Source organism: Streptomyces sp. SLBN-8D4 (genome assembly GCF_049739545.1).
GTDB lineage: Bacteria > Actinomycetota > Actinomycetes > Streptomycetales > Streptomycetaceae > Streptomyces > Streptomyces canus_C.
In genome coordinates this window covers 7,464,818-7,692,803 of record NZ_JBMGQC010000001.1, presented here as the reverse complement: position 1 = coordinate 7,692,803, position 227,986 = coordinate 7,464,818, and the positions used below count along the sequence as shown (strand labels likewise).

The window sequence follows — 227,986 nt, the reverse complement described above, 5'->3', positions numbered from 1 at the left end:
TGCTGCTGACCACGCAGTACCTGGAGGAGGCCGACCGGCTCGCCCACGACATAGCCCTGGTGGACAAGGGGCGGGTCGCGCACACGGGTTCGCCGGCCCAGCTCAAGGCGCTGATCGGGGCGCACGTCGAGATCGTCGTCGCGGACCCGGACCTCCTGGTGAAGGCCGCCGGGGTCCTCGATCAACTCACCGGCGGGCAGCCGTCGTTCGACCACGACCGGAACTCGGTCGGCGCCGTCACCCGGGACTCCACGCTCACCCTGCCCCGGCTGGTGCGCGAACTGGACGCGGCGGGCGTGCCGTTGCTCGACGCGAGCATCCGGCCGCCGACCCTCGACGACGTCTTCCTGCGACTCACCAAGGAGCTTGCGACATGAGCATATTGGCCTACGACGGCACCGCGATGCTGGGCCGTCAGCTGCGGCGGGTCCGGAACAACCCGGGGCTGCTGATCCTGACCCAGACCATGCCGATCACCATGCTGCTGTTCTTCGGCTACGTCTTCGGCAGCGCGCTGGCGATGCCGGGCGAGGAGTACCGGTCGTTCCTGGTGCCGGGCCTGCTGGTGGCGACGGCGGCGAACGGGATCATGACCGGGATGTTCCAGGCGGCCCAGGACGTCCACCGGGGCGTGACCGACCGGCTGCGCACCCTGCCGATCAGCCGGGCGGCCGTGCCGCTGGGCCAGTCGGTCGCGGACGTGGTGGTCACCGCGGCGGGTCTGGTGCCGTTCCTGCTGGTGGGACTCGCGGTGGGCTGGCGCGTCGAGGGGTCCGCGCTCCGAGCGGCGGGCGCGCTCGCGCTGCTGCTGTTGTTCCGGTTCGCGACCACCTGGATCGGCATCTTCCTCGGCCTGCTCACCGGTAGCGAGGAGGCCGCGGGCCAGCTGGGCGGGGCGACCTTCGTCCTGCCGCTGCTGTCCAACGCGTACATCCCGGCCGAGGGGCTGCCCGGGTGGCTGCGCGCTCTCGCCGAGTGGAACCCGATCAGCGCGGTGACCACGGCCCTGCGGGACCTGTTCGGCAACGCCCCGGTGCCGGAGGGGGCCGCCTGGCCGGTCGCACATCCGATCGCCGGGTCACTGATCTGGTGTGCGCTGCTGATCGCGGTCTTCGCACCGCTTGCCGTACGGCGGTATGCACGCGGGGAGGACTGAACACCGGTTGCCGGGAGGGGAGTTCGGGCCCACCGGGGCCCGGGCCGACCTCGCAGGCGTGCATGCCGAAGGTGTGGTGCGTACGGGGAGGCCGAGCCGCGGGACGTGTCCCACGCTCGGCCGACTCACCTGGATCGTGCTGCATGCCGTGGGGATGACGGACAGGATCGCAGCACGAAACCGGGCGGCCAGGGCTCAGCGCCCGCCGAACAGCGAACGGCGCAGTCGGCGCAGCGGCGCGAACAGCGAGACGCGGCGTACCCGCGCACCCCTGTCACTGCGCTCCTGCTTGCTGGTGTCACGCGCGGTCAGCTCAAGCATCAGCGACGTCGCCTCGGCCGTCTCCCGCTGCGGGACGGCAGGTCCCGACAGCACCGAGAGATGGCGGTCGAGGCGCGAACTGGTCGCGCTGCTCCCGCAGGTGATCGCAGGGACCCTCGCCCTGCGCACTGCTATCTGTTCCATGTCACTCCCCACCCGTACGAGTCCACCCGGCCCGGGCAGGTTAACCCTATCGCCCCTTGGGGGCACTCGTGTATCGGCGTCACAGGATTCACCTTCCCCGCAAGGGCGTTGACGACCCCTCCATGATTACTCTCCGAATCCGACCGATTTCAGGGCGAGTTGGACAACCGGCTGGGTAGTGGGCTGCGGTGACCCCCCGTCGGGTTCGACCGTCACAGCGAGTGATGTGGCGGACGTGTCGAGTCCGCTCGCGACCAAGGGCGTGTCGGCGGCGAAGAGCCCGAGGGAGCGCGGTTGCTCGTTGGGGCGCATGAGCCAGAGTTGGCGCACCCGGCCGCTCGGAGGCGCGCTGTACCCGCTCAGGGTGACGACCGCGCGCCCCTCGGATGCGGAAGCGATCACTCCGATCGTCCGGCCCTGTGCGTCCTGACCCCGGGTCGCCCGCGCGTCCGCGGCCTGGAGAACGTGGGCGATCTCACTGGCCTGGGCCTTCTGCGCGTCCAGTTCGTCCTGGGTCCGGTTGGCCTGGACGGCGAACAGCGAGGCGACGACGAGAGCCGCGGCCGCGGTGGCCGTCGCGAAGGGCACGAACAGGGGACGCCGCTGACGCTGTCTGGGCGGCGGCTGGACCCCCCAGACATGCGCCGGCAACTGCGACTTGCGGGCCCGCACCGGCTCCGGCCGCGCTCGGGCCGGCTCCGGCCGTACCGCGGGCTCCTGCGGGATGGTGCGGACGGCGGCCAGCACCCGGTCGCGCATCGCGAACGGCGGTGGAGCAGCGGCCGACCACGCGAGCCGTACCGCGTCCTCGGACAGGGCACGCACTTCCGCCGCACAACTGTCGCAGTCCTTGAGGTGCCGCTCGAAGCGGGCCCGTTCTGCGGGCTCCAGCGCGTCGAGGGCGTACGGGGCCGCGAGGGAGTGGAGGTCTTCCCGGCGGAAGAGGCTCATGCCGCACCTCCCAGGCACTCCCGCAAGCGGGTCAGTCCGTCACGCATCCGCGTCTTCACCGTGCCCAGCGGCAGCGAGAGCCGCTCGGCCACTTCACGGTACGTGTAGCCGTCGTAGTAGGCGAGGGTGACGGACTGCCGCTGAAGCTCGGTCAGGCGCTCCAGGCACCGGCGCACCCACTCGCGTTCGAGGCCCGCCTCGACCTCCTCGGTCACCTGGTCGAAGGCGGGGTGGTGGGCCCGGCATGCCTCGCGCTGCTCGCGTTCACCGGCCGCGCGGGCGCTGCGCACCCGGTCGACGGCACGGCGGTGCGCGAGGGTGAGGATCCAGGACAGCGCGCTGCCCCGGCGGGGGTCGAACCGCGCGGCGGACCGCCAGGTCTCCAGCAGCACCTCCTGCGACACCTCCTCCGACTGCGCCGGATCACGCACCACACGCCGTACCAGCCCGAACACCGGCCCGGCCACGAGCCCGTAGAGCTCCTCGAATGCCATCTGGTCCCCGCCCGCCACGAGCAACAGAAGCTCGTCCGCTTCCAACTCGCCGCCCCCTCCCGCAAAGCCGCACCTGGGCCGTCCCGTCCCACGAGGTATTCGCAACGAACACACCTCCGGATGGGGTTACGGATCAGAAGGCCGAAAACGCGGGTCGAGCAGCAGAAAAGAAGTTTTGAGATTCGACCAATCCGGCCCGCCCACCACTCCGAATCACCGGCGTCAGGCAAGTTGGACTGAGGACGGACGGCATGACACCTATCTCCAGGAGTGGCTCGGGACGCAGGAGTCTCGCGACCCTCGTATGTGGTGCGCTGGCCGCCGGAGGGCTCGCAGCCGCCGGTGTGGCCACGCTGGAACCTGGGGCGGCCTCCGCCTCCAGTCACCGGGAGGCCCCGCTGATCTCGGGCGACCCCCAGCACGACAACACGGACCTCTACGCGTTCGTCAGCCCCGACAAGCCCGACTCGACGACGATCGTCGCCAACTGGATCCCGTTCGAGGAGCCCGGGGGCGGGCCGAACTTCTACCAGTTCGCCGAGGACGCGCAGTACGACCTCCACATCGACAACAACGGTGACGGACAGGGCGACCTGCTCTACCGCTTCACGTTCAAGACGCACGTCAAGAACAAGAAGTCGTTCCTGTACAACACCGGCGTGGTCGAGAGCCTCGACGACCCCGATCTCAACGTCACTCAGACGTACGACATCGAGCTCTTCCGGCTGAAGTACGGGAAGGTCCAGTACAAGACGAAGGTCGCCGACGACATCCCGGTGGCGCCGTCGAACGTCGGCAAGGCGTCCATGCCGAACTACGAGAAGCTGCGCGACCAGGCGGTCTACAAGCTTCCCGGCGACGCGACGGCCTTCGCCGGCCAGGCCGACGACCCGTTCTTCGCGGACCTGCGCGTCTTCGACCTGCTGTACGGCGGGAACCTCACCGAGGTCGGCAACGACACGCTCAAGGGCTACAACGTCAACTCGATCGCCCTCCAGGTCCCGACGGAGATGATCGCCGAGTCCTCGCACCAGCCGGTCGTGGGCATCTGGTCGACGACCCAGCGCCGGAACGCGCAGGGCTACTACTCCCAGGTCTCGCGCCTCGGCAACCCGCTCGTCAACGAGGTCGTCAACCCGCTGAAGGACAAGGACAAGTTCAACGCGTCCTCGCCGGAGTACGACGGTCAGTTCCTGAAGAACGTGACCAACCCCGAACTGCCGAAGCTCATCGAGGCGATCTACAAGATCCCCGCCCCGAAGGAGCCCCGCAACGACCTCGTGGACGTGTTCCTCAAGGGTGTGAAGGGGCTGAACCAGCCGCCCCACGTCCGCCCCGCGGAGGAGCTGCGCCTCAACACGTCCATCAAGCCCACCGATTCTCCGAAGCGGCTCGGTGTGCTTGATGGCGACAACGCCGGATTCCCGAACGGCCGTCGGCTCACCGACGACGTGATCGACGCCTCGCTCCAGGTCGTCGAGGGCGAGCTGGTCGGGTCCAAGAACGACCTCGGTGACGCCGTCGACAAGAACGACAAGGACTTCGAGAAGTCCTTCCCGTACGTGGCGCTGCCGACGGAGGGTTCGCGCGGTCCGCTCGCCAAGGGCACGTCCGGTGGGAACGACGTCCGCAACCAGCTCGGGGACGCGCTCTCCCCGGCGGGGAACTCCGGCTCGGACAACATGTCCCTGATCGCGGGGTCCGCGGGTGCGGGGGCTGCGGGTATCGCGCTCATCGGTTTGGCGCTGATGTGGTGGCGGCGGATGCGGCGGCGCGCCTACTAGGCCCGCCGAGGCCCCCACCCCCCTTACTGGCGCGGCCCGCACGACTCCATCCCCCACGGTGCGGGCCGCGCCGCGGTACACGATCGATCACGAACGAATCAGGAGAGGGCATGTCCGGGTCTACGACCGACAGCGCACCCGAGGACGAGCAGAGCGGTTCGTCGGAGACCCTGGAGCCCTCTGCTCAGGCCGACGACGAGACGGTCGCCGACGAGAGGATCGCCGCCGTGCGGCGGATCTCGGCGGCCGGCCGACGCTGGCGGACCGCTCAACTCGCCGGGTGCGCGGCCCTGTTGGCGGTCGCGCTGACGGGCGGGTCGATCGCCTTCGGGGCGCTGCGGGACGGCGGCACGGCCACCGTCGCGAGTTCTTCGTCGGCCGTCTCGCCCGGGCTCATGGCGAGCGGTGACCTCGACGCCGGCATCAAGGCGATCCAGGCCCATCTGCGCGGCCAGCCCAGGGACTTCGGCAGCTGGGCCACCCTCGGGCTCGCCTACGTCGAGCAGGCACGGACCAAGGGTGACCCGTCCCGGTACCCGCAGGCCGAACAAGCCCTCAAGAAGTCACTGGAGTTGGAGCCCGACAACGACCAGGGGCTCGCCGGTCTCGCCGCCCTCGCCGCTGCCCGGCACGACTTCAAGGGCGCCCTCACGTACGCCGACAGGACCCTGAAGCAGAACCCGTACGACGAGCGCGCCCTCTGCTCCCGGATCGACGCCCTCGTCGAACTCGGCCGCTACGCCGAGGCGTCGAAGGCCGCCGACCTCGCGGACGAACGGCGTCCCGGCATCCCGGTGTTCACCCGCTACGCCTACGTCCACGAACTGCGCGGCGACGTCCGCACCGCCCGCGCCGTCCTGGAGCGGGCCCTGTCCACCGCGACCACTCCGGGCGACATCGCCTACGTGGCCGCCGCGCTGGGCCAACTCGCCTGGAACCAGGGCGACTACGACACGGCCCTGACCGACTACGCCCGCGCCCTCGCCGCCGACGACGCCTACCTCCCCGCCCTGGAGGGCAGGGCCCGCGCCCAGGCCGCGAGCGGTGACCGGGCCGCCGCGGTCAAGGGCATGGAGGCCGTCGTGGCCCGGTATCCGCTGCCCGGGCCGCTCGTCGCACTCGGGGAGCTGTACGAGGACCGGGGTGCCGACGGGGACAAGGCCAGGGCCGGCGACCAGTACGCGCTCGTCGACGCCTGGATCGCGCTCGCCCGCGCCAACGGCGTCAACGCCGACCTCGACACCGCGATGGCCGCCGCCGACCACGGCGACAAGGCCGCCGCCCTGCGCGCCGCCCGCGCCGAGTGGGCCCGCCGGCACACCGTGCACACCGCGGACGCCCTCGCGTGGGCCCTGCACGTCAACGGCCGCGACAAGGAGGCCCTGCCGTACACCCGGCAGGCCACCGCCACCGGCTACCGCAACGCCTCCTTCCTCTACCACCGCGGGATCATCGAGCTCGCGACGGGCGACCGGAAGGCCGGCCGGAGTCATCTGGCCTCCGCCCTGAAGCTCAACCCCGGTTTCTCCCCCCTCGGCGCCCGTGAGGCCCGCAAGGCCCTCAAGGAGGCGTCGAAGTGAAGCCCCGCCGTCTGTTCGCGTCCCTCACGTCCGTCCTGACGGCGGCCTGTGCGCTCGCGCTGCTCCCTTCCAGCAGCGCGAGCGCACACCCGCTCGGCAACTTCACCGTCAACCGCTACGACGGTCTGGTCGCCGCACCCGGCCTGCTCCGCGTCGACCACGTCGAGGACCTCGCCGAGATCCCGGCCACCCAGGCCAAGCCGGACCTCGACAGGCTCGGCATGACCGAGTGGGCCGCGCAGCGCTGCCGGAAGGCGGCGGAGGGCGGCAAGGTCACCGTCGACGGCCGTGCGGTCGCCCTGACCGTGAAGACCAGTCACGCGCGCCTGCGTCCCGGTCAGGCGGGCCTCCACACCCTGCGCGTGGAGTGCCGGCTGACCGCCCCGCTGCCCGAGCACGCCACCGTCACGCTCGGGTTCCACAGCGCGGGCACCGACTCAGGGCCCGGCTGGCGTGAGATCACCGCGCGCGGCGACCGGACGACGCTGACGAAATCGGACGTGCCCGCCAAGTCGGCCTCGGACGAACTGACCACGTATCCGAAGGAATTGCTCTCCTCCCCCGCCGACACCGTGACGGCCGCCCTGCGCGTGCGGCCCGGTGGACCGGCCCTCGCCGAGGAGCGGTCGAACGCCCCCGCCGCCTCCGTGCTGCCCCGCGGCGCCGACCGCTGGACCCGCGCCCTGGACTCCCTGGTCGCACGGCACGACCTCACCCTCGGCTTCGCCGCGCTCGCCCTGCTCATCGCGGTCGTCCTGGGCGCGATGCACGCGCTGGCCCCGGGGCACGGCAAGACCCTGATGGCCGCGGTGGCCGCGGCCCGCGGCGGCAGGGCCCGGATGAAGGACGTCCTGCCGCTGGCCGCCTCCGTGACCATCACCCACACCCTGGGCGTGGTCGCCCTTGGCCTCCTCGTCACGGCCGGCTCGGCGGCGGCGCCCTCGGTGATCGCATGGCTGGGCATCGCGAGCGGGCTGATGGTGACCGCGGCGGGCGTCACCCTGCTGCGCCGGGCCCTGCGCACCCGCGCTCACCAGCACGGACACGGGCACACCCATGACCACCCGCACGACACCGGGAAGCACGAGGAGCGCTCCCTGGTCCTGGTCGCCGCCCACACACAGACGGCCCCGGCAGCGGCGGCTGCGCACACACACGCCCACGCACCGAGCCACACACACGACCACGACCACGGGCACGACCACCCCCACGACCACCCGCGCCCCCACGACCACTCCCACGCCCTGGAGCACACCCACGGCGGCTCCACCCACACCCACGCCGTCGCCCCCACCGTCCGCGGCACGATCCTGCTCGGCTTCGCCGGCGGTCTCGTGCCCAGTCCCTCCGCCGTGGTCGTGCTCGTCGGGGCCGCCGCGCTGGGACAGGCCTGGTTCGGGCTGCTGCTCGTCGTGGCGTACGGCGTCGGGCTCGCCCTGACGCTCACCGCGGCCGGATTCGCCGTCGTCAGGCTGGGCAGTGGAGTCACACGGCTGCTGGACAGGCGCCCCCGCCTGGCCGCGAGCCCGATGACCGCCCTGGTGCGCAGGACCGCGCCCCTGATGTCGGCGTTCGTCGTGGTGGCTCTCGGGGCAGGATTGGTGCTCAAGGGGGCGGCATCCGCACTCGGCTGAGCTACTTTTGTACAGAATTCTCGTGCGACATCACGCGGAGTGGAGATTTCGCCCGGATGCGAATGGGGGACGCCCGTGTCCGAAGAACCGGGCAGTGAACGAGTGATCGCGGGCCGCTACCGCCTCCTGTCCCCGCTCGGCGAGGGCGGCATGGGAACCGTGTGGCGCGCCCGTGACGAGGTGCTGCACCGCGAGGTCGCCGTCAAGGAGGTGCGCGCGCCGCACGGCCTGGCGACGCACGAGGTCGAGCGGCTGTACGCCCGCCTCGAACGCGAGGCGTGGGCGGCGGCGCGGGTCGCCAACCGCAATGTGGTGACGGTGTACGACGTGGCCACCGAGGACGGCCGCCCGTGGATCGTCATGGAACTGGTGCGGGGCATCTCGCTCGCCGAGCTCCTGGACGCGGAGGGCCCGCTCGACCCGCAGCGGACCGCGCACATCGGTGCCGAGGTGCTCTCCGCGCTGCGGGCCGCGCACGAGGCCGGGGTGCTGCACCGGGACGTGAAGCCCGCCAACGTGCTGCTGTCGAACGACGGCCGCGTGGTGCTCACCGACTTCGGCATCGCCCAGGTCGAGGGCAGTTCCGCGCTCACGATGACCGGCGAGGTGATCGGTTCGCCCGAGTTCCTGGCCCCGGAGCGGGCGCTCGGCCGCACCCCGGGCCCGGAGTCCGACCTGTGGTCGCTGGGCGTGCTGCTGTACGCCGCCGTCGAGGGCAACTCCCCCTTCCGGCAGAACACCCCGCTGAGCACCCTGCGCGCGATCGTGGACGAGGAGCTGCCGCCGCCGTACCGGGCCGGTCCGCTCACGCCGGTGATCGAGGGGCTGCTGCGCAAGGATCCCGCACAGCGGCTGCCGGCCGACCGGGCCGAGCAGGAGCTGCGGATCATCGGGGCGGGAGGCACGCCCCGGGCCGATGCCGTGCAGGCGGGCCCTTACGCCCCGACCATGGCGGCACCCTTCCCGCAGGAGCCGCCGACGGCCCCGTACCGGCCGGCGCCCACTCCCACCTCCACCCCCGTCGCGGCCTCCGGCCCTCCGGAGCGCAACCGTCGCACGGCCGTCGTCCTGGTCGCGGGCGTGCTGGCCCTCGCGCTGGCGATCGCGGGGCTGACCTACGCGCTGCTGAACCACGACAACGGCGACAAGGGCGGACAGACCGCCAAGGACAGTGGTCCGGCGGTGAGTTCACCGGCGAAGACCAAGACGGACAAGCCCAGCGACACCCCCTCCCCGAGTCCGAGCAGGAGCAGCACCACGAGCGCGCCCCCGCCGCAGTCGGTGGCCGTCTCGCTGTCGGGCTCGAACACCGACTACAAGGGCAGCTGCCCGCCGGACAGATCGGCGGCCCCCACTTTCACGGTCACGTTGGAGGTCGGGCGGCTCCCGGCGACGGTGACCTACCGCTGGGTGTCGAAGAACGGCTCGGTGAACGGCAGTTGGAAGACGCTCACGTTCCCGGCCGGGGGCGGAAAGACTCAGCAGGACCGGCGGTTCGTCACCACGCAGGACAACAGCGGGACGTTCGAGGACACCATCAGCGTGGAGGTCCGCGACCCTGTCGAGAAGACGTCCAACTCGGTCCCCTTCTCGTTGACGTGCGTGGCGGAGACCCCGACCGGCACCGGCGAGGCCTCCCCCACTGCGTCCCCGTGAGGGGTGATCAGGCCGCGCTGTTCAAAACCGGGAGATAGCCGCCGGACTGGCCGGCCGCGGTCGGGTGGTAGGACTCGCCGATGTTGAGCAGGTTGAGGCTGTGCAGCCAGGCGCTGCCGGAGCAGAGTTCGTGGCCGGTGAAGGCGGAGCGGACGTCGCCCCAGGCGAAGCCGTGGTTCGCGGCCCGCTTGGCGATCGCGGTGTCGAGGTAGTCGGCGGCGTCGTTGATCGCCTTCCGCTTGGTCTCGGAGAGGCCGAGGCAGGTGGTGCCGAGCTTGTAGAAGCGGGGGTAGCCGAGGACGACCACGTGGGCGTTGGGGGCCCTGCCGCTGATCTGCGAGTAGACGGTGTCCAGTTGGCCCGGGAGCGTCGAGTCGACGTACGCCTTCGCGGTGTTGATCCGGGAGAGGCAGGAGCTGTCGGACTGGAGCACACAGGTCGTCATGACGTCGGAGAAACCGGCGTCGTTGCCTCCGATGCTGATGGAGACGAGCGCGGTGGCGGAGCTGAGCGGGGTCAGCTGGTTCGCCAGAACATCACCCGTTCGGGCGCCCGAGCATGCGGCGAACGTGAACGACGAGGGTGAGTGGGCGGCCGCCCAGAGGTAGGGGTAGGCCTTCGTGCTGCGCTTGCAGTCGCCGCTGGAACTGATGTAGCTGCCCGAGCCGACACCCGAGGAATAGGAGTCCCCCAGGGCCACATAGGGGCCCTGGGCGGCGTGGGCGGCGCCTGTCCCGGTGAGGACTGCGGCGAGGGCGAGGAGGAGTGAGCCGACGTACGCGGCAAATCGGGAACGTCTCATGGAACCTCCCTTTAGCAGGATCTCTGCCGTATCCGTCGTAGCAACGACACGCACCAACGGGAAGTGTTCATGCCAAAATCGGTGCCGACGCCATGGACCGCGCCGCCGTGCGCTCTTGACGCTCCCCCAGGCGCTGCGCGACATTGAAGTCCGGCATCCGGCGCTTTCTGGGGGGAAACGTCGCCCATGCAGACAACACGTATCCGGAGACCTTCGCGTACGTCCGGAAGAGACCTCACGCCACTGCTCGCGGGCGCCGCGACCACCGTGGGGGGATGGGGCGCCCTGCTCGCGCTCACCGGCTCCGACTCACCGCTGCGCGCCCCGCTCACGCTCTTCTTCCTGCTCGCGGCACCCGCCGCCGGTATCGCCGCCGCCCTGCGCGGCTTCGACCCCTTCGCCCGGGCGCTGGCCTCGCTGGCCGGCTCGGTCGTCCTCAACATGCTCGTGGCCCAGGGCATGCTGGCCACGCACCGCTGGTCGGCGCGCGGCGGTGTCACGGCGATCGCCGTGATCAGCGTCCTCATCCTGCTGCTGGTGCTGATGCGGCGGCACCGCGCGGTGAAGGGGCAGGACCTCTGACGTGGACATCAGCGTGTACCGCCCCGGCGAGCTGAGCGCGGCCGACCGGGTGGCGTGGACCGCCCTGCAGTCCAAGGCCCACCTGCACGGGGCGCCGGGCCTCGCGAACCCGTTCCTGTCCCCCGAGTTCGCGCTCGCGGTGGGCCGGTGCAGGCGGGGCGTGCGGATCGCCGTCGTACGGGAACAGGGCGAGCCCGCCGCGTTCCTCCCCTTCCAGAGAACCGCCGCCGGTGTCGGCCGGGCCGTCGGCCTCGGCATCTCGGACGCCCAGGGACTGGTGCACCGGCCCGGATTCACCTGGGACGCCCGGGAGTTGCTGCACGCCTGCGGGCTGGCGGTCTGGGAGTTCGATCATCTGGTGGAGGGCCAGGGGCCGTTCGAGGCCGAGGCCTCCGGCAGGTTCCCCTCTCCGGTCATGGACGTCGAGCAGGGGTACGCGGCCTATCTGGCCGGACTGCGGGAGCGCTCGCCGAAGTTCACCCGCACCACCCTCTCCAAGGAGCGCCGACTGGCCCGTACGGCGAGCGAGGTGCGCTACGTCCACGACGAGCGCGACCCGGCCGCCCTGCGCACCCTGATGGGCTGGAAGTCCGCCCAGTACCGCAGGACCGGCCGCAGCGACCGCTTCGCACACGAGTGGATCGCCCGGCTCGTGGAGCGGCTGTTCCACACCCGCTCCGAGCCGTTCGCCGGGATCCTCTCGGTGCTGTACGCCGACGGGAAGCCGGTCGCCGCCCACTTCGGGCTGCGCACCGAGCGCGTCCTCGCGTGCTGGTTCCCGGCGTACGACCCGGAGTACGCGAAGTACTCCCCGGGCCTGGTCCTGCATCTGCGGATGGCCGAGGCGGCCGCCGCGGACGGTGTCGCGTACCTCGACCTGGGCCGGGGGCAGAAGGAGTACAAGGACTCCCTGAAGACACGGGAACTGACCGTGTCGGAGGGGTGGGTGACCCGCCGGCACCCGGTCGCGGTCGGACACCGCGTCCGACGGGTTCCGGTGCGGACACTGCGCAACGCCGTGGTGGCACGGCCGGAGCTGTTCGAACCCGCCGACAGACTGCTGAAGAAGGTGGGCAAGATCCGCTCAGGACGGACTGTAACGGTCAAACCATCAAAAACGTGAGGCCTCGTTCCAGGTCTTGCCATACGGGTTCAATCGTCAATACCGTCATACATCACACCCGCACCGTCCCGTCATCAAGCGGCTCTAGGGGAGGGCTCAAGAACCGCGACGGGGGCGCGGGGCGCGGTAGGGGGGTGCCGTGCTCGGTGACCGCACAGGTGACCGAGTCGTGCCGCGCGACCGGCTGTCGTTTTCCTGAACAAGCACAGCACGACGGCGGTCGGCCAGCTTTGCCAGCTCACCCGGCACGTACGGAGATTCCTTCCGGCATGCCGTGTGTGAGAACCCCCCTTTCGAACCGGAGCAACAAGCCGGACCGCCCAGGGGAGGGCGGTCCACCGGACGAGAGGGAACCAGACTCATGAGTTCAGTTCTGCGCCCGCCGGCTGCGGGCCAGGATGCGCCGACAGCCAGCCAGTACCGGCCCATCTCCACTCATCTGGCCATCACGCCACCGGTGAGTGTCGTCATACCCGCCATGAACGAGGCGGAGAACCTTCCGTACGTCTTCAAGACCCTGCCCGACTGGATCCACGAAGTGGTTCTGGTGGACGGCAACTCCACGGACGACACCGTCGCGGTGGCCCGCGAGCTGTGGCCCGAGGTCAAGGTCGTGAAGCAGCACGGCAAGGGCAAGGGGGACGCTCTGATCACCGGGTTCGAGGCGTGCACCGGTGACATCGTCGTCATGATCGACGCGGACGGCTCGGCCGACGGCAACGAGATCGTCTCCTATGTGTCCGCCCTCGTCTCGGGTGCGGACTTCGCCAAGGGGTCCCGCTTCGCCAACGGCGGCGGCACCGACGACATGACCTTCATCCGCAAGCTCGGCAACTGGGCGCTGTGCACCATCGTCAACCGCAAGTTCGGCGCCCGCTACACGGATCTCTGCTACGGGTACAACGCCTTCTGGCGGCACTGCCTCGACAAGATCGACCTCGACTGCACGGGCTTCGAGGTGGAGACCCTGATGAACATCCGGGTCGTCAAGGCGGGGCTGAAGGTGCAGGAGATACCGAGCTACGAGTACCTGCGCATCCACGGCGCGAGCAATCTGCGGGCCGTGCGGGACGGGTTCCGGGTGCTCAAGGTGATCCTCGGGGAGCGGTCCAACCGGCGTGCGCTGCGTCGCCGCACCCACCACTCGCCGCTGCTCGACTCGCGCCGGGGAGAGGTGTCTTGAGCGATCCCGACATCTCCGTCGTGATCTGCGTGTACACCGAGGACCGCTGGGAGGACATCCTCGCGGCGGTCGCCTCGGTGCGGACGCAGTCGTATCCGGCCCTGGAGACGCTGCTGGTCGTCGACCACAACACGGCGCTCCTGGACCGCCTGACCAAGGAGTACAAGGAAGCCCGGGAGGTCCGCGTGTTCGCCAACGCGGGCCCCCGCGGCCTGTCCGCGGGCCGCAACACGGGGATCGCCGCCGCGCACGGCGAGGTGCTCGCCTTCCTGGACGACGACGCCGCCGCCGAGCGCGACTGGCTGCGGCACTTCGCCGCCGCCTACGCCGACCCGCGGGTCATGGCGGTCGGCGGCCGTACGGTGCCGATCTGGGCGTCGGGACGCCGGCCCGCCTGGTTCCCCGAGGAGTTCGACTGGGTGGTCGGCTGCACCTACAAGGGCATCCCGGCCGGCCTGGTCCGGGTGCGCAACGTCCTCGGCGGCAACGCCTCCTTCCGTCGCAGCGCGTTCGACGCGGCGGGCGGCTTCGCCACCGGTATCGGGCGGGACGGCGACAAGCGCCCGCTGGGCTGCGAGGAGACGGAGCTGTGCATCCGGCTGAGCCGGGCCCGACCGGACGCGGTCCTGCTGATCGACGACCGGGCGGTGATCCACCACCGGGTGCCAGAGGCGCGCGAGCACTTCGGGTACTTCCGCACGCGCGCGTACGCGGAGGGCCTGTCGAAGGCACTGGTGGCCCGAAGCGTGGGCGCGGACAAGGGACTTGAGTCGGAGCGCCGGTACGCCACCCGGGTACTGCCGGCCGGGGTGGTGCGCGGGCTGCGGGAGGCCGCGCTGGCCCGGCCGGGCGGCGCGGGCCGGGCGGGCGCGATCGTCGCCGGGGTGCTCACCGCGGCCGGCGGGTACGTGGTCGGCACCGTCCGGGCGCGGCGGGGAGGAGCCACCTTCTCGGTCGTGAGAATAGAGGGGGACAGACATGGCTGAGCCGCCCGTACCGATCCTCATGTACCACGCGGTCGCCACCGACCCGAACGACGCCACCCGAGTACTGTCGGTGTCCCCGGAGGCCTTCGCCCAACAGATGGAACTGATCGGCGAGTCGGGACTCACCCCGGTCAGGACGGCGGATCTCGCGGCCCGTTGGCGCGACGGCCGGCCGCTGCCCGCACGCCCCGTCCTGATCACCTTCGACGACGGCTACGAGGGCGTCCACCGGCACGCCCTGCCCGTGCTCGCCAAGCACGGCTACCCGGCGACGGTGTTCGTCTCCACCGGCTGGCTCCGGGGCGCGCACGACACGGGCGGCGGCCTGGACACCATGCTCGACTGGGACCAGGTCCGCGAACTCGCCGCGGCGGACGTCGAGATCGGCGGCCACACCCACACGCACCCACAGCTCGACCAGCTCGACGACAGCGCGCTGCACCACGAGCTGATCCACTCCAGGGAGATCGTCACCGACGAGGTCGGCACCGCACCGGTCTCGCTCGCCTACCCGTACGGCTACTCCAGCCGCCGGGTGCGCGAGGCCGTCCGCGAGACCGGGTACGGCCAGGCTCTGGCCGTGAACAACGCCCTCGCGCGGCGCCGCCAGGGGCCGTACGCGCTGACGCGGCTGACCGTGCGCCGCGCCACCACGGCCGAGGAGTTCGAGCGGCTCGTCCAGGGCCGTGCGATCGCCCGGGACTTCGCCAGGGACCGTGCCCTCACCAAGGGGTACGCGTTGGTCCGAAGAGCACGACAGGTCCGCCGGAAGGTCTCACGTTCCCGTGTCTGACACGACGACCACGACCGAGCCCGAGTCGACCGCGGCCAAGGCGCCCGAGCAGTCGGGGCGCCGCCTTCGGCTGCCCGGACTGGGTGGGGGCGGGGGCGGCAACCAGCTGTTCCGCAACGCCTACGCCCTGATGCTCAACACCGGTATCTCCGCGGTGCTCGGCCTCGGCTTCTGGCTGGCGGCCGCCCGCTACTACTCCGAGTCGGCGGTCGGCCAGGGCTCCGCCGCGATCGCCGCGATGAAACTCCTCGCGGGACTGACCGCGGTGACCCTGACCGGAGCGCTGGCCCGCTTCATACCGGTCGCGGGCCGGGCCACGGGGCGCCTCATCGCCCGTACGTACGCGGGCAGTTCGGTGCTCGTGGCGATCGCCGCCGTCGTCTTCCTGCTCACCCTGGACGCGTGGGGGCCGTCGTACCGGTTCCTGCACGGGCCGGTGAACGGGCTCGGCTTCATCGCCGCCGTCGTCGCCTGGAACGTGCTCACCCTCCAGGACGGTGTGCTGACCGGGCTGCGCAGCGCGCTGTGGGTGCCGGTCGGCAACACCGTGTTCTCCGCGGTGAAGCTGGGACTCCTGGTTGCGTTCGCGGTGGCGATCCCGACGGCCGGTGTCTTCGTGTCGTGGGTCGCGGCGATCGCCGTCTCGGTGCTGCCGCTGGGCTGGATGGTGTTCCGGCGTCTGGCGCCGCGCCATGTGAAGGCGACCGAGGGCCACGCGAAGCCGCCGTCGCTCAGGGAGATCGGGCGCTTCCTCGCGGGCGACTACACCGGCTCGCTGTTCTCGCTCGCCGTGGTCTACCTGGTCCCGGTGATCGTGGCCTCCCAGGTCAGCTCCCAGGACAACGCGTACTTCTACATCACCACGACGATCGGCGGCACCTGCAACCTGCTCGCCATCAACATGGGTGCCTCCCTGACCGTCGAGGGCTCGCACGACCCGGGCCGGCTGGCCGCCAACACCCGGGCCGCGCTGAAGCGGATGGCACGGATCATGCTGCCGGTGGCCGGGGTCCTGTTCTTCGGGGCGCCCTGGATCCTCGGCGTGTTCGGGGCGGGGTACGCGGACGCGGCCACCCCGCTGCTGCGCTGGTTCGCCGTCGGCGCGGTGCTCCGGGTCGTCATGGAGACGTACTTCGCGGTGCTGCGCGCACAGAGCCGTACCTCCGGACTCGCCTGGCTGCAGGGCCTGCTGTGCGTGATGGTGCTCGGTCTGACGCTGCTGCTCCTGCCCCGCATGGGGCTGACCGGAGCGGGTGTCGCCGAGATCTCCTCGCTCGCGGTGATCGTCGCGATCGCCGCGCCCAGGCTGTACCGGACGGTCCGGCACGCCCCCGCCGCCGAGGTCCCCGCGACCGCGGCTCCCGACGGCGACCTCGCCGACCTCGGGGCGCGCGAGGTACCGGCCGCGGGCCGTGCCCGCCGCCCCGGCTGGGCGCTCGACCAGGACACCCTCGCGCTGGGCATCCACGTCGACTTCGACCACCAGGAACGCCGTCCCGACGTACGCCCGGGACCCGGCACCCCGCCCACCGGCACACCCGTGACCGGCGTGACGCGCGACCGGCCGACGTGGGCGCTGCGGAAGCCGCCCGAGCTCGGGCTGCCGGTCGAGGCACGGGAACCGGGCTCCGAGTCCTCCGTGGGACCGGCCGAGACGGAGGTGGACGCGCCGTTCGAGGTGGCCTTCGACGCGGGCAAGGAGGCCGACGTAACGGAAGAGTCCGCCGTACCGGAGGAGGAACCGCGCTCCGCGGAACCGCCGCGGCCCCTGTCGTGGCGGGAACGGCTCCAGCCCACCTGGCTCGGGGTGTTCCTCGGCTGCCTGCTGGCCGTCGCACTGCTCCTGTACTGGGTGCCGGCCCTCGGCCTGGGCGAGGCAGACCTGGACCGGATGGGCGGGCTCGGGCTGATCTCGGTCCTGCCGCTGCCCACGCTGGCCGGCGCGGCGCTCCTGGTCGTGGTCTTCGCCTCGCTGCTCTGGCTGGGCCGCGAGCACAAGGCGCTGCTGCTGCTCACCCTGGTGGCGACGGTGTTCTCGCTGCACGCGCTGCCCGCGGTGATCGAGGCCGAACCGCGGTTCGCGACGGCCTGGCAGCACCTCGGGTTCATCGACTACATCGACAGGACGGGCTCCGCGGTGCCCGATCTGGACGCCCGCTGGAGCTGGCCGGGCTTCTTCGCGGTGGCCGCGTTCGTCGGGCAGGCCTGCGGGGTCACGGACTTCACCGAGATCATCCGCTGGTGGCCCACCGCGATCCAACTCGCCTACCTGGTTCCGATGTTCCTGCTGGTACGGCACATGCGGGCGAGCTGGCGGGCCAAGTGGACCGGCATCTGGATCTTCGTGCTCAGCGGCTGGGTCGGCCAGGACTACTTCTCCCCGCAGGGCTTCACCTATCTGCTGTACCTGGTGTTCGTGGCGGTCCTGCTGGTCTGGTTCCGCGCCCCGCGCGTGATCTGGACGAAGCGGCGGCCCGGCGAGGCGGAGGTCGAACCGACGAACCGCCGCCAACGGGCCGTGCTGCTCGCGGTGGTGATCGGTCTGTTCGCGGCGAGCGTGCCCGCCCACCAGCTCACCCCGTTCGTGATGCTCGGTGTGCTGGCGCTGCTCGTGCTGACCGGCCGCAGCGAACTGCGCGGTCTGCCCGTCCTGTTCGCCGTCATGGTGGCCGCCTGGATCGGCTGGATGGCCGAGCCGTACTGGTCGGGCCACTTCGACGACCTCTTCGGCGGGGTCGGCGGGGTCGGCGGCAACGTCTCCTCGTCGGTCTCCGGCCGTATCGAGGGCGGCAGTTCGACGCACAAGCTGGTCCTGTACGTGCGCGTACTGCTGGCCGGCGGGGTCATGGCCCTCGCCTGCTACGGCTGGTGGCGCCGCCGCGAGCACAGGTACCGGGAAGCCGCACTGCTCGTCCTCACCTTCGTGCCGTTCCTCGGTTTCGGCATGCAGTCGTACGGTGGCGAGATGGCCCTGCGGGTCTTCATGTTCGCCCTGCCGGGTGCCGGCCTGCTCGCCGCCCTGGCGCTCTTCCCGCGCACCGGCGTCACCGCGAAGGAACGCGAGAAGGACCGGGTCTCTCTCGCCCCGGTGGCCGCGCTGATGGCGGGTCTGCTGCTCGTCGGCGGCTTCCTGGTCGCCCGTTGGGGCAACGAGCCGTTCGAGCGGATCCAGCCCGGCGAGGTCGCCGCCATGGACTACGTCTACGCCCACGACGACCCGACGGTCCGGGTGCTGTGGCTGTCCAACGACACGCTCGACAACGTGACGCCGGCGATGCCGTGGGGCGCGAAGGACATGGAGAAGGTGTCCTACGTGCCGACGCTGGCGCCGACCGACCCGGTGCTGGTGTCGAGCCTGGTCAAGGCGCTGAAGGACGCGGGCCCGAACTCGTACCTGATGGTCAACGTCAGCCAGGTCACCTATCTGCGTCTGGACGTGGGGTATTCGCGGACGTGGGAGCCGCGGCTGCTCGACAACCTCGACAAACGCAAGGAGCTCAAGCGGGTCCTCACCAACGACGACGTGACCATGTACGCGCTGCGGGACCGGCCCGCCGGGAAGGTTCCCAAGGCCGATCCGGGGCCGATCGGACCGCAGGTGACCTGGACGCCCTGGTCGGTGGTGGGGGCGCTGGCCGCGCTGGCGCTGATCCTGCTGCTCTCGGCCCGGGAGGTGGTGCGGGTCGCGGTGCGGCCGAGTGTGCGCCAGCTGCGGTGGCTGCAGAGCAGCTTCTGGTTCGCGCTGCCACTGCTCGCGGTGTTCCTGGCGGCGCTGGTGCAGCGGTTCCTGACGATGAAGTGACGCCTTCGGAGGTTCTTTCGGAGGTCAAGTGGCTCAGCGGGTGAGCCACTTGACCTCGTAGGCCTGCATGTCGAAACGCTTGCCGTCGACCTGCGCGCTGATCTGCCGGTTCAGGGTGTTCACCACCAGGACCGTCCGGTCGGTGGCGAGGACCCGGACGTTGGGCACGTCGTCGGCGGCGACGGAGACGTTCTCGTAGGTGCTCCCCGGCGCGAAGGCCTTGCTGAACCGGCTGAGCAGGTCGAACATGGGCAGCTTCCGCCCCCCGCTCCCGTTGTCCGTCGGCGTCCAGAGACAGCCCGCGCAGTCCGTGCCCTTCTCGTTCTCCGGGTTCCAGTAGAAGGCGGACGTGGTGCCGCCCTTGGCCAGCGCGATCATTCCCGCGGCCTGCACCGCGACCCGGCGGTTCTCCGACCAGCCCTCGCGCTCGTCCTGGCTGTCGGCGGGCTCGACGTAGTACTCCGCCCACCACAGGGGCAGGTTCCCGGTCCGCTGCCGCACCCAGGTGCTCACCGCGGTGAACTTGTCGGTGGCCGCGAACTCGTTCGGCAGCAGCTCGTCGTCGTTGGTGTAGCTGGAGCCGTCCACGACCACGAAGTCGGCACCCGCCTTGTTCCTGTTCCAGTAGTCGAAGGCGTCGAGGATCCGCCGGTCCATCGCACCCCAGGCGCCCTTGAAGGTCGCGGAGGCATCCCCGGAGCGCGGGTCGACGCTGTCCATCACGAGATACGGCCCGCCCACCATGATCTTGGGGTCGACCTTCTTCAACGCCTTGTAGACCAGGTTGTAGAGCTGGGTGTAACCCTCGTAGTCCCAGCGGGCCTTCGCGTCGTTCCAGAAACCCTTGAACTCGTTCCAGACGATGAAGTGGCGTACGTCCGGGTACCGCTTGGCGACGGTCGCGGCGAGCGCGGCGTAGTCCTCGAAGTGGGCGGGGTCCGGCGCGGTCTCCAGCGCCGCCTTGCTCCAGTCGGTCTTGCCGACGCCCGCCTCGCCGCCCTTCATCCAGTCCGGCGCGCAGCACAGGGTGAGGGTCGGAGTGGACCCGGAGGCGCGGATGAAGTCGACGCGCCGGTCCAGGTCCTCGAAGTCGTAACGCCCCTTGACCGGCTCGGGGTTGTCGGCGCCCCAGCCCATGATGTGCTGGTTCTGCGGGAGACCGCCCGCGTCCTCGATCCGTTGTCCGACCCGCTCGCCGGCCGCGGAGCTGCCCTCGTCGGCGCTGAACTGGGTGTGCGTGAAGCCCCAGCCGACGTCCGGGGTGTCCGCGTCCGGTGTGGTCGTCGGGGTGCCGTGGACCCGGTCGCCGTTGCGTGAGGTGCCGTCGGTGCCCGCGCCGCCGCCCGGAAGCGTGTTGAGGAGGGTCACGACCAGCGCCAGGGCCACCGCGCCCACCCCGAGCAGTGCGGTGAGCCGCCACCGCCGTGCCCCCGAATACCACTCATGACGTCCCATCGGGGGCAACGGTATCCGCGAACACACCTGCGCGGGCAGATGTCGGAGATGCACAGCCTTGTAACAGGAGGTAGCGGACAGACCGGAAACACCGGACGTCGGCGACACGATCCGCGCACTCCGGAAACCGGGTGCGTATGGGGGTCCCGTGCCGGATCATGGGCCGCATGTCTGCGAACCCACACGACGCGCTGCCGATCCGGCTCAACGTCGACGACAGCGACTCGCCGTCCGACGTCGTCGACGCGCTGTTCCTCGGCCGCTTCGCGACGGGCGAGCAGCCGTACTCGCACGCGGCCAACATCGACCGGGTCCGCACCGGGGCCACCCTCCTGCCGCCGGGCGCCCGGGTGCTGCGCGTCGCCCGCGACGACGACCGCAGCGCGACGCTCGCCGAGGGCGACGGCTGGACCCTGCTGGTCTCCCGCTGGAACCGCGGCGCCGACGTCACCGTGACGGCGACCGAGCCCGAGCTGGCCAAGAAGGTCCTCGACCAGGCCACCGACGGCGCGGCGGACGAGCCCGAACCCCAGCCGGAGAACGTGACGATGGGCTTCTGGTACGTCTCCCCCAGGCGCGGCCCGCACCGCACGACCCGCCAGATCTCCGCGGGCACCTGGGACGAGGTCCGCCAGAACTACACGGCGCCGGTCGCGGACGCGATGGGCCGCCTGATGAAGACGACCCCGGAGGACATCGCGGGCCGTCTGCTGCTGCTGCACGGCCCGCCGGGCACCGGCAAGACCTCCGCCCTGCGCACGCTGGCCCGCTCCTGGCGGGACTGGTGCCAGGTGGACTGCGTCCTGGACCCGGAGCGACTGTTCAGCGACGTCGGCTATCTGATGGACATCGCGATCGGCGAGGACGACTCGACGGGCAAGGGCCGCTGGCGGTTGCTGCTCCTGGAGGACTGCGACGAGCTGATCCGCGGCGAGGCGAAGCACACGGCGGGCCAGGCCCTGTCCCGGCTGCTGAACCTGACCGACGGTCTGCTGGGCCAGGGCCGCAACGTCCTGGTCGGCGTCACCACCAACGAGGACCTGGAGCGCCTGCACCCCGCCGTGGTCCGCCCCGGCCGCTGTCTGGCCCGGATCGAGGTGGGCCCGCTGACCCGCGGGGAGGCCGTGGGCTGGCTCGGCGCCGAGGAGGGCGTGGGCCGCGAGGGGGCGACCCTGGCGGAGCTGTACGCGCTGCGCCGGGGCACCTCGCCGACGGCGGTGCCGGAGCCGCGGCCCGGGGCGGACGCGGGGCTGTACCTGTAGTGCTTTGATGGGTATATGGGCCTGTTCGTCGGCACGTCGGGGTGGCAGTACAAGGACTGGCGGGGCGTCCTCTACCCCGACGGCGTCCCCGTGCGGCTCTGGCTGGAGGAGTACACGGAGCACTTCCCGACGGTCGAGATCAACAACGCCTTCTACCGGCTGCCGAACAGGGAGACCTTCGAGGCGTGGCGCGAGCGGGTGCCGGGGGACTTCGTGGTGGCGGTGAAGGCGAGCCGGTACCTGACCCACATCAAACGGCTGAAGGATCCCGAGGAGCCGGTGCACCGCCTGATGAGCCACGCGGAGGGGCTGGGCGACCGACTGGGCCCGGTGCTCCTCCAGTTGCCCCCGACCCTGCGCGCCGACACGGACCTGCTGGACGCCTGCCTGGCCTGTTTTCCCGCGTCGACGCGGGTCGCGGTCGAACCCCGACACGCCTCCTGGTGGACGCCCGCGACGCGCAAGGTCCTGGAGGCCCGCGGCGCGGCCCTGTGCTGGGCCGACGTCCGGGCCCGCCCGGTGAGCCCCCTGTGGCGCACCGCCGACTGGGGGTACGTCCGCTTCCACGAGGGCCGGGCGCAGGCGTGGCCGCACTACGGCAGACGGTCCCTGGAGACCTGGGCCGGGCGGATCGGGGACACCTGGGCCGGGGACGAGGACGTCTACGTGTACTTCAACAACGATCCGAACGGTGCCGCCGTGCGGAACGCGAAGCTGTTCGCGTCTCTGGGTCAGCCCCGACCGTAGGCCGCCCGCAGCGCGTCCCGTACGGCCGCCAGGGCATCGCCCTCCGTCAGCCCCAGTCGCCGGGCCCGCTCCACATAGGCCTGGGCGGCCGACGCGAGTTCCCGTTCCGCCGCCGAACCGGCCGCGGCGACGAACGTGCCGTTGCGGCCGCGCGTCTCGATCACCCCGTCGCTCTCCAGCGCCCGGTACGCCTTGGCGACGGTGTTCGCGGCGAGCCCGAGCGATTCCGCGAGCCCCCGCACGGTCGGCAGCCGGTGCCCCACCGGCAGCACCCCCGCCCGCGCCTGCTCGGAGATCTGCACCCGCACCTGCTCGTACGGCGGCGCACTGTCGTCGATGTGGATCTTCAAGGTCACTAGCCGATTGTCCCGCACCCACCGGAAAATGTGAGGCACCGGTGCGGGCTCCCCCCGTAACGTGCGCCTTCATGACCGTGATCGTGCGCGATCTGCGCCCCCAGGACCCGGCCGATGTCGAGAAGTTCGCCCATGTCCGCCATCTGGCCATCCCCTTCATGCTGTGGACCCCGGCCGGTGTGCTGCACCGCCTCGTCCACACCCACCCGGACGCGCACTACCGCTGCCTCGTGGCCGAGGAGGACGGCGAGGTGATCGGCACGGCCCAGCTCGGCCTCGCCCATGACAGCCCGGAGCCGGGCCAGGGATATCTCAACATCTATGTGCACCCGGACCGCACCCGGCGCGGTGCCGGCGCCCTCCTCGTACGCACCGCCGAGGAGCACCTGGCGGCGCACGGGGCGACCACGTTGTTCGCCTGGGTCCTGGACGAGCCGCAGAACCGGGTGTTCGCCGAGCGGCACGGCTACCGGCCCAGCCGTTCCGCGCACTTCCTGCGCCTGGACCTGGCGAACGGCGCGCTGCCCACGCTCCAGCCCCTTCCCCCGGGCGTCGAACTGCGCACCGCCGCCGACTTCGCCGACGACCCGCGGCCCTTCTTCCTGCTGGACGCGGAGACCGCGGGGGACGAACCGAGCGACGTGGGCACCGAGTTCACGGACTACGAGGTGTGGGTCGAAGAGTACTGGAAACACCCTCTCCTCGATCGCGCCCTGACCACGATCGCCCTCGTCGACGGCCGTCCGGCCGCCTTCAGCGCCGCCCACACCGACGGCGCCGGCCGCTACGCCACCGCCATGACCGGCACCGCCCGCGCCTTCCGCGGCCGCGGCCTCGCCAAGCTCGCCAAGAACGCCTCCCTGCACCGCGCCCGCGCCGCCGGCTGTACGGAGGCCTTCACCGGCAACGACGCCGCCAACGAACCCATGCTCGCGATCAACAAGTGGTTCGGATACGAGATCTGCGCCACGGAGGTACGTCATGTCCGCGAACTCACCTGAGCCCCTGCGGCGGGTGGACGTCGTCCTGCTCAAGGCGGGCCGCACGAAGATCCGCTACGCGGCCGAGCTCCTCACCGACGACGGCAACCGCGTCACGGTCCGCGCTCCCTGGGCGGGCGAGGGCGTCCGTGACTTCGGCTTCGTCCGCTTCGAGCCGGGCGACGTCTTCACCGAGCACTACTGGCGGGACCGCTGGTACGCCGTCAAGGAGGTCCGCTCCTCGGACGGCACCCTGAAGGGCTGGTACTGCGACATCACCCGCCCGGCGACACTGGACGGCGCCGAGCTGGTCGTGGAGGACCTGGACCTGGACCTGTGGGTCTCGGCGGACGGCACGGAGGTGCTGCGTCTGGACGAGGACGAGTTCGAGGCAAGCGGTTTGACGCAGACGGATCCCGAGGCGGCTTCGGCGGCATGGGCGGCTCTGAACGAACTCGAGACACAACGCCGCTTCCCACCCCTCTAGTCGCCCCGCACCACCACCGCATACCGCTCGTCGTCCACGTCCTTCCCCCACAACACGGATTCCTCCGAGAGCCGCTCCACGAGCACCCGCCCCCCGAGCGGCTCCGCGAGCGCCGTCACCGTCTCGGCAGCTGTCCCGAAGGCCCCCCACACCCCCTCCACCAGCACCAGCCGCCCGCCCGGCCGCAGCAATCCCCACCACTGCCGCAGCGCCCGCCCGGGATCCGGCAGCGCCCACAGCACATGCCGTACCAGGACGACGTCGAACCGCTGCTCCCCCACCGGGGGCAGCGCCGCGTCACCGATGAGGAACACCGCGTCACGCCCGGCGAGCTTCGCGCGGGCCAGGTCCACCATGGCCGGGGAGAGATCCACCCCGGTCACCCGGTGCCCCTGCTCGGCCGCGAGGAGTGACAGACTCCCGGTCCCGCACCCGAGGTCGAGGACGTCGGACGCTCTTTCCGGGAGCCACCCCCGCAGCCGCTCGGCCCAGGCCCCGCGCACCTCGGGGTCCCGCAACCCGTGATCCGGCTCCTCGTCGAAGGATCCCGCCTCGGCGTCCCAGTCCACGCCGTCCACGCCCCCACCGTCACTGTTCTGCGTCATGCACCCAAGAGTGACACCCGCCACTGACAGTCGAATCGTGACAGCCGCCACTGACAGACCGGCGACCGATGAGGAACTCTCCCCGAAAGCGTCTACCTCCGTGCGAACGCGGAACTCGGTAGGCACTGAAGGAGGCAGCCATGCGCCGCACCACCGTGCAGAAGCCCCTGAAGAGGACGGACGCCCGGCGACTCCCCGAGGAGGCCGACGAGCGCCCCGCGGGACGACCCGAGGTCCGCAAGGACATCGCGCGGACCTGGTGGCCCGACGGCTGACGGCGGCAGGCATGCTCCGTGTCGGACCAGTCGCCTGCGGTAGTGGACGCGGTCACAGGACCCGTCCACTCGCCGTTCCAGGACCTCATAACCGCCGCGTGGTCCCGCGCGTCGGACGTCCTCGTTCGTCGTGCGCGCACGCCACCTACCTGATCTCCGTCTCAGCACTCCCTTAAGAGGGCCATAAAGATCGCCACCGACCGTCACAGGCTGGGGATTTCAGGGTTTCTTTGATCCGGCACCCATTGGTACCGGTTCCGAGGAGATCCCCCATGCCCGCACGCCGCAAGGTCGCAGCCGTCGCCGCCGTCGGCCTGGCCCCCTTCGCCCTGGCCGCGTTGGCCGCCGCGCCCGCGTCCGCGCACGGTTCGATGGGCGACCCGGTCAGCCGGGTCTCGCAGTGCTACGCGGAGGGTCCCGAGAGCCCGAGGTCCGACGCGTGCAGGGCGGCGGTCGCGGCTGGGGGTACCCCCTCTGGGGGAGGCACCCAGGCGCTCTACGACTGGAACGGCATCCGCATCGGCGACGCGAACGGCCGGCACCAGGAGCTGATCCCGGACGGCAGGCTGTGCAGCGCGAACAACGACGAGTTCAAGGGGCTCGACCTGGCCCGCGCCGACTGGCCGGCGACGAGCGTGAACAGCGGGTCGTACACCTTCAAGTACCGGGTGACCGCCCCGCACAAGGGCACCTTCAAGGTGTACCTCACCAAGCAGGGCTACGACCCGACGCAACCTCTGGCCTGGGACGACCTGGACCTGGCGAACCCGGTCGCGACGGCCACCGACCCGGTCGCCTCGGGCGGTTTCTACACCTTCTCCGGCACCCTGCCCCAGCGCTCCGGGAAGCAGCTCCTGTACGCCGTCTGGCAGCGCTCGGACAGCCCGGAGGCGTTCTACTCCTGCTCGGACGTGGCGTTCGGCGGCGACTTGGGTGGCACGGCGGGCGGTTCGACGCCGGCTCCGAGCGCCTCCGCACCCTCCGAGGAGCAGATCGAGGACGGCACCGGCAAGTCGACGGTCGAGCACCACGGGCACGGTGACGACGACGCCGGTACGTCGGCGGAGCCGGTGGCCACCGGGACGGAGAGCCACCCCGCCCCCGACGTGCGGGCGGCGGGCACTTCGCCGAAGCTCGCCGAGACGGGCGGCGACAGCGGCACGGCGTATCTCGCGATGGGCGGCGCCGCCACGCTCGCGGTCGGCGCGGCGGTCCTGTTCGGCTCGGTGCGCCGGCGCGCGGTGAACGACGGCGGACGGAAGGGCCGCTGACCGAATGAACTCCGGGGCCTGACCGGCGGCTCAGGCCGGACAGGCCCCGGCGGCGCTCAGCTCAGCGCCGACGCGCAGGTGGTGGCGGTGGCGTGGGCCGGGTCGAGGGCGTTGGCCACCTCGTGGAAGGCGATCCGGTCGAACAGCCCGATGGCCACGTGCTCGGAGAGGTCGAGCGGGCACAGGTCCTGGAGCAGGACGTTGTGGACGCCGGACCCGCTGAGGAACTGGCTCCGGTACGGCGTCACGACCTCGTCGTACTTGGTGGCGAGGACCGTGTACTTGACGCCGGGGACGGTGTCACCGCCTTCGTTGAGCTTGGTCAGGAAGGCGGAGCCGACGACCTGGTCGGCGAGGGCGGGGGTGTTGGTGGTGAGGAAGTCCCCGACACCCGGGAAGTACGGCAGCAGGTTGGTCAAGCCCGACAGGGTGGTGCCGTGGTTGTCGGGAGCGATGCCGACGAGGGCGTTCACCTTGGCGGCTCCGCCCAGGAACCTGAGGTAGTAGCGGGGCATCAGGCCGCCCTGCGAGTGACCGACGAGGTCGGTCTCGGCGGCGCCGGTGGCGGTGAGCACCTTGTCGACGAAGGTCTTCAGCTGCTCCGCCGACTTGTCGATGGGGCCGAGGCCGCAGAAGAGGGGCACGCCGGAGAGCTGGCCGTAGTCGAAGGAGAAGACGCAGTAGTCGCGGCTCTCCAGATACGGAGCGAGGGCCAGCCAGTTGTCGACGGAGTTCGCGAAGGTGCCGTGTACGAGGACGACCGGGTGGGGGTGGGCGGCGGAGGGCTTGCAGGAGTAGTCGTTCCAGCCCCTGCTCGGGGCGTCGGCCGCCTGGGCGGCGGTGGCGGCGGGGACGACGGCGACCGTGGCGGTCAACAGCAGGGCGGCGAGGGGTCTGAGCAGTCGTTTCCAGGGCAGCATCGGGTGATCTCCTTGCGGCTCAAGGGAGTTGCGATGGCCGTACGCCCTGTGACCCGGATCACGAGGATGCTGTTCAATTCGAAAGTTACGGACGAGTAGTGCACTTGTGAAGTTACGCGTCAGTAAAAACTTCCAGTGCTAACCATTTCGCATGCATCTGCTGATGAACCATCACCAGGCGGGCCTGATGGGACCATAGGGAGCGATACGCCCCAATCGCTCGCGCAACGCGCGCACTTCACCCTCACCGAGTACGTCGGCCCACGCCCGCACGGCCTCCGCCGCGGCCTCCTCGGCCGCACGGGTGCAGGCCCAGCCCCGCTCGGTCAGCACGACGAGCCGGGCCCGCGCGTCCCCGGGATGCGGCCGCCGCTCGGCGTAGCCCTTGCGCACGATCTCGTCGACCAGCTGGCTCGCGGCCTGCTTGGTCACTCCGAGATGGCCGGCCAGCTCGGTGACCGTGGCCCCGTCCGGCGCAAGCCGCGCGAACGCGAAACCCCAGGCGGGCCGCGCCTCGAACCCCCGGGCGACGACCCCGTCGTTGATGCGCTGGGTCAGATCACCGGCGGCGGCGAGCAGGGTGGCGGCGAGGGCGAGGGCTTCGGAGTTCTGCACCCAGGCATTGAAACACCCTTGACGAATTGGTCAAGCAGCTTGACTATGGAGCCATATAGTCAAGCTGCTTGACCATTTACGACTCGGAGGTCCCGCATGCCCGTAGTCCGCTCGTCCGATGCCGTCACCCACGAGATCCACGGCGCCCGTTTCGTCTCGTACGCCACCCCGCTCAGCGGCGCCAAGGAGCTCTGCGCCTGGCGCGGCGAGATCCCCGCGGGGACGAAGGCGCCGGCGCACACCGTCAACCGCGAGGAGATCTTCCATCTGCTCATCGGCGAACTCCGGATCACCCTCGACGACGCCACGCACCGGATCACCGCCGGTGACACCGTGATCGTCAACCCCGGGGTGACCTTCGCCGTCGAGAACCCCACCGATCACACCGCCCTCACCTGGGTCACCACCTCCGTCGGCCTGGAGGCGACGCTGGCGGACGGCACCCGTATCACCCCGCCGTGGGCCAACTGACCTACGCGGCCAGCGTCCCCGGCAGCACCGCCAGCGGTCCGAACCTCGCCCGGGCGCGGTCCGCGGCCTCCTCGATACGGCGGAGCTTCTCGTCGGTGGGGTCAAAGGTGAGCTGGTGGGAGGCCTGTTCGGCGGGGTCGAGGCCCTCGGCGCGCAGGGAGACGGAGCGGACCCGGGCGCGCTGGAGACCGAGGGCCTCGTACATGCCGTAGGCCGCCCTGGTGAGGGCCGCCGAATGGGCGGTGGGTTCGCCGAGGGTGCGGCTGCGGGTGGTCGCGGTGCGGTCGGCGTAGCGGACGGTGAGGGTCAGGGTGCGGCAGACCTTGTCGAGGGCACGCAGCCGGGAGCCCAGTTCCTCGGCGGCGGAGAGCAGGGCGCGGCGGTGCTGGTCGGGGTCCAACTCGTCGCGGGTGAAGGGGCGTTCGCTGGCGAGGGAGCGGGAGACGCCGTTCGGGACCACCCGGCCGCGGTCCACGCCGTTCGCCTTCTCGTGCAGTTCACGGGCGGCCTTGGCGCCGACCAGGCGCTGGAGTGTGGACAGGGGTGCGGCGGCGACCCGGCCCAGGGTGTCGAGGCCGTACTCGCACAGGACGCGGGCGGTCGCGGCGCCGACGCCGGGGAGCGCGGCGACGGGCCGGCCGGCGAGGAAGTCCGCCGCCGCGCCCTCGGGAACCGCACAGGTCACCCCGGGCCGGGCGTCCTTCAGTGCCATGCGGGCCAGCATCGGCCCGGGCCCGGCGCCGATCGCGCAGTCGACGCCGTGCAGGGCGAGGGCGCGGACCCGGATCACCGAGGCCAGTTCGACCGCGTCCCGCTTGAAGTACCGTTCGGCGCCCCGCAGATCGGCCAGTGCCCGGTCCGGCGGCAGCGCTTCGACGACCGGCGTGAACTCCTCGAGGAGGCCGAGCAGTTCGGGCAGGGCCGCCTCCCGCGTCGGCGGCAGCTGGAAACGTACGCAGAGGATGGTCATCCCGCACTCCCCGGACTCTGGTGCCACAACTTCCGTACCTGTGATGCCTCTTGACCCGCCGGTCGCAGATCGGCCCACGGATGCAGTTCGTATCCCGTCGCCATGTGGATTCGCCTGCCGCCGGTCGGATCGTCGGCCTCGCCACCGGGCCGCCTTGCCGGCACCGGCTCGGCCAGCCGTGCCGCCACCGCGTCGAGGCCTTCCCCGTCCCGCAGTTCGACCAGTTCGGCGAGGTTCCAGGCCGCCGCGCCCACCACACTGAGGCTGCGCGGGCCGCGCCGCTGCACCACCCCGCGCACCAGCAGCAGCCAGGAGTGGAAGACGGTGTGCGCGCAGGCGTCGTGGGAGTCGTCGAAGAAGGCGAGGTCGACCAGTCCGGTGCCGTCGTCCAGGGTGCTGAAGATGACCCGTTTGCCGGACCGGATCGGCGGTGTCTGGGTGGCCGCCTTGGCCCCCGCGACCAGCACGGTCTCGCCGTGCCGTGCCTCGCGCAGCCGTCGCGCGCTGACCACGCCCAGCTCCTGGAGGAACTCCTGGTGGTCGTCCATCAGATTGCGCGAGACGTCCATCGACAGCACGCCCAGCTCGGCGCTGAGCTTCTCCACCGATGACAGGTCCGGCAGTCCCGCCGGAGCCGTCTTCCGCCCGCCGGCCAAGGGGAGTTGGCCCCCGCGGCCGGCGCGTGCGCCCCGGTGCAGTTCGGTCAGGTGCAGTTGCAGGTCCCGCCGGTTGGCACCGAAGGCGTCCAACGCGCCGACCTGGGCCAGCCTTTGGGCCACCGGACGGCTCGGCCGCCCCCGCTCCCAGAAGTCCAGCAGTGAGGCGTACGGCTGCCCCTCGGCGATCCGCGCCGCCTCGGCCTCGCTGATGCCGTGGACGTCGGAGAGGGCCAGGCGCAGCCCCCACACCGAAGGGGATTCAGACACCAGTTCGATCCGATGGGCGACCCCCGACTCGTTCACGTCCAACGGCAGGATCGGCACCCCGCGCCGCCGCGCGTCCGCCAGCAGCAGCCGCTTCGGGTACATGCCGGGGTCGTGGGTGAGCAGCCCGGCGTAGAAGGCCGCCGGGTGGTGCGCCTTCAGCCAGGCCGACTGGTACGTCGGCACGGCGAAGGCGACCGCGTGCGCCTTGCAGAAGCCGTACGACCCGAAGGCCTCGACGATCTCCCAGGTCCGCTGAATCGTTTCCGCGTCATAACCGTTCGCCGCCGCGTGCTGCGCGAACCAGAACCGGATCCGCCCCTGCGACTCCGGGTCGGACAGCCCGCGCCGCACCTGGTCCGCCGCGCCGCGCCCGCACCCGGTCATGATGTCGACGATGTCGATGATCTGCTCGTGGAAGACGACGACCCCGTACGTCTCCTGCAGCGGCCGCTCCAGGTCCGGGTGCGGATACCGGACGGGCGCCCGCCCGTGCCGTGCCTCGATGAACGGCCGCACCATGTCGGCGGCGACCGGTCCCGGCCGGAAGAGCGAGATGTCGACGACCAGGTCGTGGAAAGTGGCCGGCTGGAGCCGCCCCACCAGGTCCCGCTGCCCCGGCGACTCGATCTGGAAGCACCCCAACGTCTCGGTGGACCTGATGAGTCGGTACGTCGCCGGGTCGCCCGGCGGTACCGCGTCCAGGTCGACCCGCTCCCCCGTCGCCCGCTCCACCTCCGCGACCGCGTGCGCCATCGCCGACTGCATCCGCACGCCCAGCACATCGAGCTTGAGCAGCCCGAGGTCCTCGACGTCCTCCTTGTCGAACTGCGACATGGGCAGCCCCTCACCGCTGGTCGGCACGACCGGAGTACGGCGGAGCAGGGACGCGTCGGAGAGCAGCACCCCGCACGGATGCATGGCGATCCCCCGGGGAAGGGCGTCGAGAGCCTCGACCAGCTCCCACAACCTGCCGTGACGCTGCTTCTCCTCTGCCAGCGCCTTGAGTTCGGGCAGCTCCTCCAGTGCCGCGCGGGCGTCCCGGGCCCGGATGTGCGGGAAGGACTTGGCGATGCGGTCGATGTCGGCGGGGTCCATGGACAGGGCCGCCCCCACGTCCCGGATCGCGTGCCGCACCCGGTACGTCTCCGGCATCGAGACGGTGGCGACCCGCTCGGTCCCGAACCGCCCGATGATCGCCCGGTAGACCTCCAGGCGGCGCGCGGACTCCACGTCGATGTCGATGTCGGGCAGGACGAGCCGCCGGGTGGACAGGAACCGCTCCATCAGCAGCCCGTGCTCGACGGGATCGGCGTGGGCGATCCCCAGGAGGTGATTGACCAGGGAACCGGCGCCGGAGCCGCGTGCGGCGACCCGGATCCCCATGTCCCGTACGTCGTTGACGACCTGAGCGACCGTCAGGAAGTAGGAGGCGAAGCCGTGGTGGGCGATGATGTCCAGTTCCTCGTGCATCCGCTCCCAGTACGCGCGCCTGCCCGCGTACCCCTTCAGCACCATCCCGGCCGCCGCCCGTGAGGCCAGGGCCCGCTGGGCGCCGCGCCGGCCCGCGCCCACGAGGTGCGGCTCGGGGAAGTGGACGGTACCGATCCCGAGGTCGTCCTCCGGGTCGACCAGGCACTCGGCGGCCGTCGCCTGCGTCTGCTCCAGCAGCCGGTACGCGGTGTCGCGCCGGAAGCCCGCGGCCTCGACGATCCGCTCCGCGGCCGCCAGCATGGCGCCCTCGTCCTTGAGCCAGGCCTCGCCGGAGTCCAGTTCCTTGACGGCGCCGACGGGGACGAGACGGCGGGCGGAGTCCAGGACGTCGGCGACCGGACCCAGTCCGGGGTCGGCGTAGCGTACGGCGTTGCTGAGCACGGGCCGGATCCGCTGCTCGGCGGCGAATCCGACGGTACGGGCGGCCAGCCGCAGCGAGCCGGGTCCGGTGCCCTCGCGTCCGTGCCAGACGGCTTCGAGGCGCAGGGCGTCGCCGTAGATCTCCCGCCAGGGGACGAGCAGCCGGGCGGCCCGGTCGGGGCGGCCGGCGGCAAGGGCCCGGCCGACCTCGGAGGCGGGCCCGAGCAGCACGGTCAGGCCGTCCCCCCGGTTCTCCGTCCGGGGTACCAGCGGTGTGCCCCGCTCCTCCTTGTCGGCGTGAGCCACCGTGACGAGCCGGCACAGGTCGGCCCAGCCGCGGGCACCGTCCCGGGCGAGGAAGGTGACCCGGGGAGCCGACTCGTCGACGAAGGCACCTCCGCGCACGGGAGCACGGCGCCGCTCCTGTCGTACGGGCTCGGCCTCCTCCACGGCCAGGCCCGCCCCGAACAACGGCCGCACCCCCGCCTTCGCACAGGCCTTGGCGAACCGGACCGTGCCCGCGAGGGTGTCGCGGTCGGTAAGGGCGAGGGCGTCCATTCCCCGCTCGGAGGCGCGTTCGGCGAGGCGCTCCGGATGCGAGGCGCCGTAGCGCAGGGAGAACCCGGAGACGGTGTGCAGATGAGTGAAGCCAGGCATCCGCACCTCCCGCTCTCGAACATCAGTTCCCTATCGCCTCGCCTCCACCATAGACCAAAAACCGAACATGCGTACGACAGCGTTCGAGTCGCCTCTCACCTGCGGAAACGGCCTATTCGGACCCGGATGTGTCGGTCTCGGCGGATTCCTCGGCGAGAGGCTCGGCCGCGGCGGTCGGCCGGGCCCCGGCGGTCCTCGCGCGCTGCGCGGTCTCCAGGGCGTGCAGGCGCCGTTTGATGTCGCGGAGCTCGGTGAGAAGAGTGTCGGGGCGGTTGATCCTGGTCACGGAGTACTCCTCGGGTTCATGGGGCGCCGGTGGCGGGAGTGACGGTCAGCTGGACCTGCTCCTCACCCGCGTCGTTGCCCGGGGTGACCTCGATCCCGGTGATCCGTACGCCGAACCGGGTGCCCTCCGGAAAGAACACGTCCTTGATCACCACGAGGGCGTCGTCGCCGACCGGGTAGGAGCCGAGCACGGGTTCCCGGTCCGCGCGCACGGTCAGCTCGGGCAGGACAACGGGGGCCGAGACGGCGGCAAGGGCCGAGCGGGCCTGGGAGCTCCCCGAGGGCGAAGACCCGGGTCGCGGTGGAGGCGCCGTCGGCCGGCCAGGTGTAGCCGATGAGGTTGGCGCCGCACTCCCACACGCTTCTGCACAGCGTTTCCCTCGAAACGTTTGACTGTGAAGGCACCTGACTACAAATCAACTTCCGTCGTTCAAAGGCAAGTTGAGCCCCAGGAACCGCAAACGCAACGTGCGGTCTCGAACGGATAACGATGGCAGGAGACGTGAAAGCCCCGCCCCCCACACAGGGGGACGGGACTTCACACGCCACCGGACCGTCGAAGCGTCAGCCGATCGACGCCCCGGTCGCCGACAGCGCCTCCGTGACCGGCTGGAAGAACGTCTCCCCACCGGAGGTGCAGTCACCGCTGCCACCGGACGTCAGCCCGATCGCGCTGCTCCCCGAGAACAGCGACCCGCCACTGTCCCCCGGCTCCGCGCAGACATCGGTCTGGATCAGCCCGTTCACGATGTCGCCGTTGCCGTAGTTCACCGTCGCGTCCAGGCCGGTGACCTTCCCGGAGTGCACCTGGGTCGTGGACCCGCTGCGGGTCACCGACTGGCCGACTGTCGCCGACGCCGCCCCGGTGATCGCCTGCGCGGACCCGTTGTAGAGGTCCACCTCGCTGGGATGGGCGACCTGGGCCGTGTACTTGACCAGGCCGAAGTCGTTGTCCGGGAAGCTCGACACCTCGTTGGTGCCGATCTGCTTGCCGCTGGAGTCCGACCACGTCGAGATCGCCTCGGTGCAGTGCCCGGCGGTGAGGAAGTACGGCTGTCCGCCCTTGACCACGTTGAACCCGAGCGAGCACCGGCCACCGGATCCGCTGATCGCGTCACCGCCGGCGATGAAGGGCTTGAACTCCCCCTTGGTGCGCTGGAGTTCGGCCATCGATCCCAGCCCGTCCACCACCTTGGCGAGCTTGGCCCACTCGGCGGCGGAGACCGTGCGGTCGGCGGTGACGACGACCTTGTTGGTGGTGGGGTCGGTCACCCAGGACGTCCCCGGGACGGTCGCGTCGTCGGCGAGCGTCGTACGCGCGCTCTTCAGTTCGGCGAGGGAGTGGGAGACGACTCTGGCCGTGGCCCCGGCCGCCGAGACGGTCCGCGCCGCGTCCTCGTCGAGGACGTTCACCACGAGGCTCTTGGTCTTCGCGTCGTAGAACGTTCCCGCCGCGTCCGCGCCGAGTTCCGTCCCGAGCGTCGAGGCGAGCTTTCCGGCCGCACCGGCCGAGAGGGTCTTGATCTGGGGCGAGGCCGGCGTCTCGCTGGCGTTCGCAGTCTGCAAGGTGACTCCCGCTGCGACCAGCGCGGTGATACCCGCACCTGCCACGACGATCCGCCGCCTGGGTATGCGTCGGTGCTTCAACTCGCGTCCTCCTGTGGGGGGGCGGCCCGGAGATTGTGGGGATCTCGCGGGCCGGAAGGCTGGTTGACGAGCCCTTACTCTTCCGAACCCCACAGGGGGCGCACAAGGGTGACTTCCGGACGCGCGTAGAACGCGGTTGTGCGCCCCTGCCATTTTTGACAGTTCACGGTCAGCCCAGGCCGTTCACGCTGCAAACACTACGAGCGAGTAACACCTCATCAGCCCGTGAGGTCTAGTCCTGTCCTGAATTCGACCCCTCGGCATCCGGATCCGGCCGGGACTCGAGAGGCGGAGGTTGCTCCTGCACCGGTTGCTGTGGTGTCGGCGCCGCCCGTTCCAGGAACCGCAGCAGCTCGACGGGGAACGGCAGCACCAGCGTCGAGTTCTTCTCGGCCGCCACCGCCACCACCGTCTGCAGCAGCCGCAGCTGCAGCGCGGCAGGCTGCTCCGACATCTCCTTGGCCGCCTCGGCCAGCTTCTTCGACGCCTGGAGCTCCGCGTCCGCGTTGATGACCCGCGCCCGCCGCTCCCGGTCCGCCTCGGCCTGCCGGGCCATGGACCGCTTCATGGTCTCGGGCAGCGAGACGTCCTTGATCTCGACCCGGTCGATGGTGACGCCCCACTCCACCGCGGGGCTGTCGATCATCAACTCCAGTCCCTGGTTGAGCTTTTCGCGGTTGGACAGCAGATCGTCCAGCTCGCTCTTGCCGATGATCGACCGCAGCGAGGTCTGCGCCATCTGCGCCACCGCGAACCGGTAGTCCTCCACCCGGACGACCGCCTCGGCGGGCGCGGTCACCCTGAAGTAGACGACGGCGTCCACCCGCACCGTGACGTTGTCCCGGGTGATGCCCTCCTGCCCGGGCACCGGCATGGTCACGATCTGCATGTTGACCTTCCGGAGCTTGTCGACGCCCGGAACGATCATCGTGAACCCCGGCCCGCGCACGTCCGGCCGGAGCTTGCCAAGGCGGAAGACCACGCCCCGTTCGTACTGCTTGACAACCCGCGCGGCCGCCATCGCGTACACCGCTCCGGCGCACGCGAGCGTCACGCCCGCCGCCACCAGCTCCTCGACCATCACGACCCCCAGGGTCCGAACCAGGCGCTCAAGGTGTGTACTTCGACGGTAACTCCGCTCTGTACACAAAGGGGAGACGGAGGACACGGGTGGTCCACGACATCAGGACACAGGACGGCCGCCGGCTGGGAGTCGAGGAGTACGGCGACCCGGACGGCAGCCCGGTCATCCTGCTGCACGACACCCCGGGCTGCCGCTTCGGCCTCGTTCCCCGGGACGTCGTCGCCGCCCACCCGCACCTCCGGCTCATCGCCTACGACCGCCCGGGTTACGGCGACTCGGACCGTCTGCCGGGCCGCCGCGTGGCCGACGCCGCCCGGGACGTGGCGGAGCCGACCGGTGCCCTCGGGCTCGGCCGTCTCCCGGTGCTCGACCAGCCGGCCACGCCGGCGGCATCCCGCACGCCCTGGCCAGCGCCGCGCTGCCGCGCCCCCGGACGCGAGGGACCTGCGCTGGTTCGACTGCATGGCCGCCTCCCAGGTCGAGGAGTTCACCCGGGCGCTCACCGACCCTCTCGCCGTCGCCGAGTGCCTCGCCGCCCGCGCCGCCGACATCCGCCGCGACCCCGCGCAGCTGCTGGTCTTCCTCGGCGACGGGCTCACGGACTCCGACCGGCGGACCGTCTCCGCCCCGGCGGTCGGCGAGATGCTGCTGCGCTCCTACCGGGAGGCGCTGCGCGGGTCGTCGTACGGCCGGCTCGACGACGGCCTCGCCCTGCTCGGCGGCTGAGGCTTCGACCCGGCGGCCGTCACCCGGCCCGTGCTGCTGTGGCACGGGGCCCAAGACACGTTCTCCCCGGTCGGCCACTTCACCTGGCTGGCGGACCGCATCCCCGGGTCCGGCCCGTCCTCCAGCAGGACGTCGGCCACTTCGGCGCTCTTGAGGCCCTGCCGGCCGTACTGGACTGGCTCTGCGCGCCACCGGAGCGGACCGTCTCATGACCGCGACGAGCCCCCGTACGGCGGATGCGTACGGGGGCTCACCAGGTACCGGCCGCGGTTCAGGCCGCTGCCGGGCCTAGAAGACGCTGACGCCGTAGGCGCTCAGGGCCTCGGTGACCGGCTGGAAGAAGGTCGTGCCGCCGGAGGAGCAGTTGCCGCTGCCGCCGGAGGTCAGACCGTAGGCGATACCGCTGTTGGAGTAGAGCGGGCCGCCGGAGTCGCCGGGCTCGGCGCAGACCGTGGTCTGGATCATGCCGTAGACGACGTCACCGCCGCCGTAGTTGACGGTCGCGTTCAGCGCGGTGACCCGGCCGCTGTGGATGCCGGTGGTGGAACCGCGACGGTAGACCGTGGTGTTCACGGACGGGGTGGCGGCGCTGGTGATGTCGACGCTGCCGACGGTGCCGGAGATCGACGAGGTCGGGTAGCTCGACGAGTACTTGACGAGGCCGTAGTCGTTCGTCGGGAAGCTGGAGCCGGCCGTCGAACCGAGGGTGGTGGTGTGCCCGGAGTTGGACCACCAGGTGCCCGCACCGTCGGTGCAGTGACCGGCGGTCAGGAAGTAGTAGGTGCTCCCGCTGCGGACGTTGAAGCCGAGGGAGCAGCGCCAGCTACTCGCATAGATGGCGTCGCCGCCGGAGATCAGCTTGTTGAACTTGCCCGGGGTGTGCTTGATCGTGAGCGCGTCGGCGTTGCTGCCCGCCTGCTCCTTGATCTTGGCGATCTCGGCCTGCGAGACCGTGCTGTCCACGGTGACGACCACACGGTTGGTCTTGCTGTCGACGGCCCAGGCGGTGCCCGGGATGTCGGCCTTGAGGACCGAACTGCTGGCGCTCTTGAGTTCGGCGGTGCTGAACGGGGTCGCAGCGGTCGCGTTCGCGCTGGGGACCGCGATCGCGGCCGCGGCCACGAGGCCGGTGGTTCCGGCGATCAGCCGGGTCCGTCTCGTAATGCCACTGCGGGGGTTGGTGCGCTTGATCCTCACGTTTCGTTCCCTCCAAGGGAAGTCGGGGGCCCGCGTGGGGTCGGGGCCCGTGAGGCGCAGTCAGCGACACACGGGCGTCCGGTTTTCGAACACGCCGTGCTCCTGACAAGCGCTGAGGGGGAGTATTCGGCCGAACGGACGGTCGGCGCAAGGGCGCCTTTCGGCCGTCAATCTTTGAAAGACCTTTGTGCTTCACAGGGAACGGCCACGCCTCGAAACCCGTCCCGCTCCCCCGCCGCGAGGGCGCCGTCGAGGGCCTTCCCCAGCGGTAGAAAGCGGCAGATGCGGTGGTCGGCGAAGTGACAGGGCGCCAGTGGCGCTTCCTCGACACAGACCGTCGTACGGCCGCCGGTGTCCGGCACGGACGGGTACGGAACCCGGAACCGGCGGCTGCCGTTCCCCCTCACCGCATCGCCGAAAACAGCCCCCGCCGAACTACCCGCTCCGGTGGGCGGGGACGGCGAGATCCAGGTGCTCCCGGAGCGTGCTGCCCGGGTAGAAGGTGCGGAACAGTCCGCGGTGCTGGAGCAGCGCCACCGTGCCGTTGACGAGCCGTTCCAGGTCCCGCAGCGGTTCGGCGGGGGTGAGGTGGAAGCCGTCGACGACGCCCTCGCCGTGCCAGGTGGCGATCAGTGCCGCGAGGTCGACGGGGCCGCCCCGGTACAACGGCCCCTGCGCGGTCTGGCGGGGCCCGCCCCCGCCGTGCCCCGGCGCGGCCGCGTGCTCGCCGTCGCCGAGGTCGACGAGGAGACCGGCGAGGACCCGCAGTTCGTCGGGGCGGCGCCCGAACTCGACTGCCATGGCGTGGAGTTGATCGCGTTCGGCGGCGGCCTGCGCGGCGCTCGCGGCGCGGACGAGGGCCACGTCGGCGTACCGGGCGGCGGTTCTGCGGGCGGTTTCGTCGGTGGCGTCGACCACGCGGACCGGGTGACCGCGCGGGGGCCGCGGACCGTCGGTCGCCATGTCCCGTGTCTCGGTGTCGTCCTCCCGTCCGTCCCACAGTTTCGCGGCCACGTCGGCGACTTCACCCCTCTCCCGGCGCAGTGGATCGGCCGGTGCCGCGCCTCGGCGGCCGGAGAGGCGGGCCTCGGCCCCGGTGGCCGAGCTGTCGATACGCCAGCCGGCCCGGCCCCGGCTGACCCGGTCGAGGGTCGCGACGGCGGCCTGGACGTGGAAGAAGTCGGAGGGGGTGGTCGTGACGGTGGGCACCAGGCCGATCCGGCCGGTGGCGGACGCGACCCGGGACAGCACCGCGAGCGCGTCGAGGCCGGGCCGGGCGAGGGTGTCGTCCAGGGTCACGAAGTCGAGCCCGCCGCGCTCGGCGAGCCGCGCCGCCTCGACGTAGGGAAGCGCGTCGTACGCCGACGGCTGGTCGAGGGCGGCGGCGAGGTGCACGAGCCCCCGGCCGTGCGAGGAAGCCATGTGGGGGAATCCTTTCGGGGGAGAATCCGGCCCGCCGCGGCGGGGAACAACCACGACCGCGCGGACCGGCGGCCGTCTCGCACCGGCGGCTCAGGCGACCGCACGACCGGCGAGCTCGCCCAGGAACCGCAGTGCGGCCCGCGCGGTCGCGTCGTTCTGCCGGAACGCGGGCCCGCCGGTGCGCGGCCGGGTGAAGGCGCCGGGTGTGCGGCCGTCGGTGTGCGGCCCGAGGGCGAAGCGCCGGGGGTGCGGGTGCCCGGACCGGTCCAGGAGCCGGCCGTCGGCACGGTCCACCCGCAGCAGCCCGTCCGGACTCTCGGCGGCCCCCTCGTCGTGCAGCGCGCGCAGCAGCGGATCGAGGGCCCGCCGGACGGTCGGCTCGGGCAGCCGGGCCTCGACCAGGGCCCGCGCCTCGACCGTGTGGCCCGGGACGGTGGGGCTCGACGCCCGGAACACCCCGTCCTCGCCGCGGACCTCCATGTCCGCCCCGACGAACCTGAGCACCCCGGCCCGGGACAGCGCGAGCAGCTGCCGCAGCCGGGGGCCGGGCGGCCCGGAGGCCAGATAACTGAAGAACCCGTGCCACCAGCCACCGATGTCCCCGAGCCGCACCAGCTGCCCGTAGACGGAAAGGAGTCCGAGGAACACGGCCAGGTCGGGGCTGTACCGGGGATCGTGCCGCCGGCTCAGATCGGCCTCGACATACTCCCGCAGCCCCTCCTGGAACTCCTCGTGCGTCGCGTACCGCTTCCCCTCCAGCGGCCGGTCGAGCGCGGCGAGGTCGAGCCGGTCACGGGGATCGGGCACGGCGGAGGCGACCAGGGTCTCCCGTTCGAGGGCCACGTCGACGGCCGCGTACTTCTCCTCGAAGTCGGTCCAGGACATCGCGGTCCGCTCCGGGTGCACGGTGAACAGCCGGTGGTAGTGGGCGAATCCGAGCTCCTTCTCCACCAGCGGCCACACGTCCCGCCGGAAGTCGACGCCCCCCGGCCGGGCGAGCAGCCCGTCGATCCGGGCCGGCCCCAGGAAGCGGGGCAGCGGCGGCCGCTCGCCGGTCCAGTCGTAGCCGATCTTCGAGTGGTACGGCACCCCGCGCCGCGATCCGACGTGGAGGACCGGCTCGCGCCCGGACGGGACATAGGCGTCCCCGTCGTACCGTCCGCCCCGGCCCTCGGTCAGCAGCGCCATCAGGTCGACGAAGGCGAGCCCGAACCCGCGGACCAGGACCGGTTCGCCGGGCGCGAGCGCGGACAGGTCGCTGTCGGCGGTGAAGTCGGGGGGCAGGTGGACGAGGTCGTGGGTGCGGGCGTACGCCGCCAGGTCCCGCTGCTCCTCGTCGAGTTCGGCGTCGAGGTGGCCGAGGGCGAGGACGACCAGGTCGGCGAGGAGCGGGCGCGGTCGGCCCTCCAGCCAGACCTGCTGGCGTCCCTCGCGCGGTCCGCTCACCCGCAGGGCACGTCGCGGGTGGTGGTGGACGGACACGGACGGCGGCAGCGCGGCCACCGCCTGCTCGTGCACCCAGCGCAGGTACGCGCCCTGGAGCTGCCGGTCGGCGAAGGTGCGGCCGTCGATGCCGGCCCACTCGTGCAGGGTGGGGCCGGGGCGCACGGGTCCGGCCATGTCCACCGTCTCGTCGGTGAACATGGTGACGTCCTCGGCGTGCGAGTTCATCCACAGCAGCGGTGACTGCGCCGCGCGCCAGATGCGTCCGGCGCCGGGCTCGTGTGGATCCACCAGGTGCAGGTCGAGGCCCGAACCGTCGTGGAGCTCGGGGGCGTTGGCGGCGATCCGCTCGATCAGACCGGTCCCCCGCGGCCCGGCTCCGACGATCACCAGCGAACGCCTCATCGGGTGCGCCCCGAACCGTGGGCGTCATGTCTGTCCGTCGGCGGACCGGTCGGCCGGAGTGCGGCGGGGGCTTGGGCAAGGGTGTCGGAGGACATGCGAAGGCTCCGTGACATCGAGTCGGTCGAACTCGGACGGGTGCCTTCACACGGACACAAGAGATACGGCCGAGCCCCTCAGCAGGGCCGTATCCGCCGAGAGTACGGGGCCGTTTCCCCGCACTGTCAAGGTTGTCCACACTGTGAGCCGTACGTCTCAGGCTGGTTGACGCCCCACCGAATGCCTGTTCCACTTGCCTCATGCACCCACAGCAGTGGCTGGTCAAGCGCTCCCACATCGACTTCGGTCGCGTGTGGTCCTCTTCCTGTTGAGCCGACCCACTGCTCGCCCTGCTTCCGGCGGGGCGCCTTTCGCGTTCTCCTCCTCCGCCTTCACACGGGCCCTCCCCTCACCCGGTGTTCCTCGCATCCAGCAGACCGCTTCACCCTGATCACCGCGGAGTCCCCTTCTCGACGGACTTGGCGATAACGACCCGCCTCTGCGGCCGAAAAAGAATCTCCAGCGGCCTGAAGCGCCGTCAGAACCGATACCCGCAAGCCGACGGCGGCGGGCCCGGCGAATCCGCGCACGGTGAATCCCCGTGGCCGGAACGGCGTTGAGCAGCGGATTCGTCCCGACGGTGCCGTTCACCCGTACGCGCCAGCCCTCACCCGTACGCCGTGAAATCATATTTCACTCACAGTCAGCAGCCGTATGGGACACAACCCTTGGGGTACCTGGGCTCTCGACGTATTCGCTGTGCACCAGTACCGTCACAAACCCCCCGCGCGGCGGCTATTCACTTGGCGCGCGATCCGCATCATGGATGACCATAGGGATACAAGAGCAAGACAGACCGCTGTGAGAGGAGGCGTCCATGGGATCGGTGCGCAAGGCGAGTGCCTGGCTGGGCCTCGTTGACGACAACGATGACGAGCGTTACTACGACGACGACGGATACTCCGAAGGGACCGAGCCCGGGGATGCCTGGGTCACCGACCCGCGGGTCAAGGTGGCCTCGGACGTCGCCGAGGAGAAGGGCCGCCGGATCGGCACGGTGACCCCCGACAGCTTCAGAGACGCCCGCGCCATCGGCGAACTGTTCCGGGAGGGCGTCCCCGTCATCATGAACCTGACCGCGATGGAGGCCGGTGACGCCAAGCGCGTCGTCGACTTCGCGGCCGGACTGATCTTCGGGCTGCGCGGTTCCATCGAGCGCGTGTCCACCCGGGTGTTCCTGCTGACCCCCGCCAACACCGAGATCGTGAACGGCGATCCCGCGCAGCACCGCACGGACGGCTTCTTCAACCAGAGCTGAGGCAGGGCCGCTCGCCGGCCCTGCCCCAGGCAGGGTTCACCGGAAGGCGTCCAACCCGGTGAGTGCCTTGCCCAGCACCAACTGATGCATCTCGACGGTGCCCTCGTACGTCAGCACCGACTCGAGGTTCGTCGCGTGCCGCATGACGGGGTATTCGAGGGAGATCCCGTTGGCACCGAGGATCGTCCGTGACGTGCGGCAGATCTCGATGGCCTCGCGGACGTTGTTGAGCTTGCCGAAGCTGACCTGCTCGGGACGCAGGCGGCCGGCGTCCATGCGCCGCCCCAGATGGTGGGCGAGCAGAATCCCCTTGTGCAGTTCGACCGCCATGTCGGCGAGTTTGGCCTGGGTGAGCTGGAAGCCCCCGATGGGCCGCCCGAACTGCTCGCGCGTCTTCGCGTAGTCGACAGCGGTCTCGAAACACGACCGCGCCGCCCCCATCGCACCCCACACGATCCCGTACCGGGCGTGCGAGAGACAGCTGAGCGGCCCCTTGAGCCCGACGACCTCCGGCAGCACCGCGTCGGCGGGCAGCCGTACGTCGTCCAGGACGAGCTCACTGGTCACGCTGGCCCGCAGCGACCACTTGTGCTTGATCTCCGGCGCCGAGAAACCCGGGGTGCCGGTCGGCACCACGAACCCGCGGATCCCGTCGTCGGTCTGCGCCCACACGACGGCGACCCCGGCGACCGAGCCGTTGGTGATCCACATCTTGCGCCCGTTGAGGACCCAGTCCGTGCCGTCCTTCTTGGCGTACGTCCGCATCGCTCCGGGGTCGGAGCCGTGATCGGGTTCGGTGAGCCCGAAGCAGCCGATCACCTCACCTGCGGCCATGCGCGGCAGCCAGGTCTGCTTCTGCTCCTCGCTGCCGAAGCGGTGGATCGCGTACATGGCGAGCGAGCCCTGCACGGAGACGAGGGACCGGATCCCGGAGTCGGCGGCCTCCAGCTCCAGACAGGCGAGCCCGTACTGCACGGCGGAGGCCCCGGCGCACCCGTATCCGCTGAGCGACATCCCGAGGGCGCCGATCTCCCCGAGCTCCCGGGCGAGTTCCCTGATCCCCGGCAGCTCGCCCTTCTCGTACCAGTCGGCGACATGGGGCAGGACGCGGTCGGCGGCCCAGGTCCGCACGGTCGCGCGGATCGCCAGGTCCTCCGGCTCCAGCAGGTCGTCGATGCCGAGGGGGTCGGCGGGGTCGAACGGGGGCATGGCACATCCTCCGGCAGAAGGGCTCCAGCGGGCGGGCGGGCGGCTGGAAACAGCGGGCGACTGGAAACTAGCACCGCTAATTTAGGCTTCCGTCGCCGACGTTACAGCGCGCTCCGCCGCACATCCAGACGCCGGTCAGGCGGAGACGCGTGACTCCGCGACTTCCCTGGGCGCCGGAAGCCCGACCGCCGCCGGGGCCTCGCCGCACTGCATCGTGCGCGGCAGCCGCAGCGCCATGACCGCGCCCAGCAGCAACAACCCCGCACTCACCAGCAAGGTCACGTGCAGCCCGTGCACGAAGGAGTCCTGTGCGGCCCGGCGCAGGGCCACGCCCGCGGGTCCGCCGAGCCGTCCGGCCACCTCGTAGGCCTCGCCCAGGGAGTGTCCCGCCGACCTGGACGCCGTTTCGGGGACGCCGGGCACACCGGAGAGGCCGGGCGTGTACGCCGCGTTCATCACGCTGCCGAGCAGCGCGATCCCGATGCCCGCCCCGAGCTGGTACGAGGTCTCGCCGATCGCCGCGGCCCCGCCCGCCTGCTCCGGCGGTGCCTCGCTGAGCATCGACTCGTACGCCCCGAAGAGGGTCGTCTCCAGGCCGAACCCGAGCAGCACGAACCCGGACACCAGCAGGCCCGTGTTGTCCGCGTCGCCCATGGCGGTGAGCAGCAGCACGGCGAGGGCCGTCAGGCAGAACCCGGCGCTCACCATCAGGCGCGGCCCGAAGCGCCGCAGCAGGCGTGCCCCGGCCAGTCCCGCCGCCATCGCGGCGATGGTCAGCGGCAGCAGCCGCAGACCGGTCTCCAGCGGGGACAGGCCGAGAACCAGCTGGAGATACTGCGCCGCGATCAGTTCGAGCCCCACCAGCGCGAGCATGGCCAGGACGATGCAGCCGACCGAGGTGCTGAACGCGGGACGCGCGAACATCCGCAGGTCCACCAGGGGATGAGTGCGCCGCCGCTGCCGCCGTACGAAGAGGACGAGCAGCGCCGCGCCCAGGACCAGCGGGATCGCGGTGAAAGCGTCGAGCTCGCCGCCGCCGAGCCGCTTCACGCCGAGCACCAGGGCGAACAGCCCGGCGGCGGCCGTCAGGGCGCCGACGACGTCCCATGGGCCCTCGCCGCTGCCCTTCGACTCGGGCAGCAGCAGGCGGCCCACCGGCAGGCTGACCAGCATCAACGGGATGTTGATGAGGAAGACCGAGCCCCACCAGAAGTGCTCGATGAGGAAGCCTCCGAGCAGTGGTCCGACCGCGGCGCCGACCGCGGCGACGGCGCTCCAGATGCCGATCGCGAGCGCCCGCTCACGCCGGTCGGGGAAGACCTGGCGCAGAATCGAGAGCGTCGCGGGCATGATCATCGCGCCGCCGACGCCGAGCAGCGCCCGCGCGAGGATCAGCACCTGGGCGGTGTCCGCGACGGCGGCGACCCCGGAGGCGACGCCGAAGAGGCCGTACCCGAGGAGAAGGACCCTCCTGCGGCCCACGCGGTCGCCGAGCGTGCCGAAGAGGATCAGCAACGAGGCGCAGACGAGCGGATAGACGTCGACGATCCAGAGCAGTTCTATCGCGCCGGGCTTGAGGTCCTCGGTGACGGCGGGCACCGCCACGTGCAGCACCGTCGCGTCGAGGGCGACCAGGAGCAGGCTCACGCACAGGACGACGAGGACGACCCAGCGGTTTGCACCGGCCCCGGCCGTCCGACGGCGCAGCATGGCGGCGGCCGTGGTCGTCCCGGACATGTACGTACCTCCCAGATGTTCCCTGGCGTTCGGCGGGCACACGGGGTGGGGACTCCCCATGATCTCGGCCGGAGAGGAGCGGTGGTCTCCGGCCCGCGCAGCGAACGGCGGGTGACACGTCAGCGTACGCGAGTTCGCGCGTACCCCCAGTGGCGGAGATCTCAGACTTCGGACGGACGCGTGTGGCGTACACCACTTTGACTGCCTGTCGCCGCCGGTCGCCGTGACCCGTCGGACGGACCGGTACGGCGAGCGGTCGATAATCGGACCCGTGACCGATCTTGGAACGCGCACCGAACCGGCCCTGCGCCGAGCCGCCCCGGCGCTGCTCGGCTATGCGGCCGTCCGCGCCCTGGGCCTGCTCACGCTGGCCCTGTGGAGCGCCGCGCGCGACAAGAGCGCGTACACCCTGCTGACCGCCCGATGGGACGCGCTCTGGTACACGAGGGTCGCCGAACTCGGTTACGGCTACGAGGTGCGGCTGCCGAACGGCGACGTGCACTCGAACCTGGCGTTCTTCCCGCTCCTGCCCTGGCTGGAGCGGCTGCTGCACGCGACGGCCCCGCTGTCCTACGCGGACGCGGGCTTCGTGGTGGCCCTGCTCGCCTCCCTGGCCGCGGCCTGGGGCGTCTTCGCGGTGACGGACCAGGTGTACGGCCGCCGGGCGGGTGTCTGCGCGGTGCTTCTGTGGGCCGTCCTGCCCGTCGGAATCGTCCAGTCGATGGCGTACAGCGAGTCGCTGTTCACGGCGCTGGCGGCCTGGTCGCTGTACGCGGTGCTGACCGGCCGCTGGGTGACGGCGGGCCTGCTGGCCTCCCTGGCAGGCCTGACCCGCCCGGTGGGCCTGGCGGTGGTCGCGGCGGTGTGGGTGGCGGGCATCGCCGCGTTCCTGCGGGACCGACGGGACCGCGCCCCGTCCGGGTCCGCCACGGACGGGGAGGAGGGAACCGCCTCGGCCGTGCGCGCCCCGAGCGCCCCTCACGCCGGCTCTTTCGTGCGGAACCGAGGCACGGCCGGGGAGCGCGGCGCGCAGGCCACCGGACACGCCCCCGCGCCCGACCTGAGGCGTGGCCCCGGGACCGACGCCGGTCCCCCGCACACCTCCGGCACCCGACCCGTCCGCCTCGCTCTCGGCATGGTCCTCGCCCCCCTCGGCGCCGCCGCCTACGTCCTGTGGGTCGGTCACCGCACCGGCAAGGGCCCGTTCGGTTACCTCGACGTGCAGGCGGGCTGGCGCAACGGCTTCGACGGCGGGTACGCCTTCGCCCGATTCGTCGCCGACAAGTTCACGTCGTTCCCGTCGGCCCTGGCCGGGGCCGGGCTGATCGTCGGCGTCGGGCTGGTGGTGTGGCTGTACGTCGTCTGCGCACGGCAGGGCCAGCCGCTCCCCCTCCTGGTGTACGCCGGCGTCGTCACCGCGCTCGCCCTGTGCGCGTCGAGCTACTTCGGCTCGAAACCGCGCCTGCTGATGCCCGCTTTCCCCCTGTTGCTCCCCCTCGCCCTGGCCCTCGCCCGCACAGGGACCCGCAGGTCAGCCGTGATCGTGGCGCTGATCGCCACCGCCTCCGCCCTGTACGGCGCCTTCTGGCTGAACGGTTCCGGTCCACCATGATCGACCCGGGCCGCCGATGAGCGCCCGGAGAATTCCACCCCATGATTCGGTGAACGAATTCATAAGGGCCATAAAACCGGAACCCGGAATGATCAAAGGAATTGAAGGACGCAGCCGCCCCCTTTGCGGAATCACTGGAAATAAACCCCCCGCCTGAGAGGAATCCCACATCACATCGTCATCACAAAGCCGCTGATTCGACGGGGATCAGAGCTCACTCGCTGTAACGTCGATTGGGTGCGTACCGAACGAAACCCCACCCGTCTGGACCGGGTGTTCGCCAGGCTGGACCGTGAGCCGGAGCGGCCGGCCCACCTCAGCGTGCCGCGGGCGAGCCGCCACCGGACCGTCCTCGTGGTCGCCGCCCTGGCTTTCTACCTGGCGATCGTGTGGCTGGTGGTGACCACCTCGTGGCTGGTCCGCCTCGACTGGCAGGTCATGTTCTTCCGGCCGTACCAGCAGTGGGCGTCCATCCACTGGTTCGTCGACTACTACGTGGTGCTGGGCCAGCGCGGCCCGACCGCGGTGATGGTCGCGGCCTGGCTGGGCTGGCGCTCCTGGCGGCAGCACACCGTGCGCCCGCTGCTGACGCTGGGCACCTCGCTGCTGCTGCTGAACATCACGGTCGGCGCCGCCAAGTACGGCATGGGCCGACTCGGACCGCACTACGCGACCGTCATCGGCTCCAACGAGATGGGCCTGGGCGGCGATATATTTCCCAGCGGCCACACCGCCAACGCCGTGGTGACCTGGGGAATCCTGGCGTATCTCGCCTCCACCCCGCGAGCGCGCCGCTGGCTGTCCGCGATCTCCGCGGTGACCTCGCTGGGCGTCGGCATGGCCACCGTCTACCTCGGTACGCACTGGCTGAGCGATGTCGTGCTGGGCTGGATCGCGGGTCTGCTGATCCTGCTCGCGCTGCCCTGGTTCGAGCCGCTGATCGCCCGTACCGAGGCCTACGCCTTCGAGCTGCGGGACCGCCGGCGGTCCCGCGGCGGCGCGAAGGCCCCGGCCCCGGTCACCCCCGTCACGGCGCCCGCGCCCGCGCGCCTCAAGCCGCTCACGGCCCCGCAGAACGAGACGGCGGCCCGCGAGGCCGCCGTCCCGGCGCGTGGCCCCAGGTCGCCCGCCCACATGGCGCCGGGCCCGCACACCACCCGCTCGGAGCGCACCCCGGTCACCCCGGCCGGCAGCCGCCGCCCGCCGCACCCCGACCGGATCGTGCGCGGTACGCCCTCCCCGAGCACCCGGCCGGTGTCCGGCGGCTGATCCGCACCTCGAAGGCAGCGGGGCCGGTACGCACCACCGCCCCGGACATGATTCGGGCCCCGGTTCCTCGACAGGAACCGGGGCCCGCGTCATGCGGTTCAGCCCTTCCAGGCCCGCGCCACGCGGCCGTCCTTCACCTCGAAGTTCAGCCGGCCCGTGCGGTACTCCATCGTGATGATCGCCCCAGGCGGCAGCGAGCGGACCGTCGACCAGCCCCGCTCACGCGCGAGCCGCTCGGCGGCGGCGGAGTCGAGGCCGAGGTAGGTGTCCGGGCTGTCCTGGGGTTCGGCGGGCGGTGTCGGAATGGGTGCCATACGGCCACGCTAGGCCCTGCCCGGCGGCCGCGGAAGTCCGGATCCCGCACGCCCCCTGTCACGCTTCTGTCACAGGATCGCCTCACCCGTTTCCCTCGCGCTGCGTCACACGGATGGGCGTTTCCCTAGCCCTTCCGCAGGTATTCGAACGCAATTCCCGCGTGTCGTACGACTTCTCCGAATGCCCCGTGAGAAGGCTTGTCAGAGAACTGGCCCGGGCCCCTTTGTCCACCGATTCCGGACAGGGTCACGCCGGCTGACACCGCATAGGAAATACACGGTTCCGACACAGAACCCCCTTACGCCCCCTGTCGCCGCGCACGCCCGCGCGAGCATCATGGCGTGAGCCGAGCGAAGGGGCGAGCGATGGGGACGCAGACCGTGCAGGCGACGGCACGACCCGTGCGGACCAAGCTGCACGGGCGGCTGGTCGTGGACTGGCTGACCACCACCGACCACAAGAAGATCGGTCACCTCTATCTGATCACGTCGTTCCTGTTCTTCCTGGTCGGCGGGGTCATGGCGCTGCTGATGCGCGCGGAACTCGCCCGGCCTGGGCTCCAGATCCTGGACAACCAGCAGTACAACCAGCTGTTCACGATGCACGGCACGATCATGCTGCTGCTCTTCGCGACCCCGAGCTTCGCGGGCTTCGCCAACGAGCTGATGCCGCTCCAGATCGGCGCCCCGGACGTGGCGTTCCCCCGGCTGAACATGCTGTCGTACTGGTTCTTCCTGTTCGGCGGCCTGATCGTGATGGGATCGCTGCTCGTGCCGACCGGCCCGGCCGCCTTCGGCTGGTTCGCCTACGCGCCGCTGAACAACGCCGAGCACTCCCCCGGCGTCGGCCCCGACCTGTGGATCATGGGCCTCGCGCTGGCCGGCTTCGGCACGATCCTCGGCGCGGTCAACTTCATCACCACGATCATCGGGATGCGCGCCCCCGGCATGACCATGTTCCGGATGCCGATCTTCACCTGGAACACGCTGTTCACGTCGATCCTGATCCTGATGGCGTTCCCGGTGCTGGCGGCCGCGCTGCTGGTCCTGGAGGCCGACCGGCGCTTCGGCTCCCAGGTCTTCGAGGCGGGCAACGGCGGGGCGCTGCTGTGGCAGCACCTGTTCTGGTTCTTCGGGCATCCCGAGGTCTACATCATCGCGCTGCCGTTCTTCGGCATCATCACGGAGATCCTCCCGGTCTTCAGCCGCAAGCCGCTCTTCGGCTATCTGACACTGGTCGCGGCGACCATGGCGATCACCGGTCTGTCGATCGTGGTGTGGGCGCACCACATGTTCGTCACCGGCGCGGTGCTGCTGCCGTTCTTCTCCTTCATGACGTTCCTGATCGCCGTCCCCACCGGCGTGAAGTTCTTCAACTGGATCGGCACGATGATCAAGGGCTCCCTGTCCTTCGAGACGCCGATGCTGTGGGCGGCGGGCTTCCTGGTGACCTTCCTGTTCGGCGGTCTGACCGGGGTGATCCTGGCGTCGCCGCCGCTGGACTTCCACGTGTCGGACAGCTACTTCGTCGTGGCGCACTTCCACTACGTCGTGTTCGGGACGGTCGTCTTCGCGATCTTCGGCGGCCTGTACTTCTGGTGGCCGAAGTTCACCGGGAAGATGCTCGACGAGCGGCTCGGCAAGATCCAGTTCTGGACGCTGTTCGTCGGCTTCCACACCACGTTCCTGGTGCAGCACTGGCTGGGGGCCGAGGGCATGCCCCGCCGGTACGCCGACTACCTCGCGGCCGACGGCTTCACGGCCCTGAACACCATCTCGACGATCGGCGCGTTCCTGCTCGGCGCCTCGACGCTGCCGTTCCTCTACAACGTCTGGAAGACCGCCAAGTACGGCGTACCGGTGGAGACCGACGACCCCTGGGGCTACGGCCGCTCCCTGGAGTGGGCCACCTCCTGCCCGCCACCCCGCCACAACTTCACGACCCTGCCGCGGATCCGCTCCGAGTCCCCGGCGTTCGACCTGCACCATCCGGAGTACGCGGCGCTGGCTCCGCAGCCCGAGCCGAAGAGCGAGCAAGCGAGCGAGCGAGGCGGTCGTGAGCCGTCCTGATCGCCTCGGTCAGCTCGGCCGGCTCCAGCACCTCGAAGTCGAAGCCCGTCATCATCACGTGGATCACCATCACGTCGAGGCTCGACGCCCCGGTGCGCAGGATGCAGCTGTCGGGTCCCTCCGCCTCCAGGACCCCGGCAGTCGGTGAGATCCGCTCGGCGGCCCGTTCCTTGGGCACCAGCAGCCGTACGACCGCGTGCGAGGCGTACGCGCGCGTGGAGACCCCCCGCGAGACGTAGGCGGCGAGGTCCTCGGCGGGCGGGGTGCGCGGCGCGAACCGGGGGCCGTGCGGCGGCTTCGGGGTGATCCGGTCGACACGGAAGGTCCGCCAGTCGTCCCGGTCCAGGTCCCAGGCGACCAGGTACCAGCGCCGCTCGCTGCACACCAGGCGGTGCGGTTCGACGGTACGGCGGCTGGCGGCGCCGCCGTGGTCGCTGTACTCGAAGCGCAGCCGCTCGGCGTCCCGGCAGAGGTCGGCGAGCTCGGTGAGGACCCCGGGGTCGACGGCATCCGGTTGCGGGCCGCGCAGCATCGGCACGGTGAAGGCGTTGAGGGCGCCCACGCGGCGGCGCAGCCGGCTCGGCAGGACCTGCTCCAGCTTGGACAGGGCCCGTACCGAGGTCTCGCCGATGCCCTCGATGCCCTGTCCCGCGGCCGTGCGCAGGCCGACGGCGACCGCGACGGCCTCGTCGTCGTCCAGGAGCAGCGGGGGCAGCTCGGCGCCCGCGCCCAGCTGGTAGCCGCCGCCGGTGCCGGGGCTGGCGTTGACGGGGTAGCCCAGCTCGCGCAGCCGGTCCACGTCCCGGCGCACGGTGCGCGCGGTGACGCCGAGGCGGTCGGCGAGGTCGGCGCCGGACCATTCGCGGTGGGCCTGGAGAAGCGAGAGCAGGCGCAGAAGTCGTGCCGAGGTCTCCAACATGATGCCGAGTCTGCCAGTCATTGCGGACAGAAGCTGTCCGCAAGCCTTCCTACCTTGGACTCATGGCAGACAACAGCGCGACCGCGAAGAACCGTGAGATCCGCCCCTTCCGGATCGACATCCCGCAGGCGCAGCTCGACGACCTGCACACCCGCCTGGACCTCACCCGCTGGCCGGACGAGCTCCCGGAGGCCGGCTGGGAGTACGGCGCCGCCCTGCCGTATCTGCGCGATCTCGCCGCGTACTGGCGGAGCGCCTACGACTGGCGCAAGCACGAGGCAGCCCTCAACGAGCTCCCGCAGTTCGTCACCGAGATCGACGGCGCCCAGGTGCACTTCCTGCACGTCCGCTCCGCCCGGCCGGACGCGCTCCCGCTGATCCTGACGCACGGCTGGCCGGGGTCGGTGATCGAGTTCCTCGGCGTGATCGGCTCGCTGAGCGAGGACTTCCATCTGGTGATCCCGTCCATCCCGGGCTTCGGCTTCTCCGGGCCGACGCGCGGCAAGGGCTGGAACGTCAACCGGGTGGCCCGTGCGTGGGTGGAGCTGATGAACAGGCTCGGCTACGACCGGTACGGCGCCCAGGGCGGCGACATGGGCGCGCTGATCTCCCCCGCGCTCGCCCGGATCGCGCCGGAGTCCGTCGTCGGCGTCCATGTGAACGCCGCCTCGGTCGGCTTCATCCCGCTCGGCCCGGTCGACGAGGAGGCACGGGAGGGGCTGACCGACCGGGAGCGGAAGAGTCTTGCGAGCATCGCCGAGTTCACCACGGACGGCTTCGGATACAACGCCCTCCAGTCGACCCGCCCGCAGACCCTGTCCTACGGGCTCACCGACTCGCCGGTCGGCCAGCTGGCCTGGATCATGGAGAAGTTCCAGGCGTGGACGCACTCCTCGGCCGCGCTGCCCGAGGACGCGATCGACCGGGACACGCTCCTGGCGAACGTGATGCTGTACTGGCTGACCGGCACCGCCGGGTCCGCGGCCCGCATGTACTACGAGAACAGCCATGTGCCGGACTGGTTCCCGACGCAGTCCTCGGGAGTGCCGACCGCGGTGGCCAACTTCGGCGAGGACGTGGCGATCCGCCGCTGGGCCGAGCAGGCCAACACCCTCGTCCGCTGGACGGAGTTCGACCGCGGCGGCCACTTCGCCGCTCTGGAGGTGCCCGAGCTGCTGGCCGGTGACGTCAGGGAGTTCTTCGGCTCACTGCGGTGAGGGGCACGCGGTGACGGACACCGACAGGTCGTTGTCCCGCGTGTAGTACGGCCCGGCCTCCACCGGGCCGTACGCCGTGTCCACCCGCGCGCGTGGATAGGTGAGGACGGGCTTCTTGTCGGCGACGTCGTCGAGCAGCCGCGCGATCCGCACCCGCGGCCCGCTCTCGCCGCCTCGGCGTGGGGCGTCGGGGACGAACCCGGTGCCGCACGGGAGGCACGCACGGTCGGGAGCCGCTCGGGACACGGGCGGCGAGCGCGCGCAGGCCGGTGGCACCGGGCGCGAGGCGCGGCGGCTCGTCGTCGGCCAGGCGGTCGTACGCGTCCCAGCGGTCCTCGGGCAGGGCGACCCAGAGGTCCTCCCGTGGTTCGTGTGCCCGGACCGGAACGTCGTCGGGCACCCCCATCGGTCGCGTGCGTCCGGTAGCTCACTGCCGATACGGCAGTTGCGGAACGTCGAAGCACGTGTGATCCATGTCGCCCTGGGAGACCCAGCCCCGGCCGTCCTGCCAGCGGGCCACCGAGAGACAGGTTCTGCGGGACTTCGGCGGCTCGGCCGGCCGCTCGAACCGGACGGGGACGAGCAGGCCGTCCGCGGTGTAGTCCTGGCTGTGGTTCATGCGGGCGTCGACGCACGCGCGCGTGACGCCTTGTGGGGCACACGACTTCGCGGCGTCCGTGAACCACTTCGCGGCCGCCCAGCCCTCCACCTGCCACTGGGAATGCGTCTTGAGGCCCTTGGTGGCGTCCCTGAACTCGCGCACGGCCGCGTTGCCGACGTCCTCGTAGTTCCGGCTGGACCCGGTGGCCCACAGGGCGTTGCGGCAGCGCGGGGCGTCCTTGTAGTCGTCCTGGACGGTGGAGGTCCAGTTCTGCACGTTGGTGACCTTGGCGGTGACCTCGACGCCGGCCTTGTCCATCGCCTCGCACAGCTGGGCGTTGCCATGGCTGTCGACGGCGTCGAAGACCAGGTCGGCACCCTGTTCCTTCAGGTCGGCCGCCACGGCACGGAAGTTGGGCAGCGCGAAGTCGACCTGCTCGGTGACGACCTTGTAGCCCTCGGCCTTCAGCCCCTGCTCGACGAGCCGGGCGTAGGCGGCGGAGGCGGCCTGGTTGTACGACACGACAGCCGCCGTACGGGCTCCGTGCTCGCGCTTGAAGTAGCGGTAGACCTCGGTGCCGCCGTACTGCTGCCCGTCCCAGCCGGTCGAGCCGTCCCGGGGCGCGAGGCTGCCGTAGATGCCGTAGAGGTGCGGCCAGGTGTCGTAGGCGGCGCCGATGGGCTGGCCGCCGATGTCGGGCACGCGCGCGTGGGAGACGCGGGCGGCGCCCGCGTAGTCGAGAACGGTGGTGGCGACCAGGGCGACCACCTTGTCCTCGTCGACCAGCCGGTGCACACAGGTGTTGTTGCCGACCCCGCTGCCCCCGTCGTCGCACTCGCGCACCTCGATCCGGCGGCCGTCGAGCCCCCCGCGCGCGTTGAGGCGCTCGAAGTACGCCTTGGCGCCGTCGCGCGGGCCGGTGAAGGCGCTGCCGCCGACCGGGCTGGTGGCGCTGGTGACGATGCCGACGCGGATCGGGGTGCTGTCCTGGGCGGGGCTCGCCCGCTCCCGGTGCTCGAAGTCGCTCTCCGGCAGCCGGCTGCCGCACGCCGTGCCCGACGCGAGCAGCAGGACCGCGAGGGCGGCCTCAGCAGCCCGGAAGAGCCGAGGCCGTGGCATTGCCGCTCAACTGCACGAGCGCGCACAGGGTGTTGACCGACACCTTCCACGTGCCGTCCTGTTCGACGGCCGTACCCGAGGCGTCCGGCAGGGCGGTGGCACCGTTCAGCATCAGGGTGTACGTCACGTCGGCCGCGGTCGGCTCGGTGAACCCGACCTTGGTGACCTTCGCCTGCACCTGTCCGCCGCGCTGGTCACCGCTGAAGGCCCGGAGCACCGGCCCCATCTCGTCGCCGTTCTCCAGGACGGCCTGCTTGTCCTTGGTGGAGGTCTTCGGGTCGAAGAACTTCTCCCAGTTCGTCCTGATCTCCCGCCGGGCGGCGGCCGCGTCGGCGGGTCCGCTCGGTGACGGTGACGCCGAAGGCGTGGTCCGCTCCACGGAAGGCGTCGGCGGCGGGCTCTCGCTGCCGCCCCCGCTGTCGTCGCTGCACGCCGTGAGGGCCACGACGAGGGCGAACCCCACCGCCATCAGCCCCCGGCTGCCGTTCCCCCACGTGCGGTCGCTCCCGAGAACCATCTGGCTCACCACCGGGTGTCGGTCCGGGCCACGTGCGCCCGGTGCTTTCAGGGTCAGCTTCAAGAAGGCATAGTGCAAGCGATTGGCTTACATGGACAGGCATGCGACATGTGGGAGCCACAGATGCGGACAGCCCGACTGCGGACCGTGCACCCCGTCCTGTGGGCCGGCTGGGCCGCGCTCGCCGCGGGCGCGGTGCTGTGCGTCCTCGGCTGGTACGGCGTGTCGGGCGAGCTCTACGCCGAGCGGCAGCTGCCCTACCTCGCCTCCTGCACGGTGCCCGGCGCCGCGCTGATCGTCGCCGGGGCGGTGCTCCTCACCCACGGCCGGGGCGCGCTCGCCGCCGCGCGCGTGGAGGAGCTGTACGGCCTCCTGGTCGCCGCGGAGCCCACCGGGGCCGAGGAGTCCGGCACGGCGGCCGGCGACGCGCCCCTGGCGGTCAGCGGGGACCTGCTGATGGTGCCCGGCGGCACCCTCTGGCACCGCGCGGACTGCCCGCTCGTCGCCGGGAAGGTGGAGTCGATCCCGGTGGACGCCAAGCTCCTGGCGAGCGGTGAGCTGGGCCCCTGCCCGATCTGCGAGCCCGTCGAGGAAACCGACTGATGTCGTCGCTGACCTACGACCTGACCCTCGCCGGGTTGTCGGTCGGCAGTGCGGCCGCGCTCACCGGAATCGGCCTGATCGTGACGTACCGCGCGACCGGGGTGCTGAACTTCGCGCACGGGGCGATCGCCATGGTGTGCGCGTACGTGCTGCGGCAGTGCGTGGTCGAGTGGGGCTGGCCGCTGTGGGCCGGGGCCGCGGTGACCCTGCTGGTCCTGGCACCGGCCCTGGGCGTGCTGCTGGAGCGTTTCGTCTTCCGGCCCCTGTCCGTCCTGGGCGGCGACCCGGCCCAGACCCTGGTGGCCTCCATCGGCGTCTTCGTGCTGCTGGTGGGCGGGGCCGCGCTGCTGTGGGGCCAGGGCGCCCGCGACGACGCCCCGGAGCTGGTGTCGGCGGACCCGTGGGGACAGCTGGCGGTCGCCCTGGTCCTGGCCGCGGGGGTGGGCGCGGTGATCCGCTGGACGCGCTTCGGACGGGAGCTGCGGGCCGTCGTGGACGACCGCGGGCTGGCCGTGCTCGGCGGGATCGACGCCGACCGGGTGGCGGCGGCCGGCTGGGCGTTCGGATCGTTCACGGCGGGCCTGACGGGCGTCCTGCTGGCCCCTTACGTCCGCCTGGACCCGTACGGACTGCCCCTGCTCGTCATGGAGGTGGTGGCGGTCGCGGTGGCCGCGCGGATGCGCAGCCTGCCGGTGGCGGTGCTGGTGGCGCTGGCCATCGGGGTCGGACAGAGCCAGCTGACGAGACTGCACCCCTCGGGCTGGGGCGAACCGCTGCTCCAGGCGGTGGGGGCGAACCTGTTCGTCGTAGCCCTGCTGATCGCGTCCTTGGCACTCCCCCGCGTCGGCGCCCGGGACGCGCTCCCGCGCACGGCCACCGCGCGCGTGCCGACCCCTCAGGGGGCGTGGATCGTCGCGGTGGTGCTGTTCCTGCTCCCGCTGGGCTTCGCGGGCTCGGACCTGCACACGTCGGTCCAGGTCCCGGCACTGGGCGTCGTACTGCTCTCCCTGGTGGTCGTGACGGGAAGGGGCGGCCAGATCTCCCTCGGCCAAGCGGCCTACGCGGGCCTGGGCGCCCTGTTCACGGCCCTGCTGGCGGCGGGCCGCTTCCCGGGCCTGCCCCGCCTGCCGGAGCTGGCCGCGCTGGCGCTGGCGGTGGTCCTGGTGGCTCCCCTGGGCCTCCTGACCGGCTGGCCGGCGATCACCCGCCGGGGCCTGGCGCTGGCCCTCGCGACCTTCGCGGTCGGCGTCGGCGTGAGCCGCTTCGTCTTCGCCCAGCCGTACGCCACGTCCGGCCTGTCCCTGGGCCGCCCCGAGGGCTTCGACGGCGACCGCGCGTACTACGTCCTGGAGCTGGCCCTGCTGGCCCTCGCCCTGCTGGCGACCCACGCGCTGCGCAGAGGCCACACGGGCCGGGCCCTGGCCGCCCTGCGCGACCACGAGTCCGGAGCCTCGGCGGCGGGCGTCCGGGTCCCCGCCCTGAAGCTCCTCGCCTTCGTCGCGGGCGCCGCGTTGGCCGCCCTGGGCGGCGGAATGCTCGGCATGGGCCTGCGCGCCTTCGACCCCACCGCCTACGACCCCGTCCGCGGCCTGCTCTGGTTCGCCGCGGTGGTCGTCCTGGGCGCCGACAGCACGCTGGGTGCTCTCGGAGCGGCGGCTCTGCTGGTCGGCCTGGACGCGGGGGCCCGGGGCGGGGGTGGCGGCGGCGCTGATCGGGGTGCTGGCGGTGCTGGTGGGCCGCTTTCCCGGGGGGCCGTACGAGGCGGTGCGGGCGGTGGCGGGGCGACTGAGGCCGAGCGGACCGGCCGTCCTGACCCCGCTGGGAGCCGAGCTGAGACAACGCCTGCACACGTCCCTCCGTGCACCCACGTCCACGTACACGCCCACGCCCGCACCCGCACCCGCACCCGCACCCGCACCCGGCCACGAACCCCGCACCGGTGGTGCGGGTGGGAACACGACCCCGGCCGAAGGGCCGGCAGTCCTCACCACCCATGACCTCCACGCCCGCTACGACGGCTTCACCGCCCTCGCCGGAGTCGACCTCACCGTCCCACCCGGCAGAATCACCGCGATCATCGGCCCCAACGGAGCAGGGAAGTCCACCCTCTTCCACTGCCTCGCGGGAACCATCCGCCCCTCCCAGGGCCAAGTCCGCTACGGCAACCGAGACATCACCCGCCTGTCCCCCCACTCGCCCGCACCCGCCTCGGCATCGCCCGCACCTTCCAGCGACTCGCCGTCTTCCCGACGCTGACGGTGACCGAGAACGTCCAGGTGGGCGCGGAACAGGGCCACATCCCGGACCCGACAGCGACAGACCGCGCACTGAGACTGTTCGATCTGAACGGCCCCCTCCGACACGCCCCCGCCGCCGACCTCCCCACCGGCACCCTCCGCCGGGTGGAACTCGCCAGAGCACTCGCCGGCTCTCCCAGTGTCCTGCTCCTCGACGAACCCGCCGCCGGTCTGGACACCGCCGAGGTGGCCGCCCTGGCCCGCGTTCTCAGGGCCCTCGCGGCGGACGGCACCGCCCTCCTCGTGGTCGAGCACGACCTCGACCTGGTCGCCGACCTCGCGGACGTCGTGCACGTCATGACGGGGGGCCGCATCATCACCTCCGGCCCCCCGGCCCACGTGCTGGACACGCTCGACGCCCGGGAGACCGACGTATGACACCGAAGACCGCCGTCTCCCTGTGCCACGCGTGCGTGCGCTACGGCCCGTTGGAGGCCCTGCACGGCATCACCCTCACCGCCCCGGGCCCCGGCCTGACCGTCCTGCTGGGCCGCAACGGCTCCGGCCGTACGACGGCGTTGCGTGCCCTGGCCGGAACAGTGCCGCTCACCGACGGCTGCGTGGTGTGGGACGGCACCGACGTGACCCGCGTACCGGCGTACGAGCGGGCCCGGCGCGGTCTGTGTCTGGTCCCCGAGCGCCGGGCGGTGTTCGGGTCCCTCACCGTCCGCGAGAACCTCGAACTCGCCGCCCCCGCCCCCGATCCGGCGCTGGACGCCTACCCGCAGCTGGCCCCCCTGCTGCCCCGCCGCGCCGGCACCCTGTCCGGCGGCGAGCAGCGCATGCTCGCCCTCTCCCGCGCGCTTCTGGCACGCGCGCGTGTGGTTCTCGTCGACGAACCCGCGCAGGGCATGTCCCCCACCGTCGCGGCCCGCACGTACGAACTCCTCGCCGGGCTGGACGCGTGCGTGGTCGTGGCCGAGCAACGGCTCCCGCCCGCGCTGCACGACCGGACGACGATCGTGTACGAACTGCGGCGCGGCGCGGTCGTGTTCAGCGGGGAGGCGGCGGAGCTGCGTACGGGGCGAGCCTGACCGCCCCGTACGCCTCCGTCCACGGGGAGTTCTCAGATGTCGAGGCGCTGCCCGGGCACGATCATGTCGGGATCGGCGCCGATGACGGCCTTGTTGACGGCGTAGAGCTTCTGCCAGGTGGTCCCGTGCCGGGCGGCGACCTTGCTCAGCGTGTCGCCGGGGCGGACGGTGTAGTCGCCGCGGGAGGCGCTGCGGTCGGCGTGGTTCTCCGAACGGGTCGGGGTCCTGGCCGGCTCGGCAGGAGCGGCCTTGGTGGTCCTGGACGAGGTGCCCGCCGAGCCGGAGGGTGCCGCGGGCGCGCTGCCGTACGCTCCGGCGCGTGCCGAGCAGGTCGGCCAGGCGCCCCAGCCCTGGGCACCCTGGACCTTGGTGGCGACCGCGATCTGCTGGGACTTGGTGGCCTGGTCGGCGGTGGCCGCGTAGGCCGTGCCGCCGTACGCGCGCCAGGTGCCGGCGGAGAACTGGAGTCCTCCGTAGTAGCCGTTCCCGGTGTTGATGTGCCAGTTCCCGCCGCTCTCGCACTGGGCGATGCGGTCCCACACCCCGCCGTCCGCCGCCACCGAGTTGCCGGCCGCGGCCAGCAGTCCGAGGGGCGCGAGCAGGGCGGCCCCGGCGAGGGCCACGGTGGTTCGGGTCTTACGAGCGTTGTCGCGCGTGGTATCGGCACATTCGGACATGTAGTTCCCTCTCGAAGGACTCGGGGTCCCCCAAGGCGGCGCGCGCTCCCGGCGCAGGGGCCGGGTGGTCGCGCTCCGCCCCGTCCGCCGGAAGGTGGTGCGTGGTGCTGGCTTCGTGCGTCGGCGGACGTTCCCGAGCGGTGCTCGCTGCACACGGCGGAGGAATGTAGAGAGCCTGTGGAGGCGTCAGCAACCAACTCCTCGTCGCTCCAGGCCAGTTAGCCGTTACCGCAGGTATCGTCGATTTCCGGTCACCCACTTCATTCGTTGATTTCCTGATTTGTCGACCAGCCCCCCCGGTGACCTGTGACCCACTTCACGCGACCAACTTCCTTTGATATCCATGCACTTGACACTGAGTGCCCGATTCCGTACCCCCGGTGACCCTGCGCGGTGGTCGGTTCGATTCCGTTCGCCCTGGGGCGTGACTCCCGCCACAGATCACCCGTTGTCTTCTTCATGAGCCCGGGACCCACCCGGGCACCACATCCGAGGGAGCCACCCGTGCCGCGCATGCTCGACGTCAGCGACGAGGTACGCGCTGAGATCGGCGACGAAGAAGCCGACCGGCTGCTCGCCGGAGAGAACGCCCCCGGCGGCTACGACTGCACGTCCTGCCGCACCCAGGGCGACTCCGAACAGGAGCGCACCAGCACCGTCCTGTTCATCGGCGAGGAGACCGCCGTGCTGGCCTTCGCCCACGCCACCTGCCTGCCCTCCCAGGTCGTCCAGGTCACCGAGGAGCAGCTCCGGGGAGCGGTGAAGTCCATCACCGGCGACACCGTCGACCTGGACCCGGACAAGGTCGTACCCGAGCAGGCGGTGCTCGGGGTGACCAGCGGACTCGTCCTGATCGCCGGGGAACTGCACCCGGCGCTGGTCGTGGAGCCGACCGGGCCGATCGCGCGGCCGGGCGCGACGGGACGCGGCGACGACTTCCTGCCGCTGCTGATCGAGCAGGGCTTCATGCCGCTGACGGCGATCGAGTCGGTGCCGCCCGTGCTGCACGGATGGTCGGTGCTGCTGGCGGTGGGGCAGCTGCACGCGGTGCTCCAGCCGTCGGCGAACGGCGGGCAGCCGGTGGCCTGGTGGCAGGCGCACCAGCCGCTCCAGGTCACGGAAAGCTGGCGGGCGGCCGCAAACAAGCACCAGCAGGTGCTGATGTTCGCCGCGCCGGTGGGATCCATCGGACGGCAGCCCCGCGAGGACCTGCTGCGGGACGCGCTGGACAAGGCGGCGGCGAACGGGAAGTTGGTCGCGGCCGCGATGCCTCTCGCGGGGACGTGAAGCGCGCGGACGTGAAGGCCGACTGAAGGATCACGCCGGACCGCATCCCCGCGGTCCCCGGTGTCGTTTGGACATACGTGCACCCATACGACGCTCCGCGCCGGTTTCCCGGCGGACCATCGGCCACGCCGATCTACGACGCGCTCTACTCCGAGTACGTCAAGTCCTTCCGTTCGCTGCCGGGCGACCGCAGCGGCGAGGAGGAGCTGGGCTTCACCGCGTTCGGGAACATCCCCCACGCCTTGGGCTCGTTCAGCAGCTCGTACAGCGCCTACAGCGCGGGAGCGTTCAGTGCCCGCCAGCAGTCGCAGTGGCAGCGGGTGGGACACATCGGGCAGCAGCACACCGGGATGCAGCACGTCCCGGCGGGGCTGCCACCCGGTCCGCGCAGAGGGAACTGAGACATGAGGAAGGGCGGCCCCCGGCGGGGGCCGCCCTTCCTCATGCGTACGTCACTTCTTCTTCGCGCCGCGCTTCTCGCGCACCCGCACCGAGATGTGGATCGGGGTGCCGTCGAACCCGAACTCCTCGCGCAGCCGGCGCTCGATGAAGCGCCGGTAGCCCGCCTCGATGAACCCGGAGGCGAAGAGCACGAACCGCGGCGGCTTGGTGCCGGCCTGGGTGCCGAAGAGGATGCGCGGCTGCTTGCCGCCCCGGATCGGGTGCGGGTGGGCGGCGACCAGCTCGCCGAGGAAGGCGTTGAGGCGCCCGGTCGGGACCCGCGTCTCCCAGCCCGCCAGAGCCGTCTCGATCGCGGGGACCAGCTTCTCCATGTGACGGCCGGTCTTCGCCGAGACGTTCACCCGCGGCGCCCAGGCGACCTGGCCGAGCTCGGTCTCGATCTCCCGCTCCAGGTAGTAGCGGCGCTCCTCGTCGAGGGTGTCCCACTTGTTGTAGGCGACGACGATCGCGCGGCCCGCCTCGACGGCCATGGTCACGATCCGCTGGTCCTGGACCGAGATGGACTCGGAGCCGTCGATCAGGATGACCGCCACCTCGGCCTTCTCGACGGCGGCGGCGGTACGCAGCGAGGCGTAGTAGTCGGCGCCCTGCTGGAGGTGGACCCGCTTGCGGATACCGGCCGTGTCGACGAACTTCCAGGTGACTCCGCCGAGTTCGATCAGCTCGTCGACCGGGTCACGGGTGGTGCCGGCCATCTCGTTGACGACGACCCGCTCCTCGCCGGCCACCTTGTTCAGCAGCGAGGACTTGCCGACGTTCGGACGGCCGATGAGGGCGATCCGGCGCGGGCCGCCGATCGCGGTGCCGAAGGTCTGCTGCGGCGCCTCCGGCAGCGCCTCCAGGACGGCGTCCAGCATGTCGCCGGTCCCCCGGCCGTGCAGCGCGGAGACCGGGTGCGGCTCGCCGAGCCCCAGGGACCACAGGTACGCCGCGTCGGACTCGCCGCTCAGGCCGTCCACCTTGTTGGCGGCCAGCACCACGGGCTTGCCGGCCTTGCGCAGCAGTCGTACGACCGCCTCGTCGGTGTCGGTGGCACCCACCTTGGCGTCCACGACGAACACGACGGCGTCGGCGGCCTCGATCGCGTACTCGGCCTGCGCGGCCACGGAGGCGTCGATGCCGAGGACGTCCTGCTCCCAGCCGCCGGTGTCGACGACCTTGAAGCGGCGCCCCGCCCACTCGGCCTCGTAGGTGACGCGGTCGCGGGTGACGCCGGGCTTGTCCTCGACGACGGCCTCGCGGCGCCCGATGATGCGGTTCACCAGAGTCGACTTGCCGACGTTCGGGCGGCCGACGACGGCGAGCACGGGCAGCGGACCGTGGCCAGCCGCCTCGATGGCACCCTCGACGTCCTCGGGGTCGAAGCCCTCTTCCGCGGCGAGCTCCATGAACTCCGCGTACTCGGCATCGCCAAGCGCCCCGTGGTCGTGCTCCTCGCCCGAGCCCTCGGAGTGGATGTGGTCGTTCATGAAGTCCGTACCTCGTTCATCGTGGTGATCGGTGGATCCCCGGTTTCCGCCGGTGTGATCCACTACTCAGTGTCGCCTAGCGCCCGGTCAGGCGCCTGGCGTTTTCCAGGTGGGTGCTGAGCTGCTTCTGGATGCGCTCGGTCGCCTCGTCGAGCGCCTTGCGGGTCCGCCGTCCGCTGCCGTCGCCCGCCTCGAAGGGGTCGCCGAAGACGACGTCGACCCGGCTGCGCAGCGGCGGCAGCCCCTTTATCAACCGTCCCGGCCTCTCGGAGCTTCCCAGCACCGCCACCGGCACGACCGGCGCACCGCTGCGCACCGCGAAGTACGCGAGCCCGGCCCGCAGGGAGGCGAAGTCGCCCTCGCCCCGGGTGCCCTCCGGAAAGATACCGAGAACCCCGCCGGCCTTGAGGACGTCGAGTGCCCGGGTGATCGCCCCGCGGTCGGCGCCGGAGCGGTCCACCTTGACCTGCCCGATGGCGGTCAGGAAGGGGTCCAGCGGCCCGACGAACGCCTCCTTCTTGATCAGGAAGTGCGTCGGCCGGGGTGACACGCCCATGACCATCGGGCCGTCGATGTTGTGGGAGTGGTTGACGGCGAGGATCGCGGGCCCGGTCGCGGGCATCCGCCAGGCGCCGAGCACGCGCGGCTTCCACAGCCCGTACATCAGCCCGACGCCGATCCGGCGCCCGACATCGGCGCCCCGCTCCGAAGGAGCCGTACCGGCAGCGGCCCTGCCGGAGGAGTCCGTGCTCACTTCCCGGCCCGCTTCTCCTCGACGAGGGTGACGACGCACTCGATGACCTGCGCGAGGGTGAGCTCGGTGGTGTCCACCTCGACCGCGTCGTCCGCCTTGGCGAGCGGCGAGGTCTTGCGGCTGGAGTCGGCCGCGTCCCGCTTGATCAGTGCCTCGCGGGTGGCCTGTATGTCGGTGCTCTTGAGCTCCCCGCTGCGGCGGGCGGCGCGGGCCTCCGGCGAGGCGGTGAGGAAGACCTTGAGGTCGGCGTCCGGCAGTACGGTCGTACCGATGTCCCGGCCCTCGACGACGATCCCCTTCTCGGCCGAGGTGGCCAGGGACCGCTGCAGCTCGGTGATCCGGGCCCGCACCTCGGGTACGGCGCTCACGGCGCTGACCTTGGAGGTGACCTCCTGGCTCCGGATCGGTCCGGCCACGTCCGTGCCGTCCACCGTGATCGTCGGGTTCTCCGGGTCGGTGCCGGAGACGATCTCCGCCTTGCCCGCCACGGCGGCGATCGCGGTCGGGTCGTCGATGTCGATCCCGTTGGTCACCATCCACCAGGTGATCGCCCGGTACTGGGCCCCGGTGTCCAGGTAGCTCAGCCCCAGCTGCGCGGCGACAGCCTTCGAGGTGCTCGACTTGCCCGTGCCGGAGGGGCCGTCGATGGCGACAATCACGGGCTGGGCGGCGCCGTTTTCCACGGGGGGACACCTTTCGGGTGCGGTCTGGCGAGTGGTGTGGGGGCGCGACTGTGCCCCGCACCAGGTTACTGGGTGCGCGTCACTCGTCCGGACGCATGCCCGGTCGGCGCCGGTCCGGGCCGCGCAGGGGCGGCGGGGCGGGACCCCTACTGCCGAATGGCCCAGCCTCGCTCCCGCAACGAGGCCGCCAGCACGGGTGCGGCCGACGGCTCCACCATCAGCTGCACCAGACCGGCCTGCTGCCCCGTCGCGTGCTCGATCCGCACGTCCTCGATGTTGATCCCGGCCCGCCCCGCGTCCGCGAAGATCCGGGCGAGCTGCCCGGGCTGGTCGTCGATGAGGACGGCCACGACCTCGTACACCCGAGGAGCGGACCCGTGCTTCCCGGGCACCCGCACCTGCCCGGCGTTCCCCCGCCGCAGCATGTCCTCGATTCCGGACGCACCCTCGCCCCGCTTCGCCTCGTCCGCGGACTGGAGCGCCCGCAGCGCCCGCACGGTCTCCTCCAGGTCCCCGGCGACATCGGTGAGCAGATCGGCCACCGGACCCGGGTTCGCGGAGAGGATGTCGATCCACATTCCGGGATCGGACCCGGCGATCCGGGTCACGTCCCGGATCCCCTGACCGCACAGCCGTACGGCGGCCTCCTCGGCGTGCTCGAGCCGCGCGGCGACCATGCTGGAGACCAGATGGGGCATGTGCGAGACGAGCGCCACGGCACGGTCGTGGGCGTCGGCGTCCATGACCACCGGCACCGCGCGGCAGTGCGAGACCAGCTCCAGCGCGAGGTTCAGCACCTCGGTGTCGGTGTCCCGGGTGGGCGTCAGCACCCAGGGCCGCCCCTCGAAGAGGTCCCCGGAGGCGGCCAGCGGCCCGGACTTCTCCCGCCCGGACATCGGATGCGTACCGATGTACGAGGAGAGGTCGATTCCCAGCCCCTCCAGCTCCCGCCGCGGCCCGCCCTTCACGCTGGCCACGTCGACGTACCCGCGGGCCGCCCCCCGCCGCATCGCGTCGGCCAGCACTCCGGCCACGTGCGCGGGCGGCGCGGCGACGATCGCGAGGTCCACCGGCCCCTCGGGCGCCTCGTCCGTGCCCGCGCCGAGCGCTGCGGCCGTGCGGGCCTGCTCGGGGTCGTGGTCGGCGAGGTGGACGGTGACGCCCCGCCCCGCGAGCGCCAGCGCGGCGGAGGTCCCGATCAGCCCGGTCCCGATGACGAGTGCGGTCCTCACTGGGCGATGTCCTTGCGCAGGGCGGCCGCGGCGCCGAGGTAGACATGGGCGATGTCGGCGCGGGGCCGGTCGGACTCGATGTGCGCGAGCACCCGGACGACCCGGGGCATGGCGCCCTCGATGTCCAGTTCCTGCGCGCAGATCAGCGGTACGTCGACGATGCCGAGCTTGCGGGCCGCGGCCGCCGGGAAGTCGCTGTGCAGGTCGGGCGTGGCCGTGAACCAGATGCTGATCAGGTCGTCCGCCGTCAGCTCGTTCCGCTCCATGATGGCGGTGAGCAGCGCCCCGACCTGCTCGTCCATGTGGCCGGCCTCGTCCTGTTCGAGTTGGACCGCACCCCGGACCGCTCGTACCGCCACGGCATTGCTCCTCGCTGATGTACCACCCGGCTCTTTGGACAACCAGCCTAGTCAGCCGGTACGGGGCGGGTGCGGGGCGCCCGCCTCCTGAGACGGCCTCCCGGACCGTACCGATGTCACCCGAATGTCCCAGTTTTGCTACCAGGAGCGAAAACACGCCCGTGCGCCTCTGGACGCGGGACCCCGGGTCCGCTCTGATGGCAGGAAACCCGCCTCGGGGGAGGCCCCATTTCATGAAGCGTTCCGGACCGTTGCTGACCCTGCTCGCGGGATTGCTGGTCGGCCTGTTCATGCTCTCGCTCAACGCCACCACGGGAGAGAAGTCCACGTCGTCGTACGTGAAGCCGCCGTCATCCGGGAAACCGTCGCCCAGCACCAAGGCGTCACCGGGCACCCCGCCGGCACGGACGTCCGCGCCGTCCAGTCCCTCCCCGGCCCGGACTCCGGTGCCCGGGGGCGTCTACACGGGCCGTACGGACGACGACTCCTCCGCGGTCGCGATCACGGTGCGCGACGACAAGGCGATCGCGTACGTCTGCGACGGCCACAACATCGAGTCGTGGCTCCAGGGCGACGTGAAGGACGACGGCAGCCTGCGGCTCACCGGAAAGGGCGGCGCGATCCTGGACGGCAAGGTGAAGGGGACCAAGGAGATCCGCGGCACGGCCCACGTCGGCAGCGGGAGTTACGCCTTCACCATCGGCAGGACGAAGAAGTCGTCCGGGCTCTACCGGGCGAACAGCACGGTGGCCGGCGCAAGGATCGAAGGCGGCTGGATCGTCCTGCCGGACGGCGAGCAGGTCGGCATCCTCAAGCGCGACGGCAAGCCCTCCCCCGCACCGGAGATCGACCCCGAGACCGGTGCGGTGACGGTCGACGGACAGCAGCTCACGGCCCGCCCGGTAACCCCCTGACCTCCTCCCGAGGGAGCCGATCATGACCGTCGACCCGAACGCGGCCACCCAGAGCTGGCCCCCGCCCGAACCCGAGCGCCGCCCCGGCGCGGCCCGCTATCTGATCCCGGCCCTGGTCGCCGCCGCGGTGGCGGTCGGCCTGGGGGCCTACGGCAAGGTCCACGACCCGGCGGGGACGGCCTTCAACCTCGCCGGCTTCAGCAGCACCGGCGCGGTCAAGTCATGGCTCGCGACGGTCGCGTTCTTCTTCGCGCTCGTGCAGCTCGTCTCGGCACTGATGATGTACGGCAAGCTGCCGGGCCCGCGTTGGTCCGCCACCGCGCACCGCTGGTCCGGCCGGGTGGCGTTCCTCGTCGCGGTGCCGGTCGCCGTGCACTGTCTGTACGCGCTGGGCTTCCAGTCCTACGAATCACGCGTTCTGTGGCACTCCCTCCTGGGTTGCTTCTTCTTCGGAGTGTTCAGTGCCAAGATGCTGCTGCTCCGCTCGGAGCGACTTCCCGGGTGGTTGCTGCCGATCGTCGGCGGGCTCGTCTTCAGCGTGCTCACGATCCTCTGGCTGACCTCCGCCCTCTGGTTCTTCCGCACCTTCGGAGTCACGACATGACGCAGAGCCCGACGCGGCGCACGGTCCTTCTCGCGACGGGCGCGGCCACGCTGACCGTCGGCTGCAGCGAGTACGGCAACGAGAACAGCGACTCCGGGTCCAGTTCGGTCGAGGCCGGCACCGAACTGGCGAAGACGAGCGAGATCCCGGTCGGCGGCGGGAAGATCTTCAAGGACGAGAAGGTCGTCGTCACCCAGCCGAAGAAGGGCGAGTTCAAGGCCTTCTCGGACATCTGCACCCACCAGGGCTGCCAGGTGACCAGCGTCTCCGGCGGCACCATCAACTGCCCTTGCCACGGCAGCAAGTTCCACATCGCGGACGGCTCGGTGGCCAACCCGCCGGCCAACAGGCCGCTGCCCGAGAAGCAGATCAAGGTCAGCGGGGACTCGATCGAGCTCGCCTAGGGCACCGGCCTCGGCGCACCGTCCGGTTAGAGTCGGGCGGTGCCCGAGCTGAAACTGCTGCGTGCCGGCCATGCCCCGGCGGTCCTGGCCTTCGAGCTGGCGAACCGCGCGTACTTCGCCGCCTCGGTCTCCGACCGCGGTGACGACTACTTCGACCGGTTCGCCGCCCGGTTCAGCGCCCTGCTGGCCGAGCAGGAGGCCGGCATCTGCGTTTTCCATGTGCTGGTCGCCGAGGACGGCTCGGTTCTGGGCCGGTTCAATCTGTACGACCTCGAGGACGGTTGTGCCGTACTCGGCTACCGGGTCGCGCAGCAGGTGGCCGGCCGCGGCACGGCGACCGCGACCGTCCTGGAGCTGTGCGACCTGGCGGCGGCGCGGTACGGGCTGCGCACCCTGCGGGCGGCCACCGCCCACGAGAACGCCGCGTCCCGGAAGGTGCTGCTCAAGGCCGGGTTCCTCCCGGTCGGTCCGGCCGATCCGGCAGAGCTCGGCGGCAAGCCGGGCACCTGGTACCAGCGCGATCTGGCACGGCGGCGGTAGCCCGCACCGGCTTGACCGGTCCACCGGCTGAGACCTCAGGAGTCCCAGAGCGCCCCGAGCGTCACCAGTTCACTGCCGTACTCGATGCGGTCGGCCCACTCGACCGGCCACGCCTCCGCTCCCAGGTGGGCGCCCGCGAAGGCGCCCGTCAGGCAGGCGATCGAGTCGGAGTCGCCGGAACTGCACGCGGCCCGCCGCAGGGCCGTCAGCGGCTCCTCCGGGAACTGCAGGAAGCACAACAGCCCGGTCGCCAGGGCCTCTTCGGCGATCCAGCCCGCCCCGGTGGCCAGGCACGGGTCCTCCTCCGGCGAGGCGTTGCGCACGGCGTCGTCGAGCCGGTCGAGGACAGCGAGGCACTCGTCCCAGCCGCGCGCGATGAACTGCCCGGGTGTCGGGTCCTGGCTACGCGTCCACAGGTCGCCGAGCCAACGCTCGTGGTACTGGCCCCGGTTCACCAGCGCGTACGACCGCAGCTGCCCGACCAGATCGCCCGGCGCGGTGCCCTGGGCGAGCAGCCGTACGGCACGTGCGGTGAGGTCGGAGGCGGCGAGCCCGGTCGGGTGGCCGTGGGTGAGCGCGGCCTGCAACTGGGCGGCGCCCGCGCGCTGTTCGTCGCTCAGTCCGGGGACGAGTCCGACGGGGGCGACGCGCATGTTGGCGCCGCAGCCCTTGGAGTTGATCTGGCTGGCGTGCTGCCAGGGCAGATCCGGGCGCTCCAGCAGGTCGCAGGCCCTCAGGCAGGTGTTGCCGGGGGCGCGGTTGTTCTCGGGGGAGCGGTTCCACGCGATGAACTCCCGCCGGACCGGCTCCGCCATCTCGGGCCCGAGCACTCCCCGGTCCATTGCCGCCCGCAGCCCTCTGCCCACCGCCAGCGTCATCTGGGTGTCGTCGCTGACGACGGCCGGCGTGCGCAGCTCCATCTCCCGCCACGGCCCGCACTTGGCGAGGATCGACGGCACGTCGTTGAACTCGGTCGGGAAGCCGAGGGCGTCCCCGAGGGCGAGGCCGACGAGGGTGCCGGTGGCGGCGCGTTTGGTCAGGATCATGGTCATGCGGGGCGTCCTTCCGGGGACGGTCGGAGGAGAGGAGGGTGCAGGGTGGCGGCCGGTCCCGCGCGGTAGAGCGCCGCCGGTTTGCCGCGGCCGCCGGTCAGCCGGGCAGCGCCGGGGACGGCCTCGACGAAGCCGGGTGTGGCGAGCACCTTGCGGCGGAAGTTGGGCCGGTCCAGGACGGTGCCCCACACGGTCTCGTACACCTGCTGGAGCTCCCCGAGGGTGAACTCGGGCGGGCAGAAGGCGGTGGCGAGGCAGGTGTACTCGAGCTTGGCGCCGACGCGTTCATGGGCGTCGGCCAGGATGCGGTCGTGGTCGAAGGCGAGCGGTCCCGCCTTGTCGTACGGCACCCAGCGGGCCTCGGCCGCGTCGCTGCCGCTGTGCGGCTTGAGCGGAGCGAGGTGGGGGTACCCCCGGACGGAGTCTGGGGGAGGGTCGGGCAGCAGGGCGGCGAACGCGACGGAGACGACCCGCATCCGGGGGTCCCGGTCGGGCTCGCTGTAGGTCCGCAGCTGCTCCAGATGCAGCCCGGAGAGGTCCGACAGGCCCGTCTCCTCGGCGAGTTCACGCCGGGCCGCCGTCTCCGCGGACTCGTCCGGGTGCACGAACCCCCCGGGCAGCGCCCAGTGTCCGGCGTACGGCTCCTGCCCCCGCTCCACGAGCAGCGCGTGCAGGGCGCCTTCGGCGATGGTGAGGACGGCGAGGTCGACGGTGACGGCGAAGGGTTCGTGGGCGTACTTGTCGTAGTCCACTCGCGCTCGCCCCCTTTATGGTCAGCATGACTAATAGTCATTACGACTATAAAGGGGGCGGGGGTGTTCGACAAGCCCCTGGCAGCGCCGCCCCAGGAAGGCGAGGAGCCGTGTCCCGGCGGGTGCGCCGGACGGTACGGCGACCGGTGCGCCGAACCGCACGCCCCGGTCCTCCTCCCCCACCACGCACTGGGCGACGGACAGGAGTTCGGCCGCGAGGCCCTGCGGAATGGGCCGCGGCCGACCGCAGGACCGGGACACGTCCCACCCGTGCACGGTGATCTCGACGGCGCCGACGGCGGCCATCACCCGCACGTCCAGCGGGCGTTCACCCACCAGCACCCCCTCGGGCGGCCCGGCGGCCCAGGCACCGAGCACGGCACACGCGCGGGTGCGGAAGCCGCAGACCCGGTCGACGTGCGGGAGCAGCCCGATCCGCCCGCCGCTGAGCCCCTCGTACAGCGCGTCCAGCGAGTCGTCGAGATGCTCCAGCAGCTCGCCCAGATCCCACTCGGGGCACGGCGTGCCCGTGCCGAGACCCACGCGCTGCGCCCCCGCCACGCTGCCCAGCGCGTAGGAGAGCGAGCGTTCCAACAACTCCCCCGCGCTCATGACAGCACCTCCGCCCGGCCTGCCGTCGCCGGGCCTGCCCCCACCGGGCCGCTGCAGCAGCCCCTCAGCGGCCTCGCGGTCGCCTCCTGGATCCCCGGGAGCCCGACGGGCCGCGAAGGCCGCACACGGCCCTCCGTCGCTGCCGGACACGTCCCGCCGCGGTTTCCGTTCCTCGCATCCATCCCCATGCCCTCCGTTCCCTCCGTCACGGATACAGACCAGGGGCAGGGCGAAAACGCATCGGCCGGCCCCGGAGGATTCCGGAACCGGCCGCACACACACGCGTGGCGGGACTACAGGTCGACTTCCTTCATCAGCATGCCGACCTCGGTGTTGGACAGCCGCCGCAGCCAGCCCGACTTCTGGTCGCCCAGGGTGATCGGCCCGAAGGCGACCCGCACCAGCTTGTCGACCGGGAAGCCCGCCTCGGCGAGCATCCGGCGGACGATGTGCTTGCGCCCCTCGTGGAGGGTGACCTCGACGAGGTAGTTCTTGCCGGTCTGCTCGACGACCCGGAAGTGGTCCGCCTTCGCGTACCCGTCCTCCAGCTGGATGCCGTCCTTGAGCTGCTTGCCCAGGTCCCGCGGGATCGGGCCCACGATGTGCGCGAGGTAGACCTTCTTCACGCCGTACTTGGGGTGGGTCAGCCGGTGGGCCAGCTCGCCGTGGTTGGTGAGCAGGATCACACCCTCGGTCTCGGTGTCGAGCCGCCCCACGTGGAAGAGCCGCGTCTCACGGTTGGTGACGTAGTCGCCGAGGCACTGCCGGCCCTCGTTGTCCTCCATCGTCGAGACCACACCGGCGGGCTTGTTCAGCGAGAAGAACTGGTACGACTGCGTCGCCACCGTCAGGCCGTCGACCTTGACCTCGTCCTTCTCCGGGTCGACCCGCTTGCCCTGCTCCAGCACGATCTCGCCGTTGACCTCGACCCGGGCCTGCTCGATGAGCTCCTCGCAGGCCCGCCGCGAGCCGTAGCCCGCGCGCGCGAGGATCTTCTGGAGCCGCTCGCCCTCCTGCTCGGCGCCCGGGAAGGTCTTCGGAAGCTTCACGTCCTTCTTGCCGGCGTACCGCTCCCGGTTGCGCTCCTCGGCCCGCGCCTCGTACTCACGGGAGGTCGCCGGCACGGAACGGCCGCGCCCGGTGCCCTGTCCCTGCTTGGGGCCGCCCTTGGCGCCGCCGCGCGCGGAGGCACCGCGCCCGGACTTCGGTCCTTCGTGGGTGCCGCCGGGGCCCACGTCGTAGCGGCGCTCCTCGGGGCGGGGCTTCTTCGGCCGGCCGCCCTGCTTGTCGTCGCGGTCGTTGCCGGCGCCGCGGTAGTTACCGCGACCACCGGTGCTCCCGCCGCGACCACCGCTGCTGCCGCCGCGGCCGCCGCTGTTGCCACCACGGCTCCCGCCGTTGTTTCCGCTGCTGTTCCTGCCGCTGCTGCTTCGCATCAAGTTTCCGTCTAGTTGTCGTCTGGGTCCTCGGAATCCGGAGCGTCCGGATCGAACGACGGTACGGCTTCCTGGGTCTCGGCCTCGATCGCCTCCGCCTCCGGGAGGAAGGGCGCGAGCTCCGGGAGCTCGTCCAGACCGCGCAGGCCCATCCGCTCCAGGAAGTAGTTCGTCGTCACGTACAGGATCGCACCTGTTTCGGGTTCCGTGCCCGCCTCCGCGACCAGGCCCCGCTGGAGCAGGGTGCGCATCACACCGTCACAGTTCACTCCGCGCACCGCGGAGACCCGGCTGCGGCTGACCGGCTGCCGGTAGGCGACCACCGCCAGCGTCTCCAGCGCCGCCTGGGTGAGCCGGGCCTGCTGGCCGTCCAGGACGAACCGCTCCACGGCCGGGGCGTACGCGGCCCGGGTGTAGAACCGCCAGCCGTTCGCGACGTGCCGCAGCTCGAAACCTCGTCCCTGAGCGGCGTACTCGCCCGCCAGTTCCCGCAGCGCCCTGGTGATCTGCCGCTTCGGCCGCTCCAGGATCTTCGACAGGTGCTCCTCGGTCGCGGGCTCGTCCACGACCATCAGGACGGCCTCCAGGGCCGGCTTCAGATCGAGGTCGGCGACGCTCGGCGGTCCCTCCGGAGCCTCGGTGGTCTCCTCGCTCACGCCTTGTCCTCCTTGGGCGGCTCGGGCTTGGGCGGCTCGGGCGGTCGGTCGAACTCGTCGGTCACCATCGGCTCGGCCTCCCCCGCACCGCCGGTCCACCGCACGACCAGCTCCCCGAGGGCGGTCTCCTGGTCCAGCGCCACGGCCTTCTCCCGGTACAGCTCAAGGAGCGCGAGAAACCTGGCCACGACGGTCAGGGTGCCGTCGGCGTCCTCCACCAGCAGGCGGAAGCTGGCCTCACCGAGTTCCCTGAGCCGGGCGACCACGATGCCGGCCTGCTCCTGGACGCTCACCAGGGGCGCGTGGATGTGGTCGACGTACACCTGCGGCTTGGGCTTGGGCTGCATCGCCTTCACGGCGAGCTTCGCGAACCCCTCGGGCCCGATGCTGATGACGACCTCGGGCAGCAGGTCGGCGTGGTGCGGTTCGAGTCCGACGGTACGGGGGTAGCGCCGGGCCTCCTCGTCGAGGCGCCGGTTGAAGATGTCGGCGATCTGCTTGTAGGCGCGGTACTGCAGCAGGCGCGCGAAGAGCAGGTCCCGGGCCTCCAGGAGCGCCAGGTCGGCCTCGTCCTCCACCTGGGCGGCGGGCAGCAGCCGGGCCGCCTTGAGGTCGAGGAGGGTGGCGGCGACGACGAGGAACTCGGTCGTCTCGTCGAGGTCCCAGTCCGGCCCCATGGCCCGGATGTACGCCATGAACTCGTCGGTGACCTTGGAGAGCGCGACCTCGGTGACGTCCAGCTTGTGCTTGGAGATCAGCTGGAGGAGGAGGTCGAAGGGTCCCTCGAAGTTGGCAAGCCGAACCTTGAAGACCCCGTCGGCCGCACGCTCGCCCTGAGCCCCGACCGCAGGGCCGCCCTCGGTCCCAGGAACAGCCTCAGGCTCGGCCTCGGACTCCGGCTCCGGCTCCGACTCAGTGCTCGCCTCCGACTCCGGGACGGCGTCACCCCCAAGGACAGCCTCAGCTCCAGGGACGACCTCACGCTCAAACTCGGGCTCGTACTCCGGTTCGGCGTCCGCCTCCGGAACGGCCTCAGTGGTGGGGGCGCCCTCAGACACAGGGCCGGCCTCGGCCCCAGGGACAACCTCAGGCTCCTGCGCGGCCCCAGGCTCCAACTCGGCCTCAGAGTCCGGCTCGGCGTCCGTCTCGAACTCCGGGACGGCCTCAGCCCCAGGGACACCCCCAGACCCAGGGGCAGCCTCGGCCCCAGGGACAACCTCAGGCTCCGTGTCGACCCCGGGGTCCAGCTCGGCCTCGGACTCCGGCTCGGCATCGGCTGCCGGCACCGGCACAGCCCCAGGCTCCGGAAGCTCGATCTCCGTTCCATCCGGGACCGGCGCCGCACCCGGCTCGACCCGCGGAGCGCCCGGCCCCCGCCCCAGCACACGCCGACGACCGGCAGCTGCGCCGGCGCCGGGGGGAACGTCGTTCGAGGTCATAGCCCCCGCAGGCTACCGCTACCGCCCACGCAGCCGACGGACGAGAATGCTCGCGTCCCCGCGGGACTCCAGATCCGCCAGCACCACGGCGACCGCCTCGCGCACGATCCGCCCGCGGTCCACCGCCAGCCCGTGCTCGCCCCGGAGCACCAGACGGGCGTGCTCCAGATCCATGAGCTCCTCGGCCGACACGTACACGGTGATCTTCTCGTCGTGCCGCTCGCGCCCACTGGGCCGCCGAGCGGGCGACCGGCCGCGCTTGCCGCGCTGCTGCGCACCGCCGGAGGCCTGGGCAGAACCTTCCTGCGCCTCCTGACGTCGCGCGGAGCGCTCCGCGGCGGCCGCCCGGAGACGGGACTCGCCCGCCTCCGCGGACTCGGCGTCGGCCGCCACATGCTCGGCCCCGTCGCCGTCCCCGCCCTGTGCGGGCACGGAGTGCGGCGCGTCCTCGGCCCCGTCCGGCTCCCCCGCGGGAGCCGGCACCCGGGCCTCGCCGTTGGCCCCCCGCCGGGGAGTGGACGCCTGGAGCGCCATCCCCCCTGTCGTACGGAACAGTTCGTCGGCCCCCGGCAGACTCACTCGGCGTGACACCGGGCGAGCACCTCCCTGGCGAGCTGGCGATAGGCGGCGGCACCGACGGAGTTGGAGGCGTACGTGGTGATCGGCTCACCGGCGACCGTGGTCTCCGGGAAGCGCACCGTACGCCCGATGACCGTGTGGTAGACGTGGTCGTCGAACGCCTCGACCACGCGGGCCAGGACCTCACGGCTGTGGACCGTGCGCGAGTCGTACATCGTGGCGAGGATCCCGTCGAGCTCCAGCTCCGGGTTGAGCCGCTCCTGGACCTTCTCGATGGTCTCCGTCAGCAGTGCGACACCACGCAGGGCGAAGAACTCGCACTCCAGAGGCACTATCACCTTGTGCGCGGCCGTCAGGGCGTTGACCGTGAGCAGGCCGAGCGAGGGCTGACAGTCGATCACGATGTAGTCGTAGTCGGCCATGAGCGGCTTCAGGGCGCGCTGCAATGTCGACTCGCGGGCGACCTCGGAGACCAGTTGGACCTCCGCCGCCGACAAGTCGATATTGCTCGGCAGCAGGTCCATGTTGGGGACCGCGGTCTTCAGCAGGACCTCGTCGGCCGCCATGCCCCGCTCCATGAGCAGGTTGTAGACGGTGAGGTCGAGCTCCATCGGGTTGACACCGAGACCCACCGACAGCGCGCCCTGCGGGTCGAAGTCCACGAGCAGCACGCGACGGCCGTACTCCGCGAGCGCGGCACCCAGGTTGATGGTCGACGTCGTCTTGCCCACGCCGCCCTTCTGGTTGCACATCGCGATGATCTTCGCGGGGCCGTGGTCGGTCAGCGGGCCCGGGATCGGGAAGTACGGCAGCGGGCGTCCGGTCGGACCGACGCGCTCACGGCGCTGACGGGCCGCGTCAGGCGCGAGCGTGGCCGCGTACTCCGGATCCGGCTCGTACTCGGCGTCGGGGTCGTAGAAGTGCCCCTCGGGCAGTTCGTCGTAGTCGGCGAAGTGGTTGTGGGGCGCGCCACTTCCGTCGCCGGCCATGGCGTTCACGTGATGGCCATCCATGCTCTGGTGTGCTGTCCGCACGGTCTGCGGACGACTCTGGTGGGCTGCGAAGGTGCGCACCGCGACGGAGCCGACAGCCTCGAACCCTGCGGGGCTCTGGGCCCCGGCAGGCATTCCTGGTTGACCACCCCCGGGAGAAAATGTCGACTCATTCACAAGTCGTCTTACCTCCTTGGTGACCAGGAAACTTCTAGACAAGGTCAGCGTGGCACCATGCCGACGGTTGGCGACTCTATGGCGTGTCGGGTGTTCACAGCAACACAATCCGCCGGACCCGGCAGGATGTGTCGGCAATGAAACATCCCGCTGTCAAGGGCGTACGGCAGTCGCACGGCAGGTTTCGCCGGTGTACGAATCGGTTCAAGGGTTACGTTCGACGCGAGTTGACCGAGAGTCGCAAAGTGACCATACACACATCCGGCCGGACCTTGTGGGGCAAGGTCCGGCCGCATGTGCCTCGTTGACGCGCCTTGTTGACGTATCGCCTTTACGAAAAGGTGACTTAGCTCTCTGCCGAGGTCAGAGGCTCAGCCGAGCAGGGTGTCGAGCTCCACGTGCTCCAGTCCGTGGGCCTCCGCGACCTCCCGGTAAACGACCTTGCCGTCATGGGTGTTGAGACCCTTCGCCAGCGCGGGATCGCGGCGCAGCGCCTCCACCCAGCCCCGGTCGGCGAGTTCGACGATGTAGGGCAGCGTGGCGTTGGTGAGCGCGTAGGTCGAGGTGTTGGGCACCGCGCCGGGCATGTTGGCGACGCAGTAGAAGACCGAATCGTGCACCTGGAAGGTCGGCTCGGCGTGCGTGGTCGGGTGGGAGTCCTCGAAGCAGCCGCCCTGATCGATCGCGATGTCGACAAGGACACTTCCGGGCTTCATCCGCGCCACGAGCTCGTTGGTGACCAGCTTCGGGGCCTTGGCCCCCGGGATGAGGACGGCACCGATGACAAGGTCGGCGTCCAGGACCGCCTTCTCCAGCTCGAGGGAGTTGGACATGATCGCGCGGACCTTGGTGCCGAAGACCTTGTCGGCCTCGCGGAGCTTGTTGATGTCGCGGTCGAGCAGCGTGACGTGGAAGCCCATGCCGACGGCGATCTGGGTGGCGTTCCAGCCGGAGACCCCGCCGCCGATGACGACGGCCCGCGCGGGCTGGGTGCCGGGGACACCGCCGGGCAGGACACCGCGGCCGCCGACCGAGCGCATCAGGTGGTAGGCGCCGACCTGCGGGGCGAGCCGGCCCGCGACCTCGGACATCGGGGCGAGCAGCGGGAGCGCGCGGGAGGTCAGCTCGACGGTCTCGTAGGCGATCGCGGTGGTGCCGGACTCGATGAGCGCGTCGGTGCACTCCTTGGAGGCGGCCAGGTGCAGGTACGTGAAGAGCGTCTGGTCCTTGCGGAGACGGTGGTACTCCTCGGCGACCGGCTCCTTGACCTTCAGCAGCAGGTCGGCGGTGGCCCACACCTCGTCGGCGGTGTCCAGGATCCGTGCGCCCTCGGCGACGTACTCCTCGTCCGGGATGGAGGAGCCGACGCCGGCGCCGCGCTCGATGACGACCTGGTGGCCGTGGCGCACCAGCTCGTGCACACCGGCGGGGGTGATGGCCACCCGGAACTCGTTGTTCTTGACCTCGCGGGGGATGCCGACCTTCACGTGGATCACGGTCCTTGGCTCAGAGTGTGTGGGGCAATACAACACATACCCGGGCATGCGTGAGCACACCAGGAGACACCGCAGGAGAAGGTGCGGCAGAGCCAGTCTAATGAAGGTGTTCCCGCTGTCTAGCCTTTCATTGCATCAATGTTCAGCGGATGTACTACGGATTTCGCAGGCATCAGCATCATGTTTCGGATCCTCGGCCTGCTGAGAGGCGGGTTCCTCCTGGGAAAGCTCCTCCCCCAGCAGCCGCTCGGCGGCGCCGCGGTGCAGCTGAGCGGCCGCCGGATCGCCGAGGCGGTCGAGCGTGTCCGCGAGCCGCAGCTGGAGCGCGGCCAGCAGCCGGACGTCCTCGGCGCGGCGCGCGCACTCCACGGCCTCCTGGCAGGTGCGCAGCGACTCCTCGGGGTGTCCGGCGTACTCCTGGACCCGGGCGAGTTCGCTCAACGCCCGTGCGTGGGCCGCGACATCGCCCTCCTTGCGGTGTCCGGCGAGCGCGGCCCGCCAGTTCCTGACCGCCTCGCCGTAGTGGCCCGCACAGGTGTGCGCGGCGGCGATACGGCCGTACAGCCGGGCGGCCTCCGCGCGCTCGTCCCGGGCCAGACGCTGGGCGAGGGCCCGGCCGAACCAGTCGGCGGCCCGGTCGTAGTCCCCGAGCTCCAGATGCGCGCCGCCTACGGATTCCATCGCGCGGCAGGTCGCGTACGGGTCGTTCGCCTCCCGTCCGGCGTCCAGGGCCGCCCGATAGCGCGTGAGCGCTTCCCGGGTGCGGCCGGTCTGGGCGTCCAGGTCGGCGAGGTTCAGCAGGGCGGCGGCCTTCTCGCGGGGCAGGTCGCGCCGCTCGGCCACGTCCAGGACGAGGCCGTGGATGCCGTAGAGGTCGGGGGCGGCGGCCTTCATGCCGAAGTGGGCCACCATCGTGCGCACGAGCTGCGACATCAGGCGCCGGGCCAGGGTGTCCAGCTCCCCGTCGGCGACCGCGAGGCGGGCCGCGGCGAGCAGGGCCGGCCTGCGGATGCGCAGCCAGTCCTCGGCAGCCCGGGGGGTCGGGAAGCGCACCGAGTCCGGCATGGCCTGAAGCTTCTCGCGGGCGTCGGGACGGTCGGTCTCGGTGATCGCGCGGGAGGACTGCAGCAGCCGTACGGTCCGCTCCAGCATGCGGGCGCGGGCCAGCTGGAGCTCGGCAGGGCGGTCCTGGCTGTCGGCGAGGGCCTTGAGCAGGGGGTACAGGCAGCCGGGGACCTCGTACTGCGGCAGGGGCGAGTCCACGGCGTGCAGCAGACCGAGCCCGACGAAGTCGTCGAGGGTGGAGCGGGCACCGCTCACCGAGCAGCCGGCGAGCGCGGAGGCGGTGTGCGGGTCGAGGAGGCCGGCGGGGGCGAGGGAGAGCAGGCGCAGGGTCCGGGCGGCCGCGGCGGGCAGGGAGGTGTAGACGAGCTTGAAGACCCGGCTGAGCGGGCTGCCTTCGTCACTCTCCGTATGCAGCTGCTTGGCCAGATCGGAGACGGCGGCCTTGGGCCGGGCGGCGAGCCAGCCCCCGGCCAGCATCAGCGCGGCGGGGTGGCCCTGGCACTCCTGGACGAGCCCCTCGGCGGCACGGGGGTCGACGGTGATCCGGACCGACCCGGTGTGCCGGGACAGCAGCTCCAGCGCGGACTTGGTGTCGAGCCCGCCGAGGGTGCACGGACGGACGTCCGCGATCCCGGTCAGCGGACCTCCCGACACGGCCACGACCAGGCACTCCGGGGTATCCGGAAGCAGGGCGTCCACCTGTTCCGGGGACACCGCGTCGTCGAGCAGGAGCAGCGCGCGACGCTCGGCGAGGGCCTCGCGCAGCACCGCCGTGAGGTCGTCCTCCGCGGCTCCGGCGGGTGCCCGTACGTCGAGCGCGGTGAGCAGCTCCCGGGCGGCGTTCCCGACCGGTACGGGGGTGCCGTCGGGCTCGCTCAGCCGGACGCGGAGCACCCCGTCGTCGTAACGGTCAGCGACCACCCGGACGAGTTCTTCGGCGAGTGCGGTACGGCCGGACCCGGGGCGCCCCGCGATGAGCAGCACGCGCGCGCGGGGGGCCTTTCTGCCGGAGAGCGTGTCGAGTCCCGCCCGCTCGATGTCGGCGCGCAACTCCTTCAACTCCCGTGTCCGACCCAGGAATCGGTCCTCGCCGGACAACCGTGTGCCGCCTGCGTCCACCGCCTGATCCGTCACGGGCCACACTCCCGTCCCACCGCACGCGCAAAGCCCGCCGGTGACCCCGGTTCGGGCTTTTCAGAGCCTAGTTCACGCTGTGCAACGTTCCTGGCGGAGCGCGGCGGTGGGGCCGCGAGAGTCCCTCAATCGGATCAACGGATCATAGGATCTCCGGATTCGGCAGCACCGGTGGCGGGGGCGCGGGGCTGTGTCGATTTGCGGCTCCGCCGCGGGGCGCGACCAGCCACGACGGACCGGCACCCCGCAACGAACCGCACCCCGAACGGCGAACCCCGCAGAACTCAAGCCTCAAAAGGCCGCGCCGGCCACTCCGCCTCAGCGGAACGCAACCCGTCCAACCCGCCGGAGGCCCGCGCGGCGGCCAACGACAGGACCCCCACCACCAGGCAGTTGTTGTGCAGCTCTCCCGCCAGCACTCCCCGCACCAGCTCGGCGACCGGCACGCGCGCGTACTCCAGGTCGATCTCCTCGTGCTCGACCTCGAAGCGCTCGCCGTCGGCCTCGGACAGCCCCCGGGCCAGGAAGATCCGGATCGCCTCGTCGCAGCCCCCCGGCGAGGTGTAGACATCGGTCAGCACCCGCCAGTCCTCCGCCTTGACGTGCGCCTCCTCGTACAGCTCGCGCTGGGCCGCGTGCAGCGGGTTCTCACCGGGCACGTCCAGCAGCCCCGCCGGGATCTCCCACAGCTTCTGCCGTACGGGGTGCCGGTACTGCCGGATGAGCAGGACCCGGTCCTCGTCGTCGAGGGCGAGGACGCCCACCGAGCCCGGGTGGACCTGGTAGTCGCGGCCGACCACCGAGCCGTCGGGCATGACCACCTCGTCCGTGCGGACGGAGGTCTTGTTGCCCACGAAGGGGGTCTTCGTCGCCCGGATCTCCCACTCCTCCGGGGTGTCCTCGATCGTCATGCCCTGTCCTTCCCCACGTGCGCAAAAGAAGCCGGGACGCTCGCTCTTTGAATGCGCGCGCCCCGGCCACCGTACAACTGTCGTGCTAGTTGGAACTCTGCCGCTCCACCGCCGCCTTCACCAGGCCGGCGAACAGCGGGTGCGGCCTGGTCGGGCGCGAGCGCAGCTCGGGGTGGGCCTGCGTGGCGACCAGGTACGGGTGGACGTCGCGCGGGTACTCGACGTACTCGACGAGCTTGCCGTCCGGCGAGGTGCCGGAAAACAGGATGCCCGCCTTCTTTTCGAGCTCGGCGCGGTACGCGTTGTTGACCTCGTAGCGGTGCCGGTGCCGCTCCTCGACGTACTCCTTGCCGTCGTACACCTCACGGACGATGGAGCCCTCGGCGAGCTTGGCCGGGTACATGCCGAGTCGCATGGTGCCGCCCATGTCGCCCTCGCCGGCGACGATGTCGAGCTGTTCGGCCATGGTGGAGATGACCGGGTGGCCGGTGGCCGAGTCGAACTCGGTGGAGTTGGCGTCCGGGATGTCGGCGAGGTTGCGCGCGGCCTCGATCACGATGCACTGCAGGCCGAGGCAGAGGCCGAGCAGCGGGATCCTGTTCTCGCGGGCGTACTTGATCGCGCCGACCTTGCCGAGCACACCGCGGTCGCCGAAGCCGCCCGGAATGCAGATGCCGTCGACGTCCTCGAGCTGCGCCTTGGCGCCGGCCGGGGTCTTGCAGTCGTCGGAGGTGACCCACTTGATCTTGACGCGGGCCTTGTTGGCGAAGCCGCCCGCGCGCAGCGCCTCGGTGACCGAGAGGTAGGCGTCGGGCAGGTCGATGTACTTGCCGACCAGGGCGAGGGTGATCTCGTGGTCGGGGTTGTGGACGCGGTCGAGCAGGTCGTCCCAGGTCGTCCAGTCCACGTCCCGGAACGGCAGGTCCAGCTTGCGGACGACATAGGCGTCCAGGCCCTCACCGTGCACGGTCTTCGGGATGTCGTAGATCGATCGGGCGTCGGGGCAGGCCACCACGGCGGCCTCGTCGACGTCGCACATCAGCGAGATCTTGCGCTTGATGGCGGTCGGGACCTCGCGGTCGCAGCGCAGCACGATGGCGTCCGGCTGGATACCGATGTTGCGCAGGGCCGCAACCGAGTGCTGGGTCGGCTTCGTCTTCAGCTCTCCCGACGGGCCGATGTACGGCAGGAGGGAAATGTGGACGACGAAGACGTTGTCACGGCCGACCTCGTGACGGACCTGGCGGACCGTCTCCAGGAACGGCAGCGACTCGATGTCGCCGACCGTGCCGCCGACCTCGGTGATGACGACATCGACCTCGTCGGTCGCCATGCGCCGGATGCGGTGCTTGATCTCGTTGGTGATGTGCGGGATGACCTGCACGGTGTCGCCCAGGTACTCGCCGCGCCGCTCCTTGGCGATCACCGTGTTGTACACCTGGCCGGTGGTGACGTTGGCGGAGCCGTCGAGGTCCCGGTCGAGGAAGCGCTCGTAGTGGCCGATGTCCAGGTCGGTCTCGGCGCCGTCGTTGGTGACGAACACCTCACCGTGCTGGAAGGGGTTCATCGTGCCCGGGTCGACGTTGAGGTACGGGTCGAGCTTCTGCATCACGACGCGCAGGCCCCGCGCCTTGAGCAGCATGCCGAGGCTGGAGGCCGTCAGTCCCTTGCCGAGCGAGGAAGCGACACCCCCAGTGACGAAGATGTGCTTGGTCGTCGTGGCTGTGCTGTTTCGAAAAGCAGCGGTCATGGCCAAGAGGGGGCTCCCGTGGTCGCGATCTGGAGGTGCGGTTCGGGGGTCAGACGCCCACCGGTCCACGGGCTACCAGGGTATCAGCGCCTCGGGGAGATGGCTTCCGGCCACGCTCCGCACACACACGGACACGGACCCGCACGAACGCACCCGCTTCTCACCCGTTGCTCACCCGTTCGGCCCAGCCGCGTTGCCCGGAGCGGCACACAGATCATCTACGTGCGTCGTATCCTGCTCGGACACTCACTGCCGAGCCCGGCCGGAAACTCGGGACCACCCCCACCCGTAAGTGCCGGAACAACGAGAGCTCGTCAGTTCGTTGAGCAACAGTTGTCGTTTTGCCTCACAGCGGCAGGACTGTTTTGCTTCACCGCTCAACGACGCATTACAACGACCCCCTTGACCGCACCAAGCGACAGCCCCCTCTTTCCTTGAGGGGGTGACGTGGCCGTTCGACTGGAGTTGCACGTGGCCGGGCGCATCGAAGACTACGCACTCATCGGAGACATGCAGACCGCAGCCCTGGTCTGCCGGGACGGCACGGTGGACTGGCTGTGCCTGCCCCGCTTCGACTCGCATGCCATCTTCGCCGGCCTGCTGGGCACCGAGGAACACGGCTTCTGGCGGCTCGGCCCCGCGCACGCGGCCGACGCCGAGCCGCCCACCGCGGCCCGGCGCACCTACCGCGGCGACTCCCTGATCCTGGAATCCGAGTGGGACACCTCACGCGGCACGGTCCGGGTGACCGATTTCATGCCCCCGCGTGACGGCGCTCCCCAGCTCATCCGGATCGTGGAGGGCGTCTCGGGCCGCGTGCCCATGCGCTCGGCCCTGCGGATGCGTTTCTCGTACGGCCGTGTCGTGCCGTGGGTCCACAAGCACGAGGGGCGCACGGTCGCGGTGGCGGGCCCGGACTCGGTGTGGTTCGACACCGACTGCGAGACGTACGGCAAGGCCCTGACGACGTACTCGGACTTCACGGTCGCCCCGGGCGACCGGATCGCCTTCACCATCTCCTGGGAGCCCTCGCACAAGCAGCCGCCCCCGCTCCCGGAGCCCGAGCAGTCGCTGGAGGCGACCGAGGACTTCTGGCGCGAGTGGGTCGAGCACTGCACGTACCACGGCCCGTACCGCGAGGCGGTGATCCGCTCGCTGATCACCCTCAAGGCGCTGACGTACGCCCCCACCGGCGGCATCGTGGCGGCCCCCACGACCTCCCTGCCCGAGGACATCGGCGGCGTCCGCAACTGGGACTACCGCTACACCTGGCTGCGCGACGCGGCCATCACCCTGTCCTCGCTGCTGCGCACCGGCTACCGCGAGGAGGCCCGCGCCTGGCGCGAGTGGCTCCTGCGGGCCGTCGCAGGCGACCCCGAGAACCTGCAGATCATGTACGGCATCGCGGGCGAGCGGGAACTGGGCGAGGCCGAGCTGGACTGGCTGCCGGGTTACGAGAACTCCGCGCCGGTCCGGGTCGGCAACGGCGCCGCGCACCAGCTCCAGCTCGACGTGTACGGCGAGGTCACCGAGGCCCTGCACCTGGCCCACATGACGGGCCTGTCGCGCAACGACTACGCCTCCCTGCTCCAGCTCAAGCTGATCCGCTACCTGGAGCAGCACTGGGACGAGCCGGACGAGGGCATCTGGGAGGTGCGCGGCCCGCGCCGCCACTTCGTGCACTCCAAGGTGATGGCCTGGGTCGCCGTCGACCGCACCATCAAGCTGATCGAGTCCGGAGACGCGGACGGCCCGCTGGAGAAGTGGCGCGAACTGCGCGACGACATCCACCGGGACGTGTGCGAGAAGGGCTACGACAAGGAACGCAACACCTTCACGCAGTCCTACGGCTCCAAGGAGCTGGACGCCTCCCTGCTGCTGATCCCGCAGATGGGCTTCCTGCCGCCGGACGACAAGCGGGTCATCGGCACCATCGAGGCGATCCAGCGCGAGCTGTCCACGTCGGACGGCTTCATCCTGCGCTACCCGACCACCAGCGGCGACGAGAACGTCGACGGCCTCCCCGGCGACGAAGGGGCCTTCCTGGCCTGCTCGTTCTGGATGGCGGACGATCTCGCGATGATCGGCCGCGTGGACGAGGCCCGCAAGCTCTTCGAGAAGCTGCTGGCCCTGCGCAACGACCTCGGTCTGCTCGCCGAGGAGTGGGACCCGCGCCTCAAGCGCCAGGTCGGCAACTTCCCGCAGGCCTTCAGCCACGTCCCGCTCATCGACACGGCCCTGCGTCTGACGGCGTCGGGGGCGTACGGCGGCTGAGCCCGCACGAGTTCTTACGAGGCCGTGACGGCCTGCGGCCGAACAGGACCGCGGGCCGCTGCCCGCCTAGGCTGGGACCCATCAGCCCCTGCACGAAAGGGGGCGCCTCATGGCATCCCCGTCGAAGGCGGGCGCGGCACTCTCCGCGCTGCGCGAGGATCTGGCCGGCGACGTGTTCGCCCCGGACGATCCGGGCTACGACGAGGCCCGGACCGTCTTCAACGTGATGATCGACCGCAGGCCCGCGGTGATCGCGCAGTGCGTGGACGAGGACGACGTCGTACGGGCCGTGCGCTTCGGCCGTGACCTGGACCTGCCGATCGCGGTACGCGGCGGCGGGCACAGCGTGGCGGGCATGGCGGTCAACGACGGCGGTCTGGTCGTCGATCTGCGCCACATGCGTGCGGTCGTCGTCAATCCCGCGGCCGAGGCGGCCCGGGTCGCGGGCGGCGCCACGATGAGCGATCTGGACCGGGCCTGCGAGCCCCACCACCTCGCCACCACCGGCGGCCGGGCCTCCACCACCGGCGTCGGCGGCTTCGTCCTGGGCGGTGGCTCCGGCTGGCTGGACCGCTGGTGCGGGCTGGCCGTCGACAACCTGCTCGGCGTCGACCTGGTCACCGCGGACGGCGAGCGCGTCCACGCGAGCGCCGACGAGCACCCGGACCTGTTCTGGGCCCTGCACGGCGGCGGCGGCAACTTCGGTATCGCGACCGCGCTGACGCTGAAGCTGCACGAACTGCCCGAGTTCTCCATCGCCCTGCTGCTGCACCTCCCGGAGTTCGGCCCCGAGGTCACGCGCACCTTCCGCGACGTCATCGCGGCAGGTCCGGACCAGGCATCGGGCGGCGTGCTCTATTTCACCGGCCCGCCCGAGGAGTTCGTACCGCCGCACCTGGTCGGCACCCTCCTGTGCGGCGCCCTGCTGACGTACGCCGGCGGGGAGGCGGAGCTGCGCAAGACGGCCGAGCCGCTGCTGGCACTGCCGCATGTGACGGAGATCGTCGGGGCGATGCCGTACGCCGATGTCCAGTGCATGCTCGACGATCCGCCCGGGATGCGGAACTACTGGTCGGCGGAGTATCTCACCGGCGCGCCGGACGACTTCGTGGACGCGTTCTGCGCCCGCGCGGACGCCCTGCCGGTGCCGACCGGCACCCAGCACGTCCTCTTCCCGCTCGGTGGGGCGATCGCCGACGGGCCACGCGAGTTCCCGGTGCCGTACCGGGACGCGCAGTGGGTCGTGCATCCCTTCGGGATCTGGGAGGACCCGGCGGACGACGAGCGCTGCGTCCGGTGGGTCCGGGACGTACGCACCGAGGTCCAGCCGTGGAGCACCGGCGCGGTCTACCTCAACTTCATCGGCGACGAGGGCGCGGACCGGGTGGTAGCCGGTGTCGGCACCGAGAACACCCGGCGGTTGTCCGAGGTGAAGCGCCGGTACGACCCGGACAACGTGTTCCGCTTCAACCACAACATCACGCCGGCCTGAGCGCCGCCAGCGTGCGTTCGCCGCCCGGGTCCCCCGCCGTCGCGGGCACGAGGGCAATCTCGTCGAGGCCGGCCGCCGCGTAGGCGTCGATCCGCGCCCGTACGGCGTCCGGGCCGCCCACCAGTCCGACCGCGCCCGCGGCCGCCGCGGGCAGGGCCCGCACCAGGGTCTCCCGGTCCGCCCCGCTCGCGGCGAGCGCCACCGCGTCCCCGAACCCGGCCTCGGCGAAGACCTCGCGGTAGCCCGGCACGGTCAGGTATCCGGCGATGCTGCCCAGCACCTGCGCGAGCGACCGCGGGTCGGGGTCGACGGCTGCCGGCAGCCAGGCGGCGAGCACGGGCGACGTACGGCCCGCCTTCCGGGCCGCCGCCGCGTCCAGCTCCGCGCGGAGCGCCCGCACCTGCTCCGGGGAGACCACGTCCAGCAGCATGCGGTCGGCGTGCGCGGCGGCCGTGGCGATCGCCCGCGGCCCGAACGCGGCGACGGTGAGCGGCCCGCCGGGCGGTGGCAGACGGCGGCGGAAGGGGCTGCCGGGCACGACCGGTTCACCCGGAGAAGCGTGCAGAAACCGTCGTACGGCCGCCGCCTGCTCCTCCAGTACGGCGGCGGGCCGCGCCCGGGGCCGGTCGTGCACGCCCTCGACCACCCGCTTGCTGGACGTGCCCAGGGCCACCCCGACCGGGCGGCCGACGAGGGCCGCGACCGAAGCGGCACCGCGGGCCGTGGTGTACGGGTCGCGCACGTTCACCGGGACCGGCCCAGCGGTCAGCGCGACCCGCTCGGTGGCCCGTCCGATCGCGGTGGCGAGGACGAAGGAGTCCCACGTCGGGCCCTCCCCCGCCCACACCTCCCGGTACCCGAGCCGGTCGGCGGCCACCGCCACCCTGAGCGGCTCCTCGACCGGACTGTCGTCCTCCCGTGCCACGGCCACCACACTGAAGTCCATGCGCGGCCGCTACCCCGCCGCCCCACGGCGCACGCCTCGGGTAGCGTCCGGCTCATGGACAGCGGCACGAACAGCGGTTTCGACACCCAGGGCGCCGGGATCACCGTGCAGCGCGCGCTGGAGCTGCCCGGTCTGCGCAGCGGCCTCCCGGAGATCCTCGCGGGCGCGGACCGGCTGCACCGGACCGTGCGCTGGGTGCACGCGGGCGAGGTGCCGAACATCGCTTCCCTGCTGAAGGGCGGCGAGCTGCTGCTGACCACCGGCTACGGGCTCGGCACCCGTCCGGCCGAACAGCGCGCGTTCGTGCGCACCCTGGCCGAGCGCGGCATCGCGGCCCTGGTCGTCGAGCTCGGTCCGCGTTTCACGCGGCTGCCCGCGGCCCTCGTCGACACGGCCCGCACGAACGGCCTGCCGCTCGTCCAACTGCACCGCGAGGTGCCGTTCGTGGCCGTCACCGAGGAGATCCACACCGAGATCGTCAACGGCCACTACGCGCTGCTCCAGCGGGCCGAGGAGGTGCACCGCCGCTGTACCGACGCCCTGCTGGGCGGTGGCGGCATCCCGCAGGTCCTGGGCATCCTGGCCGACTTCAGCGGCAACCCGGTCTTCCTGGAGACGACGGACGGGCAGCTCCTGTACGCGGCCGGGGAGGGCCCCGAGGGCGCCGACCCACTGCAGGTCTGGGAGGGGCTGCGGGGCCAGCACAAGGACACCCCGCCGTCCGGCTCGGCTCTCGTGGACGTGCCCGGGGGCGGGCCCGGTGCGGGTTCGGTGCGGGCGCGGCTGGTCCTGCTTCCGGTACGGGCCCCGCTGGCCCCCGTGCACCGCATGGCGGCCGAGCGCGCCGCGGGCATCCTGGCCGTCGTCCTGATGCAGGCCCGCCAGGAGGAGGAGCTGGCGGCCCGCGGCCGCGGCGACTTCCTGACCGACCTCGCCGAGGGCCGCATCACCCCTGAGGACGCACCGGCACAGGCGCGTGTGCTGGGCTTCAAGCCGGGCGCCGGCCCGCTGCTGCCGGTGGTGATGCGGCTCGGCGACGCTCTCTCGCCCGGCGGGGGCTGGGCGGTGCTGGCCCGGGCGGTCTCCGAGGAGCTGGCCTCGGTCGGCGTGCCGGTCCTGCTGGGCGTGCGACCCGTCGAGGGCCGGGTGCTGGTCCTGCTCGGTCTGCGCTCGGAGTCGGAGCGGTCGGCGGTCGCGGACCGGGTCGCGGCGGCGCTGCGGGCGGGCGTGGAGCGGGCCGGGATGCAACGCCCGGGCGCCCAGCCACCGGTCGTGGTCGTCGGAGTCGCCGGCGGCTGGGCGGCGGCCTCGGCGAGCCTGCGGCACGCGGCCGAGACGGCGACGGCGGCGCAGGGCCTGTCGGACCGCCCCTGGTACGACGCCCGGCGCCTCGACATCGACCTGCTGCTGTGGCGGCTGCGCGACCACCCGGACCTCGCGGCCTTCGTGGACCGCGCCATCGGCCCGCTGCGCGCCCACGACGACCGCTCCAAGCCTCCTTTGCTGCCGACCCTGCAGACCTATCTGGCGCACGCGGGCCGCAAGGCGGAGACGGCCCGTGAGCTCCACCTCAACCGGCAGACCCTCTACAACCGCCTCGCCCGCATCGGCGAGTTGCTGGGCACGGACCTCGACGACCCGCAGACGGTACTGGCGTTGAGCCTGGCGCTGCGGGCACGCCGGCTCGTGCCCTAGCTCGTCCCGGGCGCCCTTTCAGATGAGCGGCAGGGGCTGGGTCAACTCGTCGTAGACACTGAGAACTTGCGCCACGGTCTCGTCCTCGGTCGGCCAGGTCGCCGCCTGTCGCACCCCTCGCTCCTTCAGCAGCTCCCGGCGCTCGGGATCACCGAGCAGCCGTACGACGGCGGCTGCGAGCGCCTCCGGGTCGCCGTACGGGACGAGTTCGGCCGCGTCGCCGACGAGTTCGGGGATGCCGCCGACCTCGGTCGCGACGAGCGGCACGCGCGCGTGGAGGGCCTCCTGGGCGAGCACCGAGCGCGCCTCCCAACGGCTGGGCAGGAGCGCGAGATCGGCGGCGGTGAGCAGTTCGGAGATGTCGTCGCGCCGTCCGAGGAGCCGAACCGGCAGCCCCTCGTCCTCGATACGGCCCTGCAGGACCGCCCGCAGCTGTCCCTCCCCCGCGACGACGACCAGGGGCACGGGGTCGAGAAGGCGCCACGCGCGGGTGGCGTCCAGCAGCGTCTCGTAGCCCTTGTGCCGCTCCAGGGCGCCCACCGCCACCAGCAAGGGCCGCCCGATGGCACCGAGTTCGGCCCGCACCTTGGGCCGCAGCCGGTCGGGATCCTCCTGCTCGACGACCGCGCGCGACCCGGGCAGGGCGACGGCGGCGAGCCGCGCGTCCCGGGCGCCGGTCCTGCGGGCCCGGTCCACGAGCGCGGAGGTGGACCCGAGCACCACGGAAGCCGCCTTCACGACCCGCCGTTCCAGAAGGCGCACGAAATGGGCCCGCGCCCCCTCGGCGTACGCCCGGTCGTGCCAGGTGACGACGAGCGGGGTCCGGCGCCCGCTGAGCGCGAGCACGGCGCGGAACGAGGCGTGCAGCCCGTGCGCATGTACCAGATGGGCGTCCGCGCACGCCGCCCGCAGCACGGCCACGGAGGTCGGGTCGCTGCTGCGCGGCACGTGCACGTGTTCGGCACCGGCCCCGGAGAAGTCGTAGGAGCGATCCGCCTCAGCCGGGGCGCACACCGTGACCCGCACGCCCCGCGCCACGAGCCCCGAGGTCAGGGAGCGCACATGCGCGCTGCTGACGGCATTGCCTCCGCCCAGCACCTGCACGGTGCGCAGCGGCGACTGGCCGTGCGGTGAGTGGCTGCTCACGGGGGTCACGTGGCCGGGCTCCTGGTTCGGGTCGGGCGGTCACGAGGAAACGTACAGAAGGTGCCGAGCGGAGGGGTGTACCGCGCGCTTCCTACGCGTGATGGGTTCTCTGCCAAGGATGCCAGGACGTACGGGTGTTCCGTGCATGCGGCGAATGGGGGAAGGGTGTGTGCGGCGAGTCGGGGTCACTCACAAGAGTGACGGAACCCCTCTTCCGACCTGAAGACGGCCCACAGCCGACACACGACTCACCTGATCCCCGCAGACAGCCGCGGCGACCACTGCGGCAGCGTGCAGAAGGAGCCCCGCCCTCCCGTTTCCGGCGACGACAGCCGCTCCCAACGCCGCCCCCAGAGCGTGCGCCCCCGCATCCCCGATCATCACGCGCTCGGAGAGGTCGTCCGGCAGCACGGCGACCGCCGCGCCCACGGCCACGGCGGCCAGCTCCGACCGCACCATCCCGGGCACCCCGAGCACGACCACCGCACCGGCCGCCCGACCGGGCCGTACATCCACGAGGTTGACGAGGTGCGCGGCCCCGGCGATCACCACACCCGCGAGCGCCCTGTCGACGACCCGCTCCTTCATCAGCGCGCCCGCGACCAGCCCGGCCGCCGAGATCCCGAACAACTTGACGGCCCCACTGGTGACTTCGCCGTCCCGCAGCGCGCCCAGATGTGCCCGGAACCCCCGCCGGTGGTCCCCGGCGAGGTCGTCGTACGCCCCGCAGAGCCCGGCGACCGCGACGGCCATCCCCGCGGCGGGCCATACCCGTCCCGCGCCCAGGGCCACCGCCAGGGCGGCCGCGGGCCCGGCGTACAACTCGACCGACCGCCCGGCGTAGTTCTTCCGCTCCCACCGCTCCCGCCCGCCCGGCGCCCTGGCGCGCAGGGCGGCCATGCCGGCCCGCGTCAGGGCGGCGGTGAGTCCCAGGGACGTACCCCTCACGCGTCCGCCCTGGCGGTGGCCAGCAACTCCTCCGCGTGCGCCCGGGCCGTCTCCGAGTCCTCCTGCCCGGCGAGCATCCGGGACAGCTCGCGCACCCGCTCCTCGCCCTCCAGCACCTTCACACCGGAGCGGGTGACGGACCCGTCGTTGGTCTTCTCGACCAGCAACTGCCGGTCGGCGAAGGCCGCGACCTGGGGCAGGTGGGTCACCACCACGACCTGCGCGGTCTTCGCGAGCCGCGCGAGGCGCCGCCCGATCTCGACCGCCGCCTTGCCGCCGACGCCGGCGTCGACCTCGTCGAAGAGATAGGTCGGCACCGGGTCCGTCCCGGCGAACACGACCTCGACGGCCAGCATCACGCGCGAGAGCTCACCGCCGGACGCGCCCTTGGCGATGGGCCGCGGCGGCGCACCCGGATGCGGGGCGAGCAGCAGCTCGACCTCGTCCACGCCGGCCGGTCCGTAGGCGACCGCGCGCCCGCCGACCTCCACGCCGTCCGGGTCCTCGGTCTGCCGGATGGCGAAGGACACGCGCGCGTGGGGCATCGCCAGCGACGCCAGCTCTGCCGTCACCGCCGCCGCAAACCTCTCCGCGGCCTCCGTTCGCGCATCCGTCAGCGCCTGCGCCAGCCCGCCCAGTTCGGCCCTGAGCGCGTCCCGCTCGGCGGTCAGCTCGTCGATCCGTTCGTCGTCGCCGTCCAGTTCGGTGAGTCGCGCGGCACTCTGCTCGGCCCACGTGATCACGGCGGCCACGTCCTCGCCGTACTTCCGCGTCAGCGCGGTGAGCGCGGCCCGCCGCTCCTCGACCGCCGACAGCCGCAGCGGATCGGCGTCCAGGTCGTCGGCGTATCCCGCGAGCTCCCCGGCCACATCACCCAGCAGGATCCCGATCTCCCCGATCCGGTCGGCGAGCGCGGCCAGGGCGGGATCGTACGACCGCACGGCCTCCAGAGCCCGCTGAGCGCCCGCCACGAGCGTCGCCGCGTCGATCCCCTCGGGATCCTCGGGGTTCCCGGCGAGGGCGGAGTGCGCGGCCGTGGCCGCGGACGACAGCGCCTCGGCATGTCCCAGCCGCTCCGCCTCCTCCGCCAGCTCGACGTCCTCACCGGCCCGTGGCTCCACTCCGGCGATCTCGTCGAGCCCGTACCGCAGCATGTCGGCTTCCTGGGCCCGCTCACGCGCGCGCGTGACGATCTCGTCCAGCTCGACGGAGACGGCCCGCAGCCGCCGGTAGGCCTCCGTGTACTTGGCCAGCGGCACGGCGACGGCGTCCCCCGCGTACCGGTCGAGCGCCTGGCGCTGCCGGTTCAGCTTGAGCAGCCCCTGCTGGTCGGTCTGCCCGTGGACGGCGACCAGCTCGTCGGCGAGCTCCGCGAGCACTCCCACGGGCACCGACCGTCCGCCCAGATGCGCCCGGGACCGCCCTTCGGCGGAAACGGTACGGCTGATCAACAGCGCCCCGTCGTCGAGCTCCGCCCCGGCCTCCTCGGCCCGTACGACGACGGAGTCGCCCGGGGACACGGTGATGCGCCCCTCCACGACCGCCTTCTCGGCCCCGATCCGCACGAGCGCCGCGTCAGCCCGCCCACCGAGCAACAGCCCCAGGCTGGTGACCACCATGGTCTTGCCCGCACCCGTCTCACCCGTGACAGCGGTGAACCCGGGCGACAGCTCGACGACGGCGTCATCGATGACTCCGAGCGACCGTATCCGCATCTCTTCCAGCACGGTGAAGACCTTACGAGGTCGGGCGGACGAGATGCGAGGCCCCCTGTCACTCGGGCGAGTGGAGGTTTTTCAGGGGCGCGGGGCTGTATCGATGTGCGGCTCCGCCGCGTGGGCGCGAGAAGCCCCACCGGCTCGCAGCCGCCCACGCTCCGCAACCACCCCCCACGGTTGGCTAGTGAGGCGCCCCCCGCCACCCGGAAACCGGCAACGCGAACTTCGCCACAAGCCGATCCGTGAACGAAGCGTGATGCAGCCGAGCCAGCCGCACCGGCACAGCCCCCCGCCGCACCTCCACCCGAGCCCCGGGCGGCAACTCGAACGTCCGCCGCCCGTCACACCACAACACCCCCGGCGGAATGTGCGGCAACAACTCCACGGCCAGCACAGAGTTCGGCGAAGTAACCAACGGCTTCGCGAACAGCGCGTGCGCGGAGATCGGCACCATCAGCAGCGCCTCCACCTCGGGCCAGACCACAGGTCCGCCCGCCGAGAACGCGTACGCCGTGGACCCGGTGGGCGTGGACAGCACGATCCCGTCACACCCGAAGCCCGTCACCGGCCGCCCGTCGATCTCCAGCACGACCTCGAGGAGCTTCTCGGCACCCGCCTTCTGCACGGCGGCCTCGTTCAGAGCCCAGTCCGTGTGGACGATGTCCCCGTTCCGGTGAACGACGACATCGACGGTCATCCGCTCCTCGACCTCGTACGCCTTGGTCACCACCCGGTCGACAACCTTGTCGAGATCGTCCCGCTCGGCCTCCGCGAGGAATCCGACACTGCCGAGGTTGACGCCGAGCATCGGCACCCCGGACGCGCGGGCGAACTCGGCGCCGCGCAGCAGCGTCCCGTCACCGCCGAGCACGATGAGCAGCTCGCACCCTTCGAGACACTGCGGAGTAGCCTCCTTGACCAGTTCCACCTCGGGCGGCAGCGGCAGGTCGGCGGCCTCGTACTCCAGGACGCGCACGCCGATCCCGGAGCGCATCAGCCCCTTCACCACCAGCTCGGCACTGCGAATGGCCGCGGGCCGCCCGGTGTGGGCGAGCAGGAAAACAGTACGAGCTCGGTTCTGGCTCAACGCGGCCCCTCCGCCACTGCACGGTCGACATCGGCCGGGTCCAGGGCGGGGGCCCCGGCACGCAGCCACAGAAAGTATTCGACATTGCCCGAGGGTCCGGGCAACGGACTGGCCGTGACACCCTTCACTCCGAGCCCGAGTTCCCCCGCCTTCTCGGCCACTCCGCGCACGGCCTCCGCCCGCAGCTGCGTGCTCCGTACGACTCCCCCGCTGCCCAGCCGTTCCTTCCCCACCTCGAACTGCGGCTTCACCATCATCACCAGATCGGCGTCCGGCTTCACGCACCGCACCAGGGCGGGCAGTACCAGTCCGAGCGGGATGAAGGACAGGTCCCCCACGACAAGATCCACTGGTTCCCCATCGATCGCTTCGAGCGTCAACTCGCGTACGTTCGTACGGTCCTTGACGGTGACGCGTTCATCGCTCTGAAGAGACCACGCGAGTTGTCCGTAACCGACGTCGACGGCGACCACGTGCGCGACCCCCGCCCGCAGCAGCACATCGGTGAAGCCGCCGGTGGAGGCGCCGGCGTCCAGCGCCCGCCGCCCCTCGACGGCCAGTCCCTGCGGCACGAACGCCTGAAGGGCACCCGCGAGCTTGTGCCCGCCCCGGGACACGTAGTCGGGATCGCCGTCGTCGCTCTGCACCACGATCGCGGCGGCCGTCTCCACCTGGGTGGCGGGCTTGGTCGCGACGGTCTTGCCGACGGTGACCCGGCCTGCCGCGATCAGCTGGCTGGCGTGCTCACGCGAGCGCGCGAGCTTCCGCCGGACCAGCTCCGCGTCCAGCCGACGGCGTGCGACTCCTGCCACGTTCGGTTCAGCTCCTAGTGCCATACGAGAGTGAGGGCGCCCTCTGGTCGTACGAGGGTGAGGGCGCCGGAGGTCCCGGGCGGGCGTCGAGCGCGGTGAGCGCGTCGCGCAGCCCCCGGTGTACATCCTCGTACACCTCCATGTGCCCGTCCGTGGCGAGGTGGTCGGCGTCGCCGAGCCGCTCAAGGCGGGCGTCGACCTCGGCGTCGCCGGTGGGGGTGCGGGGCACCTTCAGCGGCGCGGGGGCAGCGGGGTCGTGCTCGGGGTCGACCGCGACCTCTTGTGAAGGCTCTGGAACAGCGTCGCTCATGCCCAGACGCTACCTCGAACCGCTGGGGTACCGTCGATCGCGATGGCCACGATCGAGGAGTGCCGTGCCGCACTCGAGAAGCTCTCCGACAACATGCGCAACGCCGAGGGGGACGTCGCCACGGCGGCGGCCATGGACCGCTCGGTGAGCTGCCGTATCACCGATCTCGACGTCACCTTCGTCGGCCGCATGACGGGCGGCCGGATCGTGGTGCGGGACACCATCCAGGGCCCTCCCAAGGAGAAGGCCCAGATCAGACTGACCATGGCGGGCGACGACCTGGTGGCGCTGGTGAACGGCGAGCTGAACTTCGCCAAGGCCTGGGGTTCGGGCCGGGTGAAGCTGGAGGCGGGCCTGCGCGACCTGTTCCAGCTCAGGAAGCTTCTGTAGCGACCACGCGCGCGCGTGCCTTGCGCGCGGCCGGCACCACCAGCGGGGTTCCCGTCTCCGGGTCGTCGATCACCTGACAGCGCAGCCCGAAGACCTCCTCGACCAGCTCGGCCGTGACGATGTCGTTCGGGGCGCCCTCGGCGATGATCTGCCCGCTCTTCAGCGCGATGAGATGCGTGGCGTACCGGGCCGCGTGGTTGAGGTCGTGCAGGACGGCGACCAGGGTGCGGCCCTGCTCCTCGTGCAGTTCGGCACACAGGTCCAGGACGTCGATCTGGTGCTGGATGTCGAGGTAGGTCGTCGGCTCGTCCAGGAGCAGCAGCGGCGTCTGCTGGGCGAGCGCCATCGCGATCCACACCCGCTGCCGCTGACCGCCGGACAGCTCGTCGACGTACCGCTCGGCGAGTTCCGCGACCCCGGTCTGCCGCATGGACTCCTGGACGACCCGCTCGTCCTCGGTGGACCACTGGCGCAGGATGCCCTGGTGGGGGTAGCGGCCCCGGCCGACCAGGTCGGCGACGGTGATCCCGTCGGGCGCGATCGACGACTGCGGCAGCAGGCCGAGGGTGCGGGCGACCTTCTTCGCCGGCATCGACTGGATGACCTGCCCGTCAAGCAGCACCTTGCCCTGGCTGGGCTTGAGCATCCGCGAGAGGGCCCGCAGAAGCGTGGACTTGCCGCACGCGTTGGGGCCGACGATCACCGTGAAGGACTGGTCGGGTATCTCCACCGACAACTGCTCGGCGATGACCCGCTGGTCGTAGGCCAGGGTGACGGTGTCGGCGGACAGGCGGTTCACGGTGCTCCTCGGGTTGTTCAGTCCGCTGGTGAGGGTGGTCTCGGCGCTCATATCCGGCCCGCCCTGCGCTCGGTGACCAGGAGCCACAGCAGGTAGCCGCCGCCGAGGACTCCGGTGACCACGCCGACGGGCAGCTGGTCCGCGCCGAAGACCTTCTGCGAAACCCAGTCGGCGGTGACCAGGAGGGTGGCGCCCATGCACAGGGACGGCAGCAGGTTGGGGCCGGGCGAGCGGGTGAGGCGGCGGGCCAGCTGCGGCGCGGTGAGCGCGACGAAGCTGACCGGTCCTGCGGCCGCGGTGGCGGCGGCGGTGAGCAGGACGGCGGCGACCAGGAGCAGCAGCCGTACGCGCTCGACGCGGACCCCGAGCGCACCCGAGACGTCGTCGCCCATCTCCATCATCCGGAGGCCGCGGCCGCCCGCGAGGACGAGCGGGACGAGGACGGCGCACAGCCACAGCAGCGGCCAGACCTGCGTCCAGTCCCGGCCGCTGAGCGAGCCGGTCATCCAGACGACGGCCTGGGCCGCCTCGGTGAGCGTGGACCTGGTCAGCAGATAGCCGTTGACCGCCGTGACGATCGCGGAGACACCGATGCCGACCAGGACCAGCCGGTATCCGTGCACGCCCTGCTTCCAGGCGAGCAGATAGATGGCGAGCCCGGTAACGAGCCCGCCCACCAGCGCGCCCAGGGTGATCTGGGTCGCGCTCCCGGAGAACAGCACGATCATCGTGAGCGCCCCGGCCGTGGCCCCCTGACTGAGGCCGAGCACGTCCGGACTGCCCAGAGGGTTGCGGGAGACGGCCTGGAACAGCGCACCCCCGAGCCCGAGCGAGGCACCCACCAGGAGCCCTACGAGGACCCGCGGCAGCCGCAGCTCGTTGACGACGAACTCCTGCCCGGCGTTGCCATGCCCGAAGAGCGTCTTCAGCACGTCCCCCGCGGGGATCGGGAAGTCGCCGGTACCGATCAGCACCACGCTCGCGGTGAGCGCGGCGAGCAGGATCAGGGCGACGACGACGGTGGCCCGCACGTCCAGCCGGACGGAGAGCCCCCCGGGCGTCCTGATGGCACGGTTGGTCCTCACAGCTGCGCCGTCCTCCGCCGTCGTACGAGAAAGATGAAGACCGGCCCGCCCATGAGTGCGGTGACGATGCCGACCTGAACCTCCGCGGGCCGGGCCACGATCCGTCCGATGACGTCGGAGCCCAGCAGCAGCACGGGCGACAGGATGGCCGCGTACGGCAGGATCCAGCGCAGATCGGGGCCGGTGAAGGAGCGCACGACGTGCGGCACCATCAGGCCGACGAACACGATCGGTCCGCACGCGGCGGTCGCGGCCCCGCACAGCACGGTCGCGGAGAGCATGGCCAGCGCCCGGGTGCGGTTGAGGTGGGCGCCGAGGGCCTTGGCGGTGTCGTCGCCCATCTCCATCGCGTTGAGCGGCCGGGCGAGCGCGAGGGCGAGGAGCGAGCCGGTCGCGAGGAACGGCAGCACCTGGAGGATGGTCGAGTTGTTCGCCGAGGACAGCGAACCGACCGTCCAGAAGCGCATCTTGTTGAGCGCCTGGTCGTCGCTGATCATCACGGCCTGGAGATAGCCGTACAGCGCCGCGCTGATCGCCGTACCGGCCAGCGCGAGCCGCACCGGGGTCGCACCCCGGCTGCCGCCCAGGAACCAGACCAGGGCGCCGACCGCGGCCGCGCCGAGAAAGGCGAACCACACATAGCCGCTGAGCGAGGTGACGCCGAAGAAGGTGATCGCGGTGACGACCGCGGCGGACGCGCCCGCGTTGATGCCGAGCAGCCCGGGGTCGGCCAGCGGATTGCGGGTGAGCGCCTGGAGCACCGCCCCGGACAGGCCGAGCGCGGCACCCGCGAGCAGCCCGAGGAGGGTCCGCGAGAGCCGGTCGGCCACCACGACGTCGCCGTAGGTCCCCGTGTCCTGGAACAGTCCGTGCCAGACCTGCTCGACGGACAGCCCTTTCGCCCCGACCGCGATGCTCGCCACCGCGACGAGCACCAGGATCACGACGGACACCAGGAGCCCAAGGACTCGTATCGCCCGGCGGGTTGGAGGCGCGGGGGCGGTCTCCGCGCGCTGTTCGGGAGGACTGTCGACCAACACGCAGTTAGGTTAGCCTACCCTGCCAACGGGTCACGATCCCGAGGGCCGAAGCCACCGGGGCGCCCACCCGACCGGTGGCTCGCAGTGGACCGGTGGCTCACAGCCCCAGCCTGGCCAGCGCCTTCCCCGCGTCCAGCTCGCACACACCCTCCCCGGCCGCCGTCCAGGCCGCCGCGCACAGCGCCCGCAGCCCGTCCAGGGCCTCGCCGTCACCGTCGAGTTCCAGCCGCTCCCGGCCGGCCTTCGCCGTCCAGCCCCCGCACCGGAAGCCCTCTCCCGCCTCGGTGACCTCGGGCTGCCCGGTGAGCATGCCCCGCAGATCGGCGTCCACATAGGTCGGCCGGTGCTGCGGCGGCGCGGCCAGCAGCTGGGGGCCGTCGGTGACGCCGGTGAGGACGAGCAGCGAGTCCACCTCGCCGTTGAACGCGCCCTCGATGTCTGTGTCCAGCCGGTCCCCGACCACCAACGGCCGCTCGGCGCCGGTCCGCAGGATCGTCTCCCGGTGCATGGGAGGCAACGGCTTGCCCGCGACCTGCGGCTCGGCACCGGTCGCGATCCGCACGACCTCCACCGCCGCGCCGTTGCCCGGCGCGATCCCCCGCCCGCTCGGAATCGTCAGGTCGGTGTTGGAGGCGAACCAGGGCACCCCGCGCGCCACGGCATAACTCGCCTCGGCGAACCGCCCCCAGGGCAGGTCCGGCCCACCGAAGCCCTGCACGACGGCCGCCGGATCGTCGTCCGCCGACTCCACTGGCTCCAGCCCCCGCTCACGCAGGGCCACCCGCAGCCCCTCGCCACCGATGACGAGCACCCGGGCCCCGGCCGGCACCTGCTCGCTGATCAGCCGCGCCACCGCCTGAGCGGAGGTGATGACGTCCTCGGCCCCCGTCGGTATGCCCAGCTCGGTGAGGTGTCCGGCCACGGCATCGGGCGTACGCAGCGCGTTGTTGGTGACGTAGGCGAGGTGCATACCCCCCTCACGCGCGGTGGCGAGCGACTCGACGGCGTGCGCGATCGCGTTCCCGCCCGCGTACACCACCCCGTCGAGGTCGAGCAGCGCGGTGTCGTACGCCTCGCTCAGAGCCTGCCCACTGCCCTCGGGCCTCGTCCTTGCGCGCTGGCTCATTCCGCATCGCTCCTCGTTCGACGGCTTTCCCCCGATCATCCCCCATGGCACCGACACCCGTACGATGCCGGGATGAACACAGCAGGTCACCCGGAAGCAACAGCGCGCCGAGGCCTGGAACTCACCCCGTTCCGAGGCCTGCGCTACGACCCCGACCGGGTCGGCAGCCTGGCCGCCGTGACATCACCGCCGTACGACGTCGTGGTCCGCCCCGACGGCCTGCACCAGCTCCAGTCCAACGACCCTTACAACATCGTCCGGCTGATCCTCCCGCAGGCGACGACACCCGCCGAACGCAACGAACAGGCGGCCCGCACCCTGCGCGGCTGGCTCTCCGAGGGCATCCTGGCCGCCGACGCGGAACCCGGCCTGTACGTCTACGAACAACGGGACGGCACCGGCCTGCTCCAGCGCGGAATCATCGGCATCCTGCGCCTGTCGGATCCGGCGGAGGGCGTGGTCCTGCCCCACGAGGACGTCATGCCGCACGTCGTCGCCGACCGCGCGGCCCTCATGCGCGCCACCTCCGCGAACCTGGAGCCCCTGCTCCTCACCTACCGCGGCAACGGCACGGAGTCCGTCACGACGACCGCGATCGAACGCACGGCCGAGCAGCCACCGCTCCTCGCCACCACCACCGAGGACGGCTACCGCCACCGCCTGTGGTCGATCACCGACCCTGCCGAAGTGGCCCGCATACAGTCGGACCTGACCCGGCACCAGGCCCTCATCGCCGACGGCCACCACCGCTGGGCGACCTACCGCCGGCTCCGCGCGGAGCACCCCTCTCCCAGCCCCTGGGACCACGGCCTGGTCCTCCTGGTCGACACGGCCCGCTACCCCCTCCGCGTCCGAGCCATCCACCGCCTCCTGCACGAGATCCCGGTGTCCCGGTCCCTGGCGCTCCTCGACGGCCTCTTCCGTGTACGACGCCTCGACGTGCCCCTGGCCGAGGCCCTGGACACCCTCGCCGACGCGGCCTGCGCGGGCAACGCCTTCCTCCTCGCCGGCGACGGCTCCTTCCACCTGGTGGACCGCCCGGACCCGGACCTGCTGTCCCGCACGATCCCCGCGGACCGCCCCGCCGCCTGGCGCACCCTGGACGCCACGGTCCTGCACGCCACGCTCCTCGCCCACGTCTGGCACATCCCCGAGGACGACCCCGCCCGTATCGCCTACATCCACGACACGGCCGCCACGGTCGAGAAGGCGGAACGCGACGGCGGGACGGCGGTCCTGATGCACCCGGTCCGCGAGGAGGTCGTCCGCGACCTCGCCCGCCAGGGCGTCACGATGCCACGGAAGTCGACGTCGTTCGGCCCGAAACCGGCGTCGGGCCTGGTCCTGCGCGCACTGGACGTATGACGCACAAAGGGGCGGGATCCCGGGATCCCGCCCCTTGCTCATGGCTCATCGACCGCGTAGGTCAGTCCTTGAGGTCGCCCTCGTCACCCTCGTCGACTTCCTCGTCCTCTACGACCTTTTCAGCGGCCTCAGCAACACCCGCGTCCTCGGTCTCAGCCTCGTCCTCAAGCTCGCTCTCATCCTCAAGCTCGTCCTCGGCGAAGGCGTCCACGAACTCGACCCCGTCCAGCTCGGCAAGCCGGTCGGAGGCGTCCGTGCTGCCGTCCTTGTCGGACTCGATGGCCTTGGCGAACCACTCGCGCGCCTCGTCCTCCCGACCGGCCGCGAGCAGCGCGTCGGCATAGGCGTACCGCAGTCGCGCGGTCCACGGCTGCACCGAGTTGGAGGCCAGCTCGGGGCTCTGCAGCGTCACGATGGCCGCGTCCAGCTGCCCCATGTCACGCCGGGCACCGGCGGCGACGAGCCGCATCTCCACCTGGCCGGCCTTGTCGAGCTTGTGCACCTCGGGCGCCCCGGCCATGTCCAGCGCCTTCTCCGGCCGCCCGAGCCCCCGCTCGCAGTCGGCCATGACGGGCCACAGCTCCACGTGCCCGGTCATCCGCCGCGCGGCCCGGAACTCGGCGAGCGCCTCGCTGTACTTCTGGTTGGCGTACGCCGCGAACCCGGCCGCCTCGCGTACGGCGGCGACACGCGACGCCAGCCGCAGGGCCACCTTGGAGTAGCCGTAAGCGCCCTCGGGGTCCTCGTCGATGAGCCGGGCGACCATCACCAGGTTCTTGGCGACATCCTCCGCGAGCCCCTTCGGCAGGCTCTGCAGCTCCTGCCGAACGTCCTTGTCGATCTCCTCGCCCGTGACGTCCTCGGGGATCGGCAGCCGCTTGATCGGCTCACGATCGCGGTCCCGCTCGTCGCGGAAACGGCTGCCACCGCCACGCCTGTCGTCGCCACCGTGCCGGTCGTCCCGCCCACGGAAGCCACCGGGCCGTCCACCACGGTCGTCCCTACGGGGCCCACCGCTTCCACCACGGTCGTCGCGGCGGAAGCCACCACGATCCCCACCACGGTTGTCACCACGGTCGTCGCGGCGGAAGCCACCACGATCCCCACCACGGTTGTCACCACGGTCGTCGCGGCGGAAGCCACCGCGATCGCCACCACCACTGCGGTTGTCGTCACGCCGGAAGCCACCACGGTCGTCGCTGCGGCGGTCGTTGTCCCGGCGGAAGCCGCCGCGGTCGCCGCGGTCGTCGCCACGGCGGTCATCGCGACGGTCGTCACGGCGCGGGGCGTAGCCGCTGCCGCGGTTGTCGTCCCGGCGCGGGGCGTAGCTGCCGCCGCGGTTGTCGTCCCGGCGGAAACCACCGCGGTCGTCACGGCGCTCTACGCGCTCGCCGCCGCGGTCCCCTCGCTCTCCGCGGTCGTCACGACGGAAGGCAGGCCGGTCATCGTCACGCCGGAACCCACGGTCACGGTCGTCCCGGCGAGGCCCAGCCGGCCGGTCATCGCGACGGAACGGAGGACGAGCCCCACGATCCCCACCACGGTTGTCACCGCCACGATCGTCACGCCGGAAGCCACCGCGATCCCCACCACCACCGCGGTTGTCATCCCGGCGGAAGCCACCACGGTCGCCGCGGTCATCGCGACGGTCGTCACGACGCGGGGCGTAGCTGCTACCGCGGTTGTCGTCCCGGCGGAAACCACCGCGGTCGCCGCGGTCGTCGCCACGGCGATCATCGCGACGGTCGTCACGGCGCGGGGCGTAGCTGCCGCCGCGGTTGTCGTCCCGGCGGAAACCACCGCGGTCGTCACGGCGCTCTACGCGCTCGCCGCCGCGGTCCCCTCGCTCTCCGCGGTCGTCACGACGGAAGGCAGGCCGGTCATCGTCACGCCGGAACCCACGGTCACGGTCGTCCCGGCGAGGCCCAGCCGGCCGGTCATCGCGACGGAACGGAGGACGAGCCCCACGATCCCCACCACGGTTGTCACCGCCACGATCGTCACGCCGGAAGCCACCGCGATCCCCACCACCGCGGTTGTCATCCCGGCGGTCGTCACGGCGTGCGTAACCACCACCTCGGTTGCCGCCGCGATCGCTCCCACCCCGGTCGTTGTCGCGGCGGAAGCCGCCGCGGTCCCCCCGGGAGCCTCGATCGCCGCGGTCACCACTGTCCCGTCGCTGGTCGCGCTCCGGTCGGTCGTCGGGAGAGTTGGTGGACATGGTGACTCCTGTCTTCGGTACTGCAAGCATTCTAAAAACAAAAGGACCCCTGGTCCCAGCTGAACGCTGGGACCAGGGGTCCTCCAAATATTGTTCGGCGGTGTCCTACTCTCCCACAGGGTCCCCCCTGCAGTACCATCGGCGCTGTAAGGCTTAGCTTCCGGGTTCGGAATGTAACCGGGCGTTTCCCTCACGCTATGACCACCGAAACCCTAATGGTTTCGAGCGAACAAGCACACTTTTCTGTTGTGTGGTTCAAGCTCTAGCCGACAACTGTTCGTTGTCTCAGAACTAACACAGTGGACGCGAGCAACTGAGGACAAGCCCTCGGCCTATTAGTACCGGTCACCTCCACCCATTACTGGGCTTCCAGATCCGGCCTATCAACCCAGTCGTCTACTGGGAGCCTTAACCCCTCAAGGGGGTGGGAGTCCTCATCTCGAAGCAGGCTTCCCGCTTAGATGCTTTCAGCGGTTATCCCTCCCGAACGTAGCCAACCAGCCATGCCCTTGGCAGGACAACTGGCACACCAGAGGTTCGTCCGTCCCGGTCCTCTCGTACTAGGGACAGCCCTTCTCAAGACTCCTACGCGCACAGCGGATAGGGACCGAACTGTCTCACGACGTTCTAAACCCAGCTCGCGTACCGCTTTAATGGGCGAACAGCCCAACCCTTGGGACCGACTCCAGCCCCAGGATGCGACGAGCCGACATCGAGGTGCCAAACCATCCCGTCGATATGGACTCTTGGGGAAGATCAGCCTGTTATCCCCGGGGTACCTTTTATCCGTTGAGCGACGGCGCTTCCACAAGCCACCGCCGGATCACTAGTCCCGACTTTCGTCCCTGCTCGACCCGTCGGTCTCACAGTCAAGCTCCCTTGTGCACTTACACTCAACACCTGATTACCAACCAGGCTGAGGGAACCTTTGGGCGCCTCCGTTACTCTTTAGGAGGCAACCGCCCCAGTTAAACTACCCATCAGACACTGTCCCTGATCCGGATCACGGACCCAGGTTAGACATCCAGCACGACCAGACTGGTATTTCAACGACGACTCCCCCTGAACTGGCGTCCAGAGTTCACAGTCTCCCAGCTATCCTACACAAGCCGAACCGAACACCAATATCAAACTGTAGTAAAGGTCCCGGGGTCTTTCCGTCCTGCTGCGCGAAACGAGCATCTTTACTCGTAGTGCAATTTCACCGGGCCTATGGTTGAGACAGTCGAGAAGTCGTTACGCCATTCGTGCAGGTCGGAACTTACCCGACAAGGAATTTCGCTACCTTAGGATGGTTATAGTTACCACCGCCGTTTACTGGCGCTTAAGTTCTCAGCTTCGCCACACCGAAATGTGACTAACCGGTCCCCTTAACGTTCCAGCACCGGGCAGGCGTCAGTCCGTATACATCGCCTTACGGCTTCGCACGGACCTGTGTTTTTAGTAAACAGTCGCTTCTCGCTGGTCTCTGCGGCCACCCCCAGCTCACCGTGTAAAACGGATCACCGGTGATGGCCCCCCTTCTCCCGAAGTTACGGGGGCATTTTGCCGAGTTCCTTAACCATAGTTCACCCGAACGCCTCGGTATTCTCTACCTGACCACCTGAGTCGGTTTAGGGTACGGGCCGCCATGAAACTCGCTAGAGGCTTTTCTCGACAGCATAGGATCATCCACTTCACCACAATCGGCTCGGCATCAGGTCTCAGCCTCATGTGCGACGGATTTACCTATCACACGGCCTACACCCTTACCCCGGGACAACCACCGCCCGGGCTGGACTACCTTCCTGCGTCACCCCATCACTCACCTACTACCACCTTGGATCAGCGGCTCCACCACTTTCCTTTCCCCGAAGGGTCCGGAACGGCTTCACGGCCTTAGCATCAATGGGTTCGATGTTTGACGCTTCACAGCGGGTACCGGAATATCAACCGGTTATCCATCGACTACGCCTGTCGGCCTCGCCTTAGGTCCCGACTTACCCTGGGCAGATCAGCTTGACCCAGGAACCCTTAGTCAATCGGCGCACACGTTTCCCACGTGTGTATCGCTACTCATGCCTGCATTCTCACTCGTGAACCGTCCACCACTAGCTTCCGCTGCAGCTTCACCCGGCACACGACGCTCCCCTACCCATCACAGCCGCCGTTGGGCGTATTGCTGCAATGACACGACTTCGGCGGTACGCTTGAGCCCCGCTACATTGTCGGCGCGGAATCACTAGACCAGTGAGCTATTACGCACTCTTTCAAGGGTGGCTGCTTCTAAGCCAACCTCCTGGTTGTCTCTGCGACTCCACATCCTTTCCCACTTAGCGTACGCTTAGGGGCCTTAGTCGATGCTCTGGGCTGTTTCCCTCTCGACCATGGAGCTTATCCCCCACAGTCTCACTGCCGCGCTCTCACTTACCGGCATTCGGAGTTTGGCTAAGGTCAGTAACCCGGTAGGGCCCATCGCCTATCCAGTGCTCTACCTCCGGCAAGAAACACACGACGCTGCACCTAAATGCATTTCGGGGAGAACCAGCTATCACGGAGTTTGATTGGCCTTTCACCCCTAACCACAGGTCATCCCCCAGGTTTTCAACCCTGGTGGGTTCGGTCCTCCACGAAGTCTTACCTCCGCTTCAACCTGCCCATGGCTAGATCACTCCGCTTCGGGTCTTGAGCGTGCTACTGAAACGCCCTATTAGGACTCGCTTTCGCTACGGCTACCCCACCCGGGTTAACCTCGCAACACACCGCAAACTCGCAGGCTCATTCTTCAAAAGGCACGCAGTCACGAGAATGAAAGCAAGCTTTCATTCCGACGCTCCCACGGCTTGTAGGCACACGGTTTCAGGTACTATTTCACTCCGCTCCCGCGGTACTTTTCACCATTCCCTCACGGTACTATCCGCTATCGGTCACCAGGGAATATTTAGGCTTAGCGGGTGGTCCCGCCAGATTCACACGGGATTTCTCGGGCCCCGTGCTACTTGGGTGTCTCTCAAACGAGCCGCTGATGTTTCGACTACGGGGGTCTTACCCTCTACGCCGGACCTTTCGCATGTCCTTCGCCTACATCAACGGTTTCTGACTCGTCTCACAGCCGGCAGACCGTGAAAGAGAGATCCCACAACCCCGAATGCGCAACCCCTGCCGGGTCTCACACGCATACGGTTTGGCCTCATCCGGTTTCGCTCGCCACTACTCCCGGAATCACGGTTGTTTTCTCTTCCTGCGGGTACTGAGATGTTTCACTTCCCCGCGTTCCCTCCACATACCCTATGTGTTCAGGTATGGGTGACAGCCCATGACGACTGCCGGGTTTCCCCATTCGGAAACCCCCGGATCAAAGCCTGGTTGACGACTCCCCGGGGACTATCGTGGCCTCCCACGTCCTTCATCGGTTCCTGGTGCCAAGGCATCCACCGTGCGCCCTTAAAAACTTGGCCACAGATGCTCGCGTCCACTGTGCAGTTCTCAAACAACGACCAGCCACCCATCACCCCGCCCTCACAGGCGAGTTCACTGGGGCCGGCATCGAGGGGGTTCATTCCCTCAGACACCCAACAGCGTGCCCGGCACCTTCGCCACTCGTGATCAGCTTTCCACGCTCCGAAGAGCAGTACTGGCAGCCCGAGATGACTGAAAATGCCGAATAATCAACGTTCCACCCATGAGCAACCAGCATCGGACGTACGCCGATGTACTGGCCTCTGACCGAGCGAACCCGGTAAGAAGTGCTCCTTAGAAAGGAGGTGATCCAGCCGCACCTTCCGGTACGGCTACCTTGTTACGACTTCGTCCCAATCGCCAGTCCCACCTTCGACAGCTCCCTCCCCACAAGGGGGTTGGGCCACCGGCTTCGGGTGTTACCGACTTTCGTGACGTGACGGGCGGTGTGTACAAGGCCCGGGAACGTATTCACCGCAGCAATGCTGATCTGCGATTACTAGCAACTCCGACTTCATGGGGTCGAGTTGCAGACCCCAATCCGAACTGAGACAGGCTTTTTGAGATTCGCTCCACCTCACGGTATCGCAGCTCATTGTACCTGCCATTGTAGCACGTGTGCAGCCCAAGACATAAGGGGCATGATGACTTGACGTCGTCCCCACCTTCCTCCGAGTTGACCCCGGCGGTCTCCTGTGAGTCCCCATCACCCCGAAGGGCATGCTGGCAACACAGGACAAGGGTTGCGCTCGTTGCGGGACTTAACCCAACATCTCACGACACGAGCTGACGACAGCCATGCACCACCTGTACACCGACCACAAGGGGGGCACCATCTCTGATGCTTTCCGGCGTATGTCAAGCCTTGGTAAGGTTCTTCGCGTTGCGTCGAATTAAGCCACATGCTCCGCTGCTTGTGCGGGCCCCCGTCAATTCCTTTGAGTTTTAGCCTTGCGGCCGTACTCCCCAGGCGGGGAACTTAATGCGTTAGCTGCGGCACCGACGACGTGGAATGTCGCCAACACCTAGTTCCCACCGTTTACGGCGTGGACTACCAGGGTATCTAATCCTGTTCGCTCCCCACGCTTTCGCTCCTCAGCGTCAGTAATGGCCCAGAGATCCGCCTTCGCCACCGGTGTTCCTCCTGATATCTGCGCATTTCACCGCTACACCAGGAATTCCGATCTCCCCTACCACACTCTAGCTAGCCCGTATCGAATGCAGACCCGGGGTTAAGCCCCGGGCTTTCACACCCGACGTGACAAGCCGCCTACGAGCTCTTTACGCCCAATAATTCCGGACAACGCTTGCGCCCTACGTATTACCGCGGCTGCTGGCACGTAGTTAGCCGGCGCTTCTTCTGCAGGTACCGTCACTTTCGCTTCTTCCCTGCTGAAAGAGGTTTACAACCCGAAGGCCGTCATCCCTCACGCGGCGTCGCTGCATCAGGCTTTCGCCCATTGTGCAATATTCCCCACTGCTGCCTCCCGTAGGAGTCTGGGCCGTGTCTCAGTCCCAGTGTGGCCGGTCGCCCTCTCAGGCCGGCTACCCGTCGTCGCCTTGGTGAGCCATTACCTCACCAACAAGCTGATAGGCCGCGGGCTCATCCTTCACCGCCGGAGCTTTCAACCACCACCCATGCGAGTGGCAGTGATATCCGGTATTAGACCCCGTTTCCAGGGCTTGTCCCAGAGTGAAGGGCAGATTGCCCACGTGTTACTCACCCGTTCGCCACTAATCCCCACCGAAGTGGTTCATCGTTCGACTTGCATGTGTTAAGCACGCCGCCAGCGTTCGTCCTGAGCCAGGATCAAACTCTCCGTGAATGTTTACCCGTAATCGGGTGCACACACACGAGAGCGGAACAACCACCGGAATAAGGCGGTCGTTCACAGCGTCCTCGCTGTGTTTATTTCAAAGGAACCTCGTCCCAGCAGATGCTGGAGACGGGGTATCAACATATCTGGCGTTGATTTTTGGCACGCTGTTGAGTTCTCAAGGAACGGACGCTTCCTTTGTACTCACCCTCTCGGGCTTTCCTCCGGGCTTTTCCCTTCGGTCTTGCGTTTCCGACTCTATCAGATCCTTTCGGGCCTGATTCCCTGTCGGCGGGGCCTTTCGACATTCACTACGTTAGCCGATTCCCTCGGCAACTCATAATCGAGTTCCGCGAGTTCGAATTCGGTCGTGCGGGCACGCCGAAATCGTCCCCGCTGAGGGGATGTCGTAGGTAGTGGTTTGGCCGCTCTCGGCTGCTGGCGATCGCCGTAACCGGGTCAAGCGGCTCGGGCTACGTTACGCACCTTCCAAGAGCGAGTCAACTTGAGCGCCGCCTCGGGGCATGAGCGCGATAGGGGCTCACTGTCGGGTCGTTGGCGACCCAGAAGCGCCAGGGGTGCGCGCCTCCCTCGCCGGCCACCCCGGTCCGCGGACCGTTGAGTACCTGGTCGGAGGGGACCGGAGTGCCGGTGAGCATCCTCAGCGGGGTCTCGCCCGGGTCGCATGCGTCCGTGCCGTCCAGGGCCCGGTCCACACCAAGGGCGGTGGCCAGGCGGGCCGGCCCTTTGGCCAGTTCCTTGTCATTTCGGGCCGAGAGTCGACGTTTGCGGGCCGGCTCGGCGCCTTCGAGGACCTCGCCCGCGCGGAGCAGAACGGCGCTCGCCCGGCCTTCCGGACCGCACACCAGGTTCATGCAGAACCACATGCCGTAGGTGAAGTAGACGTACACATGCCCGGGCGGACCGAACATCACGTCGTTGCGGGCCGTGCGGCCGCGATAGGCGTGGGAGCCGGGGTCGTTCGGACCGTCGTACGCCTCTACCTCCGTGAGGCGCACCGCGATCGGGCCGTCCGGGGTCGTACGGACGAGGGTGCGGCCGAGGAGGTCGGGGGCGACTTCCAGTACGGGGCGGTCGAAGAACTCTCGTGGCAGTGGCGTACGGTCCGGGGGCGTGATCATGGAGTACGAGCGTAGTCCAGACGGGTGTGTGCCAAGGGGTGGTCAAGGGTTCGTCCGCTTGCCAGGGTGATGGCGCGGAACCGACCACGGCCGGATCGCGTTTGTAGGGATCAGGAATCCGCGCGTTCTAAGAGGAGAGACATGGCGTTCAAGAAGCTGCTCGCGAGCCTGGGGGCCGGTGGGGCTTCGGTGGAGACGGTGTTGACCGAGGTCAACGTCGTTCCGGGTGGTGTCGTCCAGGGCGAGGTGCGGATCCAGGGTGGGTCCGTCGACCAGGAGATCGAGGGGCTGTCGGTCGGGCTCCAGGCCAAGGTCGAGGTCGAGAGCGGCGACCAGGAGTACAAGCAGGACATCGAGTTCACGAAGGTCTCGCTCGGCGGTGCCTTCACGCTGCAGGCGAACGCGGTGCACGCGGTGCCGTTCGGTCTGGAGATCCCCTGGGAGACGCCGGTCACGATGATCGACGGCCAGGCGCTGCGCGGCATGAACGTCGGTGTCACGACCGAGCTGGCGATCGCGCGTGCCGTGGACTCCGGTGACCTCGATCCCGTCAACGTGCACCCGCTGCCGGCGCAGAAGGCGATTCTGGACGCCTTCATGCAGCTGGGCTTCCGCTTCAAGAACGCGGACCTGGAGCGCGGCCACATCCGGGGGACGCGGCAGCGGCTGCCGTTCTACCAGGAGATCGAGTTCTTCCCGCCGCAGCAGTACCGCGGGCTCAACCAGGTCGAGTTGAGCTTCGTCGCGGACGGCAACGCGATGGACGTCATCCTGGAGATGGACAAGAAGCCGGGGCTGTTCAGCGAGGGCAGTGACACCTTCCGGTCCTTCCAGGTGGGGCTGCACGACTACCAGAGCACCGACTGGGCCGCCTACCTCAACCAGTGGCTGTCCGAGGTAGGTAGCAAGCGCAACTGGTTCTAGGCTCGGGAACTGCTGATTCCGGTAATCGATCAGGAGGTACCGAGGTGACCGAGCTCAAGCGGCGGCCGCTCCCCCATGACTTCCATCCGCCTGTCCCGTCCTTCACGGTGACGAGCGAGGACGTGCAGGAGGGCGGCACGCTCAAGGACGCTCAGGTCTACGCGGCCGGCAACACCTCTCCGCAGCTGCGCTGGGAGGGGTTCCCGCCGGAGACCAAGAGCTTCGCCGTGACCTGCTACGACCCCGACGCGCCTACGGGCAGCGGGTTCTGGCACTGGGTCGTGTTCGACATCCCGGCCTCGGTGACCGAGCTGCCGGTCGGTGCGGGCAGCGGCACGTTCGAGGGGCTGCCGGAGGGTGCCGCACAGGCGCGGAACGACTACGGGTCGAAGGACTTCGGTGGGGCCGCTCCGCCGGCCGGGGACGGGCCGCACCGGTACGTCTTCACCGTGTACGCCGTGGACCAGGAGAAGCTCGGGCCGGATGCCGAGGCGTCGCCTGCCGTCGTGGGCTTCAACCTGCGGTTCCACACCATCGCGCGTGCCCAGTTGATCGGTGAGTACGAGGTGCCCGCCGAAGACTGACGTTCATCGGGCGTTTGCCCGCCTCTGGTCTTGGAATTGATCAGAGGCGGGCACTTTTTTATTGCGTTGTCCATCTCGGCGTGCCCGGCCAGAGTTGATCCAAGCCCAAGCCCGCCAAGGGGTGGGCCGGTGCACATGGGAGGTGGGCTGACATGCGGGACACGCTGGTACTGAACGCGAGCTTCGAGCCGCTGTCGACGGTGACGTTGAACCGAGCCGTCGTTCTGGTGCTTCAGGACAAGGCCGTCGTCGAGCAGTCCCACCCCGAACTGCGCATGCGCGGAGCCGCGGTCGACATACCGGCGCCCCGGGTGATCAGGTTGTGCAGGTATGTGCGGGTGCCCTTCCGAAGACAAGCCCCCTGGTCCCGGCGGGGTGTTCTGGTGCGTGACCGGCACAGGTGCGCGTACTGCGGGCGGCGGGCGACGACCGTGGACCATGTGGTGCCGCGGTCGCAGGGTGGTCAGGACACCTGGCTGAACACGGTGGCCTCCTGCGCGGAGGACAACCACCGCAAGGCGAACCGGACTCCGGCGGAGGCGGGGATGCCGTTGCTGCGGGAGCCGTTCGAGCCGACTCCGGCCGATGCCATGTTGCTGTCGCTGGGGCACGAGGACTTCTCGGCGCTGCCGGAGTGGTTGGCGCGAGAGGCCGCCTAGCCGTCTGCCGGGATCTCTTGGTCGCGGCTGCGGGTGCTCCGTGGCTTGTCGCGCAGTTCCCCGCGCCCCTGGGTGGGTGCGGGGAACCTTTCGTTTGCTGTCCCGTCAGTCGATTCAGTCGATCTTCGGGGTCTCCCGGCGTTCCGCGCCGCCGTTGCCTCCGCCCGAACCGCCGCCGAAGTTGCCGAAGTTGCCCATCGCGCCGGAGAGGCCCTTGAGGGCGTCGCCGATTTCGCTGGGGACGATCCAGAGCTTGTTGGCGTCGCCCTCGGCGATCTTCGGGAGCATCTGGAGGTACTGGTACGAGAGGAGCTTCTGGTCCGGGTCGCCGGCGTGGATCGCCTCGAAGACCGTGCGGACCGCCTGGGCTTCGCCTTCCGCGCGCAGGGCGGCCGCCTTGGCCTCACCCTCGGCGCGCAGGATCTGGGACTGCTTCTCACCCTCGGCCGTGAGGATCGCGGCCTGGCGCGTACCTTCGGCGGTGAGGATCGCGGCGCGCTTGTCACGGTCGGCGCGCATCTGCTTCTCCATCGAGTCCTGGATGGAGGTCGGGGGCTCGATGGCCTTCAGTTCCACGCGGTTGACGCGAATGCCCCACTTGCCGGTGGCCTCGTCGAGGACGCCGCGCAGGGCCGCGTTGATCTCCTCGCGGGAGGTCAGGGTCCGCTCCAGGTCCATGCCGCCGATGATGTTGCGCAGGGTGGTGACGGTGAGCTGCTCGATCGCCTGGATGTAGCTGGCGACCTCGTAGGTCGCGGCCCGGGCGTCGGTGACCTGGTAATAGATGACCGTGTCGATGTTGACGACGAGGTTGTCCTGGGTGATCACCGGCTGCGGCGGGAACGGAACGACCTGTTCGCGCAGGTCGATGCGGTTGCGGATGGTGTCTATGAACGGGACGACGATGTTCAGGCCCGCGTTGAGCGTTCGCGTGTAGCGGCCGAAGCGCTCCACGATGGCGGCGCTCGCCTGTGGGATGACCTGGATCGTCTTGATGAGGGCGATGAAGACCAACACCACCAGGATGATCAAGACGATGATGACCGGTTCCATCGTGCTCCCCGTGCCCTTCTCTGCCTCGGCGTTCTCGGAAGATCTTATGGTTGTTGAAGATCTTGCTGGTCGAGTCTGACAGACCGTCGCGTAACTCGTGGTGCGTTCGGTTCAGTTGCATCCTGCGAGGTCACATGACGATCGCCGTGGCTCCCTCGATGTCCACGACGTCCACTTCCTGGCCTACTTCGAAGGCACGGCCGGTGTCGAGAGAACGGGCGGACCAGACTTCGCCGGCGAGCTTGATCCGGCCACCGCCGCTGTCGACGCGCTCCAGGACGACGGCCTGTCTGCCCTTCAACGCATCGATGCCCGTGACGAGTTGGGGTCGCTGGGAACGGTGCCGGGTCGCGATGGGCCGTACGACGGCGATGAGGGCCACCGAGACGACGGCGAAGACGAGTACCTGGACGACGACGTCACCGCCGAGTCCGGCCGCGAGCGCGGCGGCGAGGGCGCCCGCCGCTAGCATGCCGAACTCCGGCATCGCGGTCACCACGAGCGGGATTCCGAGCGCTGCCGCGCCGACGAGCCACCACACCCATGCGTCGATGTCGTTCACATGGTCATGGTAGGTCCGGAGGTACCGCCGCGGACAGGGCGCGATGGAGCGGGACGGGCTTCTTACCCTTGTTTTTGCGGGGACTTCACGTGCTCACGACAGCGGAAGGCCCTGTGCGGTCCAGCGCTCGCCGACCTGCTCGACGACGAGGGGGAGGCCGAAGCACATGGAGAGGTTGCGGGAGGTGAGTTCGAGCTCCAGCGGACCCGCGGCGAGCACCCTGCCCTGACGGATCATGAGGACGTGGGTGAAGCCGGGGGCGATCTCCTCGACGTGGTGGGTGACCATGAGCATCGAGGGGGCGATCGGGTCGCGGGCGAGCCGGCCGAGACGGCGGACCAGGTCCTCGCGGCCGCCGAGGTCGAGGCCGGCGGCGGGCTCGTCGAGAAGGAGGAGCTCGGGGTCGGTCATCAGGGCGCGGGCGATGAGGGTGCGCTTGCGCTCGCCCTCGGAGAGGGTGCCGAACTTGCGGTCCAGGTAGTCGCTCATGCCGAGGCGGTCGAGGAAGGCGCGGGCACGCTGCTCGTCGATCTCCTCGTACTCCTCCTGCCAGCCGGCGGTCATGCCGTACGCCGCCGTCAGCACGGTCTCCAGGACGGTCTGGCGCTTGGGGAGCTTGTCGGCCATGGCGATGCCTGCCATGCCGATGCGCGGGCGCAGTTCGAAGACGTCGGTGCCGGGCTTGCCGAGGGTCTCGCCGAGGATGGTGGCGGTGCCCTTGCTGGGGTAGAGGTAGCTGGAAGCGAGGTTCAGGAGCGTGGTCTTGCCGGCGCCGTTGGGGCCGAGGATGACCCAGCGCTCGCCCTCCTTGACCGACCAGGAGACCTGGTCCACCAGAGCCCGGTCCTCGCGGACCACGGATACGTCCTGAAGCTCCAGAACATCGCTCATGAGCGCGTTGTCTCCCCTTGCAGTGTGACCGGTGTCGGCGTCTCGGCTGGCGCGTGCGCGCTTTTGGGCGCAGCCCTCGGTGAAATCTACGCCACCGGTCGGCGGCTCCCGTCCAGTGGTCCGGTCCTTAGGCTGGGGGCATGTTCTCGGAACCGCGCTCTGGACGCCTTGCCGCTTGGGGAAACGGTCTTTTGGCCGGACTTGTCTCGCCGGACGACGCCGTGTCGGCGATCGTCGGTGACGATGCCGTGCACCGGGTCGAGGGGGTGCCGGGTGAGCCGGCGGCCGTCGGTCTGACGCTGGCGCTGGGGCGGCTTCGGTCGCTCGGCGTGACGGGACTGCGGGTGGCGCTGCCCGCGCCCGGGCATCCGCTGGGACTGAGCGGACCGCCGGAGTTCAACGCCCGGGCGTTGGAGGCCGAGGAGGCGGTGGTCTGCCACGGCGCCGCGCTGGGCCTGGTGCCGGAGGTGTCCGAGGCCGGGCCCGCGGGTGATGTGCATGTCGAGGTGGTGTGGCAGGTGCTGCCGGTGCGGGAGGCCCCGCCGGCGGACGTTCCCTCGCTGGGCGAGGCCGAGCGGGAGCTCGCGGAGGCCCTGCGGGAGGCGACGGAGGTGTTGTCGCGGCTGGACGTGGCCGCGTCGGGGCCGGTGGCGGAGGCGGCGATCGGGGCGTACCGGGCTCGGGCCGAGCGGGGGCGGGAGGTGCTGGCGCCGGGGTATCCGCCCAGGGCGGTGCGGGTGCTGGAGCTCGCTCAGCGGGTGGGGTTGTTGGTGTCGCTGGCCCACGAGAGGGGGCACGGGGGTGCGGTGAGCTCCGCCGAGATGCGGGCTCGGGGGGAGGCCTTGCGGCCGGTGGAGCGCACGGGGCGGCGGGCGCAGGTGGCCGCCTACAACGCGTACGTGGAGGAGTTGGAGCGAGGGGTGCGGTGACCGGAGTGGGGCTGGGCTGCGGCGGTGAGTGCGCGGCCCAGCGCCCGGGGTGCGCAAACGGACCGGCCTCCCGGGTGCGCGAGGCACCCGGGAGGCCGAAGTCACTGCCCGCTCGGCGGGGGACGTCAGTGGTTGAGACCGAGGTTGCCGAAGGCGGGGTTCAGCACGCCGATGACGTTCACGCTGTTGCCGACCGCGTTCACCGGGACGTGCACCGGGGCCTGGACGAGGTTGCCCGAGACGACGCCGGGCGAGCCCACGGCCTTGCCGTCGGCGTGCGACCCGTCGGTGGCGGAGGCCATACCGGCACCGGCGGCGATCAGCCCGCCGGCCACCATCGTCACGGCCGCTGCCTTCTTCAGGTTCTTCACTTCTAAGCCCTCCTAGCGATTGCCGCGGCAGTCGCCGCAGCACGCACTGGAGAACGGCGGACCTCCACGAAGGATGCGCCATTCGGGGGACATTCCCACGACGGTATGAATCTCACTCCGGAGCGGAACCCTCCGTATTGCCGTGCGTCCGAGGGATCAACCGGCCACTCCGTGACGAACCGCCCACAGTGCTGCCTGAGTCCGGTCTGCCAGGTCGAGTTTCATCAGGATGTTCGAGACGTGCGTCTTGACGGTCTTCTCGGAGAGGACCAGCGCACGGGCGATCTCCCGGTTGGAGCGGCCGTCCGCGATCAGTCCGAGCACCTCGCGCTCCCGCTCGGTGAGCGAACCGCCTCTGCCCTGGCCGGAGTTTGTCTCCTCCTGGGACAACAGGGCGCCCGCGACCTCGGGTTGGAGCAGGATGTGCCCGGCGTGCACGGAGCGGATGGCGCCGGCGAGGGCGTCGGGGTCGACGTCCTTGTAGACGTATCCGGCGGCGCCCGCGCGCAGGGCCGGGACCACCGTGCGCTGTTCGGTGAAGCTGGTGACGATCAGCACGCGCGCGGGGTTGTTCAGTTCGCGCAGTTTGCGCAGGGCTTCGATGCCGTCCATGCCCGGCATCTTGACGTCCATGAGGACGATGTCGGGCTTCAGTTCCTCGGCGCGCGCGACGCCCTCGGCGCCGTCGGCGGCCTCGCCCACGACCTCTATGTCGTCCTGCACTTCGAGGAAGGTGCGCAGTCCCCGGCGGACGACCTGGTGGTCGTCGACGAGCAGGACCCTGATCGCGTCAGCCACCGGGGACCTCCATCTCGATCGTGGTGCCCTTGCCGGGCGCCGATTCCACGGTCAGCGTGCCGCCGACCCCGCTGGTGCGGTCCCGCATGGAGACCAGGCCGAGGTGACGTCCCGCGCGGCGGATCGCCTTCGGTTCGAAGCCGCTGCCGTCGTCCGTGACGCGCAGGACGGCTCCGCTGCCGCGCCGGTCCAAGGTCACGTCGACATGCTCGGCCCCCGAGTGCCGCAGCGCGTTGTGCAGGGCCTCCTGGGCGACGCGGAGCATGGCCTCCTCCTGGGAGGCCGGCAGTGCGCGGAAGTTGTGGGCGGCGAAGGTCACGCGCGCGCTGTGGGCGCGGTCCAGGACCTGGATCTGGGTGCGCAGGGTGGCGGTGAGGCCGTCCTCGTCCAGGGCGGCGGGGCGCAACTCGACGACGGCGGCGCGCAGTTCGTCGGCGGCTTCGGCGGCGAGCACGGCCACCTGGCGCAGTTCGCCCTTGGCGCGGGAGGGGTCGCGGTCGACGAGGGCGGCGGCGGCCTGGGCGGTCAGGCGCAGCGAGAAGAGCTTCTGGCTGACCGCGTCGTGCAGTTCATGGGCGAGGCGGGAGCGCTCCTCGGCGATTGTGAGCTCGCGGCTGCGTTCGTAGAGGCGGGCGTTGGTGAGGGCGATCGCGGCGTGCTGGGCGAGGATGGCGAGGAGTTCCTCGTCCTCCTCGGTGAAGCCGCAACTGCCTTCCGGCTTCGGGCAGTTCTTGTTTGCGAGGAAGAGGGCGCCGATGACCTCGTCGCCGTCGCGGATCGGCAGGCCCAGGAAGTCGACCAGGTCGGGGTGGGCGGACGGCCAGCCCTCGAAGCGGGGGTCCTTGCGGACGTCGGCCAGGCGCTCGGGTGTGGCCTCGTGGAGCATCGCGGCGAGGATGCCGTGCTGGCGCGGGAGGGGGCCGATGGCCTTCCACTGCGCGTCGCTGACACCGTCGACCACGAACTGGGCGAAGCCGCCGTGGTCGTCCGGGACGCCGAGGGCGGCGTACTGCGCGTCGAGCAGTTCGCGGGCCGAGGCGACGATCGTCTTGAGGACGTCACGCACCTCCAGGTGCCTGCTCATGGCCAGCAGCGCGGAGCTCACCGCGGCGAGGCCGGACCGGGGGCCTTGACTCATGCCCTCAGAGTACGGGCGGGGTGTGACAGCGCGGATCGGACCTGTGACCGCTCCTGGCTAGGGCGGACGACCTAGGGCGAAGGTCCTCGTCGCTTTGCGGCCCGCGTCCGAGGCGGCCGGGACGACCGCGTTCCTAGGTTGGGGGCACGCCGATCAGGAGGCGTGGAGGACGAGGGGGCGTGTGTCATGCCGGTAGCGATCATCACGGGGGCCTCGAAGGGGCTGGGACGGGCGCTCGCCGAGGCGCTGGCCGCGCGGGGCTGGGACCTGGTGCTCGACGCCAGGACGGCGGAGGTCCTGAAGGAGACGGCGGCCGCGCTCGCCGGGCACGGGACCCGGGTGACGGCGCTGCCCGGGGACGTCACGGATCCGGCGCACCGCTCCGAGCTGGTGGCGGCGGCCTTGAGGCTCGGTGGCGTCGATCTGCTGGTGAACAACGCGAGCGCGCTGGGCGCCGAGCCGCTGGCCCGCCTTGAGGGGCTGCCCCTGGACGGGCTGCGCCGGGCGCTGGAGGTGAACGTCATGGCCGCCCTGGGTCTGGTGCAGGAGGCGCTGCCGCTGTTGCGGGCCTCGGAGGCCGGCACGGTGATCGCGGTCAGTTCGGACGCCGCCGCCGAGGCCTATGAGACGTGGGGCGGCTACGGGGCGTCGAAGGCGGCCCTGGACCACCTCGCGGCGGTGCTGGGCGTGGAGGAGCCGGGGCTGCGGGTGTGGGCCGTCGATCCCGGGGACATGGCGACGGACCTGTACGCGGCGGCCGTGCCGGACGACCAGGATCCGCGGCCGGAGCCGGCGGGTGTGGTGCCGGCGTTCCTGCGGTTGCTGGACGAGCGGCCGGTGAGCGGGCGGTACGGGGCCCCGTCGCTGCTGGAGGGGCGATGACACTCGCCGTGCGCGTACCGGAAGAGCTGTCGGCGCGGGTGCCGGCCGAGCAGCGTGGGCCCGGGCTCGACCGCGACGCCGTACGGCTGCTGGTGTCGCGGGGCACCGAGGTGTCGCACCACTCCTTCGGGGAGCTTCCTCTGCTGCTGCGGGCCGGGGACCTGCTCGTCGTGAACACCTCCCCCACGCTGGCCGCGGCCGTCGACGGTCGGATCGGGCACGCCCGTGTGGTGGTGCACTTCTCCACGCGCGGGGACGACGGTCGGTGGGCGGTGGAGCTGCGGGATCCCGACGGGAGGGGCACCACGCGTGCGCGTGCGGGCGGGCCCGCGGGGACGGAGGTGCGGCTGCCCGGGGGCGGGCGGCTGGTCCTGGAGGAGGCGGTGAGCGGGCGGCTGTGGTGGGCCCGGGTGGACGGTGGGGACGTCCTGGGGCTGCTGCGGGAGCACGGGCGGCCCATTCGGTACTCCTACACGGAGCGGGACCAGCCGTTGTCCGTCTACCAGACGGTGTTCGCGCTGCCGTCGCCCGACGGGGCGGGCAGCGCGGAGATGCCCAGTGCGGCGCGGCCTTTCACCGCGCGGCTGGTGGCGGAGCTGGTGAGCCGGGGCGTGCAGTTCGCGCCGGTCACGCTGCACACGGGGGTGGCCTCGGCGGAGGCGCACGAGCCGCCGTATCCCGAGCGGTTCTCGGTGCCGGAGGCCTCCGCGCGGCTGATCAACGCGGCGAGGGCCGGGGACGGCCGGGTCGTCGCCGTCGGGACGACGGCCGTGCGGGCCGTGGAGTCGGCGGTCGGGGCCGACGGAGTCGTACGCGCGCGTGCGGGATGGACGGATCTCGTCGTGACCCCGGAGCGCGGGGTGCGGGTGGTGGACGGGCTGCTGACCGGGCTGCACGAGCCGGAGGCCTCGCATCTGCTGATGCTGGAGGCGGTCGCGGGGCGGGCGGCGATCGACCGCGGGTACGAGGAGGCGCTGCGCCGGACCTACCTGTGGCACGAGTTCGGCGACGTGCATCTCCTCCTGCCGCAGGAGGGTCCTCACACAGAGCATTGCGGCCGCAACTGCTGGTGAGGCTGCTGTGCACCGGATGTGAGGCCGCACATAGGGCGCAGATCACGTACTAAGCGAAATAGGAGACAAGCCCCTCCTGCATGAGCGGGGCAGACGTTCCGGTCTGTCCTGATTTGCCCTCCCCCGGTCCACTACCCGGGGTCGTACGTCACACCTTTGCCGGGTGGTTTTGCGCCAGCTAAGAATGGCCAACGTCGCTCAGCGCCGCGGGTTCCCCCCGCGGCGTTTGTGCCGGAAGCACCCGTGTCCGACACCGGACAGCGAGCGACCTCCGCGCTATTCGAAGAGGTCCATCCCGCATGCCCAAGATTCCTTTCACCCGTGGTCATAGTCGTGCGCTGACGAAGCGTCACAAGATCGCCGTCGCCGGAGTCGCCACGCTCGGTGCCGCCGCCATCGCCTTCAGCGCGGTTCCTGGCAACGCGGAGACCACGACGTCCGAGGCGGCCTCCTACTCGGCCCCCGTGAAGTACTCCTCCGAGCAGCTCAAGGGCCTCCAGTCGGACGTCAGCGAGCAGCTCGCCGCCAAGGCCCTGCAGGGCAAGGCCGCCGAGGCGAAGGCGAAGGCAGAGGCCGCTGCGAAGGCGAAGGCCAAGGCCAAGGCCAAGGCGAAGGCCGCGCACGCCGCGAAGAAGAAGGCCGCCGCGGCCGCCGCCAAGAAGGCCGCGCACGCCCGCAAGGCCAAGGAGGCCGCGAGCCGGGCCGCGCACCGCGCCAAGCTCAAGGCCGCGGTGCACCGGAGCTACGGCAACAACCTGGACGGCTGGATCAAGCAGTCCCTGGACATCATGAAGTCCAAGGGCATCCCGGGCAGCTACAACGGTCTGTACCGCAACATCATGCGGGAGTCCTCGGGCAACCCGAACGCGATCAACAACTGGGACATCAACGCCATCAACGGCATCCCGTCGAAGGGCCTGCTCCAGGTCATCCCGCCGACGTTCCAGGCGTACCACGTCGCGGGCACGTCCTGGAACATCTACGACCCGGTCGCCAACATCACCGCCGCCGCGAACTACGCGGCCGACAAGTACGGCTCGATGGACAACGTGAACAGCGCGTACTGAGGTCGCGCGGACCTCTCGTACGCACAAGGGCGGCACCCGGTGGGGGTGCCGCCCTTCGGCGTCGTACGGCAGGGATCACTTGCGCATGACCTCGGGCTCGTGGCGGCGCAGGAAGCGGGAGACGAGGAACCCGCAGACGACGCCGATGGCGATGAGGGCGATCATGTTGAGGCCCCAGGTGCTGACCGCGTGGTTCCACAGCGGGTCGGTCGTGTCGCCCGGTTTGACCGGCGGGTTGACCTTGTTGAAGTCCAGCGTGGCGCCCGCGGCGGCGACCGCCCAGCGTGACGGCATCAGATACGAGAGTTCGTTGACGCCGAGGGTGCCGTGCAGGGTGAACAGACACCCGGTGAAGACGACCTGGACGATCGCGAACATGACCAGCAGCGGCATGGTCTTCTCGGACGTCTTCACGAGCGCGGAGATGATCAGCCCGAACATCATCGAGGTGAACCCGAGCCCCATGATCGGCAGGCACAGTTCCGCGAGGGTGGCGCTGCCGAGGACCAGCCCTTCCTTCGGCAGTCCGCGGCTGGCGAAGCCGATGACGCCCACCATCAGCCCTTGCAGGATGGTGATCACGCCCAGTACGACCACCTTGGACATCAGGTACGCCGAGCGGGACAGGCCGGTGGCGCGCTCCCGCTCGTAGATCACCCGTTCCTTGATCAGCTCGCGGACGGAGTTGGCCGCGCCGGCGAAGCAGGCGCCGACCGCGAGGATGAGCAGGACGGTGGTGGCCGTGCTGTTCGGCTCGGGAAGCTTGGTCCTGGGGTCGATCGGCTTGGGCAGCAGGTTGTCGCCGAAGTCGATGAGCAGGCTCACCGAGCCGAGGACGAGCGGCAGGATCACCGTCAGGGCCAGAAAGCCCTTGTCGGACGCGATGACCGAGACATAGCGGCGCACGAGTGTGCCGAACTGGCCCGTCCAGCGCTGCGGCTTCGGCGGCTTCATGCCCTGCATCGGAGGCATCTGTACGGACTGCGGGGCAACGGCGTCTATGTCCGCGGCGTACATCTGGTAGTGCTGCGAGCCCTTCCAGCGTCCGGCCCAGTCGTAGTCGCGGTAGTTCTCGAAGGCGGAGAAGACGTCGGCCCAGGTGTCGTAGCCGAAGAAGTTCAGCGCCTCCTCGGGCGGCCCGAAGTAGGCGACCGCGCCGCCGGGGGCCATCACGAGCAGCTTGTCGCACAGGGCCAGCTCGGCCACGGAATGGGTGACGACGAGGACCGTACGGCCGTCGTCGGCGAGGCCGCGCAGCAGTTGCATGACATCGCGGTCCATGCCCGGGTCGAGGCCGGAGGTCGGCTCGTCGAGGAAGATCAGGGACGGCTTGGTGAGCAGCTCCAGGGCCACGGAGACGCGCTTGCGCTGGCCGCCGGAGAGGGCGGTGACCTTCTTCTCCCGGTGGATGTCGAGCTTCAGCTCGCGCAGCACCTCGTTTATGCGGTGTTCGCGCTCCTCGCTCGTGGTGTCGGCGGGGAAGCGGAGTTTGGCCGCGTACTTGAGGGCCTTCTTGACGGTCAGCTCCTTGTGCAGGATGTCGTCCTGCGGGACCAGACCGATGCGCTGGCGCAGCTCGGCGAACTGCTTGTAGAGGTTGCGGTTGTCGTAGAGGACGTCGCCCTGGTTGGCCGGCCGGTAGCCGGTGAGCGCCTTGAGCAGCGTCGACTTGCCGGAACCGGACGGTCCGATGACCGCGATCAGGGACTTCTCCGGGACGCCGAAGGAGACGTCCTTGAGGATCTGCTTGCCGCCGTCGACCGTGACGGTGAGGTGGCGGGCGGAGAAGGAGACCTCGCCCGTGTCGACGAACTCCTCCAGACTGTCGCCGACGATCCGGAACGTGGAGTGGCCGACGCCGACGATGTCGCTCGCGCCGAGCATCGTCGAGCCGCCCTTGGGGATCGGCTGGCCGTTGACGTACGTGCCGTTGTGGGAGCCCAGGTCGCGGATCATCATGCGGCCGTCGGGCATCGAGTGGAACTCGGCGTGGTTGCGGGAGACCTGCAGGTCGGAGACGACCAGGTCGTTCTCCAGGGCACGGCCGATGCGCATGATGCGGCCGATGGTGAACTGGTGGAACGTGGTCGGACTGCGGTCGCCGTAGACCGGCGGCGCGCCCGCGCCGACAACGCCGTCGGCGCCGGGGCCCTGCTGCTGCGGAATCTTCTGCGGCGGCTGGTGCGCGTACGACTGCGGCTGCGGCTTCGACTGCTGCCGGGGCTGCGGTTGCGGCCAGCCGGATGGCGCGGCCTGTGGTGATGCCTGGTACGGGGCCTGATGGGGTGTCTGGTGCGGAGCCTGGTGTGGTGTCTGGTGCGGAGCCTGTTGCGGGGCCTGCTGCGGGGTCTGCTGGGCCCAGCCCGGGTTCGCGCTCTGCGCGGCGTACGGCTGCTGCCCGGGCTGCGGCTGTACGTCCGAGGCCGCGGCGCCGGAGAGGCTCAGCAGCGGGCCGTCGCTCGCGTTGCCCAGGTGGACGGCCGCGCCGGGGCCGATCTCCGTCTCGTGGATCCGCTGGCCGCGCACGAACGTGCCGTTGGTGCTGCCGTGGTCCTCGATGACCCAACTGCGCCCGCTCCAGCTGATCGTGGCATGACGCCAGGACACCCTGGCGTCGTCGAACACGATGTCCCCCTGCGGATCGCGTCCAAGGCTGTACGGCCTGGACGGATCGAGCGTCCAGGTACGTCCGTTCGCTTCCAGTACGAGTTCCGGCACCCCAAGCCCCACTGAGTAGTCCCCCGCATTGCCCCCGTCACAGGGAGTGTAGGGATGTCGAACATCGTCGGGAACTATTTCAGGATCCCCTCCTGACCGAAAGCCGAGCCCCGAGAACACCACGTTCGCGCGCTTCGGCCGGTTCCGTTGACGGGGTTGAAAGGGACCCGGAGAGTGGGTAATCCACGCGAGGGGGACTAGCGCGGTCTCGGCCGCGCCGCGCATCGGGGGGCCTGCCATGAGTGCGTCCAGGGGCGTCGAGACCACGAAGCACGGCGTGCGGCTGCCGTGGGGAGACATCCTGCTGTCCGCCATAGCCGCCGTGAGCTGGGCGTTGATCGGGATGGCGGGTGCGGCCGCGCTCGGACTGCATCTGCTGGAGGCCGATTCCGCGGCCTCGCTGGGCCCGATGACCGCGGCTGTCGTGGCCCTTGCGGCGGGTGGTTCGGTGACGCCCTCCGGCGATGTGTCCGCGTTCGGGCTGACGGGGGCGCAGGCGGCGACCGCCATCGAGATCACGCCACTGGGCGTCGGCCTGGTCGGTGCGGTGCTTATGTCCTGGTTCTTCCTGCGGTCCCTGCGAGGGGCCGGGGTGGTGATCGCGCCGTCCGAACTCCTCGCGCGGGCGGGCTCGGTGGTCGTCCTGTTCACGGTGATGATGGGCGGGCTGGCCTGGGCGGGGCACGACGTCATCACGATCGACGGGGGTGCGCTGGGGCTCGACAAGCTGCCCGGCGCGGGTGGTGGCGGGGGCGGCGGTCTCGACATCCCCGGGCTGGGGGACGTCGGGGACATCGGTGGCCTGCTGCCGGACCGGATCGGCAATCTCATCGACGCTAAGGCCGCGGTCGGCTTCACGGTGGACACCGCACCGACGCTGCTCGGCGGGCTCGGCTGGTCGGCCGGGATCCTGCTGATCGCGCTGCTGGCGTCCCGTCGTACGCCGCTGCCGCCCGGCTGGGAGGCCGTGCACCGCGTCGTACGGCCGGCCGTCTCCGCCCTCGTGACGGTGCTGCTGGTCGCGGTGGCCGCGGGGCTCTCGGCGGCGGCGTACGCGGCGATCGGCGACGACCACCCCAAGCGGATCGCGGGCGCGGCGCTGCTCGGGGCGCCGAACGGGGTGTGGCTGGGCATCCCCGTCGGCCTGTTCGTCCCGTTCGACGGCCGGGCGACGGGCGTCCTGACGAACTTCCTTCCCGCCCCCCTGGACCGACTCCTCGACTCGGACTCCGACCAGTCGATGACACTGGGGCGCCTGGCGGAGGTGGACGGGCGGGTGTGGCTGCTGGGGGTGGGGGCGGCGCTGATGATGCTGCTGGCGGGGGTGCTCACCGCTGTGCGGACGCCGGTGGGGGTGAGTCACGAGACCGCACGGGATCCGGGAGCGCTTGGTTTCGCGGGCCGGTGTGCGGTGCGGCTGGGTGTCGCGACCGCGTTGGCGTTGCCGCTGCTCGCCTGGCTGACGGAGGTGTCGGTGGACGCCTCGCTGTCGGTGCTGGGGTTCGACGCGTTCGGCGCGGGTGTCCGGCTTCGGGGTCAGCTCGGCATGGCGGTGCTGCTCGGAGCGCTGTGGGGAGCGGGGGCGGGCGCTGCGGGGGCGCTGCTGGCGCGGGTGACGGGGGCGGCGGGGTCTCGGGCGGCGGGGTTGGCACTGGGTGACTCGGCGGGGGGTCTTCGTGCCGGGGCGGGGGTCGGTGCGGGTTCTGGTGTCGGGGCGGTTGCTGTGGGGGCGTGGGGGGCTGGGGCGGGTGCTCCTTATGGGGGCGGGGCTGGTGCGGACGCCGGTGGGGCCGGGACGCCTTGGGGGGAGGCCGCCGGGGTCTACGGGGGTGGGGCGGGGACTTCTGGAGGCGGGCCAGGGAGGCACGAGGGGACGGGCGGCTCGTACGACGACGTGTCGAGGTCCTATGAAGGCGGGGCGCGGTCCTATGAGGGGGGAGAGGCCGGACCCTACGGCGGTGAGGTGGGGCCACACCGCGGTGGACCGGGGGGCGATCGCAGCGGGGCACGCCCCTACGACGAAGGTACGGCCGGACCGTACGGCGGCGAGGCCGCGCCATACCGCGGCGGCCCAGGAACCGATCGCGGCGAGGCACGCCCCTACGACGAGGGCGCCTCCAGGCAGTACAGCGGTGAGACAGGGCCGTACCGCGGCGGGCCAAGGGCCGATCGCGGCAAGGCACGCCCCTACGACGAAGGTGCGGCCGGACCGTACGACGGCGAGGCCGCGCCATACCGCGGCGGGCCAAGGGCCGATCGCGGCAAGGCACGCCCCTACGACGAAGGTGCGGCCGGGGCGTTCCGCGGTGAGGCGAGGCCCGATGGCGGCGGGGAGGACGCCTATCGAGGTGAAGCGGGCGCGCAGGGCGGTCCGGGCCCAGCCCGCCCCGGTCAGGCGAGGGGGCCCGGCGGGGAGGCGCAGTCACGAAGCGGCGAGGCCGGGGCGCAAGGCCGTGGGGCCGCGCCGCGTGGTGGTGAGGCGGAGTCGCCGGGCGCCGAGGCCGGAACCTCTCAAGGTGGGACCGGGCCGTACGTGCCCGGTACGCCTTATCGGCCGCCCAATGCGGCTACCAACCCGTACCTGCGGGTCCCGGACGAGTTGCGGGGGCCCGAGGACGCAGTGGCCGCCGGCCACGGTGGGCGGGCGCCGGGGGCTGAGGACGATCGGCCGGGCCGTCGTCGGGGGGAGCAGGGACCGGAGGGTTCGGGAGACGGCAGCGGTCGGCCTCAAGACGCGGTGCAGCCTCCTGAGGAGAGCGCTCGGCCTACGGCGGGGCCGCGTCGGCCCGACGGTTCGCCGCCGCCCGACGACGGCACCGTCTACGGCGCCCCCACGATGGCCCGACCGATCGACCAGCCCCCTCGTTCACCGCGCCGACGCGCTGGGGGCGAAGGCCCGCAGTCGCCACCGCCGCCGCCTCCCCCGCCCCCGCCCCCGCCGCCCCCCGGGAAGCCGAAGGGACGGCGCTGACCGGCACGCACACCCGTACGGCGCCGCCGCGCACGCGGGACCCGCCGACGCCCCCAGCGCCCAGCCCCGTCCCGCAGCCCGCCCGTGTCCCGCCCGTAAAGATCTCGCCACCCGCTCGACACCGAGTGTTCGGTGTCCGTCAGACGGACCGCGGGAGCGGAAGGCACTGGGTGCCGGATACGGTGGAGGCACCATGAGCGCTGAGCAGACCTCGTTCTCCGACGTCCCCACCCTTCTCGTCAAGATCTTCGGGAAGGACAGGCCGGGCATCACGGCAGGCCTCTTCGACACCCTCGCCGCCTACTCCGTCGACGTGGTCGACATCGAGCAGGTCGTCACGCGTGGCCGAATGGTGCTGTGCGCGCTCGTGACCGCGCCGCCCCGCACGCTCGAGGGCGATCTGCGGGCGACCGTCCACAGCTGGGCCGAGTCGATCAAGATGCAGGCGGAGATCATCTCCGGTCTCGGCGACAACCGGCCGCGAGGGCTGGGACGTTCCCTGGTCACCGTGCTCGGGCACCCGCTCACCGCGGAGGCCACCGCCGCGATCGCCGCCAAGATCGCCAAGGCGGGCGGCAACATCGACCGTATCTTCCGGCTGGCCAAGTACCCGGTGACCGCCGTCGAGTTCGCGGTGTCCGGCGTGGAGACCGAGCCGCTGCGCACCGCCCTGGTGACGGACGCCGGCAAGCTCGGCGTGGACGTGGCCGTCGTGGCCGCCGGTCTGCACCGCAGGGCCCAGCGGCTCGTCGTCATGGACGTGGACTCCACGCTCATCCAGGACGAGGTGATCGAGCTCTTCGCCGCGCACGCCGGCTGCGAGGACGAGGTCGCCGAGGTGACCGCGGCCGCGATGCGCGGCGAGCTGGACTTCGAGCAGTCGCTGCACGCGCGCGTGGCGCTGCTGGAGGGGCTGGACGCCTCGGTCGTCGACAAGGTGCGTTCCGAGGTGCGGCTGACGCCGGGCGCGCGGACCCTGATCCGTACGCTGAAGCGGCTCGGCTTCCAAGTGGGTGTCGTCTCGGGCGGCTTCACTCAGGTCACCGACGACCTCCAGGACCGGCTGGGGCTGGACTTCGCCCAGGCGAACACCCTGGAGATCGTCGACGGGAAGCTGACGGGCCGGGTCACCGGGGAGATCGTGGACCGCGCGGGCAAGGCGCGACTGCTGCGCCGGTTCGCCGCCGAGGCCGGGGTGCCGCTGTCCCAGACGGTGGCGATCGGCGACGGCGCAAATGACCTGGACATGCTCAACGCGGCCGGGCTCGGGGTCGCCTTCAACGCCAAGCCGGTGGTGCGGGAGGCCGCGCACACCGCGGTGAACGTGCCCTTCCTCGACACCGTGCTGTATCTGCTGGGCGTCACCCGCGAAGAGGTCGAGGCGGCGGACGCGCACGAGGAGGACTGACCTCCGACGACAGATCGGCAGGGGCCCGGCACCGTGGTGGTGCCGGGCCCCTGCCGAGTCTCGCGCGCGGGAGGGGCGCCGCCGTCAGTCGGACGGCGCCCAGTAGTCGACAAGGGTGGCCGTGCCGGGCTCCAGGGCCTTCCAGGGGCCGCTGAACGACAGGACGGCGAAGGCGGCGGCCGGGAAGCCGCGGCCGCTCATCCGCTGGCGGGCGTCCCCCTCGGCGGCGCCCGCGAGGACGTCGGCGAGGCCCTGCACCCCCGGGTTGTGGCCGATCAGGACGGCGTTCCGCACGTCGTCCGGGGTCTCGTTCAGCACGGCGATCAGCTCACCGGGAGAGGCCTCGTAGATCCGCTCCTCGTAGACCGTTTTCGGCCGGTGCGGGAACTCCTGCACGGCGAGTTTCCAGGTCTCACGGGTCCGGGTCGCGGTGGAGCAGAGGGCCAGGTCCAGGGGGATGCCGGAGTCGACCAGCCGTAGCCCGGCTTCCGCTGCATCTTTTCGGCCCCGGTCGGCGAGCGGCCGCTCGTGGTCGGTCACCTCCGGCCAGTCGGCTTTCGCATGCCGGAAAAGGACAATCCTGCGGGGATCTGCGACGCTCATGGGATCCAGCTTCGCATGAAACAGGCCACGCGGCGCAGGGAGTTGACGGGCGGCTTTGCGGGTGCTCAGCGGGCTATGAGCTGCTGCACGCGCTCCAGGAACTGGGTGACGAGGGGGTCGCCGGAGGCCGCGTGCGCGTCGGCGGGATTCAGGATGAGGGTCAGGAGCACCACGAAGGCGAGCGTCGGCAGCGCGAGGGCCCACCAGGGCAGCCGGATGTCGACGCCGCCCCGGGACGCCGGGTGGGGCGGGGTCTGCGTAGGGGCCGACATGAGTGCCTCCGCGGGTCTTCGAGTCCCGTGATCCGCTTCTCGCGGTCACACCTCGAAGTTACGGAACCGGCGGCCCTCAACCCATCCGGTGATCCACCCAGTTGACCCTGACACTCACCCCCTAGGGGACGTGGGGCTAACCCCACCATCGGCTCGGGAAACGGGTGAGCGGGATCAGGGCGAGGCGATCGTCGCGATGATCGCGATGATGACGAAGATGGCGAAGAACGAGCCGAAGACCAGCAGCATCTTCTTCTGGCCGTTCTGGGGATTCGGGTCGAGCACTGGCATACGGCAAGTCTCGCATCCCGGTCTCTTACCAAGGTTGCCAGGGTGGCCTCAGCGGGCCGCCTCCTCCTCCACCGTGCGGTCCCGGCCCGCGAGGACCCCGACCGCCATCTGCGGGATCATCAGGCCGATCATGAGCGCGATCGGCAGGCCCCAGCCGCCGCTGTGCTGGTAGAGCACGCCCACCAGGAGCGGTCCCGGGATGGAGATCAGATAGCCGGTGCTCTGCGCGAACGCGGACAGCTGGGCGACGCCCGCGCCTGTCCTGGCACGCATCCCGACCATGGTGAGGGCCAACGGGAAGGCGCAGTTGGAGACACCGAGCAGGACGGCCCAGGCCCAGGCTCCGGCGGCGGGGGCGAGGTAGAGGCCCGCGTATCCGGCGAGACCGCAGACGCCGAGCGCGATCACGATGGGGCCCTGGTGCGGCAGCCGGGTGGCCACGCGCGGGATGACGAAGGCCAGCGGGACACCCATCACCATCGTGACGGCCAGCAGCAGCCCGGCGGTGCCCGCGGGCACACCCGCGTCCCGGAAGATCTGCGCCATCCAGCCCATGGTGATGTAGGCGGCGGTGGCCTGGAGCCCGAAGAAGACGGCGAGCGCCCAGGCGGTCCGGCTCCGGGTGATCCGCAGCACGGGCGCCTCCACGCGCGCGTGCACGTGCCGGACGGGCCCGGCGCCCTTCACACGCGTGTGCACGCTCCGGACCGCCTTGGGCTCCGTCGACGACACCGGCCCCCGGTCCCGTACGAGCGGAATCCACGGCAGTACGGCCGCCGCGGCCAGGCCCGCCCACACCGCGAGCCCGGACTGCCAGCTGCCCCCCAGCGCCTCGGTCACCGGTACGGTCACGGCGGCCGCCGCCGAGGTGCCGAGGGCCAGGGCCATCGAGTACAGGCCGGTCATGGAGCCCACCCGGTCCGGGAACCAGCGCTTGACGATGACCGGCATCAGGACGTTGCTGACGGCGATGCCCATGAGGGTGAGGGCGCTGGCGGCCAGGAAGCCCGCCGTGGAGCCCGTGTACGGCCGTATGAGCAGGCCCGTCGTGATGGCGACCATGCCGGCGCACACCACCGCGCCCGTGCCGAAGCGGCGGGCCAGACGGGGGGCCATGACGCCGAAGACGGCGAAGCACAGCGGGGGCACCGAGGTGAGCAGGCCGGCCATGCTGCCGCTCATGCCGAGTCCGTCGCGCACCTCTTCGAGGAGGGCGCCGAGGCTGGTGATGGCGGGGCGGAGGTTGAGGGCGGACAGCACGATGCCGACGACGACCAGTCGCACCGCCCACGCGCGCGGGGCGGCCACTGGGGTTCCCTCTTCGGTCGGGGTCGCGGAACCGCGTGCGGTCGCGGGCTTCACTGTCCGGGTTTCCTCGCTCGCCATGACGTCCATCATAGAATCATAGGATGATTGGTTGTCCATCCCCGGGACGCCCGTTGCCGTCCCGCTCGTGCGAAGGTGTGCCATGCCCCTGAGCCATCCCCGCCGCTCGGCGCTGTCCGAGCAGGTCATCGCCGCGCTGCGCAACCAGATCACCTCGGGCGAGTGGCCGGTCGGCTCCCGGATCCCGACGGAGCCCGAGCTGGTCGAGCAGCTCGGGGTCGCCCGCAACACCGTCCGCGAGGCCGTCCGCGCGCTCGCGCACAACGGTCTGCTGGACATCCGCCAGGGCTCGGGGACGTACGTCGCGGCGACCAGTGAGCTGGCGGGCGTGATGCACCGCAGGTTCGCCGACGCGGACCCGCGGCACGTCGCCGAGCTGCGCTCCACCCTGGAGTCGTCCGCGGCCCGGCTGGCCGCCGAGCGGCGCACCGAGAAGGACCTCAAGCAACTCGACGTGCTCCTGGTGCGCCGCGAGGAGGCCTGGGCGTCGGGCGACGCGGAGGCCTTCGTGACGGCGGACGCCACCTTCCACCTGGCCGTGGTGGCCGCCTCGCACAACGACGTGATGACCGAGATGTACGCGGACCTCGGCGAGGTGCTGCGGGACTGGCTGCGCGAGGACGTCGGCGAGGAGCTGACGCCGGAGACGTACATGGACCACACCCGGCTCGTCGACGCGATCCGCGCGGGCGACGCGGCGGCGGCCGCCGAGGAGGCCGCCGGCTACCCCTTCGTGTGCCGTCCGGGACGGTTCAGCGCGCCAGCTTCCGGTGGCTGACCCACACCGAGCGGACCTCTTTCCAGCACCGGCCGGTCAGCCGTACCGTCTGCGCGGGTCCGGCCTCGACCTCGGCGCTGTCGGTGTCGAGGTCCCACCAGCGGTCGCACTCGATGTGCAGTCGGACGCCGTCCGTGCGGGGATAGGGGTTGTGGCAGTACGTGGTCACCCGGGAACCGGTGACCTTGCTGCGGCAGGAGGCACCGAACAGCTCCGAAGCGGCGGCTCCGGGCTCCTGCACGCGGGTGTCAGACATCGCTTCGTACGACAGGGACATCACGAGACAGACGGCTGCGGTCGCTGAGGCCAGACTGCGGGACAGGCGCACAAGGGGACCTCCTCGGCCGTACTGGGGAGGGAATCGCTGGTGAACGCGTAATCCAGGGTGCCCAGTTGCCGGCCGTGCGCGCCCGGCCTGGTAGGCCGAACGGGGGACGCCCCGCTCCCTGGGGGAACGGGGCGTCGACGAGGTGCGGGAGCTCAGGCTCCGATGGCGTGCAGTCCGCCGTCCACGTGGATGATCTCGCCCGTGGTCTTCGGGAACCAGTCGCTCAGCAGGGCGACGATGCCCTTGCCGGCCGGCTCCGGGTCCTTGAGGTCCCACTCCAGCGGGGAGCGGTTGTCCCACACGGCGGCCAGGTCGCTGAAGCCCGGGATGGACTTGGCGGCCATGGAGGCGAGCGGGCCCGCGGAGATGAGGTTGCAGCGGATGTTCTGCTTGCCCAGGTCGCGGGCGACGTAGCGGCTGGTGGCCTCCAGGGCGGCCTTGGCCGGGCCCATCCAGTCGTACTGCGGCCAGGCGTACTGCGCGTCGAAGGTGAGGCCGACGACCGAGCCGCCGTTCTGCATCAGCGGCAGGCAGGCCATGGTGAGCGACTTCAGGGAGTACGCCGAGACGTGCATGGCCGTGGCCACGGACTCGAACGGCGTGTTCAGGAAGTTGCCGCCGAGGGCGTCCTGCGGCGCGAAGCCGATGGAGTGGACGACGCCGTCGAGGCCGCCGAGCTCCTCGCCGACGATGTCGGCCAGGCGGCCCATGTGCTCGTCGTTGGTGACGTCGAGCTCGATGACCTTGGTGGGCTTGGGGAGCTTCTTGGCGATGCGCTCGGTCAGCGTGGGCCGCGGGAACGCGGTCAGGATGATCTCCGCGCCCTGCTCCTGGGCCAGCTTCGCGGCGTGGAAGGCGATGGAGGACTCCATCAGCACACCGGTGATCAGGACGCGCTTGCCCTCGAGAATTCCGCTCATGGTGTTCAGTGACCCATTCCCAGTCCGCCGTCAACGGGGATGACGGCTCCAGTGATGTACGAGGCGTCGTCCGAGGCGAGGAACCGCACCGTCGCGGCGACCTCCTCGGGCTGCGCGTAACGACCGAGCGGCACCTGCTTCACGATGACCTCACGCTGCTCGTCGGTGAGCGCCTTGGTCATGTCGGTGTCGACGAAGCCGGGCGCGACGACGTTGAAGGTGATGTTGCGCGAACCCAGCTCACGGGCGAGCGAGCGGGCGAAGCCGACCAGGGCGGCCTTGGAGGCGGCGTAGTTGGCCTGGCCGGGGCCGCCGTAGAGACCGACGACCGAGGAGATCAGGACGACCCGGCCCTTCTTGGCGCGCAGCATGGCGCGGTTGGCGCGCTTGACCACGCGGAAGGTGCCGGTGAGGTTGGTGTCGACGACCGAGGTGAAGTCCTCCTCGGACATCCGCATCAGGAGCTGGTCCTTGGTGATGCCGGCGTTGGCGATCAGCACCTCGACCGGGCCGTGCTCGGCCTCGATCTCCTTGTAGGCCTGCTCCACCTGCTCGGTGTCGGTGATGTCGCACTTCACTGCCAGGAAGCCGGCCGGCGGCTCACCCGAGCGGTACGTGATGGCGACCTTGTCGCCGGCATCGGCGAATGCGCGGGCGATGGCGAGGCCGATGCCCCGGTTGCCTCCGGTGACGAGAACCGAGCGGCTCAACGGATCACCCTTTCCATAGGGGTCTGACACACCCGCCCGAACACCCTGGATGACAGGCGGCTTCACCGAAAACCTATCGGGCCGGTGCCGCCGGAGGACATTCGGGCACCGACAGTGGCTTACGGGACTCGCTGTCGGGTCCCTACAGAAAGTTGCCGGCAGCGGTCACAAACGTGTGGTCCGCACACCGGTCGCCGCGACATGATCGGAGCAGTCGTCGGCCGCGCTCAAGCCGGACGCTCATCCAACAGGACAGGAAGAGACCCAGGTGCCTCATACCATCGACGAAGCCTTCACAGCGCTTCCCCTACGTGCCCTCGCCGACGCCGCGCTGGCACGCGCGCGTGCGCTCGGCGCCGAGCACGCGGACTTCCGGTTCGAGCGGGTGCGCAGCGCGTCCTGGCGGGTCCGGGACGCCAAGCCGTCCGGGTCCTCGGACACCACCGACCTCGGGTACGCGGTGCGGGTGGTGCACGGCGGGACCTGGGGCTTCGCGTCGGGTGTGGATCTGACGCTGGACGCCGCCGCCAAGGTCGCCTCGCAGGCCGTGGCCATGGCGAAGCTCTCCGCCCAGGTGATCCGCGCGGCCGGTTCGGACGAGCGCGTGGAGCTCGCCGACGAGCCCGTGCACGCCGACCGGACATGGGTCTCGTCGTACGAGATCGATCCGTTCACCGTGCCGGACGAGGAGAAGGCGGCGCTGCTCGCGGACTGGAGCGCGCGGCTGCTGGCGGCGAACGGGGTCAACCACGTCGACGCCTCGCTGCTCACCGTGCACGAGAACAAGTTCTACGCCGACACCGCGGGCACGGTGACCACGCAGCAGCGGGTCCGGCTGCACCCGCAGCTGACGGCGGTGTCGGTCGACGAGTCCAGCGGCGAGTTCGACTCCATGCGGACCGTCGCGCCGCCGGTCGGACGCGGCTGGGAGTACCTCACGGGCACGGGCTGGGACTGGGAGAGCGAGCTGGAGCAGATCCCGGAGCTGCTCGCCGAGAAGATGCGGGCACCCAGCGTCGAGGCGGGCCTGTACGACCTCGTCGTCGACCCGTCCAACCTCTGGCTGACCATCCACGAGTCCATCGGCCACGCCACCGAGCTGGACCGCGCGCTCGGCTACGAGGCGGCCTACGCCGGCACCTCCTTCGCCACCTTCGACCAGCTCGGGAAGCTCAGGTACGGCTCCGAGCTGATGAACGTCACCGGGGACCGCACCGCAGAGCACGGCCTCGCCACCATCGGCTACGACGACGAGGGCGTCGCGGGCCAGTCCTGGGACCTGGTGAAGGACGGCACCCTCGTCGGCTACCAGCTGGACCGGCGGATCGCGAAGCTGACCGGGTTCGAGCGGTCCAACGGGTGCGCCTACGCCGACTCCCCCGGGCACGTCCCGGTGCAGCGCATGGCCAACGTGTCGCTCCAGCCGGACCCGGCGGGCCTGTCGACGGAGGATCTCATCGGCAGCGTGGACCGCGGGATCTACGTCGTCGGGGACCGGTCGTGGTCGATCGACATGCAGCGCTACAACTTCCAGTTCACCGGCCAGCGGTTCTTCAGGATCGAGAACGGGCGGATCACCGGGCAGCTGCGGGACGTCGCCTACCAGGCGACCACCACCGACTTCTGGGGCTCGATGGCCGCGGTGGGCGGCCCGCAGACCTATGTCCTCGGCGGCGCCTTCAACTGCGGCAAGGCCCAGCCGGGGCAGGTCGCGGCGGTGTCGCACGGCTGCCCGTCGGCCCTCTTCAAGGGCGTCAACATTCTGAACACCACGCAGGAGGCCGGTCGATGAGCGCCCGCACCAACAAGCCGCACGAGATCGTCGAGCGGGCCCTCGCGCTGTCGCGGGCGGACGGCTGTGTCGTGATCGCCGACGAGCAGTCGACCGCCAACCTGCGCTGGGCGGGCAACGCGCTCACCACGAACGGGGTCACGCGCGGGCGCACGCTCACCGTCGTCGCGACCGTCGACGGCAAGGAGGGCACCGCGTCCGGAGTGGTTTCGCGGTCCGCGGTGACCGTGGACGAACTGGAGCCGCTGGTGCGGGCCGCCGAGGCCGCCGCACGCGGTGCCGCGCCCGCGGAGGACGCCCAGCCGCTGGTCACCGGCGTACCGGAGTCCCCGGACTTCACGGACGCGCCCGCCGAGACCTCCTCGGCGGTCTTCGCCGACTTCGCGCCGGCGCTCGGCGAGTCCTTCGCACGCGCGCGTGCGGGCGGCCGCGAGCTGTACGGCTTCGCCAACCACGAGCTCGTGTCGACGTACCTGGGCACGTCCACGGGGCTGCGGCTGCGCCACGACCAGCCCAACGGCACGCTGGAGCTCAACGCCAAGTCGCCGGACCGTACCCGTTCGGCCTGGGCCGGTCGCTCCACGCGGGACTTCAAGGACGTCGACCCGGCGGCGCTGGACGCCGAGCTCGCCGTGCGCCTGGGGTGGGCCGAGCGGCGCGTTCCGCTGCCCGCGGGGCGGTACGAGACGCTGCTGCCCCCGACCGCGGTCGCGGACCTGCTGATCTACCAGCTGTGGTCGGCGTCGGGCCGGGACGCGGTCGAGGGGCGGACGGTCTTCTCCAAGCCCGGAGGCGGCACCCGGGTCGGCGAGGCGCTCACCGATCTGCCGCTGACCCTGCGCAGCGACCCGAACGAGCCGGGCCTGGAGACCGCGCCGTTCGTGGTCGCGCACTCCTCCGGGGGCGACCAGTCGGTGTTCGACAACGGCCTTCCGGTCGGGGCGACCGAGTGGGTACGGCAGGGCACCCTGGCGCATCTGACCACCACCCGGCACAGCGCGGCCCTGACCGGGCTTGCCGTCGCCCCGGCGATCGGCAACCTGATCCTGGACGGCGGCCAGGACCTCTCCCTGGAGGAGATGGTCGCGAACACCACGCGCGGGCTGCTGCTGACCTGCCTCTGGTACATCCGCGAGGTCGACCCGGCCACGCTGCTGCTGACCGGGCTGACCCGCGACGGCGTGTACCTCGTCGAGAACGGCGAGGTGACGGGCGAGGTCAACAACTTCCGGTTCAACGAGTCGCCGGTCGGTCTGCTGGGGCGGGCGACGGAGGCGGGCCGGACGGAGAAGACGCTGCCGAGGGAGTGGAGCGACTGGTTCACCAGGGCTGCGATGCCCGCGCTGCGGGTGCCCGATTTCAATATGAGCTCTGTCAGTCAGGGCGTATAACCTCGTAGCCGGTAGCCGTTCGGCTGCCCGAGGATTTTCCAAGGAGACGCGAGAACCGTGACGGACATCGTCGACGAGCTGAAGTGGCGGGGGCTGTGGGCCCTGTCCACTGACGAGGACGCTTTGCGCAAGGCGCTCGCGGACGGTCCCGTCACGTTCTATTGCGGTTTCGACCCGACGGCGGCCAGTCTGCACGTCGGCCACCTGGTGCAGGTCCTCACCATGCGCCGGCTCCAGCAGGCGGGCCTGCGCCCGCTGGCGCTGGTGGGCGGGGCGACCGGCCAGATCGGCGACCCGCGCCCCACGGCCGAGCGCACGCTGAACGACCCGGAGACGGTCGCGAACTGGGTGACCCGGCTGCGCGCGCAGATCGAGCCGTTCCTGTCCTTCGAGGGCGAGAACGCCGCGGTCATGGTGAACAACCTGGACTGGACGGCCGGGATGTCGGCCATCGAGTTCCTGCGGGACATCGGCAAGCACTTCCGCGTCAACAAGATGCTCACCAAGGACTCGGTCGCGCGCCGGCTGGAGTCCCAGGAGGGCATCAGCTACACGGAGTTCAGCTACCAGCTGCTCCAGGGCATGGACTTCCTGGAGCTGTACCGGCGGTACGGCTGCACGCTCCAGCAGGGCGGCAGCGACCAGTGGGGCAACCTCACGGCGGGGCTCGACCTGATCCACCGGCTGGAGCCCGACGCCTCGGTGCACTGTCTGGCGACGCCGCTGATGGTCAAGGCGGACGGCACCAAGTTCGGCAAGACCGAGGGCGGCGCCGTCTGGCTCGACCCGGAGATGACGACGCCGTACGCGTTCTACCAGTTCTGGCTGAACGTGGACGACCGGGACATCTCGACGTACATGCGCATCCTGTCCTTCCGGTCCCGCGAGGAGCTGGAGGAGCTGGAGGAGCAGACCGAGGAGCGGCCGCAGGCCCGGGCCGCGCAGCGGGCGCTGGCGGAGGAGCTGACGACGCTGGTGCACGGCGCCGACCAGACGGAGGCCGTGATCGCCGCGAGCCGTGCCCTCTTCGGGCAGGGTGAGCTGGCGGGGCTCGACGAGCGGACGCTGACCGCGGCGCTCTCGGAGGTGCCGCACATCCAGGTCGCCGAGCTCGGTGCCGTGGTGGATCTGTTCGCCGAGGTCGGGCTCGTGGCCAGCAAGTCGGCCGCGCGGCGGACGGTGAAGGAGGGCGGGGCCTACGTGAACAACGTCAAGGTCGCGGCCGAGGACGCCGTTCCCGCCAAGGAGGACCTGCTGCACGGTCGCTGGCTGGTGCTGCGCCGGGGCAAGAAGAACCTGGCCGCGGTCGAGGTCACGTCCGCGTAGGACCGGGCACCGGGCACAGCGGAAGGGGCGCCTCTCCGGTGGAGGGCGCCCCTTCGTCGTACGGCTGTCAGGTCCGCTGTTTCCTCTTGCCCAGCGTCGCCATGTAGAGCATGTCGCCGACCGCGACGATGATGATCGCGGCGATGAGCTGGAAGATGTGGCGGGTCCAGTCGATGCCGGCGGTCTCCTCCACGCCGAACCCGCGCGCCATGGCGTTGCCGGCGATGGCGCCGAGCATGCCGAAGATGGTGGTCAGCCAGAGGGGACTGTGCTGCTTGCCGGGGATGATCGCCTTCGCGATCAGGCCCAGCACGAATCCCACGATGATCGCCCACAACCAGCCCATGGCTGCCTCCTCGTACGGCTCTACGCGCGGCTCTACGTGAGCATTACGGTCAGTGTCGGTCCGCTCGCTGTACGCCGCATGTCGGGTACGGCCGTACGTGCCGTGGGCGAGCCCGTTGGTCCGGGCGGGAGGTGCCCCGGTCTCGTAGGCTGCGCAGGCGCGGCGTACCGTGGAAGCTGTCCGGGTCCGATACCTCCACCGGGTACGGAGCGGACGCGGAGTCGGGAGCGGTCCGAAGCGGGCGGATGGTGGAATGTGATGCGGAAGCAGCATGGCGGCGGCAGCGCCCAGGTGTTCCGGATCACCGGAGCCCGGACGAGCCTTCAGGAGGACGTGCGCGGACGTCAGCGCCGGTACGTCATCTCGATGACGGTCCGTACGATTTCCGTGGTGCTCGCGGCCACGCTCTGGAACGTCGAACGGCACGTCGCGATCGTGGCGCTGGTGCTGGGGGCGGTTCTGCCCTATATCGCCGTCGTCATCGCCAACGCGGGGCGGGAGAACGCGCCCTCGCTGCCGTCGACCTTCGTGACGGCTCCGACCCGGCCGATGATCACGCCGCCGCGGGTCGACGACGACTTCGCGGAACCCGTGCCGGAAGGCGGGGCGGGCGGCGCGGCGACGGGTGCCCGGGGCGAACCGCGCGAGCGGACGTGACGGGTCTTCCGGTCACCAAGCTCAAGAAAAGCTCAGATCAATCATGTTGTTCCGGTGCCGGGCCAAGGGTTACCCGTGACATACTTCGTACGCGCTCCGCATCCCCCGTCGGAGCGACAGACCGACGCCGGGCAGCTCCCCCCGTGGCTGCTCGGCGTCGCCTTTTCCCCCCGCTTGTGAGACGAAATCCGTGAGTGACGAGACCCCGATCTGCTCCGCGAAGGGCTGCCGTGCCGGCGCCGTGTGGGTGCTCGCGTGGAACAACCCGAAGATTCACACTCCGGAGCGGCGGAAGACCTGGCTGGCCTGTGAGGAGCACCGGGAGCATCTGTCGCAGTTCCTCGGGGTGCGGGGCTTCCTGAAGGACGTCGTGAAGTTCGAGGACTGGCAGGCTCCCGAAGGGGCCTAGCCGCCGATCGCGGACATCGGCCGGTCCGGCTGGACGAACGTCGGGTCGTCCAGGCCCGCGCCGGCCTTCTTGCCCCACATCGCCTCGCGCCAGATGCGGGCGATCTCCTCGTCGCCGGCGTCGGAGCGCAGGGCCGCGCGGAGGTCCGTCTCCTCGCGGGCGAACAGGCAGGTGCGTATCTGGCCGTCGGCGGTGAGGCGGGTGCGGTCGCAGGCCGCGCAGAACGGGCGGGTGACCGAGGCGATGACGCCGACCACATGCGGGCCGCCGTCGACGATCCAGCGCTCCGCGGGGGCCGATCCGCGCTTCTCCGCACCCTCCTCGGTGAGCTCGAAGCGGGTGCGCAAGGAGGTCAGGATGTCCCCGGCGGTGATCATGCCGTCGCGCTTCCAGCCGTGCTGGGCGTCCAGGGGCATCTGCTCGATGAAGCGCAGTTCGTAGTCGTGCTCCACCGCCCAGGCGAGGAGGTCGGGGGCCTCGTCGTCGTTGAGCCCCGGCATCAGGACGGAGTTCACCTTGACCGGCGTCAGACCGGCCTCGCGGGCGGCGTCCAGGCCCTCCAGGACGTCTTGGTGGCGGTCCCTGCGGGTGAGGGTCTTGAAGACGTCCGGGCGCAGGGTGTCCAGCGAGACGTTGACCCGGTCCAGGCCCGCCGCCTTCAGGGCCTTCGCGGTGCGCTTGAGCCCGATGCCGTTGGTGGTGAGGGACATCTGGGGGCGCGGCTCCAGGGCCGCGACGCGCTCGACGATGCCGACCAGACCGGGGCGCAGCAGGGGCTCGCCTCCGGTGAAGCGGACCTCCTCGATCCCCAACGAGGTGACGGCGATGTCGATCAGGCGGACGATCTCGTCGTCGGTGAGCAGATCCGGCTTGGCCAGCCACTGCAGGCCCTCTTCCGGCATGCAGTACGTGCAGCGCAGATTGCAGCGGTCGGTCAGCGAGACCCTCAGGTCGGTGGCCTGCCGGCCATAGGTGTCGATGAGCACGTGGGCCCCCTCCCTCGTCGCGGATCAGTGCCGAGTCCATCGGTTTCCGTCACTTGCGAGCCTACGTGACGTCACTGACAACGACAGTGCCCGATCCCACGACGTACGAAGCGGCCGCCTCGTAGGGATCTACGAGGCGGCCGCTTCAGGGGACGTGTCAGTGGGCGCCGGTGCCGGTCAGCGACCGGACCTCCAGCTCCGCGTACTTCGCCTTGTCCGGCTCCTCCTTGGAGAGGTAGGTGCCGATGATGCCGAGCAGGAAGCCGACCGGGATCGAGATGAGGCCCGGGTTCTCCAGCGGGAACCAGTGGAAGTCGACGTCCGGGAACATCGAGCTGGGCTTGCCGGAGACGACGGGTGAGAACAGCACCAGGCCGACCGCCGTGACGAGGCCGCCGTAGATCGACCACAGGGCGCCTGACGTGGTGAACCGCTTCCAGAAGAGGCTGTAGATGATCGTCGGGAGGTTTGCGGAGGCGGCGACCGCGAAGGCGAGCGCGACGAGACCGGCGACGTTGAGGTCGCGGGCGAGGGCGCCCAGCAGGATGGAGACGGCGCCGATGCCGACAGTCGCCCACCGGGCCGCGCTCATCTCCTGCTTCTCGCTGGCCTGACCCCGCTTGATGACGTTGGCGTAGATGTCGTGCGCGAAGGACGATGACGAGGCCAGGGTGAGGCCGGCGACGACGGCGAGGATGGTGGCGAAGGCGACCGCCGAGATGGTGGCCAGCAGGATCGCGCCCCAGTTGGAGTCGACGCCGCCCAGATGCAGGGCCAGCAGGGGCGCCGCCGTGTTGCCCGCCTTGTTGGAGGCGATGATCTCGTCCGGCTTGATGAGGGCCGCGGCGCCGAAGCCGAGGGCGAGGGTCATCAGGTAGAAGGCGCCGATGAGGCCGATGGCCCAGATGACCGACTTACGGGCGGCCTTGGCGGTGGGCACCGTGTAGAAGCGGATCAGGATGTGCGGCAGTCCGGCGGTGCCGAGGACCAGGGCGAGACCGAGCGAGATGAAGTCCAGCTTGGTGGTGCCCGTGGCGCCGTACTTCAGGCCCGGCTCCAGGAAGGCCGCGCCCTTGCCGCTGTTGTCGGCGGCGGAGCCGAGCAGGTCGGAGACGTTGAAGTCGAACTTCAGCAGCACCAGGAAGGTCAGCAGCAGGGCGCCCGCGATCAGCAGGACCGCCTTGACCATCTGGACCCAGGTGGTGCCCTTCATGCCGCCGATGGTGACGTACACGATCATCAGGACGCCGACGAGGGCGACCACGCCGATCTTGCCGGCGTCGCTGGTGATGCCGAGGAGCAGGGAGACCAGGACGCCCGCGCCCGCCATCTGTGCCAGCAGGTAGAAGATCGAGACGACGATGGTGGAGGTGCCGGCCGCCGTACGGACAGGGCGCTGGCGCATCCGGTACGCGAGGACGTCACCCATCGTGTAGCGGCCGGAGTTGCGCAGCGGTTCGGCGACCAGGAGCAGGGCGACGAGCCAGGCGACCAGGAAGCCGACGGAGTACAGGAAGCCGTCGTAGCCGAAGAGGGCGATGGCGCCCGCGATGCCGAGGAAGGACGCGGCGGACATGTAGTCGCCGGAGACGGCGAGGCCGTTCTGGAAGCCGGTGAACTGGCGTCCGCCCGCGTAGAAGTCGGCCGCGTCCTTGGTCTGGCGGCCTGCCCAGACGGTGATGACGAGGGTCGCGAGGACGAACACGGCGAACAGGCTGATGATCAGCGGCCGGTGCTCGCTGGCCTCGCCGGCCGCCAGGGTGATCGCGGGGCTCATGCGCCGCCCTCCATCCGGGACTTGATGGCCTCGGCCTTGGGGTCGAAGCGGGCGGCAGCGGTCCGCGCGTACCACCAGGCGATGAGGAACGTGGTGAGGAACTGGGCGAGGCCCAGGACGAGGGCCACGTTGATGTTGCCGACGACCTTGGTGCCCATGAAGTCGCCCGCGTAGTTGGACAGCAGGACGTACAGCAGGTACCAGGCGATGAAGCCGACGGTCAGCGGAAAGGCGAAGGAGCGGTAGGAGCGGCGCAGTTCACCGAACTCCGCGCTCTCCTGCACCTCGGTGAACTCCTCGGTGGTGGGGAGTTTGTGCGTCTCTTTCGAGGGTGGCGGTGCGTCGGTGGCCACGGACTCTCCTCGCGGTGCGGGTGCGGTTGTGACGGGGATCGGGGGCGAGTGTCCTCGCGTTCCCTGTTCAAGGTCACGGCGCCGCGCTGGCCCCGGTTCAACTGGCTTTGCTTCTTTCCGAACTCACCTTGGGGAAGTCATTGCTGGCCAGCGACTTCGGGAGATAGCTTCGGCCTGCACCACCCGTCATGTACCTGCCCGAGCGACACCTGTGTCTCGGGCCGGTTTCGTTTCCGGATGATGTGGAGACCCCATGTCCCAGCCGCGTTCCAGACGTTCGGTACGTTCAAGAAATCGTCTGGCGCTCGCCGTGCCCGTCGTGCTGTCCCTCACGGCCTCGCTCGGCTTCCTCCCGTCGGCCGCCTCGGCCGCGCCCTCCGCGCAGACCACGGCTCAGGCCGCGGACACGAACCTGTCGTACGTCGTCAACACCAAGGTGGACCACCGCACGATCGCGTCGGTCAAGAAGGCGATACCGGCGGCCGGTGGCACCGTCGTGATCGCGTACGAGAAGATCGGCGTGATCGTCGTCCGCTCCTCCGCCCCGGACTTCGCCCAGAAGATCCGCACGGTGCGCGGGGTGCAGTCGGCCGGCGCCACCCGCACCGCGCCGCTGACCCCGGCGGGCACGACGGACGAGGGCGCGGTCCAGGTCCTGTCGGACGCGCAGGCCGCGAAGCTCGCGAAGGCCTCGGCCGCCGCGCCGGACAGCGAGCCCCTCGAAGCCGACCAGTGGGACCTGCGCGCGATAGGCGCCGACAAGGCCGCCAAGATCAACCCGGGCAGCCGCAAGGTGACCGTCGCCGTGATCGACACCGGCGTCGACGACACCCACCCGGACATCGCGCCGAACTTCTCCGCCGCCCAGTCGGCCAACTGCGACGGCGGTGTTCCAAACACCAGCGCGGGCGCCTGGCGGCCGTACACCGCGGACGACTACCACGGCACGCACGTGGCCGGCGAGATCGCCGCGGCCCGCAACGGCATCGGCGTGGCCGGGGTCGCACCCGGCGTGAAGGTGTCGGCCATCAATGTGACCGACCGGAGCAACGGCCTCTTCTATCCCGAGAGCGTCGTGTGCGCCTTCGTGTTCGCGGCCGACCACGGCGTCGAGATCACGAACAACAGCTATTACGTTGATCCATGGCTGTACAACTGCATGGACGATCCGGATCAGCGGGCCATTGTTGACGCGGTCAACAGGGCGCAGCAGTACGCGCAGAAGAAGGGCACGCTCAGCCTGGCGTCGGCGGGCAACTCCAACGACGACCTGGACTCCGACGCGATCGTCGACGCCTCTAGCCCCGACGATTCGACGGCGGTGGAGCGGACCGTCGACCCGCACGAGTGCTTCGACGTGCCGACGCAGCTTCCCGGTGTCGTCACGGTCAGCGCGACGGGCGTCAAGAACCTCAAGTCGTACTACTCCTCGTACGGCAAGGGCGTCATCGACGTCGCGGCCCCCGGTGGCGACCGGCTCTACCAGATCCCGGACACGCCCTCGCAGAACGGCCGCATCCTGTCGACCCTGCCGAACGGGCAGTACGGCTTCCTTCAGGGCACGTCGATGGCCTCGCCGCACGCCGCGGGCGTCGCCGCGCTGCTCAAGTCGACGCACCCCAAGGCGAGCCCGGCCCAGTTGCAGGCGCTGCTGAAGGCGCAGGCGGACGCCACGAGTTGCCCGGCCTCGTACGACCAGGACGGCGACGGCACGCAGGACGCGGTGTGCGAGGGCGGCGCCCGGGTCAACGGGTTCTACGGATTCGGCATCGTCAACGCGCTGCGCGCGGTCAAGTGACCCGACGCCCCCGCGATTTCGCCCGACCCGGCACCACTCGCACGGCCCCACCCGCCTGGACCGCTCGCACCGAGAACGAACTGGAGAGATTCGCATCATGACTGGGCCCCACCCGCGCTATCGGCGCACACTCGCGATCCCGCTCGGTATGGCCATCGCGACGGCCATGGCGTTCCTGCCGGGAGCCACGGCGTCCGCGACCGGCCTGTCCGGCACCGCTGCCGTCGGCCCCGGTGCCGTCAGCGACGCCCTCGCCTCCGCCGCCGCGGACGGGACGGCGCTCAGCTATGTCGTCAACGTCCGCCCCGGGCACGGTCCTTCCGCCCAGGTGAAGAAGGCCATCGGCAAGGCCGGCGGCACGATCGTGACGTCGTACGACCAGATCGGCGTGATCGTCGTCCACTCGTCGAACCCCGACTTCGCCAAGACGATCCGCAAGGTCCGCGGGGTCGAGTCGGCGGGCAACACGCGCAACGCGCCGCTGCCCGCGCAGTCGACGACCGACGAGGGCACGCCGAAGGCGCTCAGCTCGGCGCAGATGGCCGCCGCGCAGACGGCCGCGGCGGCCGGCCAGGACCCCCTGGAGTCGCTGCAGTGGGACCTGCCCGCCATCAAGGCGGACAAGGCGCACGAGAAGTCGCTCGGCAGCAGCAAGGTGACGGTCGCCGTGATCGACACCGGCGTGGACGACACCCACCCGGACCTCGCGCCGAACTTCGACCGGGCCGCGTCGGTCAACTGCGTGACGGGCAAGCCTGACACCACCGACGGGGCGTGGCGGCCGAGCGCCGAGGAGAGCCCGCACGGCACGCACGTGGCCGGTGAGATCGCGGCCGCCAAGAACGGCGTCGGCATGACGGGTGTGGCGCCCGGCGTGAAGGTGGCGGGCATCAAGGTGTCGACCACCGCGGGCTACTTCTACACGGAGGCCGTGGTCTGCGGCTTCATGTGGGCGGCCACGCACGGCGTCGACGTCACCAACAACAGCTATTACACCGACCCGTGGTACTTCAACTGCACCGACGACCCGGACCAGAAGGCCCTCGTGGACGCGGTCACCCGGGCCTCGCGGTACGCGGAGAAGCGGGGTGTGGTCAACGTCGCCGCGGCCGGCAACGAGAACTACGACCTCGCGGCCGACGAGATCACCGACCCGGTCTCGCCGAACGACGGCACGCCCTCGGACCGGGTCATCGACCCGTCGGAGTGCTTCGACATACCGACCCAGCTACCGGGTGTCGTGACGGTCGCGGCGACGGGCGCCAAGGGCCTCAAGTCGTCCTTCTCCAACTACGGCCTGGGCGTCATCGACGTCGCCGCGCCCGGCGGAGACTCGACTGCGTACCAGCCGCCCGCACCGCCCGCGACCAGCGGTCTGATCCTGGGCACGCTGCCCGGCGGCAAGTGGGGCTACATGGCCGGTACGTCGATGGCCTCGCCGCACGTCGCGGCCGTGGCCGCCCTGATCAAGTCGACGCACCCGTACGCCCCGCCGGCCCTGGTGAAGGCGCTGCTGTACGCCGAGGCCGACGCCACGCCGTGCACCGACCCGTACGACATCAACGGCGACGGCAAGGTCGACGCGGTGTGCGAGGGGTCCAAGAACCGCAACGGCTTCTACGGCTGGGGCACGGTGGACGCACTGGACGCCGTGACGAAGTAGCGGTACAGGACGATCAAGGCTCGTCCATATATTGATTCAGTCAATACTGCATAGTGCAGTCATGACTGGAATCAAGTTCGTGGTGCGGGAGGGCGCTCTTCAGGGGCGCCTTCCCGTCCAGAAGCTGGCGCGGACCTGTGTGGCCGAGTGCACGCTGGCCGCCGCCGGACTCGCGGCGCGGCGGGCCGGCCTCGCCGAGGTGCCGGCGGCGCGGGTGGACGACGGGGCGGTCGCCACCGCCTTCCTGAGCGAACGACACCTGTTGATCAATGGTCGCGCGCCGGTCAACTTCGCACCGCTGTCCCGGTTCTTGCGGACGGCGGACGGCTGGGTCCGCACCCACGCGAACTACCCGCACCACCGGGCGCGGCTGCTCGACGCCCTGGGCGTGCCGGAGGACGCGGCGGCTGTCGAAGCGGCGCTCGCCGAGCGGTCCGCCCTGGACGTCGAGGAAGCCGTGTACGCGGCCGGGGGTCTCGCCGTCGCCCTGCGCTCCCCCGCGGAGTGGGCCGCACACCCGCAGGCCGCCGACATCGCGAAACGGCCCCTGGTCGAACAGGGGTGGCTGGACAAGGCACGCGTGCGTGCCTTCGCTCCGCTGGACGCCTCTCCCCTGCTGCCGGCCGCAGGTCTTCGCGTCCTGGACCTGACAAGGGTGCTCGCGGGCCCGGTCGCCACCCGCACGCTCGCCCTGCTCGGCGCGGACGTCCTGCGCCTGGACGCGCCCGGGCTTCCCGAACTGCCGGACCAGCACGCCGACACCGGCCTCGGGAAGCGGTCCGCGACGCTCGACCTGGCCACCGACCGGCAGACCTTCGAGGAGCTGCTCGCGGCGGCGGACGTGGTCGTCACCGGGTACCGGCCGGGCGCGCTGGACCGGTTCGGACTGTCCGCCGAGGCGCTGGCGGAGCGGCGGCCCGGGGTGGTCGTCGCGCAGTTGTCGGCGTGGGGCGCGTACGGGCCCTGGCGCGAACGGCGAGGGTTCGACAGCCTCGTCCAGGCGGCCACCGGGATCGCGGTCCTGGAGGGCTCGGCGGAGCGGCCGGGCGCGCTGCCCGCGCAGGCCCTCGACCACGGGACGGGCTATCTGCTGGTGGCGGCCGTGCTGCGGGCGCTGACCGAGCAGTCGTACGAGGGCGGGAGCCGGTTCGTGCGGCTGGCGCTCGCGCGGACGGCCCGGTGGCTGACGGACGGGGTGGACGGCAGGGGCGGCAGGACTGACATGGTCGCGGGGGACGTGGAAAGGGACTCGGGGGACGTCGAAAGCGACTCCTACGACGGCCCGGCACCCTGGTTGTCGGAGACGCACAGTGCGCTGGGACGGCTGCGGTACGCGCTGTCGCCGGTCTCCTTCGAGGGCGGCCCGGCGGACTGGGACCGGCCGCCGGTGCCGTGGGGGACGGACGCCGCGCGCTGGCACTGAGCGGGCCTGAACCGGCAGGGACACCGGAAGCGTCCGTATGGGTGGAATCCTGTACGACCACTTGTTTTCCTGCAGTTGCCCGGTTCTGTCCACTGTGGTCAAGATCGTGGGGTGAGCTTGACCAGACCCACCTCCGAGGTGACCGACGCGCGCGGCGCCTCGCGGCGTCCCGGCACCGGTCGGGCGGTCGCCGTCCTCGTCCTGGCGGTACTGGGCATGGCGATCCCGCTGCTCGGTCCGTCCGCCGCGCTGCACGGCACCGGGGAGGCCGCCGCGCCCGGGACCGGTGGGGTGGCCCTGCTGCGGACGGTACTGTTCGCGGCGTTGTGCGTGCCACTGGGCGAGCTGTTCGTGGGCCGGGCGGCCCGTTCGGTGCCCGCTGCTCCCCCGGACGCCCCGCGCTCCTGGGCTCCCCGCGCGGCCGCCGCCGGGCTCCTTGCCGCGCTGGGCCTGGCCTCCGTCGTGGCGACCGGCAATCTCGTGCCCCACAGCCTCTCCGAGATCGATGTCGGCGGCCTGTACGCCTCGCGGGACGGCAAGGTGGCCCTGCTGGAGGTCAACGCGTTCCTGATCGCCGGTCTGTGTGCCCGCTCGGGCCGCCCGGCCGTCCGGGTGTGGCCCCTGTCCGCCGTGGTGGTGGCGGAGGCCCTGCGCGCGCATCCCGCGACCGAGCACAGTCCGCTGGTCGGCTCCGGGCTGACGGTGGTTCACCTGACCTGCGCGGCGCTGTGGGCGGGCGGGCTGCTGCACGTGCTGCGGACGCTGCGCCAGTGGGGCCCCGGGGAGCCGGCCGCGGCACTGCTCGGGCTCTACGCGCGCGTGGCGGCCGTTCTGCTCGCCGCCATCTCCGCGACCGGTGTGTGGAGTTCGCTGCGCCGGATGCCGCCCGGCACGATCCTGGAACAGCTGACGGACACGGCCTACGGCCGCACTCTGCTCGCCAAGATGCTCCTCGTGGCGGTCGTCACCGCGCTCGCCCTGTGGGCCCGGACCCGGCTGCGGCGCGCCCCCGACCCCCTGACCGCCTGCGCCCCCGCGCGCGTGGAGGTCGTCGCGCTGGGGCTGGTGGTCGTGGTGTCGGGACTGCTGACGGCACTGCCGCTGCCGATCCGCTGGTAGCGCCGCCGGTGACGGTCAGTTGGTGACGAGGACCTTGAGCGCGGTGCGCTCGTCCATCGCCTTGTAGCCGTCGGGGACGCCCTCCAGGCCGACGGTCATGTCGAAGACGGGTGAGGCGTCGACGGTGCCGTCCAGGACGTCGGGGAGCAGCTCGGGGATGTAGGCGCGGACCGGTGCGACGCCGCCGCGCAGGGCGATGTTCCGGTCGAACATGACACTGAGGTCGAGGCCGGTGCCGCTGCCGTGCGGCACTCCGACGAAGCCGATGGCGCCGCCGTCGCGGGTGATGTCGACCGCCGTACGCATGGACTGTTCGGTGCCGACGGCCTCGACGACGGCGTGTGCGCCCTGGCCTCGGGTGAGTTCACGGACGGCCTCGACGGCCGCGTCCCCGCGCTCGGCGACCACGTCGGTGGCGCCGAAACGGCGCGCGAGGTCGGTGCGGACCTGGTGGCGGCCCAGGGCGATGATCCGTTCGGCGCCGAGCCGCTTGGCGGCGAGCACCGCGCACAGGCCGACGGCTCCGTCGCCGACGACGGCGACCGTGGCACCCGGGCGGGCTCCGGCACCGAGGGCCGCGTGGTGCCCGGTGCCCAGGACGTCGGAGAGGGTCAGCAGGGAGGACAGCAGACGGTCGTCGGAAGCCGCCTCCTTGGGCAGCCGTACGAGGGTCCCGTCGGCGAAGGGGACGCGGACGGCTTCGCCCTGGCCACCGTCGTAGCCGACGGAACCCCAGAATCCGCCGTGCTCGCAGGAGGTGGTCAGGCCCTCGCGGCAGTAGTCGCAGACGCCGTCGGACCACATGAAGGGTGCGACGACGAGGTCACCCCGCCCGAGGGTGGCGACCTCGGAGCCGATCTCCTCGACGACGCCGAGGAACTCGTGGCCGATCCGCTGCCCCGGCCGCCGCGCCGCCTCGCCGCGGTAGGCCCACAGGTCGCTGCCGCAGATGCAGGCGCGCAGGACCCGGAGCACGGCGTCGGTGGGCAGTTGCACCACGGGCTCGGGCACGTCCTCCACGCGCATGTCGTAGGGGGCGTGGATGGTGGTGGCGCGCATGGCGAGGGTCCTTCTGGTGCGAGGTCGGGCTGCGCTCAGGGGGTGGTCGAGCGCGGGGTCGGGCGCTTGGTCAGGCGCTTGGTCGAACGCACCTCACCGTACGTCGCCATCGGCCCCGGGCGCGCTTCGAGGGCTCGCAGGGTGCCGATGGCCAGCAGGAACTGCGCGGCGGCATACGTGAGCATGATCCAGAAATCGGGCCGTGGGAGCTGGGGCCAGTCGGCGACGCCGGTCGCGATGAGGGTGTCCGAGAGGAGGAAGAGGGCGCCGCCGACTCCGGTGAGCGCCCCGAACCGCACGGCCGACGCGCACGCCGTCGTCGTGAGCAGCACGCTGTAGCCGGCGACGGGCACGCGCAGTCCGGCGGGCAGGTCCGGCCACAGGGCGACGACGGTGCCGACGAGGGCGGTGGCGTAGGCGGGCGCGAGGAGACCGACACGCGCGCGTGGGCTGCCGTACGCCTGGAAGAGCGCGAGGTAGCAGACATGCCCGGCCGCGAAGGAGGCCATGCCGGCGAGGAAGGCGGGGTCGGCGTCGGACAGCAGCAGGACGTCGCCGCCCCAGCCGCACAGGAGGGCGCCGACCAGGAGCCGGGGCGCCCCGGACGCGACGCAGTACGCGGCCAGGAGGGGCATCAGGAGGGGCTTGGCGACAGTGTGGCCGGGAGCGAAGCCGACGGCCAGGGAGGTGAGGTCGACGGCGGCGGTGAGGGCGAAGACCGTGAGGAGTGCGTGTCGGGTGCCGGGGGCGCTCGGGGTGCTCACGCGGGCACGGTTTCCTCGGCCGTCTCCGGCAGCGGCGCGGGTGCCCAGCCCGGCCCCCTGAAGACGCGGCCGGCCCGCTCGCGCCAAGTCCGTGCCTTCTTGATGTCCTTGAGGATCGCTACGTACTCATGAGTGGCCACCTTGATCGGGTTGAACGTGTTGATGTTCTTGGTCAACCCGTAGACGGGCCGTTCGGTCTCGGCGACGAACGAGCCGAAGAGCCGGTCCCAGACGATGAGGATGCCGCCGAAGTTGCGGTCCAGGTAGCCGCCCTGGGAGGCGTGGTGGACGCGGTGGTGGGACGGGGTGTTGAAGACGAACTCGAACCAACGGGGCATCTTGTCGATGCGTTCGGTGTGGATCCAGAACTGGTAGACGAGGTTCGCGGAGGAGCAGAAACGCGAGCGCGGCCGGGTGGACGCCGGCGGCGACGAGGGGAACGTAGAACGGCCAGACGGTCAGGGTCGTCCAGGGCTGGCGCAGCGCGGTGGTGAGGTTGAACTTCCGGCTGGAGTGGTGGACGACATGGCACGCCCACAGGATGCGGATGACGTGGTGGCCGCGGTGGGACCAGTAGTAGAAGAAGTCCTGCCCGAGCAGCATCAGAGGGACCGTCCACCACAGGACGGGGACGCGGAGCGGGGTGAACTCGTACAGGGCGGTGTAGACGGCGACGATCGGGATCTTCCAGAAGAAGTCGAAGAAGAGGCTGCCGAGTCCCATGCCGATGCTGGTGGCGGCGTCCCTCGTCTCGTAGCCGGCCGCGTCCTCGTCCGGATGGATGCGGACGCTGATGATCTCGATGACGGTGAGCAGCACGAAGGCGGGTATGGACCAGACCACGACGTCGGGGAGGTTCGGCATGCGTGCACCGTAGAACCGCCGGTCGGGCACGGCTAGACGTTGTTACCCACAAGTATTACCGGTGGTACGCGCTTGCTTCTTGGCGATCTCCGCCAAGGGTGTCAGCGGGCGGTCCTACGCTGCGGAGGCAGTGGAGGGGGAGGTCGGGGATGCAGGGACTCGAGGTTGTGCTGGTGCGGCTGGCATCGACGGTGGTCCAGACGGTCGCCAAGTCGGCGCTCGCGCCGCGGCCGGGCGCGGGTCTGGTTCCGGATCCGGTACGGCCGTTGCCGAAGCCGGCGGGGCCGGAGCGGCTGGCGCGGGTGCTGGGCGGGCGGATCGCGGGGGCTTACGCTTCGCTGCCGGAGCACGAACGGCTGGCCGCTGTGGCGGCGGTGCAGGACACGTTCGCGGCGGCGGGGGAGGTGGACGCGGAACGGCTGTTCGCGGCGGACCTGGATCCCGGGCGGCTGGTGGAACAACTACGGCGCCCGGTGGACGACTTGGCCACCGCCGCCCAGGACCTGTACCGGGAGTTACTCGGGCTGTGCTGCGAGCACCTCGTCGAGCAGCTCACCGCGCATCCGTCGTTCGCCGCGCGGGCGGCGGTGGAGCAGACGCGGCGGACGGGCGAGCTGCTCAGGGGGCGGAGCACGGAAGGGCCGGTCACCTCGGACTTCGACGAACGGTACGCGCGGTTCGTCACCGGGACGCACTCCCGGCTGGAGCTGTTCGGGGTGACGCTGGGCGGACGGCGGCGGGCCGAGTGGGCGCTGGACACGGCGTACCTGAGTCTGGCGGTCAGCGGTGAGGGCCGGTACGAGCCGCAGCGCGAGGGCCTGCCCCAGGAGGCGCCCACGCCCGTGAAGGTGGAGCAGGCGCTCGCGACGTCCGGCCAGCGGCTGCTGCTGCGCGGACCGGCCGGGTCGGGCAAGTCGACACTGCTTCAGTGGCTGGCGCTGAACGCGGCCCGGCAGAGCTTCGGCCCCCAACTGGCCGACTGGAACCGGTGCGTGCCTTTCGTACTGCGCCTGCGCTCCTTCCACACCCCGGACGGGCTGCCGATGCCCGAGGACTTCCTGTCGGCGTCCGGAGTGCCGCTGCGCGCCCCGGACGGCTGGGTGGAACACCTGCTCGCCAGTGGCCAGGCACTGGTATTGGTGGACGGTGTCGACGAGGTGCCGCTGCGGCTGCGCGAGCGGACCGAGAAGTGGCTGAAGTCGCTGCTCACCGCTTTCCCGCGGGCGCGGTACGTGGTCACGACCCGTCCCTCGGCGGTCCCGGAGGACTGGCTGTCGGCGCAGGGCTTCACGGCGCACACGCTGCTGCCGATGGAGCGCGAGGACATCAAGGCGTTCGTACGGCACTGGCACGACGCGGCCCGCCAGGAGTGCGGGCCTGAGGCGGAACGGTCGGTGCTGGACCGGTACGAGGCGAGTCTCGGCGAGGCGCTGACCACGCGCCGGGACCTGGGGCGGCTGGCGACGAACCCGCTGATGTGCGCCCTGCTCTGTGCACTGAATCGCGACCGGCGCATGCATCTCCCGCGTGCCCGGAAGGAGTTGTACGACGCGGCGCTGGACATGCTGCTGGTGCGGCGGGACACGGAACGCGAGATCACCGCGGTCGAGGGGGTCTCCCTCTCGCGCGACGAGCAGACGGCCCTGTTGCAGCGGCTCGCCTACTGGATGATCCGCAACGGGCAGGTGGAGGCGGCCAGGGACGAGGTCGTTGCCATGCTCGACGAGTGGCTGGCGGCGATGCCGCAGGTACGGGAGCAGGGGGACGCGGGGCAGGTCTTCTCCCATCTGCTGATCCGCAGCGGGCTGCTGCGCGAACCGGTGCCGGGGTATGTGGACTTCGTCCACCGCACCTTCCAGGACTACCTGGGAGCGAAGGCGGCGATCGAGGCGCGGGACTTCGGAGTGCTGGTCCGCAACGCCCACGACGACCAGTGGGACGACGTGGTGCGGATGGCGGTGGGGCACGCGCGCGTGGAGGAACGGTCGCGGCTGCTGAGGCAGTTGCTGCGGCGGGCCGACAAGGTACGGAGGTATCGGGAACGGTTGGTGTTGTTGGCGGCGGCAAGTCTGGAGCATGCGCCGGAGTTGGATCCGGGAGTGCGGGGGGAGGTCGAGGAACGGACTGCGGAGTTGTTGCCACCGCGGAGCTTCAAGCGGGCGGAGCCCTTGGCCAAGGCTGGGGAGTTGGTGCTTGAGCTGTTGCCGGGACCGGAGGAATTGACGGAGCCCGAGGCGGCGGCTGTGGTACGGACGGCGCGGTTGATCGGGGGCGACGCGTCTTTCGAGTTCATCACTCGTTTCCGGGCCGACCGGCGCATGGCTGTGCGCTCGGAACTCAACACTGCTTGGCCGTCGTTCGACACGATCGAGTACTTCGAGGCGGTCCTTGAAGGCACCGTCGAGGCCGGGCAGATCCTCACCATGGATGACGCCGAGAAACTGGCACTCCTGCCGCGCGTGCCCCAGCTCACCGAGCTGTTCCTGGTCGGTGACCATGAGATTTCTCCAGCTGTGCTGGCACACGAGCGGCTGGAATTTCTGGGCCTTATACGGAATCACCTGATCAGTAACGTCTCGTCGCTGCAGAATTTGCCGAACCTGCGCAGCCTGACCCTCGACACCTGTCAGTCCGTCACTGATCTCGACTCGCTTTCCCACCTCCCTTTGACCCACGTCCACGTGTACAAACCTGGCACCCAGCTCTCGCTGGCGCCCCTGGCAGAGCTGACCGACCTCCAGCACTTCACCTTCGACTTCGCAGCCGCCGAATCAAGGCTGGACAAATTACTGTTCGCCCCCCAGCTCACCGGTCTCGGGTTCTTCCAGCAAGCATGCGTCACGAGGCTGGTCGGGTTGGAAGCCCTGACGTCTCTCACGTGGCTCACCGTCAACACGGAGCAGCAGTGGCGCGCCTTTCTCACAGCCGGAGTGTTTTCACCGTTGGAGACACTCCAGATCCTGGACGTGCCGCACATCGACCTTGCAGACGTGGTTCCACACCAGGGGCTCAACACCGTCTACGTCAGCAAGTCCCGCCAAGTGGACAACATCGCCGCCCTCTCCGAACTGCCCGCCCTGGTGACTGTCGAGTTCTCCCGCTGCGGCCCCCTCGACCTGACACCCCTGATCCCTTTGGCGCACGTCAGGGTCAGGCTCTACGACTGCGACCCAGCTCTCGGCATCGAGTTCTTCCCTCAAGAACGTCTGCTCGTCAACTAGATCCCCACCGCCCCCAACAGCGATCCCACCCCGTAAGTGACCCCCATCGCCAACACCCCGCCCGCCACATTCCGCACCACCGCCCGCCCGGGCGGCGCCGCCCCCAACCGCGCGCTGCTCCACCCCGTCAGCACCAGCGCCGCCACCACCGACACCACGGTCACCGGCACCCGCCACCCCGACGGTGGCAGCACGATGGCGAGGAGCGGCAGCAGCGCCCCCGCCGTGAACGCCAGGAAGCTCGCCCAGGCCGCGTGCCAGGGGTTCGTGAGTTCGTCCGGGTCGATGCCGAGCTCCACGCGCGCGTGGGCCCGGAGTGCGTCACGCTCCGTGAGTTGCTGCGCCGCCTCACGGGCCACGTCACGGGACAGGCCGCGTTCCTCCAGAAGCTCCGTCAATTCCTCCAGCTCCGCCTCGGGCTGTTCGCGGAGTTCCCGTTTCTCCACGGCCAGCGCGGCCATCTCGGAGTCGCGCTGGGTCGACACGGACACGTACTCCCCGGCCGCCATGGACATCGAGCCGGCCAGCAGGCCCGCCAGACCCGCCGTCAGCAACGCCGCGCGGTCGCTCGTGGCGCCGGCCACGCCGACGACGAGGCCCGCCGTGGAGACGATGCCGTCGTTCGCGCCGAGGACCGCCGCGCGCAGCCAGTTGAGACGGGCGCCGAGCCCACCACCGTGCGCCTCGCCGTGCGCCGGTCCACCCACACCCTCTTCGGTCATCCCCGGAGGATCGCACCCCGGTCCTCGCGAGCCGCGCACCGACGCCGCCGTGAGGGACTGTCAGTCGTGGCCCGTATCCTCATGAACCATGCTCGAAGACCAGACGACCGCAGCGTCCTCCCCCACAGCGTGGCCGGCCGCGTATCCGCAGGGATACGCGGTCGTCGACGTGGAGACCACCGGCCTGGCCCGCGACGACCGGATAATCTCCGCGGCCGTCTACCGACTTGACGCCCGCGGCGAGGTCGAGGACCACTGGTACACGCTGGTCAATCCGGAGCGCGACCCGGGCCCCGTGTGGATCCACGGGTTGACGAGCGACACACTCGAGGGCGCCCCTCTCTTCCAGGACGTCGCCGACGAGTTCTCGGCCCGTCTCGACGGCCGCGTGCTCGTCGCGCACAACGCCGTCTTCGACTGGCAGATGATCGCCCGTGAGTACGCGCGCGCGGGCCGGGTCGCGCCGGTGAGTCAGCGGCTGTGCACCATCGTCCTGTCGAAGGAGCTCGGCCTCCCGCTGCCCAACCACAAGCTGGAGTCGCTGGCGGCCCACTTCGGTGTCGTACAGCAGCGGGCGCACCATGCCCTCGACGACGCGCGCGTGCTGGCGGAGGCCTTCCGGCCGAGCCTGCGGGCCGCCGCCGCGCGCAGTGTGCGGCTGCCGCTGCACGAGTGCCGGCCGCTGACCGAGTGGACGGACCGGGCGGTGCCCCGGCAGTCGGCGGGCTACGGCGGTTACCGGACCACCAGTTGGCGGCCCACCCGCAAGCGGCCCGCGTGCCCCTACCCCAACCCGGGGCGGTTCGAGGACGGCAAACCGCTCAAACAGGGCATGCGGATCGCCTTCTCCGGAGACACCTCGATCGAGCGCGACCTCCTGGAGGACCGCGCGATCGAGGCCGGGCTGCATGTCGCCACCAGCATCTCCCGGCTGACCAGCCTGCTCGTCACCAACGACCCGGACTCGGGCACGTCCAAGGTGGTCAAGGCCCGGCAGTTCGGCACGCCGGTCGTCGACGAGGCGGCCTTCGGGCAGCTTCTCCGGGATGTGGAACCGGCGTCGGAGGGATGACCGTAGGGGAGGGTGACCGGACGGAAGGGATGACCGGACGGAAGGGATGACCGGACGGAGCGAATGGGCCGTACGGAGGGGACGGCCGTACGGAACGCACCGTCGCGTCGGTCACACGGCCGAGCCGACCTTGTCCACGATGCCGGCCTTGCCCTCCGCGCGGGCACAGTGCGCGCCGCAGAACCAGTGACCGTCCACCTCGACGCCCTGGCCGATGATCTGCACCCGGCAGTGCTCGCAGATCGGTGCCATGCGGTGGATCGCGCAGGCGAACGAGTCGAAGACGTGGCGTGCCCCGTCCCGGGTCTCGACGGTGAAGGCCAGCTCGTAGTCGTTCCCACACACTTCGCAACGTGTCATAAGCCGAATCGTCAGGGGCGGGTCCGGCCCTCGCAAGCCGGGAGCGTCCCTCGGGTGGGACCGGCGACGGAGGCTGAGCACACCCCTGTGGGAACACCCCGCCGTCCGAGTTGTACGGTCGTGGGGTGTACCGCTTCCTGTTGTCCCGGCAGTGGGTGATCCTCACCCTGGTCGCCCTGCTCCTCATCCCCACGATGATCAGGCTGGGCATCTGGCAGATGCACCGCTACGAGATGCGCACCGCCCGCAACCAGCTGGTCTCCGACGCTATGTCCGCGAAGCCGGTGCCCGTGGAGCGGATGACCTCGCCCGGACACACGGTCACCACCCACGACCGGTACCGCCGCGTGACCGCGAAGGGGCACTTCGACACCGACGACGAGGTCGTCGTCCGGCGCCGCACCAACTCCGACGACGAGGTCGGCTACCACGTCCTGACCCCCTTCGTCCTCGACGACGGCAAGGTGCTGCTGGTCAACCGGGGCTGGATCCCCTCGAACGGTCCGAGCCAGACCGCGTTCCCGAAGGTCCCCGCTCCCCCGAAGGGCGAGATCACCGTCACCGGGCGGCTGATGCCCGACGAGACGACCGCGGCGAGCGGCATCAAGAACCTCAAGGGGCTGCCGGACCGGCAGGTCATGCTGATCAACAGCGAGCAGGAGGCCGAGCGGCTCGGTGCCACGGTGCTCGGCGGGTACATCGCCCAGACGGCACCCGAGCCGAAGGGTGACAGCCCGGAACTGATCGGCGGCAACCCCGGCAAGGAGGACGCCGCGCTGAACTACGCCTACGCCATCCAGTGGTGGCTGTTCTCCGCCGGCGTTCCGATCGGGTGGGTCGTCCTCGTGCGGCGCGAGCTCCGCGACCGCCGGGAGAAGGCGGAGCAGGGCAGCACCGCGGAGGCCGAACCGGCCGCGGTGTGACACGCCCATGGGAAGCCTCTGGCGGCCCATGGGAGGCCCTGGGTGGGCCCGGCGTGACACACCCATCGGGGAAGGCCCGAGCAGGCCCCGACGCGACGCGTCCGCGCAGCACGCCGGACGTGCTACTCACCCGGCCGGCACACCCCGACGTGGCGCTCACTGTCCCGGACGGTCCCGCCAGTAGCGGAACGTGCGTTCCGGCTCGGGCAGCAGCTCCCACGGATGCGGGGTCATATGGCGGCCGATCCGCCGGAACACCGGCGCCGCGTCGGCCGGGCGGTGGGTGCGGACGAGTGCGAAGGCCAGGATGTTGAGGTCGGCGACAGCCTCGGCGTGCGGTGCGGCGGCGGTGCGGAACCACGCGGTCAGGGCAGACTCGATCTCGACGCCGACCCGGGGTTCGTTCCAGTGGCGGTCGGCCCCGAAGGACATCTGCCGCTGCCGGTGCGCGACGAGTTCGACGCGGGCCGCCACGGGTAGCAGGGCGAGCGGTGAGCCGTGCGGGGCGCGGGCGGCGCCGTGTCCGGCGAAGTCGATCATGTCGGCGACAGAGCCGTGTCCGCGCGGGGACAGATAGCGCAGCAGCCGGTGGTAGGCGCCCCGGTGCCACGGGGCCCGAATGACGGCCTCGGTCCAGACGGGCACGGCGTCCCGGGGCGGTACGGCGAGGGAGTCCATCAGCCCGAGGAGGGCCAGCCAGGGTGTCGGATCCTCGGGGCAGGCCTCGGCGGCTCGCAGACACGCTCGCTCGGCGTCCCGGACCGCAGTCCACCCGTCGGCCGGGGCCCGTACACACCGGACACACGCCCACAGCACCAGTGCGTCCCCGTCACCGGGCCGTTCGGTGATCCAGCGCTCGGACACCGAGACCGGCAGGCGGTCCGCCAGTACCGACATCCGGTGCCACCGCCGATCCCAGTCCTTCCCCGTGTCCCGCAGCACGTCGGCGACCGGCTGCCAGAGCGGACGGCTGGAACCCGCGCCGAGGCCGTGCAGCTGAGGGGTGGGCCGCAGTTCGGTCAGCGTCGCGTGCAGCGCGTCGTCGTCGAGGGCGGGGTGAACCAGCAGGGCGGTGCGGCGTCTGAACATCTCGGTCCCTGAAGGTGAGTGGGGCGGGCGGAGCGCCCGCCCCGTGGTCCACGACGGCGGCGTCAGCAGCACCGGCCCTGCGGATGGGCCTCCCGATGCCGCGCGCGCAGCACCTCGTACTCCCGTCTGGTCGGTACCGGTGCGAGCGGACGGTGGCGCCGGATCCGCTCGCGGTAGCGGTCGTACTCCGCCTCCCCGGTCAGCTCCCGCAGGTACCACCGCACAGCCCGCACCCAGCGCCGCGCGGTCCGCACCCGGCGCCGCGCGGTCACCGTCACCGTCACCGTCACGGGCGCACTCCCACGAACTCGTGCTCGTCACCGGCCTGCTCGGGCACGTCGATCCGCGACTCGACGTACGGCGCCTCGGTGGTCGGCGACGCCCCCGGCGCCCGGACCGCCCGCACGCACACCACCCCCGCGTTGACGATCACGACCGCGACCAGCAGCAGGAACAGGGCGATCAGCACGCCGTCGACCGTGGAGTTGGTGACCACGGTGTGCATGTCGTCGAGGGTCTTGGCGGGCGCGAGCACCTGGCCCGCGTCGATGCCGTCCGCGTACTTGGCCCGCTGGGCGAAGAACCCGACCCGCGGATCGTCGGAGAAGATCTTCTGCCACCCCGCGGTGAAGGTGATCGCGACCACCCAGGCCAGCGGGATCCCGGTGACCCACGCCCAGCGCAGCTTCCCGGACTTGACGAGGACGGTGGTGCACACGGCCAGGGCGATCGCGGCCAGCAGCTGGTTCGCGATGCCGAAGAGCGGGAAGAGCTGGTTGATTCCGCCGAGCGGGTCGGTGGCGCCGGTGTAGAGGAAGTAGCCCCAGGCCGCGACCACCAGAGCACTGCACAGCCAGATGCCCGGCTTCCAGTTGACCCGGCCGACCGGCTTCCACACGTTGCCGAGCATGTCCTGGAGCATGAAGCGGCCGACCCGGGTTCCCGCGTCCACCGTGGTCAGGATGAACAGTGCCTCGAACATGATGGCGAAGTGGTACCAGAAGGCCTTCAGGGCGGTCCCGCCGAAGACGCCGGAGAAGATCTCCGACATGCCGACCGCGAGGGTCGGGGCGCCTCCGGAGCGGGCGATCAGGGACTGTTCCTCGACCGCCTTGGCCGCGTGGGTCAGCTGGTCGGGCGTGATGGTGAAGCCGAGGCCGGCGACCGCGTGCGCGGCCGACTCGGCTGTCGTGCCGAGCAGTCCGGCCGGGGCGTTCATCGCGTAGTACAGGCCGGGCTCCAGGGTCGCGGCGGCGATCAGCGCCATGATCGCGACGAACGACTCCATCAGCATGGCGCCGTAGCCGATCATGCGGACCTGCGACTCCTTCCGGATCAGCTTCGGTGTCGTACCGGAGGAGACCAGGGCGTGGAAGCCGGACAGCGCGCCGCAGGCGATGGTGATGAACAGGAAGGGAAAGAGCGATCCCGCGAAGACCGGGCCCGCTCCCGACGAGGCGAAGTCCGTCACGGCCTCCGCGCGCAGCACCGGGGCGGCGACCACGACCCCGACGGCGAGCAACGCGATCGTGCCGATCTTCATGAAGGTGGAGAGGTAGTCGCGGGGGGCCAGGAGCATCCAGACCGGGAGGACGGACGCCACGAAGCCGTAGCCGACCAGGCAGAAGACCAGGGTCGTAGGGCTGAGGGTGAAGGTGGAGGCCAGCGAGGAGTTCTGGACCCAGCTGCCGCCGACGATCGCGAGGAGGAGCAGCGCGACACCGATGAAGCTGGTCTCCACGACCCGGCCGGGGCGGATGCGGTGCAGCCAGAAGCCCATGAACAGAGCGATCGGGATGGTCATGGCGACGGAGAAGGTGCCCCACGGGGAGTGGGCGAGGGCGTTGACCACGACCAGGGCGAGCACGCCCAGCAGGATGATCATGATGGCGAAGACCGCGATCAGCGCGGCCGCGCCGCCCGCCCTGCCTATCTCGTCACGGGCCATCTGCCCGAGCGACTTGCCGTCCCGACGCATGGACAGGAACAGCACGACCATGTCCTGCACGGCCCCGGCGAAGATCACTCCGGCGACGATCCACAGAGTGCCGGGCAGATAGCCCATCTGGGCCGCGAGGACCGGGCCGACCAGCGGTCCGGCGCCCGCGATCGCGGCGAAGTGGTGGCCGAGGAGCACCCGCTTGTCGGTGGGGTGGAAGTCGACGCCGTCCTCCAGGCGTTCGGCCGGGGTGGCGCGGCGGTCGTCCGGCTTCAGGACGCGGCGGGCGAGGAAGCGGGAGTAGAAGCGGTAGGCGATCGCGTACGAGCCGAGCGCGGCGACGACCAGCCAGACCGCGGAGATCTTCTCGCCCCTGGCCAGGGCGAGCACGCCCCAGGCGACCGCGCCGAGCAGGGCGACGACGGCCCACAGCAGGACCGACCGAGCTGACATTCGTGATTTTTCAGGCGCCTTGAGGGCAGGCTGAAGGACGGTTTCGGGCATGGCGGCTCCTGACCGGAAACGGTGGGACAACTAAGGGAAACGAAGGGCTCAGCGGCGATCTCGGTCCGACAGGACGTACGCGGCGAGCAGGCACAGACCGCACCCCGGCACCCAGGCCAGCTGGTACCAGTAGAAGAACGGCGTGCCCGCCAGGCGCGGCTCCGCACCGGCGTACATCGGGACCCACAGCAGTCCCGCGGCGGGTGCGAGAAGCAGTACGGCGATCGCGACGCGCCGTAGCCGGTGATGACCGGTCCGTGCCATGACCTGCGCTCCTCTCCCCATCGCTGTCGGTCTGTGCAAGAGTTGCGCACCTCCCACGGACGGTTGACAGCGAATTCCGGGGAGATTTCACGCCGATGTCCGTCATCCGAACCGGCTGCCCGCGCAACTAATGCGCGAGGGCACAGACACCTTCGGGCACACGCAGGGCACACCAAGGACGGTGACCATGGCCGACGGCGCCATGACCGCGACGTTTCTCGCCGTGATCGGCGGAGCGTCGCTGCTCGCCGTGACCGCGCGCCGGCTGCGCCCGAGCGACCGGCTGCCGTCCCTGGAGGGCTGGGCGCTGGCCGACCGCAGTCTCGGCCCGGTGTGGACCTGGCTGCTGCTGGGCGGCACGATCTTCACCGCGTACACCTTCACGGCCGTACCCGGCCTCGCGTACGGCAACGGCGGAGCCGCCTTCTTCGCGGTGCCGTACACGGTGATCGTCTGTCCGATCGCCTTCGTGCTGCTCGGCCGCCTCGGCGAGGTGGCCCGCCGGCACGGCTACATCACCGCGGCCGACTTCGTGCGCGGCCGCTACGGGTCGGCGCCGCTGGCCCTGGTGGTCGCGCTCACCGGGATCCTCGCGACGATGCCGTATCTGGCGCTCCAACTGCTCGGGATACGGGCCGTGCTGACCGCCGGGGGCGTGTACCCGCGGGGCGCGAGCGGTGACCTGGTGATGGTGGCTCTGTTCGCGGGGCTCGCGGTGGCCACCTACCGGCACGGGCTGCGGGCGCCCACCGTGATCTCCGCGCTCAAGGCGGTCGCCGTCTTCGTCTCGCTCACCGCCGTCACCTGGCTGGTCCTGGAACGGCTCGGCGGACCGGGCGCGGTGTTCGACGGGGCCGCCGGGCGGCTGGGCGAACCCGCCCTGCTCCTCTCCCCCGAACAGCAGCCCGCCTACGCCACCCTCGCCCTCGGCTCCGCCCTCGCCCTGCTGATGTACCCGCACGTCCTGACCGCCGCCTTCGCCGCCGACAGCCCCCGCACCCTGCGCAAGGTCGCCGTGGCGCTGCCCGCCTGGACGGGGCTGCTCGCGCTCTTCGGGTTCCTCGGCATCGCGGCGCTCGCGGCCGGGGTGCGGGCACCGGAGGGCGGCGCCGAGACCGCCGTACCGATGCTGGTGGACCGGCTGATGCCGGGGCCGCTGGCCGGGCTGGTGTTCGGCGCGATCACTGTGGGGGCGCTGGTCCCGGCCGCGGTGATGTCGATCGCGGCGGCCACCAGCTTCGTCCGCAACGTGTACGTCGAGTACGTGCACCCCACCGCCACGCCCAAGCGGCAGGTGCGCATCGCCAAGACGGTGTCGCTGACGGCGAAGGTGGGCGCGGTCGCCTTCGTGTTCGGGCTGCGCGACCAGGACGCCGTCAACCTGCAGCTCCTCGGCGGGGTCTGGATCCTGCAGATCTTCCCGGCCGTCGCCGTGGGTCTGTTCACCGGGCGGCTGCATCCGCGGGCGCTGCTCGCCGGATGGGCGGCGGGCATGCTGACCGGCACCTTCCTCGTGGTCCGCGAGGGCTTCTCCTCGCTCGGCAGCGGGCCCTTCCAGATCTACGCCGGTCTGGTCGCCCTCCTGCTGAACCTGACCGTCGCCCTGGCCGGAACCGCGGCCCTCGAACGGCTCGGCGTCCCGCGCGGCGCCGACCTGACCGACCTACCGTCGCGCCTGACCGTCAGGCGGCGCCCCGAGACGGGAGCGAACAACCCGTGAGACAGCACCTGAGACACGGCACCCCGGTGCCCGTCCCGCTCGCCCCGGCGGCGGCCGACCCGGCCGAACTGGAGCGCGAGGCCGGTGTGGCCCGCCTTTTCGAGCTGCACTACGCCTCGATGCTCCGCCTCGCCGTGCTGCTCGGCGCCGACGACCCGGAGAACGTGGTCGCCGAGGCCTACTACCAGATCTACCGGAAGTGGCGGCGCCTGCGGGACACCGAGGCGGCGGAGGCCTATCTGCGCTCCACCGTCTGCAATCTGACCCGGATGCGGATACGGCATCTCCAGGTCGCCCGCAGGCACGTCGAGCACCCCCCGGCGAGCACGGACGAGCTCGTGGCCTCCGCCGAGAGCACCGCGCTCCTCCACGACGACCAGCGTGTCCTCATCGACGCGCTCCAGCAGTTGCCCGCCCGGCAGCGCGAGGCGCTGGTGCTCAGGCACTGGCTCGGGCTGAAGGAGAGCGAGATCGCGTCCGCTATGGGGATCTCCTGCGGCTCCGTCAAGACCCACACGGCACGCGGCCTGGCCGCACTGACCCAGGCGATGGAGGCCCGGCGATGACGCACCGAGACACGACCGAGTCGCGCACCGCGCAGGAACTCCAGGAAGCTCTCGCCGCGCTGGCGGGCGGGGTGCACGCGGCCCCCGACGCCTATCGCACGGCACGCGGCGAGTGGCTGCGCCGGGAACGCCGCCGCCGGCTCGTCCTGACCGTCCTCATCGCGGTCGTGTTCGCGCTCGCGACACTGATCGGTCTGTGGGTCCTGAACCAGACACCGGCGCACTCGGGGGTGATCTTCTCGGGGACAGCCGCTTCACTCCCCCGGCCCCACCCCTGATTGCCCGCACGGCCGGCCGGGAAACCGCACAGCGTGCACCCCCGTATCGAGGACTACGCCCTCATCGGCGACGAACAGACCGCCGCCCTGGTCGGCATGGACGGCTCCGTGGACTGGCTGTGCCTGCCCCGCTTCGACTCGGCGGCCTGCTTCGCCAGACTGCTCGGGGACGAGGAGAACGGCCACTGGCGGATCGCTCCGAAGAACGCCGACCGGTGCACGAGGCGCGCCTACCGCCCCGACACCCTCGTCCTGGACACCGAGTGGGAGACCGACGAGGGCGCGGTGCGCGTCACCGACCTGATGCCGCAGCGAGATGTCGCACCCGACGTCGTACGCGTCGTGGAAGGGCTCCGCGGCCGGGTCACCGTGCGCAGCACGCTGAGGCTGCGCTTCGAGTACGGCTCGATCGTGCCGTGGGTGCGCAGGGCGGACGGGCACCGGGTGGCCGTCGCGGGACCCGACGCGACATGGCTGCGCAGCGAGCCCCCGGTACGCACCTGGGGCGAGCACTTCGGGACGCACTCGGAGTTCACCGTCGAGGCGGGCGAGAAGGTCGCGTTCGTCCTCACCTGGCATCCCTCGCACGAGCCGCGCCCCCCGCTGACCGACCCCTTCGAGACGCTGGAGAGCAGCGTGGCCGACTGGCAGGCGTGGGCGGCGCGCTGCCGCTACGACGGTCCGCACCGGGACGCCGTGGTCCGTTCCCTGATCACCCTGAAGGCGCTCACCTACCGGCCGACCGGCGGCATCGTGGCCGCGGCCACCACCTCGCTGCCGGAGGAGATGGGCGGGGTGCGCAACTGGGACTACCGCTACTGCTGGCTGCGCGACTCCACCCTCACGCTGTCCGCCCTGGTGCAGTGCGGTTACCTGGAGGAGGCCGAGGCCTGGCGGGACTGGCTGCTGCGCGCGGTCGCCGGCGACCCGGCGGACCTGCAGATCATGTACGGCGTGGCGGGCGAGCGGCGGCTGCCCGAGTTCGAGCTGCCGTGGCTGTCCGGCTTCGGCGGCTCCACGCCGGTACGCATCGGCAACGAGGCCGTGAAGCAGCTCCAGCTGGACGTGTACGGCGAGGTCATGGACTCGCTGTCGCTGGCACGGCGGGCGGGCCTGCCCGCCAAGCCGCACATGTGGTCCCTGCAGAGCGTCCTGCTGGACTTCCTCCGCTCCTCCTGGCGGCAGCCGGACGAGGGGATCTGGGAGGTGCGCGGCGGCCGCCGCGACTTCGTCCACTCGAAGGTCATGGTGTGGGTCGCCGCCGACCGCGCGGTGCGGGCCCTGGAGGCATTCCCGGCCCTGAAGGGCGCCCCGGACGGCTGGCGCGCGCTGCGCGACGAGGTGCACCGCGAGGTCTGCGAGAAGGGCTACGACGCCGAACGCAACACCTTCACCCAGTACTACGGCTCACGCGAACTCGACGCGTCCCTGCTGCTGATCCCGCGCACCGGCTTCCTGCCGCCCGACGATCCCCGGGTCGTCGGCACCATCGACGCGATCCGCGCGGAGCTGGACCACGACGGACTGGTACGGCGGTACAGCGCCGAGGAGACCCCCGTCGACGGGCTGCCCGGCGGCGAGGGCACCTTCCTGGTGTGCTCGTTCTGGCTCGCCGACGCCCTCCACATGACCGGCCGCACGAAGGAGGCGCGGGACCTGTTCGAACGGCTGCTGGGGCTGGCCAACGACGTGGGGCTGCTGTCCGAGGAGTACGACCCGGTGGCCGGCGTCCAGCTCGGCAACTTCCCGCAGGCGTTCAGCCACATCGGTCTGGTGACCACCGCCCTCACCCTGTACGGGGGCGAGGGGGCAGGATAGGAACCATGGATCTTGGACTGAAGGACCGTGTGTACGTCGTCACCGGAGCGACCCGGGGGCTCGGCAACGCGGCCGCGCGTTCGCTGGTCGCGGACGGGGCGAAGGTCGTGGTGACCGGGCGGGAGGAGACGCGAGCGCTTGCCGCGGCCGCGGAGTTGGGGCCGAACGCCGTGGGCGTGGCCGTCGACAACGCCGATCCGTCGGCGCCCGAGCGGCTGATCGCCACCGCGCGCGAGCACTTCGGCGGCTTCGACGGAGTGCTCGTCAGCGTCGGTGGGCCCCCGCCCGGTTTTGTCGCCGACAACACGGACGAGCAGTGGCAGTCCGCCTTCGAGTCCGTGTTCCTCGGGGCGGTCCGGCTGGCTCGGGCGGCCGCGGCGGAGCTGGAGGCGGGGGGTGTCATCGGGTTCGTGCTCTCCGCGTCGGTGCACGAGCCGCTCCCGGGGCTGACCATCTCGAACGGACTGCGGCCCGGTCTCGCGGGGTTCGCGAAGTCCCTCGCGGACGAGCTGGGGCCGCGCGGGATTCGGGTCGTCGGTCTTCTGCCGTCCCGCATCGACACGGATCGCGTGCGCGAGCTGGACGCGTTGTCCGCGGACCCGGAGGCGACTCGGGCTGCGAACGAGTCCCGGATTCCGTTGCGGCGGTATGGGACGCCGGAGGAGTTCGGGCGGGCTGCGGCGTTCTTCCTGTCGCCGGCCGCTTCCTATTTGACCGGGGTCATGCTGCCCGTCGATGGGGGCATGCGGCACGGTTTTTAGACTGCGGACAGGTGGGGGCTGAGCGCGCGGTTCCCCGCGCCCCTGAAAGCACAGGCCCTCAACTGACCCTTTCTGCCTTGTGCTTGACGCCGGTCATGCGGACCTCGGCCGGAAGTGAGTCGAGGCCCGCCGAATTACGGGCGTGGGCCAGTGCCTCGGTCGTCAGGTGGTGCAGGGCCGTTCCCGGGTCCACGTGGGGTTCCAGCAGGAGCCGCACCCGGGTCCCGGGAGCGTCCGGGCGGCCGGTCAGATGGGCGTGGGCCCGCTGGACGCCGTCCAACTCGGCTGCGTCACCTTCGAGTACGCCCTCCAGGGCCCGGCCCCTCAGGAGCGCGCCCTCGCCGTCGCCCGTGCTGACGCGCACCTCCGTGAGCCGGCGCCTGCGCAGCACCGACGTCAGCCACCACAGGGTCAGGAGCACCACGAGCGCCAGTGCGGCGATGACCGTCGGCCACCACCAGCCCTCGCCCTCCCAGCGGGTGCGCTCCGCGTCGCTCAGCAGGACGTCCTTCTTGCCGTCGTGGATCCACCAGGACGGCGGGTCGAGGCCGAGGCCCACGGCGAGCACCGAGCCGCCGACGACCAGGAGCACCAGGCCCACCAGGCCGATCAGTACGCGGTTGACGGTCCTGGACATCGGCCTCAGCCCTTCTTCCCGGTCGTTCGCGCCACGTGCACCGACAGGGCGGGCGGCCGGGCCAGGCCCAGTCCCCTGATCGCCTCGGCGAGGGTGGCGTCCAGGTCGGCGCGTACGTCGTCCAGTTCACGGAAGTGGGAGACCGTGCGGACGTCGGCCTTCCGCCGCCTCATCCGTACGCGTGCGGACTGGACGCCGGACACCTCCATGGCGCGGTCGCGCAGCACCATGGCGGCCGCGTCGCGGTGCAGGCCGGCGCGGACGTCGGGGTGGGTGCGGCTCATCGGGAGCAGGCCGCGCAGCCCCGGTGTGACGGCCAGGACGATCAGCCACAGGCCCAGGGCCGCGGCGACACCGGCGCCGATCAGGACCCAGATGTCGTCCAGGGGGCGTTCGGCGAGCTGTGCGGAGAGTGCGCGGCGCCAGTGCATGGCCGGCCGGTCGGCCCGGACGGCCGCGATGTCGTACAGGAAGATCCCCGCGACGAGCAGGAGCAGCACGGCGACGATCCCGGCCGGAACCCTGCGCGCCGACCAGAAACGGCGTGCGCCGCCGCCCGCCTCTGCCTGAGGTGCGGGTGGTGGTCCGTACGCCGCCGCCGACCCGGAGTGCTCGCGTTGGTCCGGTTCCGCTGTCCGCTCGATGACCGGCAGTCGTTGTGTGGTGCCTTCTGAGCCCTGGGGCTCGCTCATCGCGTCCTCCCCTGTGCCGCGCCGTGCGTCTGTGCCGGATACAGCCGCTCCACCTGGACGGCGACCTCCGACACCTCCATGCCCACCAACGCGACTACCCGCTCGACCACGTGCTGACGCACCCCTCGGCACCGCGCGCCGATGTCGCACGGGTAGTCGAGTTCGAGGTGCATGCGGATGCGGGCCACTTCGTGGTGGACGACGACGGTGGCGTGCGGGCGCCCGGCCTCGGCGGGGAGCTTTCCGAGCGCCTCGCGGGCCGCCTGTCCCGCGACCTTGGCGACCACCCGGTCGGCGATCCTCGTCGCCCCTCGCTCGCCGGGCGGGACGGCGGTCGCGGTCAGGGGTCCGCGGAGCCCGTCCGCCGTGCCGTTCTCACTGCTCACGGACGTCATGGCCGCCGGTCGCGTCGGTCGTCACGGGTACGGAAGAAGTCGCCGATCTCCAGGTCCCCCTCCAGGAACCGGCCGACGACGAAGCCGATGGCGCCCAGCGCCGCCACCAGCAGGAAGGCGCCGAACCCGCCGAAATATCCTGCGAAGCCCAGCGCCATGCCGGCGATCATGCCGACCACGGCCATGCTCATCGTGCGCTCCCTAAAGGTCCTTCACGGTGTGGTGCGGCTACTGGAGTCGGGACTCCGGCTCCTCGTCCTCCTCGTCGGGGAGCTTCACATCGCTCACCGCGACATTGACCTCGACGACCTCCAGGCCGGTCATCCGCTCCACCGCGGCGATGACGTTCTCCCGCACCGCCTTGGCCACGTCGGAGATGGAGACGCCGTAGTCGACGACGATCTCCAGGTCGAGCGCGGTCTGCACCTCGCCGACCTCGACCTTGACCCCGCGGGTGGCGGACTTCGAACCGCCGGGCACCCGGTCCCGTACGGCCCCGAAGGTGCGGCTCAGACCGCTGCCCATGGCGTGGACGCCGAGGACGTCCCGCGCCGCGAGTCCGGCGATCTTCTCCACGACACCGTCGGCGATGGTGGTGCGCCCTCGGGTCGCCGGGTCGCCGCCGCCGCGCTTGGTGGTCTTCCGCAGTTGCGCCTGCTGCTCCACCTCGGTGCTCTGTGTCATGTCGGTCATCGCGTCACCCCTTTCGCTCGTCCTCCTTCGACCACCGTAAGCGCGGTTGCGCGATCGCGCCCCGGAGATGCGGCAGGCTGGAGGAATGACGGCGGAGCAGTGGGCACGGACGGTGCGGCATCAGCTGGGGCTGGGCAGACTGCTGCCCCTGGGCGGACCGCGTGACGGCGCGTGGATCTCCGAGGAGGCGGCCGGGGCGGTGCTGCGGGCCGCCGCCGAGGGCCTTCGGGGCGTACGGCTGGGGGCGGTGCGCCTCGGGCTCGCCCGTCCGGAGGAGGCGCCCGAGCCTGTAGTACCGGCGCCTCCGAGCGCGCTGCCGCCCGGTCCGCTGCGGCTCGCGGCGGAGTTCGAGGCCACGCCCGCGGAGCCGCTGCCGGCGGCGGCGGAGCGGCTGCGCACGGCACTGGCCGGGGCGGCGGCCGGGCTGCTGGGGCTGGAGCTCGACGAGGTGGACCTGCGGGTGACGGCCCTGCTGGACGAGGACGTCGAACGTTCCCCCGTACGGGTGCCCGAGCCGCCGCGTGCCGTGGAGGCGGGACGCGGCGAGGAGACCCTCGTGGCCGTCGCCGCCCTTGCGGTGCCCGGGGTGGGCCGGCTGACCGGGGTGCTGGGGCGGCCGGTGCACATCGAGGACCGGGAGACCGGGGAGGGCGCGCTTCCGCGCCGCCATGTCCGCGTCGAACTGGCGGCGGGCGCGGACCGCCGGGCCCTGGACGTGGCCCGGGAGGTCCGCGCCGCCGTGGGAGAGGTGCTGGCGGACCGGCCGACGGTGGCCGTGCTGGTGACGGCCGTGACGAGCTAGGGTCCGCCCGCCGGACAGGTCCTAGTCGCCGACTCCGGCGAGGTCCCGCAGGCGTCGGGTCTGGGCCGCGCGCTCGGCGCCGCGCTGCTCGTCGAAGGTGCGGTCCTGGGCGCCGCGCAGCAGCGCCTTGGTCTCGACGACCGCGTCGCGGGGGGCGGACAGGAGTGCGGCCGCCAGGTCGTGCACGGCGGCGTCGAGCTGGTCCAGGGGGACGGCGACGTTGGCGAGGCCGGTGCTCACGGCCTCCTCGGCCGTCACAAAGCGCCCGGTGGCGCAGATCTCCAGCGCCCGGGCGTAGCCGACAAGCCCCACCAGGGGGTGGGTGCCGGTGAGGTCGGGAACCAGGCCCAGACTGGTCTCACGCATGGCGAACTGCACGTCGTCGGCGACGACACGCAGGTCACAGGCGAGGGCCAGCTGGAAGCCCGCCCCGATGGCATGCCCCTGCACGGCGGCGATGGACACGACGTCACTGCGCCGCCACCAGGTGAAGCCCTCCTGGAACTGAGCGATGGCGGCGTCGAGTTCGGCGTCACCACTGCGGGCGAGGTCGATGAACGACGGCTCGCCCTCGATCCCCTCCGGCGTGAACATCTGCCGGTCGAGCCCGGCGGAGAAGGACTTGCCTTCGCCGCGCAGCACCACGACCCGGACGGAGCCCGGCACCAGCCGGCCGGCCTCGGCGAGCGCGCGCCACAGAGCGGGGCTCTGCGCGTTGCGCTTGTCGGGGTTGGTCAGCGTCACCGTGGCGAGGGTGTCCTCGACGGTGAGCCGTACGCCGTCCTTGTCGAGCAGGGGAACGAGTTCCTGGCCATCCTGGCTGGACGTCGCCATGGGGCGCCTCCGATGAGTGCGGTCATCCTCCGTGCCGCAGGACGGCACAGCTAAGTGACTGCACAGTAACCACCCGGTCAGTCAGCCGACCGACCGGGTGGCCACCATCGAAGCCGATGGGCCGCCCGGTTCAGGACGATGCGGCCTTCTTGCCCCGCGTCGCTCCGCCACGCCCACGAAGCGTGACGCCCGATTCGCTGAGCATCCGGTGCACGAAGCCATACGAGCGGCCGGTTTCCTCGGCCAGTGCCCGAATGCTCGCACCGGAGTCGTACTTCTTCTTCAGGTCTGCCGCGAGCTTGTCGCGCGCGGCGCCGGTTACCCGGCTGCCCTTCTTCAGAGTCTCGGCCACCCGTGCCTCCTCATGGGAAGTGCGCTCTGGTTCTCTCATGATCACCCCTCCAGGCGTTCATGGCCACCCATTCGGCAAGGTCCGTAAGACATGGTTTTGACGACAGGAGCGAGTCCCCACATACGGAATCCGGGATTCCACCCGGGCGCGTTCGTACCGCCGAACGGGTTCCTTTGTGAAAGGCCAGGTCAGAGACGCACGACGGCCGAGCCCTTGTCGATAAAGGACTCGGCCGCGAAATCGGTGTAGGACACACTTCGGTACGAGGAGATCTCACACAGATGATGGATCACCGGTGGGCCGAATGATCCATACGCCGTTGATCACGTATTCGATCAAGCGGACGAGGGTCAGGCGAGCGCGACGAGATCCGCGTAGTCCGCGCCCCACAGGTCCTCGACGCCGTCCGGCAGCAGGATGATCCGCTCCGGCTGGAGCGCCTCCACCGCGCCCTCGTCGTGGGTGACCAGGACGACCGCGCCCTTGTAGGTGCGCAGCGCGCCGAGGATCTCCTCGCGGCTGGCCGGGTCGAGGTTGTTGGTGGGCTCGTCGAGGAGGAGGACGTTCGCCGAGGAGACGACCAGGGTGGCGAGCGCGAGACGGGTCTTCTCGCCGCCGGAGAGGACCCCGGCCGGCTTGTCGACGTCGTCGCCGGAGAACAGGAACGAGCCGAGCGTCTTGCGCACCTCGACGAGGTCGAGGTCGGGGGCCGCCGAGCGCATGTTCTCCAGGACCGTGCGCTCGGGGTCGAGCGTCTCGTGCTCCTGGGCGTAGTAGCCGAGCTTGAGGCCGTGGCCGGGCACGACCGCGCCGGTGTCCGGCTGCTCGGTCCCGGCGAGCAGGCGCAGCAGGGTGGTCTTGCCCGCACCGTTGAGGCCCAGGATGACCACGCGGGAGCCCTTGTCGATGGCCAGGTCGACGTCGGTGAAGATCTCCAGCGAGCCGTACGACTTCGACAGGCCCTCCGCCATCAGCGGGGTCTTGCCGCAGGGCGCGGGCTCGGGGAAGCGCAGCTTGGCGACCTTGTCCTGCTGGCGCACCGCGTCGAGTCCGGCGAGCAGCCGGTCGGCGCGCTTGGCCATGTTCTGCGCGGCGACCGTCTTGGTGGCCTTGGCGCGCATCTTGTCGGCCTGCGAGTGCAGGGCGGCGGCCTTCTTCTCGGCGTTCTGCCGCTCGCGCTTGCGGCGCTTCTCGTCGGCCTCGCGCTGCTGCTGGTAGAGCTTCCAGCCCATGTTGTAGACGTCGATCTGGGCGCGGTTGGCATCCAGGTAGAACACCTTGTTGACGACCGTCTCGACCAGGTCGACGTCGTGGGAGATCACGATGAAGCCGCCGCGGTAGGTCTTGAGGTAGTCCCGCAGCCAGATGATCGAGTCGGCGTCGAGGTGGTTGGTCGGCTCGTCGAGGAGCAGGGTGTCGGCGTCGGAGAAGAGGATCCGGGCCAGTTCGATACGGCGGCGCTGACCACCGGAGAGAGTGTGCAGGGGCTGGCCCAGCACCCGGTCGGGGAGGTTCAGCGCGGCGGCGATGGTGGCGGCCTCGGCCTCGGCGGAATACCCGCCCTTGGTGAGGAACTCCGTCTCCTGGCGCTCGTACTGCCGCAGGGCCTTCTCGCGGGTGGCGCCCTGGCCGTTGGCGATGCGCTGTTCGTTGTCGCGCATCTTCTTCAGCAGGATGTCCAGGCCGCGCGCGGAGAGGATGCGGTCGCGGGCGAGGACGTCGAGGTCGCCGGTGCGGGGGTCCTGGGGGAGGTAGCCGACCTCGCCGGAGCGGGTGATCTGACCCGCGGCGGGGATGCCCTCGCCGGCCAGGCACTTGGTGAGGGTGGTCTTCCCCGCGCCGTTGCGGCCGACCAGACCGATGCGGTCGCCCTTGGCGACTCGGAAGGTGGCGGACTCGATGAGGACTCGGGCGCCGGCGCGCAGCTCGATACCGGAGGCGGAGATCACGGACAGACTCCAGGGCGGATTCGGGATTGACGGGTGGGCGGCTGAGGACGTTCCCGCCGTCTAATGCGCGAGGAGAATGGCCATGGGCCAAGTCTAACGGGGGCGTGCAAGCACTTTTTCTGGGTTCGGGTGTTCGGTTGGTCTCCCTCCGGGTATCCGGTCGGTTCCCGTTGCCGGCCCTCGTTCGGACGTGTGTCCGAGGCCGGAGAGGGGCCGCCGGGCGAGAATGCCCTGCGGGGGCCGGTGAGCGCGGAGGACGGTGTCCATGCAGTTCGACGACGACGCCCCGTTGGACACCTCCGAGGTGCAGGACGTGCGCGGCAGCCGTATCCCAGGCGGGAAGGCGACCGTCGGCGGTGGCATCGGCGGACTGATCGTCCTGCTCCTCGGACTGTTCCTCGGTGTCGGTCCCGACCAGCTCGGGCTCACCGACGGCGGCGGACAGCCGGCGGCCGCGGCCTCCGGGCTCACCGAGGTCGAGCGGAGCTGCCGGACCGGGCAGGACGCGAACACACGCGACGACTGCCGGACGGTGGCGGTGGTCAACAGCGTGCAGGACTACTGGGACCAGGAGTTCCAGCGGCGCAACGGCACGTACACCCGCTCCCCCACGTTCTTCTTCAGCGAGCAGGTGGGCACCGCGTGCGGCTCGGCGACCTCGGCGGTCGGACCGTTCTACTGCCCGGGCGACCGCAGGGTCTACCTCGACCTCGGGTTCTTCGACGAGCTGCGGTCCAAGTTCGGGGCCAGTGGCGGGTCGTTCGCGCAGGCGTACGTGGTGGCGCACGAGTACGGCCATCACGTGCAGGACCTGACGGGCACGCTGAGCCGGTCGCAGGACGGAGGGACCGGCGCCGACAGCACCTCGGTGAAGGTGGAGCTACAGGCGGACTGCTACGCCGGGGTGTGGGCGCGGCACGCGACCACGACGAAGGACGAGTCGACGGGCCGGCCGCTCATCACGAACCTCACCGACGCGGACATCGCCGACGGTCTGGACGCGGCGGCGGCCGTGGGCGACGACCGGATCCAGGAGCGGTTCCAGGGGCGGGTGACACCGGAGTCGTGGACGCACGGGTCGGCGCAGCAGCGGCAGAGCTGGTTCCGGCAGGGCTACGAGTCCGGCGACATGGCACGGTGCGACACCTTCCGGTGAGGATCGCGCCGGTGGAGAGGCCGTTGTCAGCGGTCGCTGCGAAACTGGACGACAGAGGGGATCCGCGACTTCTGGTCACAAGGGAGTGATCGGCATGGCAGGCACGAGCGGTGGGCGTCCGAGCATCTACCCGGCACTGCTGTACGCCGACGCGAAGGCGGCGATCCGACAACTGACGGAGGCCTTCGGCTTCACCGAACTCGCGGTGTACGAGGGCGAGGACGGCCTGGTGAGCCACGCCGAGCTGGTCCAGGGCAACGGGGCGGTGATGCTGGGTTCCAAGGGCACCGGCAGCGCCTACGACAAGCTGATGAAGGACGCGGGCCCGGCCGGGGTGTACGTCGTGGTGGACGACGTCGACGCGCACCACCGCCGCGCTGTGGAGCACGGCGCGGAGATCCTGATGCCCCCGACGGACCAGGACTACGGCTCCCGGGACTACATGGCCCGGGACGCCGAGGGCAATGTGTGGAGCTTCGGGACCTACGCCCCCGACACGGCGGGCTGAGCGTCCTTCAGCTGCCGCCGGTGTGCACCTGGAAGGCGGCGCGGCGGACGGCCTTGGCGAGGGCCGGGTCGGGGTGGGCGGCGGCGAGGGCGACCAGGACCTGCACGGTGCGCGGATGGCCGACGGCCCGTACCTCGTCGAGCAGTTGGGGGACGGTCGGCTGGACGGCGGACTCCAGGTGCCGCACCAACATGGGGGCCTCGCCGTGGTCCGCGACGGCGGCAGCCGTGTCGACCCACAGCCAGGTGGCCTCTTTCCGGGTGAGGACCTCGTGGGCGTCCTCCGGGTCGATCCCGTCGTGCTCGGCCAGCCACAGCAGGGCGTACGGCCGCAGGGTGGGCTCCTCGGCCACGGAGCGGACGTCGGGCTCGGCGGGGGCGCCGACCACCCGCAGCGCCTCGAAGGCGAGGCCGCGCAGCAGGGCGTCGTCGCCGCGGGCGGCCCCGAGCAGCTCGGCGACGGCGCTGCCCACGGGGCGGGCGGCGAGCCAGGCGCGGTACTCGGCGCGGGCCGCGTTGGGGCGCAGCTGGGCGCAGCCGCGCAGCATCTCCTCGGCGGCGACCTCGATGTTGCCGGCCGGGCTCTGCGCGGCGACGCAGATCTGCTCCAGCTTGACCCACACCGCCCAGCTGCCGAGCGGGGTCAGGGTGGCCTGGCCGTCGCCGTAGGTCAGGGCGCCGACGCAGGCGAGGGCGCGCAGGGCCCATTCGAGGAGAGGGGCAAGGGGGGCGTCGGCCGTCTCGGGCACCTCCACGGGCTCCGGCTGCGGGCCGTAGGGGATCTCGCAGCGCTCGGTGCGCAGTTCGGTGACGCGCTGCTCCAGGAGGTCCAGGAGCTGCTCCACGGGGACGGGGCCGGCCGACAGCTGGAGGAAGGAGAGGACCTGGGGCATGGCCGAGACGACCTCGGCGACGGCGGCGGGCTCGCGGTCGGCGGGTTCCGGGACGGCGAGCGACCAGGCGTCGAAGAGGGCGACCCAGCCGCGCAGTACGGCACTGTCGTCACGGTCCCAGGCGCGCAGCCGCCAGCCCGGGCGGGCGTCGTCGCCGTGCACCTCGACGAGGCCGGCGAGGCGGGCGGTGTCCCAGTCCGCGCGGACCTGAGCCGCGGTCAGGCCGAGATCCCCGGCCGCGCGGGCGGCCGTCTCGTCGGAGAGGGTGCCGTTGCCGTCGGAGCTCGTGCCGTCCCTGCCGGGGCCCAGGGCGCCGTCGGCCCAGTGCGCGACGCGGGCCGCGTCGGCAAGACCTCTGCGCGCCATTCTGGCCAGTTCCGCGGGGGCCGGTGTGCCCTCCGGGGGGCGGGGCGCGGGGCGGCGTGGGCGCCGTTGGTTCACAGCTGAGGGGGCGGCGGCCAGGGGTCGCGGGCGGACGAGTCGAAGCCTGGAGTCGCGCGGGATACGGGACGTCACGGGTGCAGTCTTCCGGTTGACGGTCCGAAAACCCAAACGGAATGCCGGCGCGGGCACCGGGGAGGTCCGGCACCGGGGCCGCGCGGAGGGGCATACGCCGAGATCAGGCCAGTCGTACGGGCTTAAACGGAACCTCTGGGACCGGGGCGCCCGCCGGTCACATCAGGGGGGTGAGGAAACGGCGCAATGCCTCTTCGTAGGCGCTCGGGTCGGCGTTCCACATGGCCGCGTGGGGAGCCTGGCGGACCGTGTGCAGGGCGATCCGGTCCGGGTGGGCGCCGGCGAGACGGCGGGAGAGGTCCCAGGGGGCGATCGTGTCGTCCGGGCCGTGGAGGATCAGGGTCGGCGGGGGCCGGTCGGGGCCCATGTCGTCGGTCCGGTCCTCGGGGCCGCCGTAGGAACCGTCGTAGGGGACGGTGCGTTCGGCGTACAGGCCGTAGTGGTCGCTGGGCAGGCCCGTGCGGCCCTGTGCCGCGCGCACCGCGAGCGGGAGGAGGACACCGGGGGTGTGGCGGGCCGCGGCGAGGGCGCGCAGGGTCAGCTCCCAGCTGAGGACCGGGGAGTCCAGGACGAGTCCCCCGACGCGGTCGCGCAGGCCCGAGTGGGCGGCGGCGCGCAGGGCCATGGTGGCGCCGGTGGACCAGCCGTGCAGCACGAGTTGGCGGGCGCCGTTGGCGAGGGCGTAGCGCATGGCCGCGTCCAGGTCGCGCCACTCGGTCTCGCCGAAGTGGTTCAGGCCGTCCGGCGGGCGGGGGGCGCCGGCGTCGCCGCGGAGGGCGGGGGCGAGGACCGGGAACCGGTGGCGGTGCAGGAACTCCATGACGTTCAGGGTGTGTTCGCGGGTCGTGCCGAGGCCGTGGACCGTGATGACCCAGGTGTCCCGTTGGCCGGGTACGAACCAGGCGGGCAGGACGCCGAGTTCACCCGGGATGGCGACGTCGGTGTGGTCGAGGCCGAGGGCCGACTTCGGGTCGCCGACGTGGACGTTCGGGGTGAGCCAGACCTTGTCGCCGGGTGCCAGGGTGCCGTGGGTCACGCGTTCCAGGCGGCGGACGACGGTGTCGGCGGAGTGCGGTTCCGCGGTGAGGACGTCGCCGACGACGGCGTGGGAGGCGTCACCGGCGAGGCCGTAGGTGCCGGGGCGGAGGGCGGCGAGGTCGCGGGTGAGGGCGATGCGGCGCCCGGCCGGGCCGGCCGGCCCGGTCTCGGTGGAGTGGACGGTGAGCCGGGGTTCGCCGGGCAGCGGGCGGCCCGGGGGTGCCTTCAGGCCGGCGTCGCTGGCGATCCGGCCGGCGACGATTCCGGCCGCGGCGGCGGTGAGGGCTGCGGTGACGGCGGCGGCCGTCGCTGTGACAGTGCGCACGCCTTTCAGTGTCGCGGGGGATGGGGGTTGGGGCCAGTGGGGGGGTTCTGGGCGGGTGCGGGTTCGGTGGGGGCGGGCGTTTTTGCGCCCACGCGGCGGAGCCGCATATGGACACAGCCCCGCGCCCCTGGTGCCTGCGGCGCAGCTGCCGCTCCGGTGGGGGCTTGTGTAGCGCCTGCGGTGTGATTTGGGGTCGGGGCCGGGGTGGGGGGTATCCGTCCTCGGTCCGGCGGCTCGGCTGCTTCAGCTGTGCTCGGTAACGGACGCCGGCCGCTGCGGGCGGACACCCCCCACCCCGTCCCCTTGCCGCCGTACGCGTCTACAGGTGCGTCCACCTGTCCCACCCAGGGGCGTGGGGAACTGCGCGACCAGCCACGACGGACCCGCACCCGCCCGACGACATCGCGAGGCACACCCCGTAGGCGCCCCGCCCAAGCCCAGCGCAGCTTCAGGCGCGCTGGCCGTATCCCCGCAACCGCTCCCCCACCTCCGCCAGTTGTTCCTCCGTCAGGAGGTTCGGGGTCAGGTTCGGGACCGCGCGGGCCGTCAGCCAGAGGTGGCACATCCATTCCAGTTGGGCTGTGCGGTCGTAGGCCTGGGCGAGGGTGTTGCCGTAGGTGATCGTGCCGTGGTTCTGGAGGAGGCAGGCGGAGCGGTCGGCGAGGGCTTGGAGCATGTTGTCCGCCAACTCGTCGGTCCCGTAGGTGGCGTAGGGGGCGACACGGACGGGGCCGCCCAGTGCGCTGGTCATGTAGTGGATCGTGGGGAGTTCGGGCACGAGCGTGGAGACGGCCGTGGCGTGCACCGCGTGGGTGTGGACGACCGCGCGGGCGTCGGTGCTGCGGTAGACCGCCAGATGCATGGGCAGTTCGCTCGTCGGCACCAGCGTGCCCAGGATCTGACGGCCCTCCAGGTCGACGCCCGTCACGTCGTCCGGTGCGAGGCGGTCGTAGGGGACGCCCGACGGGGTGACCAGGACTGTGTCCCCGACGCGTACGGAGACGTTGCCGGAGGTGCCGACGACCAGTCCTTCGGTGACCGTCCGGCGGGCCGTGTCGACCAACTCGCCCCAGGCGTCCGCCTCCTCGGCCCGTACGCCCCTCGTTCCGCCCCCGGCAGTCCGTACTTCTTGTTCCTCAGCCATGCCGCGATCCTGCCAGTCGTGGCGTCGGGGGGCGCTGGCCGGAGCTTCATGGGGGCGCGTTTTTCGTATGTGCGCCCCTCTTGTACGGCTTGGCCGGAGATCGACCGTAATTCGGTGATCTTCCAGTACCGTCTGGGCTTTGCCGTGCACGAAGCCATTCCGGGGGGACACATGGCCCGTGATCGCAAGGCCGCCCGTCATCGAACCCGCACCCTGGCCCTGTCCGTGGCCGCGCTCACCGTGGGAGGCATGGCCCTGGCCGGGACGCCCGCCTCGTCGGCGAGTCTGCCCAGGGGGCACGACGTGTCCTCGCATCAGAAGGACGTCGACTGGGGGAAGGCCAGGGCCGAGGGCGCCAGGTTCGTCTACGTCAAGGCGACCGAGTCGACGGCCTACCGCAACCCGCACTTCGACCGGCAGTACGAGGGGGCGCGCGAGGCCGGCATTCTGCGTGGGGCGTACCACTTCGCACTGCCGGACAAGTCGTCGGGCCGGGCGCAGGCCGCGTACTTCGTGCGCAACGGCGGCGCCTGGTCCGCGGACGGCTGGACGCTGCCGCCCGCGCTCGACATCGAATACAACCCGTACGACAAGAAGCACAAGTGCTACCGGATGAGCAAGGCGGAGCTGGTCGGCTGGATCAGGTCGTTCAGCGACGAGGTCAGGCGGCTCACCGGGCGCCGGCCGGTCATCTACACGACCGCCCACTGGTGGAACACGTGCACGGGCGGCAGCGGCGCCTTCGCCTCGGACCACGCGCTGTGGGTGGCCCGCTACCGCTCGGCGGACGCGGGACCGCTGCCCGGCGGATGGTCGTACTGGACGATCTGGCAGTACGACAACAGCGGCAGCCTGCCGGGTGACCAGAATCTCTTCAACGGGTCGGCGCGGCAGCTGAAGAGGTTCGCGGCCGGGTCGTAGCCATGGGGCACATGGGACGTACGGGGGCGGCGGGGTTCGGCGAAGCCAAGGGCGAAGATTCCGGTCACTGTGCGGCCCGCCCCAGTTCACCTTCCGTTCATCCAGGTTACCTACGTTCAACATGCCAATGACCTCGAACGATTGCCTGGGTAAATGGAAAACTTCTCGCTGATCCTCGCGATTGTGGTTGTCACCGCACTCGCGTTCGATTTCACGAACGGTTTTCACGACACCGCCAACGCGATGGCCACCACCATCTCGACCGGTGCACTCAAGCCCAAGGTCGCGGTGGCCATGTCCGCCGTGCTGAACCTTGTGGGCGCCTTCCTCTCGGTGGAGGTCGCCAACACGATCTCCAAGGGTCTCGTCGACGAGACCGGCATCCGTCCCGAGGTCATCTTCGCCGCCCTGGTCGGCGCGATCCTCTGGAACCTGCTGACCTGGCTGGTGGGACTGCCCTCCAGCTCCTCGCACGCCCTCATGGGCGGTCTGATCGGCGCCACCATCGCCTCGGCGGGCATGGGCGCGGTGCACGGCGACGCGCTCGTCACCAAGGTCCTGATCCCGGCGATCGCGGCACCGATCGTCGCGGGCGTCGCCGCCATGCTGGCCACCCGGCTCTCCTACTCGCTGGGCAAGAAGGCCGACGGCAAGGCCGCCGCGAAGGGCTACCGCACCGGCCAGATCGCCTCGGCCGGACTGGTCTCGCTGGCCCACGGCACCAACGACGCGCAGAAGACGATGGGCATCATCACCCTCGCCCTGGTCGCCGGCGGCGCCGTCGCCCCCGACTCCGACCCGCCCACCTGGGTCATCCTCTCCGCGGGACTCGCCATCGCGCTCGGCACCTACCTGGGCGGCTGGCGCATCATCCGCACCATGGGCAAGGGCCTGACCGACCTTCAGCCGCAGCAGGGCTTCGCCGCCCAGACCAGCGCGGCCACGGTCATCCTGGCCTCGTCCCACCTCGGCTTCTCCCTGTCCACCACGCACGCCGTCTCCGGTTCGGTGATGGGCGCGGGCCTCGGCCGCAAGGGCGGGGTCGTCCGCTGGTCGACGGCCACCCGCATGCTCGTCGCCTGGGGCCTGACGCTCCCGGCGGCGGCCCTGGTGGGCGCCCTGGCCGAGTCGGTCACGGACCTCGGCGACTGGGGTACGGCGGTCGTGGCGGTCTTCCTCGTCGCCTCCAGCGCGGCGATCTGGAAGATCTCGCGGCGCGAGGTCGTGGACGCGTCGAACGTCAACGAGACCGACGAGCCGGCCGGCGTGGTGACCACGGCGATCGCAGCCGTGACCCCGCCGCCCACGGGCACAGTGACCGAGGACCTCACCGCCACGATTCCGGCCCCGCCCGTCACGACGGAACCGGCCGCCCCGCCGGCCGCCGTCTGAGCCCGCAGCACTAAGGAAGCAGCCTCACCATGAAGATCGACTGGGAAGCACTCGGCTCCGTCTTCGGCGTCAGCCTCGTCGTCACCGTGGGCCTCGTGGCCCTGTTCACCCTCGGCATCATGGGCCTGTCCCGTCAGGAACGGGCCACGGCCCAGGGCGACTCGGCCGCTCTCGCGGTCACCGGCGCCTACGCCTGCTTCGCGGCGTGCGCGGCTGCGGTGGCGTACGGGATCTATCTGATCGTGGCCTGACGGCACTCCCGTCACTCGACGGCCGGGCGGGCACGGAACTGCAGGTTCCGTGCCCGCCCGGCCGTCTTCCATGACCGGCGGTGTGGGGTTCTGCACACTCCCCCGCCGCAGGTCAACAGCAAGTTGACGGGTCTCGAAGGCCCGTGGTGGACTGCCGGAGCCATATACGGCGGCAGGAGAGGAAGCCGGTGCGAATCCGGCGCGGTCCCGCCACTGTCACCGGGGTAGACACCCCCGGGAGCCAGGAACTCTCGCCGCCGGACTCGTCGAACCAGGGCGCGGACACCCTGAGTGAGGACATGACGCGATGCTCGCCTGCCGATCCACCAGCGCTACCAGGCACTTGAACGACCCCGCGATCGGCTGACCCGATGCGTGCCGATCGCGTTTTCGCGTACGGCGCCGCCGCCGGTCTGATCGGTGACCTTCTGTTCGGTGACCCACGTCGTGGGCACCCGGTCGCCGCGTTCGGGCGGGCCGCCGGTGCCGTGGAGCGGGTGCTGTGGCGGGACCACCGCGGGTGGGGCGTGCTGCACACCGCCGTGTGCGTGGGGGGTTCCCTGGGGCTCGGGGCCGTCGCGGAGCATGTCGTACGTCCGTCCCGTACCGCTTCCGTCGCGCTCACCGCGGCCGCCACCTGGGCCGTCGTGGGCGGGACTTCACTCGCGCGGGAGGCCCGGGTCATCGGGCGGGCGCTGGAGGCCGGGGACGTCGAGGCGGCCCGGGACCGGCTGCCTCATCTGTGTGGGCGCGACCCGCAGGCTCTCGATGCTGACGGGATCGCCCGGGCCGTGGTGGAGTCCGTCGCCGAGAACACCTCCGACGCCGTCGTGGGGGCGCTCGTGTGGGGTGCCGTCGGCGGGGTGCCGGGGCTGCTCGGGTTCCGGGCCGTGAACACGCTCGACGCCATGGTGGGGCACAAGTCGCCCCGGTACAGGCGTTTCGGGTGGGCTTCGGCCCGGCTCGACGACCTCGCCGGGTGGCCGGGGGCGCGGCTGACCGCCGTACTGGCCGCCCTGGCCGGTGACCGTCCCCGGGGTGCCGTGCGGGCCTGGCGGGAGGACGCGCACCGGCATCCGAGTCCCAACGCCGGGCCCGTGGAGGCCTCGTTCGCGGGGGCGCTGGGGGTCCGGCTCGGGGGGACCCTGTCGTACGCGGGGCGGGTCGAGCACCGGCCGGTGCTGCATCAGGAGGGGCGCGCCGTCGCCACCCGCGACATCGAGCGCGCGGTACGGCTGTCGCGGCGCGTCGGACTGCTCGCGCTCGGCGTCGGTGTCGCCGCGCGGGCCTTCGTGAAGGGGCGTACGGCATGAGTGGCGGGGGTCTTCTGGTCGCCGGCACCACCTCCGACGCCGGCAAGAGTGTCGTCACCGCCGGGATCTGCCGGTGGCTGGTGCGGCAGGGGGTGAAGGTCGCGCCGTTCAAGGCGCAGAACATGTCCCTCAACTCGTTCGTGACGAAGGAGGGCGCGGAGATCGGGCGGGCGCAGGCCATGCAGGCGCAGGCCTGCCGGGTCGAGCCGACCGCGCAGATGAATCCCGTGCTGCTCAAGCCCGGTGGCGAACAGAGCAGCCAGGTCGTGCTGCTCGGGAAGCCTGTGGGCGAGCTGAGTGCTCGTGGGTATCACGGGGGGCGGCAGCAGCAGTTGCTCGGGACCGTGCTCGACTGTCTCGCCGAGTTGCGGGGCACGTATGACGCGGTGATCTGTGAGGGGGCCGGCAGCCCGGCCGAGATCAACCTGCGGCGGACCGACATCGTCAACATGGGCATCGCCCGCAATGCCCGCATTCCGGTGCTTGTCGTCGGTGACATCGACCGCGGTGGGGTCTTCGCCTCGTTCTTCGGGACCGTCGCGCTGCTCAGCCCCGAGGATCAGGCGCTCGTCGCCGGGTTTCTCGTCAACAAGTTCCGGGGGGACGTCTCACTGCTGGAACCCGGGCTCGACATGCTCCACGGACTCACCGGGCGGCACACCTACGGCGTTCTGCCCTTCCGGCACGGGCTCGGGATCGACGAGGAGGACGGGATGGGGGTCCGGAACTCCCAGGCCTCCGCCCCGGTGGGCGAGGATGTGCTGCGGGTGGCCGTGTGCGCGATTCCGCTCATGTCGAACTTCACCGACGTCGACGCGCTCGCCGCCGAACCCGGTGTCGTCGTGCGGTTCGTGGACCGGCCGGAGGAACTGGCCGACGCCGACCTCGTCATCGTTCCGGGGACCCGGGGGACCGTCCGCGCGCTGGACTGGTTGCACGAGCGTGGGCTCGCCCACGCCCTCGTCCGAAGGGCCGCGGAAGGGCGGCCGGTCCTCGGCGTCTGCGGCGGCTTCCAGATCCTCGGCGAGCACATCGAGGACGAGGTCGAGAGCCGGCAGGGGCACGTCGAGGGGCTCGGGGTCCTTCCCGTGCGGGTGCGGTTCGCCCGCGAGAAGACCCTCACCCGGCCGGTGGGGGAAGCCCTCGGGGAGCACGTCGAGGGGTACGAGATCCATCACGGGGTCGCTGAAGTCCAAGGCGGAGACGCCTTCCTGGACGGCTGCCGGGTCGGCCAGACCTGGGGCACGCACTGGCACGGTTCGCTGGAGTCGGACGGCTTCCGGCGGGCCTTCCTGCGGGAGGTGGCGGCCGCCGCGGGCCGCCGGTTCGTACCGGCCCCCGACACCTCGTTCGCCGCGCTGCGCGAGGAGCAGCTCGACCGGCTCGGCGACCTGATCGAACAGCACGCGGACACGGACGCGCTGTGGCGGCTCATCGAGTCCGGCGCGCCACAAGGACTGCCCTTCATTCCACCGGGAGCGCCCGCATGAGCACAGTGTTGTTGTTGTCCACCGCCGACACGGACCTGTTGGCGGCCCGGGCCGCTTCCGGTGCCTCGTACCGGATCGGGAACCCGACCCGGGTCGATGTCGCGCAGGAGCTGCCCGCGCTGGTCGAGGGCGCGGACATCGCCGTCGTACGGCTGCTCGGCGGCAAGCGGGCCTGGGAGGACGGGCTCGCCGCGCTGAAGGCTTCCGGTGTCCCGACCGTGCTGCTCGGCGGCGAGACCGTGCCGGACGCGGAGTTGATGGCCGAGTCGTCCGTGCCCGCGGGCGTGGTCGCGGAGGCGCTGAAGTACCTCGTCGAGGGCGGCCCCGAGAACCTGGAGGAACTGGCCCGGTTCCTCTCCGACACCGTGCTGCTGACCGGCGAGGGGTTCGTCGAGCCGCGGAAGATGCCGGAGTACGGCGTCCACGGCTCCTGCGCGCGGGAGAGTGGCCGGCCGACCGTCGGTGTGCTCTTCTACCGGGCCCATGAACTCAGCGGCAACACCGGCTTCGTGGACACCCTGTGCGAGGCGATCGAGGCGAAGGGCGCCAACGCCCTTCCCGTCTACTGCGGTTCGCTGCGCGGAGCCGACGCCGGGCTCTACGAGATCCTCGCCGGGGCCGACGCCCTCGTCGCCACCGTCCTCGCCGCCGGCGGCACCCACGCCTCGCAGGCCTCGGCCGGCGGGGACGAGGAGGCCTGGGACGTCGGGGCGCTGGCCGACCTCGACGTGCCCGTGCTGCAGGGGCTCTGCCTCACGACGTCCAGGGCCGCCTGGGACGAGTCCGACGCGGCCCTCTCCCCCATGGACGCGGCCATGCAGGTCGCGATCCCGGAGTTCGACGGACGGCTGATCACCGTGCCGTTCTCCTTCAAGGAGCAGGGCCCCGACGACGTCCCGGTGTACGTGGCCGACCCGGAGCGGGCCGCGCGGGTCGCCGGGATCGCCGTACGGCACGCGAAGTTGCGGCACAAGCCGAACGCCGAGAAGAAGCTCGCGCTGGTCTTCACCGCCTATCCGACCAAGCACTCGCGGGTCGGCAACGCGGTGGGGCTCGACACGCCCGCCTCGGCGGTGCGGGTGCTGGACGCGCTCAGGGACGCCGGGTACGCCGTGGAGGGGTACCCCTCCGGCGGCGACGAGTTGATCCACCGGCTCATCGAGGCCGGCGGGCACGACGTCGAGTGGCTGACCGAGGACCAGTTGGCCTCCGCCCCCGCGCGCGTACCGCTCGCCGACTACCGGGCGTGGTTCGACCGGCTGGACCCGGAGCTGCGTCAGGCCATGCTGGACGCGTGGGGCGAGCCGCCGGGCTCGCTGTACGTCGACGGGGACGACATCGTGCTGGCCTCCCTCCAGTTCGGGAACGTCGTGGTGATGATCCAGCCGCCGCGCGGCTTCGGGGAGAACCCGATCGCGATCTACCACGACCCGGACATGCCGCCGTCGCACCACTACATGGCCGCGTACCGGTGGCTGGACGCTGCGACATCGGAGGGGGGGCTTCGGCGCCGACGCCGTCGTCCACATGGGCAAGCACGGCACGATGGAGTGGCTGCCGGGCAAGGGGCTCGGTCTGAGCGGGGGCTGCGCGCCGGACGCGGTGCTCGGTGAGCTGCCGCTGATCTACCCGTTCATCGTCAACGACCCCGGCGAGGGCACCCAGGCCAAGCGGCGCGGGCACGCCACGGTCGTCGACCACCTGGTGCCGCCGATGGCCCGGGCCGACACCTACGGGGACCTCGCCAAGCTTGAGCAGCTGCTCGACGAGTACGCGCTCGTCTCCGACCTGGACCCGACCAAGGCCCCGGCCGTGCGCGCCCAGATCTGGACGCTGGTCAAGGCCGCTGAGCTGCACCACGACCTGCATGTCGACGAGCAGCCGGACGACGAGACGTTCGACGAGTTCGTCATGCACATCGACGGCTATCTGTGCGAGATCAAGGACGTGCAGATCCGGGACGGGCTGCACATCCTCGGCGGCGGTCCGGTCGACGAGGCCCGGGTCAACCTGGTGCTGGCCGTGCTGCGCGCCTCACAGGTGTGGGGCGGACAGGCCAACGCCCTGCCGGGACTTCGGGCCGCCTTCGCCGCCCATTTCGGGCTGGTGGAGAAGGAGTTGCTGGCCGAGCCGGGGGCGCCGGTGAAGGTGCCGGTGGAGCTGTCCGACCTCGTCGAGGGCCCCGCGCGGACGGCCGCCGACGCGATCGACCTGCTGGAGCAGCTGTGCCGGCGGGTCGCGGAGGGCATGGAGGCCGTGTCCTGGAACGCGGCGGCCGTCCCCGGTCTCGTCCGTGACGTCCTCGGCACCGAACTCGCCGACGCCGTGGCCGTGTTGGAGTTCGCCTGCGACGAGGTCGTACCGAGGCTGGCCCGCACGACCGACGAGATCGGGCACATCCTCAAGGCCCTGGACGGCGGTTACGTCCCGGCCGGGCCCTCCGGCTCCCCGACCCGCGGACTCGTCAACGTCCTGCCGACCGGCCGGAACTTCTACTCCGTCGACCCCAAGGCCATTCCGTCCAGGCTGAGTTGGGAGGTCGGGCAGTCCCTCGCCGACTCGCTGGTGCAGCGGTACCTCCAGGACACGGGTGAGTACCCGAAGTCCGTGGGGCTGACGGTCTGGGGCACGTCGGCCATGCGCACCCAGGGCGACGACATCGCCGAGATCCTGGCACTGCTTGGCTGCCGCCCGGTGTGGGACGACGCCTCGCGGCGGGTCACCGGCTTCGAGGTGATCGGCCTGGAGGAGCTCGGGCGGCCCCGCATCGACGTGACCGTCCGGATCTCCGGGTTCTTCCGGGACGCGTTCCCGCACGTGGTCGGGCTGATCGACGACGCCGTCCGCAAGGTGGCCGAGCTGGACGAGCCGGCCGACCGCAACTTCGTGAAGGCGCACGCCGACGAGGACACCGTCGAGCACGGTGACCGGCGGCGCGCGACCGCCCGGATCTTCGGGTCCAAGCCGGGGGCGTACGGTGCCGGGCTGCTGCCGCTGATCGACGCCCGCAACTGGCGCTCGGACGCCGACCTCGCCGAGGTGTACGCGGTGTGGGGCGGCTACGCCTACGGGCGCGGGCTCGACGGGCGGGCGGCGCGCGGGGACATGGAGACGGCGTTCAAGCGGATCAATGTGGCCGCGAAGAACGTCGACACCCGTGAGCACGACCTGGTCGACGCCGACGACTACTTCCAGTACCACGGCGGCATGGTCGCCATGGTCCGCCACCTCACGGGTGCCAACCCCGAGGCGTACGTGGGCGATTCGGCCACGCCCGACCAGGTGAAGACGCGCACGCTCGGCGAGGAGACCCACCGGGTCTTCCGCGCCCGGGTGGTCAACCCGCGCTGGATGGCGGCCATGCGGCGGCACGGCTACAAGGGCGCCTTCGAGATGGCGGCGACCGTCGACTACCTCTTCGGCTACGACGCCACGGCGGGCGTGGTCGACGACTGGATGTACGAGAAGCTCAGCGCGGAGTACGTCTTCGACGCGGAGAACCGGGACTTCATGAAGAAGTCCAACCCCTGGGCGCTGCGGGGCATCACGGAGCGGCTCCTGGAGGCCGCCGACCGCGGGCTGTGGGCCGAGCCGGACGCGGAGACGCTGGAGCGGCTGCGGGCCACGTACCTGGAGCTCGAGGGCGACTTGGAGGGTGACGAGAAGTGAGTACCCCGTTTCCGTTCACGGCCGTCGTCGGCCAGGAGGACCTGCGGCTCGCGCTGCTGCTGAACGCCGTCTCACCGGCGGTCGGCGGCGTGCTGGTGCGCGGCGAGAAGGGCACCGCCAAGTCGACGGCGGTGCGCGCCCTCTCGGCGCTGCTGCCCGAGGTCGCGGTCGTCCCCGGCTGCCGTTTCTCCTGCGACCCCGCCGCACCGGACCCGTCCTGCCCGGACGGCCCGCACGAGGTGGGCAACGGCGGCACGCGCCCCTCCCGCATGGTCGAACTCCCCGTCGGTGCCTCCGAGGACCGGCTGGTCGGAGCCCTGGACATCGAGCGGGCGCTCGCGGAGGGCGTGAAGGCCTTCGAGCCGGGGCTCCTCGCCGACGCGCACCGCGGGATCCTCTACGTCGACGAGGTCAACCTCCTCCACGACCACCTCGTCGACCTGCTCCTCGACGCGGCCGCGATGGGGGCGTCGTACGTCGAGCGCGAGGGCGTCTCGGTACGGCACGCCTCGAAGTTCCTGCTGGTCGGCACCATGAACCCCGAAGAGGGGGAGCTGCGGCCGCAGTTGCTCGACCGGTTCGGCCTGACCGTCGAGGTCGCGGCCTCGCGGGAGCCGGACCAGCGGGTGGAGGTCGTACGGCGCAGGCTGGCGTACGACGACGATCCGGCCGGGTTCGCGACGCGCTGGGCCGACGAGGAGGCGGCCGTACGCCGGCGGATCGTCGCCGCCCGGACGTTGCTGCCGTCGGTGCGGCTGGGCGACGGGGCGCTCCGGCAGATCGCGGCGACCTGTGCCGCGTTCGAGGTGGACGGCATGCGGGCCGACATCGTGATGGCGCGTACGGCGACCGCGCTGGCCGCGTGGGCCGGGCGGACCGAGGTGCTCGCGGAGGACGTCCGGCAGGCCGCGCTGCTCGCGCTGCCGCACCGCAGGCGCCGTAACCCCTTTGACGCGCCGGGACTCGACGAGGACAAGCTCGACGAGACCTTGGAGGAGTTCAGCGGCTCCGGGGACTCGGGCGACTCAGGGAACGATGACGAGCCGGATCCGGACGGGCCCGGTGGGGGTGGCGGCCAGCCGCCCTCCTCCGACGGCCCTGAGAACGACGGGGGGGCCGGGGCGCGGCCGGAGGCCGGGGACGGGGGTGAGCCGCAGGCGTCCGGGGCCGGTTCCGGGGAGCAGGCCGCCGCACGGGCTTGCGAGCCGTTCCGCACCAAGGTGCTCAGCGTTCCCGGGCTCGGGGACGGCGCCGCCGGGCGGCGGTCCCGGGCGCGGACCGAGCACGGACGCACGACCGGTGCGCGGCGACCCCGGGGGGCGCTGACCAAGCTTCACCTGGCGGCCACCGTGCAGGCGGCCGCGCCCCATCAGCGGGCGCGGGGGCGGTCGGGGCCCGGTCTCGTGGTCCGGCGTGACGATCTGCGGCAGGCGACGCGTGAGGGGCGCGAGGGGAATCTCGTGTTGTTCGTCGTCGACGCCTCGGGGTCGATGGCGGCGCGGCAGCGGATGAGCGCGGTGAAGGGGGCCGTGCTGTCGCTGCTCCTGGACGCGTACCAGCGGCGGGACAAGGTGGGCCTGGTGACGTTCCGGGGGTCGGCCGCGGAGGTCGCGTTGCCTCCCACGTCGTCCGTGGATGCCGCTGCGGCCCGCCTGGAGACGCTCCCGACGGGCGGGCGTACTCCGCTCGCGGCCGGGCTGCTGCGGGCGCACGAGGTGCTGCGCGTGGAACGGCTGCGGGACCCCGCCCGGCGGGCGCTGGTCGTGGTGGTGACGGACGGGCGGGCCACCGGCGGGCCCGAGCCGGTCGCGCTCGCGGGACGGGCGGCCCGGCTGTTCGCCGCGGAGGGCGTCGCCTCGGTCGTCGTGGACTGCGAGTCCGGGCCCGTGCGGCTGGGGCTGGCCGGGCAGCTCGCCGGTGAACTGGGCGGTACCGCGGTGACGCTGGACGAGTTGCGGGCCGACTCGATCGCCGGACTGGTGAAGGACGTACAGAGGAGGGCCGCGTAATGCCGCAGGGACAGCCGAGTGTGGTGCCGGAGGACGGACTGACGACGCGACAGCGGCGGAACCGGCCGCTGGTCGTCGTGCACACCGGGATCGGGAAGGGCAAGTCCACCGCGGCTTTCGGGCTCGCGCTGCGGGCCTGGAACCAGGGGTGGCCCATCGGGGTGTTCCAGTTCGTCAAGTCGGCGAAGTGGAAGGTCGGCGAGGAGAACGCGCTGCGGGTGCTGGGGGCGTCCGGGGAGGGCGGGTCCGTCGACTGGCACAAGATGGGCGAGGGCTGGTCCTGGGTCCAGCGTGATGCCCAGATGGACAACGAGGAGAAGGCCCGGGAGGGCTGGGAGCAGGTCAAGCGGGATCTCGCCGCCGAGACGTACAAGCTCTACGTGCTCGACGAGTTCGCCTACCCGATGCACTGGGGGTGGGTGGACACGGACGAGGTTCTCGATGTGCTGCGGGAGCGGCCCGGGACCCAGCACGTGGTGATCACCGGGCGGAACGCCCCCGAGAAGCTGGTCGACTTCGCCGATCTCGTGACCGACATGTCCAAGGTGAAGCACCCCATGGACGCCGGGCAGAAGGGGCAGCGGGGGATCGAGTGGTGATGTCCTCGTCCGTTTCCGTCCCCCGGCTGGTCGTCGCCGCGCCGTCGTCCGGCAGCGGGAAGACCACCGTCGCCACGGGGTTGATGGCCGCGTTCGCCGCGCGGGGGCTCGCCGTGTCTCCGCACAAGGTGGGGCCTGACTACATCGATCCCGGGTATCACGCGCTCGCGAGCGGGCGGGTGGGGCGGAATCTCGACGCGTACCTGTGCGGTCCCGAGCTGGTGGCCCCGCTGTTCCTGCACGGGGCGCGGGGGTGTGACATCGCCGTCGTCGAGGGCGTGATGGGGATGTTCGACGGGGCCGCGGGGGAAGGGGAGCTGGCGTCCACCGCTCATGTGGCGAAGCTGCTGCGGGCGCCGGTGGTGCTGGTCGTCGATGCCTCGTCGCAGTCGCGGTCGGTGGCCGCGCTGGTGCACGGGTTCGCGTCGTGGGACCCCGAGGTGCGGGTGGGGGGCGTGATCCTCAACAAGGTCGCCTCCGATCGGCATGAGGAGCTTCTGCGGGAGGCGTTGGAGTCGGCTGGGGTGCCCGTGTTCGGGGTGCTGCGACGGGTGGCCCAGGTGGACACGCCGTCCCGGCATCTGGGGTTGGTGCCGGTCGCCGAGCGGCGGGGGGATGCGGTCGACTCCGTCGCGGCGATGGCGGATCAGGTGCGGGTCGGGTGTGATCTTGAGGGGCTGATGGGGCTTGCTCGGGGGGCCGGGGCGCTGTCGTGTGCGGCTTGGGATGCGGCTGAGGTGCTGCGTTCTTCGCCCCCGCCGCCCCTACCCGTCCCATCCCCAGGGGCTGCCGCCCCTTCGACCCCGCTCCCAGGGGCTCCGCCCCCGGACCCCTGCTCCTCAAACGCCGCAAGGGCTGGATGGGCGGAAGGACCGGTCATCGCCGTCGCCGGCGGCCCCGCCTTCACCTTCTCCTACGCGGAACACAGCGAACTGCTCGCCGCCGCCGGTGCCGAGGTCGTCGTCTTCGACCCCCTGCGGGATGAGCAACTACCGGACGGGACAAGCGGGTTGGTCATCGGGGGCGGATTCCCCGAGGTCTACGCCGCCGAGCTCTCCGCCAACGAACCGCTGCGCAAGGCCGTCTCCGCCCTCGCGGAGACCGGCGCTCCCGTGGCCGCCGAGTGTGCCGGGCTGCTCTATCTGTGCCGTGAGCTCGACGGGCAGCCGATGTGCGGGGTGCTCGACGCCTCGGCCCGGATGGAGGAGACGCTCACCCTGGGGTATCGCGACGCCGTCGCCGTCAGTGACAGTTCGCTCGCCGTCGCCGGGACGCGGATGCGGGGGCACGAGTTCCACCGGACCGTGGTGGAGCCGGGGGCGGGGGACGCCGCGGCCTGGGGTGTGCGGGTGCCCCGGCGGCGGCTCGAAGGGTTTGTACAGCGTGGTGTGCACGCGAGTTATCTGCACACGCACTGGGCCTCGCAGCCCGGTGTCGCCCGTCGGTTCGTGGAGAGGTGCCGGACGTCATGAGCAGCAGCAGGTTGATCGGGGTCGGGGTCGGGCCCGGGGATCCGGAGCTGGTGACCGTCAAGGGTGTCAACGCCCTGCGCGCCGCCGATGTCGTTGTCGTGCCGGTCATGGCTGCGCCTGATGGAAAAGACGGCGGGGAGCGGGGGCGGGCCGAGGCCACCGTGCTGCACTACGTGCCGCAGGAGAAGGTCGTCCGGGTGGTGTTCGCCCTCAATGAGCGCAGCGATCACGGACGGCGCGAGGCCGCCTGGGACGCCGCCGGGGAGCGGGTGGCCCAGTTGCTCGCCGCCCACGGGTCGGTCGCCTTCGCCACCATCGGCGATCCCAACGTCTACTCCACCTTCACCTATCTCGCCCACACCATCGGCGAGCTCGTGCCCGGGGTCGTCGTCGAGACCGTGCCCGGCATCACCGCCATGCAGGATCTCGCCGCGCGTTCCGGGGCCGTGCTGACCGAGGGCACCGAGCCGCTCACGCTGGTGCCCGTCACCGCCGGTTCGGCCGTGCTCAAGGACGCGCTCAACGGGCCCGGGACCGTCGTCGCCTACAAGTTCGGGCGGCAGGCCGCGGAGGTGGCCGAGGTGCTCAGGGAGACCGGGCGGCTCGGGGACGCCGTATGGGGATCGGCGCTGGGTCTTGAGGCCGAGTCCATCCGGCCCGCGGCCGAGTTGGACGGGGCTCCGTTGCCGTATCTCTCCACCCTGATCGCGCCCGCGCGGCGGGACGGCACCCGGGGTGGCAAGTTGTGACCCCCTCGGCGAACCCCTGCAGAGCGGCCGGGTCAGCCGGCCAGCCCCACCACCAGCCAGATGAAGCCGACGCCGGCGACCGTGCACAGCAGGGTCGAGCGGGCGGGGTGCTCGTGGTGGGCCTCGGGGAGGATCTCGGCCGCCGCGAGATAGAGGAGCGCGCCGCCGAAGAGGCCGAGATAGCCGCCGAGCAGGCCCTCCGGGATGGTCACGAAGGACGTCGAGGCGGCGCCCAGCACCGGGGCCACCGCGTCCGCGAACAGCATGGTCAGCGCTTTTCGCCGGGCGTTCCCGTACAGGCTCGTGATCGTGTACGTGTTGAAGCCGTCCGCGAAGTCGTGGGCCACGACGGCCAGCGCGACCGCCGTGCCCATGCCGCCGCCCACCTGGAAGGCCGCGCCGATGGCCACGCCGTCCATTGCGCTGTGGCCGACCATCGCGGCCGCTGCCGTGAGGCCGACCTCGGGGACCCGGCCGTCGTGCTCCTCGCCGCCGTGCGCGGCCTGGCGGGCGGCCAGCAGACGCTCCACCAGATGGGCCAGCAGGAAGCCGGCCACGAACAGGAGCAGGGCCGCGGGCACGCCGAAGACCTCGTCGCCGGCCGCGCGCAGCGCCTCCGGCAGCAGGTCCAGGCCGACCACGCCGAGCATCAGTCCCCCGGCCAGGCCGAGGACCAGATGACGGCGGTCGGTGACCCGCTGTGCCGTCCAGCCGCCGGCCAGCGTCATCAGGAACGCGCCGAGCGCGACGAAGACCGCCATAGGGCCTTGGTATCCGATCAACCCCCGTTCGCGCACATCCGGCCATCGCGCCGACCGCAGCCCTAAGACCATTTCAAGACCTTTTGTGATGAGAGGACCGATTCCCATGGCCGATGCCCCCACCGGCAAGGTGACCTTCGTCGGTGCCGGCCCCGGCGCCGCCGATCTGCTGACGTTCCGTGCCGCGCGCGCCATCGCCGAGGCCGACGTCGTGATCTGGGCCGCGAGCCTGGTGCAGGCGGAGGTCCTTGAGCACGCGCGCGAGGACGCGGAGATCCTCGACTCGGCGACCATGTCGCTGGAGGACGTGGTCGCCGTGTACGAGCGGGCCCGCGAGGAGGGTCTGAAGGTGGCCCGGATCCACTCCGGTGACCCCGCCCTGTGGGGTGGTACGCAGGAGCAGCTCGACCGGTGCGCGCGGATCGGCATCGCCACCGAGGTCGTGCCCGGGGTCTCCGCCTTCTCGGCGGTGGCCGCGCTCGCGCAGCGCGAGCTGACCATCCCCGAGGTCGCGCAGTCCGTCGTGCTCACCCGGCTCGGCGGCGGCAAGACGCCGATGCCGCCCGGCGAGGAGGTGCGGGAGTTCGCCAAGCACGGCACCACCATGGCGATCTTCCTGTCCGCCGCGCGCAGCGGGCAGTTGGTGCGGGAGCTGCTGGAGGGCGGCTATCCGACCTCCACTCCGGTCGTGGTCGCCTACCAGGCGACCTGGCCGGAGGAGCTGGTCGTGCGGTGCACGATCGGGACGCTGGAGGAGACCGTCAAGGAGCACAAGCTGTGGAAGCACACGCTGTTCCTGGTCGGCCCGGCGCTGGGCTCCGAGGGCACGCGCTCGCACCTGTACCACCCCGGCCACTTCCACGGGTACCGCAAGGCCGACCCGGAGGCCCGGCGGGCGCTGCGGGCGGCGAAGGGTGCCGGCACGTGATCACCGTGGTGGGTACGGGGACGGGGGCGGCGCCCGAGGAGTGCCTGGCCGGGGCCGAGCTGGTCGTGGGCGGGCGGCGGCATCTGGACGCCGCGGTCGTCCCGGCGGACGCCGAGCGCGTCGTCCTCGGACCGCTGGCACCGGCGCTGGACATCATCGAACGGCATCACGACAAGGGGAGCCGGGTCGTGGTGCTGGCCTCCGGCGACCCCGGGTTCTTCGGGATCGTACGGGTGCTGGCGGAGCGGTTCGGGGCGGGCGCGTTGGAGGTGCGGCCCGGTGTGTCCTCCGTTGCCGCCGCGTTCGCCCGGGTGGGGTTGCCGTGGGACGACGCGGTGGTGGTGAGTGCGCATGGGCGGGATCTGCGGACGGCGGTGAATGTGTGCCGGGCGCGTCCGAAGGTTGCGGTGCTGACGGGGCCGGGGGCGGGTCCTGCGGAGCTCGGCGCTGCATTGGCGGACGCCGAAGGGGGTGCCGAAGACGGTCGTCGGGCGGCTACTGTGCCGTCGTGGCCGGTCGCGCCCCGCGGCGGAGCCGTAAATCGATACAGCCCCGCGCCCCCGAAGCGTGTTCTCGTGGTCGCCTCCGATATCGGTACCGGCGACGAGCGGGTCGAGCGGGTCACCCCCGCCGCAGCCGCCGCCCGGGACTGGGGTACCGGTGTGAGTGTCGTTCTCTGTCTCGACGAGTCTCGGGCTCTCGGCGGTGTGCGCACGGTTGCCGGGCCTCCCCCAGCCCCCTCTCAATGGGCCCTGGAAGAGGACGCCTTCGACCACCGCGACTCGATGATCACCAAGTTCGAGGTGCGGGCGCTGGCGCTGGCGCGGCTCGGGCCGCGGCTCGGGGAGCTCGTCTGGGACGTGGGCGCGGGGTCCGGGTCCGTGGCCGTGGAGTGCGCGCGGCTCGGTGCCGCCGTGGTCGCGGTCGAGAAGGCGGCCGACGGGGTCGGGCGGATCCGTGCCAACGCGGCGGCCCACGGGGTCGACGTACAGGTCGTCCACGGGTCCGCGCCGGACGCGCTCACCGGACTGGACGACCCGGACGCCGTGTTCATCGGTGGCGGCGGACGTGAACTGCCGGAGATCGTCGCCACCTGTGCCCGCCGGGCCCGGCGGAGCGTCGTCGTGGCGATGGCCGCGCTGGACCGGGTGCCGGCCGTGCGCGCGGCCCTCACCGGCGCCGGGTTGGAGTGCGACGGCGTACTGCTGCAGTCGTCCCGGCTCGCGCCGCTGCCCGGGGACGTGACCCGGCTCGCCGCGACCAATCCGGTTTTCCTGCTGTGGGGCGTCAGAAACCCCGTGTATCGAGAGGGAGTTGCTCAGTGATCGGCCTCATTTCCGCCACCGCGGCAGGGGCGGCGGCACGCGACCGGCTGGCCGCGGCATGGCCGGACCGCACGCGCGTGTACGACGGACCCGTGGGGGACGCCGTACGGCGGGCGTTCGCGGAGTGCGAGCAGCTCGTGTGTTTCCTGGCCACGGGGGCGGTCGTCCGCCTGGTCGCGCCGCTGCTCGGCGACAAGGCGTCCGACCCGGGTGTGGTGTGTGTCGACGAGGGCGGGCGGTTCGCCGTGTCCCTGGTCGGCGGCCACGCCGGCGGCGCCAATGAACTCGCTCGGGAAATCGGGGAGTTGCTCGGTGCCGAGCCCGTGGTGACGACGGCGACCGACGCGGTGGGGGTGCCGGGGCTCGACACCCTGGGGCTGCCGGTGGAGGGTGCGGTGGCGGCCGTGTCGCGGGCGCTCCTGGACGGGGAGGCCGTCGCCCTGCACAACGCGTCCGGCTGGCCGCTGCCGCCGCTGCCGGTCGCCTCGGAGGGGACGTACGGCATCCGCGTCACGGACCGGCTCGTCGAGCTCTCCGAGCAGGAGGTCGTGCTGCGTCCGCCCACGCTCGTGGTCGGCGTCGGCGCCTCCAAGGGCGCGCCCGCCGAAGAGGTGTGGGGGTTGATCGAGGGCTCGCTGCGCGAGGCCGGGCTGTCCTCGAAGTCGGTCGCCGCACTCGCGACCGTGGACGCCAAGGCCGAGGAGCCGGGGATCGTGGCGGCGGCCGGGCGGCTCGGCGTGCCCCTGGTCACCCAATCCGCCGAGGAGTTGGCCGCCGTCGAGGTGCCCAACCCGTCGGACGCGCCCCTGGCCGCCGTGGGCACGCCGTCGGTCGCGGAGGCCGCCGCGCTCGTACGGGGCGGTGAACTCCTCGTCCCCAAGCGGAAATCGGCCGCGACGCCCGCCATGGCGACCTGTGCGGTCGTACGGCGTCCCGCGCGCGGCCGGCTCGCGGTCGTGGGACTCGGACCGGGCGCCCGGGACCTGCTCACGCCCCGCGCGAAGGCGGAGCTCCAGCGTGCTTCCGTGCTGGTCGGTCTCGATCAGTACGTCGACCAGATCCGCGATCTGCTGCGGCCGGGCACCCGGGTCCTGGAGTCGGGTCTCGGGGCCGAGGAGGAGCGGGCACGCACGGCCGTCGAAGAGGCCCGCCGGGGCCAGGCCGTCGCGCTCATCGGCAGCGGGGACGCCGGCGTGTACGCCATGGCCTCCCCCGCGCTCGCCGAGGCCTCCGACGACATCGACGTGATCGGCGTCCCCGGGGTGACGGCGGCGCTCGCGGCGGCCGCGATCCTCGGTGCCCCGCTCGGCCACGACCACGTGTCCATCAGCCTGTCCGACCTGCACACTCCGTGGGAGGTCATCGAGCGGCGGGTGCGCGCGGCGGCCGAGGCGGACATCGTGGTCACCTTCTACAACCCCCGTTCCCGGGGCCGGGACTGGCAGCTGCCCAAGGCGCTCGCGATCCTCGCCGAGCACCGGGAGCCGGCCACGCCGGTCGGTGTCGTACGGAACGCGTCGCGGCCCGACGAGTCCGCCCGGCTGACGACCCTGGCCGCTCTCGACCCGGGGACCGTCGACATGATGACGGTGGTGACCGTGGGCAACACGGCGACCCGGGACATCGCGGGGCGCATGGTGACGCCGCGCGGCTACCGCTGGCAGGAGGGCGCCAAGTGAACCGTGTCGTCCACCCGATCGAGGTGGAGTCCTACCGGCGGCTGCGTGCCCGCCTGGACACCTCGCACTTCCCGCCGCTGACCCGGGCGGTGGTGGAGCGGGTCGTCCACTCCGCCGCCGATCTGGAGTACGCCACCGATCTCGTCATGGACGAGGGCGAGTTGGAGAAGGCGCATGCCGCGCTGCACTCCGGGGCGCCCGTCGTCACCGACGTGGAGATGGTCGCCGCGGGCATCACCCGGCGGGAGACGGTCTGCCGGCTGAAGGACGCCGAGTCGGGTCCCGGGCTGACCCGTTCGGCCCACGCCATCCGCCTCGCCCACGAGCAGGTCGGCCCGGGGGCGATCTGGGTGATCGGCAACGCCCCCACCGCGCTGGAGGAGTTGCTGACCCTGGACGCGGCCCCGGCGCTCGTCATCGGGCTGCCCGTCGGCTTCGTCGGCGCGGTCGAGTCCAAGGCCGCGTTGCGCGAGAGCGGGTTGCCCGCCGTGAGCAACGTGTCCGAGAAGGGCGGGTCGGCCGTGGCCTCCGCCGCGCTCAACGCCCTGCTGTACCACCCCACTCACCCCGCCGAGGAGACATCGTGACCACCCCGCCGCCCGCCCTGCTCATCGCCGGTCATGGCACCCGGGACGAGGCCGGAGCCGAGGCGTTCCGCGACTTCGTCCGGGAGCTGGGGGCCCGCCACCCCGAGCTGCCCGTCGCGGGCGGTTTCATCGAGCTGTCCCCGCCGCCGCTGGGCGACGCGGTGACCGAGCTGGTGGAGCGCGGTGTCCGCCGCTTCGCCGCCGTGCCGCTGATGCTGGTGTCCGCGGGACACGCCAAGGGCGACATCCCGGCCGCGCTGTCCCGTGAGAAGGAACGGCACCCGGGGATCTCGTACACCTACGGGCGTCCACTGGGCCCGCACCCGGCGCTGCTGAACGTGCTGGAGCGGCGCCTGGACGAGGCCCTGGACGCCACCGGGGGCCGCACCGCGCTGGACCGGGCGGACGTCACCGTGCTGCTCGTGGGCCGCGGCTCCACGGACCCCGACGCCAACGCCGAGGTGTACAAGGCGGCCCGGCTGCTGTGGGAGGGGCGCGGATACGCGGGGGTGGAGACGGCGTTCGTGTCGCTGGCCGCACCGGACGTGCCGAGCGGACTCGACCGGTGTGTGGCCCTGGGGGCGCGCAGGATCGTCGTACTCCCCTACTTCCTGTTCACCGGGATCCTGCCGGACCGGGTGCGGCAGCAGACCGAGGGCTGGGCGGCCGCGCATCCCGAGGTCGAGGTGCGTTCGGCGGACGTCATCGGTCCGGAGCCGGAGCTGCTGGACCTGGTGATGGAGCGGTACGCGGAGGCCGTCAAGGGCGATCTGCGGATGAACTGCGACTCGTGCGTGTACCGCATCGCGCTGCCCGGGTTCGAGGACAAGGTGGGCCTGCCGCAGCAGCCGCACTTCCACCCGGACGACGACGACCACCATCACCACGGCCACCACCACGGCGCCCACACCCATGCGCACTGACCGCACCCACAGCGAGGGACACGATCTGCGGCACCACGGCGACGCCGAGGTGCGGGACGACGGTGCGCGGCTCACGGATCTCGCCGTGAACGTCCGCGCGGACACTCCCCCGGCCTGGCTGCGGGAGCGGATCGCCGGGTCGCTGGCCGGGCTGGCCGCCTATCCCGACGGGCGGCAGGCGCGGGAGGCGGTGGCCGCCCGGCACGAGGTGCCCGTGGAACGGGTGCTGCTGACGGCGGGAGCGGCCGAGGCGTTCGTCCTGCTCGCCCGCGCCCTGACGATTCGTCACGCCGTGGTGGTGCACCCGCAGTTCACCGAGCCGGAGGCGGCACTGCGGGACGCCGGGCACTCCGTCGACCGGGTGCTGCTGCGGGAGGAGGACGGCTTCCGGCTCGATCCGGCGGCCGTCCCCGAGGACGCCGACCTGGTCGTCGTCGGCAACCCGACCAATCCCACCTCGGTCCTGCATCCGGCCGCCACGATCGCCGAACTGGCGCGTCCCGGGCGGACCTTGGTGGTGGACGAGGCGTTCCTGGACGCGGTGCCGGGCGAGCGCGAGGCCCTGGCCGGGCGGACGGACGTGCCCGGACTCGTCGTCCTGCGCAGCCTGACGAAGACCTGGGGACTGGCCGGGCTCCGCATCGGTTACGTCCTCGCCGCCCCGGAGACGATCGCCGACCTGGAACGGGCTCAGCCCCTGTGGCCGGTGTCCACCCCGGCCCTCGCGGCGGCTGTGGCGTGCATGGAGCCGCGGGCGCTGGCCGAGGCCGCCCACGCGGCCCACCGCGTCGGCACCGACCGGGCCCATCTCGTCGCCGGGCTGCGGGAGTTCGCCCCGGACGGGCTCCGGGTGGTCGAGCCGGCGGAGGGTCCCTTCGTCCTCGTACGCCTGCCGAGGGCCACTGACGTACGACGGCATCTGCGCGACCTGGGGTTCGCGGTGCGGCGCGGGGACACGTTCCCGGGGCTCGGCGAGGAGTGGCTGCGGCTCGCGGTCCGGGACCGGGCGACGGTCAACTCCTTTCTCCAGGCGCTGGATCAGGCCGTGACGCTGGCCCAGCACTAGGGCGTGTATCGAGAGTGGATCAAGATAGTCGTTTTAGCCCTGGTATGTGTCATGCGATGCTCAGGTCATGACTGATCAACGCGAGGTTGCCATAGTCCGCTGGCCAGGTCAGGCGCCTTCCGCCCAGGATGGGCTGGCAGATCTGCTGGCGGCCTACCATCTGCAGACGCAGGCCGAGAAGGGCGAGGCCGTCGCCGGTGTGGATGGGTTGCCGGAGCGCTACCGGGTAGAGATCGCGGATCCACAGGCCGTGTTCGTTGACGATGTCGTGCTGCTGGCTTTGAGCGGGAACGCTGCGGTGGGCTGCCTGGTGGTGACCGCTTCTGTCGACGGACGGTCCGAGGTCAAAAGGCTCTGGACAGACCCGGCGTTCCGGGGGCGGGGCATCGCGTCCAGCCTGGTCAGCGCCGCGCTCGTGCATGCTGCGGAAAGCGGCGTCAGCGCGGTGCGGCTGTCGGTATGGAAGTGGCGGGCAGGCGCGATCGCCCTGTACGAGCGGCTCGGATTCACCGTCACCGAGTCGTGGGACGAGCGGGACCAGCTGGTCTGCATGGAACGAGCCGTGTGAGTGGTCACAGCCATTCGTTGATGGCCGCGACGAGGACGGTCGCCTCGTAGCGGATCGCGAGCTTGTCGTACCTCGTGGCCACGGCGCGGTGCCTTTTGAGGCGATTGATGCCGCACTCCACTGCATGCCGAGCCTTGTAGTCCGCCAGGTCGAACTTCGGCGGCCGACCGCCGCGGGAGCTGCGTTTCTTGCGGTTGCGGGCCTGGTCGGCCTTGTCCGGGATGGTGCAGCGGATACCGCGTCGGCGCAGGTAGGCGCGGTTCTTGCGGGAGGCGTACGCCTTGTCGGCACGCACTCGATCGGGGCGAACACGCGGCCTGCCCGGCCCCAGCCGGGGGACCCGGATGCGGCCCAGGACGACCTCGAACTGTGGGGAGTCGCCGCGCTGTCCGGCCGTGACCACGATCGACATGGGCTTCTGTCCCTGCTCGACGGCCAGGTGCAACTTGGTGGTCAGGCCGCCGCGTGAGCGTCCGAGTCCGTGATCGTCCGGCTCGGTGGCGATTCCGCCGGGCGGTTCCTTCTGCAGATCCCCCTTTTCCGCGCCCCGGCGGCATGCTGGTGGGCGCGCACAACGGTGGAGTCGACGTTGATGTCCCAGGCAATCAGGTCCTTCGCGTCAGCCCGGGCCTGCAGTTGAGTGACGATCCGCTGCCAGGTGCCGTTTCGCTGCCAGGTGCCGTTTCGCTGCCAGCGACGGAACAGGTCATACACCCGGCCCCACGGCCCATCGAGGAGGCGGTCGGGGTCCGGCCGGCCTCGCAGACCGCCTCGGAGGTGACACCCTCGATCTCGATGAGGGACAGCAGCGGAAGACCGGGGACGTGGACCTTGGCGTGGGTCAGGCGGGTGGACGCCTCGGCCTTCCCGTCGGTGACCGAAGCTTTGGCGTCGGCCACCTCGGCGGCGAGCACACTGAACGGCCGCCCCCCGTCCACGCCGTCCAACGTCGCCGTCAGCGCGGTCTGTCGGGCGGTTCGGGGCGCCTGGACCTCGTTGAGGGCGACCGCGAGGGGGACGTCCACGGTCTTGTCGAGCAGGTTGACGTCCAGCCCCGTGCGCAGGGCGACGGCGCTCGCGTGCCCCTGGTCGCCGGTCGCGTGCGCGGCGCCCGCGCCGGCCAGCGCCGCGGGACCGGCGGCCAGGGCGGTGGCCGTCGCCACGGTGGCGAGACGGCGTGCGGGCATGCGGAAGTGGGTGCTGTTCAAGGTGGTGGGACCCCCAGAGAGGACTGGCTCGGGACCTCGAAAGGATGTAGTACCGCCGGTCGTTCGACAGCGATCCGCCGGGAGTTCACACGATCGTGGCGCATCCGCGCACGCTTTCGAGCCCGCCTTCACACTCCGGGGCCCGCCCACCGCATTCCGGGAGGCCGGACGTCGGCCGGAGGCCCTACTGCACCACCCGGCCGTTCAGCACGACCTGGAGCGGGGCGGCCAGTACCCGTACGTCCGTGCGCGGGTCCTGCTCGTACACCACCAGGTCCGCGGGCGCCCCCTCCTCCAGGCCGGGGCGTCCCAGCCAGTTCCGGGCTCCCCAGGTCGTCGCCGACAGCGCCTCCAGCGGGGGGATTCCGGCCGTCACCAGTTCGGCGACCTCCGCCGCCACCAGGCCGTGCGGGAGGGTGCCGCCCGCGTCCGTGCCGACGTAGACCGGGATGCCGGCGTCGTAGGCGCCGCGGACGGTGTCGTAGCGGCGCTCGTGGAGCCGGCGCATGTGGGCGGACCAGCGGGGGAACCGGGACTCGCCGCCGTCCGCCAGCTTCGGGAAGGTGGCGATGTTGACCAGGGTCGGGACGATCGCGACGCCGCGTTCGGCGAAGAGGGGAATGAGGTCGTCCGTGAGGCCCGTCGCGTGTTCGACGCAGTCGATGCCCGCCTCGACCAGGTCCTTCAGGGAGTTCTCGGCGAAGCAGTGCGCGGTGACGCGGGCGCCGAGGCGGTGGGCCTCCGCGATGGCCGCCTCGGCCGCCTCCCGCGGCCAGCTGGGGGCCAGGTCGCCCACCTCGCGGTCGATCCAGTCGCCGACCAGCTTCACCCAGCCGTCACCCCGGCGGGCCTCCCGGGCGACGTACGCGACGAGGTCCTCGGGCTCGATCTCCCAGGCGTAGTTCCTGATGTAGCGGCGGGTGCGGGCGATGTGCCGGCCGGCCCTGATGATCTTCGGCAGGTCCTCGCGGTCGTCCACCCAGCGGGTGTCGGAGGGCGATCCGGCGTCGCGGATGAGCAGGGTGCCGGCCTCCCGGTCGGCCAGCGCCTGCTTCTCGGCCACGTCCTGGTCGACCGGGCCGTGCGCGCCCAGGCCCACATGGCAGTGCGCGTCCACCAGGCCGGGCAGCGCCCAGCCCGACACCGTCCGGATGTCACGGGCGGCGACGGGAGGGTCGTAGGAGATCCGCCCGTCGACCACCCACAGCTCGTCCCGGACGTCCTCGGGACCGGCCAGGATCCGGCCCTTCACGTGCAGCACCGCGCGATCGTTCATGGACCGCACCTTAATGACCGTCTAGCTGCCCTTGCCCGGCTGGTCGGAGGTCTCTTCCTCGACCTGGGCCATCGCCGGGTCGAGGAGCCGGGAGAGGAAGTGGCGGGTGCGCTCATGGCTGGGGTCGCCGATGACCCGGGCCGGGGTGCCGTCCTCGACGATCGTTCCGTCGTCCATGAAGACGACCCGGTCGGCGACCTCGCGGGCGAAGGTCATCTCATGGGTGACGACCATCATCGTCATGCCCTCCTGGGCCAGCATCCGCATGACCGCGAGCACGTCGCCCACCAGCTCCGGGTCGAGGGCCGAGGTCGGCTCGTCGAAGAGCATCACCTCGGGGCCCATGGACAGGGACCGGGCGATCGCGACGCGCTGCTGCTGACCGCCGGAGAGGGAGGCGGGGTAGGCGTCCGCCTTCTCGGCGAGGCCCACGCGCTCCAGGTTCTCGGCGGCCACCTTCGCGGCCTCCGCCTTGCCCCGCCGGAGGACCCTGCGCTGCGGCAGCGTGAGGTTCTCGGTCACCGTGAGGTGCGGGAACAGGTTGAACTGCTGGAAGACCATGCCGATACGGCGGCGTACGGCGTCGATGTCGACGTCGGGGTCGGTGAGTTCGGTGCCGCCGACGAAGACCTGGCCCTTCGTCGGCTCCTCCAGGAGGTTCACGCACCGCAGCAGCGTGGACTTGCCCGAGCCGGAGGGGCCGATCACACACACGACCTCGCCCTGACCGATCTCCAGGTCGATGCCCTTGAGGACCTCGTTGGTGCCGAACGACTTGTGCAGACCGCGTACTTCGATCTCCGGCCGGCTCGTCTCAACGGTCATTTCACGGCCTCCTGGGCCTTGGCCTCCATACGGCGGACCACGAACCCGAGCGGGATCGTCACCAGCAGGTAGCACAGCCCGGCGACGAGGATCGGCGTGGAGTTGGCGGTCGTACTGGCCAGGTCGCGGCCGTACTTGGACAGTTCGCGCTCCTCCAGGGTGACCCCGAGGAAGAGCACCAGGGAGGAGTCCTTGAAGAGCAGGACGAGTTCGTTGGTCAGCGGCGGAAGGATGATCCGGAACGCCTGCGGGATGATGATCGAGACCATCGCGCGGGCCGGGGAGAAGCCCAGTGAACGGGCCGCCTCCATCTGCCCCTTGGGCACCGCCTGGATGCCCGCGCGGATCGTCTCCGCCATGTAGGCCGCCGCCACCAGGCCGAGCGCGAGGGCGACCTTGCCGTACGTGCCGCCGACGATCTCCGTGCCGGGGAACGCGAGCGGTACGGCCACGCCGATGAAGATGAAGATCAGCAGCGCGGGCAGACCGCGGAAGATCTCGATGTAGACACCGGCGAACCAGCGGTACGGGCCCACCGACGACAGCCGCATCAGCGCGATGACCATGCCGAGGACGAGCCCGACGACGAATCCGGACAGCGTGTAGAGCACGGTGTTCTTCAACGCCAGCGTGATGACGTCGGGGAACATCTGGTCGGCGATGTCCGCCTGCGCGAACTGGTTCTTCAGCCGCCCCCAGTCCGCCGAGACCGCGAAGGCGATCACGACGGCGACGAAGACGACGTACTGGATGCCGCGGGACAGGCTGCGCTTCTGACGCCTGCTCAGGCCCTTTTTGCGAGGCTGGAGTTGTGCGTCCGTCGCGGTCATGAGGCGGAGGGCGACGCGGCCGACGCGTCGTACGGGCCGATCCACTTCTCGTAGAGCTTCTTGTAGGTGCCGTCGGCCTTGGCGTCCGAGAGCGCCTTGTTGATGGCGGCCAGCAGCTTGGTGTTGCCCTTCTTCACCGTGAAACCGTACTGCTCACCGGTGTTGATGTTGTCGGCTACCTGGAAGGCGTCGGCGTTGGCCTTGTTCTTCAGCCAGCCCTGGACGACCGGGTAGTCGATGACGACGGCCTTGACCTGGCCGGAGCGCAGGCCGTTGAGGACGGCGTCGGAGGACTCGAAGGAGACCGGGTCGAAGCCGTGGGCCTTGACGTAGTCCTCGCCGGTGGTCTGCGCCTGGGCGCCGAGCTTGACCTTCTTCGCCTTGGCGTCGGCGAGCGAGGAGATCCCGCTGCCCTTGGCGACCAGGAGGGCCTGGGTGGCGTCGAAGTAGGGGTCGGAGAAGTCGACGTTCTTCTTGCGCTCCTCGGTGATGGTCATGCCGGCCGCGGCCAGGTCGCACGAGCCGGAGTTGAGGAAGGCGCCGGTCTTGAAGTTCTCGAAGGGGGTGTCGAGGATCTCCTGCTTCACGCCCAGGTCCTTGGCGACCAGGTCGATGAGTGAGACGTCGAAGCCCTGGACCTTGCCGTCGATCTCCGACTGGAACGGCGGGTACGGCAGGTGGGTGCAGGTGGTGAGCTGTCCGCCCTTGACCAGTTCGACCCCGCCCGCGGCGGTCTTCGAACCGCTGCCGCCGTTGTCGCTGGAGGTGCAGGCAGCGACGAGCAGGAGCCCGGCCGTCGCGGTGGTGGCGGCCAGGACGCGGGTCCGGCGCCCGGAGAGGGTGTTCACGGGAGGCCTCCTGTGGGGGAACTGTGGGTTCCGATTATAAGGAAAGGTTTGAGTGCCTCAAACCAAACCGATGGTTGCGAGGCCGTTCAGCCTAAGAAGTCGCCGGTCGTCGGGGGTGGGTGAGGAACGGTTACGCTCGTCACGTCTACCCCAGTGAGCGAGGAGAGCACCGTCGTGACGCACCCCTTCCTGGACCTGGCCCCGCTCGGCGCGGCGCAGTTCGCCTCGATCGAGGACCGTGTGGCGCGGCTGCTGCGTACCGAGCAGGACGTCGTGATCATGCAGGGTGAGGCGCTGCTGCCGCTGGAGGGGGCGATCCGCTCCACGGCCGGTCCGGGTACGACCGCGCTGAACGTCATCACCGGTCCGTACGGGCAGACCTTCGGGGACTGGCTGCGGGACTGCGGCGCGACGGTGATCGACCTCGCGGTGCCGTTCCACACGGCGGTGACGGCCGCGCAGATCTCGGCGGCTTTCGAGGAGCACCCGGCGATCGACTTCGTGTCGCTGGTGCACGCGGAGGCGGCGACGGGGAACACCAACCCGGTCGCGGAGATCGGGGAGGTCGTACGGCGGCAGGGTGCCCTCTTCTATCTCGACGCGGTGGCGTCCGTCGGCGCCGAGCCGGTGCTGCCGGACGCGTGGGGTGTGGACCTGTGCGTGATCGGGGCGCAGAAGGCGATGGGCGGCCCCGCGGGCGTGTCGGCGGTGTCGGTGAGCGAGCGGGCGTGGGTGCGGATGGCGGCGAACCCGAGGGCCCCGCGCCGGTCGTACCTCTCCCTGCTGGACTGGAAGGAGCGCTGGATCGACGGCGGCCGCAAGGCCCTGCTGCACGCTCCGGCGCAGCTGGAGATGCTGGCGCTGGAGGCGTGCGTCGAGCGGATCGAGGCGGACGGGCTGGACGCGGTGATGAGCCGGCACCGGGCCGCCGCCGCGGCGACCCGGGCGGGGGGGCGGGCGCTGGGCGGGGGTCTGGAGCCATACGTCCACGAGGACCGCGAGGCCGCTCCGGTCGCCACGACACTGCGTGCGCCGTCGGGCGTGGCGGCGTCGGAGCTCATCACCCGGGCCCTGTCCTGCGACCCCGCGCTCCCGCTGGCCGCGGGCGGGGGCGCCCTGGCCAAGGAGATGATCCGGGTCAATCACTACGGGGTGGACGCGACACGGGGGGCGGTGCGGGCGAGCCTGGCGGCGTTGGGTGCGGCGCTGGCGCAGACGGGTGCGGTCGTGGAGGTCGAGAGCGCGCTGCGCGCCGCGGACGAGGCCTGGCGCTGAGGAGCCCCAATCCGAGTGGATTTCGCCGACGACGGGGTTATCGGAACATAATTACCGGGTTAATTCCGGGGTTTATCAGAGATTAGCTTCCCGCATTCTTCTGCCCGCTTTCCCTCGACCTAAACGCAAAGATTCTGCGAACACGAACCGGGGGAATTCGGGTAGATCTCGTGGGGGTTACATGCTTGTGACGCGTTACACATCGTGATCAATTTGCCCGTTATTTGCTGGTCGTAACGGTGCATAACGGTCACTTCTTGCGCGTTGGCGCGCGCCCGCGTGATAACACATGGAGCGCCCGCACGTAACCCCACCCGGCGATGCAATTTTGAATTTCCCTCGGTAAATTCAATTCGCATGACTGCCGCACAAGCAGACCTGCAAATCGACCGGCCGACGGTCGCGGACGGAGCCGCACTGTGGCGGATCGCCCGCGACTCCAAGGTCCTCGACCTGAACTCGTCGTACAGCTATCTGCTGTGGTGTCGCGACTTCGCCGCCACATCGGCGGTGGCACGGAACGAGCGCGGGGAGCCGATCGGATTCGTCACCGGGTACGTCCGCCCGGACCGGCCCGGCACCCTCCTCGTCTGGCAGGTGGCCGTGGACTCGGCGTACCGCGGCCGCGGGCTCGCCGCCGCCCTGCTCGACGGACTGACCGCGCGGCTCGCCGCCGAGCGCGGGCTGACCACCGTCGAGACCACCATCACGCCGGGCAACACCGCCTCCGAGCGGCTGTTCACGGCGTTCGCCGAACGCCGTGGCGCCCGCCTGGAGCGCGAGGTGCTGTTCGACACCAGCCTGTTCCCCGACGGGCCGCACGACCCCGAGGTCCTGTACCGCATCGGCCCCCTCTCCCCCGATCCGGCCACCCTCTCCGCCTGACCCCCCACGCACCCGAGGAGCAATTCGTCGTGACCATCACCCAGCCCGACCTCAGCGTCTTCGAGACCCTCGAATCCGAGGTGCGCAGCTACTGCCGCGGCTGGCCCACCGTCTTCGACCGCGCGCAGGGCAGCCGCCTGTACGACGAGGACGGCCACGCGTACCTGGACTTCTTCGCCGGCGCCGGATCACTGAACTACGGCCACAACAACCCCGTCCTGAAACGGGCCTTGATCGACTACCTGGAGCGCGACGGCATCACGCACGGGCTCGACATGTCGACCGCCGCCAAGCGCGCCTTCCTGCAGACCTTCCAGGACCTGGTGCTGCGCCCGCGCGACCTGCCGTACAAGGTCATGTTCCCGGGGCCGACGGGCACCAACGCCGTGGAGGCCGCGCTCAAGCTGGCCCGGAAGGTCAAGGGACGGGAGGCCATCGTGTCCTTCACCAACGCCTTCCACGGGATGTCGCTGGGCTCCCTCGCCGTCACCGGCAACGCCTTCAAGCGGGCCGGCGCCGGCATCCCGCTGGTGCACGGCACGCCGATGCCGTTCGACAACTACTTCGACGGCACCGTCGAGGACTTCCTGTGGTTCGAGCGGCTCCTGGAGGACCAGGGCTCCGGCCTCAACAAGCCGGCCGCCGTGATCGTGGAGACCGTGCAGGGTGAGGGCGGCATCAACGTCGCCCGCCGGGAGTGGCTCCAGGCGCTCGCCGCGCTGTGCGAGCGGCAGGACATGCTGCTCATCGTCGACGACATCCAGATGGGCTGCGGCCGTACCGGTGCCTTCTTCTCCTTCGAGGAGGCGGGCATCACGCCCGACATCGTCACCGTCTCCAAGTCCATCAGCGGCTACGGCCTTCCCATGTCCCTGTGCCTGTTCAAGCCGGAGCTGGACATCTGGGAGCCGGGCGAGCACAACGGCACCTTCCGCGGCAACAACCCGGCCTTCGTCACGGCCACCGCCACCCTGGAGCAGTACTGGGCGGACGGCTCCGCGATGGAGAAGCAGACCCGCAAGCGCGGCGAGCAGGTCGAGCAGGGGCTCATCTCCCTCACCGAGGAGAACCTGGCCGACGTGAAGGAGTACCGCGGGCGCGGGCTGGTGTGGGGCCTGGAGTTCCACGACAAGGGCCGCGCGGGCCGGGTGGCGCACCGGGCCTTCGAACTCGGGCTGCTCATCGAGACGTCGGGCCCCGAGAGCGAGGTCGTGAAGCTGCTTCCGGCGCTCACGATCACCCCCGAGGAACTGGACGAGGGGCTGAGCATCCTCGCCCGTGCCGTACGGGAAACCGTCTGAGCATCAGGCTCAGCAGACCGTCTAACTAGGAGGCATCGCAGCACCGTGATCGTCCGCTCGTTCAAGGACATCGAAGGCACCGACCGGCATGTGAAGGCCGCGTCCGGCACCTGGGAGAGCAAACGCATCGTGCTCGCCAAGGAGCGGGTCGGCTTCTCGCTGCACGAGACGATCCTGTACGCGGGTACGGAGACGTCGATGTGGTACGCGAACCACATCGAGGCCGTCGTCTGCGTCGAGGGCGAGGCCGAGCTGACCGACCACGAGAGCGGGCAGACGCACTCGATCACGCCGGGGACCATGTACCTCCTGGACGGTCACGAGCGGCACACACTGCGGGTCAAGGAGGACTTCCGCTGCATCTGTGTGTTCAATCCGCCCGTGACCGGCCGGGAGGATCACGACGAGAACGGCGTCTACCCGCTGCTCACCGAACCCGAGGAGGTGTGACCGCATGACCACCATGACCACCGTCACCGATCTCTACCCCAGCCGCGGCGCCACCGAGGTGTCGATCCCCCGCAAGGACCCGGTCGTCTGGTCGGCGCCCGGCACGCCGGGACCGATCGCCACCGGCGAGCTGGAGGAGTTCGAGCGCGACGGCTTCCTCGCCGTCGACCAGATCATCCGCCCCGACGAAGTCCCCGTCTACCAGCGCGAGTTGGAGCGGCTCGTCACCGACCCGGAGATCCGCGCGGACGAACGCTCGATCATCGAGCCGAAGTCCAAGGAGATCCGCTCGGTCTTCGAGGTGCACAAGATCAGCGAGGTGTTCGCAAACCTGGTGCGCGACGAGCGGATCGTCGGCCGGGCCCGGCAGATCCTCGGCTCGGACGTGTACGTCCACCAGTCGCGGATCAACGTCAAGCCCGGTTTCGGGGCCAGCGGCTTCTACTGGCACTCCGACTTCGAGACCTGGCACGCCGAGGACGGTCTGCCGAACATGAGGACGGTGTCCGTCTCGATCGCGCTGACCGAGAACTACGACACCAACGGCGGCCTCATGATCATGCCGGGGTCCCACCGCACCTTCCTCGGGTGCGCGGGTGCCACCCCGAAGGACAACTACAAGCAGTCGCTGCAGATGCAGGACGCGGGCACACCGTCGGACGAGGCGCTCACCGCGATGGCCTCGGAGCACGGCATCAAGCTGTTCACCGGCAAGGCCGGTTCGGCGACCTGGTTCGACTGCAACGCCATGCACGGCTCCGGCGACAACATCACGCCGTTCCCGCGCAGCAACGTGTTCATCGTGTTCAACAGCGTGGAGAACCAGGCCGTGGAGCCGTTCGCGGCGCCCATCCGGCGACCGGAGTTCATCGGCGCGAGGGACTTCACCCCGGTGAAGTGACTCCGCAGTGACCCCGGGGGGTGACCCTCACAGCCACGACAGCGACGCGGCCCGCTCCAGTACGTTCCGTACGGCGGCCGCGTCGCCCGTCGTTTCCCGGGGCACGGTGTCCGGCGCGTACCGGCCGCCGACCAGCAGGCAGAAGTCCACGGCGTCCAGGGTGAGTTCGGCCGACACCGGGTCGCTCTGAGAACCCAGGACCCACTCCTCGCCGCCCCTGACCGCGAACAGCACGGGCGGCGCCCCGGCCCCGAGGACCGTGCCGAGAACGCGGACGGCCAGCCGGACCAGCTGCCCCAGGTACTCCCCGGGCGGCGGCGGCACGGCCAGGCCCAGCGCCCGGCCGATGTCGTCGGTGTGGATCCACGCCTCGAAGGCCCGCGCCAGGAAGTGCTCGGTGACGGGCAGCCGGATGCCCATCAACAGCGTGGTCCCGGCGGCGAGTTCGGGGTCCCGGGCGTACGGGGTGCCGAGCAGCGCGGCCGCCTGCGCGGACCAGTCGACGACGGTCTCCTCGGGCGTACGGCCGTACTCGTGGGCGATCACCTCCGCGGTGCGCCGCTCCCAGGCCTCCGCCCAGTCCGCGTCCTCGTCGATCCGCGCGCCCGGCACCCGGGCGTCGATCCCGAGCCGCAGGGCCAGGTGCTCGTCGGCGGCGAGCAGATGGGCGACGGTGGCGTGCACGTCCCAGTCGTGGACGACCGGGGTGGACCAGCGCCCCGCCATCTCGGGCAGCAGCGCCCCGAGCCCCGCGACGGCGGCCGCGTAGGGGGCGGCGTGCCGGGCCACGCGGGGTGGCGCCGGGCGGGCACGGAGGGCGCCGCTGAGAAAGGCGTCGAGGGCCGACGGCGGCTCGTCGAGCGGCGGGCCGTCCAGCAGGCGTACGGTCGCGCGCAGCCGTTCCGCCTCGGCGGCGCAGTCCTCGCACACGGCGAGGTGGAGCGGGACCGCGCGCTCCTCGGCCGGTCCCAGGGCGCCGAAGGCCCAGGCGGCCAGCAGGTGGCGTACGTCGTCGTGATCGGTCACCGCCCGCCCCCTTCCCCGTCTTCCCCTGCCGCCATCATGCGCCCTCTTCCCACGCCGGGTCGGGTGGCTCGGGTGGGTCGGCCAAAGTCTCCGCCAGGGTGCGCAGCGCGGTGCGCAGCCGGGTCTTCGCGGTGCCCTCGGGGATGCCGAGCTCGACGGCGGCCTGCCGGTAGGTGCGGCCGGCGAAGTAGGCGAGGTGCACCACCTCCCGTTGTGGCTGCGGGAGTTCGGCGAGGGCGGTGTGCAGCAGGAGGGAGCGCTCCCGGTCGACGACCGCCTCGGCGGGGCCGGGAGAGGTGTCCGGGATGCCGTGCAGGGCCAGGTCGTCGGCGCGGACGTCCTTGCGGTGGCGGGCCTCGCCGCGCACCCAGTCCACGGCCCGCCGGTGCGCCAGCAACGACAGCCAGGTGCGCAGGCTGCCCCGGCGCGGCTCGAAGGCGTACGGCCTGCTCCACAGCTGCGCGAAGACCTCCTGCGCCACGTCCTCGGCGGCGGCCGGGCTGCGGGTCACGCGCATCGCGACCGCCCGCACCAGCCCGCCGTACGCCCCGTACGCCTCGGCCAGCGCGGACTCGTCGCCGTACACCAGCCGCCGGTGCAGCTCCGCGTCTGCGGGTCGCTGCACGGGCGTCGTCCCGTCCGCGGACTCCACGGCACCACCACCCCTTGCTGCCCCTTCCTAGCGTCCCGGGCGGCGCGGCGCCAGCGGTTCAGGGAGACAGGGCGTCCAGCAGCCGGTCGACATCCGGGGCCGTGTTGTACAGGTGGAAGGAGGCGCGCAGGTTGCCGGCGCGGTTGGACACCTCGATGCCCGCCGCGCTCAACTCGGCCTGCCTTCCGCCGAGTCGGGGCACGGACACGATCGGCGAGCCGGGGGCGGGCAGGGGGGTGTGGCCGAGGGCGGCGAGTCCGGTGCGGAAGCGGTCGGCGAGGGCGAGGTCGTGGGCACGCACGGCGTCCACGCCGAGCTCCTCCAGGAGTTCGAGGGAGTGGCGGGTTCCGGTGTAGGTGAACAGGGCGGGGCTGACGTCGAACCGCCGGGCGGAGTGGGCCAGTTCGGTGACGGGGCCGTAGCAGCTGTCCCAGGGGATCTCGCCCGCGACCCAGCCGGCGAGCACCGGCCTCAGATCGCCGAAGTCCTCCGGCACGGCGAGGAAGGCCGCGCCGTGCGGGCCGAGCAGCCACTTGAAGGTGGTGGAGACGGTGTAGTCGTACGACCGCGCGTCCACCGGGAGCCAGCCCGCGGCCTGCGAGAAGTCGACGTAGGTGCGGGCCCCGTGGTCCCTGGCCGCTTCCCGCAGGGCGGGCAGGTCGGCGATCCGGCCGTCGGCGGACTGGGCGGCGCTGACGGCGACGAGGGCGGTGCCGGGGCGGACGGAGTCGGCGAGCCGCTCCAGCGGCACGATGCGCACCTTGAGGTCGCCCCGGGTGTGGAAGGGGTTCACGACGGAGGTGAAGTCGTCCTCGGCGGTGAGGACTTCGGCGCCCGGCGGCAGCGAGGCGGCGACCAGACCCGAGAAGGTGGACACGGACGGTCCCGCCGCGACCCGGGTCACCGGGACCCCTGCGAGCCTCGCGAAGGCGGCGCGGGACCTCTCCACGTCCTGGAACAACGGGTCCAGCGGCCTGCCCTCGGCCCGGATCAGCGCGGCCTCCTGGAGGGCGGTCACGGTACGGGCGGGGAGCAGGCCGCTGCTCGCGGTGTTGAGGAAGGTGTTCTTCGGGGCGAACTCGGCGCGGACGAGGCTCTCGAAGGTCTCCATGGCTCCACTGTGGGGCCGGAAGACCTCTCGGTCCATTGCGATTTTCTACGTGGTTCAGCCAAGGAACGCTTATACGTCCGCGCCGACCTGCGTGTTTGTCAGCCCTGCTGGGGTACGGCGCACCCGTCCGGACCGCAGGCCTCCGCGCCGGCGTCACCCTGGTCGATCAGCTGCAGCGGGGACCGGTTGCCCCAGGCCTGGGTGAGGGCCTGGGTGAAGACCTCGGCGGGCTGGGCGCCGGAGACGCCGTACTTGCGATCCAGGACGAAGAAGGGGACGCCGCTGGCACCGAGCTCGGCGGCCTCGCGCTCGTCTGCGCGGACCTCGTCGGCGTAGGCGGTGGGGTCGGCGAGGACCTTGCGGACCTCGTCGGCGTCCAGACCGGCCTCCACGGCGAGCTCGACGAGGCGCTCGTCACCCTCGCTGAACAGCGACTTCTCCTCGGCGAAGTTGGCCCGGTAGAGGATCTGGATCAGCTCGTCCTGCCTGCCGTGCTCCTTGGCGAGGTGCAGGAGGCGGTGCAGGTCGAAGGTGTTGCCGTGGTCGCGGTCACGGGTCCGGTAGGCGAGCCCTTCGGCGGCGGCCTGGGCCCCGAGGTTCTCCTCGCCGGCCTGCGCCTGGGCCTCGCTCATGCCGTACTTCTTGCTCAGCATCGCGAGGACGGGCTGGACGTCGCCCTTGTCCCGCCCGGGATCCAGCTCGAACGACCGGTGCACCACCTCGACGCCGTCACGGTGCGGGAAGGCCTCCAGCGCCTTCTCGAAGCGGGCCTTGCCCACGTAGCACCAGGGGCAGGCGATGTCGCTCCAGATCTCGACGCGCATGTGTACGGCTCTCTCCAGGTCGGACGGCTGCGGAGACTCCCTCCGCCTTGTTTGCTGAACGTTCAAACAGCGCGGGCTATTCCCGGGGCGCGTAGCGCCCTCAGGGGCGCGGGGAACTGCGCGACCAGCCACGACGGTCCCGCACCCGCCGAACTACCGGCCCCGGCACCCCCGTGTGCTTCTGGCCCCGCCGCCGGAGGCCTCAGCTGCCGTCGCGCAGGTCGGCCGGCCAGTCGGGCCGGAACTCGATGTGGTCGTACGTCACCACACAGCCCTCCCCCATCGGGGACTGGGCCATGAAGCCGACCAGGGCCGCGCCGGTCTCCTTCTCGTCGCCCAGGGTGAACAGGCGGACGAAGGTCCAGCGCTTGCCGTCGCGGGAGGCGTGGAAGGCGAAGGCGCGGCCGGTGCGGCTGACCCGCAGCCACACCGAGGTGCCGTCCACGGTGAAGGAGTTGCAGTCGTCGGAGTGTCCCCGGGTGACGACCGTGCAGACGGTGGGCACGGCCGGCGAGTTCTCCAGGCAGAGCTTGGCCCAGGCCCGCTCGCCGACATGGACGTACAGCACACCCGCGTCGAACGATCCGTTGAAGCCCACGGTGACCCGGGCTATCAGCTGGAAGTCGCCCTCGGGGGCACCGAGCAGCCGCGGCGCGTCGGCGGCGGGGTCCAGGGACTCCCCGGTGGGCGGCACGAAGCGGTCCTGCCGGGGCCCCGCCCAGCCGGAGAGTATGCCGTCCTCGTACGCCCAGTGTCCGTCGGGGCCGTAGGTGCGGAGAGGGAAAGGGAGTTGGGGGAGTTCGACGTCCATCCTCAGAGTTTTCCAGTTCCCTCTCCGCGGGTGACCCTCGGGTCCTAGCGTTCGAGAGTGTTGTTGAAACGGCGGGGCAGACCCAGCGGGTTGTCGTCCCTCAGCTCCGGCGGCAGCAGGGCCTCCGGCGCGTTCTGGTACGCCACCGGCCGCAGCCAGCGCTCGATCGCCGTGCCGCCCACCGACGTCGACGTGGACGTCGTCGCCGGGTAGGGGCCGCCGTGGTGCTGGGCCGGGGCCACCGCGACACCGGTCGGCCAGCCGTTGACCAGGACACGCCCGGCCAGCGGGGTCAGCTCCGCGAGGATCTCCGCACCGCGCCCCTGGCCGGCGGCCTCCCCCTCGGACAGGTGGACCGTCGCCGTGAGGTTGCCGGGCAGCCGGGACAGCACCGTGTGCGCCTGCTCGTCGTCGTCGTAGCGGACCACCACGGTCACCGGACCGAAGCACTCCTCCAGGAGCAGGTCGTACGCCCCCTCGGTGGCCAGCTTCTCGGCCGCCACCGTGAGGAAGCCCGGGCTGACCGTGTGCTCGCCGCCCGCGCCGGGCGTGACCGGCGACTCGACCTCGGGCAGCTCCGCGCGCTCGGCGACGCCGGCGACGAAGTTGTCCCGCATGCGGTGGTCGAGGAGGACGCCCGCGTCGGTGTCGCTGACGGCGTCGGTCAGGGACTTCACCAGGCCGTCGCCCGCCGCGCCGGACGGCACGAGGACCAGGCCCGGCTTCACGCAGAACTGGCCGACGCCGAGGGTCATGGAGCCCGCGAGCCCGGCGCCGATGGCCTCCGCGCGCTCGGCCGCGGCCTCCTCGGTGATCACGACGGGGTTCAGGGAGCCCAGCTCGCCGTGGAACGGGATCGGCACCGGACGCGCGGCCGCCGCGTCGAACAGGGCGCGGCCGCCCTTCACGGAACCGGTGAAGCCCGCGGCGGCCACCAGCGGGTGCTTGATCAGCTCGATGCCGGCCTCGAAGCCGTGCACGAGACCGAGCACGCCCGCGGGGATGCCGTGCTCGTCGGCGGCCCGGCGCAGCACGGACGCGACCAGCTCGGACAGGCCCGGGTGGTCGGGGTGGGCCTTGACGACGACCGGGTTGCCGGCCGCCAGCGCGCTCGCGGTGTCGCCGCCGGCGACCGAGAAGGCGAAGGGGAAGTTGGAGGCCGAGTACACGGCGACGACGCCCAGCGGCACCTTGTAGCGGCGCAGGTCCGGGATCGGCGGGGTCGCGGTGTCGTCGGGGTGGTTGATGACCACGCCGAGGAACTCGCCCTCGTCGACGATGTCCGCGAAGGCCCGCAGCTGGTAGCAGGTGCGGGCGAGCTCGCCGGTCAGCCGGACCGGGCCGAGCGCGGTCTCGGCGTCCGCGGCCTCGACGAGGTGCTCCTTGGACTCCTCGAGCTTGGTGGCCGCGGTGCGCAGGAAGGCCGCGCGGACGGTGCGGTCGGCGAGGGAAGCGCGCGCCTCGTGCGCGGCGCGGACGGCGGCGTCCACCTCCTGGGCTGTGGCCTCCACCGCAACCTGTTCGCGCTGCTTCCCGGTTCGGGGGTCGACACTCCAGACTGGTGCTGCTGCCACCGCGGGTCCCTCCACGTGTATCCGGGTCATCCACCAGGAACGTTCGATATACTGAACGCTGTCTCTGATGGTGAATATGCTGTTGGAGACTATAACTCTGGTTCTCGTCCAACAAAGGGGTCAAGGGCGATGTCGGCAGGCGAGACGGGCGGCGGGTCACAGGTCAAGTCCGCGGTACGGACGGTTGAACTGCTCGAATACTTCGCCGGGCGCCCCGGCATGCATTCCCTGGCCGCCGTGCAGGAGGCCGTCGGGTACCCCAAGTCCAGCCTCTACATGCTGCTGCGCACGCTGGTCGAGCTGGGCTGGGTGGAGACCGACGCGACGGGCACGCGGTACGGCATCGGGGTGCGGGCGCTGCTCGTCGGCACCTCGTACATCGACGGCGACGAGGTGGTCGCGGCGGCCCGCCCGACCCTGGACCGGCTCTCCGACGACACGACGGAGACCATCCACCTGGCCCGTCTGGACGGCACGAACGTCGTCTACCTGGCCACCCGGCAGTCGCAGCACTACCTGCGGCCCTTCACCCGGGTCGGCCGCCGCCTCCCGGCGCACTCCACCTCCCTCGGCAAGGCGCTGCTGAGCACCTACTCCGACGAGCAGGTCCGCAAGATGCTGCCGGAGACGCTGCCGGCGCTCACCGAGCACACGATCACCGACCGCGAGAAGCTCATCGAGGAGCTGCACCAGATCCGGGAGCAGGGCTTCTCCGTGGACCGCGAGGAGAACACGCTGGGGCTGCGCTGCTTCGGCGTCGCGATCCCGTACCGCACGCCCGCGCGGGACGCGATCAGCTGCTCGGTGCCGGTGGCGCGGCTGACCCCGGCGCACGAACAGCTGGTGAAGGACGCGCTGTTCGACGCGCGGGACCGGCTGACACTGGCCACCCGTAGGCTCTGAGCCCGGGCCCCTTCGGACCGCTCCGACGCGTCCCGTCGACGGGGCACGCCCCGGAAGGGCCCCGGCCCTCGCACGCCTCGCCACCGTCGGTCGGCACCACCCGACACCCCGGCCCACCGCACGCGCTGCACATGCCCCCGCCGTACCGCACCGGGCCGCCGCAGGCCTCCAGGGGCGCGGGGCTGTGTCGACATGCGGCTCCGCCGCGTGGACGCGAAAACGCCCGCCCCCACCAAGCCGCACCCGAACAACCGCCCGCCCGACCCGCCGGCCAGGCCCTAGGCTCTGAGGCATGCAGATCGTTCTCCGCGAAGTCCATGACAGCGATCTGCCGGTCTTCTTCCGGCAGATGAACGACCCCGAGGCCCTGCACATGGCGGCCTTCACCCCGAAGGACCCGGCCGACCGGGACGCCTTCGACGCCCACTGGAAACGGATCCGCGCCTCCGACGCCGTGCACCGCACGGTCCTGGCGGACGGGGACGTGGTGGGCAGCGCGTCGGTGTACGGCGAGCCGGGCGAGCGCGAGGTGACGTACTGGATCGACCGCGCCTACTGGGGGCGCGGCGTCGCCACCGCGGCCCTGCGGGAGCTGGTCGCCCAGGTGCCCGAGCGCCCCCTGTACGCCCGGGCGGCCGCCGACAACACCGGCTCCCGGCGCGTCCTGCAGAAGTGCGGTTTCCGGGTGACCGCCCAGGCGTCCGGGTACGCCAACGCGCGCGGGGCGGAGATCGACGAGGTCGTGCTCACGCTGGACGCGTGAGAGCGCCGTCGCGGAAGCCGTACCAGCGGCCGCGGATGAACGTCCGATGAGAAAAGCGGACGGATGGGAACGACTCGCCGCCGCCTGATCGTCTTCTGTGTGGGATGAACAAGACGATCAGGCGCGCATCGGTCTTCGCGCTGCTCCTGGTGTTCGCTCTACTGATCCGAGCGACCTGGGTGCAGTTGTACGAGGGCCAGGCGCTCGCGGACGACAACGACAACCGGCGGAACGCGATCGAGACGTACTCCTCGCCGCTCGGGAACATCATCGTGGCCGGGAAGGCCGTGACGGGTTCCGCGAGGACGACGGACAGCGACCTCGCCTACAAGCGGACGTACACGAACGGCAAGCTGTACGCGGCGGTGACGGGTTACGCCTCGCAGGCCTACGCCCCGACCCAGCTGGAGGGCATCTACTCCGACCTCCTCAACGGCACGGACAGCCGGCTGAAGACCGTCATGGACACGATCACCAACCAGCGGGCCGAGCCCGGTGATGTGATCACGACGATCGATCCGGCCGTGCAGAAGGCCGCGTACGACGCGCTCGGCGACAAGAAGGGCGCGGCCGTCGCGATCGACCCGACGACCGGCAAGATCCTGGCGGTCGTGTCGACGCCCTCGTACGACCCGTCCTCGCTGACGGACGCCAACACCGCGGGCAAGGCATGGAAGCAGCTCACCGCGGACTCCGACAAGCCGCTCACCAACCGCGCGCTGCGCCAGCCGCTGCCGCCCGGTTCGACGTTCAAGCTGGTGGTGGCCGCGGCCGCGCTGGAGGACGGTCTGTACTCCTCGGTGGACGAGAAGACCGTCAGCCCGGACCCGTACACCCTGCCGGGCACGGTGACCCCGCTGGGGAACGAAAGCGCCTCGGCGCCCTGCGAGAACGCCTCGATCCGGGTCGCGCTCGAGTACTCCTGCAACACCGTCTTCGCGAAGATGGCCGTAGACCTCGGCCAGGACAAGGTGCGGGCGATGGCCGAGAAGTTCGGCTTCAACGACGCCACGCAGGACGTCCCGGTGCGGGCCTACGAGAGCGTCTACCCCTCCGACATGAACAAGTCCTCCACGGCGCTGACCGGCATCGGCCAGTACGACGTCACGGCCACCCCGCTCCAGATGGCCATGGTCTCCGCGGCCATAGCCAACGGCGGCAAGCTGGTCTCACCGCACATGGTGTCGACCATCACCAACCACGGCGGCGACGTCCTGAAGAACTACGACGACGAGGCGACCACGCAACAGATCGTCAGCTCCGGCACGGCGGAGCAGCTCCAGTCGGCGATGCAGTCGGTGATCCAGGACGGCACCGGCACCAACGCCCGGATAAACGGCGTCACGGTGGGCGGCAAGACGGGCACCGCCCAGCACGGCGAGAACAACAGCAAGACGCCGTACGCCTGGTTCACGTCCTACGGAAAGGCCGACGGCAAGGAGGTCGCCGTGGCGGTGGTCGTGGAGCAGTCGAACGCGGCCCGCTCGGAGGTGAGCGGCAACGGTCTGGCCGCCCCCGTGGCCAAGGCCATGATGGAGGCGGCCCTGAGGAACTGAGTCCTCCCGGTGGTTACTTGGCGCCGAGCACCTGCTCGATCGGGTCGATCGCGAAGTACACGAGGAACAGCGCCGAGGCCGCCCACAGCAGCCAGTGGATCTCCTTGGCCTTGCCCAGCACCACCTTGATCACGACGTACGCCAGGAACCCGGCCCCGATGCCGTTGGTGATCGAGTAGGTGAACGGCATCACGGCGATGGTCAGGAACGCCGGGATCGCGATGTCGTAGCGGTCCCAGTCGATGTGCTTGACCTGCGTCATCATCAGGAAGCCCACGGCGACCAGGGCGGGGGCGGCGGCCTGGAGCGGGACGATGGTGAGCAGCGGGGTCAGGAACAGCGCCAGGCCGAACATGGCGCCGGTGATCAGGTTGGAGAACCCGGTGCGTGAGCCCTCGCCGACGCCGGCCGCCGACTCGATGTACGACGTGGCGGAGGACGCCGACGCGGCGCCGCCGGCCACCGCCGCGGCCCCGTCGATCAGCAGGACCCGGCCGAGGTTGGGCACCTTGCCCTCCTCGTCCAGCAGTCCCGCCTCCGCGCTGATGCCGACGACGGTCCCCATCGTGTCGAAGAAGTCGGACAGGATCAGCGTGAAGATCAGCAGGACGACCGTGACGATCCCGACGCCGGGCGCGCTGAAGGAGCCGAACAGGCTGAAGTGACCGATCAGCCCGAAGTCGGGGGTGTCGACGATCTTGTCCGGCCACGCGGGCGTGGTCAGCCCCCAGGTCTTGATGTCGGCGATGGAGTTGATGATCATCGCGAGGACCGTCATGGTCACGATGCTGATCAGGATCGCGCCCTTGACCTTGCGGGCGAGCAGACCGATCGTCAGCAGCACCCCGAGACAGAACACGAGGATCGGCCAGCCGGTGAGCGCGCCGGTGCCGCCGAGCTGAACCGGCACGGTGGTGTTGGCCGCGTCGGGGATACGGCTCACGAACCCGGCGTCGACGAAGCCGATGAACGCGATGAACAGTCCGATGCCGACGCTGATCGCCTGCTTGAGCGCCTGCGGGATGGCGTGCATGACGGCCTCGCGCAGTCCGGTCACCACCAACACGCAGATGAGCAGGCCCTCCAGGACGACCAGGCCCATCGCGTCGTCCCAGCTCATCAGCGGGGCGATCTGGAAGGCGACGACCGCGTTCAGACCGAGCCCGGCGGCGAGTGCGAGCGGCAGGTTCCCGCCCACGCCCATGATGATCGTCATCACCGCGGCCACGAGAGCCGTCGCGGTGGTCAGCTGGACCGCATCCAACTGGTGCCCGAACTTGTCCTTCGCGCTGCCGAGGATGATGGGATTCAGGACAAGGATGTAGGCCATCGTGAAGAACGTGGCGAAGCCGCCGCGTATCTCACGGGCGAAGGTGGATCCCCTCTCGGAGATCCTGAAGTACCGGTCGACGGACATGGTCGCTGCTCCTGGGTGCCTGAATGATCAGTGTGCGGATGCTGGCTGGATTGTTCCTGCGGTGAACGCGCTTCAGGTTTTCTCCGTGTTACGGATTCGGGGGTCGCCCCGTCAGACCCTGTTCGAAGACCCGTACGGGAACACGTAATCGATCACTGCTACGCTTCCGGATCTCCGGCCGGCCACCCCGGATGATCACATGTCATTCACATGACACACAAAGGAGAGGGAGCCCGTGGGCACAGTCGTCGACGACGCCGCCTCCGTGGAGTTCCACGCCTTCTTCGAACGCCACTATGCCGAACTGTCCCGCCTCGCCCATCTGCTGACCGGCGAGCCGGACGCCGCCGACGACCTGGCGGCGGACGCGCTGCTGGCGCTGTGGCACCGCTGGGACCGGGTGCGCGCGGCCGACCACCCGGCGGCGTACGCGCGCGGAGTGGTCGCCAACCTGGCCCGCACCCGGATCCGCAGCGCGGTCCGGGAGCGCCGGCGCGTCGCCCTGTTCTGGTCCCAGCGCGAGGAGAAGGTCGAGAACCCGGACGTGGCGGGGGTGGTCGACGTCCAGGAGGCGCTGCGCAGGCTGCCGTTCCGCAAGCGGGCGTGCGTGGTGCTGCGGCACGCGTTCGATCTCTCCGAGAAGGAGACCGCACTGGCCCTGGGAGTGTCGGTCGGTACGGTGAAGAGCCAGACCTCCAAGGGGATGGCCGAGTTGCAGCGGCTGCTGGGCCCCCAGAACGCTCCGCTGAAGGTGCGTGCCACGATGGCGCGTACCGGTGACGCCGGAGGAAGGGACCGATGACCATGCAGCGGGACGTGCACGGCGCTCTGCGCGCCCGGCTGCGGGACGCGGCCGAGTCGCACGAGCCGAACCGTGAGCGGATCCTCGCCCGGGTCGAGCGCGGCATGGCGGAGCAGAGCCACCCCGACCACCGGGCGACCCGGCCGCCGGTCTACGGCTGGGTGCGGGTGGTGAGCGCCACGGCCGCGGTCGCCTGCGTGCTGGGCCTCGGCGGGTACGCGGTGGCGTCCGCGGTGAAGGACGAGCCGCCCGCGCAGAAGTCGGTCGCCGCCACGGGTACGCCCACCCCCTCCCCGGATGCGACCAGCCGCCCGCCCGCCCCGCCGGCGAATCCGACGCGGAACACCACCCCCACCCACCGGGCCGACAAGCCGAGCGGTACGCCCTCGGGCACGCCGGGCGCCTCCACCGGGGTGCGGGCGCCCGGCACCGAGGACGGCCCGCTGTGGTCGGACGGCTCGGTGGACGCGCACAGCAACGAGTTCTGGGCACAGAGCAATGTGACCCTCAAGACCTCCGAGGAACTGACCTCGCTCACCGTCGAATTGCGGATCGCGCAGACCGGCAGGGTCACCGACACCGGCGCCTGGCGCTCGCTGCCCGAGGACGACTTCACGCTGACGGTCGCCGAGCGGGACAAGTTCCTCGTCTACACCTGGGTGCTCAAGGACGGCCGTACGGTCCCGAAGGGCGAGTGGGTGTTCGCCGGGCAGTACAACCATGAGCGCGGTGGCCGGAACGCGAAGGACGACGTCTACACCGCGACGGCGACGGCCAAGTCCGGGGACCTCGCCGTGAAGGGTGGCTTCGCGGCGTAGGACGACGGGGCCGCGGGCGAAGGGGGCTCGTAGCCCTTGCCGGAGGCTGTCGGAAGGTCGCCGGCAGGTTGCCCAAAAAAACTCGGCGGCGCGGCAACCCTTTCGTCGGCGGCGGCAACTTCATGGGTGCACGGTCCGACTCCGAATCCCACTCAGCCCAACGAGCGCTCCCTCACCACGAGTTCTCCCCCGGGGAACAACCATTCGGTCACCTTGGACGTCCCTAGTAGTGCCTGGATGAGGAGTACGACTCCACAGACCTGCCGGCCTGAGCCCCCCTCGGCCCGGCAGCTGCCGGCTGGAGCCCCCCTCGGGCCGGCACGAGGAACGCCCCGCCTGTGACGACAGGCGGGGCGTTTCCCCGTTCGGCCGCCCAGCCGAAAACAACCGAAACTTTCGTTGCCTCTCATCGCGCACTCACCGATTGACGTGCTGTTTCCCACTCGCAACACTCCGAAGGCGCACACGGCCCTCAACAGAAACCCCCACACCCCCACACCCACGGGAGCGGCATGCGCCCACGTATCCTCCTCGTCGCCTGTCTCTCGCTACTGCTGGCCCTTCTCACCGCACCGCACGGTTCCGCCCACTCAGGAGCACCACCCGTGACCCACCCCAAGTACGCCGGCTATCTCTTCGCCTACTTCACCGGCGAGGGCACCGCCGACGGCGAGCAGATCCGCTACGCGCTCAGCCGCGGCAACGACCCCCTGCACTGGCGCGAGCTGAACCAGGGCAAGCCGGTCCTGACGTCGACGACCGGCGAGAAGGGCCTGCGCGACCCCTTCGTGATCCGCTCCCCCAAGGGCGACAGGTTCTACCTGATCGCCACCGACCTGCGCATGTACAAGAACAGCAGCGGCAGTTGGGACGACGTACAGCGGCACGGCAGCAAGTCGATCATGATCTGGGAGTCCACCGACCTGGTCCACTGGACCGACCAGCGGCTGGTGAAGGTGGCCCCCGACAACGCGGGCAACACCTGGGCGCCGGAGGCCTACTGGGACGGCAGTCTCGGGGAGTACGTCGTCTTCTGGGCGTCGAAGCTGTACGCCGACGACGACCCCGGGCACACCGGCTCGACGTACAACAAGATGCTGTACGCGACCACGAAGGACTTCCGCACCTTCAGCGAGCCGAAGGTCTGGGACGACCCCGGCTACTCGGTGATCGACTCGACGGTCGTGAAGTACAAGGACACCTACTACCGCTACACCAAGGACGAGCGGGACCCCGCCTCCAGCTCGCCCTGCGCCAAGTTCATCACCGGCGAGAAGTCGACGAGCCTGACCGCCACCCGGTACGACCTGGTCGCGGACTGCATCGGCAGCGGGGCGATGGACCGCGGCGAGGGGCCGACGGTGTTCAGGTCGAACACCGAGAAGAAGTGGTACCTGTTCATCGACGAGTACGGCGGCCGCGGGTACGTCCCCTTCGAGACCACCGACCTCGACTCGGGCAAGTGGACTCCGTCCGCGAACTACCAGCTGCCCGCGAGTCCCCGCCACGGCACGGTGCTTCCCGTGACGCAGAAGGAGTACGACCGGCTGCTGGCCGCGTATCCGTCCACTCCCACCTCGATGGTGGACGCGACGGCCAAGGGTCAGAAGGGGTACGCGATCGTCTCGGAGGACTCGTCGAAGGTGGTGCTGCCGGTGCAGACCGACACCGACCTCTCGCACCTCGCTCCGAAGATCGCCGTGGGCGAGGGCGCGAGCGTCAGCCCCAGGTCCGGTACCCGGCGCGACTTCCGCAGGCCGCAGACGTACACGGTGACGGCCGCCGACGGCACTGCCCGCGGCTGGACGATCGAGGCCGTGCGGACCGGCAGCCCCGTCCTCCCCGGCCTCAACGCCGACCCCGACGTGCACTATCTGAACGGCGAGTACTGGATCTACCCGACGACCGACGGCTTCAACGGCTGGAGCGGGACCAGGTTCACGGCGTACTCGTCGAAGGACCTGGTCCACTGGAAGGACCACGGGGTGATCCTCGACCTCGGCGCGGACGTCTCCTGGGCGGAGAAGTACGCGTGGGCGCCGGCGATCGCCGAGCGGGACGGGAAGTACTACTTCTACTTCTGCGCCGAACAGCAGATCGGTGTGGCGGTGGCGGACTCCCCCGCGGGCCCCTTCAGGGACGCGCTCGGCAAGCCCCTGGTGGCGAAGGGCGGTTCACTGCAGGGGCAGATGATCGACCCGGCCGTCTTCACGGACGACGACGGGACGTCGTACCTCTACTGGGGCAACGGGCACGGGTACGTCGTGCCGCTGACCGACGACATGACCTCGTACGACCCGGCGAAGATCGAGGACATCACCCCGGACGACTTCCGCGAGGGGTCCTTCGTGATCAAGCGGCACGGCACGTACTACTTCATGTGGTCCGAGGACGACACCCGCTGCGAGAACTACCACGTCGCCTATGCGACGGGACCGTCCCCGCTCGGCCCGTGGACCAAGAAGGGGACGATCCTGTCCAAGCGTCCCGAGTACGGCATCCTCGCCACCGGTCACCACTCCGTGGTGAACGTCCCCGGCACCGACGACTGGTACATCGTCTATCACCGGTTCGCCCTGAACGGGCCGGGGAGGCCGGGCGGGGACGGCATGCACCGCGAAACCACCGTCGACCGCCTGGAGTTCGCGGCGGACGGCACGATCAAGCCGGTGGTGCCGACCCTCCAGGGGATCCGGCCGGTACGGAACTAGCTCACGAAGTACGTCGGGTTCGGGAGCTTGTACGTCCGGTCGGCGTAGCCGCCCTCCAGGTCGGAGTACTGGTCGCCGAAGTTGGCGATGATCTCGTACCCGAGGTCCTTCTCGATGTGCGCGCGGGTGCCGGACTTGTACTGCACGGTGGTGCAGGTCCAGGTGCCCGGTGTGGCGCAGGCGCTCAGGTAGGACGGCGGGTTCGCCTTGTCCTTGAGGAACACGTGGTCGGCGTCGAGGTTCACGTCGGCGCCGATCTTCTTCAGGTTCTCGACCGCGGCCGAGCGCTGCGCCTCGCTGAGGCCCGAGTTGTAGAAGACCTCGACGCCCTTCTTCTCGGCGTACCGCACGAGCTCGGGGCTGCCGAAGACGGCCGGGCGGTCGGCCCGGTTCACGTAGTCGGCCCACGTGGTGGAGTTGTACGTGTAGTTGTAGCGCTTCTCGTAGTCGAGGCTGAGCAGCAGCGTGTCGTCGATGTCGAAGACCACGGCGGGCTTCTCGCCCTTGTGGTGCGCCTTGCGGGCGGCCTGGTCGATGTACTTGCGGGCCGCCTTGTCGAGGGACGCCAGGTCCTTGGCGTACGGGCTGGTGGGCGACGCCTGGTAGACACCGTTCGCGTCGGCGGTGGTGCCGTAGTAGGTGTCGATGTCCTTGACCAGGAGCCCGATGTTGTAGGGCTCGTGCGTGGAGTTCGCCGTGGACTGGTGGGCCGTGGCCGCACCGGCGCCGTACACGGCGACGCCGACGACCGCGCAGGCGGTGGCGACGGCTGCGATACGCAGTGACTTATGCATGACAGAGGTTCTACGCGCGTCACCCCGGTGGGCGCGAGACCCGCCCGGTAAAAAACGGGTCAAGCGCCCTGAGTCGGGGTTTTCGGAGGCCGCGTCAGTTCATGGTCGCGCCGATGGTGGTGCTGCCGGTCGTCAGGAACGTGGTGGCGGGCAGGGTGCCGCCGGCGCTGCGCGCGTTGTACGTCGTCGAGGCGTCCGTCGACCTGAAGGCGGGGGTGCTGATCCCGCTGTCCCAGTTGTTGCCGGACGAGGTCACCTTGGAGCCCTTGCTGACCGAGCCGCTGCCGTTGCTCACCGCGAGGTTCTTGCCGAGCTTCGCGGAGCTGGTGGCGAAGTAGTAGCCCCACTTGCTGTTGGCGTAGGCGGTGGTGCGGTTGATGACGAGGGCGCCGGTGTTGGAGTTCTCGGTGAAGCCGTTGCCGGCGTTGCCCCAGGCGGCGGAGTTGTTGATGACATGCGCGACGACCTCGCCGTCGCCGCCCAGCTTGTAGCCGTTGCCGTCGCCCGCGAAGGCGGAGTCGGACCAGCGGTTGACCCCGTTGCCCATGGACCAGGTGTGCTCGACGGTGACCGGCGAGGAGAAGGACCAGAAGTCGATCCCGTCGTCCGAGTTGTTGTAGAGGCGGGCACCGGTGATGAGGTTGCCGCTGCCGGAGCCGAACTTCACGGCGATGCCGTCGGCGTTCTCGCCGTGGTTCGCGGCGTCGTAGTTGCCGTAGGAGTCGATGTTCTTGACGGTGTTGTTCACGGTCCCGTCGCCGGTGAGCGTGAAGCCGGAGTCCTTGCCGTTGATCGTCTTGATGTTGTTCCACACCGTCCCGGTGCAGGACTGGCAGACGACCGCGCTGTCCGGGGAGTTCTGGAAGGTGATGTTGGAGACGTTCCAGTAGTCGGCGGTCAGCTTGAAGATCCAGTCGCCGGCAGGGAGGGACGAGCCGTCGATCTTCACGGTCTCCGAGCCGTACGCGGTGAGCGTGATCGGCGCGGAGGAGCTGCCGTTGGCCGTGGACTGCAGGGTGGCGGTCGGGTAGTAGGTGCCGCCGCGGACCTGGATGACCGTGCCGGCCGTGGCGTTCTTGATGGCGTTGGACAGGTCGGTCGAGTTGCTGACGACCACGGTCGCGGCGTGGGCCTGGGTGGGTAGGACGGCGAGGCCGACGCCCAGGGACAGGGCCGACAGGACGGTGAGAGCGGTACGACGAGACATGGTGAGCGGGTCCCTTCGTGTGCGGGTGGGGGGATGGTTCACAGGACGGCGTCGAGCCAGCTGAAGACCTCGTCCTGCATGCGGTCGACGAAGACGTGGCCGAGGTCGGGCCAGCTCTTCAGGTGCAACCGCTCCTCGGCGTGGCGGGAGTGCCAGACGGCGCGCAGCTTGTCGTACGCCACGCGGACGCCGTCGGCGGGGAACAGCGGGTCGAGGCCGCCGTTGAAGAAGAGCATCGGCCTGGGTGCGGCGATGCTCGCCACGTCGGGGAAGTCGAGGAACCGGGGAAGCCCGGGGTGGAGCATGTAGTAACTGGACTGCCCGCGCAGGGTGTTGTTGCCCGGCACCATCATTTCCTTGAGGCCGGTCATCCAGCAGAGGGACGCGGTGGCCGCGATGTGGTCGGTCAGCGCGGCCGTCTGCCAGGCGCGGTAGGCGCCCATGGAGAACCCGACGGCGGCGATCCTCCTGGCGTTCACCCTCTTCAGTCCGGCCAGGAATCCGGCGGCGCGGGCGTCCTCGCGGGCCATGAGCCCGGCGAGGGAGGAGCCGAGGTTGTAGAAGTTGCTCGCCAGGGCCTGCTGCTGGTCATACGTGATCGGGCCGCGGTCGCCCCAGCCGAGGGCGTCCGCACACAGGACGACATAGCCGCGCCGGGCCAGCTCGTCACCGACGAACCGGCCGCTGAAGTACTTGTCGGCCCAGGACTGCGCGGAGGCGAGCCGGGTGTCGTCGTACCAGGGCCGGACCAGCTTCTCCTTGCCGATGTCGAACTTCGCCCCGTGGTCGTGGAGCAGCAGCACGGCGGGGAAGGGGCCGGGGCCGTGCGGGGTGACCAGAGCGGCGCGGACGCGTTCGTGGTGGGTGAGGGAGAGGGTGACCAACTCCCTTGTGCAACCGTCACCTTGGGTGCGGTCGGTGAACTCCGGTGCGTACGGCGTCCCGTCCTCGCGGTCGACGAGGAGGTGCTCGCCGACCACGGCCCTGGCTCTGGTCCGCCAGGTCCTGAAGTCCCGCACCGGTGAGGTCCCCCAGGCCAGCGGGAAGTTCAGCTCGGCCTTGAGCACCGGGTGGAAGTCGGGCAGCGGGCCGTCCACGACCCCGGCTTCCGCGGGGCTCACCGCTCCCCCGGCGAGCACGGCCGCTCCGGCGCCCGCCACGAAGGCCCGCCGCCCCAGCGGGTCACCGGCGCTCATAGGGCCTCCAGTCCCCGAGGTACGTGCGCCGGGTGTGCACGGCGGCTTCGGCGGCGGTCAGGTGCGGCCGGTTCTCCGGTACCGAAATGACCGCGCCGGGACCGGAGTTGGCGTACTCCCAAAAGCGCATGGTCTGCCAGGGATAGGTCTCGCGCATGTTGGTGTAGGGCGCGACCGGGTCGATCCCGGGCCCGATCCAGGAGTCCCGCACCACCAGGGACGGCCAGGCGGTCGTCTCGTACGACGGCACCCAGGGGCGGGCCAGCTTGTACGCCCCGTCCTCGGCTCCGGAGGTGACGCGGGAGCGGACGGCGAGGATGCCGTACGGGTTGGCGCGGGCCGTGGAGGGGGCGAAGACCATGCCCTTGGGGGTGAAGTCGACGTCCCGCGGGAGGGTGTGGAAGTGGCACTCCTCGAAGACGGCGGTGGCCCGGCCGAAGACGAAGTCCACGTCGCCCTCGATGTAGCAGCGGCGGAAGTACTGCCGGTCGAAGGAGGCGAGGGCGGTCGTCTCGACGAAGAGGGTGTCCTGGTGGGCCAGGAGGCGGACGTTCTCGAAGTGGGTCCGGTCTCCGTAGGTGCGGGCGGCGACCGCCTGGGTGCCGGTGATGTCGGGGTGGTCGGCGCGCAGCCAGTCGTTGGCGAGGGTGAGGTCGCGGACGGTGAGGCCGGGGGCCGCGGAGGTGAAGGTGGCGGAGCCGGCGGTGCCGTAGGTGCCCGAGCCGTCGGGCTTCGGGGTGCCGTTGGCGTGGTCGTACACGATGACGGTGGCGCGCGGGTCACGGCTCGCACCGCGCAGGGTCAGCTCCGCCTTGTCGGCGGGGACGCTGACGACCTCGCGGTACGTGCCCGGGTGCACGACGATCGTCCAGCCGGGGCCGGTGACCGCGTCCACGGCGG

At 70.9% G+C, this 227,986-nt stretch carries 201 protein-coding genes, 3 rRNA genes, 9 pseudogenes and 1 riboswitch (2 of these 214 cut by a window edge); of the genes and pseudogenes, 97 read left to right on the top strand and 116 right to left on the bottom strand.

The window, feature by feature from the left end; genetic code table 11:
* Positions 1-377, top strand: partial view of an ATP-binding cassette domain-containing protein gene (locus RKD20_RS34960; RefSeq protein WP_424881197.1) — the final stretch only. 562 nt of this gene lie to the left of the window's left edge; the window shows 377 of its 939 coding nt (coding positions 563-939); its start codon lies off the left edge, out of view; the stop codon is at positions 375-377.
* On the top strand, positions 374-1,156 hold the full coding sequence (locus RKD20_RS34955; protein ID WP_424881196.1) for an ABC transporter permease: 783 nt from the start codon (positions 374-376) through the stop codon (positions 1,154-1,156). Before RKD20_RS34960 ends, RKD20_RS34955 begins: the two co-directional genes overlap by 4 nt.
* Before the next feature lie 195 nt (positions 1,157-1,351).
* Here the strand turns inward: RKD20_RS34955 and RKD20_RS34950 are convergent, their stop codons facing one another.
* The 3 genes from RKD20_RS34950 to RKD20_RS34940 all read right to left on the bottom strand — a co-directional run bounded on the left by RKD20_RS34950 (position 1,352) and on the right by RKD20_RS34940 (position 3,111).
* Entirely contained in the window at positions 1,352-1,621 is a 270-nt protein-coding gene (locus tag RKD20_RS34950) for a hypothetical protein (protein WP_424881195.1), read from the bottom strand.
* A gap of 126 nt (positions 1,622-1,747) precedes the next feature.
* Complete coding sequence (locus tag RKD20_RS34945; RefSeq protein ID WP_424881194.1) at positions 1,748-2,572, bottom strand: anti-sigma factor; 825 nt, start codon at positions 2,570-2,572, stop codon at positions 1,748-1,750.
* On the bottom strand, positions 2,569-3,111 hold the full coding sequence (locus RKD20_RS34940) for a sigma-70 family RNA polymerase sigma factor (RefSeq protein ID WP_424881193.1): 543 nt from the start codon (positions 3,109-3,111) through the stop codon (positions 2,569-2,571). Before RKD20_RS34940 ends, RKD20_RS34945 begins: the two co-directional genes overlap by 4 nt.
* A gap of 206 nt (positions 3,112-3,317) precedes the next feature.
* Between RKD20_RS34940 and RKD20_RS34935 the strand changes: the two genes are divergently transcribed.
* From RKD20_RS34935 to RKD20_RS34920, 4 genes are all read left to right on the top strand, one after another.
* On the top strand, positions 3,318-4,850 hold the full coding sequence (locus tag RKD20_RS34935; RefSeq protein ID WP_424881192.1) for a DUF4331 domain-containing protein: 1,533 nt from the start codon (positions 3,318-3,320) through the stop codon (positions 4,848-4,850).
* Positions 4,851-4,960: 110 nt separating this feature from the next.
* Positions 4,961-6,430 carry a tetratricopeptide repeat protein gene (locus tag RKD20_RS34930; RefSeq protein ID WP_424881191.1) on the top strand — a complete coding sequence of 490 codons (1,470 nt, stop codon included), beginning with the start codon at positions 4,961-4,963 and terminating at the stop codon, positions 6,428-6,430.
* Positions 6,427-8,064, top strand: coding sequence for a sulfite exporter TauE/SafE family protein (locus RKD20_RS34925; protein WP_424881190.1), 1,638 nt, complete (start codon positions 6,427-6,429; stop codon positions 8,062-8,064). Before RKD20_RS34930 ends, RKD20_RS34925 begins: the two co-directional genes overlap by 4 nt.
* A gap of 75 nt (positions 8,065-8,139) precedes the next feature.
* Positions 8,140-9,720 carry a serine/threonine-protein kinase gene (locus tag RKD20_RS34920; RefSeq protein ID WP_424881189.1) on the top strand — a complete coding sequence of 527 codons (1,581 nt, stop codon included), beginning with the start codon at positions 8,140-8,142 and terminating at the stop codon, positions 9,718-9,720.
* A gap of 7 nt (positions 9,721-9,727) precedes the next feature.
* Here the strand turns inward: RKD20_RS34920 and RKD20_RS34915 are convergent, their stop codons facing one another.
* Positions 9,728-10,522 carry an SGNH/GDSL hydrolase family protein gene (locus RKD20_RS34915; protein WP_424881188.1) on the bottom strand — a complete coding sequence of 265 codons (795 nt, stop codon included), beginning with the start codon at positions 10,520-10,522 and terminating at the stop codon, positions 9,728-9,730.
* Positions 10,523-10,708: 186 nt separating this feature from the next.
* Here RKD20_RS34915 and RKD20_RS34910 point away from each other — a divergent pair, with 186 nt between their 5' ends.
* From RKD20_RS34910 to RKD20_RS34885, 6 genes are all read left to right on the top strand, one after another.
* The gene (locus RKD20_RS34910) at positions 10,709-11,104 is read left to right on the top strand and encodes a hypothetical protein (RefSeq protein ID WP_424881187.1); all 396 of its coding nucleotides are present in this window, start codon (positions 10,709-10,711) and stop codon (positions 11,102-11,104) included.
* Position 11,105: 1 nt separating this feature from the next.
* On the top strand, positions 11,106-12,227 hold the full coding sequence (locus RKD20_RS34905; RefSeq protein WP_424881186.1) for a GNAT family N-acetyltransferase: 1,122 nt from the start codon (positions 11,106-11,108) through the stop codon (positions 12,225-12,227).
* 361 nt (positions 12,228-12,588) lie between these two features.
* A complete protein-coding gene (locus tag RKD20_RS34900) occupies positions 12,589-13,410 on the top strand; it encodes a glycosyltransferase family 2 protein (RefSeq protein WP_424881185.1) in 822 nt (273 codons plus the stop codon).
* Positions 13,407-14,396 (top strand): glycosyltransferase, encoded by a 990-nt coding sequence (locus RKD20_RS34895; protein ID WP_424881184.1) that lies wholly within the window; start codon positions 13,407-13,409, stop codon positions 14,394-14,396. The genes RKD20_RS34900 and RKD20_RS34895 overlap by 4 nt, the downstream gene beginning before the upstream one ends.
* Positions 14,389-15,189 (top strand): polysaccharide deacetylase family protein, encoded by an 801-nt coding sequence (locus RKD20_RS34890; RefSeq protein WP_424881183.1) that lies wholly within the window; start codon positions 14,389-14,391, stop codon positions 15,187-15,189. Before RKD20_RS34895 ends, RKD20_RS34890 begins: the two co-directional genes overlap by 8 nt.
* Complete coding sequence (locus RKD20_RS34885; RefSeq protein ID WP_424881182.1) at positions 15,182-18,991, top strand: lipopolysaccharide biosynthesis protein; 3,810 nt, start codon at positions 15,182-15,184, stop codon at positions 18,989-18,991. The genes RKD20_RS34890 and RKD20_RS34885 overlap by 8 nt, the downstream gene beginning before the upstream one ends.
* Before the next feature lie 33 nt (positions 18,992-19,024).
* Here the strand turns inward: RKD20_RS34885 and RKD20_RS34880 are convergent, their stop codons facing one another.
* On the bottom strand, positions 19,025-20,446 hold the full coding sequence (locus RKD20_RS34880) for a GH39 family glycosyl hydrolase (protein WP_424881181.1): 1,422 nt from the start codon (positions 20,444-20,446) through the stop codon (positions 19,025-19,027).
* A gap of 167 nt (positions 20,447-20,613) precedes the next feature.
* On the opposite strand from RKD20_RS34880, the gene RKD20_RS34875 reads away from it, so the two are divergent.
* Together RKD20_RS34875 and RKD20_RS34870 are read left to right on the top strand one after the other, a co-directional pair.
* Positions 20,614-21,708 (top strand): DUF5925 domain-containing protein, encoded by a 1,095-nt coding sequence (locus RKD20_RS34875; RefSeq protein WP_424881180.1) that lies wholly within the window; start codon positions 20,614-20,616, stop codon positions 21,706-21,708.
* A gap of 15 nt (positions 21,709-21,723) precedes the next feature.
* Positions 21,724-22,455 carry a DUF72 domain-containing protein gene (locus RKD20_RS34870; protein ID WP_424881179.1) on the top strand — a complete coding sequence of 244 codons (732 nt, stop codon included), beginning with the start codon at positions 21,724-21,726 and terminating at the stop codon, positions 22,453-22,455.
* Here the strand turns inward: RKD20_RS34870 and RKD20_RS34865 are convergent.
* On the bottom strand, positions 22,440-22,811 hold the full coding sequence (locus RKD20_RS34865; RefSeq protein WP_424881178.1) for a GntR family transcriptional regulator: 372 nt from the start codon (positions 22,809-22,811) through the stop codon (positions 22,440-22,442). The genes RKD20_RS34870 and RKD20_RS34865 overlap by 16 nt on opposite strands.
* 71 nt (positions 22,812-22,882) lie before the next feature.
* On the opposite strand from RKD20_RS34865, the gene RKD20_RS34860 reads away from it, so the two are divergent.
* Together RKD20_RS34860 and RKD20_RS34855 are read left to right on the top strand one after the other, a co-directional pair.
* The gene (locus RKD20_RS34860) at positions 22,883-23,812 is read left to right on the top strand and encodes an N-acetyltransferase family protein (protein ID WP_424881177.1); all 930 of its coding nucleotides are present in this window, start codon (positions 22,883-22,885) and stop codon (positions 23,810-23,812) included.
* Entirely contained in the window at positions 23,793-24,278 is a 486-nt protein-coding gene (locus RKD20_RS34855; protein ID WP_424881176.1) for a DUF402 domain-containing protein, read from the top strand. Before RKD20_RS34860 ends, RKD20_RS34855 begins: the two co-directional genes overlap by 20 nt.
* Here RKD20_RS34855 and RKD20_RS34850 read toward each other — a convergent pair.
* Positions 24,275-24,883 (bottom strand): class I SAM-dependent methyltransferase, encoded by a 609-nt coding sequence (locus tag RKD20_RS34850; protein ID WP_424881175.1) that lies wholly within the window; start codon positions 24,881-24,883, stop codon positions 24,275-24,277. The two genes, RKD20_RS34855 and RKD20_RS34850, sit on opposite strands and share 4 nt — an antisense overlap.
* A 140-nt stretch (positions 24,884-25,023) precedes the next feature.
* On the opposite strand from RKD20_RS34850, the gene RKD20_RS34845 reads away from it, so the two are divergent.
* Positions 25,024-25,158 (top strand): hypothetical protein, encoded by a 135-nt coding sequence (locus tag RKD20_RS34845; protein WP_020117828.1) that lies wholly within the window; start codon positions 25,024-25,026, stop codon positions 25,156-25,158.
* Between the two features lie 272 nt (positions 25,159-25,430).
* Positions 25,431-26,429 carry a lytic polysaccharide monooxygenase auxiliary activity family 9 protein gene (locus RKD20_RS34840; protein ID WP_424881174.1) on the top strand — a complete coding sequence of 333 codons (999 nt, stop codon included), beginning with the start codon at positions 25,431-25,433 and terminating at the stop codon, positions 26,427-26,429.
* Positions 26,430-26,485: 56 nt separating this feature from the next.
* Here RKD20_RS34840 and RKD20_RS34835 read toward each other — a convergent pair whose 3' ends face one another.
* Both RKD20_RS34835 and RKD20_RS34830 read right to left on the bottom strand, forming a co-directional pair.
* Positions 26,486-27,349 (bottom strand): esterase/lipase family protein, encoded by an 864-nt coding sequence (locus tag RKD20_RS34835; RefSeq protein WP_424881173.1) that lies wholly within the window; start codon positions 27,347-27,349, stop codon positions 26,486-26,488.
* Between the two features lie 171 nt (positions 27,350-27,520).
* Complete coding sequence (locus tag RKD20_RS34830; protein WP_424881172.1) at positions 27,521-27,964, bottom strand: MarR family winged helix-turn-helix transcriptional regulator; 444 nt, start codon at positions 27,962-27,964, stop codon at positions 27,521-27,523.
* Between the two features lie 96 nt (positions 27,965-28,060).
* Here RKD20_RS34830 and RKD20_RS34825 point away from each other — a divergent pair, with 96 nt between their 5' ends.
* Entirely contained in the window at positions 28,061-28,435 is a 375-nt protein-coding gene (locus tag RKD20_RS34825) for a cupin domain-containing protein (protein WP_359432511.1), read from the top strand.
* Between the two features lies 1 nt (position 28,436).
* Here the strand turns inward: RKD20_RS34825 and RKD20_RS34820 are convergent, their stop codons facing one another.
* The 6 genes from RKD20_RS34820 to RKD20_RS34795 form a co-directional block, all read right to left on the bottom strand.
* Positions 28,437-29,405 carry a DNA polymerase Y family protein gene (locus RKD20_RS34820; RefSeq protein ID WP_424881171.1) on the bottom strand — a complete coding sequence of 323 codons (969 nt, stop codon included), beginning with the start codon at positions 29,403-29,405 and terminating at the stop codon, positions 28,437-28,439.
* On the bottom strand, positions 29,402-32,839 hold the full coding sequence (locus RKD20_RS34815) for a DNA polymerase III subunit alpha (protein WP_424881170.1): 3,438 nt from the start codon (positions 32,837-32,839) through the stop codon (positions 29,402-29,404). Before RKD20_RS34815 ends, RKD20_RS34820 begins: the two co-directional genes overlap by 4 nt.
* 112 nt (positions 32,840-32,951) lie before the next feature.
* Complete coding sequence (locus RKD20_RS34810) at positions 32,952-33,125, bottom strand: hypothetical protein (protein WP_424881169.1); 174 nt, start codon at positions 33,123-33,125, stop codon at positions 32,952-32,954.
* A 16-nt stretch (positions 33,126-33,141) separates the two neighbouring features.
* Complete coding sequence (locus RKD20_RS34805) at positions 33,142-33,336, bottom strand: hypothetical protein (protein WP_424881168.1); 195 nt, start codon at positions 33,334-33,336, stop codon at positions 33,142-33,144.
* A 352-nt stretch (positions 33,337-33,688) separates the two neighbouring features.
* Positions 33,689-34,771 carry a S1 family peptidase gene (locus RKD20_RS34800; RefSeq protein ID WP_424881167.1) on the bottom strand — a complete coding sequence of 361 codons (1,083 nt, stop codon included), beginning with the start codon at positions 34,769-34,771 and terminating at the stop codon, positions 33,689-33,691.
* Between the two features lie 232 nt (positions 34,772-35,003).
* Entirely contained in the window at positions 35,004-35,852 is an 849-nt protein-coding gene (locus RKD20_RS34795) for a slipin family protein (protein ID WP_424883390.1), read from the bottom strand.
* 89 nt (positions 35,853-35,941) lie between these two features.
* On the opposite strand from RKD20_RS34795, the pseudogene RKD20_RS34790 reads away from it, so the two are divergent.
* Positions 35,942-36,793, top strand: a pseudogene (locus RKD20_RS34790) (alpha/beta fold hydrolase).
* Positions 36,794-36,869: 76 nt separating this feature from the next.
* Here RKD20_RS34790 and RKD20_RS34785 read toward each other — a convergent pair.
* The 3 genes from RKD20_RS34785 to RKD20_RS34775 form a co-directional block, all read right to left on the bottom strand.
* Complete coding sequence (locus RKD20_RS34785; protein ID WP_391188079.1) at positions 36,870-37,778, bottom strand: S1 family peptidase; 909 nt, start codon at positions 37,776-37,778, stop codon at positions 36,870-36,872.
* 435 nt (positions 37,779-38,213) lie between these two features.
* Positions 38,214-39,200 (bottom strand): LLM class flavin-dependent oxidoreductase, encoded by a 987-nt coding sequence (locus tag RKD20_RS34780; protein WP_424881166.1) that lies wholly within the window; start codon positions 39,198-39,200, stop codon positions 38,214-38,216.
* A gap of 90 nt (positions 39,201-39,290) precedes the next feature.
* A complete protein-coding gene (locus RKD20_RS34775) occupies positions 39,291-41,048 on the bottom strand; it encodes an FAD/NAD(P)-binding protein (RefSeq protein WP_424881165.1) in 1,758 nt (585 codons plus the stop codon).
* A gap of 913 nt (positions 41,049-41,961) precedes the next feature.
* Between RKD20_RS34775 and RKD20_RS34770 the strand changes: the two genes are divergently transcribed.
* Positions 41,962-42,402, top strand: coding sequence for a cell division protein SepF (locus RKD20_RS34770; RefSeq protein ID WP_020117855.1), 441 nt, complete (start codon positions 41,962-41,964; stop codon positions 42,400-42,402).
* A gap of 36 nt (positions 42,403-42,438) precedes the next feature.
* Here RKD20_RS34770 and RKD20_RS34765 read toward each other — a convergent pair whose 3' ends face one another.
* Positions 42,439-43,611 carry an acyl-CoA dehydrogenase family protein gene (locus RKD20_RS34765; RefSeq protein WP_424881164.1) on the bottom strand — a complete coding sequence of 391 codons (1,173 nt, stop codon included), beginning with the start codon at positions 43,609-43,611 and terminating at the stop codon, positions 42,439-42,441.
* Positions 43,612-43,746: 135 nt separating this feature from the next.
* The gene (locus RKD20_RS34760) at positions 43,747-45,348 is read right to left on the bottom strand and encodes an MFS transporter (RefSeq protein ID WP_424881163.1); all 1,602 of its coding nucleotides are present in this window, start codon (positions 45,346-45,348) and stop codon (positions 43,747-43,749) included.
* Between the two features lie 271 nt (positions 45,349-45,619).
* Here RKD20_RS34760 and RKD20_RS34755 point away from each other — a divergent pair, with 271 nt between their 5' ends.
* On the top strand, positions 45,620-46,960 hold the full coding sequence (locus tag RKD20_RS34755; RefSeq protein WP_424881162.1) for a mannosyltransferase family protein: 1,341 nt from the start codon (positions 45,620-45,622) through the stop codon (positions 46,958-46,960).
* Positions 46,961-47,197: 237 nt separating this feature from the next.
* Complete coding sequence (locus RKD20_RS34750; RefSeq protein WP_424881161.1) at positions 47,198-48,229, top strand: phosphatase PAP2 family protein; 1,032 nt, start codon at positions 47,198-47,200, stop codon at positions 48,227-48,229.
* Between the two features lie 98 nt (positions 48,230-48,327).
* Here the strand turns inward: RKD20_RS34750 and RKD20_RS34745 are convergent, their stop codons facing one another.
* Positions 48,328-48,543, bottom strand: coding sequence for an I78 family peptidase inhibitor (locus RKD20_RS34745; protein WP_020117860.1), 216 nt, complete (start codon positions 48,541-48,543; stop codon positions 48,328-48,330).
* 366 nt (positions 48,544-48,909) lie between these two features.
* Between RKD20_RS34745 and ctaD the strand changes: the two are divergent.
* A pseudogene (gene ctaD / locus RKD20_RS34740) lies at positions 48,910-50,436 on the top strand (cytochrome c oxidase subunit I); the annotation flags it as partial.
* Between the two features lie 43 nt (positions 50,437-50,479).
* On the opposite strand, the gene RKD20_RS34735 reads toward ctaD, so the two are convergent.
* Positions 50,480-51,532, bottom strand: a complete 1,053-nt coding sequence (locus tag RKD20_RS34735) for a helix-turn-helix transcriptional regulator (RefSeq protein ID WP_424881160.1) — start codon at positions 51,530-51,532, stop codon at positions 50,480-50,482.
* A gap of 62 nt (positions 51,533-51,594) precedes the next feature.
* Between RKD20_RS34735 and RKD20_RS34730 the strand changes: the two genes are divergently transcribed.
* On the top strand, positions 51,595-52,749 hold the full coding sequence (locus RKD20_RS34730; RefSeq protein ID WP_424881159.1) for an epoxide hydrolase family protein: 1,155 nt from the start codon (positions 51,595-51,597) through the stop codon (positions 52,747-52,749).
* Here the strand turns inward: RKD20_RS34730 and RKD20_RS34725 are convergent.
* From RKD20_RS34725 to RKD20_RS34715, 3 genes are all read right to left on the bottom strand, one after another.
* Positions 52,738-52,995, bottom strand: coding sequence for a hypothetical protein (locus RKD20_RS34725; protein WP_424881158.1), 258 nt, complete (start codon positions 52,993-52,995; stop codon positions 52,738-52,740). The genes RKD20_RS34730 and RKD20_RS34725 overlap by 12 nt on opposite strands.
* A gap of 181 nt (positions 52,996-53,176) precedes the next feature.
* Positions 53,177-54,469 (bottom strand): ABC transporter substrate-binding protein, encoded by a 1,293-nt coding sequence (locus RKD20_RS34720; protein WP_424881157.1) that lies wholly within the window; start codon positions 54,467-54,469, stop codon positions 53,177-53,179.
* Positions 54,438-54,998 (bottom strand): hypothetical protein, encoded by a 561-nt coding sequence (locus RKD20_RS34715; RefSeq protein WP_424883389.1) that lies wholly within the window; start codon positions 54,996-54,998, stop codon positions 54,438-54,440. Before RKD20_RS34715 ends, RKD20_RS34720 begins: the two co-directional genes overlap by 32 nt.
* A gap of 111 nt (positions 54,999-55,109) precedes the next feature.
* On the opposite strand from RKD20_RS34715, the gene RKD20_RS34710 reads away from it, so the two are divergent.
* From RKD20_RS34710 to RKD20_RS34700, 3 genes and pseudogenes are all read left to right on the top strand, one after another.
* Positions 55,110-55,589 (top strand): hypothetical protein, encoded by a 480-nt coding sequence (locus RKD20_RS34710; protein WP_424881156.1) that lies wholly within the window; start codon positions 55,110-55,112, stop codon positions 55,587-55,589.
* Positions 55,589-58,264: pseudogene (locus RKD20_RS34705) on the top strand (ABC transporter permease subunit). Before RKD20_RS34710 ends, RKD20_RS34705 begins: the two are co-directional and overlap by 1 nt.
* The gene (locus tag RKD20_RS34700) at positions 58,261-58,920 is read left to right on the top strand and encodes an ABC transporter ATP-binding protein (RefSeq protein WP_424881155.1); all 660 of its coding nucleotides are present in this window, start codon (positions 58,261-58,263) and stop codon (positions 58,918-58,920) included. Before RKD20_RS34705 ends, RKD20_RS34700 begins: the two are co-directional and overlap by 4 nt.
* A gap of 32 nt (positions 58,921-58,952) precedes the next feature.
* Here the strand turns inward: RKD20_RS34700 and RKD20_RS34695 are convergent, their stop codons facing one another.
* Positions 58,953-59,597: a transglycosylase family protein gene (locus tag RKD20_RS34695; protein ID WP_424881154.1), complete on the bottom strand. Its 645-nt coding sequence runs from the start codon at positions 59,595-59,597 to the stop codon at positions 58,953-58,955.
* A gap of 504 nt (positions 59,598-60,101) precedes the next feature.
* Here RKD20_RS34695 and RKD20_RS34690 point away from each other — a divergent pair.
* Together RKD20_RS34690 and RKD20_RS34685 are read left to right on the top strand one after the other, a co-directional pair.
* Entirely contained in the window at positions 60,102-60,884 is a 783-nt protein-coding gene (locus tag RKD20_RS34690; RefSeq protein WP_424881153.1) for a hypothetical protein, read from the top strand.
* A gap of 77 nt (positions 60,885-60,961) precedes the next feature.
* Positions 60,962-61,285, top strand: coding sequence for a hypothetical protein (locus tag RKD20_RS34685; protein ID WP_424881152.1), 324 nt, complete (start codon positions 60,962-60,964; stop codon positions 61,283-61,285).
* Positions 61,286-61,336: 51 nt separating this feature from the next.
* Here the strand turns inward: RKD20_RS34685 and der are convergent, their stop codons facing one another.
* From der to aroH, 5 genes are all read right to left on the bottom strand, one after another.
* Entirely contained in the window at positions 61,337-62,815 is a 1,479-nt protein-coding gene (der, locus tag RKD20_RS34680; RefSeq protein ID WP_424881151.1) for a ribosome biogenesis GTPase Der, read from the bottom strand.
* Between the two features lie 76 nt (positions 62,816-62,891).
* Positions 62,892-63,608: a lysophospholipid acyltransferase family protein gene (locus RKD20_RS34675; protein WP_424881150.1), complete on the bottom strand. Its 717-nt coding sequence runs from the start codon at positions 63,606-63,608 to the stop codon at positions 62,892-62,894.
* Positions 63,566-64,252, bottom strand: a complete 687-nt coding sequence (gene cmk / locus RKD20_RS34670; protein WP_007381027.1) for a (d)CMP kinase — start codon at positions 64,250-64,252, stop codon at positions 63,566-63,568. The genes RKD20_RS34675 and cmk overlap by 43 nt, the downstream gene beginning before the upstream one ends.
* Positions 64,253-64,398: 146 nt before the next feature.
* Positions 64,399-65,484, bottom strand: coding sequence for a prephenate dehydrogenase (locus tag RKD20_RS34665; RefSeq protein ID WP_424881149.1), 1,086 nt, complete (start codon positions 65,482-65,484; stop codon positions 64,399-64,401).
* A complete protein-coding gene (gene aroH, locus RKD20_RS34660) occupies positions 65,481-65,843 on the bottom strand; it encodes a chorismate mutase (protein ID WP_007381029.1) in 363 nt (120 codons plus the stop codon). The genes RKD20_RS34665 and aroH overlap by 4 nt, the downstream gene beginning before the upstream one ends.
* 233 nt (positions 65,844-66,076) lie before the next feature.
* Between aroH and RKD20_RS34655 the strand changes: the two genes are divergently transcribed.
* The 4 genes from RKD20_RS34655 to RKD20_RS34640 are packed head-to-tail and all read left to right on the top strand — an operon-like array spanning position 66,077 to position 68,305.
* Positions 66,077-66,757 carry a hypothetical protein gene (locus RKD20_RS34655; protein WP_424881148.1) on the top strand — a complete coding sequence of 227 codons (681 nt, stop codon included), beginning with the start codon at positions 66,077-66,079 and terminating at the stop codon, positions 66,755-66,757.
* 22 nt (positions 66,758-66,779) lie between these two features.
* Positions 66,780-67,361: a DUF6529 family protein gene (locus RKD20_RS34650; protein ID WP_424881147.1), complete on the top strand. Its 582-nt coding sequence runs from the start codon at positions 66,780-66,782 to the stop codon at positions 67,359-67,361.
* Positions 67,358-67,765 carry a Rieske (2Fe-2S) protein gene (locus RKD20_RS34645; RefSeq protein ID WP_424881146.1) on the top strand — a complete coding sequence of 136 codons (408 nt, stop codon included), beginning with the start codon at positions 67,358-67,360 and terminating at the stop codon, positions 67,763-67,765. Before RKD20_RS34650 ends, RKD20_RS34645 begins: the two co-directional genes overlap by 4 nt.
* Positions 67,766-67,804: 39 nt before the next feature.
* Complete coding sequence (locus RKD20_RS34640) at positions 67,805-68,305, top strand: GNAT family N-acetyltransferase (protein ID WP_424881145.1); 501 nt, start codon at positions 67,805-67,807, stop codon at positions 68,303-68,305.
* A gap of 35 nt (positions 68,306-68,340) precedes the next feature.
* Here RKD20_RS34640 and RKD20_RS34635 read toward each other — a convergent pair whose 3' ends face one another.
* The 12 genes from RKD20_RS34635 to RKD20_RS34580 all read right to left on the bottom strand — a co-directional run bounded on the left by RKD20_RS34635 (position 68,341) and on the right by RKD20_RS34580 (position 82,356).
* Complete coding sequence (locus RKD20_RS34635; protein WP_424881144.1) at positions 68,341-69,357, bottom strand: ADP-ribosylglycohydrolase family protein; 1,017 nt, start codon at positions 69,355-69,357, stop codon at positions 68,341-68,343.
* Complete coding sequence (locus RKD20_RS34630) at positions 69,354-70,109, bottom strand: NUDIX hydrolase (RefSeq protein ID WP_424881143.1); 756 nt, start codon at positions 70,107-70,109, stop codon at positions 69,354-69,356. The genes RKD20_RS34635 and RKD20_RS34630 overlap by 4 nt, the downstream gene beginning before the upstream one ends.
* Before the next feature lie 30 nt (positions 70,110-70,139).
* The gene (locus RKD20_RS34625; RefSeq protein WP_424881142.1) at positions 70,140-70,721 is read right to left on the bottom strand and encodes a TIGR03086 family metal-binding protein; all 582 of its coding nucleotides are present in this window, start codon (positions 70,719-70,721) and stop codon (positions 70,140-70,142) included.
* Between the two features lie 293 nt (positions 70,722-71,014).
* Positions 71,015-72,157 carry a pseudouridine synthase gene (locus tag RKD20_RS34620; RefSeq protein WP_020117884.1) on the bottom strand — a complete coding sequence of 381 codons (1,143 nt, stop codon included), beginning with the start codon at positions 72,155-72,157 and terminating at the stop codon, positions 71,015-71,017.
* A gap of 11 nt (positions 72,158-72,168) precedes the next feature.
* Positions 72,169-72,813 carry an SMC-Scp complex subunit ScpB gene (gene scpB, locus RKD20_RS34615; RefSeq protein ID WP_424881141.1) on the bottom strand — a complete coding sequence of 215 codons (645 nt, stop codon included), beginning with the start codon at positions 72,811-72,813 and terminating at the stop codon, positions 72,169-72,171.
* On the bottom strand, positions 72,810-73,871 hold the full coding sequence (locus tag RKD20_RS34610) for a segregation and condensation protein A (RefSeq protein WP_424881140.1): 1,062 nt from the start codon (positions 73,869-73,871) through the stop codon (positions 72,810-72,812). The genes scpB and RKD20_RS34610 overlap by 4 nt, the downstream gene beginning before the upstream one ends.
* Before the next feature lie 399 nt (positions 73,872-74,270).
* Positions 74,271-74,843 carry a hypothetical protein gene (locus RKD20_RS34605; RefSeq protein ID WP_424881139.1) on the bottom strand — a complete coding sequence of 191 codons (573 nt, stop codon included), beginning with the start codon at positions 74,841-74,843 and terminating at the stop codon, positions 74,271-74,273.
* Positions 74,828-75,958, bottom strand: coding sequence for a ParA family protein (locus RKD20_RS34600; protein ID WP_020117888.1), 1,131 nt, complete (start codon positions 75,956-75,958; stop codon positions 74,828-74,830). Before RKD20_RS34600 ends, RKD20_RS34605 begins: the two co-directional genes overlap by 16 nt.
* A gap of 413 nt (positions 75,959-76,371) precedes the next feature.
* Positions 76,372-77,487 carry an alanine dehydrogenase gene (gene ald / locus RKD20_RS34595; RefSeq protein ID WP_424883388.1) on the bottom strand — a complete coding sequence of 372 codons (1,116 nt, stop codon included), beginning with the start codon at positions 77,485-77,487 and terminating at the stop codon, positions 76,372-76,374.
* Between the two features lie 144 nt (positions 77,488-77,631).
* Positions 77,632-79,695 (bottom strand): tetratricopeptide repeat protein, encoded by a 2,064-nt coding sequence (locus RKD20_RS34590; RefSeq protein WP_424881138.1) that lies wholly within the window; start codon positions 79,693-79,695, stop codon positions 77,632-77,634.
* Between the two features lie 284 nt (positions 79,696-79,979).
* Complete coding sequence (locus tag RKD20_RS34585; protein ID WP_424881137.1) at positions 79,980-80,606, bottom strand: NUDIX domain-containing protein; 627 nt, start codon at positions 80,604-80,606, stop codon at positions 79,980-79,982.
* A gap of 85 nt (positions 80,607-80,691) precedes the next feature.
* Positions 80,692-82,356, bottom strand: a complete 1,665-nt coding sequence (locus tag RKD20_RS34580; protein WP_020117892.1) for a CTP synthase — start codon at positions 82,354-82,356, stop codon at positions 80,692-80,694.
* A gap of 471 nt (positions 82,357-82,827) precedes the next feature.
* Here RKD20_RS34580 and RKD20_RS34575 point away from each other — a divergent pair, with 471 nt between their 5' ends.
* Both RKD20_RS34575 and RKD20_RS34570 read left to right on the top strand, forming a co-directional pair.
* On the top strand, positions 82,828-84,630 hold the full coding sequence (locus tag RKD20_RS34575; RefSeq protein WP_424883387.1) for a glycoside hydrolase family 15 protein: 1,803 nt from the start codon (positions 82,828-82,830) through the stop codon (positions 84,628-84,630).
* Between the two features lie 109 nt (positions 84,631-84,739).
* Positions 84,740-86,122 (top strand): FAD-binding oxidoreductase, encoded by a 1,383-nt coding sequence (locus tag RKD20_RS34570; protein ID WP_424881136.1) that lies wholly within the window; start codon positions 84,740-84,742, stop codon positions 86,120-86,122.
* Here the strand turns inward: RKD20_RS34570 and RKD20_RS34565 are convergent.
* Entirely contained in the window at positions 86,109-87,068 is a 960-nt protein-coding gene (locus tag RKD20_RS34565) for an LLM class F420-dependent oxidoreductase (protein ID WP_424881135.1), read from the bottom strand. The two genes, RKD20_RS34570 and RKD20_RS34565, sit on opposite strands and share 14 nt — an antisense overlap.
* 54 nt (positions 87,069-87,122) lie before the next feature.
* Here RKD20_RS34565 and RKD20_RS34560 point away from each other — a divergent pair, with 54 nt between their 5' ends.
* A complete protein-coding gene (locus RKD20_RS34560; protein WP_424881134.1) occupies positions 87,123-88,763 on the top strand; it encodes a PucR family transcriptional regulator in 1,641 nt (546 codons plus the stop codon).
* Between the two features lie 18 nt (positions 88,764-88,781).
* Here RKD20_RS34560 and RKD20_RS34555 read toward each other — a convergent pair whose 3' ends face one another.
* The 6 genes from RKD20_RS34555 to RKD20_RS34530 all read right to left on the bottom strand — a co-directional run bounded on the left by RKD20_RS34555 (position 88,782) and on the right by RKD20_RS34530 (position 94,784).
* Entirely contained in the window at positions 88,782-89,918 is a 1,137-nt protein-coding gene (locus RKD20_RS34555) for a glycosyltransferase family 4 protein (protein WP_424881133.1), read from the bottom strand.
* A 180-nt stretch (positions 89,919-90,098) separates the two neighbouring features.
* Positions 90,099-90,809 (bottom strand): hypothetical protein, encoded by a 711-nt coding sequence (locus RKD20_RS34550; RefSeq protein WP_424883386.1) that lies wholly within the window; start codon positions 90,807-90,809, stop codon positions 90,099-90,101.
* Positions 90,810-90,853: 44 nt separating this feature from the next.
* A complete protein-coding gene (gene recN / locus RKD20_RS34545; protein ID WP_424883385.1) occupies positions 90,854-92,572 on the bottom strand; it encodes a DNA repair protein RecN in 1,719 nt (572 codons plus the stop codon).
* A 184-nt stretch (positions 92,573-92,756) separates the two neighbouring features.
* Positions 92,757-93,662 carry an NAD kinase gene (locus RKD20_RS34540; RefSeq protein ID WP_020117900.1) on the bottom strand — a complete coding sequence of 302 codons (906 nt, stop codon included), beginning with the start codon at positions 93,660-93,662 and terminating at the stop codon, positions 92,757-92,759.
* Positions 93,659-94,474: a TlyA family RNA methyltransferase gene (locus RKD20_RS34535; RefSeq protein ID WP_424881132.1), complete on the bottom strand. Its 816-nt coding sequence runs from the start codon at positions 94,472-94,474 to the stop codon at positions 93,659-93,661. The genes RKD20_RS34540 and RKD20_RS34535 overlap by 4 nt, the downstream gene beginning before the upstream one ends.
* A gap of 7 nt (positions 94,475-94,481) precedes the next feature.
* Complete coding sequence (locus tag RKD20_RS34530; RefSeq protein ID WP_424881131.1) at positions 94,482-94,784, bottom strand: hypothetical protein; 303 nt, start codon at positions 94,782-94,784, stop codon at positions 94,482-94,484.
* A 42-nt stretch (positions 94,785-94,826) separates the two neighbouring features.
* Here RKD20_RS34530 and RKD20_RS34525 point away from each other — a divergent pair, with 42 nt between their 5' ends.
* Positions 94,827-95,174 (top strand): SCP2 sterol-binding domain-containing protein, encoded by a 348-nt coding sequence (locus RKD20_RS34525; RefSeq protein WP_424881130.1) that lies wholly within the window; start codon positions 94,827-94,829, stop codon positions 95,172-95,174.
* Here RKD20_RS34525 and RKD20_RS34520 read toward each other — a convergent pair.
* The 4 genes from RKD20_RS34520 to RKD20_RS34505 all read right to left on the bottom strand — a co-directional run bounded on the left by RKD20_RS34520 (position 95,158) and on the right by RKD20_RS34505 (position 99,224).
* On the bottom strand, positions 95,158-96,024 hold the full coding sequence (locus tag RKD20_RS34520; RefSeq protein ID WP_424881129.1) for an ABC transporter ATP-binding protein: 867 nt from the start codon (positions 96,022-96,024) through the stop codon (positions 95,158-95,160). The two genes, RKD20_RS34525 and RKD20_RS34520, sit on opposite strands and share 17 nt — an antisense overlap.
* Positions 96,021-97,058, bottom strand: coding sequence for a FecCD family ABC transporter permease (locus tag RKD20_RS34515; RefSeq protein ID WP_424881128.1), 1,038 nt, complete (start codon positions 97,056-97,058; stop codon positions 96,021-96,023). Before RKD20_RS34515 ends, RKD20_RS34520 begins: the two co-directional genes overlap by 4 nt.
* Entirely contained in the window at positions 97,055-98,098 is a 1,044-nt protein-coding gene (locus tag RKD20_RS34510) for a FecCD family ABC transporter permease (protein WP_424881127.1), read from the bottom strand. The genes RKD20_RS34515 and RKD20_RS34510 overlap by 4 nt, the downstream gene beginning before the upstream one ends.
* Positions 98,099-98,195: 97 nt before the next feature.
* On the bottom strand, positions 98,196-99,224 hold the full coding sequence (locus RKD20_RS34505) for an HAD hydrolase-like protein (protein ID WP_424881126.1): 1,029 nt from the start codon (positions 99,222-99,224) through the stop codon (positions 98,196-98,198).
* Positions 99,225-99,296: 72 nt separating this feature from the next.
* On the opposite strand from RKD20_RS34505, the gene RKD20_RS34500 reads away from it, so the two are divergent.
* The gene (locus tag RKD20_RS34500; protein WP_424881125.1) at positions 99,297-100,589 is read left to right on the top strand and encodes a DUF1015 domain-containing protein; all 1,293 of its coding nucleotides are present in this window, start codon (positions 99,297-99,299) and stop codon (positions 100,587-100,589) included.
* 61 nt (positions 100,590-100,650) lie between these two features.
* Here RKD20_RS34500 and RKD20_RS34495 read toward each other — a convergent pair whose 3' ends face one another.
* The 6 genes and pseudogenes from RKD20_RS34495 to RKD20_RS34470 all read right to left on the bottom strand — a co-directional run bounded on the left by RKD20_RS34495 (position 100,651) and on the right by RKD20_RS34470 (position 109,207).
* Positions 100,651-101,463 carry a tetratricopeptide repeat protein gene (locus RKD20_RS34495; RefSeq protein WP_424883384.1) on the bottom strand — a complete coding sequence of 271 codons (813 nt, stop codon included), beginning with the start codon at positions 101,461-101,463 and terminating at the stop codon, positions 100,651-100,653.
* A gap of 117 nt (positions 101,464-101,580) precedes the next feature.
* A pseudogene (locus tag RKD20_RS34490) lies at positions 101,581-102,759 on the bottom strand (hypothetical protein); the annotation flags it as partial.
* A 143-nt stretch (positions 102,760-102,902) separates the two neighbouring features.
* Positions 102,903-103,019, bottom strand: a 5S ribosomal RNA gene (gene rrf / locus RKD20_RS34485).
* Positions 103,020-103,125: 106 nt separating this feature from the next.
* Positions 103,126-106,247: ribosomal RNA gene (locus RKD20_RS34480) — 23S ribosomal RNA — on the bottom strand.
* A 299-nt stretch (positions 106,248-106,546) separates the two neighbouring features.
* Positions 106,547-108,074, bottom strand: a 16S ribosomal RNA gene (locus RKD20_RS34475).
* Together the 16S, 23S and 5S rRNA genes form the textbook arrangement of a ribosomal RNA operon.
* A 491-nt stretch (positions 108,075-108,565) precedes the next feature.
* Positions 108,566-109,207, bottom strand: a complete 642-nt coding sequence (locus tag RKD20_RS34470) for a DNA-3-methyladenine glycosylase (protein ID WP_424881124.1) — start codon at positions 109,205-109,207, stop codon at positions 108,566-108,568.
* Positions 109,208-109,348: 141 nt separating this feature from the next.
* Between RKD20_RS34470 and RKD20_RS34465 the strand changes: the two genes are divergently transcribed.
* The 3 genes from RKD20_RS34465 (at position 109,349) to RKD20_RS34455 (ending at position 111,374) form a co-directional block, all read left to right on the top strand.
* Complete coding sequence (locus tag RKD20_RS34465; RefSeq protein WP_020121309.1) at positions 109,349-110,131, top strand: sporulation protein; 783 nt, start codon at positions 109,349-109,351, stop codon at positions 110,129-110,131.
* A 44-nt stretch (positions 110,132-110,175) separates the two neighbouring features.
* The gene (locus RKD20_RS34460) at positions 110,176-110,715 is read left to right on the top strand and encodes a YbhB/YbcL family Raf kinase inhibitor-like protein (RefSeq protein WP_424881123.1); all 540 of its coding nucleotides are present in this window, start codon (positions 110,176-110,178) and stop codon (positions 110,713-110,715) included.
* A gap of 152 nt (positions 110,716-110,867) precedes the next feature.
* Entirely contained in the window at positions 110,868-111,374 is a 507-nt protein-coding gene (locus RKD20_RS34455) for an HNH endonuclease (RefSeq protein WP_020121311.1), read from the top strand.
* 114 nt (positions 111,375-111,488) lie between these two features.
* Here RKD20_RS34455 and RKD20_RS34450 read toward each other — a convergent pair whose 3' ends face one another.
* The 3 genes from RKD20_RS34450 to RKD20_RS34440 all read right to left on the bottom strand — a co-directional run bounded on the left by RKD20_RS34450 (position 111,489) and on the right by RKD20_RS34440 (position 113,880).
* Positions 111,489-112,427, bottom strand: a complete 939-nt coding sequence (locus RKD20_RS34450; RefSeq protein ID WP_020121312.1) for an SPFH domain-containing protein — start codon at positions 112,425-112,427, stop codon at positions 111,489-111,491.
* A 130-nt stretch (positions 112,428-112,557) separates the two neighbouring features.
* A complete protein-coding gene (locus tag RKD20_RS34445; protein WP_424881122.1) occupies positions 112,558-112,989 on the bottom strand; it encodes an NfeD family protein in 432 nt (143 codons plus the stop codon).
* Between the two features lie 93 nt (positions 112,990-113,082).
* Positions 113,083-113,880 (bottom strand): ABC transporter ATP-binding protein, encoded by a 798-nt coding sequence (locus tag RKD20_RS34440; protein WP_356020700.1) that lies wholly within the window; start codon positions 113,878-113,880, stop codon positions 113,083-113,085.
* Positions 113,881-114,020: 140 nt separating this feature from the next.
* On the opposite strand from RKD20_RS34440, the gene RKD20_RS34435 reads away from it, so the two are divergent.
* Positions 114,021-114,809 carry a hypothetical protein gene (locus tag RKD20_RS34435; protein ID WP_424881121.1) on the top strand — a complete coding sequence of 263 codons (789 nt, stop codon included), beginning with the start codon at positions 114,021-114,023 and terminating at the stop codon, positions 114,807-114,809.
* A 125-nt stretch (positions 114,810-114,934) separates the two neighbouring features.
* Here the strand turns inward: RKD20_RS34435 and chpE are convergent, their stop codons facing one another.
* The 3 genes from chpE to RKD20_RS34420 form a co-directional block, all read right to left on the bottom strand.
* Positions 114,935-115,180: a chaplin ChpE gene (gene chpE / locus RKD20_RS34430; protein WP_020121316.1), complete on the bottom strand. Its 246-nt coding sequence runs from the start codon at positions 115,178-115,180 to the stop codon at positions 114,935-114,937.
* 156 nt (positions 115,181-115,336) lie between these two features.
* Complete coding sequence (locus RKD20_RS34425; RefSeq protein ID WP_424881120.1) at positions 115,337-115,978, bottom strand: response regulator; 642 nt, start codon at positions 115,976-115,978, stop codon at positions 115,337-115,339.
* Positions 115,971-117,116: a GAF domain-containing sensor histidine kinase gene (locus tag RKD20_RS34420; protein ID WP_424881119.1), complete on the bottom strand. Its 1,146-nt coding sequence runs from the start codon at positions 117,114-117,116 to the stop codon at positions 115,971-115,973. The genes RKD20_RS34425 and RKD20_RS34420 overlap by 8 nt, the downstream gene beginning before the upstream one ends.
* A gap of 186 nt (positions 117,117-117,302) precedes the next feature.
* On the opposite strand from RKD20_RS34420, the gene RKD20_RS34415 reads away from it, so the two are divergent.
* From RKD20_RS34415 to RKD20_RS34405, 3 genes are all read left to right on the top strand, one after another.
* A complete protein-coding gene (locus RKD20_RS34415; RefSeq protein WP_424881118.1) occupies positions 117,303-117,998 on the top strand; it encodes an SDR family NAD(P)-dependent oxidoreductase in 696 nt (231 codons plus the stop codon).
* A complete protein-coding gene (locus RKD20_RS34410) occupies positions 117,995-119,071 on the top strand; it encodes an S-adenosylmethionine:tRNA ribosyltransferase-isomerase (RefSeq protein ID WP_424881117.1) in 1,077 nt (358 codons plus the stop codon). Before RKD20_RS34415 ends, RKD20_RS34410 begins: the two co-directional genes overlap by 4 nt.
* A gap of 299 nt (positions 119,072-119,370) precedes the next feature.
* Positions 119,371-120,138 carry a transglycosylase SLT domain-containing protein gene (locus RKD20_RS34405; protein ID WP_424881116.1) on the top strand — a complete coding sequence of 256 codons (768 nt, stop codon included), beginning with the start codon at positions 119,371-119,373 and terminating at the stop codon, positions 120,136-120,138.
* 75 nt (positions 120,139-120,213) lie between these two features.
* Here RKD20_RS34405 and RKD20_RS34400 read toward each other — a convergent pair whose 3' ends face one another.
* Positions 120,214-122,856 (bottom strand): FHA domain-containing protein, encoded by a 2,643-nt coding sequence (locus tag RKD20_RS34400; protein ID WP_424881115.1) that lies wholly within the window; start codon positions 122,854-122,856, stop codon positions 120,214-120,216.
* Positions 122,857-123,094: 238 nt separating this feature from the next.
* Between RKD20_RS34400 and RKD20_RS34395 the strand changes: the two are divergent.
* Positions 123,095-124,969 (top strand): annotated as a pseudogene (locus RKD20_RS34395) (streptophobe family protein); the annotation flags it as partial.
* Positions 124,970-126,020: 1,051 nt separating this feature from the next.
* Positions 126,021-127,235 (top strand): phosphoserine phosphatase SerB, encoded by a 1,215-nt coding sequence (serB, locus tag RKD20_RS34390; RefSeq protein WP_020121324.1) that lies wholly within the window; start codon positions 126,021-126,023, stop codon positions 127,233-127,235.
* Between the two features lie 84 nt (positions 127,236-127,319).
* Here serB and RKD20_RS34385 read toward each other — a convergent pair whose 3' ends face one another.
* From RKD20_RS34385 to RKD20_RS34370, 4 genes are all read right to left on the bottom strand, one after another.
* A complete protein-coding gene (locus tag RKD20_RS34385) occupies positions 127,320-127,838 on the bottom strand; it encodes a SixA phosphatase family protein (RefSeq protein ID WP_424881114.1) in 519 nt (172 codons plus the stop codon).
* A gap of 65 nt (positions 127,839-127,903) precedes the next feature.
* The gene (locus RKD20_RS34380; protein WP_424881113.1) at positions 127,904-128,110 is read right to left on the bottom strand and encodes a hypothetical protein; all 207 of its coding nucleotides are present in this window, start codon (positions 128,108-128,110) and stop codon (positions 127,904-127,906) included.
* A 174-nt stretch (positions 128,111-128,284) separates the two neighbouring features.
* Entirely contained in the window at positions 128,285-128,401 is a 117-nt protein-coding gene (locus tag RKD20_RS34375; protein ID WP_086023195.1) for an SGM_5486 family transporter-associated protein, read from the bottom strand.
* 48 nt (positions 128,402-128,449) lie between these two features.
* The gene (locus RKD20_RS34370; protein WP_424881112.1) at positions 128,450-129,799 is read right to left on the bottom strand and encodes a CynX/NimT family MFS transporter; all 1,350 of its coding nucleotides are present in this window, start codon (positions 129,797-129,799) and stop codon (positions 128,450-128,452) included.
* Between the two features lie 70 nt (positions 129,800-129,869).
* Here RKD20_RS34370 and RKD20_RS34365 point away from each other — a divergent pair, with 70 nt between their 5' ends.
* A complete protein-coding gene (locus RKD20_RS34365) occupies positions 129,870-130,565 on the top strand; it encodes a FadR/GntR family transcriptional regulator (RefSeq protein WP_424881111.1) in 696 nt (231 codons plus the stop codon).
* Here RKD20_RS34365 and RKD20_RS34360 read toward each other — a convergent pair.
* The 3 genes from RKD20_RS34360 to fabG form a co-directional block, all read right to left on the bottom strand.
* Complete coding sequence (locus tag RKD20_RS34360; protein WP_424881110.1) at positions 130,540-130,893, bottom strand: hypothetical protein; 354 nt, start codon at positions 130,891-130,893, stop codon at positions 130,540-130,542. The genes RKD20_RS34365 and RKD20_RS34360 overlap by 26 nt on opposite strands.
* 152 nt (positions 130,894-131,045) lie before the next feature.
* Positions 131,046-131,813, bottom strand: coding sequence for an enoyl-ACP reductase FabI (gene fabI, locus RKD20_RS34355; RefSeq protein ID WP_020121331.1), 768 nt, complete (start codon positions 131,811-131,813; stop codon positions 131,046-131,048).
* 5 nt (positions 131,814-131,818) lie between these two features.
* Positions 131,819-132,523, bottom strand: a complete 705-nt coding sequence (gene fabG / locus RKD20_RS34350) for a 3-oxoacyl-[acyl-carrier-protein] reductase (protein ID WP_424881109.1) — start codon at positions 132,521-132,523, stop codon at positions 131,819-131,821.
* Between the two features lie 268 nt (positions 132,524-132,791).
* Between fabG and RKD20_RS34345 the strand changes: the two genes are divergently transcribed.
* From RKD20_RS34345 to tyrS, 3 genes are read left to right on the top strand one after another with little or no spacing between them, the layout of a single operon-like run.
* Positions 132,792-134,315, top strand: a complete 1,524-nt coding sequence (locus RKD20_RS34345; protein WP_424881108.1) for a TldD/PmbA family protein — start codon at positions 132,792-132,794, stop codon at positions 134,313-134,315.
* Complete coding sequence (locus RKD20_RS34340; protein ID WP_424881107.1) at positions 134,312-135,706, top strand: metallopeptidase TldD-related protein; 1,395 nt, start codon at positions 134,312-134,314, stop codon at positions 135,704-135,706. Before RKD20_RS34345 ends, RKD20_RS34340 begins: the two co-directional genes overlap by 4 nt.
* A gap of 57 nt (positions 135,707-135,763) precedes the next feature.
* Positions 135,764-137,032 carry a tyrosine--tRNA ligase gene (gene tyrS / locus RKD20_RS34335; protein ID WP_424881106.1) on the top strand — a complete coding sequence of 423 codons (1,269 nt, stop codon included), beginning with the start codon at positions 135,764-135,766 and terminating at the stop codon, positions 137,030-137,032.
* Between the two features lie 67 nt (positions 137,033-137,099).
* Here tyrS and RKD20_RS34330 read toward each other — a convergent pair whose 3' ends face one another.
* Positions 137,100-137,378, bottom strand: a complete 279-nt coding sequence (locus RKD20_RS34330; RefSeq protein WP_424881105.1) for a GlsB/YeaQ/YmgE family stress response membrane protein — start codon at positions 137,376-137,378, stop codon at positions 137,100-137,102.
* A gap of 258 nt (positions 137,379-137,636) precedes the next feature.
* On the opposite strand from RKD20_RS34330, the gene RKD20_RS34325 reads away from it, so the two are divergent.
* A complete protein-coding gene (locus RKD20_RS34325) occupies positions 137,637-138,035 on the top strand; it encodes a DUF3099 domain-containing protein (protein WP_391189539.1) in 399 nt (132 codons plus the stop codon).
* Between the two features lie 190 nt (positions 138,036-138,225).
* Positions 138,226-138,444, top strand: coding sequence for a hypothetical protein (locus RKD20_RS34320; protein ID WP_359433575.1), 219 nt, complete (start codon positions 138,226-138,228; stop codon positions 138,442-138,444).
* Here the strand turns inward: RKD20_RS34320 and moaA are convergent.
* From moaA to RKD20_RS34305, 3 genes are all read right to left on the bottom strand, one after another.
* Positions 138,441-139,430, bottom strand: coding sequence for a GTP 3',8-cyclase MoaA (moaA, locus tag RKD20_RS34315; RefSeq protein WP_424881104.1), 990 nt, complete (start codon positions 139,428-139,430; stop codon positions 138,441-138,443). The genes RKD20_RS34320 and moaA overlap by 4 nt on opposite strands.
* A gap of 157 nt (positions 139,431-139,587) precedes the next feature.
* Positions 139,588-141,207: a solute symporter family protein gene (locus tag RKD20_RS34310; RefSeq protein WP_424881103.1), complete on the bottom strand. Its 1,620-nt coding sequence runs from the start codon at positions 141,205-141,207 to the stop codon at positions 139,588-139,590.
* Positions 141,204-141,560, bottom strand: coding sequence for a DUF485 domain-containing protein (locus RKD20_RS34305; protein ID WP_020121341.1), 357 nt, complete (start codon positions 141,558-141,560; stop codon positions 141,204-141,206). The genes RKD20_RS34310 and RKD20_RS34305 overlap by 4 nt, the downstream gene beginning before the upstream one ends.
* 253 nt (positions 141,561-141,813) lie before the next feature.
* Between RKD20_RS34305 and RKD20_RS34300 the strand changes: the two genes are divergently transcribed.
* From RKD20_RS34300 to RKD20_RS34285, 4 genes are all read left to right on the top strand, one after another.
* Positions 141,814-143,358 carry a S8 family serine peptidase gene (locus tag RKD20_RS34300; protein WP_424881102.1) on the top strand — a complete coding sequence of 515 codons (1,545 nt, stop codon included), beginning with the start codon at positions 141,814-141,816 and terminating at the stop codon, positions 143,356-143,358.
* 97 nt (positions 143,359-143,455) lie between these two features.
* Positions 143,456-145,021 (top strand): S8 family peptidase, encoded by a 1,566-nt coding sequence (locus RKD20_RS34295; RefSeq protein WP_424881101.1) that lies wholly within the window; start codon positions 143,456-143,458, stop codon positions 145,019-145,021.
* A 61-nt stretch (positions 145,022-145,082) separates the two neighbouring features.
* Positions 145,083-146,444, top strand: a complete 1,362-nt coding sequence (locus tag RKD20_RS34290) for a CoA transferase (RefSeq protein ID WP_424881100.1) — start codon at positions 145,083-145,085, stop codon at positions 146,442-146,444.
* A gap of 111 nt (positions 146,445-146,555) precedes the next feature.
* Positions 146,556-147,563, top strand: a complete 1,008-nt coding sequence (locus tag RKD20_RS34285) for a CopD family protein (protein ID WP_424881099.1) — start codon at positions 146,556-146,558, stop codon at positions 147,561-147,563.
* Positions 147,564-147,578: 15 nt separating this feature from the next.
* Here RKD20_RS34285 and RKD20_RS34280 read toward each other — a convergent pair whose 3' ends face one another.
* The 3 genes and pseudogenes from RKD20_RS34280 to RKD20_RS34270 form a co-directional block, all read right to left on the bottom strand.
* Complete coding sequence (locus RKD20_RS34280; RefSeq protein WP_424881098.1) at positions 147,579-148,622, bottom strand: zinc-dependent alcohol dehydrogenase family protein; 1,044 nt, start codon at positions 148,620-148,622, stop codon at positions 147,579-147,581.
* 35 nt (positions 148,623-148,657) lie between these two features.
* Positions 148,658-149,386: a lysoplasmalogenase gene (locus RKD20_RS34275; RefSeq protein WP_424881097.1), complete on the bottom strand. Its 729-nt coding sequence runs from the start codon at positions 149,384-149,386 to the stop codon at positions 148,658-148,660.
* A pseudogene (locus RKD20_RS34270) lies at positions 149,383-150,250 on the bottom strand (sterol desaturase family protein). Before RKD20_RS34270 ends, RKD20_RS34275 begins: the two are co-directional and overlap by 4 nt.
* A 149-nt stretch (positions 150,251-150,399) precedes the next feature.
* Between RKD20_RS34270 and RKD20_RS34265 the strand changes: the two are divergent.
* Complete coding sequence (locus RKD20_RS34265; protein ID WP_424881096.1) at positions 150,400-153,471, top strand: NACHT domain-containing protein; 3,072 nt, start codon at positions 150,400-150,402, stop codon at positions 153,469-153,471.
* Here the strand turns inward: RKD20_RS34265 and RKD20_RS34260 are convergent.
* Positions 153,468-154,193, bottom strand: coding sequence for a VIT1/CCC1 transporter family protein (locus tag RKD20_RS34260; protein WP_424881095.1), 726 nt, complete (start codon positions 154,191-154,193; stop codon positions 153,468-153,470). The two genes, RKD20_RS34265 and RKD20_RS34260, sit on opposite strands and share 4 nt — an antisense overlap.
* Before the next feature lie 88 nt (positions 154,194-154,281).
* Here RKD20_RS34260 and RKD20_RS34255 point away from each other — a divergent pair, with 88 nt between their 5' ends.
* Positions 154,282-155,265, top strand: a complete 984-nt coding sequence (locus tag RKD20_RS34255; RefSeq protein ID WP_424881094.1) for a DEDDh family exonuclease — start codon at positions 154,282-154,284, stop codon at positions 155,263-155,265.
* 111 nt (positions 155,266-155,376) lie between these two features.
* Here the strand turns inward: RKD20_RS34255 and RKD20_RS34250 are convergent, their stop codons facing one another.
* Positions 155,377-155,625, bottom strand: coding sequence for a hypothetical protein (locus tag RKD20_RS34250; protein ID WP_031046215.1), 249 nt, complete (start codon positions 155,623-155,625; stop codon positions 155,377-155,379).
* Positions 155,626-155,750: 125 nt separating this feature from the next.
* On the opposite strand from RKD20_RS34250, the gene RKD20_RS34245 reads away from it, so the two are divergent.
* On the top strand, positions 155,751-156,548 hold the full coding sequence (locus tag RKD20_RS34245; RefSeq protein ID WP_424881093.1) for an SURF1 family protein: 798 nt from the start codon (positions 155,751-155,753) through the stop codon (positions 156,546-156,548).
* Between the two features lie 156 nt (positions 156,549-156,704).
* Here RKD20_RS34245 and RKD20_RS34240 read toward each other — a convergent pair whose 3' ends face one another.
* The 4 genes from RKD20_RS34240 to RKD20_RS34225 all read right to left on the bottom strand — a co-directional run bounded on the left by RKD20_RS34240 (position 156,705) and on the right by RKD20_RS34225 (position 160,344).
* Positions 156,705-157,637, bottom strand: a complete 933-nt coding sequence (locus RKD20_RS34240; RefSeq protein WP_424881092.1) for a hypothetical protein — start codon at positions 157,635-157,637, stop codon at positions 156,705-156,707.
* Between the two features lie 62 nt (positions 157,638-157,699).
* Positions 157,700-157,921, bottom strand: a complete 222-nt coding sequence (locus tag RKD20_RS34235) for a YbdD/YjiX family protein (protein WP_424883383.1) — start codon at positions 157,919-157,921, stop codon at positions 157,700-157,702.
* 2 nt (positions 157,922-157,923) lie between these two features.
* Positions 157,924-160,029 carry a carbon starvation CstA family protein gene (locus RKD20_RS34230; protein ID WP_424881091.1) on the bottom strand — a complete coding sequence of 702 codons (2,106 nt, stop codon included), beginning with the start codon at positions 160,027-160,029 and terminating at the stop codon, positions 157,924-157,926.
* 99 nt (positions 160,030-160,128) lie between these two features.
* Positions 160,129-160,344, bottom strand: coding sequence for a DUF3311 domain-containing protein (locus RKD20_RS34225; RefSeq protein WP_424881090.1), 216 nt, complete (start codon positions 160,342-160,344; stop codon positions 160,129-160,131).
* A gap of 187 nt (positions 160,345-160,531) precedes the next feature.
* Between RKD20_RS34225 and RKD20_RS34220 the strand changes: the two genes are divergently transcribed.
* The 5 genes from RKD20_RS34220 to RKD20_RS34200 are packed head-to-tail and all read left to right on the top strand — an operon-like array spanning position 160,532 to position 165,487.
* Positions 160,532-162,064, top strand: coding sequence for a sodium:solute symporter family protein (locus tag RKD20_RS34220; protein WP_424881089.1), 1,533 nt, complete (start codon positions 160,532-160,534; stop codon positions 162,062-162,064).
* Entirely contained in the window at positions 162,061-162,630 is a 570-nt protein-coding gene (locus RKD20_RS34215) for a sigma-70 family RNA polymerase sigma factor (protein WP_424881088.1), read from the top strand. The genes RKD20_RS34220 and RKD20_RS34215 overlap by 4 nt, the downstream gene beginning before the upstream one ends.
* The gene (locus RKD20_RS34210; RefSeq protein WP_424881087.1) at positions 162,627-162,908 is read left to right on the top strand and encodes a hypothetical protein; all 282 of its coding nucleotides are present in this window, start codon (positions 162,627-162,629) and stop codon (positions 162,906-162,908) included. The genes RKD20_RS34215 and RKD20_RS34210 overlap by 4 nt, the downstream gene beginning before the upstream one ends.
* Before the next feature lie 33 nt (positions 162,909-162,941).
* Entirely contained in the window at positions 162,942-164,726 is a 1,785-nt protein-coding gene (locus tag RKD20_RS34205; RefSeq protein ID WP_424881086.1) for a glycoside hydrolase family 15 protein, read from the top strand.
* Positions 164,727-164,731: 5 nt separating this feature from the next.
* Positions 164,732-165,487, top strand: a complete 756-nt coding sequence (locus RKD20_RS34200) for an SDR family oxidoreductase (protein ID WP_424881085.1) — start codon at positions 164,732-164,734, stop codon at positions 165,485-165,487.
* 58 nt (positions 165,488-165,545) lie between these two features.
* Here the strand turns inward: RKD20_RS34200 and amaP are convergent, their stop codons facing one another.
* The 5 genes from amaP to RKD20_RS34175 are packed head-to-tail and all read right to left on the bottom strand — an operon-like array spanning position 165,546 to position 167,904.
* A complete protein-coding gene (gene amaP / locus RKD20_RS34195) occupies positions 165,546-166,124 on the bottom strand; it encodes an alkaline shock response membrane anchor protein AmaP (RefSeq protein WP_424881084.1) in 579 nt (192 codons plus the stop codon).
* Between the two features lie 5 nt (positions 166,125-166,129).
* The gene (locus tag RKD20_RS34190) at positions 166,130-166,816 is read right to left on the bottom strand and encodes a DUF6286 domain-containing protein (protein ID WP_424881083.1); all 687 of its coding nucleotides are present in this window, start codon (positions 166,814-166,816) and stop codon (positions 166,130-166,132) included.
* Entirely contained in the window at positions 166,813-167,211 is a 399-nt protein-coding gene (locus RKD20_RS34185) for an Asp23/Gls24 family envelope stress response protein (RefSeq protein ID WP_424881082.1), read from the bottom strand. The genes RKD20_RS34190 and RKD20_RS34185 overlap by 4 nt, the downstream gene beginning before the upstream one ends.
* A complete protein-coding gene (locus RKD20_RS34180) occupies positions 167,208-167,402 on the bottom strand; it encodes a hypothetical protein (protein WP_020121359.1) in 195 nt (64 codons plus the stop codon). The genes RKD20_RS34185 and RKD20_RS34180 overlap by 4 nt, the downstream gene beginning before the upstream one ends.
* A 37-nt stretch (positions 167,403-167,439) precedes the next feature.
* Complete coding sequence (locus RKD20_RS34175) at positions 167,440-167,904, bottom strand: Asp23/Gls24 family envelope stress response protein (protein WP_020121360.1); 465 nt, start codon at positions 167,902-167,904, stop codon at positions 167,440-167,442.
* A gap of 85 nt (positions 167,905-167,989) precedes the next feature.
* Between RKD20_RS34175 and RKD20_RS34170 the strand changes: the two genes are divergently transcribed.
* A complete protein-coding gene (locus RKD20_RS34170; RefSeq protein WP_424881081.1) occupies positions 167,990-168,706 on the top strand; it encodes a nucleopolyhedrovirus P10 family protein in 717 nt (238 codons plus the stop codon).
* Positions 168,707-168,727: 21 nt separating this feature from the next.
* Here RKD20_RS34170 and RKD20_RS34165 read toward each other — a convergent pair whose 3' ends face one another.
* The 3 genes from RKD20_RS34165 to RKD20_RS34155 form a co-directional block, all read right to left on the bottom strand.
* Positions 168,728-169,540: an enoyl-CoA hydratase/isomerase family protein gene (locus tag RKD20_RS34165; RefSeq protein WP_424881080.1), complete on the bottom strand. Its 813-nt coding sequence runs from the start codon at positions 169,538-169,540 to the stop codon at positions 168,728-168,730.
* A 130-nt stretch (positions 169,541-169,670) separates the two neighbouring features.
* Complete coding sequence (locus tag RKD20_RS34160; RefSeq protein WP_004002281.1) at positions 169,671-169,892, bottom strand: helix-turn-helix domain-containing protein; 222 nt, start codon at positions 169,890-169,892, stop codon at positions 169,671-169,673.
* A gap of 350 nt (positions 169,893-170,242) precedes the next feature.
* Entirely contained in the window at positions 170,243-171,841 is a 1,599-nt protein-coding gene (locus RKD20_RS34155) for an ABC-F family ATP-binding cassette domain-containing protein (protein ID WP_424881079.1), read from the bottom strand.
* Positions 171,842-172,106: 265 nt separating this feature from the next.
* On the opposite strand from RKD20_RS34155, the gene ypfJ reads away from it, so the two are divergent.
* Complete coding sequence (gene ypfJ / locus RKD20_RS34150) at positions 172,107-172,997, top strand: KPN_02809 family neutral zinc metallopeptidase (protein ID WP_424881078.1); 891 nt, start codon at positions 172,107-172,109, stop codon at positions 172,995-172,997.
* Between the two features lie 94 nt (positions 172,998-173,091).
* The gene (locus RKD20_RS34145; protein ID WP_424881077.1) at positions 173,092-173,505 is read left to right on the top strand and encodes a VOC family protein; all 414 of its coding nucleotides are present in this window, start codon (positions 173,092-173,094) and stop codon (positions 173,503-173,505) included.
* 7 nt (positions 173,506-173,512) lie between these two features.
* Here RKD20_RS34145 and RKD20_RS34140 read toward each other — a convergent pair whose 3' ends face one another.
* From RKD20_RS34140 to RKD20_RS34130, 3 genes are all read right to left on the bottom strand, one after another.
* Positions 173,513-174,913 (bottom strand): hypothetical protein, encoded by a 1,401-nt coding sequence (locus RKD20_RS34140; RefSeq protein ID WP_424881076.1) that lies wholly within the window; start codon positions 174,911-174,913, stop codon positions 173,513-173,515.
* A gap of 157 nt (positions 174,914-175,070) precedes the next feature.
* Positions 175,071-176,276 carry an alpha/beta hydrolase gene (locus RKD20_RS34135; RefSeq protein WP_424881075.1) on the bottom strand — a complete coding sequence of 402 codons (1,206 nt, stop codon included), beginning with the start codon at positions 176,274-176,276 and terminating at the stop codon, positions 175,071-175,073.
* Positions 176,277-176,724: 448 nt separating this feature from the next.
* The gene (locus tag RKD20_RS34130; RefSeq protein ID WP_424881074.1) at positions 176,725-177,420 is read right to left on the bottom strand and encodes a class II aldolase/adducin family protein; all 696 of its coding nucleotides are present in this window, start codon (positions 177,418-177,420) and stop codon (positions 176,725-176,727) included.
* Positions 177,421-177,591: 171 nt separating this feature from the next.
* On the opposite strand from RKD20_RS34130, the gene RKD20_RS34125 reads away from it, so the two are divergent.
* The 10 genes and pseudogenes from RKD20_RS34125 to cobI all read left to right on the top strand — a co-directional run bounded on the left by RKD20_RS34125 (position 177,592) and on the right by cobI (position 191,285).
* Entirely contained in the window at positions 177,592-178,341 is a 750-nt protein-coding gene (locus RKD20_RS34125; protein ID WP_424881073.1) for a lysozyme, read from the top strand.
* A gap of 153 nt (positions 178,342-178,494) precedes the next feature.
* Positions 178,495-179,733 (top strand): anion permease, encoded by a 1,239-nt coding sequence (locus RKD20_RS34120; protein WP_424881072.1) that lies wholly within the window; start codon positions 178,495-178,497, stop codon positions 179,731-179,733.
* A 29-nt stretch (positions 179,734-179,762) separates the two neighbouring features.
* Entirely contained in the window at positions 179,763-179,984 is a 222-nt protein-coding gene (locus RKD20_RS34115) for a hypothetical protein (RefSeq protein ID WP_020121372.1), read from the top strand.
* Between the two features lie 130 nt (positions 179,985-180,114).
* Positions 180,115-180,254, top strand: a riboswitch (cobalamin riboswitch).
* Between the two features lie 101 nt (positions 180,255-180,355).
* Positions 180,356-181,297, top strand: a complete 942-nt coding sequence (locus tag RKD20_RS34110) for a cobalamin biosynthesis protein (RefSeq protein WP_424881071.1) — start codon at positions 180,356-180,358, stop codon at positions 181,295-181,297.
* Entirely contained in the window at positions 181,294-182,787 is a 1,494-nt protein-coding gene (locus tag RKD20_RS34105; protein ID WP_424881070.1) for a cobyric acid synthase, read from the top strand. Before RKD20_RS34110 ends, RKD20_RS34105 begins: the two co-directional genes overlap by 4 nt.
* Positions 182,784-186,456 (top strand): annotated as a pseudogene (gene cobN, locus RKD20_RS34100) (cobaltochelatase subunit CobN). Before RKD20_RS34105 ends, cobN begins: the two are co-directional and overlap by 4 nt.
* Positions 186,453-188,465 carry a putative cobaltochelatase gene (locus tag RKD20_RS34095; protein ID WP_424881069.1) on the top strand — a complete coding sequence of 671 codons (2,013 nt, stop codon included), beginning with the start codon at positions 186,453-186,455 and terminating at the stop codon, positions 188,463-188,465. Before cobN ends, RKD20_RS34095 begins: the two are co-directional and overlap by 4 nt.
* Complete coding sequence (gene cobO, locus RKD20_RS34090) at positions 188,465-189,064, top strand: cob(I)yrinic acid a,c-diamide adenosyltransferase (protein ID WP_031044008.1); 600 nt, start codon at positions 188,465-188,467, stop codon at positions 189,062-189,064. The genes RKD20_RS34095 and cobO overlap by 1 nt, the downstream gene beginning before the upstream one ends.
* On the top strand, positions 189,064-190,536 hold the full coding sequence (locus RKD20_RS34085; protein ID WP_424881068.1) for a cobyrinate a,c-diamide synthase: 1,473 nt from the start codon (positions 189,064-189,066) through the stop codon (positions 190,534-190,536). The genes cobO and RKD20_RS34085 overlap by 1 nt, the downstream gene beginning before the upstream one ends.
* Complete coding sequence (cobI, locus tag RKD20_RS34080; RefSeq protein ID WP_424881067.1) at positions 190,533-191,285, top strand: precorrin-2 C(20)-methyltransferase; 753 nt, start codon at positions 190,533-190,535, stop codon at positions 191,283-191,285. Before RKD20_RS34085 ends, cobI begins: the two co-directional genes overlap by 4 nt.
* Positions 191,286-191,317: 32 nt before the next feature.
* Here the strand turns inward: cobI and RKD20_RS34075 are convergent, their stop codons facing one another.
* Positions 191,318-192,046, bottom strand: a complete 729-nt coding sequence (locus tag RKD20_RS34075; protein WP_424881066.1) for a ZIP family metal transporter — start codon at positions 192,044-192,046, stop codon at positions 191,318-191,320.
* 106 nt (positions 192,047-192,152) lie between these two features.
* Between RKD20_RS34075 and cobM the strand changes: the two genes are divergently transcribed.
* The 7 genes from cobM to RKD20_RS34040 all read left to right on the top strand — a co-directional run bounded on the left by cobM (position 192,153) and on the right by RKD20_RS34040 (position 199,122).
* The gene (gene cobM / locus RKD20_RS34070; RefSeq protein ID WP_424881065.1) at positions 192,153-192,974 is read left to right on the top strand and encodes a precorrin-4 C(11)-methyltransferase; all 822 of its coding nucleotides are present in this window, start codon (positions 192,153-192,155) and stop codon (positions 192,972-192,974) included.
* Positions 192,971-194,299 carry a precorrin-6y C5,15-methyltransferase (decarboxylating) subunit CbiE gene (gene cbiE, locus RKD20_RS34065; RefSeq protein WP_424881064.1) on the top strand — a complete coding sequence of 443 codons (1,329 nt, stop codon included), beginning with the start codon at positions 192,971-192,973 and terminating at the stop codon, positions 194,297-194,299. Before cobM ends, cbiE begins: the two co-directional genes overlap by 4 nt.
* A complete protein-coding gene (gene cobJ, locus RKD20_RS34060; protein WP_424881063.1) occupies positions 194,296-195,978 on the top strand; it encodes a precorrin-3B C(17)-methyltransferase in 1,683 nt (560 codons plus the stop codon). The genes cbiE and cobJ overlap by 4 nt, the downstream gene beginning before the upstream one ends.
* Complete coding sequence (locus RKD20_RS34055; protein ID WP_424881062.1) at positions 195,975-196,565, top strand: precorrin-8X methylmutase; 591 nt, start codon at positions 195,975-195,977, stop codon at positions 196,563-196,565. Before cobJ ends, RKD20_RS34055 begins: the two co-directional genes overlap by 4 nt.
* Positions 196,562-197,488 carry a sirohydrochlorin chelatase gene (locus RKD20_RS34050; RefSeq protein WP_424881061.1) on the top strand — a complete coding sequence of 309 codons (927 nt, stop codon included), beginning with the start codon at positions 196,562-196,564 and terminating at the stop codon, positions 197,486-197,488. The genes RKD20_RS34055 and RKD20_RS34050 overlap by 4 nt, the downstream gene beginning before the upstream one ends.
* Positions 197,478-198,554 carry an Rv2231c family pyridoxal phosphate-dependent protein CobC gene (gene cobC / locus RKD20_RS34045; RefSeq protein WP_424881060.1) on the top strand — a complete coding sequence of 359 codons (1,077 nt, stop codon included), beginning with the start codon at positions 197,478-197,480 and terminating at the stop codon, positions 198,552-198,554. The genes RKD20_RS34050 and cobC overlap by 11 nt, the downstream gene beginning before the upstream one ends.
* Before the next feature lie 67 nt (positions 198,555-198,621).
* Positions 198,622-199,122 (top strand): GNAT family N-acetyltransferase, encoded by a 501-nt coding sequence (locus RKD20_RS34040; RefSeq protein WP_424881059.1) that lies wholly within the window; start codon positions 198,622-198,624, stop codon positions 199,120-199,122.
* Positions 199,123-199,126: 4 nt separating this feature from the next.
* On the opposite strand, the pseudogene RKD20_RS34035 reads toward RKD20_RS34040, so the two are convergent.
* From RKD20_RS34035 to RKD20_RS34010, 6 genes and pseudogenes are all read right to left on the bottom strand, one after another.
* Positions 199,127-199,851 (bottom strand): annotated as a pseudogene (locus tag RKD20_RS34035) (IS5 family transposase); the annotation flags it as partial.
* A pseudogene (locus RKD20_RS34030) lies at positions 199,839-200,330 on the bottom strand (SCO1860 family LAETG-anchored protein); the annotation flags it as partial. The pseudogenes RKD20_RS34035 and RKD20_RS34030, both read right to left, overlap by 13 nt.
* 184 nt (positions 200,331-200,514) lie before the next feature.
* The gene (locus RKD20_RS34025; protein ID WP_424881058.1) at positions 200,515-201,606 is read right to left on the bottom strand and encodes an amidohydrolase family protein; all 1,092 of its coding nucleotides are present in this window, start codon (positions 201,604-201,606) and stop codon (positions 200,515-200,517) included.
* Positions 201,607-201,627: 21 nt separating this feature from the next.
* Positions 201,628-202,431, bottom strand: a complete 804-nt coding sequence (locus tag RKD20_RS34020; protein ID WP_424881057.1) for an amino acid ABC transporter ATP-binding protein — start codon at positions 202,429-202,431, stop codon at positions 201,628-201,630.
* A complete protein-coding gene (locus RKD20_RS34015; RefSeq protein WP_028808296.1) occupies positions 202,428-203,261 on the bottom strand; it encodes an amino acid ABC transporter permease in 834 nt (277 codons plus the stop codon). Before RKD20_RS34015 ends, RKD20_RS34020 begins: the two co-directional genes overlap by 4 nt.
* Positions 203,258-204,109 carry a transporter substrate-binding domain-containing protein gene (locus tag RKD20_RS34010; protein WP_424881056.1) on the bottom strand — a complete coding sequence of 284 codons (852 nt, stop codon included), beginning with the start codon at positions 204,107-204,109 and terminating at the stop codon, positions 203,258-203,260. Before RKD20_RS34010 ends, RKD20_RS34015 begins: the two co-directional genes overlap by 4 nt.
* A gap of 174 nt (positions 204,110-204,283) precedes the next feature.
* Between RKD20_RS34010 and RKD20_RS34005 the strand changes: the two genes are divergently transcribed.
* The 5 genes from RKD20_RS34005 (at position 204,284) to thpD (ending at position 208,921) form a co-directional block, all read left to right on the top strand.
* Entirely contained in the window at positions 204,284-205,384 is a 1,101-nt protein-coding gene (locus RKD20_RS34005) for a pyridoxal-phosphate-dependent aminotransferase family protein (RefSeq protein WP_424881055.1), read from the top strand.
* 357 nt (positions 205,385-205,741) lie between these two features.
* Complete coding sequence (gene ectA, locus RKD20_RS34000) at positions 205,742-206,269, top strand: diaminobutyrate acetyltransferase (RefSeq protein ID WP_424881054.1); 528 nt, start codon at positions 205,742-205,744, stop codon at positions 206,267-206,269.
* A 29-nt stretch (positions 206,270-206,298) separates the two neighbouring features.
* Entirely contained in the window at positions 206,299-207,570 is a 1,272-nt protein-coding gene (gene ectB / locus RKD20_RS33995) for a diaminobutyrate--2-oxoglutarate transaminase (protein WP_424881053.1), read from the top strand.
* Positions 207,571-207,615: 45 nt separating this feature from the next.
* Positions 207,616-208,020, top strand: a complete 405-nt coding sequence (locus RKD20_RS33990; RefSeq protein ID WP_007381148.1) for an ectoine synthase — start codon at positions 207,616-207,618, stop codon at positions 208,018-208,020.
* Between the two features lie 4 nt (positions 208,021-208,024).
* Complete coding sequence (thpD, locus tag RKD20_RS33985) at positions 208,025-208,921, top strand: ectoine hydroxylase (protein WP_424881052.1); 897 nt, start codon at positions 208,025-208,027, stop codon at positions 208,919-208,921.
* A 27-nt stretch (positions 208,922-208,948) separates the two neighbouring features.
* Here the strand turns inward: thpD and RKD20_RS33980 are convergent, their stop codons facing one another.
* The 6 genes from RKD20_RS33980 to RKD20_RS33955 all read right to left on the bottom strand — a co-directional run bounded on the left by RKD20_RS33980 (position 208,949) and on the right by RKD20_RS33955 (position 214,919).
* Positions 208,949-209,947: a maleylpyruvate isomerase family mycothiol-dependent enzyme gene (locus tag RKD20_RS33980; protein ID WP_424881051.1), complete on the bottom strand. Its 999-nt coding sequence runs from the start codon at positions 209,945-209,947 to the stop codon at positions 208,949-208,951.
* 34 nt (positions 209,948-209,981) lie between these two features.
* Positions 209,982-210,599, bottom strand: coding sequence for an RNA polymerase sigma factor (locus RKD20_RS33975; protein WP_424881050.1), 618 nt, complete (start codon positions 210,597-210,599; stop codon positions 209,982-209,984).
* Between the two features lie 58 nt (positions 210,600-210,657).
* Complete coding sequence (locus RKD20_RS33970) at positions 210,658-211,710, bottom strand: aminotransferase class V-fold PLP-dependent enzyme (protein WP_424881049.1); 1,053 nt, start codon at positions 211,708-211,710, stop codon at positions 210,658-210,660.
* 98 nt (positions 211,711-211,808) lie between these two features.
* Entirely contained in the window at positions 211,809-212,534 is a 726-nt protein-coding gene (locus RKD20_RS33965) for a DsbA family oxidoreductase (protein WP_424881048.1), read from the bottom strand.
* A gap of 202 nt (positions 212,535-212,736) precedes the next feature.
* Positions 212,737-213,345, bottom strand: coding sequence for a DUF1349 domain-containing protein (locus tag RKD20_RS33960; protein WP_020121401.1), 609 nt, complete (start codon positions 213,343-213,345; stop codon positions 212,737-212,739).
* Between the two features lie 44 nt (positions 213,346-213,389).
* Positions 213,390-214,919 (bottom strand): aldehyde dehydrogenase (NADP(+)), encoded by a 1,530-nt coding sequence (locus tag RKD20_RS33955; protein WP_424881047.1) that lies wholly within the window; start codon positions 214,917-214,919, stop codon positions 213,390-213,392.
* Between the two features lie 129 nt (positions 214,920-215,048).
* On the opposite strand from RKD20_RS33955, the gene RKD20_RS33950 reads away from it, so the two are divergent.
* From RKD20_RS33950 to RKD20_RS33940, 3 genes are all read left to right on the top strand, one after another.
* Positions 215,049-215,822 (top strand): IclR family transcriptional regulator, encoded by a 774-nt coding sequence (locus RKD20_RS33950; RefSeq protein WP_020121403.1) that lies wholly within the window; start codon positions 215,049-215,051, stop codon positions 215,820-215,822.
* Positions 215,823-216,114: 292 nt separating this feature from the next.
* On the top strand, positions 216,115-216,585 hold the full coding sequence (locus tag RKD20_RS33945) for a GNAT family N-acetyltransferase (RefSeq protein ID WP_424881046.1): 471 nt from the start codon (positions 216,115-216,117) through the stop codon (positions 216,583-216,585).
* Between the two features lie 104 nt (positions 216,586-216,689).
* Positions 216,690-218,141: a peptidoglycan D,D-transpeptidase FtsI family protein gene (locus RKD20_RS33940; RefSeq protein ID WP_424881045.1), complete on the top strand. Its 1,452-nt coding sequence runs from the start codon at positions 216,690-216,692 to the stop codon at positions 218,139-218,141.
* A 13-nt stretch (positions 218,142-218,154) separates the two neighbouring features.
* On the opposite strand, the gene RKD20_RS33935 is transcribed toward RKD20_RS33940, so the two are convergent.
* On the bottom strand, positions 218,155-219,558 hold the full coding sequence (locus tag RKD20_RS33935) for an NCS2 family permease (RefSeq protein WP_424881044.1): 1,404 nt from the start codon (positions 219,556-219,558) through the stop codon (positions 218,155-218,157).
* 235 nt (positions 219,559-219,793) lie between these two features.
* Between RKD20_RS33935 and RKD20_RS33930 the strand changes: the two genes are divergently transcribed.
* The 3 genes from RKD20_RS33930 to RKD20_RS33920 all read left to right on the top strand — a co-directional run bounded on the left by RKD20_RS33930 (position 219,794) and on the right by RKD20_RS33920 (position 223,889).
* Entirely contained in the window at positions 219,794-220,360 is a 567-nt protein-coding gene (locus RKD20_RS33930; RefSeq protein ID WP_424881043.1) for a SigE family RNA polymerase sigma factor, read from the top strand.
* Positions 220,357-221,178: a hypothetical protein gene (locus RKD20_RS33925; protein WP_424881042.1), complete on the top strand. Its 822-nt coding sequence runs from the start codon at positions 220,357-220,359 to the stop codon at positions 221,176-221,178. The genes RKD20_RS33930 and RKD20_RS33925 overlap by 4 nt, the downstream gene beginning before the upstream one ends.
* Before the next feature lie 512 nt (positions 221,179-221,690).
* Positions 221,691-223,889 (top strand): family 43 glycosylhydrolase, encoded by a 2,199-nt coding sequence (locus RKD20_RS33920; RefSeq protein ID WP_424881041.1) that lies wholly within the window; start codon positions 221,691-221,693, stop codon positions 223,887-223,889.
* Here RKD20_RS33920 and RKD20_RS33915 read toward each other — a convergent pair.
* From RKD20_RS33915 to RKD20_RS33900, 4 genes are all read right to left on the bottom strand, one after another.
* Positions 223,886-224,683: an HAD family acid phosphatase gene (locus tag RKD20_RS33915; RefSeq protein WP_424881040.1), complete on the bottom strand. Its 798-nt coding sequence runs from the start codon at positions 224,681-224,683 to the stop codon at positions 223,886-223,888. The genes RKD20_RS33920 and RKD20_RS33915 overlap by 4 nt on opposite strands.
* Positions 224,684-224,777: 94 nt before the next feature.
* Positions 224,778-225,890, bottom strand: coding sequence for a right-handed parallel beta-helix repeat-containing protein (locus tag RKD20_RS33910; protein WP_424881039.1), 1,113 nt, complete (start codon positions 225,888-225,890; stop codon positions 224,778-224,780).
* Between the two features lie 38 nt (positions 225,891-225,928).
* Positions 225,929-227,086, bottom strand: coding sequence for a dienelactone hydrolase family protein (locus RKD20_RS33905; RefSeq protein ID WP_424881038.1), 1,158 nt, complete (start codon positions 227,084-227,086; stop codon positions 225,929-225,931).
* Positions 227,073-227,986 carry the 3' portion of a pectinesterase family protein gene (locus RKD20_RS33900; protein WP_424881037.1) on the bottom strand. It continues 115 nt past the right edge of the window, so the window shows 914 of its 1,029 coding nt (coding positions 116-1,029); its start codon lies beyond the right edge, outside the window; it ends in the stop codon at positions 227,073-227,075. The genes RKD20_RS33905 and RKD20_RS33900 overlap by 14 nt, the downstream gene beginning before the upstream one ends.

What these genes read in the sequence shown, in the direction of transcription:
- RKD20_RS34955 (WP_424881196.1), top strand. Translation starts at nt 374, where the DNA reads ATGAGCATATTGGCCTACGACGGCACCGCGATGCTGGGCCGTCAGCTG.
- RKD20_RS34950 (WP_424881195.1), bottom strand. Translation starts at nt 1,621, where the DNA reads ATGGAACAGATAGCAGTGCGCAGGGCGAGGGTCCCTGCGATCACCTGC.
- RKD20_RS34945 (WP_424881194.1), bottom strand. Translation starts at nt 2,572, where the DNA reads ATGAGCCTCTTCCGCCGGGAAGACCTCCACTCCCTCGCGGCCCCGTAC.
- RKD20_RS34935 (WP_424881192.1), top strand. Translation starts at nt 3,318, where the DNA reads ATGACACCTATCTCCAGGAGTGGCTCGGGACGCAGGAGTCTCGCGACC.
- RKD20_RS34930 (WP_424881191.1), top strand. Translation starts at nt 4,961, where the DNA reads ATGTCCGGGTCTACGACCGACAGCGCACCCGAGGACGAGCAGAGCGGT.
- RKD20_RS34915 (WP_424881188.1), bottom strand. Translation starts at nt 10,522, where the DNA reads ATGAGACGTTCCCGATTTGCCGCGTACGTCGGCTCACTCCTCCTCGCC.
- RKD20_RS34910 (WP_424881187.1), top strand. Translation starts at nt 10,709, where the DNA reads ATGCAGACAACACGTATCCGGAGACCTTCGCGTACGTCCGGAAGAGAC.
- RKD20_RS34900 (WP_424881185.1), top strand. Translation starts at nt 12,589, where the DNA reads ATGAGTTCAGTTCTGCGCCCGCCGGCTGCGGGCCAGGATGCGCCGACA.
- RKD20_RS34890 (WP_424881183.1), top strand. Translation starts at nt 14,389, where the DNA reads ATGGCTGAGCCGCCCGTACCGATCCTCATGTACCACGCGGTCGCCACC.
- RKD20_RS34880 (WP_424881181.1), bottom strand. Translation starts at nt 20,446, where the DNA reads ATGGGACGTCATGAGTGGTATTCGGGGGCACGGCGGTGGCGGCTCACC.
- RKD20_RS34875 (WP_424881180.1), top strand. Translation starts at nt 20,614, where the DNA reads ATGTCTGCGAACCCACACGACGCGCTGCCGATCCGGCTCAACGTCGAC.
- RKD20_RS34870 (WP_424881179.1), top strand. Translation starts at nt 21,724, where the DNA reads ATGGGCCTGTTCGTCGGCACGTCGGGGTGGCAGTACAAGGACTGGCGG.
- RKD20_RS34860 (WP_424881177.1), top strand. Translation starts at nt 22,883, where the DNA reads ATGACCGTGATCGTGCGCGATCTGCGCCCCCAGGACCCGGCCGATGTC.
- RKD20_RS34855 (WP_424881176.1), top strand. Translation starts at nt 23,793, where the DNA reads ATGTCCGCGAACTCACCTGAGCCCCTGCGGCGGGTGGACGTCGTCCTG.
- RKD20_RS34850 (WP_424881175.1), bottom strand. Translation starts at nt 24,883, where the DNA reads ATGACGCAGAACAGTGACGGTGGGGGCGTGGACGGCGTGGACTGGGAC.
- RKD20_RS34845 (WP_020117828.1), top strand. Translation starts at nt 25,024, where the DNA reads ATGCGCCGCACCACCGTGCAGAAGCCCCTGAAGAGGACGGACGCCCGG.
- RKD20_RS34840 (WP_424881174.1), top strand. Translation starts at nt 25,431, where the DNA reads ATGCCCGCACGCCGCAAGGTCGCAGCCGTCGCCGCCGTCGGCCTGGCC.
- RKD20_RS34835 (WP_424881173.1), bottom strand. Translation starts at nt 27,349, where the DNA reads ATGCTGCCCTGGAAACGACTGCTCAGACCCCTCGCCGCCCTGCTGTTG.
- RKD20_RS34825 (WP_359432511.1), top strand. Translation starts at nt 28,061, where the DNA reads ATGCCCGTAGTCCGCTCGTCCGATGCCGTCACCCACGAGATCCACGGC.
- RKD20_RS34820 (WP_424881171.1), bottom strand. Translation starts at nt 29,405, where the DNA reads ATGACCATCCTCTGCGTACGTTTCCAGCTGCCGCCGACGCGGGAGGCG.
- RKD20_RS34815 (WP_424881170.1), bottom strand. Translation starts at nt 32,839, where the DNA reads ATGCCTGGCTTCACTCATCTGCACACCGTCTCCGGGTTCTCCCTGCGC.
- RKD20_RS34795 (WP_424883390.1), bottom strand. Translation starts at nt 35,852, where the DNA reads ATGGTCGAGGAGCTGGTGGCGGCGGGCGTGACGCTCGCGTGCGCCGGA.
- RKD20_RS34780 (WP_424881166.1), bottom strand. Translation starts at nt 39,200, where the DNA reads ATGGCTTCCTCGCACGGCCGGGGGCTCGTGCACCTCGCCGCCGCCCTC.
- RKD20_RS34775 (WP_424881165.1), bottom strand. Translation starts at nt 41,048, where the DNA reads ATGAGGCGTTCGCTGGTGATCGTCGGAGCCGGGCCGCGGGGGACCGGT.
- RKD20_RS34770 (WP_020117855.1), top strand. Translation starts at nt 41,962, where the DNA reads ATGGGATCGGTGCGCAAGGCGAGTGCCTGGCTGGGCCTCGTTGACGAC.
- RKD20_RS34765 (WP_424881164.1), bottom strand. Translation starts at nt 43,611, where the DNA reads ATGCCCCCGTTCGACCCCGCCGACCCCCTCGGCATCGACGACCTGCTG.
- RKD20_RS34760 (WP_424881163.1), bottom strand. Translation starts at nt 45,348, where the DNA reads ATGTCCGGGACGACCACGGCCGCCGCCATGCTGCGCCGTCGGACGGCC.
- RKD20_RS34745 (WP_020117860.1), bottom strand. Translation starts at nt 48,543, where the DNA reads ATGGCACCCATTCCGACACCGCCCGCCGAACCCCAGGACAGCCCGGAC.
- RKD20_RS34735 (WP_424881160.1), bottom strand. Translation starts at nt 51,532, where the DNA reads ATGTTGGAGACCTCGGCACGACTTCTGCGCCTGCTCTCGCTTCTCCAG.
- RKD20_RS34730 (WP_424881159.1), top strand. Translation starts at nt 51,595, where the DNA reads ATGGCAGACAACAGCGCGACCGCGAAGAACCGTGAGATCCGCCCCTTC.
- RKD20_RS34720 (WP_424881157.1), bottom strand. Translation starts at nt 54,469, where the DNA reads ATGCCACGGCCTCGGCTCTTCCGGGCTGCTGAGGCCGCCCTCGCGGTC.
- RKD20_RS34710 (WP_424881156.1), top strand. Translation starts at nt 55,110, where the DNA reads ATGCGGACAGCCCGACTGCGGACCGTGCACCCCGTCCTGTGGGCCGGC.
- RKD20_RS34700 (WP_424881155.1), top strand. Translation starts at nt 58,261, where the DNA reads ATGACACCGAAGACCGCCGTCTCCCTGTGCCACGCGTGCGTGCGCTAC.
- RKD20_RS34695 (WP_424881154.1), bottom strand. Translation starts at nt 59,597, where the DNA reads ATGTCCGAATGTGCCGATACCACGCGCGACAACGCTCGTAAGACCCGA.
- der (WP_424881151.1), bottom strand. Translation starts at nt 62,815, where the DNA reads ATGAACGACCACATCCACTCCGAGGGCTCGGGCGAGGAGCACGACCAC.
- RKD20_RS34655 (WP_424881148.1), top strand. Translation starts at nt 66,077, where the DNA reads ATGAAGCGTTCCGGACCGTTGCTGACCCTGCTCGCGGGATTGCTGGTC.
- RKD20_RS34650 (WP_424881147.1), top strand. Translation starts at nt 66,780, where the DNA reads ATGACCGTCGACCCGAACGCGGCCACCCAGAGCTGGCCCCCGCCCGAA.
- RKD20_RS34645 (WP_424881146.1), top strand. Translation starts at nt 67,358, where the DNA reads ATGACGCAGAGCCCGACGCGGCGCACGGTCCTTCTCGCGACGGGCGCG.
- RKD20_RS34635 (WP_424881144.1), bottom strand. Translation starts at nt 69,357, where the DNA reads ATGACCATGATCCTGACCAAACGCGCCGCCACCGGCACCCTCGTCGGC.
- RKD20_RS34625 (WP_424881142.1), bottom strand. Translation starts at nt 70,721, where the DNA reads ATGAGCGCGGGGGAGTTGTTGGAACGCTCGCTCTCCTACGCGCTGGGC.
- RKD20_RS34620 (WP_020117884.1), bottom strand. Translation starts at nt 72,157, where the DNA reads ATGCGAAGCAGCAGCGGCAGGAACAGCAGCGGAAACAACGGCGGGAGC.
- RKD20_RS34600 (WP_020117888.1), bottom strand. Translation starts at nt 75,958, where the DNA reads ATGCCTGCCGGGGCCCAGAGCCCCGCAGGGTTCGAGGCTGTCGGCTCC.
- RKD20_RS34585 (WP_424881137.1), bottom strand. Translation starts at nt 80,606, where the DNA reads ATGACGATCGAGGACACCCCGGAGGAGTGGGAGATCCGGGCGACGAAG.
- RKD20_RS34580 (WP_020117892.1), bottom strand. Translation starts at nt 82,356, where the DNA reads ATGACCGCTGCTTTTCGAAACAGCACAGCCACGACGACCAAGCACATC.
- RKD20_RS34570 (WP_424881136.1), top strand. Translation starts at nt 84,740, where the DNA reads ATGGCATCCCCGTCGAAGGCGGGCGCGGCACTCTCCGCGCTGCGCGAG.
- RKD20_RS34565 (WP_424881135.1), bottom strand. Translation starts at nt 87,068, where the DNA reads ATGGACTTCAGTGTGGTGGCCGTGGCACGGGAGGACGACAGTCCGGTC.
- RKD20_RS34560 (WP_424881134.1), top strand. Translation starts at nt 87,123, where the DNA reads ATGGACAGCGGCACGAACAGCGGTTTCGACACCCAGGGCGCCGGGATC.
- RKD20_RS34550 (WP_424883386.1), bottom strand. Translation starts at nt 90,809, where the DNA reads ATGGCCGCCCTGCGCGCCAGGGCGCCGGGCGGGCGGGAGCGGTGGGAG.
- recN (WP_424883385.1), bottom strand. Translation starts at nt 92,572, where the DNA reads ATGCGGATACGGTCGCTCGGAGTCATCGATGACGCCGTCGTCGAGCTG.
- RKD20_RS34530 (WP_424881131.1), bottom strand. Translation starts at nt 94,784, where the DNA reads ATGAGCGACGCTGTTCCAGAGCCTTCACAAGAGGTCGCGGTCGACCCC.
- RKD20_RS34525 (WP_424881130.1), top strand. Translation starts at nt 94,827, where the DNA reads ATGGCCACGATCGAGGAGTGCCGTGCCGCACTCGAGAAGCTCTCCGAC.
- RKD20_RS34520 (WP_424881129.1), bottom strand. Translation starts at nt 96,024, where the DNA reads ATGAGCGCCGAGACCACCCTCACCAGCGGACTGAACAACCCGAGGAGC.
- RKD20_RS34505 (WP_424881126.1), bottom strand. Translation starts at nt 99,224, where the DNA reads ATGAGCCAGCGCGCAAGGACGAGGCCCGAGGGCAGTGGGCAGGCTCTG.
- RKD20_RS34500 (WP_424881125.1), top strand. Translation starts at nt 99,297, where the DNA reads ATGAACACAGCAGGTCACCCGGAAGCAACAGCGCGCCGAGGCCTGGAA.
- RKD20_RS34470 (WP_424881124.1), bottom strand. Translation starts at nt 109,207, where the DNA reads ATGATCACGCCCCCGGACCGTACGCCACTGCCACGAGAGTTCTTCGAC.
- RKD20_RS34465 (WP_020121309.1), top strand. Translation starts at nt 109,349, where the DNA reads ATGGCGTTCAAGAAGCTGCTCGCGAGCCTGGGGGCCGGTGGGGCTTCG.
- RKD20_RS34455 (WP_020121311.1), top strand. Translation starts at nt 110,868, where the DNA reads ATGCGGGACACGCTGGTACTGAACGCGAGCTTCGAGCCGCTGTCGACG.
- RKD20_RS34450 (WP_020121312.1), bottom strand. Translation starts at nt 112,427, where the DNA reads ATGGAACCGGTCATCATCGTCTTGATCATCCTGGTGGTGTTGGTCTTC.
- RKD20_RS34440 (WP_356020700.1), bottom strand. Translation starts at nt 113,880, where the DNA reads ATGAGCGATGTTCTGGAGCTTCAGGACGTATCCGTGGTCCGCGAGGAC.
- RKD20_RS34435 (WP_424881121.1), top strand. Translation starts at nt 114,021, where the DNA reads ATGTTCTCGGAACCGCGCTCTGGACGCCTTGCCGCTTGGGGAAACGGT.
- RKD20_RS34420 (WP_424881119.1), bottom strand. Translation starts at nt 117,116, where the DNA reads ATGAGTCAAGGCCCCCGGTCCGGCCTCGCCGCGGTGAGCTCCGCGCTG.
- RKD20_RS34415 (WP_424881118.1), top strand. Translation starts at nt 117,303, where the DNA reads ATGCCGGTAGCGATCATCACGGGGGCCTCGAAGGGGCTGGGACGGGCG.
- RKD20_RS34410 (WP_424881117.1), top strand. Translation starts at nt 117,995, where the DNA reads ATGACACTCGCCGTGCGCGTACCGGAAGAGCTGTCGGCGCGGGTGCCG.
- RKD20_RS34405 (WP_424881116.1), top strand. Translation starts at nt 119,371, where the DNA reads ATGCCCAAGATTCCTTTCACCCGTGGTCATAGTCGTGCGCTGACGAAG.
- serB (WP_020121324.1), top strand. Translation starts at nt 126,021, where the DNA reads ATGAGCGCTGAGCAGACCTCGTTCTCCGACGTCCCCACCCTTCTCGTC.
- RKD20_RS34385 (WP_424881114.1), bottom strand. Translation starts at nt 127,838, where the DNA reads ATGAGCGTCGCAGATCCCCGCAGGATTGTCCTTTTCCGGCATGCGAAA.
- RKD20_RS34380 (WP_424881113.1), bottom strand. Translation starts at nt 128,110, where the DNA reads ATGTCGGCCCCTACGCAGACCCCGCCCCACCCGGCGTCCCGGGGCGGC.
- RKD20_RS34375 (WP_086023195.1), bottom strand. Translation starts at nt 128,401, where the DNA reads ATGCCAGTGCTCGACCCGAATCCCCAGAACGGCCAGAAGAAGATGCTG.
- RKD20_RS34370 (WP_424881112.1), bottom strand. Translation starts at nt 129,799, where the DNA reads ATGATGGACGTCATGGCGAGCGAGGAAACCCGGACAGTGAAGCCCGCG.
- RKD20_RS34365 (WP_424881111.1), top strand. Translation starts at nt 129,870, where the DNA reads ATGCCCCTGAGCCATCCCCGCCGCTCGGCGCTGTCCGAGCAGGTCATC.
- fabI (WP_020121331.1), bottom strand. Translation starts at nt 131,813, where the DNA reads ATGAGCGGAATTCTCGAGGGCAAGCGCGTCCTGATCACCGGTGTGCTG.
- RKD20_RS34340 (WP_424881107.1), top strand. Translation starts at nt 134,312, where the DNA reads ATGAGCGCCCGCACCAACAAGCCGCACGAGATCGTCGAGCGGGCCCTC.
- RKD20_RS34330 (WP_424881105.1), bottom strand. Translation starts at nt 137,378, where the DNA reads ATGGGCTGGTTGTGGGCGATCATCGTGGGATTCGTGCTGGGCCTGATC.
- RKD20_RS34325 (WP_391189539.1), top strand. Translation starts at nt 137,637, where the DNA reads ATGCGGAAGCAGCATGGCGGCGGCAGCGCCCAGGTGTTCCGGATCACC.
- RKD20_RS34310 (WP_424881103.1), bottom strand. Translation starts at nt 141,207, where the DNA reads ATGAGCCCCGCGATCACCCTGGCGGCCGGCGAGGCCAGCGAGCACCGG.
- RKD20_RS34300 (WP_424881102.1), top strand. Translation starts at nt 141,814, where the DNA reads ATGTCCCAGCCGCGTTCCAGACGTTCGGTACGTTCAAGAAATCGTCTG.
- RKD20_RS34295 (WP_424881101.1), top strand. Translation starts at nt 143,456, where the DNA reads ATGACTGGGCCCCACCCGCGCTATCGGCGCACACTCGCGATCCCGCTC.
- RKD20_RS34290 (WP_424881100.1), top strand. Translation starts at nt 145,083, where the DNA reads ATGACTGGAATCAAGTTCGTGGTGCGGGAGGGCGCTCTTCAGGGGCGC.
- RKD20_RS34280 (WP_424881098.1), bottom strand. Translation starts at nt 148,622, where the DNA reads ATGCGCGCCACCACCATCCACGCCCCCTACGACATGCGCGTGGAGGAC.
- RKD20_RS34265 (WP_424881096.1), top strand. Translation starts at nt 150,400, where the DNA reads ATGCAGGGACTCGAGGTTGTGCTGGTGCGGCTGGCATCGACGGTGGTC.
- RKD20_RS34260 (WP_424881095.1), bottom strand. Translation starts at nt 154,193, where the DNA reads ATGACCGAAGAGGGTGTGGGTGGACCGGCGCACGGCGAGGCGCACGGT.
- RKD20_RS34255 (WP_424881094.1), top strand. Translation starts at nt 154,282, where the DNA reads ATGCTCGAAGACCAGACGACCGCAGCGTCCTCCCCCACAGCGTGGCCG.
- RKD20_RS34250 (WP_031046215.1), bottom strand. Translation starts at nt 155,625, where the DNA reads ATGACACGTTGCGAAGTGTGTGGGAACGACTACGAGCTGGCCTTCACC.
- RKD20_RS34240 (WP_424881092.1), bottom strand. Translation starts at nt 157,637, where the DNA reads ATGTTCAGACGCCGCACCGCCCTGCTGGTTCACCCCGCCCTCGACGAC.
- RKD20_RS34230 (WP_424881091.1), bottom strand. Translation starts at nt 160,029, where the DNA reads ATGTCAGCTCGGTCGGTCCTGCTGTGGGCCGTCGTCGCCCTGCTCGGC.
- RKD20_RS34225 (WP_424881090.1), bottom strand. Translation starts at nt 160,344, where the DNA reads ATGGCACGGACCGGTCATCACCGGCTACGGCGCGTCGCGATCGCCGTA.
- RKD20_RS34220 (WP_424881089.1), top strand. Translation starts at nt 160,532, where the DNA reads ATGGCCGACGGCGCCATGACCGCGACGTTTCTCGCCGTGATCGGCGGA.
- RKD20_RS34210 (WP_424881087.1), top strand. Translation starts at nt 162,627, where the DNA reads ATGACGCACCGAGACACGACCGAGTCGCGCACCGCGCAGGAACTCCAG.
- RKD20_RS34200 (WP_424881085.1), top strand. Translation starts at nt 164,732, where the DNA reads ATGGATCTTGGACTGAAGGACCGTGTGTACGTCGTCACCGGAGCGACC.
- amaP (WP_424881084.1), bottom strand. Translation starts at nt 166,124, where the DNA reads ATGTCCAGGACCGTCAACCGCGTACTGATCGGCCTGGTGGGCCTGGTG.
- RKD20_RS34190 (WP_424881083.1), bottom strand. Translation starts at nt 166,816, where the DNA reads ATGAGCGAGCCCCAGGGCTCAGAAGGCACCACACAACGACTGCCGGTC.
- RKD20_RS34185 (WP_424881082.1), bottom strand. Translation starts at nt 167,211, where the DNA reads ATGACGTCCGTGAGCAGTGAGAACGGCACGGCGGACGGGCTCCGCGGA.
- RKD20_RS34180 (WP_020121359.1), bottom strand. Translation starts at nt 167,402, where the DNA reads ATGAGCATGGCCGTGGTCGGCATGATCGCCGGCATGGCGCTGGGCTTC.
- RKD20_RS34175 (WP_020121360.1), bottom strand. Translation starts at nt 167,904, where the DNA reads ATGACCGACATGACACAGAGCACCGAGGTGGAGCAGCAGGCGCAACTG.
- RKD20_RS34170 (WP_424881081.1), top strand. Translation starts at nt 167,990, where the DNA reads ATGACGGCGGAGCAGTGGGCACGGACGGTGCGGCATCAGCTGGGGCTG.
- RKD20_RS34165 (WP_424881080.1), bottom strand. Translation starts at nt 169,540, where the DNA reads ATGGCGACGTCCAGCCAGGATGGCCAGGAACTCGTTCCCCTGCTCGAC.
- ypfJ (WP_424881078.1), top strand. Translation starts at nt 172,107, where the DNA reads ATGCAGTTCGACGACGACGCCCCGTTGGACACCTCCGAGGTGCAGGAC.
- RKD20_RS34145 (WP_424881077.1), top strand. Translation starts at nt 173,092, where the DNA reads ATGGCAGGCACGAGCGGTGGGCGTCCGAGCATCTACCCGGCACTGCTG.
- RKD20_RS34130 (WP_424881074.1), bottom strand. Translation starts at nt 177,420, where the DNA reads ATGGCTGAGGAACAAGAAGTACGGACTGCCGGGGGCGGAACGAGGGGC.
- RKD20_RS34125 (WP_424881073.1), top strand. Translation starts at nt 177,592, where the DNA reads ATGGCCCGTGATCGCAAGGCCGCCCGTCATCGAACCCGCACCCTGGCC.
- RKD20_RS34120 (WP_424881072.1), top strand. Translation starts at nt 178,495, where the DNA reads ATGGAAAACTTCTCGCTGATCCTCGCGATTGTGGTTGTCACCGCACTC.
- RKD20_RS34115 (WP_020121372.1), top strand. Translation starts at nt 179,763, where the DNA reads ATGAAGATCGACTGGGAAGCACTCGGCTCCGTCTTCGGCGTCAGCCTC.
- RKD20_RS34110 (WP_424881071.1), top strand. Translation starts at nt 180,356, where the DNA reads ATGCGTGCCGATCGCGTTTTCGCGTACGGCGCCGCCGCCGGTCTGATC.
- RKD20_RS34105 (WP_424881070.1), top strand. Translation starts at nt 181,294, where the DNA reads ATGAGTGGCGGGGGTCTTCTGGTCGCCGGCACCACCTCCGACGCCGGC.
- cobO (WP_031044008.1), top strand. Translation starts at nt 188,465, where the DNA reads ATGCCGCAGGGACAGCCGAGTGTGGTGCCGGAGGACGGACTGACGACG.
- RKD20_RS34085 (WP_424881068.1), top strand. Translation starts at nt 189,064, where the DNA reads ATGTCCTCGTCCGTTTCCGTCCCCCGGCTGGTCGTCGCCGCGCCGTCG.
- cobI (WP_424881067.1), top strand. Translation starts at nt 190,533, where the DNA reads ATGAGCAGCAGCAGGTTGATCGGGGTCGGGGTCGGGCCCGGGGATCCG.
- RKD20_RS34075 (WP_424881066.1), bottom strand. Translation starts at nt 192,046, where the DNA reads ATGGCGGTCTTCGTCGCGCTCGGCGCGTTCCTGATGACGCTGGCCGGC.
- cobM (WP_424881065.1), top strand. Translation starts at nt 192,153, where the DNA reads ATGGCCGATGCCCCCACCGGCAAGGTGACCTTCGTCGGTGCCGGCCCC.
- cobC (WP_424881060.1), top strand. Translation starts at nt 197,478, where the DNA reads ATGCGCACTGACCGCACCCACAGCGAGGGACACGATCTGCGGCACCAC.
- RKD20_RS34040 (WP_424881059.1), top strand. Translation starts at nt 198,622, where the DNA reads ATGACTGATCAACGCGAGGTTGCCATAGTCCGCTGGCCAGGTCAGGCG.
- RKD20_RS34025 (WP_424881058.1), bottom strand. Translation starts at nt 201,606, where the DNA reads ATGAACGATCGCGCGGTGCTGCACGTGAAGGGCCGGATCCTGGCCGGT.
- RKD20_RS34020 (WP_424881057.1), bottom strand. Translation starts at nt 202,431, where the DNA reads ATGACCGTTGAGACGAGCCGGCCGGAGATCGAAGTACGCGGTCTGCAC.
- RKD20_RS34015 (WP_028808296.1), bottom strand. Translation starts at nt 203,261, where the DNA reads ATGACCGCGACGGACGCACAACTCCAGCCTCGCAAAAAGGGCCTGAGC.
- ectA (WP_424881054.1), top strand. Translation starts at nt 205,742, where the DNA reads ATGACTGCCGCACAAGCAGACCTGCAAATCGACCGGCCGACGGTCGCG.
- thpD (WP_424881052.1), top strand. Translation starts at nt 208,025, where the DNA reads ATGACCACCATGACCACCGTCACCGATCTCTACCCCAGCCGCGGCGCC.
- RKD20_RS33970 (WP_424881049.1), bottom strand. Translation starts at nt 211,710, where the DNA reads ATGGAGACCTTCGAGAGCCTCGTCCGCGCCGAGTTCGCCCCGAAGAAC.
- RKD20_RS33965 (WP_424881048.1), bottom strand. Translation starts at nt 212,534, where the DNA reads ATGCGCGTCGAGATCTGGAGCGACATCGCCTGCCCCTGGTGCTACGTG.
- RKD20_RS33960 (WP_020121401.1), bottom strand. Translation starts at nt 213,345, where the DNA reads ATGGACGTCGAACTCCCCCAACTCCCTTTCCCTCTCCGCACCTACGGC.
- RKD20_RS33950 (WP_020121403.1), top strand. Translation starts at nt 215,049, where the DNA reads ATGTCGGCAGGCGAGACGGGCGGCGGGTCACAGGTCAAGTCCGCGGTA.
- RKD20_RS33945 (WP_424881046.1), top strand. Translation starts at nt 216,115, where the DNA reads ATGCAGATCGTTCTCCGCGAAGTCCATGACAGCGATCTGCCGGTCTTC.
- RKD20_RS33940 (WP_424881045.1), top strand. Translation starts at nt 216,690, where the DNA reads ATGAACAAGACGATCAGGCGCGCATCGGTCTTCGCGCTGCTCCTGGTG.
- RKD20_RS33935 (WP_424881044.1), bottom strand. Translation starts at nt 219,558, where the DNA reads ATGTCCGTCGACCGGTACTTCAGGATCTCCGAGAGGGGATCCACCTTC.
- RKD20_RS33925 (WP_424881042.1), top strand. Translation starts at nt 220,357, where the DNA reads ATGACCATGCAGCGGGACGTGCACGGCGCTCTGCGCGCCCGGCTGCGG.
- RKD20_RS33920 (WP_424881041.1), top strand. Translation starts at nt 221,691, where the DNA reads ATGCGCCCACGTATCCTCCTCGTCGCCTGTCTCTCGCTACTGCTGGCC.
- RKD20_RS33915 (WP_424881040.1), bottom strand. Translation starts at nt 224,683, where the DNA reads ATGCATAAGTCACTGCGTATCGCAGCCGTCGCCACCGCCTGCGCGGTC.
- RKD20_RS33910 (WP_424881039.1), bottom strand. Translation starts at nt 225,890, where the DNA reads ATGTCTCGTCGTACCGCTCTCACCGTCCTGTCGGCCCTGTCCCTGGGC.
- RKD20_RS33905 (WP_424881038.1), bottom strand. Translation starts at nt 227,086, where the DNA reads ATGAGCGCCGGTGACCCGCTGGGGCGGCGGGCCTTCGTGGCGGGCGCC.